The organism is Vibrio hyugaensis (assembly GCF_002906655.1).
In the GTDB taxonomy this organism is placed as follows: Bacteria; Pseudomonadota; Gammaproteobacteria; order Enterobacterales; family Vibrionaceae; genus Vibrio; species Vibrio hyugaensis.
On sequence record NZ_CP025794.1, the window covers coordinates 919,560 to 1,150,245 of the forward strand.

General features: G+C 44.5%; 177 protein-coding genes, 1 tRNA gene, 3 pseudogenes and 2 riboswitches (2 of these 183 only partly in view). Of the genes and pseudogenes, 67 read left to right on the plus strand and 114 right to left on the minus strand.

Annotated features, from left to right (window positions below):
• The 3 genes and pseudogenes from C1S74_RS27070 to C1S74_RS04905 all read left to right on the plus strand — a co-directional run.
• A pseudogene (locus C1S74_RS27070) lies at positions 1–1,939 on the plus strand (heparinase II/III domain-containing protein) (it extends 100 nt beyond the left edge of the window).
• Between the two features lie 240 nt (positions 1,940–2,179).
• Entirely contained in the window at positions 2,180–4,360 is a 2,181-nt protein-coding gene (gene katG / locus C1S74_RS04895) for a catalase/peroxidase HPI (protein ID WP_045403021.1), read from the plus strand.
• Positions 4,361–4,737: 377 nt separating this feature from the next.
• Positions 4,738–5,616 carry an NAD(P)-dependent oxidoreductase gene (locus tag C1S74_RS04905; RefSeq protein WP_038875650.1) on the plus strand — a complete coding sequence of 293 codons (879 nt, stop codon included), beginning with the start codon at positions 4,738–4,740 and terminating at the stop codon, positions 5,614–5,616.
• Positions 5,617–6,596: 980 nt separating this feature from the next.
• Here the strand turns inward: C1S74_RS04905 and C1S74_RS04915 are convergent.
• From C1S74_RS04915 to C1S74_RS04930, 4 genes are all read right to left on the minus strand, one after another.
• Positions 6,597–8,354 (minus strand): sodium:solute symporter family protein, encoded by a 1,758-nt coding sequence (locus tag C1S74_RS04915; RefSeq protein ID WP_045403012.1) that lies wholly within the window; start codon positions 8,352–8,354, stop codon positions 6,597–6,599.
• A 576-nt stretch (positions 8,355–8,930) separates the two neighbouring features.
• A complete protein-coding gene (locus C1S74_RS04920; protein WP_045403009.1) occupies positions 8,931–9,554 on the minus strand; it encodes a bifunctional 4-hydroxy-2-oxoglutarate aldolase/2-dehydro-3-deoxy-phosphogluconate aldolase in 624 nt (207 codons plus the stop codon).
• A gap of 78 nt (positions 9,555–9,632) precedes the next feature.
• Positions 9,633–10,565 carry a 2-dehydro-3-deoxygluconokinase gene (kdgK, locus tag C1S74_RS04925; RefSeq protein ID WP_045403006.1) on the minus strand — a complete coding sequence of 311 codons (933 nt, stop codon included), beginning with the start codon at positions 10,563–10,565 and terminating at the stop codon, positions 9,633–9,635.
• Positions 10,566–10,599: 34 nt separating this feature from the next.
• Positions 10,600–10,935 carry a cupin domain-containing protein gene (locus tag C1S74_RS04930; RefSeq protein WP_005450851.1) on the minus strand — a complete coding sequence of 112 codons (336 nt, stop codon included), beginning with the start codon at positions 10,933–10,935 and terminating at the stop codon, positions 10,600–10,602.
• A gap of 395 nt (positions 10,936–11,330) precedes the next feature.
• Here C1S74_RS04930 and C1S74_RS04935 point away from each other — a divergent pair, with 395 nt between their 5' ends.
• Together C1S74_RS04935 and C1S74_RS04940 are read left to right on the plus strand one after the other, a co-directional pair.
• Positions 11,331–13,511, plus strand: a complete 2,181-nt coding sequence (locus tag C1S74_RS04935) for a heparinase II/III domain-containing protein (protein WP_045403003.1) — start codon at positions 11,331–11,333, stop codon at positions 13,509–13,511.
• 2 nt (positions 13,512–13,513) lie between these two features.
• A complete protein-coding gene (locus C1S74_RS04940; protein WP_045402998.1) occupies positions 13,514–15,679 on the plus strand; it encodes a heparinase II/III domain-containing protein in 2,166 nt (721 codons plus the stop codon).
• Between the two features lie 222 nt (positions 15,680–15,901).
• On the opposite strand, the gene C1S74_RS04945 is transcribed toward C1S74_RS04940, so the two are convergent.
• The 4 genes from C1S74_RS04945 to C1S74_RS04960 form a co-directional block, all read right to left on the minus strand.
• Positions 15,902–16,972, minus strand: coding sequence for a polysaccharide lyase family 7 protein (locus C1S74_RS04945; protein ID WP_045402995.1), 1,071 nt, complete (start codon positions 16,970–16,972; stop codon positions 15,902–15,904).
• A 441-nt stretch (positions 16,973–17,413) separates the two neighbouring features.
• Positions 17,414–18,703, minus strand: coding sequence for an MATE family efflux transporter (locus C1S74_RS04950; RefSeq protein ID WP_045402992.1), 1,290 nt, complete (start codon positions 18,701–18,703; stop codon positions 17,414–17,416).
• A gap of 186 nt (positions 18,704–18,889) precedes the next feature.
• Positions 18,890–19,606: a FadR/GntR family transcriptional regulator gene (locus tag C1S74_RS04955; protein WP_045402989.1), complete on the minus strand. Its 717-nt coding sequence runs from the start codon at positions 19,604–19,606 to the stop codon at positions 18,890–18,892.
• Positions 19,607–19,725: 119 nt separating this feature from the next.
• Positions 19,726–20,502: an SDR family NAD(P)-dependent oxidoreductase gene (locus C1S74_RS04960; RefSeq protein ID WP_045402985.1), complete on the minus strand. Its 777-nt coding sequence runs from the start codon at positions 20,500–20,502 to the stop codon at positions 19,726–19,728.
• A 368-nt stretch (positions 20,503–20,870) separates the two neighbouring features.
• On the opposite strand from C1S74_RS04960, the gene C1S74_RS04965 reads away from it, so the two are divergent.
• The 6 genes from C1S74_RS04965 to C1S74_RS27120 all read left to right on the plus strand — a co-directional run bounded on the left by C1S74_RS04965 (position 20,871) and on the right by C1S74_RS27120 (position 26,243).
• Positions 20,871–21,590, plus strand: a complete 720-nt coding sequence (locus C1S74_RS04965; RefSeq protein ID WP_045402983.1) for a FadR/GntR family transcriptional regulator — start codon at positions 20,871–20,873, stop codon at positions 21,588–21,590.
• Positions 21,591–21,774: 184 nt separating this feature from the next.
• Entirely contained in the window at positions 21,775–23,637 is a 1,863-nt protein-coding gene (locus tag C1S74_RS04970; RefSeq protein ID WP_045402980.1) for a putative nucleotidyltransferase substrate binding domain-containing protein, read from the plus strand.
• Complete coding sequence (locus tag C1S74_RS04975) at positions 23,637–24,353, plus strand: 3'-5' exonuclease (protein ID WP_045402978.1); 717 nt, start codon at positions 23,637–23,639, stop codon at positions 24,351–24,353. The genes C1S74_RS04970 and C1S74_RS04975 overlap by 1 nt, the downstream gene beginning before the upstream one ends.
• A gap of 17 nt (positions 24,354–24,370) precedes the next feature.
• Positions 24,371–25,255 (plus strand): DMT family transporter, encoded by an 885-nt coding sequence (locus C1S74_RS04980; protein ID WP_045402975.1) that lies wholly within the window; start codon positions 24,371–24,373, stop codon positions 25,253–25,255.
• A 104-nt stretch (positions 25,256–25,359) separates the two neighbouring features.
• On the plus strand, positions 25,360–25,674 hold the full coding sequence (locus tag C1S74_RS04985; RefSeq protein ID WP_103415242.1) for a transposase: 315 nt from the start codon (positions 25,360–25,362) through the stop codon (positions 25,672–25,674).
• Positions 25,675–25,685: 11 nt separating this feature from the next.
• Positions 25,686–26,243, plus strand: coding sequence for a DDE-type integrase/transposase/recombinase (locus C1S74_RS27120; RefSeq protein WP_425275333.1), 558 nt, complete (start codon positions 25,686–25,688; stop codon positions 26,241–26,243).
• Positions 26,244–26,399: 156 nt separating this feature from the next.
• Here C1S74_RS27120 and C1S74_RS04995 read toward each other — a convergent pair whose 3' ends face one another.
• The 3 genes from C1S74_RS04995 to C1S74_RS05005 all read right to left on the minus strand — a co-directional run bounded on the left by C1S74_RS04995 (position 26,400) and on the right by C1S74_RS05005 (position 30,097).
• Complete coding sequence (locus C1S74_RS04995) at positions 26,400–27,848, minus strand: MltF family protein (protein ID WP_045400795.1); 1,449 nt, start codon at positions 27,846–27,848, stop codon at positions 26,400–26,402.
• 198 nt (positions 27,849–28,046) lie between these two features.
• Positions 28,047–28,763, minus strand: a complete 717-nt coding sequence (locus tag C1S74_RS05000; protein WP_045400792.1) for an oligogalacturonate-specific porin KdgM family protein — start codon at positions 28,761–28,763, stop codon at positions 28,047–28,049.
• Between the two features lie 74 nt (positions 28,764–28,837).
• On the minus strand, positions 28,838–30,097 hold the full coding sequence (locus C1S74_RS05005) for an alginate lyase family protein (protein ID WP_045400787.1): 1,260 nt from the start codon (positions 30,095–30,097) through the stop codon (positions 28,838–28,840).
• 1,258 nt (positions 30,098–31,355) lie between these two features.
• On the opposite strand from C1S74_RS05005, the gene C1S74_RS05010 reads away from it, so the two are divergent.
• Positions 31,356–33,137 carry a sodium:solute symporter family transporter gene (locus C1S74_RS05010; RefSeq protein ID WP_045400784.1) on the plus strand — a complete coding sequence of 594 codons (1,782 nt, stop codon included), beginning with the start codon at positions 31,356–31,358 and terminating at the stop codon, positions 33,135–33,137.
• 414 nt (positions 33,138–33,551) lie between these two features.
• Complete coding sequence (locus C1S74_RS05015) at positions 33,552–35,336, plus strand: sodium:solute symporter family transporter (RefSeq protein ID WP_045400781.1); 1,785 nt, start codon at positions 33,552–33,554, stop codon at positions 35,334–35,336.
• Between the two features lie 625 nt (positions 35,337–35,961).
• On the opposite strand, the gene C1S74_RS05020 is transcribed toward C1S74_RS05015, so the two are convergent.
• Positions 35,962–36,717: an oligogalacturonate-specific porin KdgM family protein gene (locus C1S74_RS05020; protein ID WP_045400778.1), complete on the minus strand. Its 756-nt coding sequence runs from the start codon at positions 36,715–36,717 to the stop codon at positions 35,962–35,964.
• Between the two features lie 702 nt (positions 36,718–37,419).
• Complete coding sequence (locus C1S74_RS05025; RefSeq protein ID WP_082039058.1) at positions 37,420–39,381, minus strand: polysaccharide lyase family 7 protein; 1,962 nt, start codon at positions 39,379–39,381, stop codon at positions 37,420–37,422.
• 801 nt (positions 39,382–40,182) lie between these two features.
• Here C1S74_RS05025 and C1S74_RS05030 point away from each other — a divergent pair.
• A complete protein-coding gene (locus C1S74_RS05030) occupies positions 40,183–41,913 on the plus strand; it encodes a hypothetical protein (RefSeq protein WP_045400777.1) in 1,731 nt (576 codons plus the stop codon).
• 191 nt (positions 41,914–42,104) lie between these two features.
• On the plus strand, positions 42,105–43,061 hold the full coding sequence (locus C1S74_RS05035; RefSeq protein ID WP_045400774.1) for an AEC family transporter: 957 nt from the start codon (positions 42,105–42,107) through the stop codon (positions 43,059–43,061).
• Positions 43,062–43,102: 41 nt separating this feature from the next.
• Here the strand turns inward: C1S74_RS05035 and C1S74_RS05040 are convergent, their stop codons facing one another.
• The 3 genes from C1S74_RS05040 to C1S74_RS05050 all read right to left on the minus strand — a co-directional run bounded on the left by C1S74_RS05040 (position 43,103) and on the right by C1S74_RS05050 (position 48,238).
• Positions 43,103–43,555 carry a MarR family winged helix-turn-helix transcriptional regulator gene (locus C1S74_RS05040; RefSeq protein WP_045400771.1) on the minus strand — a complete coding sequence of 151 codons (453 nt, stop codon included), beginning with the start codon at positions 43,553–43,555 and terminating at the stop codon, positions 43,103–43,105.
• A gap of 382 nt (positions 43,556–43,937) precedes the next feature.
• Positions 43,938–47,099, minus strand: a complete 3,162-nt coding sequence (locus C1S74_RS05045) for an efflux RND transporter permease subunit (RefSeq protein WP_045400769.1) — start codon at positions 47,097–47,099, stop codon at positions 43,938–43,940.
• A 2-nt stretch (positions 47,100–47,101) separates the two neighbouring features.
• The gene (locus C1S74_RS05050; protein ID WP_045400767.1) at positions 47,102–48,238 is read right to left on the minus strand and encodes an efflux RND transporter periplasmic adaptor subunit; all 1,137 of its coding nucleotides are present in this window, start codon (positions 48,236–48,238) and stop codon (positions 47,102–47,104) included.
• Positions 48,239–48,735: 497 nt separating this feature from the next.
• On the opposite strand from C1S74_RS05050, the gene C1S74_RS05055 reads away from it, so the two are divergent.
• On the plus strand, positions 48,736–49,380 hold the full coding sequence (locus tag C1S74_RS05055; RefSeq protein WP_045400764.1) for a winged helix-turn-helix domain-containing protein: 645 nt from the start codon (positions 48,736–48,738) through the stop codon (positions 49,378–49,380).
• 473 nt (positions 49,381–49,853) lie between these two features.
• Here C1S74_RS05055 and C1S74_RS05065 read toward each other — a convergent pair whose 3' ends face one another.
• From C1S74_RS05065 to C1S74_RS05145, 16 genes are all read right to left on the minus strand, one after another.
• A complete protein-coding gene (locus C1S74_RS05065) occupies positions 49,854–51,491 on the minus strand; it encodes a methyl-accepting chemotaxis protein (RefSeq protein ID WP_045400759.1) in 1,638 nt (545 codons plus the stop codon).
• Between the two features lie 190 nt (positions 51,492–51,681).
• On the minus strand, positions 51,682–52,149 hold the full coding sequence (locus C1S74_RS05070; protein ID WP_045400757.1) for a hypothetical protein: 468 nt from the start codon (positions 52,147–52,149) through the stop codon (positions 51,682–51,684).
• A gap of 164 nt (positions 52,150–52,313) precedes the next feature.
• Positions 52,314–54,065, minus strand: coding sequence for an ABC transporter permease subunit (locus tag C1S74_RS05075; protein WP_082039057.1), 1,752 nt, complete (start codon positions 54,063–54,065; stop codon positions 52,314–52,316).
• Positions 54,066–54,069: 4 nt separating this feature from the next.
• On the minus strand, positions 54,070–55,584 hold the full coding sequence (locus C1S74_RS05080; protein ID WP_045400754.1) for an ABC transporter substrate-binding protein: 1,515 nt from the start codon (positions 55,582–55,584) through the stop codon (positions 54,070–54,072).
• Positions 55,574–56,422 (minus strand): ABC transporter ATP-binding protein, encoded by an 849-nt coding sequence (locus tag C1S74_RS05085; protein WP_045400752.1) that lies wholly within the window; start codon positions 56,420–56,422, stop codon positions 55,574–55,576. Before C1S74_RS05085 ends, C1S74_RS05080 begins: the two co-directional genes overlap by 11 nt.
• Positions 56,423–56,442: 20 nt before the next feature.
• Positions 56,443–57,204: an ATP-binding cassette domain-containing protein gene (locus C1S74_RS05090; protein WP_082039056.1), complete on the minus strand. Its 762-nt coding sequence runs from the start codon at positions 57,202–57,204 to the stop codon at positions 56,443–56,445.
• A 437-nt stretch (positions 57,205–57,641) separates the two neighbouring features.
• On the minus strand, positions 57,642–58,946 hold the full coding sequence (locus C1S74_RS05095; RefSeq protein WP_045400749.1) for an MATE family efflux transporter: 1,305 nt from the start codon (positions 58,944–58,946) through the stop codon (positions 57,642–57,644).
• A 285-nt stretch (positions 58,947–59,231) separates the two neighbouring features.
• Positions 59,232–59,567: a zinc ribbon domain-containing protein YjdM gene (locus C1S74_RS05100; protein WP_045400747.1), complete on the minus strand. Its 336-nt coding sequence runs from the start codon at positions 59,565–59,567 to the stop codon at positions 59,232–59,234.
• Positions 59,568–59,707: 140 nt separating this feature from the next.
• Positions 59,708–61,135, minus strand: coding sequence for a 6-phospho-beta-glucosidase (locus tag C1S74_RS05105; protein WP_045400744.1), 1,428 nt, complete (start codon positions 61,133–61,135; stop codon positions 59,708–59,710).
• Between the two features lie 63 nt (positions 61,136–61,198).
• On the minus strand, positions 61,199–62,692 hold the full coding sequence (gene ascF / locus C1S74_RS05110; protein ID WP_045400742.1) for a PTS cellobiose/arbutin/salicin transporter subunit IIBC: 1,494 nt from the start codon (positions 62,690–62,692) through the stop codon (positions 61,199–61,201).
• 349 nt (positions 62,693–63,041) lie between these two features.
• On the minus strand, positions 63,042–63,557 hold the full coding sequence (locus C1S74_RS05115; RefSeq protein WP_045400740.1) for a hypothetical protein: 516 nt from the start codon (positions 63,555–63,557) through the stop codon (positions 63,042–63,044).
• Positions 63,558–63,565: 8 nt separating this feature from the next.
• Complete coding sequence (locus tag C1S74_RS05120) at positions 63,566–63,766, minus strand: hypothetical protein (RefSeq protein WP_045400737.1); 201 nt, start codon at positions 63,764–63,766, stop codon at positions 63,566–63,568.
• 175 nt (positions 63,767–63,941) lie between these two features.
• Positions 63,942–65,489 (minus strand): arylsulfatase, encoded by a 1,548-nt coding sequence (locus C1S74_RS05125; RefSeq protein WP_045400734.1) that lies wholly within the window; start codon positions 65,487–65,489, stop codon positions 63,942–63,944.
• Between the two features lie 160 nt (positions 65,490–65,649).
• Positions 65,650–65,886: a VPA0252 family protein gene (locus tag C1S74_RS05130; RefSeq protein WP_020195642.1), complete on the minus strand. Its 237-nt coding sequence runs from the start codon at positions 65,884–65,886 to the stop codon at positions 65,650–65,652.
• A gap of 522 nt (positions 65,887–66,408) precedes the next feature.
• Entirely contained in the window at positions 66,409–66,843 is a 435-nt protein-coding gene (locus C1S74_RS05140) for a DUF3291 domain-containing protein (RefSeq protein WP_231578868.1), read from the minus strand.
• A gap of 45 nt (positions 66,844–66,888) precedes the next feature.
• Complete coding sequence (locus C1S74_RS05145) at positions 66,889–67,653, minus strand: carbon-nitrogen hydrolase family protein (RefSeq protein WP_045400729.1); 765 nt, start codon at positions 67,651–67,653, stop codon at positions 66,889–66,891.
• Between the two features lie 380 nt (positions 67,654–68,033).
• On the opposite strand from C1S74_RS05145, the gene C1S74_RS05150 reads away from it, so the two are divergent.
• Positions 68,034–68,405 carry a zf-TFIIB domain-containing protein gene (locus C1S74_RS05150; RefSeq protein ID WP_045400727.1) on the plus strand — a complete coding sequence of 124 codons (372 nt, stop codon included), beginning with the start codon at positions 68,034–68,036 and terminating at the stop codon, positions 68,403–68,405.
• 38 nt (positions 68,406–68,443) lie between these two features.
• Complete coding sequence (locus C1S74_RS05155) at positions 68,444–68,917, plus strand: GNAT family N-acetyltransferase (RefSeq protein ID WP_052437305.1); 474 nt, start codon at positions 68,444–68,446, stop codon at positions 68,915–68,917.
• A 160-nt stretch (positions 68,918–69,077) separates the two neighbouring features.
• Here the strand turns inward: C1S74_RS05155 and C1S74_RS05160 are convergent, their stop codons facing one another.
• A complete protein-coding gene (locus tag C1S74_RS05160) occupies positions 69,078–69,287 on the minus strand; it encodes a hypothetical protein (RefSeq protein ID WP_146074171.1) in 210 nt (69 codons plus the stop codon).
• 367 nt (positions 69,288–69,654) lie between these two features.
• Here C1S74_RS05160 and dgt point away from each other — a divergent pair, with 367 nt between their 5' ends.
• Positions 69,655–71,184: a dGTPase gene (gene dgt / locus C1S74_RS05165; RefSeq protein ID WP_045400723.1), complete on the plus strand. Its 1,530-nt coding sequence runs from the start codon at positions 69,655–69,657 to the stop codon at positions 71,182–71,184.
• A 113-nt stretch (positions 71,185–71,297) separates the two neighbouring features.
• On the opposite strand, the gene C1S74_RS05170 is transcribed toward dgt, so the two are convergent.
• From C1S74_RS05170 to C1S74_RS05190, 5 genes are all read right to left on the minus strand, one after another.
• Positions 71,298–72,635, minus strand: a complete 1,338-nt coding sequence (locus tag C1S74_RS05170; protein WP_045400720.1) for a DNA-processing protein DprA — start codon at positions 72,633–72,635, stop codon at positions 71,298–71,300.
• Complete coding sequence (locus tag C1S74_RS05175; RefSeq protein WP_045400718.1) at positions 72,635–74,749, minus strand: RecQ family ATP-dependent DNA helicase; 2,115 nt, start codon at positions 74,747–74,749, stop codon at positions 72,635–72,637. Before C1S74_RS05175 ends, C1S74_RS05170 begins: the two co-directional genes overlap by 1 nt.
• 255 nt (positions 74,750–75,004) lie before the next feature.
• A tRNA-Ser gene (locus tag C1S74_RS05180) sits at positions 75,005–75,092 on the minus strand.
• A 144-nt stretch (positions 75,093–75,236) separates the two neighbouring features.
• A complete protein-coding gene (locus C1S74_RS05185) occupies positions 75,237–75,686 on the minus strand; it encodes an L-alanine exporter AlaE (RefSeq protein WP_045400716.1) in 450 nt (149 codons plus the stop codon).
• A gap of 437 nt (positions 75,687–76,123) precedes the next feature.
• A complete protein-coding gene (locus tag C1S74_RS05190; protein ID WP_045400714.1) occupies positions 76,124–78,544 on the minus strand; it encodes a hybrid sensor histidine kinase/response regulator in 2,421 nt (806 codons plus the stop codon).
• A 53-nt stretch (positions 78,545–78,597) separates the two neighbouring features.
• On the opposite strand from C1S74_RS05190, the gene C1S74_RS05195 reads away from it, so the two are divergent.
• The 3 genes from C1S74_RS05195 (at position 78,598) to C1S74_RS05205 (ending at position 82,047) form a co-directional block, all read left to right on the plus strand.
• Positions 78,598–79,209: a YecA/YgfB family protein gene (locus C1S74_RS05195; protein ID WP_103415244.1), complete on the plus strand. Its 612-nt coding sequence runs from the start codon at positions 78,598–78,600 to the stop codon at positions 79,207–79,209.
• Between the two features lie 914 nt (positions 79,210–80,123).
• Entirely contained in the window at positions 80,124–80,630 is a 507-nt protein-coding gene (locus C1S74_RS05200; RefSeq protein ID WP_045400711.1) for a cytolysin secretion protein, read from the plus strand.
• A 1-nt stretch (position 80,631) separates the two neighbouring features.
• On the plus strand, positions 80,632–82,047 hold the full coding sequence (locus C1S74_RS05205; protein ID WP_045400710.1) for a leukocidin family pore-forming toxin: 1,416 nt from the start codon (positions 80,632–80,634) through the stop codon (positions 82,045–82,047).
• Between the two features lie 89 nt (positions 82,048–82,136).
• On the opposite strand, the gene C1S74_RS05210 is transcribed toward C1S74_RS05205, so the two are convergent.
• From C1S74_RS05210 to aspS, 20 genes are all read right to left on the minus strand, one after another.
• Positions 82,137–83,300, minus strand: coding sequence for a glutathionylspermidine synthase family protein (locus C1S74_RS05210; protein ID WP_045400707.1), 1,164 nt, complete (start codon positions 83,298–83,300; stop codon positions 82,137–82,139).
• An 8-nt stretch (positions 83,301–83,308) separates the two neighbouring features.
• Positions 83,309–83,878: a DUF1190 domain-containing protein gene (locus tag C1S74_RS05215; protein WP_045400704.1), complete on the minus strand. Its 570-nt coding sequence runs from the start codon at positions 83,876–83,878 to the stop codon at positions 83,309–83,311.
• A gap of 8 nt (positions 83,879–83,886) precedes the next feature.
• The gene (locus tag C1S74_RS05220; protein ID WP_045400702.1) at positions 83,887–84,303 is read right to left on the minus strand and encodes a DUF350 domain-containing protein; all 417 of its coding nucleotides are present in this window, start codon (positions 84,301–84,303) and stop codon (positions 83,887–83,889) included.
• Positions 84,303–85,346 carry a potassium channel family protein gene (locus C1S74_RS05225; RefSeq protein WP_045400699.1) on the minus strand — a complete coding sequence of 348 codons (1,044 nt, stop codon included), beginning with the start codon at positions 85,344–85,346 and terminating at the stop codon, positions 84,303–84,305. Before C1S74_RS05225 ends, C1S74_RS05220 begins: the two co-directional genes overlap by 1 nt.
• A 132-nt stretch (positions 85,347–85,478) precedes the next feature.
• Positions 85,479–86,540 (minus strand): quinolinate synthase NadA, encoded by a 1,062-nt coding sequence (gene nadA, locus C1S74_RS05230; protein WP_045400696.1) that lies wholly within the window; start codon positions 86,538–86,540, stop codon positions 85,479–85,481.
• Positions 86,541–86,773: 233 nt separating this feature from the next.
• Entirely contained in the window at positions 86,774–87,529 is a 756-nt protein-coding gene (gene ybgF / locus C1S74_RS05235) for a tol-pal system protein YbgF (protein ID WP_045400694.1), read from the minus strand.
• 15 nt (positions 87,530–87,544) lie between these two features.
• Positions 87,545–88,066 (minus strand): peptidoglycan-associated lipoprotein Pal, encoded by a 522-nt coding sequence (gene pal / locus C1S74_RS05240; protein ID WP_038866814.1) that lies wholly within the window; start codon positions 88,064–88,066, stop codon positions 87,545–87,547.
• 30 nt (positions 88,067–88,096) lie between these two features.
• Complete coding sequence (tolB, locus tag C1S74_RS05245) at positions 88,097–89,449, minus strand: Tol-Pal system beta propeller repeat protein TolB (RefSeq protein ID WP_080869721.1); 1,353 nt, start codon at positions 89,447–89,449, stop codon at positions 88,097–88,099.
• A gap of 16 nt (positions 89,450–89,465) precedes the next feature.
• Entirely contained in the window at positions 89,466–90,488 is a 1,023-nt protein-coding gene (gene tolA, locus C1S74_RS05250) for a cell envelope integrity protein TolA (RefSeq protein ID WP_045400691.1), read from the minus strand.
• A gap of 13 nt (positions 90,489–90,501) precedes the next feature.
• Positions 90,502–90,945, minus strand: coding sequence for a protein TolR (gene tolR / locus C1S74_RS05255; protein ID WP_038866811.1), 444 nt, complete (start codon positions 90,943–90,945; stop codon positions 90,502–90,504).
• Between the two features lie 3 nt (positions 90,946–90,948).
• Positions 90,949–91,647 carry a protein TolQ gene (gene tolQ / locus C1S74_RS05260; protein WP_038866810.1) on the minus strand — a complete coding sequence of 233 codons (699 nt, stop codon included), beginning with the start codon at positions 91,645–91,647 and terminating at the stop codon, positions 90,949–90,951.
• Positions 91,637–92,056 (minus strand): tol-pal system-associated acyl-CoA thioesterase, encoded by a 420-nt coding sequence (ybgC, locus tag C1S74_RS05265; RefSeq protein WP_010447291.1) that lies wholly within the window; start codon positions 92,054–92,056, stop codon positions 91,637–91,639. Before ybgC ends, tolQ begins: the two co-directional genes overlap by 11 nt.
• A 172-nt stretch (positions 92,057–92,228) precedes the next feature.
• Positions 92,229–92,531 (minus strand): cyd operon protein YbgE, encoded by a 303-nt coding sequence (gene ybgE / locus C1S74_RS05270; RefSeq protein ID WP_045400688.1) that lies wholly within the window; start codon positions 92,529–92,531, stop codon positions 92,229–92,231.
• Positions 92,524–92,631 (minus strand): cytochrome bd-I oxidase subunit CydX, encoded by a 108-nt coding sequence (gene cydX, locus C1S74_RS05275; protein WP_000270284.1) that lies wholly within the window; start codon positions 92,629–92,631, stop codon positions 92,524–92,526. The genes ybgE and cydX overlap by 8 nt, the downstream gene beginning before the upstream one ends.
• Positions 92,632–92,643: 12 nt before the next feature.
• Positions 92,644–93,780: a cytochrome d ubiquinol oxidase subunit II gene (cydB, locus tag C1S74_RS05280; protein ID WP_045400685.1), complete on the minus strand. Its 1,137-nt coding sequence runs from the start codon at positions 93,778–93,780 to the stop codon at positions 92,644–92,646.
• Between the two features lie 17 nt (positions 93,781–93,797).
• Positions 93,798–95,384 carry a cytochrome ubiquinol oxidase subunit I gene (gene cydA, locus C1S74_RS05285; RefSeq protein WP_038866802.1) on the minus strand — a complete coding sequence of 529 codons (1,587 nt, stop codon included), beginning with the start codon at positions 95,382–95,384 and terminating at the stop codon, positions 93,798–93,800.
• A 461-nt stretch (positions 95,385–95,845) separates the two neighbouring features.
• Entirely contained in the window at positions 95,846–96,850 is a 1,005-nt protein-coding gene (gene ruvB, locus C1S74_RS05290) for a Holliday junction branch migration DNA helicase RuvB (protein ID WP_045400683.1), read from the minus strand.
• Between the two features lie 21 nt (positions 96,851–96,871).
• On the minus strand, positions 96,872–97,483 hold the full coding sequence (gene ruvA / locus C1S74_RS05295; protein ID WP_045400680.1) for a Holliday junction branch migration protein RuvA: 612 nt from the start codon (positions 97,481–97,483) through the stop codon (positions 96,872–96,874).
• Positions 97,484–97,630: 147 nt separating this feature from the next.
• Positions 97,631–98,152: a crossover junction endodeoxyribonuclease RuvC gene (gene ruvC, locus C1S74_RS05300; RefSeq protein WP_045400677.1), complete on the minus strand. Its 522-nt coding sequence runs from the start codon at positions 98,150–98,152 to the stop codon at positions 97,631–97,633.
• Positions 98,153–98,253: 101 nt separating this feature from the next.
• Complete coding sequence (gene aspS / locus C1S74_RS05305; protein WP_045400675.1) at positions 98,254–100,032, minus strand: aspartate--tRNA ligase; 1,779 nt, start codon at positions 100,030–100,032, stop codon at positions 98,254–98,256.
• A 272-nt stretch (positions 100,033–100,304) separates the two neighbouring features.
• Between aspS and C1S74_RS05310 the strand changes: the two genes are divergently transcribed.
• The 7 genes from C1S74_RS05310 to C1S74_RS05345 all read left to right on the plus strand — a co-directional run bounded on the left by C1S74_RS05310 (position 100,305) and on the right by C1S74_RS05345 (position 106,920).
• The gene (locus C1S74_RS05310) at positions 100,305–101,171 is read left to right on the plus strand and encodes a DUF72 domain-containing protein (RefSeq protein ID WP_045400672.1); all 867 of its coding nucleotides are present in this window, start codon (positions 100,305–100,307) and stop codon (positions 101,169–101,171) included.
• 104 nt (positions 101,172–101,275) lie between these two features.
• Positions 101,276–102,013 carry a carboxy-S-adenosyl-L-methionine synthase CmoA gene (cmoA, locus tag C1S74_RS05315; protein WP_029831835.1) on the plus strand — a complete coding sequence of 246 codons (738 nt, stop codon included), beginning with the start codon at positions 101,276–101,278 and terminating at the stop codon, positions 102,011–102,013.
• Between the two features lie 126 nt (positions 102,014–102,139).
• A complete protein-coding gene (cmoB, locus tag C1S74_RS05320) occupies positions 102,140–103,111 on the plus strand; it encodes a tRNA 5-methoxyuridine(34)/uridine 5-oxyacetic acid(34) synthase CmoB (protein WP_038875968.1) in 972 nt (323 codons plus the stop codon).
• 220 nt (positions 103,112–103,331) lie between these two features.
• The gene (locus tag C1S74_RS05330; RefSeq protein ID WP_038866788.1) at positions 103,332–104,078 is read left to right on the plus strand and encodes an ATP-dependent zinc protease family protein; all 747 of its coding nucleotides are present in this window, start codon (positions 103,332–103,334) and stop codon (positions 104,076–104,078) included.
• Between the two features lie 11 nt (positions 104,079–104,089).
• Positions 104,090–105,595 carry an inactive transglutaminase family protein gene (locus C1S74_RS05335; RefSeq protein WP_038866785.1) on the plus strand — a complete coding sequence of 502 codons (1,506 nt, stop codon included), beginning with the start codon at positions 104,090–104,092 and terminating at the stop codon, positions 105,593–105,595.
• Positions 105,596–105,598: 3 nt separating this feature from the next.
• On the plus strand, positions 105,599–106,567 hold the full coding sequence (locus C1S74_RS05340; protein ID WP_038866784.1) for an alpha-L-glutamate ligase-like protein: 969 nt from the start codon (positions 105,599–105,601) through the stop codon (positions 106,565–106,567).
• Positions 106,568–106,692: 125 nt separating this feature from the next.
• Positions 106,693–106,920, plus strand: coding sequence for a hypothetical protein (locus tag C1S74_RS05345; protein WP_167391135.1), 228 nt, complete (start codon positions 106,693–106,695; stop codon positions 106,918–106,920).
• Between the two features lie 89 nt (positions 106,921–107,009).
• On the opposite strand, the gene C1S74_RS05350 is transcribed toward C1S74_RS05345, so the two are convergent.
• The 3 genes and pseudogenes from C1S74_RS05350 to C1S74_RS05360 all read right to left on the minus strand — a co-directional run bounded on the left by C1S74_RS05350 (position 107,010) and on the right by C1S74_RS05360 (position 111,773).
• Positions 107,010–108,650 carry a GMC family oxidoreductase gene (locus C1S74_RS05350; protein WP_045400667.1) on the minus strand — a complete coding sequence of 547 codons (1,641 nt, stop codon included), beginning with the start codon at positions 108,648–108,650 and terminating at the stop codon, positions 107,010–107,012.
• Positions 108,637–110,201, minus strand: a pseudogene (locus tag C1S74_RS05355) (long-chain-fatty-acid--CoA ligase). Before C1S74_RS05355 ends, C1S74_RS05350 begins: the two are co-directional and overlap by 14 nt.
• A gap of 81 nt (positions 110,202–110,282) precedes the next feature.
• A complete protein-coding gene (locus tag C1S74_RS05360; protein ID WP_045400661.1) occupies positions 110,283–111,773 on the minus strand; it encodes a coniferyl aldehyde dehydrogenase in 1,491 nt (496 codons plus the stop codon).
• 180 nt (positions 111,774–111,953) lie between these two features.
• On the opposite strand from C1S74_RS05360, the pseudogene C1S74_RS05365 reads away from it, so the two are divergent.
• A pseudogene (locus tag C1S74_RS05365) lies at positions 111,954–112,364 on the plus strand (helix-turn-helix transcriptional regulator); the annotation flags it as partial.
• A 69-nt stretch (positions 112,365–112,433) separates the two neighbouring features.
• Here the strand turns inward: C1S74_RS05365 and mukB are convergent.
• The 4 genes from mukB to cmoM are packed head-to-tail and all read right to left on the minus strand — an operon-like array spanning position 112,434 to position 119,737.
• Positions 112,434–116,897: a chromosome partition protein MukB gene (gene mukB / locus C1S74_RS05370; protein ID WP_045400800.1), complete on the minus strand. Its 4,464-nt coding sequence runs from the start codon at positions 116,895–116,897 to the stop codon at positions 112,434–112,436.
• Between the two features lie 2 nt (positions 116,898–116,899).
• A complete protein-coding gene (gene mukE / locus C1S74_RS05375) occupies positions 116,900–117,625 on the minus strand; it encodes a chromosome partition protein MukE (protein ID WP_045400659.1) in 726 nt (241 codons plus the stop codon).
• Positions 117,606–118,943 (minus strand): chromosome partition protein MukF, encoded by a 1,338-nt coding sequence (gene mukF, locus C1S74_RS05380; RefSeq protein WP_038866773.1) that lies wholly within the window; start codon positions 118,941–118,943, stop codon positions 117,606–117,608. The genes mukE and mukF overlap by 20 nt, the downstream gene beginning before the upstream one ends.
• Before the next feature lie 2 nt (positions 118,944–118,945).
• On the minus strand, positions 118,946–119,737 hold the full coding sequence (gene cmoM / locus C1S74_RS05385; RefSeq protein WP_045400797.1) for a tRNA uridine 5-oxyacetic acid(34) methyltransferase CmoM: 792 nt from the start codon (positions 119,735–119,737) through the stop codon (positions 118,946–118,948).
• A 114-nt stretch (positions 119,738–119,851) separates the two neighbouring features.
• Between cmoM and elyC the strand changes: the two genes are divergently transcribed.
• Positions 119,852–120,658, plus strand: coding sequence for an envelope biogenesis factor ElyC (gene elyC, locus C1S74_RS05390; protein ID WP_045400657.1), 807 nt, complete (start codon positions 119,852–119,854; stop codon positions 120,656–120,658).
• Positions 120,659–120,759: 101 nt separating this feature from the next.
• Here the strand turns inward: elyC and torR are convergent, their stop codons facing one another.
• The gene (gene torR / locus C1S74_RS05395) at positions 120,760–121,473 is read right to left on the minus strand and encodes a two-component system response regulator TorR (protein WP_038866769.1); all 714 of its coding nucleotides are present in this window, start codon (positions 121,471–121,473) and stop codon (positions 120,760–120,762) included.
• Positions 121,474–121,706: 233 nt separating this feature from the next.
• On the opposite strand from torR, the gene torD reads away from it, so the two are divergent.
• The 5 genes from torD to C1S74_RS05420 all read left to right on the plus strand — a co-directional run bounded on the left by torD (position 121,707) and on the right by C1S74_RS05420 (position 126,004).
• Positions 121,707–122,354 (plus strand): molecular chaperone TorD, encoded by a 648-nt coding sequence (torD, locus tag C1S74_RS05400; protein WP_045400655.1) that lies wholly within the window; start codon positions 121,707–121,709, stop codon positions 122,352–122,354.
• Positions 122,355–122,797: 443 nt separating this feature from the next.
• Positions 122,798–123,802 (plus strand): HTH-type transcriptional repressor PurR, encoded by a 1,005-nt coding sequence (gene purR, locus C1S74_RS05405; RefSeq protein WP_045400652.1) that lies wholly within the window; start codon positions 122,798–122,800, stop codon positions 123,800–123,802.
• Between the two features lie 279 nt (positions 123,803–124,081).
• Positions 124,082–124,171: riboswitch (cyclic di-GMP riboswitch) on the plus strand.
• 116 nt (positions 124,172–124,287) lie between these two features.
• Complete coding sequence (locus C1S74_RS05410) at positions 124,288–124,878, plus strand: TfoX/Sxy family DNA transformation protein (protein ID WP_045400649.1); 591 nt, start codon at positions 124,288–124,290, stop codon at positions 124,876–124,878.
• Between the two features lie 119 nt (positions 124,879–124,997).
• Positions 124,998–125,687, plus strand: coding sequence for a TVP38/TMEM64 family protein (locus tag C1S74_RS05415; protein WP_038866761.1), 690 nt, complete (start codon positions 124,998–125,000; stop codon positions 125,685–125,687).
• On the plus strand, positions 125,687–126,004 hold the full coding sequence (locus C1S74_RS05420) for a putative signal transducing protein (protein ID WP_045400647.1): 318 nt from the start codon (positions 125,687–125,689) through the stop codon (positions 126,002–126,004). The genes C1S74_RS05415 and C1S74_RS05420 overlap by 1 nt, the downstream gene beginning before the upstream one ends.
• A 37-nt stretch (positions 126,005–126,041) precedes the next feature.
• Here C1S74_RS05420 and C1S74_RS05425 read toward each other — a convergent pair whose 3' ends face one another.
• The 4 genes from C1S74_RS05425 to topA form a co-directional block, all read right to left on the minus strand.
• Positions 126,042–126,845: an alpha/beta fold hydrolase gene (locus tag C1S74_RS05425; protein ID WP_038866759.1), complete on the minus strand. Its 804-nt coding sequence runs from the start codon at positions 126,843–126,845 to the stop codon at positions 126,042–126,044.
• Positions 126,846–126,967: 122 nt separating this feature from the next.
• A complete protein-coding gene (gene glgA / locus C1S74_RS05430; RefSeq protein ID WP_045400644.1) occupies positions 126,968–128,425 on the minus strand; it encodes a glycogen synthase GlgA in 1,458 nt (485 codons plus the stop codon).
• Positions 128,415–129,632 (minus strand): glucose-1-phosphate adenylyltransferase, encoded by a 1,218-nt coding sequence (gene glgC / locus C1S74_RS05435; protein ID WP_045400641.1) that lies wholly within the window; start codon positions 129,630–129,632, stop codon positions 128,415–128,417. Before glgC ends, glgA begins: the two co-directional genes overlap by 11 nt.
• Before the next feature lie 534 nt (positions 129,633–130,166).
• Positions 130,167–132,797: a type I DNA topoisomerase gene (gene topA / locus C1S74_RS05440; RefSeq protein WP_038866755.1), complete on the minus strand. Its 2,631-nt coding sequence runs from the start codon at positions 132,795–132,797 to the stop codon at positions 130,167–130,169.
• Positions 132,798–133,277: 480 nt separating this feature from the next.
• Between topA and C1S74_RS05445 the strand changes: the two genes are divergently transcribed.
• A complete protein-coding gene (locus C1S74_RS05445; RefSeq protein ID WP_038866754.1) occupies positions 133,278–133,526 on the plus strand; it encodes a YciN family protein in 249 nt (82 codons plus the stop codon).
• Positions 133,527–133,590: 64 nt separating this feature from the next.
• Here the strand turns inward: C1S74_RS05445 and aroA are convergent, their stop codons facing one another.
• Positions 133,591–134,871, minus strand: coding sequence for a 3-phosphoshikimate 1-carboxyvinyltransferase (aroA, locus tag C1S74_RS05450; protein WP_045400638.1), 1,281 nt, complete (start codon positions 134,869–134,871; stop codon positions 133,591–133,593).
• A gap of 160 nt (positions 134,872–135,031) precedes the next feature.
• Positions 135,032–135,508: an outer membrane lipoprotein gene (locus C1S74_RS05455; protein WP_045400634.1), complete on the minus strand. Its 477-nt coding sequence runs from the start codon at positions 135,506–135,508 to the stop codon at positions 135,032–135,034.
• 41 nt (positions 135,509–135,549) lie between these two features.
• Between C1S74_RS05455 and aat the strand changes: the two genes are divergently transcribed.
• The 3 genes from aat to infA all read left to right on the plus strand — a co-directional run bounded on the left by aat (position 135,550) and on the right by infA (position 137,257).
• Positions 135,550–136,260, plus strand: coding sequence for a leucyl/phenylalanyl-tRNA--protein transferase (gene aat, locus C1S74_RS05460; protein WP_045400632.1), 711 nt, complete (start codon positions 135,550–135,552; stop codon positions 136,258–136,260).
• Positions 136,257–136,958, plus strand: coding sequence for an arginyltransferase (locus tag C1S74_RS05465; RefSeq protein WP_045400630.1), 702 nt, complete (start codon positions 136,257–136,259; stop codon positions 136,956–136,958). Before aat ends, C1S74_RS05465 begins: the two co-directional genes overlap by 4 nt.
• Before the next feature lie 80 nt (positions 136,959–137,038).
• Positions 137,039–137,257 carry a translation initiation factor IF-1 gene (infA, locus tag C1S74_RS05470; protein WP_001040192.1) on the plus strand — a complete coding sequence of 73 codons (219 nt, stop codon included), beginning with the start codon at positions 137,039–137,041 and terminating at the stop codon, positions 137,255–137,257.
• A gap of 166 nt (positions 137,258–137,423) precedes the next feature.
• On the opposite strand, the gene clpA is transcribed toward infA, so the two are convergent.
• Complete coding sequence (gene clpA / locus C1S74_RS05475; RefSeq protein WP_038866743.1) at positions 137,424–139,694, minus strand: ATP-dependent Clp protease ATP-binding subunit ClpA; 2,271 nt, start codon at positions 139,692–139,694, stop codon at positions 137,424–137,426.
• A 48-nt stretch (positions 139,695–139,742) separates the two neighbouring features.
• Complete coding sequence (clpS, locus tag C1S74_RS05480; protein ID WP_005427554.1) at positions 139,743–140,063, minus strand: ATP-dependent Clp protease adapter ClpS; 321 nt, start codon at positions 140,061–140,063, stop codon at positions 139,743–139,745.
• Between the two features lie 699 nt (positions 140,064–140,762).
• On the opposite strand from clpS, the gene cspD reads away from it, so the two are divergent.
• Positions 140,763–140,981 carry a cold shock domain-containing protein CspD gene (gene cspD, locus C1S74_RS05485; protein ID WP_038866741.1) on the plus strand — a complete coding sequence of 73 codons (219 nt, stop codon included), beginning with the start codon at positions 140,763–140,765 and terminating at the stop codon, positions 140,979–140,981.
• Positions 140,982–141,148: 167 nt separating this feature from the next.
• On the opposite strand, the gene C1S74_RS05490 is transcribed toward cspD, so the two are convergent.
• A complete protein-coding gene (locus C1S74_RS05490; RefSeq protein ID WP_045400628.1) occupies positions 141,149–143,374 on the minus strand; it encodes an NADP-dependent isocitrate dehydrogenase in 2,226 nt (741 codons plus the stop codon).
• 371 nt (positions 143,375–143,745) lie between these two features.
• On the opposite strand from C1S74_RS05490, the gene C1S74_RS05495 reads away from it, so the two are divergent.
• Complete coding sequence (locus C1S74_RS05495) at positions 143,746–144,450, plus strand: pseudouridine synthase (protein WP_045400625.1); 705 nt, start codon at positions 143,746–143,748, stop codon at positions 144,448–144,450.
• A 70-nt stretch (positions 144,451–144,520) separates the two neighbouring features.
• On the opposite strand, the gene C1S74_RS05500 is transcribed toward C1S74_RS05495, so the two are convergent.
• Both C1S74_RS05500 and C1S74_RS05505 read right to left on the minus strand, forming a co-directional pair.
• Positions 144,521–145,198 carry a DUF2057 family protein gene (locus C1S74_RS05500; RefSeq protein WP_045400622.1) on the minus strand — a complete coding sequence of 226 codons (678 nt, stop codon included), beginning with the start codon at positions 145,196–145,198 and terminating at the stop codon, positions 144,521–144,523.
• A 76-nt stretch (positions 145,199–145,274) separates the two neighbouring features.
• Positions 145,275–146,267, minus strand: coding sequence for a porin (locus tag C1S74_RS05505; RefSeq protein WP_045400619.1), 993 nt, complete (start codon positions 146,265–146,267; stop codon positions 145,275–145,277).
• A 514-nt stretch (positions 146,268–146,781) separates the two neighbouring features.
• On the opposite strand from C1S74_RS05505, the gene dinG reads away from it, so the two are divergent.
• The 8 genes from dinG (at position 146,782) to C1S74_RS05545 (ending at position 157,605) form a co-directional block, all read left to right on the plus strand.
• A complete protein-coding gene (gene dinG, locus C1S74_RS05510; RefSeq protein ID WP_045400616.1) occupies positions 146,782–148,857 on the plus strand; it encodes an ATP-dependent DNA helicase DinG in 2,076 nt (691 codons plus the stop codon).
• 14 nt (positions 148,858–148,871) lie between these two features.
• Positions 148,872–149,657 (plus strand): sulfite exporter TauE/SafE family protein, encoded by a 786-nt coding sequence (locus C1S74_RS05515; protein ID WP_045400613.1) that lies wholly within the window; start codon positions 148,872–148,874, stop codon positions 149,655–149,657.
• Entirely contained in the window at positions 149,654–150,199 is a 546-nt protein-coding gene (locus C1S74_RS05520) for a primosomal replication protein (protein WP_045400610.1), read from the plus strand. Before C1S74_RS05515 ends, C1S74_RS05520 begins: the two co-directional genes overlap by 4 nt.
• The gene (gene rsmS / locus C1S74_RS05525) at positions 150,199–150,363 is read left to right on the plus strand and encodes a pleiotropic regulatory protein RsmS (protein WP_045400605.1); all 165 of its coding nucleotides are present in this window, start codon (positions 150,199–150,201) and stop codon (positions 150,361–150,363) included. Before C1S74_RS05520 ends, rsmS begins: the two co-directional genes overlap by 1 nt.
• 84 nt (positions 150,364–150,447) lie before the next feature.
• Entirely contained in the window at positions 150,448–151,254 is an 807-nt protein-coding gene (xthA, locus tag C1S74_RS05530) for an exodeoxyribonuclease III (protein WP_045400602.1), read from the plus strand.
• Between the two features lie 167 nt (positions 151,255–151,421).
• Positions 151,422–153,122, plus strand: a complete 1,701-nt coding sequence (locus C1S74_RS05535; protein ID WP_045400600.1) for a type I secretion system permease/ATPase — start codon at positions 151,422–151,424, stop codon at positions 153,120–153,122.
• Positions 153,115–154,458 (plus strand): HlyD family type I secretion periplasmic adaptor subunit, encoded by a 1,344-nt coding sequence (locus C1S74_RS05540; RefSeq protein WP_045400598.1) that lies wholly within the window; start codon positions 153,115–153,117, stop codon positions 154,456–154,458. The genes C1S74_RS05535 and C1S74_RS05540 overlap by 8 nt, the downstream gene beginning before the upstream one ends.
• Positions 154,459–154,511: 53 nt before the next feature.
• A riboswitch (cyclic di-GMP riboswitch) is annotated at positions 154,512–154,593 on the plus strand.
• A 30-nt stretch (positions 154,594–154,623) separates the two neighbouring features.
• Complete coding sequence (locus C1S74_RS05545; protein WP_045400595.1) at positions 154,624–157,605, plus strand: calcium-binding protein; 2,982 nt, start codon at positions 154,624–154,626, stop codon at positions 157,603–157,605.
• Positions 157,606–157,682: 77 nt separating this feature from the next.
• On the opposite strand, the gene C1S74_RS05550 is transcribed toward C1S74_RS05545, so the two are convergent.
• The 5 genes from C1S74_RS05550 to C1S74_RS05570 all read right to left on the minus strand — a co-directional run bounded on the left by C1S74_RS05550 (position 157,683) and on the right by C1S74_RS05570 (position 162,519).
• Positions 157,683–158,360 carry an ABC transporter permease gene (locus C1S74_RS05550; RefSeq protein ID WP_038866714.1) on the minus strand — a complete coding sequence of 226 codons (678 nt, stop codon included), beginning with the start codon at positions 158,358–158,360 and terminating at the stop codon, positions 157,683–157,685.
• A gap of 3 nt (positions 158,361–158,363) precedes the next feature.
• Entirely contained in the window at positions 158,364–159,104 is a 741-nt protein-coding gene (locus C1S74_RS05555; RefSeq protein WP_038866711.1) for an ABC transporter permease, read from the minus strand.
• Between the two features lie 81 nt (positions 159,105–159,185).
• Positions 159,186–159,956, minus strand: a complete 771-nt coding sequence (locus C1S74_RS05560; protein WP_038866708.1) for an ABC transporter substrate-binding protein — start codon at positions 159,954–159,956, stop codon at positions 159,186–159,188.
• A gap of 87 nt (positions 159,957–160,043) precedes the next feature.
• Positions 160,044–160,814: an ABC transporter ATP-binding protein gene (locus tag C1S74_RS05565; protein WP_045400592.1), complete on the minus strand. Its 771-nt coding sequence runs from the start codon at positions 160,812–160,814 to the stop codon at positions 160,044–160,046.
• A 232-nt stretch (positions 160,815–161,046) separates the two neighbouring features.
• The gene (locus C1S74_RS05570) at positions 161,047–162,519 is read right to left on the minus strand and encodes a hypothetical protein (protein WP_045400590.1); all 1,473 of its coding nucleotides are present in this window, start codon (positions 162,517–162,519) and stop codon (positions 161,047–161,049) included.
• A 457-nt stretch (positions 162,520–162,976) separates the two neighbouring features.
• Between C1S74_RS05570 and C1S74_RS05575 the strand changes: the two genes are divergently transcribed.
• From C1S74_RS05575 to C1S74_RS05620, 9 genes are all read left to right on the plus strand, one after another.
• Positions 162,977–164,524, plus strand: coding sequence for a DUF3360 family protein (locus C1S74_RS05575; protein ID WP_038866702.1), 1,548 nt, complete (start codon positions 162,977–162,979; stop codon positions 164,522–164,524).
• Positions 164,525–164,830: 306 nt separating this feature from the next.
• Entirely contained in the window at positions 164,831–167,107 is a 2,277-nt protein-coding gene (pflB, locus tag C1S74_RS05580) for a formate C-acetyltransferase (RefSeq protein ID WP_038866700.1), read from the plus strand.
• Positions 167,108–167,259: 152 nt separating this feature from the next.
• Positions 167,260–168,237 carry a lipid A deacylase LpxR family protein gene (locus C1S74_RS05585; protein WP_045400587.1) on the plus strand — a complete coding sequence of 326 codons (978 nt, stop codon included), beginning with the start codon at positions 167,260–167,262 and terminating at the stop codon, positions 168,235–168,237.
• A 144-nt stretch (positions 168,238–168,381) separates the two neighbouring features.
• On the plus strand, positions 168,382–169,122 hold the full coding sequence (pflA, locus tag C1S74_RS05590; protein ID WP_045400585.1) for a pyruvate formate lyase 1-activating protein: 741 nt from the start codon (positions 168,382–168,384) through the stop codon (positions 169,120–169,122).
• A gap of 195 nt (positions 169,123–169,317) precedes the next feature.
• Positions 169,318–169,983, plus strand: coding sequence for an energy-coupling factor ABC transporter permease (locus tag C1S74_RS05595; protein WP_045400582.1), 666 nt, complete (start codon positions 169,318–169,320; stop codon positions 169,981–169,983).
• A gap of 158 nt (positions 169,984–170,141) precedes the next feature.
• Positions 170,142–170,642, plus strand: coding sequence for a YfbU family protein (locus C1S74_RS05600; protein WP_038866692.1), 501 nt, complete (start codon positions 170,142–170,144; stop codon positions 170,640–170,642).
• Between the two features lie 488 nt (positions 170,643–171,130).
• Positions 171,131–173,065, plus strand: a complete 1,935-nt coding sequence (locus C1S74_RS05610; RefSeq protein ID WP_038867152.1) for a PrkA family serine protein kinase — start codon at positions 171,131–171,133, stop codon at positions 173,063–173,065.
• Between the two features lie 45 nt (positions 173,066–173,110).
• Entirely contained in the window at positions 173,111–174,382 is a 1,272-nt protein-coding gene (locus tag C1S74_RS05615; protein WP_038866690.1) for a YeaH/YhbH family protein, read from the plus strand.
• An 11-nt stretch (positions 174,383–174,393) separates the two neighbouring features.
• On the plus strand, positions 174,394–175,953 hold the full coding sequence (locus C1S74_RS05620; RefSeq protein WP_038866687.1) for a SpoVR family protein: 1,560 nt from the start codon (positions 174,394–174,396) through the stop codon (positions 175,951–175,953).
• 65 nt (positions 175,954–176,018) lie between these two features.
• Here the strand turns inward: C1S74_RS05620 and C1S74_RS05625 are convergent, their stop codons facing one another.
• The 6 genes from C1S74_RS05625 to C1S74_RS05650 all read right to left on the minus strand — a co-directional run bounded on the left by C1S74_RS05625 (position 176,019) and on the right by C1S74_RS05650 (position 183,517).
• Positions 176,019–177,398, minus strand: coding sequence for an IS4 family transposase (locus C1S74_RS05625; protein ID WP_103415246.1), 1,380 nt, complete (start codon positions 177,396–177,398; stop codon positions 176,019–176,021).
• A gap of 152 nt (positions 177,399–177,550) precedes the next feature.
• Entirely contained in the window at positions 177,551–178,306 is a 756-nt protein-coding gene (kdsB, locus tag C1S74_RS05630; RefSeq protein ID WP_045403631.1) for a 3-deoxy-manno-octulosonate cytidylyltransferase, read from the minus strand.
• Positions 178,306–178,485 (minus strand): Trm112 family protein, encoded by a 180-nt coding sequence (locus C1S74_RS05635; RefSeq protein ID WP_005378451.1) that lies wholly within the window; start codon positions 178,483–178,485, stop codon positions 178,306–178,308. Before C1S74_RS05635 ends, kdsB begins: the two co-directional genes overlap by 1 nt.
• Positions 178,466–179,473: a tetraacyldisaccharide 4'-kinase gene (gene lpxK / locus C1S74_RS05640; RefSeq protein WP_045403630.1), complete on the minus strand. Its 1,008-nt coding sequence runs from the start codon at positions 179,471–179,473 to the stop codon at positions 178,466–178,468. The genes C1S74_RS05635 and lpxK overlap by 20 nt, the downstream gene beginning before the upstream one ends.
• 5 nt (positions 179,474–179,478) lie before the next feature.
• Positions 179,479–181,227 carry a lipid A ABC transporter ATP-binding protein/permease MsbA gene (gene msbA, locus C1S74_RS05645; protein WP_045403628.1) on the minus strand — a complete coding sequence of 583 codons (1,749 nt, stop codon included), beginning with the start codon at positions 181,225–181,227 and terminating at the stop codon, positions 179,479–179,481.
• A 31-nt stretch (positions 181,228–181,258) separates the two neighbouring features.
• Complete coding sequence (locus C1S74_RS05650; protein WP_045403627.1) at positions 181,259–183,517, minus strand: DNA internalization-related competence protein ComEC/Rec2; 2,259 nt, start codon at positions 183,515–183,517, stop codon at positions 181,259–181,261.
• Positions 183,518–183,525: 8 nt separating this feature from the next.
• On the opposite strand from C1S74_RS05650, the gene C1S74_RS05655 reads away from it, so the two are divergent.
• Positions 183,526–184,035, plus strand: a complete 510-nt coding sequence (locus tag C1S74_RS05655) for a DUF2062 domain-containing protein (RefSeq protein WP_045403625.1) — start codon at positions 183,526–183,528, stop codon at positions 184,033–184,035.
• A 199-nt stretch (positions 184,036–184,234) separates the two neighbouring features.
• Here the strand turns inward: C1S74_RS05655 and lolE are convergent, their stop codons facing one another.
• The 3 genes from lolE to lolC are packed head-to-tail and all read right to left on the minus strand — an operon-like array spanning position 184,235 to position 187,390.
• Positions 184,235–185,479 (minus strand): lipoprotein-releasing ABC transporter permease subunit LolE, encoded by a 1,245-nt coding sequence (lolE, locus tag C1S74_RS05660; protein WP_045403623.1) that lies wholly within the window; start codon positions 185,477–185,479, stop codon positions 184,235–184,237.
• Between the two features lie 2 nt (positions 185,480–185,481).
• On the minus strand, positions 185,482–186,189 hold the full coding sequence (gene lolD, locus C1S74_RS05665) for a lipoprotein-releasing ABC transporter ATP-binding protein LolD (protein WP_045403621.1): 708 nt from the start codon (positions 186,187–186,189) through the stop codon (positions 185,482–185,484).
• Positions 186,182–187,390: a lipoprotein-releasing ABC transporter permease subunit LolC gene (gene lolC, locus C1S74_RS05670; RefSeq protein ID WP_045403620.1), complete on the minus strand. Its 1,209-nt coding sequence runs from the start codon at positions 187,388–187,390 to the stop codon at positions 186,182–186,184. The genes lolD and lolC overlap by 8 nt, the downstream gene beginning before the upstream one ends.
• A 251-nt stretch (positions 187,391–187,641) precedes the next feature.
• Between lolC and C1S74_RS05675 the strand changes: the two genes are divergently transcribed.
• The 4 genes from C1S74_RS05675 to C1S74_RS05690 all read left to right on the plus strand — a co-directional run bounded on the left by C1S74_RS05675 (position 187,642) and on the right by C1S74_RS05690 (position 193,080).
• On the plus strand, positions 187,642–188,211 hold the full coding sequence (locus C1S74_RS05675) for a PilZ domain-containing protein (RefSeq protein ID WP_045403618.1): 570 nt from the start codon (positions 187,642–187,644) through the stop codon (positions 188,209–188,211).
• Positions 188,212–188,216: 5 nt separating this feature from the next.
• The gene (gene mfd / locus C1S74_RS05680; RefSeq protein ID WP_045403615.1) at positions 188,217–191,678 is read left to right on the plus strand and encodes a transcription-repair coupling factor; all 3,462 of its coding nucleotides are present in this window, start codon (positions 188,217–188,219) and stop codon (positions 191,676–191,678) included.
• 7 nt (positions 191,679–191,685) lie between these two features.
• Positions 191,686–192,456 (plus strand): peptidoglycan binding protein CsiV, encoded by a 771-nt coding sequence (locus C1S74_RS05685; RefSeq protein WP_045403613.1) that lies wholly within the window; start codon positions 191,686–191,688, stop codon positions 192,454–192,456.
• Between the two features lie 78 nt (positions 192,457–192,534).
• On the plus strand, positions 192,535–193,080 hold the full coding sequence (locus C1S74_RS05690) for a GNAT family N-acetyltransferase (protein WP_038875917.1): 546 nt from the start codon (positions 192,535–192,537) through the stop codon (positions 193,078–193,080).
• A 118-nt stretch (positions 193,081–193,198) separates the two neighbouring features.
• Here C1S74_RS05690 and C1S74_RS05695 read toward each other — a convergent pair whose 3' ends face one another.
• The 7 genes from C1S74_RS05695 to hinT form a co-directional block, all read right to left on the minus strand.
• The gene (locus C1S74_RS05695; RefSeq protein WP_038866664.1) at positions 193,199–194,488 is read right to left on the minus strand and encodes an NAD(P)/FAD-dependent oxidoreductase; all 1,290 of its coding nucleotides are present in this window, start codon (positions 194,486–194,488) and stop codon (positions 193,199–193,201) included.
• Positions 194,489–195,014: 526 nt separating this feature from the next.
• Entirely contained in the window at positions 195,015–195,554 is a 540-nt protein-coding gene (ycfP, locus tag C1S74_RS05700) for an alpha/beta hydrolase YcfP (RefSeq protein ID WP_038866663.1), read from the minus strand.
• Between the two features lie 79 nt (positions 195,555–195,633).
• The gene (thiK, locus tag C1S74_RS05705; protein ID WP_045403611.1) at positions 195,634–196,512 is read right to left on the minus strand and encodes a thiamine kinase; all 879 of its coding nucleotides are present in this window, start codon (positions 196,510–196,512) and stop codon (positions 195,634–195,636) included.
• 43 nt (positions 196,513–196,555) lie between these two features.
• Entirely contained in the window at positions 196,556–197,146 is a 591-nt protein-coding gene (lpoB, locus tag C1S74_RS05710; RefSeq protein ID WP_038866656.1) for a penicillin-binding protein activator LpoB, read from the minus strand.
• An 87-nt stretch (positions 197,147–197,233) separates the two neighbouring features.
• Positions 197,234–197,626 carry a YcfL family putative periplasmic lipoprotein gene (locus C1S74_RS05715; RefSeq protein WP_045403609.1) on the minus strand — a complete coding sequence of 131 codons (393 nt, stop codon included), beginning with the start codon at positions 197,624–197,626 and terminating at the stop codon, positions 197,234–197,236.
• The gene (locus tag C1S74_RS05720) at positions 197,626–199,020 is read right to left on the minus strand and encodes a COG3014 family protein (RefSeq protein WP_045403607.1); all 1,395 of its coding nucleotides are present in this window, start codon (positions 199,018–199,020) and stop codon (positions 197,626–197,628) included. Before C1S74_RS05720 ends, C1S74_RS05715 begins: the two co-directional genes overlap by 1 nt.
• Positions 199,021–199,093: 73 nt before the next feature.
• The gene (gene hinT / locus C1S74_RS05725; RefSeq protein WP_038875905.1) at positions 199,094–199,444 is read right to left on the minus strand and encodes a purine nucleoside phosphoramidase; all 351 of its coding nucleotides are present in this window, start codon (positions 199,442–199,444) and stop codon (positions 199,094–199,096) included.
• Between the two features lie 235 nt (positions 199,445–199,679).
• Here hinT and C1S74_RS05730 point away from each other — a divergent pair, with 235 nt between their 5' ends.
• Together C1S74_RS05730 and C1S74_RS05735 are read left to right on the plus strand one after the other, a co-directional pair.
• Positions 199,680–201,671, plus strand: a complete 1,992-nt coding sequence (locus tag C1S74_RS05730; protein WP_045403605.1) for a methyl-accepting chemotaxis protein — start codon at positions 199,680–199,682, stop codon at positions 201,669–201,671.
• 165 nt (positions 201,672–201,836) lie between these two features.
• Positions 201,837–202,997: a DUF1887 family protein gene (locus tag C1S74_RS05735; RefSeq protein WP_038866647.1), complete on the plus strand. Its 1,161-nt coding sequence runs from the start codon at positions 201,837–201,839 to the stop codon at positions 202,995–202,997.
• Positions 202,998–203,157: 160 nt separating this feature from the next.
• Here the strand turns inward: C1S74_RS05735 and udp are convergent, their stop codons facing one another.
• The 5 genes from udp to C1S74_RS05760 all read right to left on the minus strand — a co-directional run bounded on the left by udp (position 203,158) and on the right by C1S74_RS05760 (position 210,533).
• Positions 203,158–203,916 carry a uridine phosphorylase gene (gene udp, locus C1S74_RS05740; RefSeq protein WP_038866646.1) on the minus strand — a complete coding sequence of 253 codons (759 nt, stop codon included), beginning with the start codon at positions 203,914–203,916 and terminating at the stop codon, positions 203,158–203,160.
• 308 nt (positions 203,917–204,224) lie between these two features.
• Positions 204,225–206,534 carry a zinc/cadmium/mercury/lead-transporting ATPase gene (locus tag C1S74_RS05745; RefSeq protein WP_042602651.1) on the minus strand — a complete coding sequence of 770 codons (2,310 nt, stop codon included), beginning with the start codon at positions 206,532–206,534 and terminating at the stop codon, positions 204,225–204,227.
• A 100-nt stretch (positions 206,535–206,634) separates the two neighbouring features.
• On the minus strand, positions 206,635–208,086 hold the full coding sequence (locus tag C1S74_RS05750) for an MATE family efflux transporter (protein WP_045403604.1): 1,452 nt from the start codon (positions 208,084–208,086) through the stop codon (positions 206,635–206,637).
• A gap of 63 nt (positions 208,087–208,149) precedes the next feature.
• Positions 208,150–208,569, minus strand: coding sequence for a CBS domain-containing protein (locus tag C1S74_RS05755; protein ID WP_038866642.1), 420 nt, complete (start codon positions 208,567–208,569; stop codon positions 208,150–208,152).
• Positions 208,570–208,913: 344 nt separating this feature from the next.
• Entirely contained in the window at positions 208,914–210,533 is a 1,620-nt protein-coding gene (locus tag C1S74_RS05760) for an NAD(P)/FAD-dependent oxidoreductase (protein WP_045403602.1), read from the minus strand.
• A 232-nt stretch (positions 210,534–210,765) separates the two neighbouring features.
• Here C1S74_RS05760 and fdxA point away from each other — a divergent pair, with 232 nt between their 5' ends.
• Entirely contained in the window at positions 210,766–211,089 is a 324-nt protein-coding gene (gene fdxA / locus C1S74_RS05765; RefSeq protein ID WP_005431654.1) for a ferredoxin FdxA, read from the plus strand.
• Between the two features lie 90 nt (positions 211,090–211,179).
• On the opposite strand, the gene C1S74_RS05770 is transcribed toward fdxA, so the two are convergent.
• The 11 genes from C1S74_RS05770 to C1S74_RS05825 all read right to left on the minus strand — a co-directional run.
• Positions 211,180–211,914 carry an RNA methyltransferase gene (locus tag C1S74_RS05770; RefSeq protein ID WP_045403600.1) on the minus strand — a complete coding sequence of 245 codons (735 nt, stop codon included), beginning with the start codon at positions 211,912–211,914 and terminating at the stop codon, positions 211,180–211,182.
• Between the two features lie 183 nt (positions 211,915–212,097).
• Positions 212,098–214,851 carry a cation-translocating P-type ATPase gene (locus C1S74_RS05775; RefSeq protein WP_045403599.1) on the minus strand — a complete coding sequence of 918 codons (2,754 nt, stop codon included), beginning with the start codon at positions 214,849–214,851 and terminating at the stop codon, positions 212,098–212,100.
• A gap of 1,045 nt (positions 214,852–215,896) precedes the next feature.
• Positions 215,897–216,889 carry a nucleotidyl transferase AbiEii/AbiGii toxin family protein gene (locus C1S74_RS05780; RefSeq protein WP_045403598.1) on the minus strand — a complete coding sequence of 331 codons (993 nt, stop codon included), beginning with the start codon at positions 216,887–216,889 and terminating at the stop codon, positions 215,897–215,899.
• Positions 216,886–217,659: a DUF6088 family protein gene (locus tag C1S74_RS05785; protein ID WP_045403597.1), complete on the minus strand. Its 774-nt coding sequence runs from the start codon at positions 217,657–217,659 to the stop codon at positions 216,886–216,888. Before C1S74_RS05785 ends, C1S74_RS05780 begins: the two co-directional genes overlap by 4 nt.
• A 686-nt stretch (positions 217,660–218,345) precedes the next feature.
• On the minus strand, positions 218,346–218,951 hold the full coding sequence (cas6f, locus tag C1S74_RS05790) for a type I-F CRISPR-associated endoribonuclease Cas6/Csy4 (RefSeq protein WP_045403641.1): 606 nt from the start codon (positions 218,949–218,951) through the stop codon (positions 218,346–218,348).
• 8 nt (positions 218,952–218,959) lie between these two features.
• Positions 218,960–219,991 (minus strand): type I-F CRISPR-associated protein Csy3, encoded by a 1,032-nt coding sequence (gene csy3 / locus C1S74_RS05795; RefSeq protein WP_045403596.1) that lies wholly within the window; start codon positions 219,989–219,991, stop codon positions 218,960–218,962.
• A 6-nt stretch (positions 219,992–219,997) separates the two neighbouring features.
• On the minus strand, positions 219,998–222,085 hold the full coding sequence (locus tag C1S74_RS05800) for a type I-F CRISPR-associated protein Csy2 (protein ID WP_045403595.1): 2,088 nt from the start codon (positions 222,083–222,085) through the stop codon (positions 219,998–220,000).
• Between the two features lie 2 nt (positions 222,086–222,087).
• Complete coding sequence (locus tag C1S74_RS05805; RefSeq protein ID WP_045403594.1) at positions 222,088–223,299, minus strand: TniQ family protein; 1,212 nt, start codon at positions 223,297–223,299, stop codon at positions 222,088–222,090.
• Between the two features lie 327 nt (positions 223,300–223,626).
• Positions 223,627–226,128 carry a hypothetical protein gene (locus C1S74_RS05815; protein ID WP_045403591.1) on the minus strand — a complete coding sequence of 834 codons (2,502 nt, stop codon included), beginning with the start codon at positions 226,126–226,128 and terminating at the stop codon, positions 223,627–223,629.
• A 404-nt stretch (positions 226,129–226,532) separates the two neighbouring features.
• Positions 226,533–229,115: a nuclease domain-containing protein gene (locus C1S74_RS05820; RefSeq protein ID WP_045403588.1), complete on the minus strand. Its 2,583-nt coding sequence runs from the start codon at positions 229,113–229,115 to the stop codon at positions 226,533–226,535.
• 2 nt (positions 229,116–229,117) lie between these two features.
• Positions 229,118–230,686, minus strand: partial view of an McrB family protein gene (locus tag C1S74_RS05825; RefSeq protein WP_045403640.1) — the 3' portion only. 630 nt of this gene lie beyond the right edge of the window; the window shows 1,569 of its 2,199 coding nt (coding positions 631–2,199); the start codon falls outside the window, past its right edge; it ends in the stop codon at positions 229,118–229,120.

The window sequence follows — 230,686 nt, forward strand, 5'->3', positions numbered from 1 at the left end:
ACGAAGTCCTAGTTCCTGAAGACGGACGAGCGACTTGGAACCTATTCTATTATTGCCCTGAGCATGGAGTGAGACTGACTTGGGATCGGAATAAGCCAACGTCTCATTGTTGCCCTGTTGATGGCAAAACGTTTACTGGTGAGCCGTACGACGGTGCATGGTGGCGCTGGTTGAATGGGTTAAACGCCAAGGCGTGTTATGACTTGGGACTGTTGTGGCATCTGACCAATGAAGACCGTTATCTAAACAAAGTGAAACAAATACTGCTCCAGTATGCAAAATACTACCCAGACTACGAGGTACACGGCGGCATTCCTTACAATGGCCCTGGTAAAGCAAACGCACAAACCTTGTGTGAGGCGAACTGTCACCTTGATTTCGCGAGAGGCTATGACTTCATCAAGCAAGCTCTAACGCTAGAACAGCAAGCCTATATCGAACTGCGATTACTGCGAGAAGGTGCGGACTTTCTGGTGGAGCATCGCACCGCTCAGCTGCATAACCATGAGATGAAGATAAACGCGACCATCGGTGTGATTGGCCTTATTCTTGATGAACAACGTTATCTCGATTTCGCACTCAACACCGAATACGGACTGCACTATCAGCTAGAACACGGTTGTATCGGGGAAGGCATGTGGTTTGAAGGCTCGATCCACTATCACTACTACGCGTTACAAGCCTTGTTGAATTTCGAGAAAATGGCACATCAAACCCCGTACTCTGTCAGCTCGAATCCTAACTACTTAAAGTTACTGAAATTCCCGCTACAGTTGGTAATGAACACCGGGGATTTCCCTCGTTTGAACGATTTATCGCAGGACAAGAAAAGCTCACTCATGCTCACTTGTTTGAATTTGCCTACAAGCAAACACCGTGTGAAGAATTTGCTCGTGCCTTAGCCAGCATCTATCAAAACATCAGTCGCGATAACATCAATGCTTTGCTCTATGGCGTGGATGAACTTCCTCAAGTTAGTCCGTTACTCTGTCATTCAACACACAGCGAAGCCGCTGGCTTGAGCATTGCCCATCATCCAACATTGAATAATGCTCTGTTGTACAAGCACGCGCCGTATGGCGGTGAGCATGACCATTATGACCGACTCGGCTTTATCCTAACGCGTAATGGCAAAGAGATTTTGCCAGATTTAGGCACGACAGGTTATGGCGCAGAACTGCATTACGGCTATTACAAAAACACCGCAACACACAATACACTTGTGGTAAATCAGCAAAACCAGTCCCCAATCCACCCGCAATTACTTGGTTATACACAAACCGAGGATTACACCACCATTGATGCCGTTGTGGATTGGTCACAACCAGAAGCCAGTGTCGATAGCCACACCATCGTGCAATGGGATAAAGAGGCGTATCAAGATGTTGTGTTCCGTCGTGCCTTCATTTGGCTTGATGATATCGCCATTGAACTTAACACGATCCTCAACCCACACAACCAACAATTGGATCTGACTTATCACGTTCGAGGTGAACATCTTCTCCAACTAGAAAACGGGGCTTGGAAGCCAATTACGAACCCGTTATCCGGAGCATTAGCACAAATGACAAACACGCAATTGAGCGAGCCAAACACAGCATTCACTCTGCACTATGAAATCGAAGGACAAGCGGATTTCCGACAAAGCATTTATACCGACTCCCCTGTTGAAGTACTCAGCGGTAATGCACCAGACAATCCGGCGACGTCCGATCTGGCTTACTCTTTGATTCGCTCTCAACAAAATGCACTACGCACTCTTGTCGTGCACGAGCTTTCTGAAAGTACGACGTACCAAGTAGATGAGCTCGCCTGGGGAGAAAGCAGTATCTACTTCGTTTTATCAAGCATGAAAGGCGACGCACACATCAGTTGTACGCGAATGATGTACGATTTCAAATCCGCGAAGTTGTCCACATTTGAACGTCTTTCTAACTAGTATTTCCGTTCTCAACCAAGGCCAGTGAACCGCTGGCCTTGTACTTATCACTCGTCAATAATTCCGCCACGAAAATAATGCCCGGCTATTCAATAAGTCGTCACGATAACAATTCGTTAGAGAAGAATGACGCCGATCATCTTTTAAACAAAATCATGTAATTTCCTTATAAAATCTAGGGCGAAATACTCAACCGCTAACTAAACTTTGGGAACATTTACCACAGTTAGGAAGTACACGATGAGCGACAAAAACAATCCCTCCAAATGCCCAGTCATGCATGGAGCGAATACCAACCAACAGGCGGCTGAGTTCAATTGGTGGCCGAAAACTCTGAACCTCGACATCCTTCATCAACACGATCATAAAACCGACCCTATGGGTGAAAGTTTTGATTACGCGACTGCGTTTAATTCTCTTGATTTAGAAGAAGTGAAAAAAGACCTGATCAATTTAATGACCGACAGCCAAGATTGGTGGCCGGCCGATTGGGGGCACTACGGTGGTTTGATGATCCGTATGGCGTGGCACTCAGCAGGTACATACCGTATTGCCGATGGTCGAGGTGGATCGAGCCGAGGTAATCAGCGTTTTGCTCCATTAAACAGTTGGCCAGATAACGGTAACCTAGACAAAGCACGTCGTTTACTTTGGCCTATCAAGAAAAAATACGGCGACAAATTATCGTGGGCGGATTTGATGATTCTAGCCGGTAACATGGCGTATGAATCCATGGGCTTTAAGACCTTTGGCTTCGCTGGCGGTCGTGAAGACATTTGGCACCCGGAGAAAGACATTTATTGGGGTGCAGAGAAAGAATGGTTGCAACCAAGTGGCGGTGAGAATAACCGTTACTCGGGTGAACGCGATTTAGAGAACCCTCTTGCTGCGGTAATGATGGGGTTGATTTACGTAAATCCAGAAGGTGTTGACGGGAAACCTGACCCAATTAAAACCGCGCACGATATGCGTGTGACCTTTGCTCGAATGGCAATGAATGATGAAGAAACCGTAGCCCTCACTGCTGGTGGTCATACAGTAGGTAAAGCACACGGTAATGGCGATGCGTCAGTACTTGGGCCTGAGCCTGAAGGTGCAGAAATCGAAGACCAAGGCTTTGGCTGGTTAAATAAAACCTCACGCGGCATTGGCCGAGATACCGTAACAAGTGGCGTTGAGGGCGCATGGACGACAAACCCGACTAAGTGGGACAACGGCTACTTCCACTTGCTGTTCACTTACGATTGGTGGGTAACGAAGAGCCCAGCAGGAGCTGCACAATGGGAACCAATCAACATCAAAGAAGAAGATATGCCTGTGGATGTGGAAGATCCAAGTATTCGACGTAATCCAATGATGACCGATGCAGACATGGCACTGAAATTCGATCCTGAATATCGCAAGATTGCGGAACGCTTCCGCGACGATCCAAAATACTTCGAAGATTGCTTTGCTCGCGCTTGGTTCAAACTCACTCACCGCGATCTAGGTCCAAAGTCTCGCTATCTTGGGCCAGATGTCCCAGCGGAGGAGTTAATTTGGCAAGACCCAGTCCCGCCAGTGTCTTACCACCTATTGGAAGAGAATATTGACGCGCTCAAGATGGCGATTCTAAACAGTGAATTGTCGATTGGTGACTTGGTGTCGACAGCATGGGACAGCGCACGTACTTATCGCGGCTCTGACCGTCGTGGCGGCGCAAATGGTGCACGTATTCGCCTCGCCCCTCAGAAAGATTGGGTCGGCAATGAGCCAAAACGATTGCAAAAAGTGCTTAATGTGTTGGATTCCATTCGCACCACACACAACTCCCCGATTAGCATGGCAGATTTAATCGTGTTGGCTGGTGGTGTCGGTATCGAGAAAGCGGCGTCAAACGCAGGAATTAATATTGCCGTTCCATTTAATCAAGGTAGAGGGGATGCGACAGATGCCATGACGGATGCCGATTCCTTCGATGTGCTTGAACCGATCCATGACGGCTTCCGTAACTGGCTAAAATCGAATTACGTGGTCACAGCGGAAGAACTCTTGCTGGAAAGAAGCCAATTAATGCAGTTGACCGCGGTCGAGATGACGGTGCTGATCGGTGGTATGCGTGTTCTCGGCACTAACTATGGCAACGCTGCACACGGCGTGTTTACCGACCAAGTCGGCGCATTGACGAATGACTTCTTCGTGAATTTAACAGACATGAACTACTCATGGCATCCAACCAGCGATAGTGAATATGAAATCCGTGAGCGTGCTTCTGGAGAAACTAAGTGGAAAGCATCACGCGTCGATTTGGTGTTTGGTTCTAACTCGGTTCTGCGATCTTATGCTGAAGTTTACGCACAAGACGACAACAAAGAGAAATTCGTACAAGATTTTGTTGCCGCTTGGGTCAAAGTAATGAACAACGACCGTTTCGATCTGTAAAGGCTACGGTTTTCAGTTCCGATTATCCTTCTCTCCTAAGAGCCGACTCACTCGGCTCTTTTTTCTCTCTTTTTATGGCTGGCTTTAGTATTTCTAGCATTAAGTACAATTGTCATACAATTAAGGTTATTCAGTAGACAAAAGTTTCCCGCTTTAACCTTATTCTTTGCTTTGTGTTTGTGGCTTTGATGATTGAAGCTCTCAACACTAAAATCCGTCACAAACCAAGAGAATTCGAGCCAATGGGCCAACCAACCTCTCACTTTTGCCAAAAAACATCGATAAAACCATATTCACTGCATTTTCCGATTGCAAATTCCAACTGAAGACTTAATATAAAGCCATATAATCATACAATACGATATTTGGAGTCTGATATGACAAAACCTGTCATTGGTTTCATCGGCCTTGGTCTGATGGGTGGAAACATGGTTGAGAACTTACAAAACCGTGGTTACGAATTAAACGTAATGGATTTGAATAAAGACGCTGTGGCAGCTTGTGTTGCTCGCGGTGCTAAAGCAGCAAACACACCAAAAGAACTTGCTGAAGCAAGTGACATCGTGATGCTATGTCTAACGACTTCTGAAGTTGTAGAAAAAATCGTTTACGGTGAAGAAGGTATCCTAGCAGGTATCAAAGAAGGCGCGACACTGATCGACTTCGGTACATCTATCCCAGCTTCTACTCGTAAGATCGGTGCTGATCTAGCGGCGAAAGGCGCAGGTATGATTGATGCGCCTCTAGGCCGTACTCCTGCTCACGCTAAAGATGGTCTTCTGAACATCATGGCAGCTGGTGACATCGAAACCTTTAACAAAGTTAAACCTGTTCTTGATGAGCAAGGCGAGAACGTATTCCACCTAGGCGCACTAGGTTCTGGTCACGTGACTAAGCTAGTAAACAACTTCATGGGCATGACGACTGTTGCAACCATGTCTCAAGCGTTTGCCGTTGCTAAACGTGCTGGTGTTGATGGTCAACAGCTATTTGACATCATGTCTGCTGGTCCTTCGAACTCTCCTTTCATGCAGTTCTGTAAGTTCTACGCTGTAGACGGCGAAGAGAAGCTAGGTTTCTCAATCGCGAACGCAAACAAAGATCTAGGTTACTTCCTAGAAATGGTTAAAGACCTAGGTACTGAGTCTCTAATCGCAGAGGGCACTTCTAAGAGCCTACAAGCAGCAGTAGACCAAGGTCTTGGTCAGAATGACGTTCCAGTTATCTTTGACTACTTTGCTGAACTAGAAGGTTAATCCCCTTCTAATATTATTTTTCAAAGCCTTGCTAACCTCGTAGCAAGGCTTTTTTGTTCTTGTCGAATAGCATTCTTTTGGCGTTCATCACTCATTCGTCAGTCCTTCTCTCCTCTCACTCATTCCATTGGTAATTCTGGAAAAAGATCTCGTCGATTAGAATAGTTGAGCACACCAAAGCCTCTCTAGTTGGCAGGATAATGACTATCGGTTTTTGAGAACTGTCTAGCGAGACTCCGACAGATTCAAATGAGCATCGTGCACCTTCGGGAATCCCCTCACTCATCTGCTTGCTTCTGAGTCATTGGCTTACTAATGAGTATCGCAACGGCTTTGTCATTGACGTTACGCACCTGCAACGCATTATTCAAATCCACCGCCCACACACAAGACGCCTCCAAAAATCATTTGTTAGTTGAGAGCCATTAACGTCAATCTTACATGTTTCTAGCTGACGAATATCAGGGAGGTCCGTCTGCACGCTTGTAACCCAAAACAACGATAGCGACAGCAGCGACATTAAAAATTCTTTGATCATCGCTTTACTCCTTTTCCCGGCAAAATAAACGTGTTTCATAATATCTATCTCGGTATTTGTATTGAAATCCAACGCGTCACTGTTTACAGCGTCAATATGACTAACAGCTGCGCCACTCACCTCTAGGTAAATACTCAAAGGACAAACTTATAGAATCACGCTCTAATGGCATCAAGGGTGCTAGGTGGAATCGAAGAGCAGATCACGCATGCGTTAACGTTCTATCATGGGGATCTGCATTGCGGTCATTCAGTCAATTTGAATGAAGAGAGATGAACGTGAAGTAGCGTTAAGATTGCGGATAGTATTAACATCCACGATTTGGGCAGGCTTCAAACCAGTTAAGCGTCAAATTTATGCAGTTGAGTCCTTGCTCAAACAAAAAAATCCCACAGTGTAATCACTGTGGGATTTTTATTAGAGAAAGCCAGTTAAGTGCGACTTAGCTTTTCGCGTTAGCAAGCTTTGGGTTTTTAGGCCCTCTCGCAGCGTTCACCAGTAGAACACCTACTGAGAGAACAATCGCACCACACAAGATGAACAGTAGTCGACCTGATGGTTCGTTCGGAATCAGAGCCATCGCTAGGATACCGAAGCCAGCTACGCTGATTAGCTTACCAAGCATACCACGCTGTTTTGTATCTAGGTTTTGCTGCTCTTCACTGTCAGCCACAAGTGGCGTGTTCCAGTTCTCGAACAATTGATCCACTTCCTTCTCACGTTCAGGCGATAGACCTTTGTAGAAGCGTGTTGTCAGTAGGAAGAAACCACCAGTAAAGACAACGTGTGCCGCTAAGCTCAAGCCAACTTTCAGGTCGGCCCACTCACGAGTTGTAAACGCTTGCTCTAGGCCAAATAGGTGCTGTACGTCTTCTGCTTGTAACGAGATACCGAAGATGTAAGAAACAAGACCACCAACAACCAATGTTGCCCAACCAGCCCAATCTGGCGTCTTACGAATCCACATACCAAGTAGTACAGGAATCAACATTGGGAAGCCAATCAACGCACCCACGTTCAGTACGATATCGAACAGGCTCAAGTGACGCAGTGAGTTAATGAATAGACCGATACCAATGATGATGAAGCCCATTACGATAGTCGTCGCTTTACTCACGATAACCAGCTCTTTCTGCGACGCTTGTGGGCGCACGATTGGGCTGTAGAAGTTCATCACGAAGATACCAGCGTTACGGTTCAGGCCTGAGTCCATAGAAGACATGGTTGCCGCAAACATCGCTGACATCAGAAGACCCACCATACCTGCTGGCATTACGTTTTGTACGAATGCTAGGTAAGCTGCATCACCACCTACTGAGCCGTATTGCTCTGCGAAATCAGGCATGAATGCCGCTACGTACCAAGGTGGTAGGAACCAAATGATAGGACCAACAATCATCAGCACACATGCAAGGCCAGCCGCTTTACGCGCGTTTTCACTGTCTTTTGCACAAAGGTAACGGTAAGCGTTGATGCTGTTGTTCATTACACCGAACTGCTTAACAAAGATGAACACTACCCAAAGGATAAAGATACTGACGTAGTTCAGGTTGTTACCCAGCATAAAGTCGCCGTGGAAGTTCGACACAATGTTGCCGATACCGCCACCATGGAAGTAAGCCGCCACTGCACAAGTGATCGTTACCGCCATGATAACTAGCATCTGCATAAAATCAGACGCTACAACGGCCCAAGAACCACCGGTTACCGCCATCAGCATCAGAACCAGACCAGTTACGATGATGGTCGCTTCCATTGGAATGTTGAAGACCGCTGCCACAAAGATTGCAAGACCGTTCAGCCAAATACCCGCTGAGATCAAGCTGTCTGGCATACCCGCCCAAGTGAAGAACTGCTCTGAAGTCTTACCAAAACGTTGGCGAATCGCTTCAATTGCCGTTACTACACGTAGTTGACGGAACTTTGGAGCAAAGTAGAGGTAGTTCATGAAGTAGCCAAATGCATTGGCTAAGAATAGGATTACAACAACGAAACCGTCGTTGAACGCGCGTCCTGCGGCACCTGTAAACGTCCATGCTGAAAATTGCGTCATGAAGGCGGTAGCACCTACCATCCACCATAACATCTTACCGCCCCCTCGGAAGTAGTCACTGGTTGATGTAGTGAATTTACGGAACATCCAACCAATAGCAACTAAGAAGAAGAAGTAGGCAAGAACAACAAGAGTATCAATAGTCATTTTTTCAGCCTTTCAAGTTTGATCATTTTCTAACACCTAGACTACTCTGTTCATTATTTTATTTGTACTACAATAAGCTTTAATTGTGATCTAGAACATAAGTTATTTCGTTAAGAAAATGACAGGAAATCCTTTATTTTCTTGGCCTATTGAGGTTCAAAGGTAGAATGACCAAGCTAGCCATTAGCTTTATATTGTAATACAAATAATATATTAGCGATTCATTAAAGTATGGAATATTTTACTTTCCACTGCTTTGTCCGTAGATCAAAAATGCGTGGCATTTATTGGAAGGAAACGTAATAAAATGTTTCGATGAATGGGGAAGTAAATACAAAGAGAGTCCGCATGCAAACTGAGATCCCCGACTCGCTCCTTCGTCGCTCTCGAGGATGACGCAAGGCAAGTTCAGCGCTTTCCGTTCCCACCTTTCAAATCTCGTTTCTCGATTCTAACCTCTCGTTTCTGGTTTCTTTTTCTCGCATCTCCAATCTCATCTCTTTCAAATACAAAAAAAGCGAGCCCTGAGGCTCGCTTTGCATTCTTTTCGCTAGTTTTATCGGGGTGTTACGACACTTATGCTACGTGAGCAACCGCATCGCGAACGAGCTTACCTAACTCGTCCCACTTACCTTCATCGATAAGTTTGGTTGGAACCATCCAAGTACCACCACATGCCAGCACTGAAGGGATAGACAAGTACTCATCTACATTACCTAGGCTAACGCCGCCTGTAGGCATGAATTTTACAGGGTAAACCGCTGTCAGTGCTTTAAGCATACCTACGCCGCCTGATGGCTCAGCCGGGAAAAACTTCAGCGTGCGAAGACCCATTTCCATTGCTTGTTCAACAAGGCTTGGGTTGTTTACGCCCGGTACGATTGCTACGTTCTTGTCGATACAGTATTGAACTGTACGAGGGTTAAAACCAGGGCTAACGATAAAGTCCACGCCTGCATCAACCGCTTCGTCCACTTGCTCGTTAGTTAAGATAGTACCTGCACCGATCAGCATTTCAGGGAACTCAGCGCGCATTGCACGAATTGCTTCTGCTGCACACTCTGTGCGGAACGTGATTTCTGCGCAAGGCATACCGTTTTCAACCAAAGTACGGCCTAGAGGGATCGCGTCTTCTGCTTTGTTGATGGCAATAACAGGGATTACTTTTAGGTTTGCTAGTTGTTCGTTTAATGTCGTCATAAGAGTGTACTCGTCGTCGTTAACTTGAGTTCAATAAGTCAAAGCAGTCAGTTGAAACCTCAACTGACTGCAGAAGAATTACAATGGAAGATCTGGCATTACGTCGCGTGGAATAATGGCACCTTTGTGCTGAATTACTGCGCCTGCCATGCAGTGACCTGAATATGCGGCTTCTACAGCATTTCCACCTGTTAGGCGTTTTGCCAAGAAACCTGCACTGAATGAATCACCCGCTGCGGTGGTATCGATCACGTTGTCCACTTTATCTGGTGCCACGTATTGCGCTTCACCATTTGCGACAACTAAACAATCTTTGCTACCACGTTTAATGATGATCTCATCCACGCCTAATGAAGACGTTCTTTCAATGCATTGCTCTAGGTGTTCATCACCAAACAGCATTTGCTCATCATCGAAAGTCAGCAGTGCAATATCTGTGTGCTTAAGGATCTTAAGGTACCAAGACATTGCATTTTCACGGCTTACCCACAACTTCGGACGGTAGTTGTTATCAAAGATAACTTTGCCACCTTGAGCCTTAAAACGCTCAAGGAAGCCGAATAACTGCCTCTTACCTTCTTCTGTCAGGATCGCAAGCGTAATACCGCTCAAGTAAACCGCATCGTACGAGTATAGTTGGTCGACTAATGCAGGAGACTCATTCTGTTCGAATAAGAACTTCGCCGCCGCTTCATTACGCCAATAGTGGAAGTAACGTTCGCCTGTCTCATCAGTTTCGATGTAGTAAATACCTGGCTGCTTTTCAGTTACAGACAGTACTAGACTGGTATCAATACCCTCTTCTTGCCACGCCGTTAGCATTTCTTGGCTAAAAGGATCGTTACCTAGTGCGGTTACATAACTGGTTTTAATGTCGTGAGCTTTTGTCAAACGAGATAAATACAGCGCCGTATTTAACGTATCACCACCGAATGACTGTTGTAGCTGACCTTCCTTTTTCTGTAGCTCAACCATACATTCGCCAATGACCGCGATGTTTAATGATTTCATGTTGTCACCTTAGCAACTGAGGTTGCGCTATAGATTACTTTAAGAAGTCTTCACGAGCTGGGTTGAAGATATCCAGAAGGATGCTGTCTTGCTCTAGTGCCACCGCACCGTGCATCATGTGCTTACGTGCGAAGTATGCGTCGCCTTCTTTCAATACTTTTTTCTCACCTTCAATTTCAGCTTCAAAGCTACCACGTACTACGTAACCGATTTGGTCATGAATTTCGTGTGTATGTGGTGCACCAATTGCGCCTTTATCGAAACATAGGTGAACCGCCATTAGGTCATCAGTGTAAGCAACGATCTTGCGTTTGATACCGCCGCCTAGCTCTTCCCATGGGTTCTCATCTAATACAAAAAAAGAATTCATCGTCATACTCCTAAAAAGTCTCTATTAAAGCCAACCCTGAAATTCACTCTCTTATTACCATTAGCGCTCTTAATAAAAGCAAAACTCAAAGAGAAAGGATTCGCTGCTGAATTGATAACGAGCATATCCGATCTCTCTTAATTGTCATACAATATATCTAAAAATATGTGATATCCATCATGTAGACGTGCCAGAGGCACTCTTTTTAAGGATTAATAAGGTGGAAACATAAGTATCCACACCACATATCACACCAATAAAAATCAACTACTTACATGATTTCACGTGATATCACTCTCCCTTTTTGTCATAAATCCTACAAACAAACTTAATATTGTATTACTTTATAGAAAGTTTAAGAAAACAACACACTTCATCTGAGGGTGGTAAAGAAAATGACTACACAACCGATTTTGTTGACTGAATCAGAAATCGAACTACTAAGAAAGGAAGTCGGAAAGCCGAGCTTGATGGGTAAGACCATCGCAGCAAACTGCAAGGAATTAGAAGCTTTCATGCGTCTGCCTCTAGACGTACCTGGCCACGGCGAAGCAGGCGGTTACGAACACAACCGTCACAAGCAAAACTACACTTACATGAACTTAGCGGGTCGCTTGTTCTTGATCACTCAAGAAGAAAAATACGCACAGTTTGTTAAAGACCTTCTTGCTATCTATGCAGAGAAGTACTTAACGTTTGATTTTCACGTTCAGAAAAACACTAACCCAACAGGTCGTCTTTTCCACCAGATCCTTAATGAACACTGTTGGTTAATGTTTACTAGTCTCGCATACTCTTGCGTAGCTTCAACGATGACTGAAGAAGAACGCACAGCGGTTGTTGAACGTATCTTCGAACCAATGCTAGACATGTTCACCGTGAAATACGCTCACGATTTCGACCGTATTCACAACCACGGTATTTGGGCGGTAGCTGCAGTGGGTATTTGTGGCTTGGCTATCGGTAAACGCGAGTACATGGACATGTCAGTATACGGTCTAGATCGTAACGATACTGGCGGCTTCCTAGCGCAAATTTCTCAACTTTTCGCGCCTTCTGGTTACTATATGGAAGGCCCTTACTACCACCGCTACGCAATTCGCCCTACATGTGTCTTTGCTGAAGTAGTACACCGTCACATGCCTGAAGTAGATATCTACAATTACAAAGGTAAAGTGATTGGCAACACAGTACAAGCGATGTTAGCAACGGCTTACCCGAACGGTGAGTTCCCAGCGTTGAACGATGCATCTCGCACCATGAGCATTACTGACATGGGCGTACAAGTTGCCGTTAGCGTGTACAGCAAGCATTACGGTTTGGACGACAACATCCTAGGCATGGCGAAAATCCAGAACGCAGTATGGATGCACCCATGTGGTTTAGAGCTTTCCCAAGCTTACGATAAAGCAACTGCTGACCGTGAAATTGGCATGCCTTTCTGGCCAAGTGTTGAGTTAAACGAAGGCCCAGAAGGCAACAACGGTGCACAAGGTTTTATTCGCATGCAGGATAAATCCGGTGATGTATCACAACTTGTGATGAATTACGGTCAACACGGCATGGGGCATGGTAACTTCGATACGCTTGGCATTAGCTTCTTCAACCGTGGTCAAGAAGTGTTGCGTGAATACGGTTTCTGCCGCTGGGTAAACGTAGAGCCTAAATTTGGTGGTCGTTACCTAGACGAAAACAAATCCTACGCACGTCAAACTATCGCGCACAATGCGGTAACGATTGATGAGCAATGCCAAAATGGCTTTGATGTAGACCGCGCAGATTCAGTACACGGCTTGCCACACTTCTTCAAAGTAGAAGGTACTGAAATCAATGGTATGAGTGCGTTTGCCAACGACCATTACCCGAATACAGACATGCAACGCAGTGTGTTTATGTTGAACCTAGATGAGCTTGAAGCGCCGCTATTGCTAGACCTTTACCGCATCGAAGGTGAAGGCGAGCATCAGTACGACTACTCTCATCAATACGATGGTCAAATTGTACGCACTAACTTCGATTACCAAAGCTTTGGTGAGCTGAACACGCTTGGTGACAACTTCGGTTACCAACACCTTTGGAAAGTAGCGAGCGGCAAAGTGCAAGATACGGCACTGGTTAGCTGGCTACAAAACAACACCTACTACACTTGGTTAGGCACAAGTAGCAGTGCAAAACAGAACGGGGACAATGAAGTGATCTTCACTCGTACTGGCGCAAATGACCCAAGCTTTAACCTACGTAGCGAACCAGCATTCATCTTGCGCAGCAAAGGCGAATCAACTTTGTTTGCTTCTGTGTTAGAGACACACGGTTACTTCAACGAAGAGTTTGAGCAATCTGTGAATGCACGTGGTCAGGTAAAAGACATCCGCGTCGTGGGCTACAACGCCGTTGGCAGCATCGTAGAAATCACAACTGAGAAATCACTGGTAACGGTGATGATCAGCAATGTGCTAGGCGCTGACAACCAAACCCCACACCAAGTAGAAATTAACGGTAAAACATACAGCTGGAATGGCTTCTACTCGCTAGAAGTTACCGAAGTAGAAAGCAACGCATTCGAGCAGGAGAAATAATAATGAGCTACCAAACCCAGTCTTACCAACCGCTATTAATGAACTTTGAAGAAGCGGCAGAACTAAGCAAAGCACTTGGCACGGATAGCCTATTAGGAAACGCACTCGCACGTGATATCAAGCAAACTGACACTTACATGGCGCAGGTGGGTATTGAAGTCCCAGGTCACGGCGAAGGTGGTGGTTACGAGCACAACCGCCACAAGCAAAACTACATCCACATTGACCTTGCGGGTCGCCTGTTCCTGATCACTGGCGAGCAAAAATACCGCGATTACATTGTGGACATGCTAACGGCATACGCGAAGGTTTACCCAACGCTAGAAAGCAACACCAGCCGTGACTCTAACCCTCCGGGTAAGATCTTCCACCAGACTCTAAACGAGAACATGTGGATGCTTTACGCTTCTTGTGCGTACAGCTGCGTTTACCACACTCTGGAAGAAGAGCAAAAAACACTGATTGAAAACGATCTGTTCAAGCAAATGATTGAGCTGTTCGTAGTGACTTACGGCCACGACTTCGACATCGTACACAACCACGGTCTGTGGGCAGTAGCGGCGGTAGGTATCTGTGGTTACGCAATTAACGATCAAGAAGCGGTAGACAAAGCGCTTTACGGCTTGAAACTGGACAAAGTCAGCGGCGGCTTCCTAGCTCAGCTAGACCAACTGTTCTCGCCAGACGGCTACTACATGGAAGGTCCTTACTACCACCGCTTCTCGCTACGCCCAATCTACTTATTTGCAGAAGCGATTGAACGCCGTCAGCCAGAGCTTAAGATTTACGAGTTTAATGACTCTGTGATCAAGACAACGTCGTACGCGGTATTCAAGACAGCATTCCCAGATGGCACATTGCCAGCACTGAACGATTCATCGAAGACGATTTCCATCAACGATGAAGGCGTGATCATGGCGACGTCTGTGTGTTACCACCGCTACGAGCAAACTGAAACGCTACTTGGCATGGCAGACCACCAGCAAGACGTTTGGGTTCACATCTCAGGTAAAACACTGTCTGATGCTGTTGCAACAACAGAGAACATCAAACCATTCAACTGGGGCAGCCTATTTGTTACTGACGGTCCAGAAGGCGAGAAAGGCGGCGTGAGCATCCTTCGTCACCGTGACGAGCAAGATGACGACACGATGGCGCTTATCTGGTTTGGTCAACACGGCAGTGACCACCAGTACCACTCGGCTCTAGACCACGGTCACTACGATGGTCTACACCTAAGTGTGTTTAACCGCGGCCATGAAGTGCTGCACGATTACGGCTTTGGACGCTGGGTGAACGTAGAGCCTAAGTTTGGCGGTCGTTACATCCCTGAGAACAAGTCTTACTGTAAGCAAACTGTCGCGCACAACACTGTGACGGTTGACCAAAAGACACAGAACAATTTCGACACGGCACTAGCAGAAACGAAATTCGGCTCTAAGCACTTCTTCAAAGCAGACGATGAAAAGCTACAAGGCATGAGCGGTCGTATTTCTGGTTACTACAACGGCGTAGACATGCAACGCAGCATCATTCTTGCTGAATTGCCAGAGTTCGAAAAGCCGCTAGTGATTGATGTTTACCGCATCAAAGCAGATAAAGAGCACCAGTACGACCTACCAGTGCACTACTCTGGCCAAATCATCCGTACCGATTTCGAATACGATGTTGAAAGCACGCTACGTCCTTTAGGCGAAGACAACGGCTACCAACATCTATGGAATGTAGGTTCGGGTCAAGTAGAAGGCAGCTCGCTTGTAAGCTGGCTACATGACAGCAGCTACTACTCGCTTGTGACGAGTGCACCAAACGGCGGTGAAGTATTCTTCGCACGTACTGGGGCAAACGATCCAGACTTCAACTTGAAGAGCGAGCCAGCACTGATCTTACGTCAATCCGGTCAAAATCACGTGTTTGCTTCTGTGCTAGAAACGCACGGCTACTTCAACGAATCTATCGAAGCATCGGTTGGCGCTCGTGGTTTGGTTAAGTCAGTAACCGTTGTTGGTAACAATGAAGTCGGTACCGTGATTCGTCTACAGACAACAACTGGCAACACTTACCTGTTCGCTATCTGCAACCTAGACGAAAACAAACAGAACGCAACGCACAGCGTAGAGTTCGACGGTGTGACTTACACTTGGGAAGGCGCATTCGCACAAATTTAATCTTCAGACCTTATCTGAAATTGAATGTAAAAAATCGGGAACTAAGTCAAAGCCGGACATCATGTCCGGCTTTTTTTTCGTTTACTTCCATCAATGGTCTCCCTCTCCGTTTTATCAATACCAATCAAATCGTTTGTACGTGTTTTCTTGGGACACAAAAAATCCCTAACCATGGGACTCCAATGATTAGGGATGGTAGAAATTAACGATTAGCTATCGAGACTACTTGCCGTTCAGCTTAAGCATAGAGAAGGTCGCACTGCTGTAATCTCCGTTCTTCTTATCAGTCTCGAAATCACCCGTTCCTTCACAACCAGTTGCCCAGAAGTTCTCGCCCGTTTTCACGCTACACTGACCATAAGCACCAGCTTTAAAGTAGAACCACTCGTTTGAGTAACCTTGTGCGAAGTCTTTGCTATCGACCTTACCGTTGGCATCAAGGTTATTGCTCAGGTCCAGCTCGTATTTCACGGTTGGATGCCCCTCAGCTTCAAACTCAAGCTGCATAATGTTACCAACTACCTTCACGCTGTAGCTGAACTCTTCACCCAATGCGATGCCTTTGTCACCAGGTTCATTCTTGTTCTCCCACGTATTACCCCATACTGGATAAGCAATGTCCGTGCGGTCTGGGTCTGCTTTGGCTAGGTTGCGTTCGTAAGTCCAGAAGACCGAGCCCATTTTGTGGTTTGGCCACTTCTTGTAGAAAATTTTAAGCGGCTCGTTACCATGACCAAATCCGGTGTTGGCTTCTAACTGTGCAGGGTCTTTACCCGCATGAATCTGCCCGACAACAACGGAGTATGCAGGATACTTCTCAGGGTTCTTAGAGCGCATTGCCACATGGTTCACTTTTAATGTCGCTTCGAGTGTGCCGCCTACCGAACTGAATGAATCCGCTTGTGGGTGTGCCGCAATCGACCAGTTATTTTCTGGCGCTTTCACACTGATATCAACATCAGTACCACGTCCCATCTGACGTAACTCAGAACGCGCGTTGGTTGATCCTTTGGTCGTTACTGCCATGTTTGGTACTTCAAACACCATATTGTCGTTCTCGTCTAAGAAGAAGTAATGGTGGTGCGAGTAGCTCAACATTGCTACGCCTTCGATCTCATCGGCACGGCCGTTGTTGTCTTTATCCATTGGCAACGTGATCTTCCAATTCATCATATCGAACTTATCCGCAGGAACAGGATGTGGCACCTGATTGTGTGCCAGTGCCGCCATTGGCAAAGCGGTGATTAGGGCTGCGGTAAGAAGGTTCTTATTCAGTTTGTTTTTATTACACATGGATCTTTCATTTCCTTTTTATGTATTATTGTCATACATAATATTAAGAAATGAAAAATTAAAAAGGTCGAGGTGATTGATGTGTAAAATCGCTCACAGTTTGATCGTCACAATTTCTACCTTGATCAAAAATTAGAAAAAATCGTTATTTTAAAAGCACTTTATTTTACTCCCCACTCAACAATCTAATTTCCACGCATAAAAAAGCCCTCACTCTTGAGGGCTTAGAATCCAAAAATTAGTAAGAACAAGGACCTGTTGACCTTTCGAGCTGATTTTTGCAGCGGATTGTTGGGTATTTATACAAGGCAGAGGCTTTGATGTGTAGTAGCCTACATAAAAGTCGATAACGCAGTAGAAATGACCAACAAACGCTGCCCAAAGGGTTCGAGCTAGGCGCCCCCATCCGAACAAAATTTAACCACGAAAGATCAACAAGCCCTAATCATACATGAGCTTCTCTGCTTTATTCAGATCAAACTCCTTAAGAGACTTACGTGCCAAGTGTCTGAATGGCAGTGCTTTCACAATTTCTTCAAATGGCATGACAGCGAATGCCCAGAAGACTGAAAGGTCTAAATAAAGAATTATCAACGCACAAACAGGAATGGAAACTAACCATTGACCAGTAAAGTTAATCTTAAATACATCCGTTGTCTTACCTAACGCGCGCAAGACATTGCCATGTACCGTGTTGTACCCACGGACAATAGGGAGAAAGATATACAAAGGTGCAATTGCAGAAAGCGCCTGATAAGTACTTGGGTCCAAATTAGGGTACAAGCCTGGCAGAACATAGCTCAACGCAAGGAAGAACGCAGCAGACACAAATGAGATCATCACAGCCATATCAATACTGGTGTTTACATCCCTTCTCAAGTTGTTCATCTGACGAGAGCCAATCGCTTGACTGATGGTAATCGCCGATGAGTGCGCCCATGCCGTAATGAACTGCGATCCCGCTTTTATCCAAGGCATTACAATCGTCATTGCTACATAAGCATTCAGCGTTAACTGTGAATACAGTAGCATGTAGATAGTCGCGCCAGTTTGCAACATGGTGACATTCGCCGCGACTGGGAAAATTTCTTTAAAGTGGTTGATTGTATTGCGCTTAAGCGAGGCATCTAAGTTCTTCAACGAAAGCACAATGGAATCATCCAGTCGAATACATAAAGTTAAGTAAAGTAGGCGTATCGCAATAGCAACCAAACTTCCCGCAGCAGCACCTTGTACACCAATCCCTTCAAAGCCAGCAAAACCATGAATCAACACATAGGACATCAACATATTGACAGGCAACTCAATCAAGTAACCTTTAAAAGGCACTTTGGTTCGTCCTAGCGCATTAAATAAGGCAATCATCACTTGAGTAATCGCGTTGAAAACAATGATGAACTTGGCAACAGAAAGGTAACGCTCTGTTTCTGCATAAAGCGCGATGTTATCAGTTAACTGATTGATCAGAGGTTTATCGAACAATGTCAGCAAGGCCCAAAATACAACCGCCACCAGAACGTTAATGATAAGGCCTGCCCAAAATCCTTTGTTCACAGATTGATGTAGCCCCGATCCAACCGCACGGCTCAGAACCAATTGAGAGCCATTTGCCAAAGCCATTTGTACGCCTAAGGCAAAGGAAATGATCGTTGTGGCAATCCCCATTGCAGCAAGGGAAACTTCACCGAGCGGTGATACGAGGAAGGTGTCGATCATTAACATCGACTGCATTAATAATGCGTTCAAGGCTAAGGGCCAAGCAAGAGACAGGTTTTTTCTTATATAGGGTTTGGAGGACATTGGTAGACCTTACGGGGTTGTCACAAGCGCAACTGGTACAGAAGGCAGCTGTCGCTAAACGTTGGCCTTGCCCTATCTTTTCGAAGTTATAGCAAAGCCAAACACACGTTGATTTAATCAGCCGTTGACGACCTGAGACAGCTTTTGGTTTTCATCGTTAAGCAAGGTATGTGACGCTAACCGCGCTTGGTCTCCATTTCCCGCCATAATGGCATCGTAAATCGCGCGATGCTCTTCAATACAGAATCGGCCGCCTTCAGCTGAATGATCGATAAACTGCTTGAAAATGGTCGAGAGAATATTGCTAAACGGAATGTAGAATTGATTGCCTGTAGCAAGGAATATTGTCTGGTGGAACAGGTGGTCGTTGACCGTCCAATCGTCGTAATCGTAACGACTGGCGGCCATGGTCATACGCTGAAAAATAACCGACAACTCTTTGCGTTGCTCTGCTGTTGCGTTATTCGCAGCCAAGGCACACGCCTCTGGCTCGATGGCTTTACGCAATCCCAAAAACTGAGCCAGAAACGGCTCTGTATCTTCTAAATCTTGGATCCATTCTAAAAGCTGAGGGTCGAGAAAATGCCAATTATTGCGTGGACGAATAGTCGTGCCCACTTTTGGCTTTGACTCGATTAACCCTTTAGCCGATAGCAGCTTGGTGGATTCGCGCAATGCCGTGCGACTCACGCCAAAAGCGCCGCATAGTTCCATTTCATTCGGTAGCCTTTCATTTTGATTTAGCTCACCTGACAGTATTTTTCGGGCGATCTGTCTGGCAACTTGCACATGGATCTTGCGGTGAGAATCTTCCACAAGAGAAAACTTTGCCATTTGACGCTCCTTATAATTATGCTTCCAGTGCCGTAGCACTTAATAAATGATCAAAAAAAGCCAGACGAAGCTGGCTTTTTGAGGTCAGTGTATTCGTCTAAAACGAAATTGGTCAGCGCTTATGGCGCCATTTGACCGCCGTTTACATCCAGAACTTGGCCTGTGATGTAACCAGAACATGCGTGCGATGCGAAGAATGCGAATGTTGGAGCAACTTCTTCGATACGACCGAAACGACCCATCGGGATGCTGTTTGCGATTGCAGCTTTTAACTCACCTGTCTTACCATCGTGGAATGCAGTATCGATAGTGCCAGGAGATACGATGTTGAAACGGATGTTGTCTTTAGTAAACTCTTTGACCCAGTTACGGTGAATGTCATGCAACCACGCTTTTGAGGCTGCGTAGATACCAGCGCCAACACCACCACCTTCACGAGCAGCAATAGAACCCGTACTGATAACACAAGCAGTCTCACCAGACTCTGCTGCTGATGCACGTAAGTGTGGAATTGAAAACTTAGTGGTCATCAATGCAGAACGAGCGTTCAGATCCATCACGCGGTTGTAGAACTCATCATCGATGTTTTCTAAGTTCTCACGACCACCAAGGCCACCAGCATTGTTGATTAGCACGTCCATACCACCGAAATGCTCAGTGAACTCCTTAACCAGTTTTTCGCAATCTGCGGTCACCATAAGGTTCGCTTGGAAAAACTTCACATCACCACCAAGTGCTGTCAGCTCAGTCACTGCGGCATCCGCGTCTGGGCCAGCTTGATGGCTGTTAATGCCGATTTTCGCGCCGTACTTTGCAAATACGCGTGCAGCCGCAAGGCCCATACCAGAAGTAGAGCCAGTGATAAGAACGCGTTTACCTTTCAAATCGTTAAACATGACGGTTTACCTATGTTTGTTGTTTGTGCTGATGCAATAAATCATACAATAAGATCTATCTCCTGCAAGCGTAATTACACCTAATTGAGCAAGAACCAGCAAATTTCGTCGAATTTGGACGGCATTTGTGGTTTGGGTCACAACAAGTAGGAATTATCAGCTATTATTTGTATGAATAATTTAACAACTAATTAGCGTTTAGGGCGATAACAGATTGGCGGAAAACACAACGCAAACATAGTTTGCGCCTAGCTTACTACAACGTTCTGTGAGCCCTCTTATATTACGTTAACATCTGCTTGGTGAGCGGGTAGTAGGAGTGCTATAGTGCGGCTTAAATAATACATATTTAGCAATAAGTGAAGATTATGTCTGGCGAATTTCATTCTATCTCAGGTTCTAAGCGAAGCCTTCATGTGCAAGTTGCACGTGAAATCGCGCGTGGCATTTTGTCTGGTAAGCTCCCTCAAGGGTCTATCCTTCCAGGTGAAATGGTTCTTTGTGAGCAATTTGGCATCAGCCGTACTGCACTACGTGAAGCGGTAAAATTGCTGACGTCTAAGGGTCTGCTTGAGTCTCGTCCTAAAGTGGGGACTCGTGTTATTAACCGCGCTTACTGGAACTTCTTGGATCCTCAACTGATTGAATGGATGGATGGTCTAGCAGACACAGACCAGTTCTGTGGTCAATTCCTTGGTCTGCGCCGTGCAATTGAACCAGAAGCATGTGCACTTGCTGCAATTCACGCAACTGCAGAACAACGTATTGAATTATCGGAAACTTTCCAACATATGGTTGACGTTGCAGAAGCGGACGAGTTCGACCATGAAAAATGGATGGAAGTAGACACACGTTTTCATAGCCTGATTTTCAACGCTACTGGCAACGACTTCTACCTACCATTCGGTAACATCCTGACTACCATGTTCGTGAACTTCATTGCACACTCTTCAGAAGAAGGCAGCACGTGTATCAAAGAACACCGTCAAATCTACGATGCAATCATGGCAGGCAACGCTGACAAAGCACGCCAAGCATCAGCTAATCACCTATTGGATTCGAAGCACCGCCTAACAGCTGTGAATTAAATCATCAGATTGTGATTTCTCGAAAGCACGCGTACATCGCGTGCTTTTTTGTTTCAACGCACCAAAAAACGCCCCCCAACAGAAAATCCACTTCCTTCACAAAATTTTTGTTATTCAGTGATACTTTACTTCAATTTGGATATATAATAATACAAATCAAACCTCTATCTAATAGCGCTGTTTTATGACTGAATCTTTGCTGCCAAACATCCTGCAATTCATTGGGCAAATCGACCCATTCGACAAGATCCCAAAGCCGGCTTTACGTGAACTAGCGTCGCACGTGCAGATTACTTATCTGGGTAAAGGCGAAGTCATTGACCAATGTGCGACGGGGCAAGAAAAATCGCTCTACATCATTCGTACTGGCTCGATGGAGCAGCGTAAATCCGACGGTGTGTTGCGTGCAAAACTGGGCCCTGAAGACATCTTCGGGTTTACTTTCCTTGGTCGCGCCGTCGACAGCAATAAGGGCTATCGTGCCATCGCGATTGAAAACTCTCTGGTTTACGTCGTCCCTAATTCCGCATTAAAAACACTATTTTCCGCACATCCTGAATGTGCAGAACACTTCGCATCACAAGCGCAAGTACGTTTGAAATCGGCCCTTGATGTCGTTTGGTCGAACAAAGAAAAAGGGTTGTTCATTCGTCGCGTTGGGGAAGTCGCAAGTGGACGCGTTGCGGTGGTCACCGCGGATCAATCGATTCAAGCGGCAGCAACTGAGATGCTGACAAAATGCTCACCGTGTGCGGTGGTTTATGAAAACGACAAAATCGTCGGTTTGATTACCGACCGCGACATGACCAAGCGCGTTATCGCACAAGGGGTGAGTACTGACCGCCCTATTTCTGAAGTGATGACACATGACCCGCAGACCATCAAACCGGATGATCTCGTCTTGCATGCCGCGTCGATGATGATGCAGCACAATATCCGCAACCTGCCATTGGTGGAAAACAACAAAGTAGTGGGCGTTCTTACTACAACACACCTTGTGCAAAACCACCGTGTGCAAGCCATCTTCTTGATCGAGAAAATCAAATACGCGGGCAGTGTAAAATCACTATCAAGCTTTACTCCAGAGCGCCAAGCCATCTTTGAAGCATTAGTCGACGGCCATGTATCACCAGAGGTCATTGGCAAAGTAATGACAATGATTATGGATGCTTACACTCGTCGTTTGATTCAAATCGCGATCGATAAGCTCGGCCCTCCTCCGTGTGAATTCTCATGGATTGTCGCGGGCTCACATGCGCGTAACGAAGTCCATATGTTGTCTGACCAAGATAGTGCGATTGTCCTTGCTGATCATGCGACTGAAAACGACCGAATTTACTTTAAACACCTAGCGATGATCGTCACTAACGGTTTAGCAAGTTGTGACTACCCTTTATGTCCAGGCAAGTTCATGGCTGCGACGCCAAAATGGTGTCAAACGCTGGGCGTATGGAAGAAGTACTATAAGAAGTGGGTGGCGAACCCAGAATACGAACGTCTACTCAACATCAGTGTGTTTTTGGAAATTCGTACACTCTATGGCAATAAAGATTACGAAAGTATCTTGCGAGATGAACTGCACACCAATATCCGCAGCAACCGCGAGTTCCTGTCTATGCTGGTTAATGACGCGGTCAATACGAATCCACCATTGGGCATCTTTAACAGTCTTGTTCTGGAAAAATCGGGCGAGAATAAGAAGACATTGGATGTGAAGAAGTACGCCATCAACTTGATCATCGATTTAGCACGAATTTATGGTTTGGCGGTGGAATGCGACTTAACTGCCACCGACGAACGGTTCAAAGCCGCAAATGAAACCGGAGTGCTGAGTGAAGATGCGTACAAGAACATTCTCAACGCCTATCAGTTCATTTTGTCGTTCCGTTTTGGTCATCAATTAGAAGCGCTCAAACGTGGCGAAGAGCCAAATAACCATATCGATCCAAACACCTTTGGCAGTTTTGAACGTCAACATTTGAAAGACGCATTTCGCATTATTGCAGACCTACAAGAAGCAGCCAAAGTGCGCTTCGGGAGCCGCTAATGAAGCGTATTCTCGACCATTTTCATCCTTGCTCACGCATGAATCGCAAACGTGAGCAGTACGCAAAACAAACCAACATGCCTGAGCATATAAAGGCCTTGGTGCAAACACCACGAATGGATGCCTACCAAACGGCTGCTGAAACCAACTTTATTGTGTTGGATTTGGAAACCACTGGCTTAGACAGTGAAGAAGACCTGATTTTGTCTATCGGTTGGGTGGATATCATCAACGGTAAAGTGGATCTCGCTACTAGCCAACACATGTACATCAACAGTGATTCTCAGATAAAACCTGAAACCGCGGTGATCAACCACATCACACCACAAATGCTTTCGGAAGGTGTCTCCATTCATGACGCCATGCGCGCTTTCTTTAAAGCCGCCAAAGGCAAAATCTTGGTCGCTCATGCTTGCGTCGTAGAGACCAAATTCATTAATCAATATCTGCAACGTGTATTCAAACTTCATGAACCACCTTTGATTTGGATGGATACGATGTGCATCGAAAAGCATCTGCAAAAAGCCATCAACCCACGAGATGAAGTTGATGTCACACTTTCCGGTACTCGGGCTCGTTATGGCCTACCCGAATACAACGGTCACAATGCCCTTGCCGATGCCGTCGCTACCGCAGAGCTACTATTGGCTCAAAAAACTCGAATTACCCCTCAAGGCAAAACCACAATCGGTACGCTTTATCGACTGAGTATGTAACTCACTAAACTTCAATTATGAAAAAATCTGATGTCTCTAGCGCCATTTTCCTATTAGTGGCGGCGAATCTGGTTGCGTCTCTTTCAGACGTGTCTCTCAAAATGCTCAATGGTGAAGTTCCCACTTTCCAGTATGTCTTTATTCGCCAGTTGATCAGCTTACTTTTATTACTGCCACTTTGGTTACGCTTGGAAAATCGAGAACGTCAAATGGGCTGCGATTGGATCACCTTTTGGCGCGCCCAACTGATTTTAATCGGCAGCGCCTGTGCCATGGTGGCGATCACGCACCTGCCACTGGCAACCGCAAATGCGATTTTCTATGTCGGACCTCTCTTGGTTTTACCTCTTTCAGTCATCTTCCTAAAAGAGAAACCCTCTAAAGGGAAGATCTTCGGTACTTTGATTGGCTTTGGTGGCGTGTTAATTGTGCTTCGTCCTGAGCACTTCCATTGGGCTGCGGTGATTGCACTCGGCAGTGCGTTAGCCATTGGGGTCGGTAACATTCTTATTCGTCGCATGCCGCAAGAACAACCTTTGGTGTGCACGCTATTTTGGACAACCTTGATGACCTTACCCGCCGCACTGTTGCTTGCTTACCCACAATGGCAAGCCATTACTTGGCAGCATCTGATGTGGATTGTCGCAATTAACTTGTTTGTACTGGCTTATCATGCGTTGGTCGTAAAAGCATTTAAGCGCGCACCAGCGAGTCAAATTGCGCTAGCAGAATACTCTGGGCTCGCGTTTGTCACTCTATTTGGCGTGATGTGGTTTGATGAAATTCCAGACCTATTTACTGCGATAGGCATTTTGCTGATTGTTCTGCCAATGATGCCACTCAATTGGCAACGTTTTTTCCGTGGCAAGCGCCAAACGCAAACGGCACCAAAAGCTTCGTAAATCGCTTACACACATTTCAGATACAAGAGGGAAGCATCGCGCTTCCCTTTTTTATATGATATGACCCCAATAAAGTAGACACTCAATATTGGAATTTGAGTGCGATGAAAGTAAAAACTGTCCGAAAACATTCAGAAGATTTCAAGAAACAGGCCGTACAGCAATCTTTAGATTCTCCTGATACCGTAAAATCAGTGGCGAAATCGTTAGGCATTTCCCCGAGTTTACTGTCCAAATGGAGGGCTGAAATGACCTCTCAAAAACATACATCACCCACTCTTCCCAACGTGGGACCAGAAAAATCAGTTGTTCAACTAGAAAAAGAAATTCGAAGGTTGAAAAAGCGTCTGGAAATGGCTGAGATGGAGAACGAATTCTTAAAGGAAGCGAAAGCTTACTTCAACAGCCTAAAAGAATAAGATTTGAATACATTCTAAAATATACGAGTGTCCAGCGACCAGTAATAAGGCTGTGCCGATGGCTAGATGTTTCTCCAGCTGGCTACTATAAGTGGCTCCATCGAAAGCCAAGTGAGCGTGAACAAAGAAATGAAAGTTTGCTCGACTTTTTGAAAAAGGAAAGTGATAGGCAGCATTGTATCCCCGGCTATCGAAAGCTGTGGGAAGCCGCGGTTGCTTTCGGTTTTATTTGCAATAAGAAGCGAGTTCAACGGCTATTACAGTTAGTAGGTTATCGTTCTAAAGCCAGTAAAAATCGCCATGGTCGAGCTCCTAGGCAGAAAACACTGATGCCTGCGTACAATCTTCTTAATCGCCAATTTGACGTGAGTAAACCAAATCAAGTTTGGGCTTCTGATATAACTCAAGTTCGATGTAAGGAAGGTTGGAACTACCTTTGTGTCATATTGGATTTGTATTCGAGGAAGGTGGTGGGGTGGTCTACGAGTCGCATAAACAATGCTTATTTAGTGCTAAAAGCCTTGAGTAAGGCATGGGACTCTAGGTGGAGTGAGCCCCATAGACTTTGAGCTAATGAATTAACCCTCCGTGTCTACTTTTAAGGGGTCATTCCAATAGGGAACCAATCACTCCTTGTCTGTGGTTTCTACCGTGTAATCAAGTTTGAGAAAATGCGCTTCGCTCTGGCTATTCTTTGGCCGCTTTTGAACGGATTGTAACCAAGCTTAATAATACAGCTTTATAGACTCGAGTTTGTATGGAGGATGAAGGTAAGGTGCAAGCTCGCTACGACGATTATTTAGTCGCTCTAATAGCTTGTACGCAATGAAGTAGCGATTAATATTGCTCACATAACGTATGGGCTCCAGCCCGATATACTCCCTTGTCACAACTTCCACATTGCCGAACCAAACATTAGGATCATAGCCTCTTTCTTTTGCGATTCTTCTCATTTTCCTGATATTGCCAGGACCCGCATTGTAGGCAGCAAGACAGAAGTAAATGATATCGTTCTCACTTACTTCCTCATCACTAAAGAAATACTTCCTGAGATAATGCATGTATTTCAAACCAGCATGAATATTTGGTTCTTTCTCGTAAATATTGGAAATGTTTATTGCTCTGTCTCTCGCAGTTGTCGGCAATATTTGCATGATACCCACAGCCCCTTTATGAGAGATGATGTTTTGATTCAAACCTGATTCTTGAAAACCTTGGGCCAACATAAGTAAGTGGTTAAATTGATACTCTTGAGCGTACAAATAGAAGATATCCAAAAGTTCTTTGGAGCGAACGGCGTTGTCTCTATTGAGGAACTTTCTTAACCATTTGTCGTTTTCTAAATACCTCTCATTGACCACATTGCCAAATAGAGTGCCTATCCTTACTTCTTTGATAAACTTGTTTACTGCTTCCTCAAGCTGAGGAGAATCTTGTCTTATTCCCCACGCGATCTGAGCATTGTCTCTGACGGCGATTTGATTGTGGAACGCAACGCCGGGAAAGATATTCCCCCACATACCAGACTTATGACGATCGAGCACTGTAACATCGATAATTCCAGCACTGATCATCTCAAGGATTTCGTAATCTTGAATGATCTCATCCAGAAACAAAATGTTGATCAGCGGTTCGTTTTGTATCGTGAAGTAGTTATTTACCTTGCTTAAGCTCTTATGGTAACTGGAGCTCTCCCTCACCCAAATATCGAGGCCACTCAAGTCATCAACGGTTTTGATGTCAGAGTGTTTGCTGTTCGTAACAATGATTTCTGAGACGTTTTCTCTGACTGGATCACTAAAGGTTATCAGCTCGGCACGTTCATTGGTGATGGTCAGGTTTGCCACGATGATGTCCCCATACCCAGAAATCAGTTTGGGGATGAGTTCATTTCTTGCTACAGGAATAACCTGAATGTTGATCGCCTTTTTGTTTTTCCGTAAGTAGCGTTCGAACTCATAGATAAGCTCCGAGATGATGCCTTTCGGCTTGCCATTCTGGATGTAGTAAAAGCCAAGATCGGCAGACACTAAAATGCGCACGGCTTTCTTTTCTTTCAATGTCTCCAAGTCACCAACATAAGGTTCAGATTTTAATGGAGACAACTCCAACGCAGTGCAGGTGTGAGAAAAAGACCATAAAAACAGAACGATACATAGCATTTTACCCATCATGAGCTTATCCGTTCGCAGAATTACTAATGATAATTTTAGCAATAAAACGTTAGATATACCCAAGTAACCTCGAGATGCTTGGTTCAGCGAGAATGACGAGGTTAAACGGTTCGAAATTCTGATAAATGGGGGAGATAAAAAATAGCCAGCTTCGGGGGCTGGCTATTGGAAAGACTCCTAATTTGAATTTGCTTTAAATTAGAAGCTGTACGTTACACCAACACGGCTACGTAGCTGGCGTGAAGAGCTATCGTCGCAAGAGCTATTACATTGAACGTTACCGAATTCAACGTATGGACGCCAATCCCAACCTTTCTCTTTGTAGCCTACTTTTAAGTTGTAGTCCCACTCGTACTTGCCGTCACGGTTACCCAACTTCCACTCGTTGCTGAAGAAATCTTCTTTGTAGTTTGCTTCAAAGCCAAATTGCCAAGCGTTCCAGTTGTAATCGATGTTACCTGTGATTTTACTTGCGTTCAGTGAGTCATGTTGCTTGCCGTCTAGACCTGTTGACGTTTTACCAGAAGCGTAGTTGCGGAACTCGTGACGGTAGCGAAGTTTGGTTGTGATACCAGAATCGAATTTGTACTGAACGCGAACTTGTGGTTTGTACGTCACGGCCTCATCACCAAATGTGATTGGCATTGATGTCGTCACGCGCCAGTTGTTATCAAATTTAAAGTGGTAACCGTATTCAAATTCACTATCACCACGTTGCAGTTCACTTAGATTGCCTGAGTGCTTCATTTCTACACCGTAGTAATGGTTACCAGTGCTGCCACCGATTTTAATACGGCCCGCCCAGTCTTCTGAGTCGTGCTTGTATTCTTCACGGAAGTCTAGTGACGCTGCTGAAATACTGCCTGCAAAAAGGGTGGTAGCGATCGCTAAAGCAATTTGTTTTTTAGATTTCATGGTAATGTTCCACTGTAAATACATGGTTTTCAAAGTGGCGGCACGCACACAAACACACCGCCCCTTCTAGGGTTTTATTGTTTTGGGTAAAGCAATTCGATGTCGCGCTGAGCCCAGACTTCTGCCAAGTTTTTCTTCACGGTGAAGCGGCTAAAGTCTGTTTCTGTTGCCAGTTTTATCCACTCATGTTTTTCCATTGCCACACCTGCTTTAAGGTAGATAGGCGTCATGCGCTCTACGCGGCGAGGATTATCTTTTGCGGTGTATGGCCAGTCAGACGCTGGATCTTGGTAAGTCGCCATTAGCTGGATGCCTTGTGCTAATGAGCCACCTTTTTTGTTTTCGTAATGCCATAAGTCGATGCCCAATTTGTCGCCAATTTGAGCGATACCAACCAACGGGTCTAAGCTGAAGTAGTGATAGTGGTATGCACGAGTACGTTCGATTTCATGAGGTTGAGAGCCGTCTTTCTCGAACTGTGTGTCAACACGCATCTTGCCTTTTTGAACCATCTGTTTTGCAAGCGCGTCATTGCCTAAGAAGTACGCAATGCTCGCCACCTGGAAATCGTACCAAGTGCCGTGATTATTCATTGCTGCCGCTTCGCCTTTAGGGCCACCCGATAAGTCATCAACGATCAACCAATCTAAGTAATCGCTGTACCATTGAGTAATTTGTTGCTCGTCTTTATCAGTCCAAGCAGGAGATAACGATAGGATTGCGATGGAATCCAACATGCGGTCAGCAAGTGTACGTGTATCAATAATGCCGCCGCGACGACCTTCTGCACGTCCAGGGACGCCTTGGCCATAATTTACGTTCGGATTCATTTTGGTGGTATCGTTCATAAACCAAGTGCGGATGTATTCAATGCCTTGCTTCGCGTATTTTTCGTCTTGGCTAAAGTAGTACGCTAGCGAGAGTGCACGAACAGAGCGCGTAAAGTGACCAATGCGTTTTGAATCCGTCTCGGCAGTTTTAGACGCTGGGTTAGTTTTTCCATCGTGACGAATCCACGGTAAACCATCCTCTTTTGACTCATCTGGCCACCAGTATGGGCTGATACTCATGTAGTCATTTTTGCTGCCACTTGGTGGTGTCATGCCTTTATCAGCAACAGAGAAAGGGCCATCTTTCATTGCCAATTCGGCTTCTTCAATCAAACGCTCATATGCGTCTTTCATCGAATCACTAGCCTTATCTGACTGTAAAACGGCACGGTTTTGTTCAAGCGTAGATTCATCAAGAAACACAAAGTCTGCAGCAAGAGTGTTAGCACTAAAAAGAACGGCGCTGAGGCAGGTTGCTAGATGTAGAGGTCGTAGGGATTTCATTATTATCGGCCTTTTATCTTGAGTTTAAATACTACAAATATAGTACCTAGCCGATGTTAGCGGTTCTGTGAATTAGATCTAATTGTATGACTTATTGGGTCTATAAGACTTTGTTACAAACTTCAAAAAACACACTAAACCATTGATAAATATTATATTGCGCAATATACCCCTTCATCATTTGTCTTAATGTTTATAGAAAAAATGTGCTCTACCGCATATTTTTGCACCAAATAAGTTCACTTTTATTTGTCATACAATATAATCAATTTAACTTTTTGAGACACAGAACAGAAATTTAGTATTGACGGCTTATTTTTCTCTACATCTTTCATCGATAGAAACTCGTTAGTTGGTTAGGCATCATCGGTATGAGAAGTCATCACCCATATAAGGCTGAAAATATGGGTGGTAAAAAAAGAGAAAACAGAAACAGAGCATAGTGATTAAGATTGGTGAGATTAATGAACTTTTCCATGGTGAAGAAGACCATCTTGTCGTCGTTACTTACTGTCGCTCAGATACTAATGGTGCTAAGTAGTTTATTGCTACTTCCTTCTGTTGCCGTCCTTGTCGGGCTGCGATGGTTATAGGTAGAACTAGCACGAAGGAACCAAACAGCAAGAGACTGCTTATATAGAAGGACCCGAATAAAGAAGCTTCAGGTTTAGTGATATAAAGACTTGAAGTGGATATAGAAGATTAGTTGCTCCCATATCATAACAACACTTTACAGAGCCTAGCTTTGTTGAACTTTGCAATGATTGTCGAAGATCTTACAGCGAAATGAGCTAAGCAGCGATGGAAGATATACCCCTCGAGTATCTTCCTGCTACATCCAGAACCTCGTTTCTCTGTTCTATTGCAATCCAACAGAGCCCTTGGCTCAGACGGTATCTCTACCGTTTTCGCCCACGCATTACAGGCATGTGTGGGCGTTTTTTTATCTATAAAGTCATACAAATCCTACAAAAACTTTCGTCAATTCGCGTTAAGAAGCCACTACTCGGCATCAATTTGAATCAAGCTTTGAACCAAAGCGGTGCGTCGTATTGCTCTGTTATTCGGGGATTACTTAACCTTGGTGCACCCTTCCCCTTTTGAGTGCAATGTCAATATCCGATCCTGATCACTTGTATGATTATTGAAAACACCCATTCCGGATCATTCGTCACGGTTTTGAGTTATTGTACTACAAATACAAAAACTGATGGTTAGTATTGCCTCAAGACATTAAATAACTATCAAAGGTCTAAAGATGGAACTCAATACCCTTATTGTAGGCATCTACTTTCTATTCTTAATTGCAATAGGTTGGATGTTCAGAACTTTTACCAATACAACTAGTGACTACTTCCGAGGCGGCGGCAACATGCTTTGGTGGATGGTAGGTGCGACAGCCTTTATGACGCAGTTCTCTGCATGGACGTTTACTGGTGCAGCTGGTAAAGCTTATAACGATGGTTTCGCGGTTGCGGTTATTTTCTTAGCAAACGCATTCGGTTACTTCATGAACTTTGCATACTTTGCACCAAAATTCCGACAACTACGCGTTGTGACGGTAATTGAAGCAATACGTATGCGCTTTGGTTCAACCAATGAGCAAGTATTCACTTGGTCTTCAATGCCAAACAGTGTGGTATCTGCTGGTGTTTGGTTGAATGCCCTCGCTATCATCGCTTCCGGTATTTTTGGATTCGATATGACAGCGACAATCTGGATCACAGGTTTAGTGGTACTGATGATGTCGGTAACCGGTGGCTCTTGGGCGGTTATCGCGTCTGATTTCATGCAGATGGTTATCATCATGGCGGTGACGGTGACTTGTGCAGTGGTTGCGATCGTTCAAGGTGGTGGCATCACAGAGGTTATTAACAACTTCCCTGTCGCAGAGGGCGGTTCTTTCGTCTCTGGTAACAACCTGAACTACCTAAGCATCTTTAGCATTTGGGCGTTCTTCATCTTTGTTAAGCAGTTCTCTATTACCAACAACATGTTGAACTCTTACCGCTACCTTGCAGCAAAAGACTCGAAGAATGCCAAAAAAGCGGCATTGCTAGCATGCGTACTGATGCTGGGCGGTGTATTCATTTGGTTTATGCCTTCTTGGTACATTGCGGGTCAAGGCGTTGACCTATCAGCCGCTTACCCAGATGCAGGCAGCAAAGCAGGCGACTTCGCTTACCTTTACTTCGTACAAGAATACATGCCAGCAGGTATGGTTGGCCTTCTCGTAGCAGCAATGTTTGCCGCGACCATGTCTTCAATGGATTCAGGCCTAAACCGCAACTCTGGTATTTTCGTTAAGAACTTCTACGAACCAGTAATTCGTAAAGGTCAGGCATCAGAAAAAGAGCTAGTGACAGTATCGAAAATTACGTCAACTGTGTTTGGTATTGCCATTATCCTTGTTGCTCAATTTATCAACTCATTGAAAGGTCTGAGCCTGTTCGACACTATGATGTACGTTGGTGCATTGATCGGCTTCCCAATGACCATTCCTGCATTCCTAGGCTTCTTTATTAAGAAAACGCCAGACTGGGCTGGTTGGGGAACACTGATCGTAGGTGGCTTAGTCTCTTACATTGTTGGTTTTGTCATCACTGCTGACATGGTTTCATCAACATTCGGTCTTGAAGAACTAACAAAACGTGAATGGTCAGATGTTAAAGTTGCCATTGGTCTAATCGGTCACATTACTTTGACAGGCGGCTTCTTCGTACTATCAACGCTGTTCTACAAGCCTCTCACAGAGAAACGTCAGGCAGACGTTGATAAGTTCTTCGACAACCTATCGACTCCACTTGTTTCTGAATCAGCAGAGCAGAAAGCGCTAGATAACAAACAACGTCAGATGCTTGGTAAGCTTATCGCAGTCGCTGGTGTAGGTGTCATGCTGATGGCGGCATTACCTAACCCAATGTGGGGACGCCTAGTCTTCATCTTGTGTGGTGCAATCGTTGGTGGTGTGGGTCTACTGCTTGTTAAAGCCGTTGACGATACCGGTACGAATATCCAAGAAACTGCAACAGAAAACTAAATCTCCACTTATGAAGCGGTTGGCCTCAGCCGCTTCACTTTTCTTGTATCACTCACGCCTATCTTTTTACTTTTTTGTTAAATCCGTTGCGGTAAGACATTAAACAACTAGCGAATTTAACAAAGAAATAATCATACAAAACATTCAAAATGTATAACCAAAAATTATTGTTGTTACGATAATGGAAACGAATTGGGGACATTTTCTACTGACAAAATTCTTCATAAGTTATTGAATAATCGATTTTAAGTTCACATATATCAATCATCGCTGATAGAAGCAGAAGAATGTACTGGGTCATTTTGATTTTCAGTATTAATCACTTCATCACACAATTGAATTATTGTAGTACAAATAAAAAATCGAACGGATAATATATCCAGCAGAAATCAATGACTATGAGAAGGTCTAAAAATGGAACTCAATACCCTGATTGTTGGCATCTATTTCCTATTCCTCATTGCGATAGGCTGGATGTTTAGAACGTTTACAAGCACGACAAGTGATTACTTCCGCGGGGGCGGCAACATGCTGTGGTGGATGGTGGGCGCAACCGCGTTCATGACCCAGTTCAGTGCATGGACATTTACTGGTGCGGCTGGTAAAGCGTATACCGATGGTTTCGCAGTTGCGACTATCTTCCTGGCGAATGCATTCGGTTATTTAATGAACTATTTGTACTTCGCTCCAAAATTCCGTCAACTGCGCGTCATTACACCAATTGATGCAATTCGTATGCGCTTTGGCCGTTTCAATGAGCAAGTATTCACTTGGTCTGGCATGCCAAGCAGTGTCATTTCAGCAGGTATTTGGCTTAACGGTTTGGCGATCATCGCATCGGGCATTTTCGGCTTCGATATGACGACGACAATTTGGATCACAGGTTTAGTAGTATTGATGATGTCGGTAACCGGCGGCTCTTGGGCAGTTATCGCTTCTGACTTCATGCAGATGGTCATCATTATGGCGGTAACCGTAACTTGTGCTGTAGTAGCAGTCGTGAAAGGCGGCGGCATCACTGAGATCATTGCAAACTTCCCTGTTCAAGAAAATGGCTCTTTCGTAACTGGTAACAACCTGAACTACCTCAGTATTTTTGGTATCTGGGCAGTGTTCATCTTCTTGAAGCAGTTTTCTATCAACAACAACATGTTGAACTGCCATCGTTACTTAGCAGCGAAAGACTCAAAGAACGCAAAGAAAGCAGCATTGCTAGCGTGTGTGTTAATGACAATGGGCGTGCTAATTTGGTTTACCCCTTCTTGGTTCATTGCCAGCCAAGGTGTTGACCTAGCAGCACATTACCCTGAAGCAGGCTCTAAAGCGGGTGACTTTGCTTACTTGTACTTTGTTGAGCAATACATGCCAGCTGGCATGGTGGGTCTTCTGATTTCAGCCATGTTCGCAGCGACAATGTCTTCTATGGACTCAGGTCTAAACCGTAACTCTGGCATCTTTGTGATGAACTTCTACTTGCCGATTCTGCGCCCGAACGCGACAGAAAAAGAGCTGATGATTGTGTCAAAAATCACATCAACTTTCTTCGGTATTGCCATCATCTTGATTGCATTGTTCATCAACTCGTTAAAAGGTTTGAGCCTGTTTGACACCATGATGTACGTGGGTGCTTTGATTGGTTTCCCTATGACCATCCCAGCATTCTGTGGCTTCTTTATTAAGCGAACACCAGACTGGGCCGGCTGGGGCACACTTGTGGTAGGCGGTATCGTGTCTTACACAGTTGGTTTTGTGATTACACCAGAAATGGTTCAAAACTGGCTTGGCCTAGAGCAGCTGACAAGCCGTGAATGGTCAGACTTGAAAGTAGCCGTTGGCTTGATTGGTCACTTGGTATTTACCGCTGGTTTCTTTGCCTTGTCGACATTGTTCTACAAGCCGCTTGAAGAAAAACGCCAACAAGACGTTGACCGCTTCTTCAATAACTTAGCAACACCATTAGTTTCTGATTCAACAGAGCAAAAGAAACTGGACAACAAACAACGCCAAATGTTGGGCTCTTTAATTGCGGTATCCGGCGTGGGCGTGATGGCAATGTTCTTACTGCCTAACCCGCTCTGGGGACGAATGATTTTTGTATTCTGTGGTGTGATTGTCCTTGGCGTCGGTGTAGCACTGATGAAAGCGGTCGATAGCAATGCAGAACAAGCAAATAATAAAGTGACACCAGCGGAAAGCTAATCGCTAAACTGGGTTGGCAAATCAACAATAAATAGTACACCCTCCTCCTCGATAAAGTGGCTACTCTCGTAGCCACTTTATTTTTTATTCGGTTATCAGGCTAATCCAACGTCCCTTCAACCTTTCCTATCCAAGTCCTCACAGCAACATCTCATACATAGTGCTTTCCAGTTTACGATGTGAAATCAGCTTTATTGATTCCTCATGAAGTGATGGTACCAATAGTTACCTTCCAACCCTTCTGATATGAGCTACTTAGGACATATCCTCTTCTGGCCTCACAGAGGAAGTGTATTGATGTTTTCGTTGACCACCACCTCTTAGGCATCCCCTTCGCTTATATATCAATGCGAACAGTAAATGAGATGACAACTGGGTACGTCTCGCGACTTTAATTTGTTGGTTTATCCTTGCCCTAAATACCCCACTGCGAGAGACAAATAAAGGACTAACCTTAATAGCATCACCTTTAACTTGACGGTTCTTCATGAGCACACACCTCCACTAACAACGTATTGAATGCGTCTCCCCAAGGAAAATGATTGTCTCTCAAACGAAAAAAGGCCTAGCGCAATTGCTAGACCTTCGTTATTCATAAAGCTTGAATTAGGCGAAAATAGCCGAATTAGAAGTTGTATTTCAAACCAACACGAGTTCTAAGTTGGCGGTCATCCTCCGCTGATGAGCCATAATCAACCGTCCATAGCTCGATGTAAGGTCGGAAGTCACCCATTTGGTAACCTGCAATGATACCAGCATCCCACTCAGAATCTTTACCATCTGAAAGTCGAACTTCATCATAGTTTTTGTTGTAGTTGATTTCATAGCTAAGTTTAATTTTTTGTAAGTCTTTATCTTCAAACTTGTACGAACCAGTCAGTGTCCATTTACCTTGCTCCACCGTTTTCCCTGCTACGCTGACGCTTGTTCCATCCGTCAGTGTCTTAGTACCAGCATCATCAGTGTACACTTGGAATTCATGACGGTAGCGAAGCGCTGTCGTTAAACCAAACGATGATTTGTAGCCAACACGAAACTGCGGTTTGTAAGTGGTCTTTTCAGAACCAAAAGTGATCGGCATACCTGGTTGAATGTACCATTGCTTAGTTAGATTACGAGTCATCGCCCAAGAGAATTCTGAATCGCCACGCTCTACTTGATCCCAGTACTTAGTTGGATCGTTGCTCGCAAACTTTTGCTCAACACCTAAAGACAATTTCCAATCATCAAATACATTAGTGCTACCACCAATTTTAATGCGATGAGCAAACTTCTCATCTTCATGCTTGTACTCTGCTCGGTAATCAAGTGTTGCAGCAGAAGCTGCTCCAGCTAATAGGGTAGTGGCAACAAGTGCTGCAATTTTTGTCACTGCTTTCATTCTGTGTTCTCGCTATCAATTATTATATGGATACATCCCGTATCCAAGAGTGCCATAATGCAATCACAACTAAACATATTGCATTAATGTATTACAAATAATAATATTTTTATTCGTTGAATTATTCTGTGATAACAATCAAAAACAGCTTATTCATGACGGATAAATATATTATATCTTCCATAAATGTTAACCATTACTAATTTTGACAAAATAGTTTGTGATACACAGTCTAATTTTCAAACCGAAACAAATAAAAATATAAATAGCAGAATGAAGATTTAAATTAACCATACCTAATATTAGCCAACAAAACATGGGGGCCATTGAGCAACAGGAAAACATCGAAATAGAAAATCTTAAAGAATGCCAAAAACAAAGAAACAAAACCCAAAAAGCCCAGTAAAAACAGTTTTTATGTTTACAAAATAAGAAGAGACTACAATCGAAAGTTGATTTCGTTATAGTTTAAAATACTGAAGTTATATATAGAAATGAAAAAGCAAGTAGTCTTACCATTCAAAATGCGGAAATAAGAAAACCCACCAAAGCGGTGTTCAGATAAAAATAAAGATCTATTCAGCAACAACCTTAATTATAGCTCACCATTTAAATTAACAAGTAAGTAGTAAAGTCATTTATTTTAAAGACACCCGCAATATAGGCGGGTGTCTTATTTAAACGAATATGCAGTATTAAGCGTTACTCAGTATATTGATTGTGCGACTTTTCCAACTTGTAGAACGTAGCTTGGACATAATCATCTGGGTCCCCAGAGATATTTTGGTTATATACACCAGCTTTAAAGTACATGTACTTGCCGCCGACATCATAACCACTCTCACTCATATCTACGACTTGCACCGCATCCGGTTTTCCTTCACGCATGACCGTCACCGTCATCGTATTACCGACCACTTCGATTCGATAAGAGAAGACTTCTCCAAGCGCGATACCATCCTCAATTTCACCAGTCATACCACCAACTAAATCATAGTAATTATCCGTACCTTTGAGCGTATTTTCATGCGCAAAGTAAACAGTACCAGTGTCTTTGTTAGGCAGTTTTCGGTAGTACAGACGAATTGGTTCATCATCTTTATCATGGATTTGGCCAATGATGAATCGACCGACTTCACCCAGTTCACCTGTTGTGGTTGTATGGTCGATCTTCAATGTTGCTTCCAATACACCATCGACACCACCAGCCGCTTTTTGGTCTTCGATTGGCGCAGAACTGAATACCCAGTTATTTTTGTTTACCCCTTTCGTCGAGATGGACTTATCACCAGCTCGAAGCATTTCACGCAGTTCGGTACGCGCAAATTTTGTGTTCTTTGAAGTACGAACACCTTTAATGTAAGTCTTAAAGACTAAACCACCATCATCTGCTGTATAGAAAATTTCTGGATGCTCATAACCGTTAGCAAGATCCCACTCGTTAACGTCATCAGGCTTGCCATTTTTGTCATGGTCAAATGGTTGTGAGAGGTACCAAGTCGTTAGATCAAAGTTTTCTCCCGGCTTATTACCCGCTTTTGGTGTTGCTGGAAGTACTGGTTTCTTTAAAGGTACGTCCCAATCACAACTCGTCGCACATGGTAGCGCAACTTTCACACCAAAATTGCCAGAGCGGAGCTCTTCCATTTTTTGCTTTTGCGATTTGCCATTGGCTGTTTGCTTGTTATTTTCGTTGGCTAGACGCTCAGCAGCAATCACTTCATCAGTAATGATATGGTTATCTGGACAGCTGTTAATTGCACAATTCAACGCAGCAAACTCCGTCACGCTGTTCCAAGAGTTTTTGCTATTACCTTGACCCACATAGCGAACGTAGCGCGCTTCAACAGGATCAAAAGTGAAGCGTTCATAGCCATTAACCCCACCAGAGCTGCTCGCACCTTCTAAAACGGTCTGCCATTGTTCACCATCAATGCTAATTTGAATATCAAAGTTGGTTTCGCGTTCATTACCTTTATGAAAAGATAAACGAACCGCATCAAAAGTTTGGACGCTGCCGTAATCATACATCGCCCACTCACCTAGACCATTTGCTGCCCAGCGAGTTGAAGTATCATTATCAAATAAACGATCATGCCCATTGCCATCATGAGAGCTCGAGGTAATATCAACCGGCACTAAAATGTCTCCGCGAGGGAGTTCTTGGTTAGAGCAGTAATCCGTTTTACAGTTAACACCCATAAATTCTGTCACACTGTTCCAATCGTTTTTGCTGTTTCCCATACCAACATATTTAATGTAGCGAGCGGTCACTTCAGGGAAGTCAAAGCGTTCCAAGCTTTGGGATTTACCCGTGCTCTGTCCGTCGCTAACGACCGTGTTCCATGTATTACCGTCTTGACTGACCTCAATATTGAATTTTGTTACCCGCTCATCACCTTTATGAAAAGCCAACTTAACCGCATCAAACGCGATCTCTTGACCATAATCAAACGTCATGGTCTCTCCTTGGCCACTTGCCGACCAACGCGTCTGTAAATTACCATCCATCACTTGGTTCGGTAAGTTTCCGTCGTGGCTTGATGCTACGACATTGATTGGTGCAGGTGTATTGATGTCTTTTCCATCACCATTTGATACACAGCCGGTAAGAGCAAGCATCACAGAGGCCGCTAAGAAACTTTGTAGGGTATTTGGTCGCATATTTAATCCATTCTTATAGTACAAGTGCAATATTCAAAACTTACAGTCAAATCAACAACTGAACGGCTTGAAATCGGTCATTTGTTTTTTTATTGACCTGATATTGATAGAAACATTACATAATCTTGTATTACAAATAAAAGCAATTTATGTATAGAATGAGACTGCGATCCCCTTTCAAACACCCCTACGTTACATTTATCTACTTTGGGTCACGTCATGTGTGATTTCGGATAAAGACGACATGATGCCTGGTATTCATCAAGTAAAATACATACTTAAATTTAATAAAAGTCCTCGAAAGCAATATTCAACTTAGCTCTCACTGTACTTTAAATGATTGTTTTTATTAAAATAAATATCGAACCTAACGTAAACTAGTATTGATAATTCTATCTGTAATTTTTATCTCTATTCTTTAGTTTCTCATTTGTGCGCTTCATTTCCCTCTCAAAAACGGCCATGTAATGCCACTTCTCACCAAGTTCATCGAGGTTCACTCTTAAATGCTTTGTATGATAATAACGAGTAAACATATGCAAATATGAAACAAAATATCTGACTCAACCCACGCATAAGACTCATTTCCATAAACCATCCCACCGTCTAAATAAGCAACAATTCAAAAACAAAAAGCCATGTTTTCGACATTTTATGTGACTTAATCAACACTTTACTGGCAAGAAACTGAGCAGTGAGTGAGTAAGATCATTCTATGAATGTCTGAATATTGATGAGTAAAATATTTTGTCTAACAATAATACATATCCAATGAATACTAACGTGAATGAGAGTTAATTTATGCAAATGACAAAAGTTGCAGTAGCAGTTGCCCTTTCAACGGGCTTATTGGTTGGTTGTAATACGGATTTGAGAGACGAAACCTCGCCAACAACCCCTACCCCCGACGCATCTTTAGCCAATGGCTATTGGAGCATTGAAGAAGTCGCAGCAACTTCGACTGCAAGTGATTTACCCAACATCTATGTATTTGATGAAGGAATTCAAAAGTACTACAACGATGACGATAACTTCGGTACTTACACTATTTACGACGCCACTTATACCGAAGATGTTGATGCGGGTACGCTGACTTTCACCTACTACGGAAACAGTGCTGATTTAACAGATACGACAGAAGTTACCGGCAACTACTCGGTGACTGATGAGATTTTGACTATCTCTGATACCAACTTGGGAGAACTTACAGGCTCGAATGAAGTAGACACGGCTGGTGTGTTAGACGCTATCGCTAATGCCAACACTGATGCTGGCCTTAATAATGTTGTTCAAATTCTTGATACCAATAACGCAGGAACGCTGGAGGATACGGGTGAACTACGAATCAAATTAGCCGACTCTACGTCCGTTGCTTCCATTGAAAGCGGTAAACTGACTGTCGACCTTGTGTATCAGAATGACGAGGATACCGAACAAGAAGCCGATGGCTCAGGAGACAATGCTTATATCTCTTTTTACGCAGCGAAAACCTCGAACTCTAATTTGCATGGTGAAGTTGCATTTGAAAACGGCGTAATTAAATACCGTGACGCAAGTGGTTCCTTGACCGATGCGGGTGGTACGTTTGAGCTTGGCGAGAATCTGGCGGTAGAGGTCACCTGGGGACCAGAAGCCTTCTCATTCTCCGTGAATGGCATCAACTATGCTGATAACTTGCCCGTTGCCGATGGCACTGCTGTCACAACAATCTCATTACGTCTAGGCGACAATGGAAATACCACTAATTTTGAATTACTTGGCGATAACCTTATTGTCTACTCAAATGATTCAGGCACAGAGACCGAAGTTCTAAACGAAGACTTTGATAGCTATGCTTCTGGTACCGATCTCGCAACGAAATACAATAGCAGCTCCAATGAGGCGACGGTTGTTGGTTCAGCCGGCAGTGAGCCTACAGAACCTTCTGAAGTCACAGACGATTTCGAATCCTATACCTTAGGAACCCTAATAAGTGATGCAAATGGCTCATGGACAACGTCAAATATCAAGGACGATGAGTTAGGTACTACCACAGCAGAAGTCAGCGATGATCGATCAAACGGCGGAACACAATCACTCTTCTTAGCCGATAACCATACGGGTTCAAAACCATTTGCAATGCGAGAATTCAGTGCCCCAGCGACATCAGGCTCTGTTTCGCTCGACGTTTACTTCCCTTCTACAAATGAGAAGTCCACGTACATCAATATTGGCAATGGTAAAAACAACTCGAACAGGTATTTCGAACTAAACCAATCAGGTTCAACGTTAAAGTATGAGGCTGGTGATAATGATGTAACTATTGCGAGCGATATTGCACGAGACACATGGCACTCTATCACTTTGGCTTGGAACGCGGCCGGCCTAATCACGGTATCAATGAACGGTGAAGTTATCGCCGAAAACGTAGAACAATCGAGCACTGGGTTAGATTCAAGCATTGTTCCTTCACAATTAACGCTGTATACCGGAGACAACAGCGGTAATTCAAATAAGGCGTATTTTGACAACGTAGATTCAACACTGTTTTAAACTGTCTACTCTTTCAGTCTGGTTGTGCTCGCAACCAGACTGTTTTTAACAACCTCATCCCCTCCTCTTTTATATTTCTTGTCAGAAACACCCGTCATGCACTGTTCGTTGACATCAAATCTGTGGTTTAATCGAACAATCAAATTGTATGACAATTATAAAACCTCTTTTCTTTTGCTGCGGATATTCTCATGGATGCTGTTTTACATCAGTTGCAATTTTCATTATCAATCACGGGTCCCATCTGCTTAATGCTGGTGCTAGGCGTTATCTTCAAGCGCATTGGCCTTATCAACGATAACTTTATCGAAGTCGGTTCGAAGCTGGTCTTTCAGGTCACGCTGCCTGCAATGCTGTTCTTGAGTATTGTGGTCTCCGATCACGATTTCTCCGCGGCTAGTGGCTTCGTTAATTACGGAATTATTGCCAGCATCGCGTTTTTCATCTTCACCTATGTTTCCGTCAAGCTGTTCTTCAAATCTTCGCCAGACCAAGGCGTATTAATCCAAGGTGGATTTCGCGCTAATACGGGTATTATTGGCATCGCGTATGTCGCCAACGCCTATGGCTCGCAAGGGGTAGCATTAGCTGCACTTTATGTCGCAGTCACGACGTTTATCTACAACGTTCAAGCAGTGATTTGCCTTTCTCCAAAAGGAGCGACTTCTGGTTCTCAAGCGGCGAAAATGATGGTCCGAACCTTGACCAAGAACCCACTTATCATCGCGATTGTCTCTGGCATGGTGTTCTATCTGTTGTCAATTCCCGTCCCAGAAATCGTCATTGATGCTGGGAATTATTTGTCAAAGATGACCCTACCCCTTGCTCTTTTATGTACTGGTGGATCACTGAATTTAAGCTTGATGAAGAAAGAGAAAGGCCCTTCTTGGTTTGCGAGCAGTTACAAGCTCGTAGTCGCACCAATCGTGATTACGTTCGGTGCTTATTTGGTGGGATTCAGAGGCATTGAGCTGGGTATTTTGTTCTTTATGAACGCCTCTCCCGTTGCCGCAGCGAGCTACGTAATGGCACGCTCAATGGGAGGAAACTCCGTATTGGCAGCGAATATCATCGCTCTAACGACAGTGCTTTCGACAGTGACCTGTACGGTGGGCATTGTGATTTTAAAAGCGTATGGATTGATTTAAATAAAAAGCCTCAGCACAAATTGCTGAGGCTTGGTTGACCTCTATGGATGGTTCGCCAAGGTCATCTTACGAACTAAGCGGAAGAACTCGTTTGATTCCTCTTCAGTCAAACATGAGAAGAAATCTTGCTTTAGATTCGTCATGATACGGTGAACTTTGTGCACAGCTTCTACCCCTTCTTTGGTTAGGGTAAGAATTTTAAGCCTCTGATTGATTTCACTTTTAGACACTTTCACAAAGCCGCGTTTTGCAAGATTATCCACCATCCGTTTTGCTACGCTTCGTTCAGTCAAAACCGCATCCGCCAACTCTTGCTGACTCATCGGTTGAAACTCTTCCAACGCCGCTAAGGCACTCGCCATTTCCAACGTCATCAAGTTCTGGCGTGATAGCTCTGCTTGCGCACGATTACGGAACGTTCGGTTCATCACACTGCATACAAACATTGGGCTTTGATCTAACACGGATATCGGAGAAATCTTCTGATCTTTCATACTTGCCTATTCTACTTTCGACTTTGTTTTCATTTGTATAGTCTGGTGTTTGCAAGAGATTCCCGACTGCACTCCTTCGTCGCTTTCGGGAATGACGCGGAATACAACCATGAGCACAAAACTCCCTCACCGCCATTTCGACGAGCCTAGGCGAGATCAGGAATCTCGCTGTCGCACGCTCTTGGCGCAATGCTTCACATCAAGTCACAGCGCTCAGTGAGCAAATTCTGAATCACGTACGTTCCTCGCTATTCAGAATGCTGTAAAAAATTAAGCGTCAAAACCTAAACTATCCAATCGAATCCAAAAACAAAGAGCGCCGAAGCGCTCTTGTTATTACTGTATCTGTTGGAAGTAGTATAACTCAGTTAATGACTAAGTCTTACTCTTGCTTAGCTGATGGTTGTGAAGCAGATTCCAACTGTTCGGCTTGTGCTTCTTTCCTTGCACGGCGATCAAACAAACGCTCTACCACCACGAAGAACACTGGAACAAAGAAGATACCAAGTAAGGTCGCACTTACCATGCCACCAAGTACACCTGTACCTACCGCGTTCTGACCTGCTGAACCTACACCCGCACTGATGGCAAGTGGAACAACACCCAGACCAAACGCGAGCGAAGTCATGATGATTGGACGTAGACGAACACGTACCGCGTGCAGCGTTGCTTCTATCAAGCCAGCGCCTTTTTCGTAATATTCTTTCGCAAACTCTACGATAAGGATCGCGTTCTTCGTTGCCAGGCCAACAGTGGTCAATAAGCTCACTTGGAAGAACACGTCGTTGTCCATTCCGCGTCCCATGACCGCAAGAACGGCACCCAAGACCCCCAGCGGAACAACAAGTACAACCGCCAATGGTACTGACCAACTCTCATACAACGCAGCCAGAACGAGGAACACAACAAGGATCGACAAGCCATATAGCATTGGCGCTTGGTTTCCTGATAGTCGTTCTTCGTAAGAGATACCGTTCCAGTTCACGGTGTAACCAGGAGGCAATTGTTTCACCATGGCTTCAATCTCTTCCATCGCTTCACCCGTACTCACACCTGGCGCAGTACCGCCTTGAATGTTCATCGCAGGTAAACCATTGAAACGTTGCAACTGAGGTGAGCCATACGTCCATTCACCCATTGCAAACGCAGAGAATGGAACCATCTCACCTTGTGCGTTACGCACATACCATGAGTCGAAGTCTTTTGGTTGCATACGATGCTCTGCATCACTTTGCACCATCACTTTCTTCACGCGGCCACGGTCGATGTAATCGTTAATGTACGCGCCACCCCATGCCGATGATAGGATTTGGTTCACATCGTTAATGCTTACATCCAATGCACGTAGCTTAGCGTGATCGATATTAACTTGGTACATTGGTGCATCAGATTGACCATTTGGACGTACACCGACTAATTTCGGGTTTTGCGCCGCCATACCCAACAGTTGACCTTGAGCAGCAACAAGCGCATCGTGACCGTTACCTAATGAATCTTGTAGGTAGAAGTCAAAGCCCGTCGCGTTACCCAACTCTTGAATCGCAGGTGGCGCAAACGCAAACACCATGGCTTCTTTGATCGTGGAGAAGTAGCCCATAGCACGACCAGTTAGTGATGCTGCATCAGACCCTGGCGCTTCACGTTCTGACCAATCTTTAAGACCGATGAACGCCATGCCCATGTTCTGACCTTGACCAGCAAAACTAAAGCCCGCAACCGAGAACACGGATTTTACGTTGTCTTTTTCTTCTTCTAAGAAGTAAGTACGTACTTTTTCCAGTGTTTCTTCTGTCTGTTCCTGAGTCGCGTTCGGCGGCAAGATAGCCATTGAATACACCGTACCTTGGTCTTCATCCGGCAAGAACGACGTAGGTAGGTTTGAGAACAACCAACCAGCACCTACGCTCATTGCCAAGAACACAAGCAACATGCGACCCGTGCGCTTCAGCATTTTCGCCACGCCAGTTTCATAACCTGCGGTCATCGAGTCAAACTTACGGTTGAACCAACCAAAGAATCCCTTCTTATCGGCAAGTTCTGCATCGCCTTTTTTCAGCAAGCTTGCACACAATGCAGGTGTCAGGATGATCGCCACCAATACCGACAACGTCATTGCCGCTACGATAGTGATAGAGAACTGACGGTAAATAACCCCCGTAGAACCCGACATAAATGCCATTGGGACGAATACCGCAGACAGTGTCAGACCAACACCGACCAACGCGCCCGTGATCTGCCCCATCGACTTCTTAGTTGCTGCTTTGGGATCGAGACCATCTTCGTGCATGACACGTTCTACGTTCTCTACTACTACGATGGCGTCATCCACCAGCAAGCCGATGGCCAGAACCATGGCAAACATGGTCAGGGTATTCACACTGAACCCGGTCACGTACAAGACGGCGAACGTACCCAGCAATACGACCGGGACCGCAATTGTCGGAATAAGAGTTGCGCGGAAGTTCTGTAAGAACAGGTACATGATCAAGAATACAAGGACAACCGCTTCAAGCAGCGTTTTTACTACTTCTTTGATCGATGCTTGAACAAATGGCGTTGTTTCAAATGGATAAGCGATCTTCAAACCATCAGGGAACATTGCACTCAACTGACCTAGACGCTCTTTAACTGCTTCTGCTGTTTCTAGCGCGTTCGCCCCCGTACCTAAAGAGATACCCAAACCAGCCGCAGGTGAGCCGTTATATTGACCTTTAATGTCGTAACTTTCTGCACCACGCTCAACACGAGCCACATCTTTTAGGTAAACGTTCGAACCATTCGCTTCTGACTTAAGAATAATATTCTTAAATTCTTCCACTTTAGTTAAACGGCTTGCCGAAGAAATGGTCGCGTTTAGTAATTGACCAGGTTGTGCCGGAGCCGCACCAAGCTGACCGGAAGACACTTGCGCGTTCTGCTCACTAATAGCATTTGCTACATCAATTGCTGTTAAGTTAAATTGAGTCAGCTTATACGGATCTAGCCACACACGCATTGCGTATTGAGAACCAAACGCCTGCACCTGGCCTACCCCTGTTACGCGGCTGATCGGATCTTGAATGTTCGTGACGACAAAGTCACCGATATCGTTTTCCGTAAACTCAGGGTTTTCCGAGTAAACCGCCACAACCATTAAGAAAGAGGTGTTGGATTTGTTTACAACAATACCTTGGCTTTGTACTTCCATCGGAAGTGACGTCATCGCCAATTGCAGTTTGTTCTGCACCTGAACCTGCGCGATATCTGGATCCGCCTCGCTATCAAACGTTAGCGTAATGGTTGCATTACCAAACGCATCACTGCTTGAGTTTAGATAGCGCAGGTAATCCAAACCTGTCATGTTTTGCTCGATAACCTGTGTTACTGAATCTTCTACGGTTTTCGCAGAAGCACCTGGGTAACGAGCACTAATAGAGATCGTGGTCGGTGAAATCGTTGGGTACTGTGATACTGGCAAGTTGAACAGCGACATAACGCCAGCCAACATGGTAAGAATCGCGAGAACCCAAGCAAATACCGGACGATCGATAAAGAATCGTGCCATAGTTATTCCTGCTCACCTGATTGAATCGTTACCGCGCTGCCCGGACCAATCATTTGCAGACCTGTCGTGATCACTTTATCACCTGCTTTCAAGCCTTTTGTGATACGCCATTGGTTATCAATTGATTCAGCCGTCGTCACTGGTGTGAAAGAGACTTTGTTATCCGCATCAACGGTCATTACCGATGCTTTGCCAGTTGAGTCACGAGTCACTGTGTTTTGTGGGATCAAAATCGCCGTAGGATCTATACCAACGGTGACGGTCGCACGAACGAACATACCTGGTAGTAGCAAGCCATCTGGGTTCGCAAATTCTGCACGCAAAGTTACGCTGCCGGTGCTTTCATCGACGTTCACTTCGGTAAACTTCATGGTGCCTTTGTGCGCGTAAGTCGAACCGTCTTCAAGGGTTAGTGTTACTTGAGCAGACTCATCTTTTTGCATGTGCCCTTGTGACATTGCCGCTTTCAAACGCAACAACTGCGCAGAAGATTGCACGATGTCTACATTGATAGGATCAAGTTGTTGAATCGTCGTTAGTGTGTCGGCTTGGTTTGCTGTCACCAACGCACCCGCAGTCACGTTTGACTTGCTGATCACACCGCTGATTGGTGCGATAACTTGCGCGTAAGACAGGTTGATCTTCGCCGTATTGATCTTCGCTTTTGCCACCAACACTTGTGCTTTCGCTTCTTTATAAGCCGCTTCTGCTTCATCCAGATCTTGTTGACTGATCGACTTCTTAGTGATCAGAGCGCGATAACGCTTCACGGTCGCATAAGTCGACTCTTCTGATGCTTGAGCACGGATCAGTTCCGCCTCTGCACTCAATAAATCCGCTTGGAAAGTAGAATCATCAATCTGGTATAGCGATTGACCTTTCTCTACCACGCCACCCTCAACAAAATTACGCTCGGAGATAATACCTGTTACCTGTGGACGAACTTCTGCTTCTTTAAATGCGCGACTACGACCTGGTAGTTCAACAGTAAGCGCTTGGCGAACTGGTTCCACCGTCATTACTGTCACTTCTGGGGTTGGCGCGGGACCACCTTGTGCTTGTCCATCTTGACTCTGTTCGCATCCAGCCAAAAATAGGCTCGACGCAATCAGAAGTGATAGCGTGGTTCTACGTGTCATGAAAATTCTCTCTTCCTAACTAAAAAATCTGACTTAATAACAAGCCAGCAAATATTAGTCGGGATAATAATTACTCAATGTTGTATATACAACAAAATTTAACACTCTTTACGATAGACAAAAATGTTTGTTCTAAAGCTGTTATTGAGTTCTCAATTTGAGCGCTTTTTCATTGGAAAAATAAATTTTCTGTGAGCAATCGAAATTAGAATTTTCCTAATAAAAACAGGAAAAAAGAGTAGACAAGACGAGAGATTTCGTGACAAAGCAAACCGATTGAGAAAAAGTGTTCCTAATCCAGAGAAAAAGAAAGTTTATTAAATATCGTGAGAATAAATGAAAAAACACGAGTTTACACTCGATTAACATTGCATCATTAATTGAACATTTAAAGCTCGCTTTGATTAAATAAATTGCAAATATAGGCGTTGATTTCCGTATTTATTGCACTATAATTCGCTCCCCCTAAACAACCTTACATACGAAATAAGTTGGTTATGAAAAACAACAATAGAATAGTATTAGGGAAATTCACATGGGACAGGACGACTCACTATTTACAGCCCTCCCTTTTGAGTGGCAAAACAGAAGAGCATGAAACGGTTAAGCTCACCAATAAACAAAAAGCATTATTGAACTGCCTAGTTGACGCGCATCCAAGCACTATTAACAACAAAGAAATTATTCAGCAGGTATGGGGTTATGAGCACATATCTCAAGAGAGCTTACCTCAGCTGATCAATCGCACTAGACGTACACTAGAAGATAACGATAAGACAATTCTCATTAACGTCCCTAGTGTTGGCTATTCATTAAACTTCGATTTTGCTGAGGACGAAGAGTCTGCATCTGAGCCGCTAATCGAATCAAAGCAAGAAGCTCTATCAATAAGCGATATCAAAACTGGTCGCGACCAAAACCAAAAATTATGGCGCACTCTATTCGCAGCCTTGTTACTAGTAACCATGTTTAATTTTTGGAATACCGCAAACGCGCTTTATTACAAACATGATTTTGAAAAAGTGCTTAGAGCAACGCCATACCCAGAAACTAAACACTCAGATGATGGCACAATAACCGTAACAATTGACAACCATGAATGTATTTACCACAAAGATCAGCTTTTACTTGAATGCCCATAAATATAAGTCAGTAGCACTATTGATCGTGTTAAATGGTATTCTACTGCTCGTCGCACACCAGTCAAAAGTACAACTGTTTGGCAAAGTGGAAACAGGGCAATACAGGTGGACAACCTATAGTCAGCTCTATAAAGATCACCTTGAAACGCGTAATCATTATTCCTCTATAGATGCTGCCGTAACAGAATATCAAACGCTTGACTATAAACATGAATACTCAAAGTCTAAGGGAAACGAATACATTGTATTAGGCTATGAAGAACCAGTTACTGTGCGCCATAATCGTATCTACTATCTAGATGAACAATGCAGTTTGCTTTTCTTCGGTAGGGCGGAACGAACCTTAAAAAATATGGGATTTCGATGCTTATACTGATGCTTACAACCTCTAAATAGACTGATAAAAAGGCATCTTTGGTCACTAAAGATGCCTTTTGTCTTTCATTTTTAGCTAATATTGCACAGCAATGAGATTAAACGCGGAACTGACTGACTTGTTTATCTAACTGTTGAGTTTGTTCTGACAACATAGACAGTGATTGCTGAGCTTGGCTAACGACATCAACAATGGAAGCGCTACTGTCTGTAATACCTTGAACGTTGCTGTTCACTTCGTCACTGACGGTACTTTGTTGTGTGGCAGCAGTAGCAATATGGGTATTCATCTCGTTCATACGAGCAATGGCGTTAAGGATCTCAGCCAATGATTCTGTCGCGAGTCCAGCAGATTGAATGGTATCTTCACTGCTGGTTTTACTGCCCTGCATTACTTCTACTGCTTGCGCCGCACCTGCTTGCAACTTTTCAATCATGGCTTGGATTTCACCCGTGCTCTTTTGTGTGCGGCTTGCTAATGAACGGACTTCATCCGCAACCACGGCAAAACCGCGCCCTTGCTCACCGGCACGTGCAGCTTCTATCGCTGCGTTTAACGCAAGTAAGTTGGTTTGCTCTGCGATGCCACGAATCACATCAAGAACAGAAGCAATATTGCTTACATCGTTGTCTAGTGTATTAATCACTTGGCTTGCGCTTTCGATCTCACCAGCAAGATCACGAATAGCTCCAACTGTTTGCTCTAAGATCACATTCGTATTGGATAATTCTTCGTTTGCAGTTTGGCTCGCTAATGCCGCTTCGGTTGCACTTTCACTCACGTTTCGGCTGGTCACTTGCATTTCGTGGACTGCTGCGGCAACGACTTCGCTGTCACGCTGCTGGTGCACCGTTGAATCCGCAATAGTCGATGCCAGTGAATTCAAGTTAGTCATTTCATGGCGAAGCATGTTTGAGCTGTCTACTACTTGAGTAACGGTTACTTGGATCTTAGTCACAAACTGGTTGAAAGCATTTGCAAGCTGGCCAATTTCGTCTTGTGCATTGATGTTAATACGCTGGCTCAAATCCCCGTCACCAGAAGCGATTTGTACCATAGCATCTTTAATGTCGTTAATCGGTTTTACAACAGTTCGGAACAACAGGAACGCCATTCCAAAAGCTGCGATGATCACAACAACAATACCCGCTTCGAGAATGAATTCAGCACGTAAGCCTGCTGCATTGATATCCGCTTTAATCACTTTGTGCTTTGCCTCAATCGCGTCTTTCACAACATTCAGTTGCTTGCGAACAGAAACAAATTGTGTGTCAAATAAACCTTTGTGCTCAGCGTAATAAAGGGGCCAATCAGCCTGAGGACTATTGATCATTTCTTCGTAGCTGTTCAGCCACTTTTTACCTAATGAAACAAGCCTATTAATTTCACTTGTTTGATGCACTGGCAAAAGGCCCGCTTGAGTAAGCTCTAACGCTTTTTGCATACGTGGCAAGGCTTTGTATGCATTGTCTTTGTACTCAAACAAGTGGTGATCAATCTCCTCTTGGGTTTCAGCCAAAGCTAGGGCTTGAATGGCAGAAGTCGCTTGATACAGATCTCGATAAGCATCTTCAATCGTAAATAGGTTGGGGATTATTTGCTCATTTAGTGTCTCAGTCAATTCAGACTGTTTCCACATGGTCAATACATTCAATACCGAACTTATAACTAATAACGCGATCATCAATGACAACGGGAGAGCGATCTTTTGCTTAATGGACAGATTGCTGAACATGAATAGATACCTTTGTTTTATTGTTCAAATCGCCACCGAGTTTATCAAACAAAAGGCGTATAAAATTATTTATACAGTCTAACGTCCTATAATAATTTCTATCTTTACGACTAATATTTTGCAATCAACAAACAATTGAATTTAAAGACTTATTTTCATGAACTAAGATCACAATTAGTTAATCAGACCATCAGTTAATACAAAGCACAGTATTTTGTTCCGATCGATACATCGCCACCATTGGTTCGATTTGAAAAGAGCCCCACACGGCAAGACCGAAACACAGAACTGGCAACAAAAGATGAACACCAGATTTGAAAGCGCCAAGCATTCCTCGTTGAATCACAGTGGGTCTGAATACCTTAACGCCTTTTGGGGGGAACTGACCTTCGATTAATCCGCGCATGCCGAGAGGCAACAGAAATACGGCAGTAAGTAAAAACACGGACAGTGGCATCCAAAAGAACAGTATATGAACCAGAAGTTCTAAACCTGACATACCGAACATTTCATAACATTCCGGCGCTTCGGCGACTGCTTGCAGCAGAGGCTCTCCCTCAAGCTTAAACAACACGCCAACTAGAAGGCCAAATACGCCAGCGATAGCGACTCTGATGATCTTTTCTTTTTTGCTGTACTGCGGCGCGTATTCCTTCATGCCCTTTCCTATCATGATAAAAACCGAGAAAGTCAGCTTAAGAATGGCACGCCAGAGCGCAAATGTGTGGGTGGCTTTTGGGACGCACAATGACGAATAATGAAACAGAAAGAAAACAGCCTCAATATCGGTCTTGAGGCTGTTAGAAAGTTCACGAGTCCGGTTTAATCGTCGAACAACAAGTTGATTGCAATTGCCATCAAAACTAAACCTGAGATTGGCAGTAAGACACCTAATGGTGAGCGCTCGATATAAGGCAAGTTTTCCGCAATCAATAAACCCCACTCAGGTTCTGGCGGCTTAACGCCAAGTCCGATAAAACTCAGAGACGTCAGGCTGAGCGTAATGTACGGCAAACGCAAAAACGCGTGACGAATCAATGGCGGCAGCACATAAGGCAACAAGTAGTAACGGAGAACTCGCCACTGACTGGTTCCCCAAATGGGCGCAAGATGCGTGTAAGGCTGCGCTTTGGCTTCCATCAACAAGCTCGCACAGTGCGCTGCTAATGGTGCCCATGACACCATAACAATCGCAATCAAAGCGCTGTTTGGGTTCATCCCCGTTAGACCAGCAATCAGCAGACCCGCCACGATGTATGGCACACCTTTGGTGATCTCAATTAAGCCTTGGCTATAGCGAGTCACAAAGCCGAGCAGCAAACCAATCACCAAACTTAGGAACGTTGCGATGATGCCCATTTTGATTGTCGACATCATACCGCCGCCAACACGAGCAAGCAGATCTCGCCCGACCGCATCGGCACCAAACGGTGCTGCTAAGCTTGGCGATTCAAGGCGGGTAAATTGGATAGTGTAAGGATCGCGCATTAACGCCCATCCCGCACAACCAATCAGCAAGGTAAAGATTGTCGCACTGACAATACGTTTGGTGGTGCTTTTGGTAAAACGGAACGTACTGTGACTGCTGATCAACTTGCCACTCGTGACACTGTGCCCAAGTAACCAGCGTTGCAATAAGATGCTCGCACTGCTGATCAACATCGAGAACACCAGCAACACCAACAAGCCACCTTGCAGCATCGGCAGATCTTGTGACTTCGCAGCGCCTAAGATTAGTCGTCCGATACCCGGAATGGAAAACACTTGTTCCACAGCAACCGCGCCGCCGGTTAAACCAATCACCGTCATTGCGATTTGAGGAATCAAGTTACTAACGGCACGCCATAAGGCAAAGCGTAAAATTTGGAACTTACTGACGTTCGCCGATAGCCAAGTGATCACCCAAGGCTCATCTAGTACACGCTTGAGGCTGTCATTGAGCAAGCGCCCGAACAAGCCAGCAGCAGGCAATGCCATTGCCAAGCTGGGTAGCCAGAGGTTTTGCACGCCTTGCCAACCATAAGGCGGGAACCAACCCAACCAGATGGAAAACACCATGATCAGCAACGAAGCAATCACGTATTCAGGCAATGAAACCAACACCGAACTGAGCGTGTCATGATGCTTGTCTAAACGATTCTGTTGCCAACGACGCACAGTGTAAAGTACGCTCGCCATGCACATTACAAATGCCATGCCTAGCGCTGTAAGCATCAGTAATAGCGACGTTTTTGCGGTTTGTTGAACGCTCTCCATCACGGATGCGCCACTCACCCAAGAGACACCTAAGTCACCTTGCATGGCAAGCGTCAACCAATCCCACAGTCGCTCAGCAGCGCTGCGGTCAAGTTGAAGATCTTCTCGAATTGCTTGCAGAGCTTCCGCCGTCAGCAATTGTTGAGCACCCGCACGGGCACGGAGGATTGATTGGCTTGGATCGATACCTGCAATATCCGGCATCAAACCCACCAGCACAACCACTACCCCGAGAGACAGGAAGCGCGACAAAAAACGCGTAAACCATTCAGGCATACAAGCGCTCCAACGAGAGCGCATGTTGGCAACAGACGACATCGAGTTAGTTCACCTCAGTAAACTGGTCGATCAGGCGACGCTCACGTGGGTCACGTTGTGCATTCTTCACACGATCACTCTCACCTTGGATTACACGCTCGTGAAGCAGTGGAATCACAGCGTATTGTTCAAGGATTTTGCTTTCTGCTTCGATGATCGCTTGTTGGCGTTTCTCACCCAATGGCTGACGATCAGCGTGTTTCAATGCAGCATCCACTTCTTCAGAGCAGAACTGACCTAGGTTGTAAGAACCTTTACAGCTAAAGTCACTTTGCATGTACGCCACTGGGTCACCAGAATCCAGCACTGTTGCACGTGACAACAAGAACGCATCGAACTTACCTGCTAGTGCATCGTTTTCGATTTGTGCATATTCACGAACGTCTAGCTCAACCACAAAGCCAGCCGCTTCAAGTTGTTGCTTTAGCAGCACCGCTACTTCTGGCAACTCAGCACGGTCGGTAAATGTACCGATGGTGATCTTCTCACCATTCGCGTGGCGCATTTCCATGGTTTCCATACGAGGGTTCGCGTCACGAATTGGTTGAGCCCATGCCAATGCAGGACCTAACAAACCTTTCGCTGAGTCGGCGTGGTTCTCGTAAACCGTTTTGATGATTTGCTCACGGTTAACCGCTTGAGCTGCTGCTTTACGCAAACCGAACTGGCTAAACACATCTGATTTGTTGTTTAGGTAAAGCGTGTTGGTACGTGGCATTGCGACTTCGTGCAGCTGTGAAGATTCCATCATCGCGATTTGCGATACAGGAACCGCTTCAACTACATCCGCCTCACCGGTACGCAGCGCTGCAGCACGAGCAAAACCGTTTGGTACGTATTCAGCAAAGATACTGTCTACTTTTGCTTTTTCACCCCAGTAACCGTCAAAACGCTTCAGTTTTGCGCTGGTTGTCCCGTTGATTTCTGTCAGAACGAATGGACCCGTACCCGCATTGATTGGCACAACACGACCGTTTTCTTGATATGCAGCACCAGAAAGGATCGCTAGCTGTGGGCTAGAAAGACGGCTTGGCAACAGTGGATCGTTAAAGGTCGTTTTGATTTCAACAGTGAAGTCGTCCAATGCGCGAACTTGCCATTCGATACCGTCCAAGATGCGTGGTTTAGGTGCGGCATCTAATGCTTTTTGCAGAGAGTTCACGACCGCGTTGGCATCAAGCTCAGAACCATCGTGGAATTTCACGCCTTTACGTACCTTAAATTGCCACGTCATCGGGTCAACTTGTTCCCACTCTGTTGCCAGCATAGGCTCTGCTACCGACTGATCGTTTAGGTTCACCAGCGTTTCTGCCGTGCTCCAACGTGACAGTTTGAACGCGTCATCTGAAAGTGGCGACAAACCTGTGCGTGGTGGTTGCATCATGGCAACGCGAATTTCCGTTGCTTGCGGTGCCGCTGCTTTTTCCGCTTCTGGCTTGCTTTCGCCAGAGTCAAAACAACCCGTCAGCAGTGCGCTTAAAGCCAGCGACAAAGCTAACTTGGGAGTACTAAGGTGCATAAGAAACCTCTCCAATGGTTTTTGTGAATTCATTACTTTTGTGTTGAGCGCTCATCAAGGCTCTCGTGATCAAGTGTGATGGGTTATTTGTCACGTTCTGTGCTGTGCCGTGCTCGACAACGCGTCCTTTGTCTAACACTAGGATTTCATCGCATAGGGTTTGTGCCGCATCGAGGTCATGTGTCACCAAAATCAGGCGCATCTGACGACTCTTTTGAATGCCTGCCAACAATTCGAGAATCTGTTTACGACTGACGGGGTCTAAGCTGCTGGTTGGCTCATCGGCAACCAACACACAAGGCTCGACAATCAAAGCTCTAGCGATAGCCACGCGTTGGGCTTGCCCAACTGATAATTGCTGCGGGTTACGATCCAACAATGTGAGATCCAAACCGACATCCGCCAAGACCTTTTCCACCTTCTCGTTAAGCTCTTGCGTCAAACCAATGTTGCTTAGCGGCTCCAGTAAGATCTGGCGAACGGTGTAATACGGATTCAAGCTTGATTGCGGCTCTTGCGGAATCAGTTGAATGTGCTGACACAACTCTTGGCGCTGCTTAGCCGAGCTACGCGATAACGGATAACCACACACATACACTTCACCAGATGTGGTTTTACGAAGACCAAACAGAAGTTCAATCAAGGTCGATTTACCCGCGCCAGAAGGACCAACAATCGCAATGTTTTGTGTGTCGATAGCAAGATCCAATTGTTCGAGCGCTTTAAACGGTTTACCCCCCAACCAACTTGGTTTGGAGTAATAGTGCACACTGGCTTGCTCAAAGCGAACTTCCGCCGATTTAGGCTGCGTGTGCCCGCTCAAGTTGTGCTTAGTCAAAATAGGCTCCAGAGATGAGGTTAAGGCAGCAGTTGCGCAAGTTGTTGGCAAAAAGGATGCGAACTTTGCTGAATGGCTTGCCATGGTGATCCATATGCCACCATGGTGTTGTCCGCAATCACCAAGACTTTGTCACACGCCAAAGCCGCAGATAGATCATGCGTGATCAACAAGCCACTGATGTTACGTTGCTGAACACTGCTGCGGAACAACCCAAGGATCTCCGCTTCGGTGATTGGATCGAGCGCACTAGTGGGCTCATCAGCGATGATCAAGTTGGCGCTACCAAGCAACGCAATCGCAATACAAATACGCTGACGTTGACCACCAGATAGCTGGCTTGGATGCTGAGCCAATGCCGCTTTTGGGTCTGCAAATCCGAGTTGAGATAACAAGATCGTCACCGTTTCTCGGTTTGCTGAAGACAAGCGTGTTTTGTTGCCCGTCAATGCCAAACACAATTGTTGTTCGACAGAGGCCAATGGATTCAGCGCTTTAAGTGCATCTTGGAAAATGACTGCAGGACGCTGCGACTGACTACGTTGCAGCATGGCAGTTTGTGCGACTTCGCTGTTGTTAAGCTGGATACTTCCGTCTACCCAAATATCAGACGGCAAAAAACCTGCGACGGCTTTCGACAACATGGATTTACCAATGCCGGAAGGTCCCATAATGGCAAGAACTTCACCTTGAAACAGCTCAAAAGAAATGTCTTTGAAAAGTGTGCGTTCTGAGTCTGTAAGGCTGAGATTATCAACGGAGAGTATTGGTTGAGAAATCACGACATCAAACTAAATGTAACAATATAACATAACGATAGTATCACGCAGGTCTGAGCAAGAAAACAACTCAGAGGGGTTATTTCATCACCTTTTTCACGCTTTTATCAGCAAGGGCAGATGGCTCCGCCCTTGTGATATACCCAAGTGACTTCAAGATGCAGGATTCAGAGCGTTGTCATTGATTCGAGAGCAAGGAAAACAACGCAGCGTAATAGCCAGCTCTTTCCAAGTTGTTTGACACAGAAGTCGAGTCAATGACACGCTCCCAAAGGGCGAGTTGTCTTGGCTTGTATACTTTGTTGTCGATTCTTGATTTAGACCCACTAGACCTTTAAATCGCCGCCGCGTCTACAAACCAAGTCATTCTCGCTGAACCTAGCATCTCGAGGTTACTTGGGTATAGAGCATCTAAATAACCTAGTTTGTAAAATCGTGAATTACTGACACTTTTGTTTTACTTGATCGAGGAATGGGAACAAGAAGACAAAGCGCCCAACGTAGAACAAGGTGAATGCCAGCCACAAACCGTGATTGCCCCAATATTGCACCGCAATAAATTGAGTCACTAAGAACAACACCATGGTTAGGAAGGTAGAGTTACGTACTGGACGCGTGGTCCCTGTGCCGGTAAAGATGCCGTAAAACGTAAGGCCAAAACCAGCAACCAACGGGAATGCCAATAGCCAAGGGCTCATGTCCAAATACAGCTCAACAAGGTTTGGTAAGGTGGTAAATAACGTCACTACTTGGTGTTTGAACAGCACCAACAGCAAGGTCAATACAACAACGAACGCCGCGGTCCATTGCGTGTTTAGCTTAATCACGTTATCAAGCAATGTCGGATTCTTCTGCCCTACCGCTTTACCTGCAAAGACGCTCGACGCGTTCGCCACACCATCAAACATGTAGCTGACAATAAAGGTCACTTGCATCAAAATTGCGTTCGCAGCGAGCACATCAGAACCAAGCTGAGAGCCTACACGCGCCATCATGTTGAAGAACACCAACAGACTCACAGTACGAAGCAGCAGATCCATATTGGAAGACGCGATAACTTTGAGATCTTTACGCGTCATTTTCGCTGTTTGGATATAATCAAACAGTGGGAAACGACAGGTTTTCAACACCAGCACCGCACCAATAACAAACGTCGAGATTTGCGCGATAAGTGTCGCCACCGCAACGCCAGCAATGCCCATATCGAAGTACAATACAAATACGATATCCAGCACGATGTTCAGCACGTTACCAAACACTTGCGTGAACAAGGTTTCTTTGGCTTTCGCCTGCCCCATCAACCACCCAATCACGGTGTAGTTCAGCAGAACAAACGGCGCACCAAAGATCATGATATCGAAGTAAATCTTAGCGTTTTCTGCCACGACTGCGTCAGGGGAGATAATCAGCTCTGCTCCCATCCAAATCACGGACTGCAACGCAATGAAAATCAAGCCAAGGCAGAGTGAAAGCACGAAAGGACGGAATAAGCTGCTCGCTTGATCTTCTGGGCTATTTTTACCTAATGCGATTGCACTCTGCCCTGTGGTACTGACGCGGAAAAAGCCAAACAGCCAATACAAGGTATTCATGATGACGGTACCGATCGCCACACCACCAATCATCTCAGCCACACCGAGTTTACCGATCACCGCGGTGTCCACCGCCCCCAATAATGGCTGGGTCACAGTAGAAACGATGAAAGGAAATGCGATTTTAAAATAGTCTTTATGAGTCAGATTCATGATTTGAAAAAGTTGGTTAGAAAAGTGCAGAACAGCATAAATAAGCGGTTTAGGTCATCTTGCCACCGAACTGCATTCTATTTGTTTATTGGGCGCAAGTTAACCACAAAACGGGAAAAAGAATGAGAACTAAAATCAATAAAACACCAGAAATTCCGCTGTCATGACAACATACCTTTGTATTAACTACTCACTCTCTTCTTCTTTGTTGGAAACCAGCCTCTCTAAAATACAAAAGCCCCAACACTTGGTTGAGGCTTCATCATTTTTCAAGGCGTTTAGCAATTACGCCTTCTTCACAAACTGCGCGGTGACCATCATTTCGCCAGCGCCATCGACTTTGCAATCTAACTGATGATCTTTGCCGTCTATAATACGACGAATCACCGCCTTGGTACCGATCTTCAGTACCAGCGAACTGCCTTTTACTTTTAAGTCCTTCGCTAACGTGACCTTATCACCTTCTTGCAGCAAAGTGCCGTTGGCATCTTTCACGTTTACGGCATCTTCATCTGCCGCCTGAGTCGGGTTCCACTCGTAGGCACACTCTGGGCAAACAAGATGGTCTTGGTCTGGGTAAACGTATTCTGAGTGACAGTTTGGGCAAGAAGGTAGAGACATAAGTAATTACGAGCTAATGAATTTGCCGTTATAGTAAAGGGGATTGCTTACCTTATCGAGTAGATTTGTCAAAAACGCCCTCATCACATAGCCATCCCTCTGTGGAAAGGCATTTAAGATAAGGACGCATTTCTTCTTGATTAAAGCTCAGTGCCGTTGGACGCAATCACTCGCTTATACCAATGGAAAGACTTCTTCGGTGTTCGGTTTAGTGTGCCGTTGCCTAGGTTGTCTCTGTCCACATAGATAAAGCCATAGCGCTTACTCATCTCACCTGTCGATGCCGCAACCAAGTCGATACAACCCCACGGTGTAAAGCCCATCAGCGGAACACCATCGGTAATCGCATCGGCCATGGCTTCTACGTGTTGACGCAGATAATCAATGCGGTAATCGTCTTGTACTTCGCCATTTTCATCCGGTACATCTTTCGCACCCAAACCGTTTTCTACTAAGAACAGTGGCTTTTGGTAGCGATCATAAAGCGTATTCATGGTGATGCGCAGACCAAGCGGGTCAATCACCCACCCCCAATCGCTAGCAGGCAAGTGTGGGTTCCTAATTGACTTCACGACGTTGGCTTCACTAGTGTTATTGGCATTCATTTCTGCAGATGCACAGCGTGAGGCGTAGTAGCTGAATGAGATGAAATCAACGGTATGCTTCAGCGTCTCGTAATCTTCTTCATGAATCTCCAGCTTCACGCCTTTTTCATCAAACACTTTCTGCGCGTAAGATGGGTAGTAGCCACGAGACTGAACATCAATAAAGAATAAGTTCTCACGATCTTTCTGCATCGCTGTGAACACATCTTCCGGCTTGCAGCTGTATGGGTAGAAGTTACCCCCCGCGAGCATACAGCCAACTTGGTTCTCTGGATTGATCTCATGAGCAATCTTAGTCACCAAGGCGCTAGCAACAAGCTCATGGTGCGCGGCTTGGTATTTCACTTGGTCGCGGTTTTCACCCTCTTGGAACAACAAACCCGCACCTGAGAATGGGCTATGCAGAAGGATGTTGATTTCATTGAACGTCAGCCAGTATTTCACTAGCCCATCAAAAGCTTCGAAACAGGTTCTTGCGTAGCGTTCAAAAAAGCCAATCATCTTTCGGTTTCGCCAAGAACCATATTCGTTCACTAGATGCATTGGCACATCGAAATGGCACAGTGTGACAAGCGGCTCAATACCGTACTTGTGGCACTCTTCAAATACGCTGCGGTAGAAATCAATGCCTGCTTGGTTTGGCTCTAGTTCATCGCCTTTCGGGAAGATTCGGCTCCAAGCGATCGACATACGAAAGGTCTTAAATCCCATCTCTGCTAGAAGTGCGATGTCTTCTTTGTAACGGTGATAAAAGTCGATGGCTTGATGACTTGGGTAGAATTCTTCTTCACTCAATTTCACCGAATCGACAAGGCCGAGTTTGATTGGCATTCGGTTGTCACCATAAGGGATCATATCCACGGTCGTGAGCCCTTTGCCACCTTCTCGATAACCGCCCTCAGATTGGTTTGCTGCGATAGCCCCACCCCATAGGAAGTTTTCTGGGAACACAGATTTAGACATCTTATTTACCTCTTAACATAGAGCCACCAGCAAAGGCGGCTCTATCCATTATTCAAATCTTGGTTATGCGGAAGCTGGCTTTGCAGGCTCTAACACCGTTTCTTGTTCTTCGGCTTTTTCTTTATTTGCGACGTCTTTATTTACGACAGTCTCGCCTTCTTCGTCTTCATCGTTCGGGATGTCCTCAAAACCAAGGATTAAAGTCAGAGCGAAAGAAAGCACAATCGACAGAGCAATCAGACCAAATACCCACGCGATACTCATCGGGTCGTTCACATCAAAGAACTGCACACTGGTGAACAAGCTCGGCGCTGCCATTGAGTGACTCGCCAGTCCCGCCATGCCGGCCAGCGCACCCACGATGAAACCAGTGATCATGGTTGCGATAAGTGGTCGTTTCAGGCGAACAAGCACGCCGTAAAGTGCAGGCTCTGAGATACCCGCAAAAATAGCAGACGCCCCCGCCGCACTCGCGGTTTGTTTCAGTTCGCGGTTTTTAGTTTTCCATGCAACCGCAAGACAAGCGCCACCCATGCCGATGTTGGCACCAATTTCCGATGGCATAACCATGCCTTCACGGCCAGTTTCAGCAATGGTTTGGATGATGGTCGGTGTAAATACGCGGTGCATACCTGTCAGAACCAATAGTGGCCAAAGTGCGCCCATGATCGCAACCGACAACCAACCTAGAGTGCTGTGAATGGTGTAAACCAATGCTGAAAGCGCAGTACCAATCCAAATACCTAATGGACCAATCAAAACAATGGCTAGCGGTGCTGCAATCAATACGATCAGCATCGGTTTTAGGAAGTTCTTCGTCACTGCAGGTGTGATGCTATCAACCCAACGTTCGATGTAAGACAGCGCCCAAGTCATCACCAACACAGGAATAACGGTGTATGTGTATTTCACCGAAGTGATGGGAATGCTGAAGAAGTCAACGTGCTTGCCATCAGCCGCTTGCGCCATCAACTCCATGAAGTTCGGGTGAATCAACACGCCCGCAATCGCGATGGACAGTGACATGTTGGTTTTGAATTTAATTGAAGCAGACGCGGCAACCATAACGGGTAGGAAGAAGAACGCACCGTCGCCAATCGCATTGAGGATAATCAGTGTTGAAGAATCATCATCAAGCAAGCCTGTCATCTTAAGAACCATTGCCAACAGCTTCACCATTGAGCCACCGATGATCGCCGGAATCAGTGGCGACATGGTACCGACTAACGCATCAAGGATCTTAGCGCCAATCACTTTTGGAGTAAGTTTGACCTTTTTCTCTGGTTCACTCGATTCTGATGAAGAAAGGTTACACAGCGCCATCACTTCTTTGTACGCATAAGAGACGTTATTGCCAATGATGACCTGACACTTATCGCCATTGTGAACCACGCCCATCACACCTTTGATGCCCTTCAGTGCTTCTGCATCAATCTTACTTTCATCGCTTAATACAAAACGCAATCGCGTCATGCAGTGTGTTAGTGCCACTACGTTTTCTGCACCGCCCAGCTTCTCTAGTACTGAACGAGCAATGATGCCGTAATCTTTCGCCATCTTTCTCACTCCAATTATTATTCATCAACCTGTAGGGAGGTTGTTTTCTTGCTGCGAACCTTCAAATGAGAATCAACGAAATCGAACACAACAACCAAGTTACCGGTAACATGTTACTGGTAACTTTCGGTAAATAAACCGCGTATTCGGAGAACAAGTTCAAAGTGGGATAATGGCTGGAATCTACTGCAAGGTGAATGAAACAGCGAAATCTAAACATGATTCACGTTCTCAAAGACGTAAATCTGATCCGCTATTTCATTGATGAAGCTAATGATGTTGCATATGAACAAGAAACCATCATTCGTGAGGATTAAACAGATAAATGTGAGGAGGGTTCAAACGAGAACTAATGAAATGTCATTCGACTAACACGCAGCATCAAAGCAAGCAGCGCCAATATGGTCAAGCACAAATGGAGCCAATTAAAACGACTATCCATCCCCTCTTTCAGGGAAAGGATTACCTGTCGATTTTGTTCTAGATAAACCAACTTATAGGGCGCAGCAACATGTCTACCTGTTGCGAAAATCACACCAAACTTCACTTCTTGATTGAGCAGTCCGTCTACGGTGCCAGAATCGGTCAGTGCTTCAACAATCAATCCATTCGGGTGGATTTCTAGGTCGTAATAACTGCCAGATGAGACAATAAACCCTTCAGGCGGGACATCAAAAACCACCACACCACCTGATGCGCGCGTAACGGTCCCTTGATAGTACTTGACGTCTTCCTCGGTTGGCCCTGAGTTAACTTGATAGATGATTAAGCCAATAATAGAGAACAAGATTAACGCCACCAAGTAGAGATGCATTTTGGTGTAATTCGGGTTAAGGAAATGCATGAATGATAGGAGATAGTTCATTTCTTCTCCTAATCTTCATCCTGAATAGGTTTGAGTGGTGCAGCAAGCCAGTAAATAATCCAGCAGAACCATGACACAAACAACAATGCACAAACCCATAAAAACTTTTCAGGCCTTCCCGTTTGTCGAGAGGTTGTAATTATCATAAACGGCACGAACCAAGCAATTATGATAATTGCGGTCACTATTGCTCCAGGAATAACGCTCATCTCATTTCCTTACCGTGAACTTGCCAAAACCTTTAATCAAATAGTTGCCTATTAATAACGCAGATAACATGTCACTTTTCAATAAATAGAGCAAGTAACATTTATAAAACAGTAAGTTTGAGACAAAAGAAAAGCCAGAGTGAAAACTCTGGCTTTCCATCCTTATTGTTGATTGCTAGCTTTTCGCTTCTTCCAACTTACGCAAGTTCGTCATTTGCTCCATGACTTTATCGACCGAGAAACTAGGGATCTCTTGTCGTGGAGGGAACTCTTTAAATGACTTCAACATCTCAGCGACTTTCTGTTGAGCTGGAACCAACAAGAACACATGCTCAAATTGCCATTTCTTGTAGCCAAAGCCTTGATCGCCTTTCTCAAGTGGATCCACTTGAAGGTCGAAGATCATTGGTATACGCAAATTAGTCAGCTCTTTCGTCCAAACGTCCCAGCCTTCGTGTTCTTGGATCTTGAAGTGCATCTTGAATCGTTTATCACGCATAGCAAGCAGCTCACCATCATCAGACCAATAGAAGAACTCATCACGCGCTGATTTGTCTGTTTTACCCGTAATAAAATCAACTTGGTTGTAGCCATCAAGGTGGTTTTTATATGTCTGATCAGCAGAAGACGACTTATACCCTTTTAGCAAGTCTTGCTTGATGGTGTCATTACCTGCAATGGATAGTAGCGTTGGGAACCAGTCTTCACTCGCGAACATGTCGTTCAGCTTGGTGTTTGGTTGAATATGACCAGGCCAACGAATCATTGCTGGTACTCGGAAGCCCCCTTCCCAACCGGTGTTCTTCTCTCCGCGGAATGGGCTAAATGCCGCATCTGGCCATGTCGCATTCATTGGGCCATTATCCGTGGTGTAAATCACAATGGTGTTATCCGCAATCTTCAACTCATCGAGCTTATCGAGCAAATCCCCCACCATGTTGTCGTGCTCAACCATGCCGTCTGCGTATTCGCCAAGCCCTGTTGTGCGGTGCTCCGCCTTCACGTGAGTGCTGATGTGCATGCGCGTCGCGTTGTACCACAAGAAGAATGGTTTATCGGCTTTGACCTGACGTTCCATAAAGTTCATCGCAGCATCAAGGGTCTCTTCATCGACCGTTTCCATACGTTTACGCGTTAGCGGCCCTGTATCTTCGATCTTGCCATCCGCATAAGAATGAATCACACCACGCGGACCAAAGTTCTTACGAAACTCGGGATCTTTCGGGTAGTCTGGATTCTCTGGTTCTTCCTCTGCATTTAGGTGGTACAGGTTCCCCATGAACTCATCAAAGCCATGATTTGTTGGCAACATGTCGTCTTTGTCGCCCAAGTGGTTTTTACCGAATTGCCCCGTGGCATAGCCCATGTCTTTTAAGGCTGTCGCCATGGTGATATCTTGCATTTGCATGCCTTGCGCCGCACCAGGTAGACCGACTTTAGTTAAACCAGTACGAGCTGGCATCTGACCTGTAATAAATGTACTGCGTCCTGCGGTACAAGATTGTTGTGCATAGTAAGTGGTAAATAAAGCGCCCTCTTGAGCAATACGGTCAATATTAGGCGTCTCGTACCCCAACATACCTTGGTTGTATGCAGAAATATTGCCGTAACCGACATCGTCCCCAAAAATAACCAGCATGTTTGGTTTAGAGGCCGCATGGGCTGCAACCGATGATGTGGCGGCCACCATCGCAAGCGTTAGTGTAGATTTATTTATCTTCATAATATTATTTCTATAATGGTTCTTGGTTGAGTGAATTAATGAGTAATTAAATAAAAAGGTGCGTATTCACTTTCTATAGAGCGCAAGAACATTATTTAATTAAGAAGAGTAAAGGTGGTTATATTTAAACAACCACCTTTATTGAATATACTGCGAAGGGTTAACTACGGCCTCTCAATTCAATTGGCTGAGATTCATCGACTTCACTTCGGGTCACTGAGCCACCAGCGCGTGAGTCATTTCGACCTTTGAGCGTCATTTCTGGTTGAACACGCTCATACTGCACTTGATTGCCTTCCGGCATCGTCATATCAATCGTACCAGTGTATGTGCCTTCACCCGCGACAGCTGCGTTGCCAAAACAAATTGCGAGACTTAGGATTATCAGTCTTTTCATAAATACCCTCTCTCTTAATCTTTTTCTAAAATATTTTACTTCTAATAATTTGAGAACGTTTCTACTCAAACTTCATTTTCATAGTAGTAGAGATAATAAAAAACAGACAAGGAAAGATGACCTTTCCAATTTGGATAGATATAAGAAAATACATTATTTAAAAACTAAAAGTTATATTGAATATAACTCTATTAATAATCCGTAACTGGTATAAAGAATGATAATAAGGAAAATACCACTCACAACGGGCTTGCTGAACGTATATTTAGAAGACGTCTTGAACATTAAATACCACAGCATAAACAAATACATAAGCAACTCGCTGCTTAACTTAAAAAGCAATGCGTTGTGATACATCCCATTTGTCCAAAACTCTTGAGGAGCGTTGGCAAAGTATCGACTCCATAAGACTTGATAGCCGATGATAATAAGCAGAAAGGCGAATCCTACGACTTTCCAAAAACTCGAAGTTGATTTACGCCGATGACTGCTCAGTTGCTTTTTACCATCCTGGTTCATGGCTTACTCGCCCAAATCCTTAGCAATAAAGTTCGTTTTAAAGGTAAACGCATATGGTGTGTCTCCGTTTTCACGCAGATGTTGTAACCTTTCTAAAGCTTCCTCTGGTGTGGGCTGATGATTGTCTTCAACCCACCACAGTACGTAGGTATCTTCTGCCAAGCGATGAAACCATTCCCCCTTACGACGCATGAAATCACGATGATGGGTTCGGAACATAAAGTTCTTCAGCGCATCCACGTTATCCCACACCGACATATTGACGATCATATTTGGGTCATCGAATAGCTTAATGCTGGTCGCATCACCGGATTCGTCTTTGAGTCGCCAAACAAAGCCTTCACTCTGTTCCGCTATGCCGTTCACCAAATCGAGATTATCGACGAAATCCTTTATCTCCGGTGCATCCAGCGGATACTTCGCTAAAGCAATATTCAATTAAGCAAGTTTCATTTCGTCCTCCTTTACCCTTATTACTGAGAATTACGACTCACTCAGTGATTTTAATCCCGCTTTCAAAGGCTCTACCGTTCCTTGGTTCAAATCCAAGATACAGACTGATTCTTTATCGACGGGCATTGTGTATATACATTGACCAGAATCATCATAAATTTGACTCCCTCCTAGCCCTCTCAAATTTGGGTTATTCAAGGAATGAGGCCAATTGCATTGCACGACGAAAGCACCCGATTCTTTTGCGATAAGAGATGCTCGCTCGTAGTAGCCCTGCGTTTGCTGCTCTAGCGAGTGTTGACCGATGTAACTAGGCCAAAGGATCAAATCGGCTTGGTTTTGTACCTTTGACAAAAACCATTCTACGTCATCGATCTCTCGACAAATGACGCTCGTTATTGACGATTGTGCCAAGTTAAGCAGTTCGCGTCCTTTTCCTCTATTAAAGAACTTGGCTTCACTTTCCGTTAGCCCGACCTTATTCCATTGCATCGCTATGCCACCATTAGCATCAATACATAGATAGCTGTTAAATATACGCTCGCCTTCCGTTAACGGCGCACCAATAAAAAGCATGATCTTGTAATCGAAAGCAAGCTTACATAGAACCTGAATAGCGTGACGAATAGTTTGTGGCTCCGATTCCTGTTTGATGTTGCGATGGAAACCGCTAAGGCTGAGTTCAGGGAAAACTAGGGCATCTAACGCCCTCATACTCTCAACATGAGAAACGATTGTTTTTAGATTTTCTCGGACCGTCCACCCCATCCGCATCTGAACTACACCAAGCTTCACTCTTAGCCACCTCCCTGACCTTTCAAATTTATAGGATTGTGCGGTTACTCGTCTCACTTCGACGTGCCAACCCTTTCAATTCAAATAACTTTTCAATACCTTTTAACACATTCAAATAAGCAATAAGTTTATGAACAAACGGATTCATTTAAAAGCGTGACATTCAACGGAGATAGAAGCTCTCTAAAAAGAATTCACCGCCGAGAGTACTGTTAGTTAGGCTCAAGCAATCATGGACTCATCATTGCTAAGAAAACGAAATAAACAGCTTAAAAAGATTCAAAACGCATGGCACGAAAGATGTCGTATTTTGATTTGTCGTCAAAGAGAGCTGGGAGTACTAGGCTCAATTCTCTTTAGAAAATAAAAAGGAAAACCAAATGAAATGTCCGAAATGTAATTCTGACTTTGAACAACTTCAAACTCCGCTAGGTGATGTCGAACGATGCACAGAATGTAAAGGCCTATGGATAGACGCCTACGAAGTGGAAGCAATGAAACCCTTAGCAGATGTGATTGATTCTGGTGATGAAGAAATCGGTAAAGCGTTTAATGTTATTGACCGTATCGACTGCCCAGTCTGTCCAAATAACCAATTGCTTCGTTTAGTAGACCCTAAACAGCCACATATCTGGTTTGAAAGCTGCCCGACTTGTAAAGGTCGCTTCTACGACGCTGGTGAATTTAAAGACCTAGCAACACTCGACCTATCCGATTTCTTCAAGAAGTTCGGCTTGGTTGAACGTGTTTAGTTGATGACAACAAACCTCTAAAGGAACAATGTTGAAACATGGATGTTAAAACAAAACCATCGCTAAAAATGGCTCAAAAGGGCGTAGGCAAGAAGTGCGAACACGTTCTTAGGACTTTACCTGAATGGTTTGGCCGAGAAGATTCTCTCATTGAATATGTCAGTGAGATTGATTCGTTAGACACTTATACCGCTTGGGATGGAAATGAGCTTATCGGTTTTTTCTCAGTGAACTACCACAATGCTTTCTCCGCTGAGCTGCATGTACTCGCCGTGCATCGAGACTATCATCGGCAAGGTATTGGACGGCAGTTATATCAAACGATTGAGAAAGATTTAAGAACCCGAGCGTTAAAGTTCATACAAGTCAAAACTCTCGGCGTTTCTGCCAATGATGTTAACTATGAAAAAACACGCCACTTTTATACAGCATTGGGCTTTTATCCCCTTGAAGAAATCGAGGACTTTTGGGGAGAAGGCACGCCCTGCCTAATTATGGTTAAGAACCTTTAGTAAGAAATGTTCACGCAGCTTGAAAGGAAAAAGAATACATCAGGTATTTGTTTACAGAACGCGTTATCAAGGAGAGTTTACCACTTTAGAAACATGTCCTTTATATCTCGTCGGAGAACGATACTCACCTTGGCTAATATTGGATTCAACAAAGGGGCACTCAATTAAAGGGCAGGTATTTTCCGTTTTGACCGCTGCGATCATGTATCACAAAATCATCTAGGTGCTCGACATTCAGGTAATCAGCTTCGGGATCCTCTTGCGTAAGAAGACGTATCGCGTGATACAAGGCAACTTTACCTTGATAAACAGACCCACTCCACGCAGGAATGGCGCTGCTGTTTACGATATGAGAGGAGACTTCTGTCAATCTAAATATTCCTTTTCGTAAGTGACCGGCCCTGTGTTTTAAAGCTTCCATAACTACGTACAACGTCAGATTTAAGCTAACGCTCACAAAAAACCAAGCTTGCACGACCTCATATAAACTTGCTGCATATCAAGCTAAAAAACCTTTATAGAAAATGGGAAATTGACAATAATCTAAACCTCAAAACTAAACACATTAAATTAAAACACTCATCCCCATTGCAACCTGATTACAACTAGATAGTTTTTGAAATCTCACTTCAATAAGCATGATTAAATGCCTAATCACATTAATCACTCAGTTCAATATGAACCTATTAGCGTATTTGGTATAGTTTCTGCAACGCGATAAACTATGAGAAAAGATTATGACTATCAACTTCAACGAAAAAGTTCGAGGGACTAGGGTATATCACAACGGAACTGCCACTAAACCTCGCTCACTGACTGAACCTGATAAAATTGCAGCACAAGGAAACTTCGAAAGTGATCGAGGTAGAATCCTCAACTCTGCTGCAATCAGAAGACTTCAACAAAAAACTCAAGTGTTTCCTCTCGAGCGCAATGCAGCCGTTCGTAGTCGCCTCACTCATTCTCTCGAAGTTCAACAAGTTGGTCGATACATCACTCAACTAATCTTTAAAGAGCTTTCTGAAAAATCTAAGCAAGAATACAAACTAATCGGACTAGAGCGTCAATTTGAGTCGATAGTCGAGATGTCATGTTTAATGCATGACGTTGGCAATCCGCCATTTGGACACTTTGGAGAGCAAGCAATAAATGATTGGTTTTCGCGTAACTTGCACTCTCTTATGAAAGATGAGAAAGGAAACCCGCGAGTGAATTTACCTGCTCCTATCCAACAGGACATAGTTAACTTCGAGGGCAATGCGCAAGCAATTCGTCTAGTACATACCATACTCGGACTCAATCTTACCTATTCTCAAGTATCCGGTGTGTTCAAATATACTCGCCGTGGAGATCAGCCATCACCTAAAACACAGAACAATCCGCTATTAAAAGACTATGACTATTTGATGAAAAAAGTGGGTTATTACTTAAGCGAGCACCGCTACATAGAGTCACTAAAAACAGTATTGTCTATGGACTCTCATTGCCGTTCCCCATTTTCATACATAATGGAAGCTGCCGATGATATTTCCTACGGGATTGCAGACATTGAAGATGCCGTTGAAAAAGGTATCCTCACTATAGAGCAGCTAATAGATGCTTTAGATTACGAATACCAATCTCTTGTGGAAAAGTATGGCTTACAGAACGATGATGAGATGAAAAGGATCGTTAATGTCGCCAGTGAAAGTGCTTCAAAAGCTGATAACTGTGCGAACAGCCATTTCTTCATTACTCTTCGTGTAGAGATAAACAAACGCCTACCACAACATGCATGCAAGCAGTTTATAGATAATATAGATAAGGTATTTCATGGGAACTTCAATAGAGCGCTAATTGAAGATCATAGTCAGAACCATGCATTAGTAAAAGCTCTTAAGAATGTTGCTATGAACTATGCTTTCTGCGATCCCGAGGTAGAAAAAAGTGAACTGCAAGGATATAGAATCATTACGGGGTTACTTGAGGCGTATAAACCCTTATTACTTTTGAGCGAAGATACTTTCACTAACATTGAAAAGGCCCCTCTATACGAGCGAAGACTCTACAAGAAGCTGCCCAACAAGCACCTTCGAGCATACGAAATCGCGATGCAAACATTAAAACAAGAAAAAGATAAACCATCTGACATTCCTTATCTACCCTACGACTTTGATTACGATGTATGGGAGTTTTATTTTCGAGTACGCCTCATCCAAGACTATATTAGCGGTATGACCGATCAGTACGCTTATGACGAATATCGTAATCTACATGTGTTGAACTAACTAAATGCAGATAATTTAAGTATCGTCTGAAGGACGGTACAAATTAGTACAAAAAAGGGAAGTCACCTTCCCTTTTTTGTCGCTGTCAATCTGCTGGTTGAGAGAGTTCGTCTTCAACTTTCATCAATCCATTGATATCTAACCGGCCTTGTTAATTTGTTTATCAATTTTTGCTCTAGAGCGAGAGCTAACCAGCTTTTTACCTGCCCTTTGTGCAGTTCTGATGCTTCAACAAGTTCTGCTTCTGATATTGGCTCTCTAGCTACAGTTTGTAGATACTGAACAAACAATTGATAAAAGCTGTCTTTGGAAACAACCTCAGGCTCTGAATGTGTTAGTGAAGCGGATTCTTTAGTCTCTACCAACGCCTCATTATTTTTCGTTTCTTTCTCAGGACCGTCCTCTACAGGCAGCTCATCGTTGCATTCACTCTGAGATATTTCATTTGGCTGTGCGAATAAATCTGCTTGTGGTTGGCTAAACAAGTCCGTTTGGTTGTTAACCTTAGAGTAAGCGCTGTTAACTAACAATGATTGAACATCCAGCTCTGCAATGTTCTCACTACACCAACTTGCTCCTGCTGCAACAATTCTAGCATTGCCAGCCGAAGAGTCTTGGGTTTGTTTCACCCAAGTAGGAACCCAAGCTTTCTTTAAGTTCTGGATAGCACCTTCCCAAGTACCACCTTTAGCACCTGAATGAACGACTAAAGAGGTATCCGCTAAACAATAGATGTATTTGTTTCTGTCCATTGCATTGAAGCGGTTGAATCCAGCTTCTGGGTTGAAAGGAGAGACTAGTACAACATTGCCATTCATTAAGCCACTGCGGTACTTTGCTGAAGTGGAAGCTTTCAACAAACTATCAGCGAGTATACCCACAACGGCACCACCAGCATTCATCGCCCCTAGCATTGAAGACTCATCGACTCCTCTTGCTCCACCAGAAACTATCCCCAAACCAGCACTCGCCGCTTTAAGCCCAACCTGTTCGGCATAAGCTAGATCTGCAAGCGAAGCATTACGCGAACCTACGACTGCAACACCACCAGCCTTGAGCAGCGCTTTGTCTCCGCATCCATAGAGTACAGGAGGAGCCTGGTTACCAAGTTGGTGAAGTAGACGTTTGGGGTAGCTATCTTTGTCAGCACGAGTAATGACCCACAAGCCAGAGCGACTCCATTTTTCGAGCGCTAGTGCCATGCTGTGCCCTCGCTTTAAAAGGGCTTCAACTCGATCTTGAGTGACTTTATTTTTGGGATCGCGCCAATGAGATAACAACGCTTTCTCGTTGTTATCCAGCAAATCGGCAGGACTGATTTTGCTATCTCTCAACCACATAGCGAAACGCGCCCACTCCGCATTAGTGAGCGGCTTTGCGGCATCTTTATCCTGCTTACCAAAGTAACTGGTAAGCAGGATAATCGCTTGTGCTGTTGTTGTTAAATTCATTAATCATTTACCGATGTGGAAGCTAAAGCGACCGGGTATACTTTTCCGCTGCCAGCTTGCTGAAGCTTCGCCGCTATAACAGTTAATGTCCAACCTGAATCAACAATGTCATCCACTAAGAAGCAAGGACCCTCGGGTATAGGCTCCTGAACTTCAAAAGCACCATCTAAATTACGACACTGATGAAAACGGTTTTGCTGGAACTTTTGCTGCTCATTGTCTCTAACTTTTTGTATCACGTCGACAAATTCTAGCCCCAACCTTTCAGCTAATCGCCTAGCATAGTCAGGAACTAGTTCAGGGTGGTTGCGGGATGATACACAACATAACCAAGTTGGTCGTTCTTCCAAGTCCCAACGTTCAAGTATCATTTCTGCCATAGCATCAACCAGCTCATCTCGGAAATGATTCTCATGTTTGTCATCTCTTACCATTTGCCCCCAACCAGCATCCCCCCAACGAGATAATACTCTGCCCTCTTGAGCTCTCAATTCGAGCGGTAAGTTACCTCTAAAACCTTCTTCAACAAATGCTCCTGCTGCAACCTGAACATTTGGTTTTATTGGCATTTCTGCATGGCGTAGAAAAATGCCTGCATCGTGAGCTAATGAAGGGTTTATAGCACTACTCACAATTTCTTGTTCAAGACACACAGCGCATCTTCCGCATGGCTGTGCTTCCTCATCATCCAGAGCTTGACGAAGATAAAGCATTAAACAACTATCACTCACTTGATAATCTAGAACCTCTTGCCATTCTAATTCTCGCTGTTGCGTCAGATGTTCGATTCTATCCTGATCCAAATTGAACCTAGCTGATGTACGTTTCCATTGTGAGCCCTCTTTAACTACAGGAGCCGGATTCTCTACGCTAAGCAACTTCAGCACTTTCTCAATTTGGCCAAAACGAAGATTTGTACGTTCTTCCAACTGACGCATTGTCAATCCATCTACAGGAGCAAGCTCATCTAGAATTTCATTAATTTGCTCAAGACTAGGAAATGCTGAAGAGCGAAAGTACTCATGAATATCCGCATCTTCACGCCCAGACAAAAGCACGCCAACTGCGTTATCGATACCACGCCCCGCTCTTCCTACTTGTTGGTAATAAGCAACAATTGAACCTGGTGATTGATAGTGAATAACAAAGCTTAAATCAGGTTTGTCATAGCCCATGCCTAGAGCCATCGTTGCAACCAACACATCTATTTGGTTATTAAGTAGCAAATCTTCTAGATGTTGACGATATTGATTGGTATCGAGGTCGCCTGTAGGGCTAACGAAATCAGGGTGGGTAACTTTTCCATGATAAGCGCGAGCATTAATATCGTTTCGTACTAGCCATTCAGTAACTTGTTCCGCATCTCGTGTAGTAAGAGTGTAAATAATACCAGTACCATCTAATTGCGGAATTATCTGAGAAAGCCAAGCAAGCCTTGAAGCTTGATCAGGTAAACTGATGTTTTGTAGCGATAAGCTGTCACGCCCTAGCTCACCACGTTGAATTTGAATATCACCGAGTTGGCGATGAATATCGTTGACCACTCTATTATTAGCAGTAGCAGTGGTTCCCAACACCCCCGTGTTCGCGGGCAGTGAGCTTAAGATATTAGCGATCTGTCGATATTCAGGAATAAAATCATGACCCCAGTCAGAAATACAATGTGCCTCATCAACAACCATTAGGCCCACGTAATCAGAGATCGGCTCTAATACTTGCTCTCTAAATTCTTCATTTGAAAACTGTTTCGGATGGATTAATAGCGCGTCAATTTCATTGTTTCTGAGCGCATGCAAAATTGCAGGTCTCTCATCACGGTTTGTTGAATCCCAACGAACCGCATTTAATCCTAATCTCTCTGCAGATTCTATTTGGTTGCGCATCAATGCAAGCAAAGGTGACACAATGATGGTTGGTCCTTGGCCCCTATCTCTGAAGATTTTGGTACTGATGAAGTAAACTGAGCTCTTACCCCAACCTGTTCGTTGAACTACCAGCAATTTCTGATTGTTATTTACCAGTGCGTCAATTGCCTCCCATTGACCATCTCGAAATTGAGCACCTTCATCACCGATTGCTGTTTTGAGTAACTGCTCTGCCGCCTGTTTGTCCATCTAGCTCACCTATGTAATTAGTTTTATATAAACACAAAGGAGATTACTTAATGGAAGTTTAAAAAACCATGAGGTAAATCCCAACAAGTGCAACCTATTGACCATAGCTGATAAACACAAAGGTAAGAAAATGTAAGGTAGATACCTACAAGAGTTAGGGTCGCTATGAAGCTACAAGCTAATGTGCGTTACAAATAAATTTCTTATGGCACTAAAACGAAAAAGCCCCAGCATTTCTGCTGGGGCTTTAGAATGTGGCGGTGAGTGAGAGATTCGAACTCTCGATACGTTGCCGTATACACACTTTCCAGGCGTGCTCCTTCAGCCACTCGGACAACTCACCGAATCAAATTGTGGTTAGCATCATTGGCTAACGAGGCGTTAATTTAATGATTATGTGCCTGATGGTCAAGGCTAAACACGAAAAAAAGCGCCCTTTTGCGTTTGTTTGCTCACTATCTAGCTAAATTGCATAAAACAGGGGCAATTATGCTTCTTGATAGTAGCCAGGTACTCGGAACCAACGGCGGCATTGGTCAAGGAAGTAACCGTAAAGTACACCCATACCACAAGACACAACTGCGTTACTCGCTACTGCTGTGATAATTTGGTCAGTAGAAGCGCCTACAGCCAGCAAAATGCCCGCATAAACCGGAGATTGGAATAGCACGTAGGCCATCAAGTCAGATACGTTCTTCATGAAAGATGAAGGTGAAAGCTCGTTGCCTTGGCGCAGTACCCAGTCACGGAACATGCCATAAGGCCATGCAATTGCGATGTTGACTGGAATAGACAACGTACGCGATGCCAAAGACTGCTCGAACGTCATACCCGAGATCAAAATCTCAATGATCATCCCTGTGATAAAACAAAAAACCACCATAGCAAAAGTATCCGCTGCGGCGTTACGAATACAAAATGGTCCACGAGACTTCATTTACAACCTCTAAAATCAAACACTATTAAAAACGACATCTATAAAATGATTTACTGCATTTAGAACCACATAGCAGTTAATGACGCTATTAGAGCACAATATTTTCAGTTTATGATTCCGTTTTAAAATATTAGTTGTAAATTAATAACCAACTTTAAGCCCCAAAGTAGCAGCTTTCACCAAAACCAGTAAAAAGCACCGTTAAAGGACCTAAAATGAAGTTAAAAAACGTAATTTACTTACCAACGAACGACTTAGCTCGCGCTAAAACACAAAAAACCAGACGAATATCTGGTAAGAGAATTTCAAAAAGATCGGCTTATGCTACTTGGAGAAGGATTTTCAGAGTAAATGCGAAGTTTGTAGAGTTGGGAAGATGGAAAGAAGCCAAAAGTAGTGCAGGCAAACGCCCACACCACTTTGTAGAAATGGATAGGTTATTGATCTGCGAGCAACATAGTCAGTTTGTCGATATCTTCTTCTTCAGGAGCGAGCGCTTTACTTAGGTAATCCTCGATCCGCTGGATAACCTTGTTTAGCTCGTCTGAGACACTTGGCTGGACACTCTCGAAAATATGAGAAAGCGTTGACATTGCCTGTTCCAAATTATCGTCATCTAGCGCCATATAGAAGTTCAGCAGTAGTGCCTCTGCGTTTTGTGGTTTGGGCTGCTCGGCACTCTTTTTATCTTGGTACTGATAAAGCATTGAAGCATGTCGGTACAAGGCATCATCAAGCTCAGATTCAACAATAGGTTTGGCAATAATATGGTTGGCACCCACGTCAAGCATGCGCTCTTGTGTTTCTTTGAATACATCGGCAGTACAACCAAAGATCAGCACGGAACTTGCTGGTGTATCCATAGAGCGAATCACTGCAATGGCTCCCACTCCGTCGAGCACTGGCATGTGGTTATCCATTAAGACCAAATCGAACTCTTGCTTCGTTACCTGCTCTACCGCTTGCTGCCCGTTCTCGACACAAACACACACAAAGCCTTTCGAACGTAAGAAGGTCTCCATAATGATGGTATTGGTGCGGTTATCTTCTACGATAAGCGCACGTAATCCTTGGCAATCGAGTTTATGTGTATTGGTTGATTCCAAAACACCCGCTTCACACGGATTAAGTTCTAGTTCGACAACAAACTTGGTGCCAATGCACTCTTGGCTTTGTACTGTAATGCCCCCGCCCATGTGTTCAGAAATCTGCTTCACAATCGCAAGCCCCAAACCTGTGCCGCCAAAACGTCGAGTAGTAGAAGACTCCGCTTGTTCAAACGGTCTGAAGATACGCTTCTGCGCGTCTGGGTTGATACCGATACCCGTGTCTTTCACACTGATGGTCAGCTTGGTTTTGTCTTTGTGCACATGCTCTGCCAACTCGACTTCGACAAAGCCTCGGTCTGTGAATTTCACTGCGTTGTTGAGCAAGTTAAATAACACTTGGCGCAAACGTGCTTTGTCATTGTTGTACCAACGACCTTCCGGCACGTTTGAAATAATGCGGAATTGCAGACCTTTTTCAGCGCATAAGGTGTGATAAACACTGTTGATACTGCCGAGGATCGATTCAATTGGGAAAGGTGTGTTATCCAGCTCAATGTGCCCCTGCTCAATCTTCGAATAATCAAGGATCTCATTGAGCAACGTCATCATATGATCGCCTGAGTCATACAAGGTGTTGAGATGCTTTCTTTGTTCATCCGTCAGTTGGGTCTTCAACAAGATTTGGGCAGTTCCCAACACGCCATTCATCGGTGTTCGAATTTCATGAGACAAAGTTGCTAGGAAAGCCGTTTTCGCATTGGTAGACGCTTGTGCTTTTACTCTCTCACGCTCAAGGTAAATGGTTTTCTCGTTGAACTTAGTGATCAGATGGCCGATCTCGTCTTCGCTGTCATAGGCGATATCGATGATGCCCCCAGTTTTAGAGTCATCCACTTTCTGAGCGATACGTACAATGGGTTCAACTATGTATCGGTTTAACAGGTAGTAACCCACCAGCACACACAGAAGCAAAAATGGGATGATGCCGGTCTCGACACTCATTACCTGATTAAAGACTTGGTCAGATACTTTGACTTTCGCGTTGACTACGTCCATGCGCCAATCAAAACCACCAAAGCCTAACTGGCTAATGTAAATGTCTTTGGTGAGTTGGAAGTTGTGCTCAATAACAACTTGGTCATCAGCATCACGAATCACAACGCCCAATGAGTATTGGTTGGTATGCTCACGAATGAACTGGAATAACGCTTCTAAAGATAAGTCTACGGTTGCGACACCAGCAAAAACGCCATCTTTATAGTAAGGCGCTGAAGCGGTGATCATCTGTACCTGAGTGAAGGTATCGATATACACGCCAGACCAACTGACTGATCCCGCGGGCTGGTTTACTACAGATTGGTACCAAGGCTCATTGTCGTAGCCACCGGATTCTGGATTATTGTAGGAGTGAATTTGATCAAGACTGCCGTTTTCATTCTTATTGAAAAACAAGCTCGTGTATTGCCAGCGTTCATCTTTAAGTATCGGTTTTGGCCATAAACCACCACTCACAATGATGTCGTCACTGACTGCGAGTAATTGTGGGATGGTATCTTGAAGTGAAACCCTTGGCGTTGGTGTCTGCCCTAACCCCACTAAGCTATTTAAGAGTCCAACCGAACTCGTCAGAGGCCCTTCTATCTGTGAGGCAAGCAATTGGGTACGCAGATCCAGATTACGTTCGAGTTTTTCACGCACTGGAGGCTCGACCACAAGGTACACAACAGAACCAATGGTCGCGATGAAAAAGCACAAATAAAGCGTTAGGGCGAGAATGCTTTTTTTTCTGAGTGACGAACGAATTTCCATAGATGTAGACGAATCATTCCCTAATATCGATTTATCAATAATTGATTGGTAATATGAGCGCAACCAACCAGCCCATTAACAAATGGTATTCTATTTTGAAACTACAAGACATCCTTTCTCTTCCAGAACTTGATGGAAAACTACTAAACCTAGCGAAAACTCAGGGCTTTGTAACGGCAATGGCCTCTGCGCCAAACGTGCTAAACCCTCAAGAGTGGCTGCCATTCCTATGGGGCGGAGAAGAAACAGCACCCTTCTCTGACGGCGAACAACTAGAACAGTACATTGATGAAATTGTTCAAATGTGGAACCAAACTCGCCCAGCGCTTCTGGAAGGCGCGTGGCAATGGCCAGAAGGCTGTGAGTTGGATGATCAAGACATCGTATCTGCAAACACACGTGATTTCTGTGAGGGTGTACTTCAAGGCTGGCAATTGACTCGCGATGATTGGGAAACCTTGATGCCTGAGGATAGCGAAGACAGTGCCTTACTTGGTGGTGTGTTGCTTTCTTTGACGATGCTGTACGATCCAGAGACCACGATCGCGACGCTTGCAGAACAAGGTATGGAAGGTCTAGAGCAGTTTGAAGAAATCTTCAACGCGATGCCAATGATGCTTGGTGGCCTAACTCAGCGCGGCGTTATGCTTGCAGAAGCGCTTTAACGCATCTAGAACCGTATTTAAAATTAGTACACGAAATAAATATGAAAGGCTCTCCGGTTTGGAGAGCCTTTTTTGATCATGTAAGTGCTATGTATGAGATATTGTCTGAAATATTAATTAAACATTTATTCACAGCACTGAGATTCTACTTTTATAAACATAAAATTAGTGTCATTTAATTTAGTTCAAATTAATTTAGTCCAAAACGAACAACAAAAATGATAGCTAACAAATACAATTAAATGATAAAAATGTAATTAAAAAACCAATTTTAAATACTACAATCTAAATAAGTAAAATTAAAAAATAAATCATAATATTTTATTTTGTTAATAGGAAATAATGTGAACTACTTTACGTTTTTGTTCAAAACAACAAATTTACCACGAATTTAAATTTGAGTTAAAACTCTAAAAACACAACCATCAATAAAAACTCACCATTGCTTTAATGATCATTTTCAAACCCGTTTGTTGACTTAAAGCAATCCAATTGCAAAAACAAAAAAAACCACAATAACAATCACTTCGAATAGAAAATTAGTAATTATCACTAAGAAAAGGGAGATAATTACTGACCAAAACCAACTAAAAAACCGTAACGACCCATCAACCAAACAAATTAACAAAACTCTCATTAAGATCATTTAGTAAGCAACAAAAACCAACCCTCTTATTAATTCCCTTAGATGCAAATTAGAATAAAGATCACAATTAATAAAATTAACAGTGAATATACATTCAATAATATTAATTATTCGTGACTTTATAAAAAAAACACACCGTGTTATTAAATTATTAACGGGAATTATTTAATACGGTTATTTATTCTCGTTTAAGGACTACGGAAAAACATCATGGAAAGCTAATTTACGTTTGTAGCAATAATATAACAACGTTTACTAGGAGCTATATATGCCCTTAAATATAAAAAAATCATTCATCACTCTAACTTTACTCTCTTCATTTTTTACCGCTAATGTCTTTGCAGATATTCAAATACTTAGCGGTGAAAATGAAATTTCGCAGTCTGTCTCCGAACATTTCCAACAGTCAGCTCAACTCTATGATGGCAGTTTTGCCAAAGGAGATGCGCTATACATCAATGTTGGTACGGCTTCAGAAAACCAAATTGCTATCGCGAAGTCACACGTCGTGAAAGGTGATATCGTCATTATCGATCTAAGTACTATCGCAAGCGATGAAGAAAAAATAGAACAGAGTCAACATATTACGGGGCTTGGTATCTCAGCTCCTGTTATCGTCACGGGGGTATATCAAGGCGATAATTTGGTCAATGCTGTTGTCAGTGATGTTGTGGATGAAAACGGCAATCCACTCAATAACCCTGAAGCTGAGCTAGAAAGCATTAATCAATCCTTGGTTCACAGCTTAACTCGTCTTGGTTTTGGAGGAAAATAATATGAAAACATCTACTATTTTCACGCTTTCATTGCTCACAATATCAATGAATACAATGGCTGAAGAGTATGTACCTATTGTGTCAAAACCGATCTACATCACCAGCTCTAATATCAAATGTGTTCTACACACCAGCGGTGAGTTTGATAAGACACGTGACTGGTGTGATGCCAGTGCATCGATTGATGTTCGCGTTAATGTCGAACAAATGCGCTCTATCCAATCCTCGACTTCAGAAGGCATCACTACCCCAGATGCGAAAATCGTGCGCTTTACGGTTGATGCACAAAAACCAGGGACAGGGATTCACCTAGTCAATTTCTTACAGCAAGATCATAGCTGGTTTCAAAGCTGGGCAAACCGCCGTACCTACATTGGCCCTTTCGCCAGCAGTTATGACTTGTGGGTGAAACCTGTTAGTGGTTATATCCCAAAGAAAGCCAATGACTTCCCGAATAATGAGAATCAAAACTACCAACACCGCGATACGATTGGTTACTCGATCGGAATTAATGGCTCAGTAGGAGCCGAAGTTGGTAAAGACGGTCCAAAAGGAAGTGCTGAAGTGTCTGGTTCATTCAGTTATACCAACTCGAAAACCTTGGTGTTTGATACAAAAGATTATCGAATCAATAACAGCTCTTCTCTGAGTGATTTTAACGTTTCCTTTGAGCGAGGATTTGATGAAAAAGGCTGCGACGAATTGGTTCGCCAAGAGCTAGGTTGCTACTTTACCTCTGCGCATTGGGGAAGTGGTTGGGTATTTAACAAGTCAAAATTTAATCCAATCTCTTACGCAAACTTTAAACCTAACTTTGATGTTCTTTATGAAACGCCTGTATCTCAAAAAGGCACAACTGATTTTGAAATTGGTGTAAAACTCGCTTATCGAGCACGTTTTGGAAGTATCATGCCTTCGCCATTTTTCTCGGTTTATGAGCCAGCGGGCTACTCATCAAACTCTTCAACGGCTCGACAACGTATACGCATAGATTGGAATCACCCGTTGTTTGACCCAGAAGCTCATGTGACACTTCAATCACTCAGCGATAATAATTTCTGTCTTGATGTCTATGGCACAAACAACGACGGAGATGTCGATGTAGGTGGCTGGGAGTGCCACGGAGACTGGAACCAAGTTTGGGGACTAGATGACAAAGAACGTTACCGCAGTCGTATCGCCCCTGAACGATGCCTAGCAGTCTTGCCAGATAAAAGCGTAACCGTTGATTTTTGTAATGAGACTCTTGCTCAAAAGTGGATTTGGGAAGGAGACAAACTTATCAGCAGGTACGTGGATGGCACCAATAACCGTTATGCTTTGAACATTATTGGAGACCATAAAGTCGGTGTCACACCAGAAGCCGAAGCGACAAAAGCAAAATGGCAACCAAAGTTACATAAGATCAAACTCTAAGTACTGATTGAAATGGAAGGTTTCGCCTTCCATTTCTTTTATCGACAATCTTATTACAGGCTATCAAATCAAGATAAATCGCCCGCCGACTACAAAATAACATGAGGAATATAACGCGCCATATCTTGAGTGACTAAGCTATTATCCTCACGAATCGAGATTCCTGCGGCTTTGTCATTGACCAGCCAACTGCCAATCAAGGTATGGCTCTGGCCAAACTTAGGTAATGGATGATATTGCTGGACGATGTTTTGGCTCGATTCATACGGCCCTGGAGTTTTCACCAATCGCTGTCCATTCTTCACAATCTCTATATTCGCCCCTTCACGAGAAAATAGTGGTTTGATGACGTAGTCTTTCAAACTGTTCGCTTTTGTATCATTAGCAAAATACGCCGGCAGTAAGTTAGGGTGATTTGGAAAACGCTCCCAGAGTAACGGTAACAACGCTTTGTTAGAGAGGATTGACTTCCACATTGGCTCTAACCAGTTCACGCTCGCCGTTGCCAAGTGTTGGTTGTATTCCTCTTCAAACATAAATTCCCACGGATAGAGCTTGAACATCCAACGAATCGCTCGGTCATCGGAATCGACGAAACGGCCCTCTTCCGTAACACCAATATCTTCAACAAAAACAAACGCAGTCGTTAAGCCCGCTTCACGAGCGCAATCTTCTAAATATTGGACGGTACCTTTGTCCTCTTCTGTGTATTTACAACAACTGAAGTGAAGCGTTTGTCCCGGCTGCAATTTGGCAATCTCAGCAAAACGTTCGATCAAGAAATCTTGCAGGATGTTAAATTGGTCAGCGCTTTGGTGAATACGGCCCTTGTTAACGACATCTTCCAACCACACCCACTGCCAAAAACCCGTTTCAAATAAGGACGTTGGTGTATCGGCATTGTTTTCTAATAACTTTGCTGGTGATGAACCGTTGTAGGCAAAATCCAGTCGAGAATAAAGCGACGGCTCTCTGCTTCTCCAAGAAGAAGCGACTTGGGACCACATGGATTCAGGAATGGCGCATTGAGTCAGTAATCGCTCACTTCGAACGACTTCGTCTACAACTTCAAGGCACATTTGATGAAGCTCCTCCGTTGGCGCTTCTATGTCTCGTTCAATTTGCTCTAATGTGAATTGATAGTAAGCACTCTCATCCCAGTACGGTTGGTCGTACATAGAGTGGAACCCAAAACCAAACTGGCGTGCTAAATCACGCCAGTTTTCTCTTTCTTGTATTTCTCTTCGAAACATAAATGCTGTTAACCGCCTCGACCAACAGAGACGGCTTTACCAAAACCACCTCGAGACATTGCTCGTCCCATCGTGCCACCACCTCGTTTATTTAGGTTGCTGGTTGCGACTTTGGTTGATTGGTTACGGTAGGACCCGTAGAACTGCCCTGCTCCGTTGTAATACTTCGACTTGTAGCGATACATCGGCTCGGAATAGTAGCCTTTGTTGTAGCCACTGAGGCCACTTACTGCGCGACTGAAGAAGTAGCCACCCACAAACGGAACATAAGAACGGTGGCGTGAGCTGTAATAACAATCGTCTTCATAGAAATCGTCTTCACACTCAAACTCGTTGTTATAGCGCGGTGCGTTTTCTTCTGCTCTCGCCATCGCCTCTTGGTAGGCAATTTCACACTGCTCGCTGAACTCTGGTGCATCTGATTTACATTCATCTGCATCAGTATAAATATAACCTTCTGTTTTCGATTCATGAGTAGCGAGAAAGAAAATACCACCAAAAGCCACAAACGGAATGATTCGTCCGACTTTGAAGCTCTTATCCATCGAAGAGCGTTTTACGTTGGAACTGCGTTTCATCGCCCCTCCTAGTAAGTCATGCAAGCTGCGTTGAGTACACCGACAGAGACAGAAACTCCTGCGAGTACAATACCTGCAGGTACTTCATCATTCTCGATACGCTCAGAGACTTTAGGCAGCAGAATGAATCGCACGATGCCGAAAGCAATGATTTGAGCCAGCATGGCAACAACGCCCCAAACCATAAAGTCAACAATATTAACCGAGTTGGTCGCCGCGCCCGCTATCGCTAAACAGTAACCAAGAAATGCCCCACTTAATGCGACTGCTGCTGCGGTATTTTTCTCTTCTTTGATTAGGTGCCACTCATCGTATGGCGTCAGTTTCACGTAAACGAATTTAAACGCTAACACGAAGATAATCGAAACGGAAAAGTAGAGAAGAAAGTTAGGGAAACCTGCTAACAGGTCGGCAATCATGTGCATTATTTATCCTTATTCATTTCGTTCCAAGCGAAGTCATCGATTCGCTCGTCGGCAATGTAAAACAGCTTAGTCTTCGGTGGGACAGCGACGTCAAGATCAGGGTTTAGCTCAATGCCATTGCCAAGATCAAACGCGATCAACGTTGCTTGGTGATGCTTTTTAATAAAACTAAAGATCGTTTCTACATTGGTTGTCGCTTGATCTTCTGGGTAGATCACCGAATATTGCGTCATGCCTCTTGTCGATGCCAGTAGCTCTTGGTGCAGAGCACTCGACCCCGGGTCAACCGCTGCCTTCGCGAGCATCTCTGCGCCAACCGCAGGAATGCATTCCGCTTTAGGGCAATGCTGGCTAAGTAGACGACCCAAAGCATCATCTTTAAAATAGGCGAGCAAGTGTGCAGCAGGATTCACTGACGCACAATACAAGGCCGCCGAGAGGGTAATATCATCGGAAAGATTATCAACAATGATACAGTTGGCTTCCGTAATATTGGCATTTTTCATCTCTTGCGCATCAGTGTAACTGTTCACCTTGATGAAACCGATTTCCCCAGGAAGTGGGTTCTCTATATCTGACCGACTGCACAACACAATGGGGCGCTTACCCGCTTCTTCATGTTGCAACATACGAATAAGGTGCATGGTCCTTGCGCCATTCCACCCCAACAATACGATATGGTTTTCCACTCTTACTCTCCGTTTACCCAATATGCCTGCTCGCCAATAATCAATCGCTCCTCCTGCTACCCGTCCCAAAATGGCAGCAAACAAGCTTAAACCACCAGGGATAATAAACAGAACGACTACCCATTTCCCAGTATTCGTGGTTGGTGAAAGATCACCATAACCAACGGTAGAAGCCGTCACCATGAGGTAATAAATGAAGTTGGAGAAATTGTCAGTAAGTGCGTGCTCCCCTGCGAGAACCAGCAATAACCAAGAGATAGCGATATAACTCGCACTAATGACGAGAAGGTTTCGGTTGCTCAATTTGAAAAGATGGGCGCTGAACCATTTTTTCAAGACTAGCCATACAGCCATAAGTTTCCGATTCCTTTCTGATTACTATATGTAAATACTAACCCATTGATTGTAAGAAACAAAAAAACCAGCCAAATTCGGCTGGTTTTTGAGATTTGTCTTGGCAAACTGATGCCAGAACAAGCTAAACGACTATGCGTTGCCTTTCACTTGCATGTTCAGTTGCTCAGCAAAGTCTAGCATGCGGTTCAATGGGATGAGTGATTTCACACGCAGCGCTTCATCAACGAAGATTTCGTGTTCCTCACCACCTTCATTCAATGCTTTTTCAATCGCTTTAAGACCGTTCATTGCCATCCAAGGACAGTGCGCACAACTGCGACAGGTCGCACCCGCACCAGCAGTGGGTGCTTCAATCAGTTCTTTCTCTGGCACTAGTTGTTGCATTTTAAAGAAGATGCCTTTGTCAGTTGCAACAATCATTTTCTGATGAGGTAGCTCTTTCGCCGCTTTGATAAGCTGACTCGTAGAACCAACCGCATCTGCCAGCTCAACCACGCTAGCTGGTGATTCTGGGTGAACTAGGATTGCCGCATCCGAGTATACGTTCTTCATCTTACGCAGTGCGTCCGCAGAGAACTCGTCATGAACTACGCACTCACCTTGCCACAGCAGCATGTCTGCGCCAGTCTTGTTTGCGATGTAAGAACCTAGGTGACGGTCTGGGCCCCAAATGATTGGCTTATCTTCTGCGTCTAGGTGTTCAACGATTTCCAGTGCAATACTAGACGTTACAACCCAATCAGCGCGTGCTTTAACCGCCGCAGAAGTGTTTGCGTATACCACAACCGTATGGTCAGGGTGAGCGTCACAGAATTCGCTAAACTTATCCGCAGGGCAGCCAAGGTCAAGTGAACATTCCGCTTCTAGCGTTGGCATTAGAATGCGTTTTTCTGGTGTTAAGATCTTTGCAGATTCGCCCATGAAGCGAACACCACCAATGATCAATGTGCTTGCTGGATGACGGTTACCAAATTTCGCCATCTCTAACGAATCACCAACAAAACCACCCGTTTCTTCCGCTAATGCTTGGATCTCAGGATCGGTGTAGTAGTGTGCGATAAGCACGGCATCTTTCTCTTTAAGCAGCTTTTTGATTCGCTCGATGTAATCGGCTTTTTCTTCTTGGCTTAATGGGGTTGGTTTTGGAGGGAATGGGTAAACTGTCTCGATTTTATCTAGTATGTGGCTCATTGCTCTTGCTCTACGCAACTTCCTTTAATCCGCGTATTGTAACCTTGTTAATTTTCAAAAACCAACCCAGAGCGGGAATTTCTAGCAGTCTAGCCGTATATCTTTGACGCAAATAACTATTCTATCGACAAAATAGAATTGGGTTGTAGCAAAGAAAAACCAGTGAAGTAAAACGAGCAAACAAGAAAAAAGGAGCCGAAGCTCCCTTTATTAGTCTCAATGTGTGAGTCTTATTACTTCAGCTTAGCGCTCGCGATTTTCGCTGACGCACTGCCGGCGTATTCATCGACAACTTGTTGATAGTATTTCTTCGCTTGTGCAGCATTATTGTTACGCTCAGCAATATCGCCTAGCTTAACCAATGCATCTGCACGCTTGTTAGAATCTTTGTAAGAAACCACAGCTGAAAAACTCTTCGTTGCTTCTTTGTCTTGCTTCTTAGCAAAATACAACTGGCCTAGCCAATAGTGGGAGTTTGCTGAGTAAGTCGAGTTCGGGTAATCCTTTTGGAACTGCTGGAAAGCCGCAATAGCGCCCGTGTAGTCGCGTTTCTTAAGGATCAAATCCACGGCATCTTGATAAGCGGTTTGCTCATCAGCGTTGGACGTGTATTTACCACCTGTTTCTGCAGGCTTGGTTTCTTTTACTGGCGCAGCTTTCATTTCACCACGCACACGATCTAGCTCGACAAACAACTCACGTTGACGCTTTAACATTTGCTGCATTTCGTAGCTATTGCGTTCTAACTGACCACGTAGATCACTGATCTCTTGTGACATTTGGTCAATTTGCTCTTGCATTTGGAGCTGAACACGGTTGCGATTTTGCAGCAAGCGCTCTAAACGCTCGACATCTGATTCTGAAGAAGATCGAGTTGATACTGATGATGTGCTGTTGAGATCTGATACTGGAGCTGGTGCAGCGAACGCGAAGTTCGCTGCACTTGCCAGTAACGTAAGCGTAACAGCGCGCTTAGTGTTACTGAACATGAGGTTTACCTCGAATTAGTATACTAGAACCGCACGACGGTTTTTAGCGTAAACATCTTCTGATTGACCTAGAAGAAGTGGCTTCTCTTCACCGTAGCTAACGATAGCGATTTGGTCAGCTTGAACACCTAGCGCTTGTAGGTAATTTGATACCGCTTCAGCACGACGCTCGCCTAGTGCGATGTTGTACTCTGGCGTACCACGTTCATCAGCGTGACCTTCGATTGTCACTTTAAGAGCAGGGTTCTTGCTTAGGTAAGCTGCGTGAGCTGCTAGCATCTCTTCGTAGTCACCTGCAATTGTTGAGTTATCAAATGCGAAGTAAATAGTTTGAGTTTCGCGTAGTGCTTGCTCTTTTAGCTCTTGCTCTGTCAATTGACCGTTTGGATCGATTGGCGTTACTACTGTTGTTTCAGAACCGCTAGTGTTGGTTTCTGCACCCGTATTTGAAGCCGCGTCATCACTTGAGCTACAAGCCGTCATTGCCATCACAGGAATCGCGATTAGCAGTCCTTTTAGAACCTTGTTCAGTTGCATCTTATTTTCCTTTATTAATCAATTTTATTACTACAAAAACGGTGACCATGCGGGAGCTCTGACACGCCCATTTGTTGCCGGTAATCTAGCTTTAAATCGACCATCAATTGACACCATCGATAGTACGTTTTTCTTGTTGTAGATTGAGCTATAGATAACCATGCCACCATTTGGGGCAATGCTCGGAGACTCATCAAGCAATGTTTTTGTTAGTACCTGAAGAGCACCTGTTTCCAAATCTTGCTTAGCCAAGTTGAAGCCCGAATCACTGCGATTCACCATGACAAGGAATCGACCATCAGGAGTGATTTGACCACCTAAGTTTTGGCTGCCTTGCCAAGTCAAACGGTTAGTAGAACCGCTGCCCAAATCTACTTGATAAATCTGAGGTTTACCACCCCTGTCAGATGTGAAAATCAGTGATTTGCCATCAGGGTGCCAGTACGGTTCTGTATTATTTGATCTGCCACGCGTAATTTGTGTCAGCTTACGAGTTTTCAGATCCAACGTGTAAACCTGAAGTGAACCTGTCTTAGAAAGAACCAACGCTAACTGACTGCCGTCAGGCGAAAATCTTGGCGCACCATTGTGACGAGGGTATGACGTAATTTTCTCTCGCTCGCCGGTGTAGATGTTCATAATGAAGATCTCAGCTTGGCCGTTCTGGAAACTCACGTAAGCCAATTTCTGGCCATCAGGAGACCATGCTGGAGACATCAGTGGCTGTTTAGATTGAAGTACTAAACGTTCGTTGTAACCATCGTAATCGGCAACACGAAGCTGGTAAGGGAAGCGATCTTTGTCGTTTACAACAACATAAGCGATACGAGTCATAAATGCGCCGCGTTCGCCAGTCAATTGCTCGTAGACAAGGTCCGCAATTCGGTGAGCGTATTCACGCATGCGTGGGCCTTCTACCGTCGCTACCTTGTTAAACAACACGTGGTCTTTGGAAAGAACCAGTTCTCCGTCATCACCGAGAGCTTTGCTCTGGCCCTTCGTTAATTGGCCACGAACAACGTCAACTAACTGGTAGTTAACCACGTAGTTACCTTGTTCGTTTTTCTTAATTGAACCGGTCAATAATGCATCTACGCCCAAGCCGGTCCACGCATCAAAGTTTACCTCTGATTCGTTGGTTGGCGTTTGGGGCATTTTGCTGGTCGGTACCGGGCTGAATTTACCACTGCGTTGCAAGTCAGAGGCAATCACAGCGGAAATATCAGTCGGAAGAGGCTCACTGCCTTCCCACTTAAAGGGAACAACAGCAATTGGTCGTGCTGAATCAATACCATCGGTAATCACCAGCTCTAATGCAGCGTGAGCCACATTCGTTAGACTGCCAAGCAGTACAAACATTCCTAGTAAAAGGCGTTTAATCACGTCTCAGTTCCTTAAATTAATAATCAACTGTTAAGTTAATATCACGAATTTTATCTATAATTGCGCGGTCTTTTGGCATAGGGAAATTGCCAACTTGGTTTACTGCACTCTTTGCCGCACCACATAATCGAGCATCACCGCTAATGACTGAAACACCACTTACTACGCCATCTGTTCCAGTTGGCACAAGCTTAATATTCAGCCTACACGACTTTCCCACAAGGTAATCATCCTTAATGATTCGACTTTCGATTAGCTGTTTATAGATTGCTGCATAACGACCAACTTCCGAATCAACATGTTGATTCTTCGCTACTTGGTTAAGTTCGGATTCACTTTCTAGACCAGCAAAAATGTCATCCAGCGCCGCTTCTTGCTCTTTGCGTTCACGCTCTGCTTTCTCTGCGGCTTCTCGAGCTTTACGTTCGCGCTCAGCGGCCTCTTTGGCTGCTTTTTCTTTCGCGATGCGTTCTTGCTCGGCTTTTGCTGCGGCTTCACGTTCACGTTTCGCTTTTTCTTCCGCTTCTTTAGCGGCTTTCTCTCGCGCTGCACGTTCCTGCTCTGCTTTACGTACGGCCTCTTCTTTGGCTTTACGTTCTTGCTCGGCTTTTGCTGCTCGCTCTTTCTCTTTACGAGTGCGTTCTTCTTCGGCCTTACGTTCTTGCTCTTTCTTCTTGCGAGCAGCTTCGGCTTCACGAGCGGCTTTGGCGTCTTTCGCTTGCTGCTCTTTCAGCTTACGAATCTGTTCTTCTTCAGCTTTGCGATTCTTTTCCAGCTGCTCAGCTTCACGTCTCAGTTTATCAAGACGATCTTGCTCTTTTTTTGCCGCTTTCTCACGTTGCTGACGAATTTCTTTGGCTTGTTGTTGGACAAGCTTCGGGTCAATAACAACCGCCTGAACCATCTGCCCTGTCGGCTCTGGTTTCGACATAGTGAAATCCGTACCCCAAAGCAGAGCCACTACCAGCAGCGCATGCAAACCAACCGATATTGCTATCGGCTTGGTGTATTCTTTGGTTTTTTTCTTGTTGTCTTTCATAGATGCTCGATGTCTATTCCCTGATATCGGTCATCAGACCCACTTTTGGGATGCCTGCACGACTTAACTCGTCAAGCAAAAGCACAACGTCAGCGTATGGCGTTGCCGCATCACCACCGACTGCAACCGGTGAATCAGGCTTGATTTCACGCTCTGCTTTCACACGGACAATGACGTCTTGTAGTGATAGACCGCGTTGAACCTCTTCATCATTAACGCTTAGGCCCAAATTACCATCGCGATCGATTTCAATGATGATGAAGCTACTGTCTGTTTCACCAGCAAGATCTTGCATTGATTCCGCGGTAGAGGTTTTTGGAAGGTCTACATCCACACCTTGAGTGACAAATGGAGCGGTCGCCATGAAAATGATCAGCAGTACAAGCATAACGTCGATATAAGGTACAACGTTAATCTCTGCGGTCATTTTACGCTTTTTAGGTTGGTAACCCGCCATGCCTTATTCCTTATTCGCGCTGTCTCGACCCGCCATTGCTTGACGGTGCAGGATGCTGTGGAATTCTTCAGAGAAAGTTGCGTATGTATGCTCTAGCTTACTTACTTTGTTGCTTAGACGGTTGTAAGCCATTACCGCAGGGATTGCTGCAAACAGACCCATCGCTGTTGCGATCAGTGCTTCTGCGATACCGGGTGCCACCATAGATAGTGTTGCTTGTTTCACTTCACCCAATGCAATAAAGGCGTGCATGATGCCCCATACCGTACCAAATAGGCCAATGTATGGGCTGATGGAACCGACCGTTGCGAGGAACGGTAAACTGGTTTCTAGTTCATCCACTTCACGAGCTACAGAAACACGCATTGCACGACCTGTACCTTCCATGATGTAGGCTGGAGAGTTAGCGTTACTCTTACGCAAGCGTGCAAATTCGGTAAAACCAGCATAGAAGATTTCTTCTGTGCCACCGATGTCGTCTTTACGAGCTTTCACTTTTTGGTACAGCTGTGAAAGATCGGTACCAGACCAAAATTTGTCTTCAAAGGACTCAGCGTCTTTTGATGCTTGAGACAGTACTTTGCTGCGCTTAATGATCATTGCCCATGACGCAATTGACATGCCTAGTAGGGTCAACATCACAAGCTTTACCAACAGACTGGCCTGAAGAAAGAGATCTAAAATGGAAATATCAGCAGTCACTATTTGTTAGCTCCGAATTGATAAAAGATGGGATAGCTATTGGTTTCATTTTCTTATTATCGATACATGCTACCTTAACAATTGTCTTGCACAATGTTTTGCCTTCATCATTGACTAACTCTTGACAGAATTGCAGGGACGCACGCTTTATTTCTGACACTCGGGTAAGAACGGTCAAATGCTCGTCCAGTCTCGCCCCTTGGTTGAAATCGATATCCATGTGTCGGACAACAAAGCCAATGTTTTGTTCCAATAACACATGTTGAGAAATGCCTTTTGCACGCAACATCTCAGTGCGTGCGCGTTCAAAGAATTTTAAATAATTAGAGTGATATACAACGCCACCCGCATCGGTATCTTCATAATACACGGTGATCGGCCAGCGGAAGGGATTAGATGTGCCTTGCAAGGGAGTACCAGTACTTTCAATTCTTTAAAGCAATTACTATAACTGAAGCGGCAGTAATTGGTACTGAGCGAAGAGAATATTTTTGAATTTTGTAGAAAAAATAAAAGCCAGACAAGACGCCTGGCTTTTTATTCGATGATTTAATAACCGACTTTATTTCAGAGTGTAACGCTTACATGAAATAGAGTACTGTTAAATAAACTAAGATAGCGAGTGAGAAATAAGGACTGAACAATACTTGCCAGTACCAATTTCTTGGCTTGAAGCCCACACCGTAAACCATGCTTGAGCAGACTGCCCAAATCAGTGCCGGTGCGATAAACGCATTAAAGCCACCAATTTCTCGATGGTATGCGTTTGGATCCCACATCACCAATCCTACGTGCATAAAGCCGAGGATTAAGGCCAAGGCTCTCAATAAAGTCTTGTCCATTGGTGCGTGAAGTTTCGCTACCTTATCAGCGAGATTACTCACTGTCTTTATCCATCATTTCTGAGTGCTCTAACCAAAGAGCGTTGATGATACCGAATGCACAAGCAAGTAGTACACCTAGAATCCATGCGAAATACCACATAGTAATAGCTCCTTAGTAAAGTGAGTTTTTGTTTTCTTCGATGAACTTGTCATCCAAGCGACCAAACATCTTGTAGTAAGTCCAAGACGTGTAAGCCAGGATGATTGGAACCATAACAAACGCAACGCCTGTCATTAGGTTCAGAGTCAGTTCAGATGAAGTTGCATCCCACATTGTCAAGCTATGTGCGTAAACCTCACTTGATGGCATGACGAATGGGAACATTGCAATACCAGCAGTAAAGATAACACCCGCGTTACCAAGGCTAGACGTTAGGAACGCGATACCACACTTCTCTAGGCGAGATGCCAATACAGCTAGAAGCGGCATTGCAACACCCAGTACAGGCGCAGCCCATAGCATTGGGTAGGTTTCGAAGTTCGTCATCCACGCGCCTGCTTTACGGATAACCTCTTTGTTTAGAGGGTTTGAAGCAGCGCCAGTGTCGATACCACCTACAATAACGTAACCCTCGATGCTCTGAATCCAGAAGCCAGCAGCTACGAATGCAACCACGGTTAATAGACCCATTAGCTGAGCAACGTTACGAGCACGAGTGTGTACTTCGCCAGTTGTCTTCATTTGTAGCCAAGTTGAACCTTGCATCAGGATCATGAACAAGCTTACTAGACCACACAGCAACGCAAATGGGTTAAGAAGACCAAAGAACGAACCATGGTACGTTGGCATTAAGAATTCGTTCAGTTGGAATGGAACGCCTTGTAGCAGGTTACCAAACGCCACACCAAAGATGATTGGTGGAACGAAGCCACTGATTGAGATACAGATATCCCAAGTGTTACGCCATTTTTTATCTTCAATCTTTGAACGGTAATCAAGACCGATTGGACGTAGCCAAAGTGCCGCTAGAGTCAGGATCATCGCTAGGTAGAAACCAGAAAACGACGTCGCGTAAACCAAAGGCCATGCTGCGAACAATGCACCACCAGCAGTGATAAGCCATACTTGGTTACCATCCCAGTGAGGAGCGATCGAGTTAATCATCACACGGCGTTGCGTGTCGTTTTTACCGATAATAGGTACAAGCGCGCCCACACCCATATCGAAACCGTCAGTAATTGCAAAACCAACTAGTAGAACACCGATCAGTACCCACCAGATGAATCGCAAGATTTCGTAATCAAACATCTTGTTGTCTCCTTGTCTTACGCTTCTACTTGGCGACTAACTTTGTCTTCAACAGAGTCAGCGTTTTGCTCGAAGTGGTAGCGACCAGTTTTCAGGCTGCTTGGACCTTTACGAGCGAATTTCACCATTAGGTATACTTCTGCAATTAGGAACGCAGTGTATAGCGCTAGGATTGCAAATAGTGAAGTCCAGATTTCACCTGCAGTTAGTGCTGAAGCAGCAACGTGTACTGGTAGGATTTCACCTACAGCCCACGGTTGACGGCCGTATTCAGCAACGAACCAACCCGCTTCGATCGCAATCCAAGGTAGTGGAATGCTGAACAATGCAGCTTTAAGAATCCAAGGTTTCTGTTCGATCTTCTGACGACATGTTTGGATGAATGACGCACCAAATACGAATAGCATGATGAAGCCACACGCAACCATGATACGGAACGACCAGAATAGCGGCCATACTGTTGGGATTGAATCATCCGCAGCAGCTTGGATTTGGTCTTCAGTCGCATCAACAACTTTGTCTGTGTAACGTTTTAGAAGCAGGCCGTAACCTAGGTCACCTTTCACTTCGTCAAACGCAGTCATGTTTGCTTCAGACTTATCGCCTGCACGCAGTTTTTCAAGCAATTCGTATGCGTACATACCAGTACGGATACGGTCAACGTGCTCTTCACGTAGATCGTGTAGACCTGTTACTTGCTCATCAAACGAACGCGTTGCGATGATACCCATTACGTAAGGGATCTTGATTGCGTAATCGGTGTTCATTGTTTCTTGGTTCGGTAAACCAAACAGTGTGAACGCCGCCGGTGCTGGTTCTGTATGCCATTCAGCTTCTACCGCTGCTAGCTTCACTTTTTGAACTTCACCAAGCTCGTAACCAGATTCATCACCTAGCACGATTGTAGACAGGATTGCTGCCATACCGAAAGAAGCTGCGATAGCGAACGAACGACGAGCGAACGCCACATCACGACCTTTTAATAGGTAGTAAGAACTGATGCCAAGAACGAACATTGCACCACACGTGTAACCAGATGCTACTGTGTGTACAAATTTAACTTGCGCTACAGGGTTTAGTACAACGTCTGCAAAGCTCACCATTTCCATACGCATGGTTTCGAAGTTGAATTCTGCGCCAACTGGGTTTTGCATCCAGCCGTTCGCGATAAGAATCCAAAGTGCAGAGAAGTTAGAACCCAAAGCAACCAACCAGGTTACCGCTAAGTGTTGACGTTTTGATAGACGATCCCACCCGAAGAAGAATAGACCAACAAAAGTTGACTCCAGGAAGAAAGCAACCAGTGCTTCGATCGCTAGTGGTGCACCGAAGATGTCACCTACATAATGGGAGTAGTAAGACCAGTTCGTACCAAACTGGAACTCCATGGTAAGGCCAGTAGCCACACCAAGTGCAAAGTTAATACCGAAAAGCTTACCCCAGAACTTGGTCATGTCCTTGTAGATTTGCTTGTTCGTCATTACGTACATTGATTCCATAATGGCCAAAAGGAAGGCCATACCAAGGGTCAATGGTACGAATAGGAAGTGATACATCGCTGTCAGTGCAAACTGCAACCGCGACAGATCAACTACGTCAATCATGGTAACTCCTATGTGTCGGCTGAATGACACTCTCTACATATTGCAATCCATATACAAGTGTAATTTACACTTGAAAAATGTTGAATTATCACAACTATTTGTTGCAAAAATGTGCTTTGTTGGTTAGTTAATTGTTAAGCATCAGCTAATATAGCTAGACCTAATATTACTGCTAAAAACAGTTTGTTTCAAAAGGTTTATAGAGAGAAACCGCTTTGATGTATATCAATCTTTATGCGCTGAATTTGGACAAAAAACCATCACATTGATCCAGATCAAACGATATCAGAAGAGTATGTTAATAGAGAGTAATCAGGAGAGAAAATAATCAGTTAGGCAAGAACATAGAGTTAACAATCTATAAGTTTTTATTACCTATTTAGTATTAGAAGAGATTTAATAAATGAGAGGTTGGTCAACATTGGTGAAATGCTGAGCGCTGCGCGCCCAGCGTTGGAATCTTACTTTTCAATTCCGAAATGCAGATAAGCGCGATCGGTGGCTATTCTACCACGAGGTGTGCGTTGTAAGTAACCTTGTTGAATCAAATAAGGCTCTAACACATCTTCAATGGTGTCTTTCTCCTCCCCAATGGCTGCTGCCATGTTATCCAGACCGACTGGACCACCACCAAACTTTTCCATAATCGCAAGAAGCAGTTTGCGGTCCATGTAATCAAAGCCTTGTGCATCGACGTCTAGCATGTTCAGAGCTTTATCAGCAACGTCGACACAGATATGGCCATTACCTTTTACTTCCGCGTAGTCACGCACACGGCGTAATAAACGGTTAGCGATACGTGGCGTACCACGAGCACGACGAGCAACTTCTAACGCACCTTCCGATTCCATTGACAAGCCTAGGCAATCCGCGCTGCGTTGAACGATATCCTGCAAGTCTTTAACTTTGTAATACTCAAGGCGCTGAGTAATACCGAATCGGTCTCGCAATGGCGAGGTCAATGAACCCGCTCGTGTGGTTGCACCAATAAGCGTGAAAGGAGGCAAATCGATTTTGATAGAACGCGCCGCTGGGCCTTCGCCAATCATGATGTCTAACTGGTAGTCTTCCATTGCTGGATACAGCACTTCTTCAACCATCGGGCTTAAGCGGTGGATCTCATCGATAAAGAGCACATCGTTTTCTTCAAGGTTCGTGAGAAGCGCTGCCAAGTCCCCTGCTTTCTCAAGCACAGGGCCAGAAGTTGTACGAATGTTCACTTCCATCTCGTTCGCGACAATGTTCGCAAGCGTAGTTTTACCCAAACCTGGAGGACCAAAGATCAATAAGTGGTCAAGCGCTTCACTTCGCAGCTGAGCGGCTTTGATGAAGATCTCCATCTGGTTACGGACGTGGTCCTGACCTTGGTAATCCGCTAACTTCTTAGGGCGAATAGCTCGGTCGATGACGTCTTCTTCACGAAATGCAGGATTTTCAGGCGCGATTAAACGATCGGCTTCAATCATATTGTTACCTTAGACTTACCGTTACACCATTGATTTTAGCGCTTCACGGATCAGTTGCTCGCTGCTCATGTCCGGTTTAGCAATTTGAGAGACCACTTTCGATGCTTGAGTTGGCTTGTAACCCAGAGCAAGTAGCGCGCTGATCGCTTCTTCTTCTGCGTTATTGGATGCCGCTGCCGAATCTGTTGGCGCAGCATCAGTAAATGGCGTGAACAAGTCACCCGCACCCCAACCTTTAAGGCGGTCTTTCATTTCCACAACAAGGCGCTCTGCGGTTTTCTTACCAACGCCAGGCAGTTTCACCAGTGTTGAAATGTCTTCACGCTCTACGCAAGAGACAAATTGGCTTGCCGTCATACCAGAAAGGATGCCCAGTCCCAGTTTAGGACCGACGCCGTTCGCTTTAATTACTTCACGGAAGAGCGCACGTTCTTTGACTGTGTTGAAGCCGTAAAGCAGTTGAGCGTCTTCACGCACAACAAAATGAGTATAAATGATCGCTTCTTCGCCGACGTTTGGCAGTTCGTAGAAACAGCTCATTGGCATCTGTACTTCATAACCAATGCCATTAACTTCAATTAAAACTTCAGGTGGTTGCTTTTCAAGCAGAGTGCCGCGAAGACGTCCAATCACTATAAATACTCTTTGGAAATGAATTTGCGACAGGATAATAAAGAACTGGATAGACATCCAGTCCTTTATGCCGTTCGGTTAGATTTTTGAGGCAACTGAATCTCTAAATCAATCTGAGGTAACTCATTTTTTAATACGCGAACACGCTTAACGGTAACGTCCTTTTCTCGCACTAGTTGCTTTACCCGCAAGCGCCACCAGCGTCTTGTTGGTATTGGCATGACAAATGGCGACACCTAACGCATCGGCAGCATCGGCTTGGGGTTTCGCTGGCAACTTAAGCATGTGTTGAACCATGTGTTGAACCTGTACTTTGTCTGCACCACCACTCCCCGTCACCGCTTGTTTGATAAGACGAGCGGCATATTCATACACGGGAAGGTCGGCGTTAACCGCAGCCACGATAGCACTACCACGAGCCTGACCTAGCTTAAGTGCTGAGTCTGCGTTCTTCGCCATAAAGACTTGCTCAATAGCAAATACATCTGGTTGGAACTGAGTGATGATTTCTGTCACGCCCGCATAGATCTGCTTAAGGCGGCCCGGCAATTCTTTTTCAGAAGTACGAATACAACCACTGCCTAGATATTGCAGATGACGGCCTTGTTGGCGAATCACGCCATAACCAGTAATGCGGGAGCCTGGGTCAATGCCCAAAATAATTGACATGAAGTATCCTAATCAATAACTCACTGTAAGTATGAGAATATATGCCATTAAAACAAAAACTCCCGCAAGTGCGGGAGTTTTTGTTTAATATAGTTGTGCGCTTATTCTGCGTCTTTTTCTTTCGCAACTGTTACTGCAATTGCTAGCTCTTCTAGAGCCGCTGGGTTTGCAAGGCTTGGAGCGTCTGTTAGTAGACACGCCGCTGCTGTTGTTTTAGGGAATGCGATAACATCACGGATGTTCTCAGTACCACATAGCAGCATTACTAGACGGTCTAGACCGAATGCAAGACCTGCGTGAGGTGGCGTACCGAATTTCAGCGCTTCCAATAGGAAACCAAACTTCAGTTTTTGCTCGTCTGCATCGATACCTAGAATATCGAATACCGCTGCTTGCATTTCTGCGTTGTGAATACGTACAGAACCGCCGCCCACTTCGTAGCCGTTTAGAACCATGTCGTATGCGTTTGAGTTCGCTACTGCTGGGTTCGCTTTTAGCTCTTCCGCAGTCACACCTAGAGGCGATGTGAATGGGTGGTGCATCGCGTGTAGGTTGCCTTCGTCGTCTTCTTCGAACATAGGGAAGTCAACAACCCATAATGGAGCCCAAGTGCCTTCTTTAGTTAGACCTAGGTCTTTACCAAGTTTAAGACGAAGTGCACCTAGTGCTTCAGCAACGATGTTAGCTTTGTCTGCGCCAAATAGGATGATGTCGCCAGATTCCGCTTGAGTGCGATCTAGAATACCGTTGATCACGTCTTCGTTTAGGAATTTAGCTACTGGAGATTGGATGCCTTCCATGCCTGCTGCACGGTCGTTAACCTTCATCCATGCTAGACCTTTCGCACCGTAGATACCTACGAATTCTGCGTAACCGTCGATTTGCTTACGAGTAAGCTCAGCACCACCTGGTACGCGGATAACTGCAACGCGACCTTTCTCGTCGTTTGCTGGGCCAGAGAATACTTTGAACTCAACGTCTTTCACTAGGTCAGCAACGTCTACTAGCTCTAGTGGGTTACGTAGGTCTGGCTTGTCAGAACCGAAACGACGAATCGCTTCGCTGAATGGCATTACTGGGAATTCACCTAGGTCAACGTTCAGTAGCTCTTGCCACATTTCACGAACCATTTTCTCAGTCGTTGCACGAACTTGGTCAGCCGTCATGAATGACGTTTCAATATCGATCTGAGTGAATTCTGGTTGACGGTCAGCACGCAAGTCTTCATCACGGAAACACTTAACGATTTGGTAGTAACGGTCAAAACCAGACATCATTAGAAGCTGTTTGAATAGCTGTGGAGACTGAGGAAGCGCGTAGAAGCTGCCTTTGTGAACACGGCTAGGTACTAGGTAGTCACGAGCGCCTTCTGGTGTCGCTTTTGTTAGTACTGGTGTTTCGATGTCTAGGAAGCCGTTGTCATCTAGGAAACGACGAACAAAGCTAGACGCTTTAGCACGTAGCTTGATACGGTCGCTCATTTCTGGACGACGTAGATCTAGGTAACGGTACTTCAAACGTTGCTCTTCAGAGTTCTTTTGGTTGAAGTCTAGAGGCAGAACGTCAGAACGGTTGATGATTTCAAGACCTTTCGCAAGGATCTCAACTTCACCTGTTGCCATGTCTTTGTTTACTTGGTTTTCTGGACGAACGCGAACTTCACCAGTTAGCTTGATACAGAATTCATTACGAAGTGTGTTAGCCACTTCATACGCATCTGCCATATCTGGATCAACAACTACCTGAACGATACCTTCGCGATCTCGCATATCGATAAAAATAAGACCGCCTAAATCACGACGACGGTTAACCCAGCCGCAAAGTTCTACAGTTTGTCCTGCAAGGGACTTGTTCAGGTGACCACAGTAATGGGTACGCATAATGAAATTCCCAATCTCTCAAATATTGTTAACTACGCTCTGTCAGCCTCATTGCCGAGCAGAGTAAAGATCCATTTATACGCTGAAAGCCTATGAAAATCGACTACTCAACATACAATTAAGTGTGTTTTATCATTCATTGGTGGTTTTTAGTACAACAAATGTTCAAAAGCGCACCAAAGCGAAAAAATTGGTGGGGATTATAGCGTGAAATTACCCATTTCAGCAAAACTCTCGTAAAGTGGGCTCAGGAAAAAACGTAAAGCAGAGATATGGATAATTTACCCCTTCGACTTGGATTGACCATGTGGTCACACAACCAGTGGCAACAAAGCTTTTACGGCAGTGGCACCAAGCCTGCAGAGCGACTCGAAAAGTACGCGCAGGTGTTCCACACGGTAGAAGGCAACACCACCTTTTATGCCACACCGACGCTCAACACGGTGCAAAACTGGAAAGCCGCGACTCACGACGATTTCAAATTCACCTTTAAGTTGCCAAAAGCGATTACTCACGAACAAATGCTCAGAGGTTGCGACGAGCAGCTACGTGACTTTATGACGATCATGGAACCGCTTCATGAACGTGTTGGGCAATGGACGATTCAGCTCCCTGCTGCATTTGGTCCAGAACATCTCGATAGATTGAAGAAATTCTGTGCCAGCTTTCCGCCGAATTTCCCCCTTGGGGTGGAAGTTCGTCATATGGCTTTTTTCTCCAAAGGTGAAGAAGAGCGTGCGTTGAATCAGTGGCTGTTAGAGAGCGGCATTGACCGTATTATTATGGACAGCCGCCCGGTATTCGCCGCGCAGCCGACAACAGAAGCAGTGATCGATGCCCATCAGAAAAAGCCTCGCGTCCCGGTTCATGCAATAGCAACCGCCAAGCACCCGATGATTCGTTTTATCGGTCATCCCGACATGGACGACAACCTGCATTTTTTCGAACCTTGGTTGAACAAGCTGCCGATGTGGATTGAACAAGGTATTCAACCGTACTTGATGATTCACACGCCAGATAACGTCTTAGCACCAGAACTGGCTGAAAAGCTTTATAAGCAGCTACAACTTAAGCTCTCACTGCCAAATTTGTCTGTATTTCCTGCCAACGATGGCAACTCGCAAATACAAATGTTTTAGACAAGCTTATAATTAAGCAAATGACAGAGGCGCGAATTTCCCATAAAATACGCGCCTTTTTTGATGCCTGACATTTCAGGCGGCTTGTATGCAGAGATTTGGTTATGAACCCTAAGAGCAATCCAGATACTATTTTTTCGGCTCCAATCGATAAAATTGGGGATTTCACGTTCGATGAACGCGTAGCGGAAGTTTTCCCAGACATGATTCAACGATCGGTGCCGGGTTACAGCAACATCATTTCTGCAATTGGTATGTTGGCAGAGCGTTTTGTTAAGCCTCACTCAAACATCTATGACCTAGGTTGTTCTTTGGGTGCTGCTACGCTGTCTATGCGTCGTCATATCAAACAAGAAGGTTGCCAAATCATTGCAGTGGATAACTCTCCTGCGATGGTTGAGCGCTGTAAGCTTCACGTCAACGCGTACCGCAGTGATACGCCAGTTGATGTAGTAGAAGCGGACATTCGTAATATCGAAATCGAAAACGCATCTGTTGTGGTGCTGAACTTCACACTGCAATTCCTTTCTCCAGAAGACCGCTATGCGCTACTAGAGAAAATCTACGCGGGTTTGCGCCCAGGTGGCATTTTGATTCTGTCTGAGAAGTTTGTGTTTGAAGATGAAGTATCCAATGAGCTACTGATCGATCTTCATCACGACTTTAAACGTGCGAACGGCTACAGTGAGCTGGAAATCAGCCAGAAGCGCAGCGCAATTGAAAACGTGATGCGCCCTGATTCGAAGAAAGATCATAAAGAGCGTTTCGCGAAAATTGGTTTCTCAAGCTACGACGTTTGGTTCCAGTGCTTTAACTTCGGTTCGATGTTTGCGATTAAATAGCGAGAAGCGAGAAGCGAGAAGCGAGAAGCGAGAAGCGAGAAGCGAGAAGCGAGAAGCGAGAAGCGAGAAAGTCTTAACGTTTCGCATTTAGTGTCAATTTTTTAATTTATTACTCAGTGAAAAACTATGTTTAATTTTGCTAATTTTTATCAGTTAATCGCGCAAGACACTCGTCTTCAGCCGTGGCTAAACGTATTACCTCAACAGTTAACAGATTGGCAAAATGCTGAGCACGGTGATTTTGGTCGCTGGCTAAAAGCGCTGAACAAGATCCCACAAGGTGCACCAAACCAAGTGGACATCAAAAACTCAGTAACCATCAGCAACGATACGCCTTTTCATGAAGGTGAGCTGAAAAAGCTAGAAAGCCTGCTGCGTACGTTCCACCCATGGCGCAAAGGTCCATACACAGTGCACGGTATTCATATCGATACTGAATGGCGCAGTGACTGGAAATGGGATCGCGTTCTTCCGCACATCTCGCCACTAAAAAACCGCAGCGTATTAGATGTGGGTTGTGGCAACGGCTACCACATGTGGCGCATGCTAGGTGAAGGTGCACGCCTAACGGTTGGTATCGACCCTTCTCACCTGTTCCTAATTCAGTTCGAAGCGATTCGTAAGTTAATGGGCGATGACCAACGCGCTCACCTTCTTCCATTAGGTATTGAACAACTACCAAAGTTAGAAGCGTTCGACACTGTATTTAGTATGGGCGTCCTTTACCACCGTCGTTCTCCACTGGATCACTTAGTGCAACTGAAAGACCAGTTAGTGGCAGGCGGTGAGCTTGTACTAGAGACACTAGTGATTGAAGGCGATGAGAACGCAGTATTGGTTCCGACTTCTCGTTACGCGCAAATGCGTAATGTGTATTTCTTTCCTTCAGCGAAAGCACTAAAAGTTTGGCTAGAATTGGTTGGCTTTAAAGACGTTCGTATCGTAGATGAGAATGTAACGTCAGTCGGAGAACAACGTACTACTGACTGGATGACACATAACTCACTGCCTGACTACCTTGATCCAAACGACCCAACGAAAACCGTTGAAGGCTACCCTGCCCCTCGTCGTGCGGTACTTGTCGCAACTAAGCCATAATTAACTGAGATTTCTGACATTGTCTTAACTCACTCCTTCCTTTAAGACATTAACCTCTCTTCAATCTAATTAAGGATGCATATTGCGTCCTTAATTTTTTGGCTTTTCGTCACTATTCCTCACTCTGTAAGAGACTGCGAGAGATTCTTACTTGTGAGCCTTTGGCGATAACGCTAAACTCTTAAAAAACAAACAACTTAATCCAATCCCAAGGTTTTCAATGTTTATACGATTGACTCCGGTTGTTGCAATCGCCCTATTGTCAGGATGTACCCTTACAAAAGGCGAACAGTACCACCAAGAAACGTTAGCCGCTATTCAAGCTTCAGAGACGAATTTCAATACTCGCGTTACCAACTTAGAGCTTCAACTTAGTAACCAATCGGATTACATCGAAAGTTTAGAAGGCCAAGTGGATAAGTTAAATGGCGAACTCAATACCTTCCGTAAAGAAGCGATGGACGAAGTAAGAAAGCCGAAAGAGCCTATTATCGTTCAAGCTCCTGCGCCTGTTCAGGCGACTCCTACTCATGACATTGTCCTGGGCTCCATAGAGCGAGTGACTATTGACTCCATCAAACAAACTTTCGATGCACGTGTCGATACTGGCGCAGCAACGTCTTCATTAAATGCAGTCGATATTGAAGAATTCGAAAGAAATGGCAAAAACTGGGTGCGTTTCCATCTTGCTGACAATACCAAGTCAGATGAAGAGAAAGACATTTGGATTGAAGCGCCAATTATTCGCTACGTGAAAATCCGTCAAGCAACCACTGAAGAACTAGAGCGTCGAGCTGTTGTTGAACTTTGGGTGCGCGTTGGAAAAATTCATGAAAAAGCGCAATTTACGTTGGCAGATCGTTCTCAAATGAACCATCCTGTGTTACTAGGAAGAGAGTTTATGCGCGACATCGCACTCGTTGATGTGAGCCGTAAATACGTTCAAACGGAAGAAGATAAAAAATAATAAGGTAGATTATGACGTCCAGAATACCGTTTTACCTGTCAATCATCCTGTTGGTGATTGCAGGCATCGCTTTGAGTGTTTTCAGACATCAGAATTACGGCGTACCTTGGACTCCAGGTGAAACACGTCAAATTTGGGATGTTGAAGCCCGTATCGAATTTAATGCGAATGGCAATGAAGTAAAAGCTTCTCTTGCTGCGCCGCATACTCAAAATGGTTACACCCTGATTGGTGAATCAGCATCGTCTCCAGGTTACGGCGTTTCTTACGTCAACTCAGACTCTGGTCGTCGTGCAGAATGGTCAATCCGTCAAGCAAGTGGCCCACAAACTATTTACTACAAAGCCCAGTTCTTAGTTGACCCACAAGCAAAAGTGGATGAACAGCCACCTGCAGGTGAAATCACAAAACCTACCCTTTCAGCGCCGCAACAAGCCGCCGCAAATGCATTGATTGAACGTGCAATGAGCCGCTCAGCAGACAATGTCACCTTTGCTCGCGAGCTGATCAAAACGCTAAACGATCCAGACAGCCAAAACTCAGCGCTGATTCTTAATGACTTTGATCGTACCGATGCATTACACAAGATCCTACTTACTGCAGGTGTGCAAAGCAAAATCGTTGGTGTAATCGAATTAGAAGACGGCCGCCGTCGTCAAGCTATTCAGCCTATGGTTCAGGTATGGTCGGGGGAAGAATGGGTTCTCTTCTCGCCAAATTCAGAGCAAGCCGCAGCACAACCTAACCTTCTCGTATGGGATGAATCGAACGTTTCCCTACTTGACTTAGTTGGCGGTAAAAACAGCCAAGTTCACTTCTCTATGATTAAGCAGGAAGTGACTCCACAGCAAGCCACTGACAATAAAGTGGAAGCGGATGGCCTACTCAACCTTTCTATCCATAGCTTGCCACTTGAAGAGCAAGCCATGTTTAAGACCATCATGTTGATCCCAATCGGTGCACTGATTGTTGTGTTCCTACGTGTCATCATCGGTCTGAAAACTTCGGGTACCTTCATGCCAGTACTGATTGCGGTTGCCTTTGTTCAAACGCAACTGGTAACTGGTATTGTCGGCTTCCTATTAATTGTCGGTACTGGCTTGATAATACGAAGTTACCTCTCGAGGCTTAACTTACTTCTGGTTGCAAGGATATCCGCCGTAATCATAACCGTAATTATGATCATCTCGGTCTTCACCGTAGTCGCATTCAAGATTGGCCTAACAGAAGGTCTAACAATTACGTTCTTCCCTATGATCATCTTGTCATGGACGATCGAACGTATGTCGATTCTATGGGAAGAAGAAGGTGCGAAAGAAGTAGTTCTTCAAGGTGGTGGTTCACTACTAACCGCTGTCTTGGTTTACCTAGCGATGACGAACGTTTATATCCAACACTTAACGTTTAACTTCATTGGCCTACAACTGATTGTTCTTGCAGGCATCCTATTACTAGGTACTTACACAGGCTACCGTCTAACAGAGCTACGTCGATTTAAGCCACTAGCGGAGGACTAAACGATGTTTGAACGTTTCACTTCGCCAGCTAAGCTTCGCCATAAAGGCATTATGGGGATGAACAAGCGTAACCATAGCTATATTGGTCGCTACAATGATCGCTCAAAATACCCGTTGGTGGATGACAAGCTAAAGACAAAAATCATTGCTGAAGCAGCAGGTGCGACAGTGCCTGCTCTTATCGGCGTGATTGACAGCCAAGCTGAAGTCAAAAAGATCCACAAGATGGTATTGGACTGGCCAGGTTTTGTAATCAAGCCAGCGCAAGGAAGTGGTGGTAAGGGTATCCTTGTTATCACTTCGCACAAAGATGGCGTTTACACCAAGCCATCTGGTGCAACCATCAATAAAGAGGATGTAGAACGCCATATCAGTAACGCACTGGCTGGTCTGTTTTCTCTAGGTGGTAAGAATGACGTTGCAGTCGTAGAAAACCTAATCAAGTTCGATGACTGTTTTGATGGTTTCAGTTACGAAGGCGTGCCTGACGTTCGTATTATCGTCTTTAAAGGCTACCCAGTGATGGCAATGATGCGCTGCTCTACTGCAGCCTCAGATGGCAAGGCCAACCTTCACCAAGGTGCAGTAGGCGTTGGTATTGATATTGCGACAGGCAAAGCCATTCGTGCGGTGCAATTTGACCAACCTGTTACGCATCACCCAGATACTGGCAAAGATCTATCAACCCTACAAGTACCTCATTGGGAGCGCTTATTAGAGCTTGCATCGAGTGCGTGGGAAATGACAGGACTTGGTTACATGGGTACTGACATGGTGTTGGACAAAGAAGAAGGACCAATGGTGTTGGAGTTGAACGCTCGTCCGGGTTTGGCTATTCAAATCGCCAACGGCGCGGGTTTGCTACCTCGTTTAAAACACATTGAAAACCTTGGTATGCCGGCCGAATATCCAAAACCAAAAGAGCGCGTTGCTTACGCTGCTGAACAGTTTGGTTCTAAATCTCAGTTCTAACCTCTTTGCTAGCAGCTATTAACGTAGCTGCTAGCTAACCTTTCATATTTGAGCTCTATCGCTCGCTTTCTAAGTAATTCATCACTTCTATCACTGCAATCGATGATCCAGCTAACAGATTACACATGGATCGTTTCTTTTTTTCTCATACTTTTGCTTATCATGTCGTCTCCCCCTTACTCAACTCAAGAGGTTGGGCGATGCTAACAAAAGAAATTAATAACAATGAAACACCGCTTGTTGAACAAGAGAACTTTGATAAACATTTACAACGTTTGTCGGAAATCTCTGTCCAAGCACTTGATGAGCTTGCTGAAATGATCGAAACCGGAAACGACTTTTCAGAAGAATAGCACTTACCTTTTCGCTTTTAAGTGCCTGCTAATAAGCCGAGACTGTTGTCCTACAGCCTCGGCTTATTTTATTTTTTGAAGGGTGTAACTTATATCGAAGCGGTGGCTTGCTTCTCAATACTCTCATCTAAGCGATAACTAGCTTTGATGGTATCCGCCACTTTCTCCGCGATCATAATGGTTGGCGCATTGGTATTCCCGCCCACTAGCGTCGGCATAATCGACGCGTCGACAACTCTTAGTGCCTCTAATCCATAAACCTTAAGATTGCTATCTACCACGGCGAAAGGATCGTTCGCCATACCCATTTTGCAGGAGCCTACGGGATGATATTGGGTATCCGCTCGGTTACGAATATCTTGCTCGATGGCTTTCTCATCGTTCGCATCCACAGGATAAAAGCTGGCCCCGCGTATGTCATCAAACGCTTGGCTTTCCAGCATTTGGTGTTGCTTCTTCCAGCCTTTAATCATGATTTCCATGTCTTCAGGGTGACTGAAAAAAGCAGGGTCGATCTTTGGTACATCATAAGGGTTTGCACTGTTTAGCTTAACCGTCCCAATACTTTTCGGTCGAAGTAACGTCACATGCGAACTAAACCCGTGACTAGCGTGGATCTTACGAGCGTGATCGTCAACCACCGCCACCACAAAGACAAACTCTAGATCGGGCACGTCGACATCATCATCTGAACGCAAGAACCCTATACCTTCTGCAAAATTACTGGTCATTTTCCCACTACGTGTTTTCATCCACTGTGGTAAAGCCTTAGTCATTTCGGATGCCATTTTGAATGATACACCAAACGTATCTCGCTTCGCGCTGCTCCGGTAAGTATGAACCAAATCAATATGATCCTGCAGATTCTCCCCGACACCGGGCAATTCATGGATTTGCTCGATTCCGTGGGATTCTAATTCTTTCTTTGCCCCCACACCTGAAAGCATCAGGATCTGCGGAGAGCCAAACGCCCCAGCTGAAAGAATCACTTCTTTCGTGCATTTGATCTGAAAGCTCTGTCCTTTCAGACCATACTCAACTCCAACAGCTCGATTTCCTTCAAACAACACTTTATGAGTCGTAGCTTTGGTCAAGACAGTCAGATTAGGTCGGTTCAGGTTTGGAGTCAGATAGGCTTTTGCGGCGCTGCATCGCTCCCCATTACGCTGCGTTACTTGGGTTGGCATAGCACCAAACTGGTCGGCTCCGTTGATATCGTGATTACGAGGTATACCTATCGACTCACAGGCGGTTAAATAACGCTCAAGAACATCACTTGGCGAGCGTAAGTTCGCGACGTTCAGTGGCCCACCTTGTCCATGATAATCATCTTGGTGAACTTCGTTATTTTCTGCTTTCTTGAAATACGGTAAGCAATCGTCATAACTCCAACCTTCGTTGCCAAGACTGGCCCAAAGGTCGTAATCATATTGATGCCCTCTGGCGTACATCATCGCATTGATAGAACTCGAGCCACCTAAAGTTTTTCCTCTTGGTTGGTAGCCTTTGCGGCCATTCAGTCCAGCTTGAGGAACCGTTTCAAACCCCCAGTTGTTTATCTTGGTCGGCATCATTGCCACTACACCCACTGGCGTATGAATAAAAGGGCTCGAATCGGTACCACCCGCCTCCAACAAACACACGGTGACATCAGGGTCCTCGGTGAGTCGAGACGCTAAAACACAACCCGCAGAACCACCACCGACTACAATAAAATCATAACTGTCCATCTTCGACCTCCGCGACATCTAAAGGATGAAGCTCCCGTTTAAGGATCTTCCCGTTGCCGTCATAGGCAGTGCTTTGCGAATGAAGACACGACGTGGGTATTTGTAATCAGCAAGTTGCTCTCTACACCAAGTAATCAAAGTATGACTATCCGTTTTTGCATCTTGATGAAGCACAACATGCGCATGTACCTCTTCACCAAGGCGGTCATCGTGTTCACCGACAACAGCGACCATTTCTACATCAGGATGACACATTAAGACTTCTTCTATTTCACGCGGATAGACGTTATAACCGCCTCGGATAATCATGTCTTTAACGCGGTCGACAATGAACAAGTTGCCGTGTTTATCCACTCGTCCAATATCGCCCGTTAAGAACCAACCATCGCGCAACGCCTCACGAGTTGCTTCTGGTCGTCCGTAATAGCCTTTCATTACACTTGGGCTTTTTATGCAGACTTCCCCTAATTCACCCACGGCTTGGGCGTGACCTTTTACGTCCGCAATCTTAATCACGTAGCCACATAATGGTTGTCCGACACTGCCTGGTAGTCGGTCTCCATCACTATGATTAAACGTGGCCACTGGTGCGGTTTCTGATAATCCATAACCCTCCAATACTGGCAGCTCAAAGCGTTGTTCAAATTGACGAATCACTTCTACAGGCATAGAAGCCCCACCAGACACTCCTATGCGAAGACTGTGCTTTACTAATTCGGAATGCTCCGGAGATTGCTCACCCGCTCTGAGTAATGCGATGTACATTGTAGGCACACCTGCAAACACGCTGACTTTATGCTGGATGATTTGTTCAATCACAAACTTTGGCTCAAAGCGCGGGATCAACACCATAGTAGAGCCTGTCAGCACACTGGCATTCATCATCACGGTCTGACCAAAACTGTGGAACAGCGGCAAGGTTGCCATGGTGGTATCACTGTATTCCAACCGCATCAGATACTGGGAAGACATAGCGTTCGTTAACATGTTGGTGTGAGATAACTCTGCCCCTTTCGGCTGACCAGTCGTGCCTGAGGTATAAAGAATAACGGCGGTATCGTCACCATTTCTGGTGATTGACTCAAACGGCTTATTGTCTTGCATAAGCCAAGCATCAACAGCGTGCTCTTCTTCTCTGCATCGTTCTGACAAAGAGATAAAGTGTTCGCACTGCTCAGCTTCAGAGAAACCGTGTCTACCGTAGCTTCCCATTGGCAGCTCTTCGCTTCCTTCAAAGCAGAAATACGCTTTTGCATCAGAGTCGTTGAGGTGGTAAGCAATCTCACGGCCTTTAAACAGCACATTCAAAGGAACTACGACACAGCCTGCTTTTAAAATCCCGTAATACACGATTGGGAAGTAAGTAATGTTTGGACAAGACAGTGCAACTTTGTCACCAACTTTTAGTCCAAGTCGACTTAGGTTCGTAGCAATATTGCCTGCAAATTTGTCGAGCAGTGCGTAGTTGATTTCATCATCGCCCATCCTGAGCGCAGCTTTTGAAGGAAAGAGCGCAGCACTGCGCTCCAGATTGACAGCAAGGTTGTGCATCCATGATCTCCTTTGGTCGCAAGGCAGCCAGCGAGCACTGGCTGCTGAAGATTCTTTATGTAGAGAGGTAAGTATTGAGGGTTATGAGTGCTTGTTTAAATCTGGGTCGGGTTTGCCCGCAAACACTCGCAGTACCAGCTTCTGCACCATGTTGCCATATGGCGGTGCAAACAACTGAATCGGGAACCAATCGCGCATTTTTAGTACCGTGCGCGCATGGCTGAGTTCGCGAAAACCTTCTTCTCCATGGTAATTACCAATGCCGGAGTTACCCACGCCACCAAATGGCACAGAATGGTTGAGTACATGCCACCCCCAGTCGTTGATCGTGACACCACCACTATGGGTTTGAGTAAGCAAGATTTCGCGTTGCGCGGCATTATTGCTAAATAAGTAACATGCTAGCGGTCGTGGCCTCTCGATAATGTATTGAATTACCTCATCGAGAGAACGGTAAGTGTGAATAGGAAGAAGCGGGCCAAAGATTTCCTCTTGGCAAATACGCATTTCGGGTGTCAGGTTGGTAGCGATGTACAGCGGTGTTTTACGCCCTTCACCATAGTCGAGGCATTGAGTGATAGTCGCCCCTTTATCACGTGCATCCGCCAGTAGATCGTGGAATCGTTTGTGCTGGGCATCATCGACTAACGCGGTGTAATCCTGATTGGCTTTGATCTCTCCGTACATGGTTTGATGTGCGTGCTTTAACGCCTCAACAAACGCTGCTTGCTTACCTTCTGGTACAAACGCGTAATCTGGTGCGATACAAATTTGCCCTGAATTAAAACCTTTACCATGAGCAATGCGCTCTGCGGCTTTTGCAACGTCATAATCATCAAATACCACCACAGGGGATTTACCACCTAGCTCTAAGGTCACAGGCGTTAGATTCGCTGCCGCATTGGCCATGATGACTTTTCCGCTGGCTGGCGACCCAGTGAACACAAGGTGATCAAAAGGTAGATGAGAAATTTCCATCGCTTCTGGGTGGTTGCCATCCACAATACGCACTAAATTCTCTGGGTAAATTTCTCCGAGCATGCGACGCAGTTGACGGGTGGTTTCTGGACAATTTGGCGGCATCTTGATCATGCAGCGGTTGCCCGCGGCTAGCGCGGTGATCATAGGACCAATAGACAGATAAAGCGGGAAATTCCAAGGACAGATGATACCAACTACCCCTTTTGGTTGATAACGCACTTCCAGCTTATTGCCCTTGAATAACCACTCTGTTGGTCTTCGACTTGGCTTCATCCAACCTTTAAGATGGCGAACAACATGGTTGATATCGAGTATAGGCGCAAGCACATCAGCCATAATGGACTCGGTGTGACTGCGGCCGCCAAAATCTTCACTCATAGCGTCTGCCAAGACATCTTGATAACGGGACAGCTGTTTCTTTAACGCCAAGAGTCGGTGCTTTCTCACCGCAACTGTCGCGTTTGGCTCAGCTTGGTATGCAGACTGTAATTCAGAGAACCACATGGTGAGCTCACCGACTAAAGGATCATTGGTTGCAAACGTGCCTTGTTCGCGTTGTATTTCCTTATTTTGCGTTGCCAGTACATTCATGTTTCTCTCCTACCGTGCATTTTATTCGATTACAACATTTTGATAACATGTCGCACAGGTTACAAAGAGACAAAAAACGGTGATATTCGGACAGCTTTGAGACAAGGATGACTGAATACCATCCCAATACACGCTAGGATATATCTGAATGTAGAGGAGAAACGCATGGAATACACCGCAGTTTATGAGCCGCTACCTGCAGCAAATACAATGACGCTGCAAATGTGCTTGAAGTCTTGCGATGAAATGTTGGCAAAAGTGAGTGGCAGTGCCAGTTTAAAAGAGAAGATCACACAAATGTTCGTCGAAAGGCCGGGGAGCTATCCGTCGATAGAGCAACTGTCCAGTGAATTAGGCATGTCTTCAAGAACGCTACGACGCCACCTTAAATCGGAAGAGACCAGCTATCAGCAAATTCTCGACCATGTTCGCTTCCACTTAGCACGTCACTATCTCGCATCGACACAAATGAGCGTTGAAGAGATCTCCGAACGTATTGGCTTTTCAGACAGCGCAAACTTCCGCTGCGCCTTTCGTAAATGGAGCGGGGACTCACCAAGACAATATCGACGACAAGCGCCTCAGTTGTAAGCTTGTTGTTCATCAGAACAGAAACAAAAACGCCCGCATTCATTGCGGGCGTTTTATTAGATTCGGAGTTTAGGATTCAAACTCTTCAATCATCTCTTGCGCTTCGGTCTTAGGTTTGTCTGTTTGACCAAAGCCACGCAAACCAACCACGTGTACGTGTTCGTGATCTTTAAACACCTTACGCACCAGTTTGTAGGTCGTCCCTTTCTCTGGGCTGATGTTTTCTGGCGCTGCGATAAGAAGCTGCATATCCAGACGGTCACACAATTCAAACAACGTCGCGATCGATTTTGTATCCAGACGCGCTGCTTCATCCAAGAAGAGCAAACGACAAGGTACAATGTCTTTGCTGCGCAGACGGCGTGATTCTTCTTCCCAGCTTTGAACAACCATCAGTAGGATTGACTGACCAGTACCGATCGCCTCACCTGTTGATAGCGCGCCAGATTCCGCTTGCAACCAGCCATCTGTACCACGGTTCACTTCCACGCTAAGTTCTAGGTAGTTGCGGTAATCCAATAACTCTTCACCCAGAACCTGAGGAGAACGTTGACCCATATCGATGTGTGGGTTCACGCGTTGGAACAGTTTCGCCATTGCTTCAGAGAAGGTAAAGCGAGTCGATTCAAACAGATCTTTATGCTGCTCTTGCTGTGTCGCTAGACCGTTCAGTAGCACTTCGTGACTTTCGCGGATCTTCACGTTTAGACGTACGCCCTTCACCTGACCGAACGAGATGTTCGACAAACCTTGGTTCAGCATACGAATACGGTTTTGCTCACGCTGAATCGTCTTCTTGATGATGCTTGCTACTGACTCAGAGCTGATCGCTAGGCGGTTTTCACGTTGCGTTAGCTCTTCCGTTAGACGCGCTAGCTCTACTTCCATTTCTTCGATTGCTTCTACTGGGTCATCGGTACGGATGATATCCTGACGAATACGCTCACGAAGATGTTGGTAAACCGCGATGTAGAACAGAACCTTACGCTCTGGACGTGCATTGTCTTCTGATAGACGCAGCGCATCACGAAGATCATCGTTGTTCGCAACCGCTAGACGTAGCGCACCCAATGATTTATCCGACATTGAACGCAGTTCATCCGCTGACATGTAAGCCAGTTCACGTTTGTGTAGACGACGCTCAACATCGTTCTCACGCGCTAGGCGAAGTACTGAGCACCAGCCTGCTTTCGCGGCAACCACGAAAGTACGTAGCTCAACGTATTCTTTCTGAACTTTCTTCAGACGTTTCGCCAAACCCTTCATTTCTAGCTCAGTAGAAGTAATGGTACGTTCGTATTCACTCTTACGGCCACGAGACGTATGCAGACGCTCATGCAGCTCGTCACGACGACGCATTGCACGTTCTTCTGCACCTTCATCTGCGTTAACGCCAAACTCTTGCAGCTCTTGTTTGAACTCTTGAACCGTTTCCAGCTTCGCTTGGTGTGAACTCTTCAGAGATGCCAGTACTTGGTTGTATTGGTTCATTTGACCTTGCGACTGCTTCAACTCTTCACGAGAGCGTGTGCGCATTTGTTCAGCTTGAACCAGTTTTGCTTTTAGCTGCTCACTCAATTCGCTGCTCTTGTTCAGTAAGTCTACTGAGTCTGAGTAAGCGAAGTAGTGACGACGTTCAACCAGATCCGCTAGTGCAAAGATTTGCTTCTTAAGATCTTGCAGCTGTTGGTCTGCCGATTTGTATTCCGCTTCTAGCGCATCGAATTGCTCTGGGTCAGCATCTAGGGCAACCGCGACTTTTTCCAGTTCCGCCACGGCTTTCGCGTGATTGTTTAAGAAAGCTTTTGCTTCTGAAAGCTGAGCAATTTTCTCTTCCAACTCGTCAAAGCGTGCTTGCAGCGACTCATCTTCAATCAGCGCCATGTTTGGTGCTAGCTTGTCTAGAGAAGACAACGCTTGCTTGCTGGTTTGCAGTTGAGAACGTTGCTGCTGCTCTTTAGCATCCAGATCAGTCAGTACGCGAGCGATTTGGTTTCGCTTGTCGCGAATGGTTGCTAGCGCTTGCTCTGGGTCAGCTTCGAATGCTACTTGAATGTGGCTTGCCACAAACTGGTTGAACGCTTGGTATAGGCGCTGCATTTTTTGCGAATCGAACGCGGCTTTCGCGTGCTTCTCGACCACTTCTTCACGTTCGTTGCGCAGTAGCTCTAAACGCTGCTCACGTGCTGCACGACCAAACAGTGGGATTTCAGGCAAACGAGAGTAACGCATTTGACGGTCGTTCATGCGAACGCAAACCGCACCTTCTAGCTCTTCTGCGTTGAATGAGCTGTCATCAAAAGCATCAATGTCACCTTCAATGATGTACAAGTCTTCTGGACAGTCGTCTAGTTCTACCAGTTTCTCTTCGATACCAGATAGGTCAGAAACAACGATAGCGTGACGAGCCGGACCGTACATCGCACTGAAGTAAGGCGCGTCATCAATTGTGATGTCATCGTAGATCTCAGACAGCAAGACGCCGCCTAGTGTATCTGCCAAACCTTTCAGGCGAGGGTCGTTTGAACCACCAGGAGAAGCAAGACGCTCAATCTCAGTATCAAGCTGACTACGACGCTCTGCCAGTTTGTCTTTCGCCAGAGAAAGGGTCTTCTCTTGCTCAAGCACCACTTGCATTTGGCTCATGACTGACTGGCTATCTTCTAGCTCAGCGCCACTTTGCTCACGCAGTTTTTCTAGCGCATCGTTCGCCGCAATCCACGTTGGTGCAATGGCTTCTAGCTTGTTAATTTCCGCTGCTGCATCTTGCTCTAGACGACGCTGTTCGCTGCGTTGTTCACGCACGTCTTCTTGAGTCATCTCTAGCGAGTCGATTTGCATCGCGTGTCGCTCACGTTCTTGTTCAAACGTGATTTCGTCAGTCAGTTCAACATGGAACTGCTTTTGGTATTCGTTAACGAGCTCACGCGCTTGACGTTGCTGGTTAAGGCTACGCTCAAGGTCACGGTGCTGTGCACGCCATTGTTGTTCGTTTTGCGCAATTTGCTGAGACTCACGCGCTTTCGCAATTGCGGTTTTCGCATGTTCAGACGCGTCTTTACGCTCAACTTGACCAACGATGCTTTGTACCAGTTTAAGCGCGGTTTCGAACTGCTCTGCCGCTGCAGAAGACATATCCAGTTTATGCTTAACCGATAACAACGCGTTGGTACTTTCTGATTCTTTGCTCTTAAGCTCAGAGACAAGCGCTTGTGCCGATTCTGCCGTTAGGCTGTCATCGCCAAGTAGTTGTTTCGCTTTTTCCAGCGCTTGAACTGCTTGTTGGTATTGAAGTGCACGAGTTTGTTGAACGTCGAGTGCTTGTTGGTAGTCCGCCAATTGCGTCTTAAGGCTATCCACCTCTTCTTCCGCAACAGTAGCTTGCTCTTCCACCATCATCACGCGTTCTTGCGCTTCTTCCACGACCATCATCTGTTCTTCAAGACGCTCACTCAGCTCTTCAAGATCTTCTTGGTAGCGTTCAATCTTCTCTTGCTGACGCAGTGCGTTTTGCACCAATTGCAAGTGATCAGAAGCCGCTTGGTAGTCTTGCTCTAATGCCGCTTCCGACTCAACTAACAGCTCTAGCTCTTCTTGGACTCGGTTAAGCAAGTTGTTTTGCTCAACAAGAGTTTCACGAGATCCGAACAGCTCTGAACGCAATGACAGTGTTTTATCTAACTTGTTACGACGATCGTTCGCGTGACGCATGTAGTCCGCGGCCACGTAATTAGTCGACTCTGTGATCAAATGCTTGAACAAGTCACGGTCTGCTTGCGTGGTTTTGATCGCTTCTAGCGTCATGCGGTTTTCACGCAGTGCTGATTCCATATCTTGGAACGCTTTCTTCACGCCGCCGTTTTGTGGCAGAAGGTAGTCACGTAGCGAGCGTGTAATTGCACTTGAGATACCACCGTAAAGCGATGCTTCGATCAGACGGTAAAATTTAGAGCGGTCACCAGAGTTACGCAGTTTCTTCGGAATCACACCGAATTCAAACATTTGCGCGTGGTAATCCACAATAGAAGAGAACGCTTTGAATTGAACGCCCTCAAACTCAGCGATCGATTCTTTTACTTCGTTGATTTGACGTACACGAGCTTGAGTCGCAGATACGCTTTCAACCAAGATATCCGTTGGTTTCACATGGCTTGGAAGACCTTGGATAACAAACGGTTTGATGTCTACTTTTTTATCACGACCCGCAACTTGCTGCAGTTTTACTGCAAACAGTAGACGTTGGTTACGTGAATTCACTACGTCCAGCGCCGCGTAACACGCGCCCGGTTGTAGCTTACCGTACAAACCTTTGTCGCGAGACGACTGGCTGCTGCCTGCTTCTGTAGTGTTACGGAAGTGCAGCAGCGTTTGGTCAGGAATCAATGCGGTGATGAATGCCGCCATTGTGGTTGATTTACCTGCACCATTACCACCTGATAGCGTGGTGACCAGACCATCGATGTCAAACGTACGGGCAAAGAAGCCGTTCCAGTTGACCATGGTCAGCGATTGGTATTTACCGCGTTCAATCATGCTCATGCTTCACCCTCTTCTTTAATTTCTTCTTGGGCTTGGTCGTCTTGTTCTTCTTCAGACAATAGGCTGCCTTGACTTGGTTCTTTGGTGTGCACTACCGCTTCACCATCACGGATCAGACGCAACTGTGCTTCACGCACATCATCGCCAACACGTACATCAGCACCAAAACGGAATACCGCTTCACTGATGCTGAATTTACCCGTTTCACCGATGTTGATGATCATGCCTAGGCGGCGCAGACGACGAAGTGACGTTCGTACTTTTTCAAACAGCTTTTCTTTATCAAGGTCAGAACCGGTTGCACGGTTCGTCACTAGCTTCATCAGCTTGTTTTCATCTGCTAGTGCAAGCAGCTCGTCGTATAACTCTTGGTTAGTGAAGATGCCTTCGTGCGCAAGACGCTCCGGGCTTAGGTAAAGGAAACACAGTACCTTACCCACCAGCATATCCAGCTCAGAAAGGACACTACGACCAATCAAAGAAGTAGAACGTGGGCGAAGGTAGAAGAAACCTTCTGGCGCTTTCACCAATTCGGTGTTGTAACGCTGGTAAAAAGAAGAAAACTCAAGTTCGAAATCCGACAACAACGCGTGGTTGTCTAGATCTTCACTTGAAACATGGCGCCCTGCTCGAAGCATGCTATCTAGCGCTGGGAACAGAGGGTTAGAAATTGCTTTTGCCAGATTATCTGACATGTATTCATTAGTATCGGTCGATGACATTCGCTTGTACCTTTGCCCCAAATTCGTTGATTGCTTTCCAGTCTGGCTGAATGGCTTGATAGTCGGATTCTGAATAACCCAGACGAACCGCCTGATCAACGACAATGCGAGCTAAATCAAAGTGATGAGTATATGGGTGTTGTGCAAGGTAATCTCGCAGAACCACGCTCAAATCGATTGGTGTGCCTTGATCTTTATGCGCTTTCAGCATGTCACCAATTCGCTCTGCCAACTCATCATTGACTTGTTGAAACTCTTCGTATTCCACTTCCATCGGAACTTGGCCAGTGACTTCGTCATCACGCAGTACCAAAGCTTCGTCACGAAGGTCAGAAAGCCTTTCTGCATCTGCATAAGTCAGATACCAAGGCATATCGAAGTAATCTTTCATGGATTGACGCAAACGCGAGCTAAATGCACGGTTCTTATCCATATCGATAGCGGTACGGATGAACTTGTGCACGTGTCGGTCGTAACCAATCCAAAGGTCGATCGCTTGCTGGCCCCAGCTGGTAATTCGGTCTAGCTTCATTTGCAGACCAAACAACGCTTCATCGATGAATTCAAGTTCAGGATCACCGTAGACGATCTCTTGGATATCTAGGATCTGAGTTTGCAGTTCATCACTGGCAGCTTGCAGCGTATCTTGAAGTTCACGCAACGTGCTGGAGGTTTCTGACAGTAGCGCTTCACAGTTGTTGATCGCTTCACGCCAGTCTTTGTTAAGCAGGTCTGCAATCTGTTGTTTCACAGACTGTTGCTGCTCATCCATCACACGTTGGTTAAGGTCGATTTGATCGAAGATTTCGCCTACAGAATATTTCAAAATCCCGTAAACGTTTTTCTTCCAGTGGCCCGGAGTGCCACCTTTTTGTGCTGCTTCAATCGCTTTTGCCATTTCATCCGCTACCATCGATAGCTGAATAGAAAGACGCAGTTTCGAGAACTCGCGATGACGCACGTAGTAGTCGGTGATTCCTATCGCTAATGGCGACAAGCGGTAAATGCTCGCTCCGTCAGTAATCTCACTGACAAAACGGCTCATAAGACGCTGCTTAACCATCTCGTTGATGGCATTATTCGCGCGGAAAGCCGAAGCTTCACCCGTCTCATCAAATAGTCGAGTGACGATGGCAAATGCGTCGTGCAATTCACCTTCACCCAATTCTTCATCGAACCTTTCATTACTTAGTACGGCGATGGCAATCAAAAACGCCAGTCGCTCAGTGGTCAGGTTCAACGAGAAATCGTGCTGCTTAACCCAGCCAACCAACTCATCGATTGGTTGCTCTGCAGCATTGAGAGTCATCTCACTCATCGTTATTCCTGTTTATCGTTCTTCTTAGCCCACACGTGGATATAGCGGCCTAATGAGAGGTATGGCTCTTGTCGACAAAGTTGTTTTTCTAACGCCAACACATCTTCAAACTCGTAATCGCCCATGTATTGCATATTGCCTATGTAATCACTAAAGGAACGAATACCAGATTTACCACAAATACTAAAACCAGAATCTTCTATCCATTGATAGACCTCTTCGGGTTTTAGGCCTTTTTGTGGCTGTAGTTTAAATCTTTTCCGATGAGGCATGCCGTCTAAAATATGAGGAATGTTGCCACAAACCACATTTTTATAGACTAAGCCGTGGTGGTTATAGAACATAACCGATGCAATGCCCCCCGGTTTGACCTGCTCCAATACCGTTTCGAGTGCCTTTTTTGGATCAACGAGCCACTCCATCACAGCATGGAACATGACAAGATCCACCTGCGCGTCCATATGCTCGCCAATGGATTGGACAGGTGAATGAATCAGGCGATACTGCTCAAGCAAACCGTTTTTTTCAATATCCTGTTTCGCTAGTTGCAGCATTTCCGAAGATAGATCACATAAAGCGACGTGATGTCCGAGCTTAGCAAGCTTTTGCGACAATTGTGCTAAGCCACCTCCGGCATCAAGTACTTGGAGGGCTTGATGGTCGGCGTCTAATTCACTTAGAATCTGTAGAAAATCTTCCCACACAATGATTTGGCGGATCTCCCCTTTATCGGAGCCGTAAATATTTTTTGCAAATTTGTGGGCGATATCGTCGAAATTGCGGTCTTCTGTCACTTCTGCTGAGTTATCATAACGGATTGTGCCGCTATTCTGGCACAAGGAAAGCAGGAATAAAGAGGGTTATCCTCATTTTTATTATCAATTGATGTTTTTTCGGACTATTTATGTATGTTTGAGCTGAAAAAAGTAATGTCAGCCTTGCTGATGCCATTACCAGCATTGCTACTGATAGGCTTGTTAGGTCTTGCTCTCATCAGTTTTACCACTAAACGTAAAACTGGCTGCTTTGTTGTTCTTTTCTCTTTTGTTGGCATCTTCCTTGTTGCCTTCCAACCCGTTTCAACCAAGCTTCTTATGCCTCTAGAACGCGAGTACAAAGCGTTTTTGCCGGTTCCTGGCACTGTGGACTACGTTATGGTTCTTGGTAATGGACACGTGGTAGATGATGAAATACCACCAACGTCTCAACTGAGCCGCACCGCTTTAATGCGTTTAACTGAGGGTATTCGTATTTTGCGTATGTACCCAGGTGCGAAGTTAATCCTTTCCGGTTACGCAGGTGGCTCTGAAATCAGCCATGCTCGTATGATGGCGAACGTAGCGCTTTCCCTAGGTGTCGCAAAATCCGATATTATTTTATTAGAGGATGCCAAAGATACTTGGGAAGAAGCACGCCAAGCTGCCGCGTTTGTTAAGCAAAAAGACATTGTTTTAGTGACTTCAGCCAGTCACATGAAGCGTGCTCTTTATGAATTCAACGCAGCGGGCATTAAGCCAATCCCAGCCCCAACGAACTTCATGGCGATTGATGATATCGAACAACCTTGGCAAAAGTACGCGCCAAAAGCTCGCTACTTAGAGCAAACTGAACTGTATTGGCATGAATACCTTGGCGGGTTATGGCAAAAACTGCGTGATAACGTAGGTCAAACACCGATGGTTGAAGTTGAAGATCCTGAAGTGGCGCAGCCATAGAAGGCTTACCAATCGCAGATGAAGTCCATCATCGCTAAATTGCAGAATTGCAGACACAAAAAAGGAGAGCCTATGCTCTCCTTTTTCTTTATCGCTATGAATTAGTCACCCGCGAACATGTAGCCTTCACCGTGAACTGTCACAAAGATTTGTGGGTTCTTCGGATCAAACTCCATCTTAGCGCGCATGCGTCGAATCAATACATCAATAGTACGATCGTTTGGCGCATCCACTCGGTGGCTGATCATATTCAAAATACGTTCGCGGCTTAGTACCTGATTTGGGTACGATGAGAGTGCGACCAAAAGCTCATATTCAGCTTTGGTTAGTTTCACTGGCTCACCATTGCGGCTGAGAGCACGACGTTGAATATCAAACGTCCACTCACCGAAACGTACAATGTGTTCTTCATTAGTGTCGTTCGCGATTTTTTGTGAACCATTGCGAGCCGCAGAAATGCGCCACAACAGGTTCTTAACGCGAACCAATAATTCCCTTAATTCAAAAGGCTTTGTCACATAATCGTCCGCACCCATTTCTAGGCCAACGATTTTGTCAATGCTATCCGTGCGTCCTGTCACTAATATGATGCCGATATCTGATTGGCTGCGTAATTCACGCGTAAGCATAAGACCGTCTTCACCGGGCAGGTTAATATCCAGCATGATAAGGTCCACATCACCACCTTGAAGCACTTCGCGCATTTCTGCACCGCTTTCTGCTTCACTGACTTTGTAGCCTTCATTTTGGAAGTAGCCCGCAAGCTTACTACGAGTTACAACATCATCTTCTACGACTAATACGTGATAGCTCATTTACACCACTTTCTGTCTTTTTTATTTTCCAAGACGTATTCTATTCATAACTAGTAACATTTCTAGTCATAGATACATTAAAAAGCAAGATTTTGCGATTTTATTGATTCAAAGCAAGCTTATTTACAGCCATTCATAAACAAGCACATTTTCCCATAATGGATAACAATTATAGTTACTGCTATTCATCTTAATTGTTTACACTTAGGGGAGAATCATTCAGGAGCAAAAAAATGCAAGAAGTGAAAGCTTTTAACGAAAAACGCGCAGAGATCTATTGGTGGTTTTCTAGTCTGTTCGCAAAAGAACTCACAGAGAAAGAACTAGAAGCTTACCAGAGTGTGGAAATTCGAAGCTTTTTAGCAGGTTTAGGTGAAAATGAATCACTGAAGCCAGCCGTTGATACCCTTGTTGACGCACTCAACCGCCTACAAGACCGAGAAGATGCGCAATTAGAACTTGCTGCAGATTTCTGTGAGCTTTTCCTGAAAACAGAAAAGCATGGCGCATTACCTTACGCATCTATGTACATCGGTGAATCTGGTCTTTTAAATGACAAGCCAGCAGAAGAGATGGAAAAACTGATGGCCGATTTTGGTGTTCAGGTTGATGAGAACCTTAAAGAGCCAGCTGATCACTTAGCGGTTGAACTGGACTTCTTAGGTAACATGATCATCCGTTCTAACGAATTAGAACAAGACAAACACATGGAAGAAGCGTTCGAGAAACAGAACGACTTAATCCAAAAGCATCTTATGTCTTGGTTGCCACAGTTTGCTGCGAAATGTAAGCAATTCGACGAATTTGGTTTCTATGTAAGCGTTGCGCAACTATTAATTGCATTTTGTAAACTGGACAGCACCTACCTTCTTGGTGAATAATTGCCGCCAATTTCAGGGAGCTCGCAAGCGGGCTCCCTATTTTATTCGTTAATTTTTTAATCTAGCACATAGAAGCCCTTTCCATTTAGCAGTTAAAATGTGACCTCAATAGCGCAAAACACCTGCTGAAAATATTGCTAGTGTGCCCACATCAGTCTAAAATGTGAGCGCAAACGATTAAATACGACTTATATGTAAACCGCTGAAATATGGCGGTTTTTGTGTTTTATTAACAAGATTGCTGACTAATTCCTCACTTATATAAGTAAGGAACATGAGATTCAGCAACAAATGTTGCTACAAACCTTTTTATACCGATTTCGGAACAACCGCTGCCTAATTAATTGAACCTTAAACTTCAGATATGGTTCAATTCGCGCAACATACTAAGCGTAAGGTTGTATTCACTACGGTATTCAGTAGCTCGATACAGGACATCATTTATGGCCACTATAAAAGACGTTGCTCGCTTAGCCGGCGTTTCTACCACAACAGTTTCGCACGTAATCAACAAAACGCGTTTTGTTGCTGAAGCAACCCAAGAAAAAGTAATGAAAGCGGTTGATGAACTAAATTACGCGCCAAGTGCAGTTGCACGTAGCTTGAAGTGTAACTCAACTCGCACTATCGGTATGTTGGTAACGCAATCGACTAACCTTTTCTTCTCAGAAGTTATCGACGGCGTTGAAAGCTACTGTTACCGTCAAGGTTATACACTGATCCTATGTAATACTGGCGGTATCTACGAAAAGCAACGTGACTACATTCGCATGCTAGCGGAAAAGCGCGTAGATGGTATTTTGGTGATGTGTTCTGACTTAACGGAAGAGCTGAAAGAGATGCTTGACCGTCATTCTGATATCCCGAAAGTAGTGATGGACTGGGGCCCAGAGAGTTCTCAAGCGGACAAGATCATTGATAACTCTGAAGAAGGTGGCTACATCGCAACAAAATATCTGATCGACAATGGTCACACTGATATTGCTTGTTTGAGCGGTCACTTCGAAAAAGCCGCATGCCAAGAACGAATTGCAGGTTACCGCCGCGCAATGGCAGAAGCAAACTTAGTAGTAAATGAAGATTGGGTACTTGAAGGTAACTTTGAGTGTGATACTGCCGTGCTTGCTGCTGACAACATCACTGCAATGGAAAAACGTCCTACTGCGGTATTCTGTTTTAACGATACCATGGCGCTTGGTTTGATGAGTCGCTTGCAACAAAATGGCATCAAAGTACCGGACGATATCTCGGTAATCGGTTATGACAACATCGAGCTAGCGGAATACTTCTCGCCACCGCTAACGACCATTCACCAACCAAAGCGTCGTGTTGGTAAAAATGCCTTTGAAATTTTGCTAGAACGCATCAAAGACAAAGAACACGAGAAGCGAATTTTCGAAATGCAGCCAGAAATTGTAGTGCGCAACACAGTTAAGAAACTAAACTAAACCTGCCTATAATTTTATAAAGCGCTCTTGTGGGCGCTTTTTTATTGCCTAAAAATAACATTCCTCAAACATTTCAGTGTGTCAATATCTACGTAAGCTTAGATAAGTTGCTGTTTTAATTGGACGTAGCCTATTTCCTACATCAACCTTTTGTATGACAAGGGATCGTTCCCAAATATGAAACCAAGCACACCAAATAAACACTATTAACTGAACCAATATCACACTTTTATATTTGAAACGTGATGTTAATTCAATATACGAAGTATTCTCAAAGTGTCACGCACAGGGCAAACCATTCGAAAGGGTGGGACGCAAAGCCTCCGGCCTGAACCATCTTATTAGATGGAAGGTAGCGGGGTTACCGATGGCAAATATGCATTAAGTGAGTTTACCCTTTAATGACATTGTGTCTGCATGCATTTGCTAATCTCTCGGACCTGATTTTTGGTGGCGTAATATTAATTACACCGAGATAACACATCATGGATAAACCGATACTCAAAGACTCAATGAAGCTGTTTGAGGCACTTGGTACTATCAAGTCGCGCTCAATGTTTGGTGGCTTCGGGCTTTTCGCCGATGAAACGATGTTTGCACTAGTTGTAAATAACCGACTTCATATTCGAGCTGACCAACAAACTTCATCTGACTTCGAGACTCAAGGACTAAAACCGTACGTCTACAAGAAACGTGGTTTTCCTGTGGTTACGAAATACTATGCTATTTCTGATGACCTATGGGATTCAACGGATCGCTTGATTGATGTTGCAAAGCAATCTCTCGAGACTGCCAAGCAAGAAAAAAAACAACAAGCAAGCACCAAGCCTAATCGATTGAAAGACCTTCCGAATCTGCGCCTAGCAACTGAACGTATGTTGAAGAAAGCGGGCATTGACTCTGTGGAGCAATTAGAAGAAGAAGGTGCCCTGAGCGCTTACAAAGCAATCCAAGATACGCATGCCTCTACGGTAAGCCTTGAGTTGTTGTGGGCGTTAGAAGGTGCAATCAACGGCACCCATTGGAGCGTCGTCCCTCAGTCTCGCCGCGAAGAACTGATGAGCGCACTGTCTTAACACGCACTATCAGCATGACATTGAGTAAAAACCGCAGTTTTCATACTGCGGTTTTTTTTTGAAATTTTTTCTTCTCTTATTCTGTCTTATTATTTAAGAAGCCAAATGGAGTAATTACGATGAATAAGAAACTAATTTTAGGACTGATCCTGCTCGCCACCATTCTCTTTTTAGGGGTAAATTTTGGCCAATATCTCACCTTAGAAAATGCCAAAGCACAACAAGCAGCACTAAATACGTTCATTGACCAAAACTTTGTGTTTGCTGCGGCGACTTACTTCTTAGCTTACATCGCAATCACCGCCTTCTCTATTCCGGGAGCCGCCGTTGTTACCCTGCTCGGCGCTGCCCTATTTGGTTTTTGGACCAGTTTATTATTGGTGTCTTTCGCCAGCACCATCGGCGCAACTATTGCATTTTTGAGCAGCCGCTATCTATTACGCGAATGGGTACAAAGTAAATTTGGTAATAAACTTAATGCTATTAACCAAGGTGTCGAAAAAGACGGTGCGTTTTACCTATTTTCACTACGGTTAATCCCAGTGTTCCCGTTTTTCTTGATCAACCTCTTAATGGGGTTAACACCGATGTCTATCAGCCGCTTCTATTTAACAAGCCAAATCGGCATGCTGCCTGGTACTGCCGTTTACTTAAATGCGGGCACTCAACTAGCCACTATCGACAGTCTTTCGGGAATAGTGTCACCAACCGTATTAGCGTCATTTGCTCTGCTTGGTTTGTTCCCTATTATCGCTAAATGGGTTATGAATAAGGTCCGCCCTGCTCAAGTTCAAAATGGAAACGCTTAATGAAAATCTTCATCGCTAAAAACCCTGCGGAAGCTCATATCGTTTGTGAGCTCCTCAAAACCGAGCAGATACACTGTGAAGTAAGAGGCGAAGGTATGTTTGGGTTGAAGGGAGAGTTGCCCTTCAGCGATGATACAGACCCGTATGTTTGGCTTTTACATCCGGAACAGCAGTTAAAAGCGTCTGCGATTGTTGAAGACTATCGACAACAAACAGAGCTTACTTACCAAGACTGGCAATGTCCGCAATGTTCAGAGCAGAATGAGGGACAGTTTGGTGCTTGTTGGCAATGTGGATATCAAATAGGGGAGCTATGATGGCTCCCCTATCTTTTTAGATCGGTTCTCAAATCTATTAAGCCGCTAGGCTTTGCTGCTTAATAAACTCAATAGAGTGTTGATTAAAATCTTCTGGGCGCTCTACGTTGCATACGTGGCCACAATTTGGAATTTCACGTAATGAGCTGAGCTTGTGCACCGCAACCATTTCTTTTACTGGTTTAATGAACATGTAGTCTCTATCCCCCATTAGGTACAGCGTCGGAATAGGCAACTCTTTATCTTTAAAATACTTCATCAACGGATTTACATCCGCCGCCAGCGTGAACCAACGCTTAAACTCTTTTTGACATAACTTCTTTGCTTCACGAATAAACAAGTGACGAGATTCACGTTGATTTTTTTGTGGCATCACGATGTAAGCAAAGAGTTTATACAACCACATATAAGGGAGAATATGCTTTCCAAGGTTACCGAGTTTAACCAAGATCTGAGACCGCGTATTTAAACGTGTTACTGCCCCACCAAGCACCATTGAGCTCACGCGCTCTGTTGCCATTTCAGCCAGATTACGCACAATGATAGTACCAAGTGACATACCGACAAAATGGGCAGATTGGATCTTCAAATGATCCAATACTTTTAAAATATCCTGCGTTACCTCAGTAAAAGTATAACGGCTTGTCATCAGTTCTTTAATTAACTGGTTTGACTTACCGTGTCCACGGAGATCGATTAAGACCAAATTAAAGTGCTCTTTATAGGCCTTTAATTGTTTAAACCATATTGAAGAACTGCCACCAGCACCATGTACGAAAACGACCCACTCATTGCTGGTAGGGTGTAAATAGGTTTTATGGAATAGAAGTGGCTGAGTCATTTATCAGTTTGAAAAGCATTCTGTATGAAAAAGTGTGGGTAAATCCTACCACACTCCATAAGAGCAAAGTAATAAAGGCACCTAATTCGGTGCCTTTGGTTACAATTTTTAAAGATTTTGCGTCAATTTAACGCAGCATAATACAACTGCAAATACTCTTCTGCTGCTTTACGCCAGCAAAAATCTTTTTGCATCGCATGAAGTTGTACGCGTCTCACTTCTGCCACATTTTGTGCGTAAAGTAATAGCGCTCTTAGCATAATGAGCAGTAATCCTTGCGGTGTTGGTTCGTAGAAAACAAACCCAGTCGCATCGTTCGGATCCACATCGTAATCATTGACGCTATCTTTTAAGCCACCTACCCCACGAACAATTGGCAAGGTGCCATAAGCCATGCTGTAGATCTGGTTCAAGCCGCACGGTTCAAACTCTGAAGGCATTAAGAAGAAATCCGATCCCGCCTCAACCAAATGTGCTAGCTCGTTATCGTAAGCCTCTACAAAAACAAACTTACACGCAAATTGCGCGGCTACGTCTCTTAACTGCGCAGCAAGAACAGGATCGCCAGTGCCAACAACGACGAGCTGAACATCATGCTTAAGGAAATCAGCTAATGCAGGCAGCAGGTAATGCACACCTTTCTGTTGCGTTAGACGACACACCATACCGAACATGGCGTTGTCTGATTCTTCAAGCCCCAGCCTTTCCTGTAGCGCTTTCTTACATGCATTTTTGCCACGGACCATACTTTGACGGTTCGCTTTGTAATTTAACGGCAGATTAGAATCGGTTTCAGGGTTCCATGTTCCGTAATCGCAACCGTTTAAAATCCCAACAAGATCACCTGCGCGCTGTTGGAATTCCCACGCCATACCATGACTGCCAAGTTCTGTTTTGAGCTCTTCAGCGTAGGTGGGGCTTACCGCATTGATTTTGTCCGCGTTCATCACCCCTGCTTTGAGCATCGTGATGTGCGTAGCGCTTACCGCCGCATCAGGAACATTGCGGCTGTGAAATTCAGGCAAACACTGAACGTCATCGTAACTAAACACGCCTTTAAAGACTGCATTGTGAATAGAAATAACACTGCGAGTCTTAGCAAAAAATGCATCATTGCCATAACGATGTTTAAGCAAAAATGGGACTAAGCCAGTATGCCAATCGTTCGCATGCACAATATCTGGTTGAAAACCAAGTTTTGGCAACATATCTAGACACGCTGCGCTAAAAAACGCGAAGCGCTCACCGTTATCCGTATAAGCTTGGTTATTTTCAGCGTACATTGACGGACGATTGAAATACGGAGGGCAATCAATCAAATAGACCGGATTATCACCAAGGTTTAGCTTCAACACTTTGTATGCCGTATACGGCCAGTGCGCTAACTCGGTATCTAATACCAACTCGGCTTCCGCTAGTCGCTCGATAGCCGTGTAAGCTGGAATAGTAATTCGTACATCTTGCTGAAGGTTTTGAAGGGCTTCTGGCAGTGCCTTGGCTACATCAGCCAAGCCACCACTCTTTATCAGTCCTTCAACTTCAGACGCTACAAACAGTACAGACAAATTGTTAGTAGCCAACTCTTGCTCCTTTTGGAATCACAACAATGCCATCGTCTGACACATGGTAGTGCTTTTTATCTTCTTGCAGATTCACGCCGATTTGCGTTCCAGGTGCAATGTCAGCATCCTTGTCTACAATGACACGACGAAGCACGCAACCTTCACCGACTTTCACGTCACCAAGTAAAATACTTTGGCTGATATCACAAGCAGACGCAATGTTGCTACGGAACCCAAGTACCGATTTTTCAATGCGTGAACCACGTACATAGCTGCCGTTACACACCAAGCTATCGATGATCTGAACTCGACCATTGACTGAGTCAGTAAATGTCGCAGGTGGCAATGGTGGGTAGTAAGTGTGTAACGGCCATTTGCGGTTGTAGAGTGAAAATGGTGCATCTTTTTCTAGCAAATCCATGTGAGCTTGCCAGTATGCGTCAATCGTACCGACATCACGCCAGTAAACTTCTTCCTTTTCACCAGTAATGCGGTTTGTGCTGAAGTCATAAACAAACACGTCACCACGTGGGAACATTTTCGGAATGATATCTTTACCAAAATCGTGTGTCGATGCTTCGTTGTCTGCATCTTCAATCAGCTCAGAGAACAGGTTTTGTGCTTCAAAAACGTAGTTACCCATGGAAACTAGCGCGTGTTCAGGATCGCCAGGGATTGATTTAGGATTTACTGGTTTTTCTTCAAAGCCCACCATACGGCCATCGGCATCCACTTCAATAACACCAAATTGAGACGCTTCAGATAATGGCATTCGCAGCGCTGAAACCGTTAAAGACGCTTCTTTTTCTTGGTGGAATGCCAACATCTGTTTGATGTCCATTTTATAGATATGGTCAGAACCGAAAATACAAACTTGATCTGGCTCCGCCAATTGCATAAAGCGCAGGTTTTGGTAGATCGCATCAGCTGTGCCTTCATACCAACGCTTACCCGTGCGCATTTGTGCAGGGATTGGGTCGATAAAGCGATCTGTGATGCCATTGATGTTCCAACCCTTTTTCATATGATGGAACAAAGATTGAGACTTAAATTGAGTGAGGACATAAATGCGCATCAAATCCGCATTCACGAAATTGTTCAAAGCGAAATCAATAAGTCGGTAACTTCCGCCGAAAGGGACCGAAGGTTTACTGCGGGATTCCGTTAAAGGTCTCAGACGAGAGCCTTCACCGCCAGCAAGAATCATTCCCAAAACACCAGCCATTCGTTGTTCTCCATATATAGTTATAGCTTGGAATTAGTGTTCGTTTGAGATGAGCAGGACTCGGGGAGCCAAGCGAACACGTTAGTACATCTACACCGATGGGCTTCTCTGAGCTCTCGCGGTATCGACAAAAAAGCTATTGCACATCCTCTATGCAGACGCCTTAGCTATTCTTTATTTTTGGCGCTAAATAACAGCATACAGTTGCATTATCTGTGTAATAAGTTATCGAACTGGAACTAAATTACAATTTTAAATACGCCATTCTGTGTTACATACAGATGTTGCTTGCTCAAGACGATACATTGGTCACATAACGAAACGCAAACGATTACATAGTGAAAACAATTTACAAACTGATTAACTACAAAAGTACAGTTTTACGACAGGATACGATGAAACTATGACCGGAAGATGAAAATAAAAATGCAGGGAGTTGAAGTGAGTCGTATTGATACAAGTTATAAAACAGCAGGAATTTACGAAAAAAATAAGGCAACGAGTTCGCTGCCTTATTTCATTTTGAACCATTAATTATGCTTTGGCTTTTTTACGTTTGTCGGTGATTTCCCATTTACCGTCAATGTAAAGTGCAGTCCAGCCACTTGGTTTGCCGTCGTCTTCCGTTCGCACATAGTTCTCTTTGCTCTTACGGCTAAATCGAACCACTGTCGGACGACCATCTGGGTCAGCAACTGGGGCAGTCGTTAGGTATTTAAACTTCTCAGGCAAACGCTCTTCAAAGCGTGCTAGTTCGGACACTAACGGTGCACGAGTCTCACGCGATTTAGGGAAGTTACTTGCTGCCATGAATAAGCCAGAAGCACCATCACGCAGAACAAAGTACGCATCCGAGTTTTCGCATGGCAGTTCAGGGAAATGAACTGGGTCTTCTTTCGGTGGCGCAACTTCGCCATTTTTCAGAATCTTACGAGTGTTCTTACATGTTTCACTCGTACAATCCATGTATTTACCGAAACGACCGTTCTTAAGCACCATGTCAGAGCCACACTTGTCACACTCGACAACTGGGCCATCGTAGCCTTTCACCTTAAACTCGCCGTGTTCAACGATGTAGCCTTCACAGTTCGGGTTATTACCACAAACATGCATCTTGCGCTTATCGTCGATTAGATACGCATCCATCGCTGTTTCACAGATAGGACAACGCTTTTTAGCACGCAGTGCCGCTGTTTCAACGTCCTCTTCAAGAACATTGATGATGCCGTCTTCATCACCCAAGTTGATCGTTGTCTTACAACGCTCTTTCGGTGGCAATGCATAACCAGAACAACCAAGGAATACACCCGTTGAAGCGGTACGAATACCCATTGGACGGCTACATGTCGGACACTCAATATCTGTCATCACTATGTGATTCAGCTTCATGCCACCTTCAGTTTCGTCTTGCTCTGCTTGTTCTAGGTCACCAGTAAAGTCAGTGAAAAAGTTATCAAGAACCGATTTCCACTTCACCTCACCTTCTGCGATTTGGTCAAGCTTTTGCTCCATACGTGCAGTGAAGTCATAGTTCATTAGATCGTTGAAGCTATCATCTAGGCGGTCTGTAACGATCTCACCCATCTTCTCTGCGTAGAAGCGGCGTTGTTCAACTTTTACGTATCCACGATCTTGAATCGTAGAAATGATTGACGCGTAGGTTGAAGGTCGGCCAATGCCACGTTTCTCTAACTCTTTAACCAGTGCAGCTTCAGTAAAGCGCGCAGGTGGCTTTGTGAAGTGTTGTTTCGGGTCAAGAGACTCAAGGTTTAGCTTATCACCCAATTGGACCGCAGGAAGAATCGTGTCTTCATTTTTGCCCATTGGACGCTGAACACGAGTCCAACCATCGAACTTCAGAATGCGGCCTTTCGCTTTTAGCGTGTATTCCGCTGCTTTTACGCTGATGGTCGTCGAATCGTATTCTGCTGGTGTCATTTGACAGGCAACGAATTGGTTCCAGATCAACGAGTACAGTTTATGCGCATCTGCATCAACACCTTGTAGGTCTTCTGCTTTCACCGCAACATCGGAAGGACGAATCGCTTCGTGCGCTTCTTGTGCACCTTCTTTGCTGCCATAAGTTAATGGTTTAGCTGGAAGGTATTTGTCACCAAATTCTGAACCGATAAATCCACGAACCGCATCCACGGCCTCTGAACTCAGGTTTGTCGAGTCGGTACGCATATAAGTGATGTAACCCGCTTCATACAAACGCTGAGCGAGCATCATGGTTTTCTTCACACCGTAGCCAAGACGTGTACTTGCCGCTTGCTGTAATGTCGACGTAATGTAAGGCGCAGACGGTTTGCTCTTCGTCGGGCGGTCTTCACGCTTACACACTTCGTAGCTTGCGTTTTCAAGTACAGACATTGCAGCTTTAGTTTCAGCCTCATTCACAGGCTTAAATGCGGTGCCTTCTTTTTGCGCCACGAGCAACTTAAATGCTGTCTTATCTTTGGTATGAGTGTTTGCGTGAATATCCCAGAACTCTTCTGGAATAAATGCGTTAATCTCACGCTCACGTTCAACCAATAGCTTAACAGCCACTGACTGCACTCGGCCCGCAGACAAACCACGCGCCACTTTCTTCCATAGCAACGGAGAAACCATAAAACCGACTACGCGGTCCATGAATCGACGTGCTTGCTGCGCGTTCACGCCATCCATATTCAACTCACCAGGAGTCTGGAAAGCTTGTTGGATAGCATTCTTTGTAATCTCGTTAAAAACTACACGTTTGTATCGCTCTTCATCGCCACCGATGATCTCACGAAGGTGCCATGCGATAGCTTCCCCTTCGCGGTCCAAATCGGTTGCGAGATAGACGTGATCAGCATCTTTGGCTAGTTTTTGCAGTTCGCTAACGACTTTTTCTTTACCCGGAAGGATTTGATAGTTCGCTTCCCAGTCATGATATGGGTTAATCCCCATTTTCTTGATCAGAGCTTTACGGTCTTTTTCTTTTTTGACACGCGCTTTTTCTTCCGGGCTCATTCCTTTCGTAGAAATTGCCGCGGCTTTTTTCTCACCAGTGCTTTGACCGGCCGTAGGCAGATCACGCACGTGACCAACACTAGACTTAACAATAAAGTCTTTACCAAGGTATTTGTTTATCGTCTTAGCCTTGGCTGGTGACTCCACTATAACGAGCGATTTACCCATAACTGACTCTAACGTCCTTCATAATAATGCGGGTGAAAACTCCAAAAAGAGCCTACCCGCATAATGTTCTATTTCATTGCTTCTTTTTTTACTATTGTGCGAGATGAAAAGAAGATCAACTGCTTTTTTGAAATTCAGATCCGATTGGTTGACAATTCATCGCCTTTATACTTTAACAAGGCAGGGTTCTGCAAAAGGTCTTGAGCGGCATATACTAAGCAGGCAAAGTTTCTGCCCGCTAGTCGAATTCAATAAATTTTGTCTCTCATCACAAAATATTTTTTCTTTCGCTATCAGAACGTAACCTTAGATCATGACAGCGAAATAAGCATCATTAGCATATGAGAATGCTTTGCGGTTTTTCTTCTATATTAATGTGTGCTTTGTAGCAAACACGTAATCACAAATTTACCTCTGCAAAGCCATTGCAATTGTAGGTATACTGCGGCCAATTAAGTTTCATTGAATGACGAGAACGCTATGTCTGATAGAAAACACATTGAAAAATTTGACCTCCTGTTGATCGCAAACCAAATCATCCAAGAGCACGAGGATTTTATCGAAGGAATGCGTGCCACAAGCGTAGAAGAAAAAGACGATGTTTTGGTGTTTAAAGGTGAGTATTTCCTAGACGATAAAGGCCTACCGACACCCAAAACCACTGCGGTATTCAATATGTTTAAATACCTAGCGCATCATCTTTCAAAAGAGTTCACACTCAGTAAATAAGCTTTTGAAATTTAATTAAAAAAGCCAGAGTATCCACTCTGGCTTTTTTCTTTCAATAAGTGAATTAACAACTCAGTGCTTTCAACTTATCAAAGTAGTCAGGGAATGTCTTGGACGTACACTTAGGATCGTTAATCGTCACAGGTGTATCGCTTAGCGCCACCAGAGAGAAACACATCGCCATACGGTGATCATCGTAGGTGTCAATCGCCGCATGCGTAAGCTGTGGTACAGGCTTAACGATGATGTAATCCTCACCCTCTTCCACTTCTGCACCGACTTTACGAAGCTCAGTTGCCATTGCAGATAGACGGTCAGTTTCTTTTACGCGCCAGTTGTACACGTTACGAATCGCGGTTGTACCTTCAGCGAATAATGCAGTCGTTGCGATTGTCATTGCTGCATCTGGGATATGGTTGTAGTCCATATCGATGCCTTTCAATTGACCAACACGAGAAATGACGTAGTCTTCACCCCACTCGATTTCCGCCCCCATTTTCTCCAGTGCATCAGCAAATTGGATATCGCCTTGAATGCTGTTTTTACCAATGCCAGTGACTTTGACCTCACCACCTTTGATCGCTGCTGCAGCCAAGAAATAAGAAGCGGATGATGCATCACCTTCCACCAAAAAGTCACCCGGTGCAATGTATTGCTGACCAGCAGGAATGACAAATTCTTGATAATCGTTGTTGATCACTTCTACACCGAACTGTTTCATAATGTGCAGCGTGATATCGATGTACGGCTTAGAAACCAATTCGCCTTCGATGTTGATACGAATTTCACCTTCTGCCAATGGCGCAGACATAAGAAATGCGGTTAAAAACTGGCTAGAAATAGAGCCATCAATCGACACAGAACCAGATTTCAGTCCAGTACCGGTGATTTTCAATGGCGGATAGTTTTCGTTTTCTAGGTAAGTAACATCTGCACCGGCCGCTTGAAGAGCCGTCACTAGGTGACCAATTGGACGCTCTTTCATACGAGGTTCGCCAGTCAATACGTATTCACCTTCACCGAGGCACAATGCTGCGGCAAGCGGGCGCATCGCTGTCCCCGCGTTACCAAGAAATAGCTCTACTGGTTCAGAAACTGAAAATGGACGACCAAGACCTTCTACAACACATTCTGTTTTGTCTTCAGACAGTTGGTACTGCACACCAAGCTTGGTCAGTGCGTTCAACATATGGCGAATGTCATCGCTATCTAGAAGGTTGGTCAAACGAGTCGTGCCTTTTGCAAGGACAGCGAGAAGCAGAGCTCGGTTAGAAACGCTTTTCGATCCAGGAAGGTTCACTTCCCCTTGAATTTTGTTGATAGGTTGTAACGTTAGGCTTTCCATTGAAAGTAGATAATCCTTTGTGCCCTCTTTCGATTTTATTAGAGAGCTAAACAATTCTTCGTGAATTCAGACTAACGAAAAAACCAACACAAAACCAGAGTAAATCCATGCTAATTTCTGAATAATTAGTCAGCTCAAAAATTAGTATGCTAACGTCAGCTTAATAAGCGATATCGACCCGTACGCCATCGTCAAAATATAGGATTCGCACATCGTCACCACGGTTAAACAACATACTATTGTCCACGTCTTGAATCACATTAATGAGCTTGTTGCCGTCCACCTTGACCAGTAATTCAACCAATTTATATTCAACCGTATATTCGTAGTTATTACGGTTTCTGACCACGGCCGCACCTGCCAACGCACCAACTGCGGTTGCGACTTCTTTACCTGTACCACCACCAAACTGGTTACCAACTAAGCCACCAATGGTCGCACCGAGTAGTGTTTCCCAACCGTTGCTTTGCGACTGTTTAACTTCTTGTTGAGTAATGTATCGCACAGAATCAACCTTGCCATACACCACTTGATTCACTGGTTTTGCGACATTTCTTTCATAAGCTGCATTGGCGAAAAATGGTAAAAACAGTATGATCCATGCCCATCGTTTTGCGCTAAGTATTGCTCTGCTCATATTTCATTCCTATAGGCTTTGATGTTGGTAAACTCTTCTTTATGGCTATTTATTTAACTGAACTTGATGACTCTTTTGCCTTCCCTTCTCCCTATGAGGCCCTAAACGACCCAAATGGCTTGTTAGCATTTGGGGGCGATCTCAATCCTCAAAGGGTCCTAACGGGTTACCATCAAGGAATCTTCCCTTGGTATGGGCCTGGAGAGCCAATCTTATGGTGGAGTCCATCCCCGAGAGCGGTTTTTGACCCAGCAACCTTCACTCCATCAAAGAGCCTTAAAAAGTTTCAGCGTAAACAACAGTATAAAGTAACGCTAAACAATGCAACCGAGCACGTAATTGAATTGTGCGCTTCTACCCGCCCAGCGGAAGAAACATGGCTCAATCCGGAGATGCAAGCTTCCTATATTGCGCTTGCCAAGCAAGGGCACTGCCACTCAATAGAAGTATGGCACGATGATCAATTGGTCGGGGGCTTGTATGGTATCAGCGTCGGCCAACTTTTTTGTGGTGAGTCGATGTTCAGTCTCAAAGACAACGCTTCTAAGGTTGCATTGTGGTATTTATGCGAACATTTGACGTCAAACCAAGGTCAATTAATCGATTGTCAGGTGATGAACCCTCACCTGCGCTCCCTTGGAGCCTTTGAACTTGAACGTGACGATTTCGTACAAAAACTACTATCTTTAAGGGATAAGAAAATTAATTTGGAAACGTTCGAACCACAAACTTTGCAAGGCGCTGAATCATGAGCACGGATCTTCAACAAATTCGTATCGGGTTGACCAACAATCACCCATGCAGCTACCTACCGGAGCGCCAAGAGCGCGTCGCAGTGGCGCTAGATCCTAGTTTACACAGTGACCAGAACTACCAAATCCTCATGGCCAATGGGTTTCGTCGCAGTGGCGACACGATTTACAAACCTCACTGTGAGCAGTGTAATGCTTGTCAGCCGATAAGGATTGCAGTGCCCGATTTCATCCGTTCTAAAAGCCAAAAGCGTTTATTGAACAAAGCGAAGACCATTCAATGGGAAATGAAGTCTGAGCTCGATGATGCGTGGTTCGATTTATACAGTCGATACATTTGTAAACGCCACAAAGATGGCACTATGTATCCACCGAAAGAAGATGAGTTCGCAAGATTTGCGCAAACGACTTGGTTGAAGACGGGTTTTCTCCATTTATATACGGATTCAGGGCAATTAATCGCCGTCGCAGTTACCGACATAATGGAGAATTGTTCAAGCGCCTTTTACACCTTCTATGACCCTGATTTTTCCTTATCTCTCGGTACTTTAGCTGTGTTATATCAGATTGAGTTTTGCCAACAACAGGACAAACATTGGCTTTATTTGGGCTATCAAATCGATGAATGTCCGGCAATGAACTACAAAACTCGCTTTCAACGACACCAAAGGCTAGTAAATCAGCGTTGGCAAGGGTAGAATACGCCCCAACTTTACATAATTACTGTTTAGCGGCAAAATAAGCGCGCTAATACCGCCTAATTTCTAAAGAGGATTAAATGGCTAAAGAAGACGTAATTGAGATGCAAGGCACTGTGCTTGACACTCTACCAAACACTATGTTCCGCGTTGAACTTGAAAACGGTCACGTTGTGACTGCACATATCTCTGGCAAGATGCGTAAGAACTACATCCGTATCCTTACTGGTGATAAAGTAACTGTAGAGATGACTCCATACGACCTATCTAAAGGCCGCATCGTCTTCCGTGCTCGTTAATCTCTGATTTTCGAATACAATAAAAAACGGAGCCTATTGCTCCGTTTTTTATTACCTGGAATTTACCCAATGCGTCAAAATAATGTTTAGGTTCCCTAGCAAAGATTGAAGGCAAAAAAAAGCGCACGACCAAGCGTACGCTTTTAAAACTTATTTCAATGGAGATCTAGTGAAGCGCTGCTTCTTTCTCACTTAAGTACTCAAACTTAAGTTCGTCTTTCACAAGCGTCACTCTCACTGTTCCACCATCTACAAGTGAACCAAACAACAGTTCATTCGCCAGAGGTTTCTTAAGCTGCTCTTGGATAACACGCCCCATAGGACGAGCTCCCATCGCTTTGTCATAACCTCTATCCGCCAGCCAGTGGCGAGCGTCTTGAGACACTTCCATTGATACGCCGCGAGCATCCAATTGTACTTGAAGCTCAACAATGAACTTGTCAACAACTTGATGGATGACTGTTTCGTCCAGGCTATTGAACCAAATGATATTATCTAGACGGTTACGGAATTCAGGTGTGAACACCTTCTTAATTTCCGCCATCGCGTCATGGCTGTGATCCTGTTGGATCAGGCCGATCGATTTCTTCTCAGTTTCAGCCACACCAGCATTGGTTGTCATAACAAGGATCACGTTACGGAAATCCGCTTTGCGACCATTATTATCCGTTAGCGTACCGTTATCCATGACTTGCAGCAGCAAATTAAAGATATCTGGGTGTGCTTTCTCGATTTCATCAAGCAGAACCACTGAGTGCGGGTGTTTTAGCACCGCATCGGTCAGCAAACCACCTTGATCGTAACCAACATAACCTGGGGGTGCACCAATCAGACGGCTCACCGAATGACGCTCACCGTACTCAGACATATCAAAACGAAGAAGCTCAATGCCCAATAGTTTAGAAAGCTGAACAGTCACTTCTGTTTTACCTACCCCAGTTGGGCCGGCAAACAAGAATGAACCAACAGGCTTGTTATCAACGCCTAGGCCAGCACGAGACAGTTTGATCGCCTCTGAGAGCGCGTCAATCGCATTGTCTTGGCCAAAGACCAGCATCTTCATCTTGTCATCAAGGTTCTTCAGAATGTCTTTGTCAGACGACGACACAGATTTCTCTGGGATACGCGCCATCTTCGCAACCATGGATTCGATGTCTGCAACGCCAACCGTCTTCTTACGACGACTCGCAGGCGCTAAACGGCTGCGTGCACCCGCTTCATCAATCACGTCGATCGCTTTATCTGGCAAATGACGCTCATTGATGTATTTTGCCGATAGCTCAACCGCTGCACGTAACGCTTTGTTGGTGTAACGGACTTCATGGTGCGCTTCGTATTTTGGTTTCAAACCAATTAGGATTTTCGTCGTATCGTCCAGCGATGGCTCCACGACATCGATCTTTTGGAAACGGCGAGACAACGCACGCTCTTTTTCAAAGATGTTGCTGTACTCTTGGTAGGTTGTAGAACCGATACAACGTAGCTTACCGCTACTCAAAAGAGGTTTGATTAGGTTCGCTGCATCAACTTGACCACCAGAAGCCGCACCAGCACCAATGATGGTGTGAATTTCATCGATGAACAGAATTGCATCTTCTTCTTTTTCAAGCTGCTTCAAGACTGACTTAAAGCGTTTCTCGAAATCACCACGGTATTTTGTACCAGCCAACAATGAACCGATATCTAACGAGTAGATAACGCTATTTTGAATCACTTCTGGCACTTGGCCTTCGACAATTCTCCATGCCAGACCTTCCGCGATTGCCGTTTTACCAACGCCCGCTTCACCAACTAGCAATGGGTTGTTTTTACGTCGGCGACAAAGAACTTGAATGGTACGCTCTAGCTCTTTATCTCGCCCGATGAGTGGATCGATATTACCAGCTTTCGCAACTTGGTTTAGGTTAGTCGCAAAACTTTCCAATCGTTCTTCTGGGTTCGTTTCTTCTGGCGCTTCTGAGCCGAAAGAGTCAGAAGAAGATGGGTCTTCGTTAGAACCAGACGCTTTTGTGATGCCGTGAGAAATAAAGTTAACGATGTCCAAACGAGAAATATCGTTCTTCTTCAATAGATAAGCAGCGTGAGACTCTTGCTCACTAAAGATCGCAACGAGAACATTTGCTCCTGTTACTTCACTACGGCCAGACGACTGTACATGGAAAACGGCGCGCTGAAGCACACGCTGAAAGCTCAATGTCGGCTGGGTTTCGCGCGTCTCGTCACTTTCTGGGATGAGCGGCGTTGTTTGGTCGATAAAAATATCGAGTTCGTTGCGCAAAGCATCAAGATCCGCTTTGCAGGCTAGTAGGGCTTCCTTAGCTGCATCATTCTCCAATAATGCAAGTAGGAGGTGTTCGACAGTCATAAACTCGTGGCGTTTATCACGCGCACGAGCGAATGCACCGTTAAGGCTTGATTCTAGTTCTTTATTTAGCATAAGTACCTCCCGAAAGAACAACTTTGGTTGCTCGAGCAAGTCTTCTTATTACGCTTGCTCCATAGTACATAGTAGCGGATGCTCATTTTCCCTTGAGTACATCGTCACTTGCGCTACTTTTGTCTCAGCAATCTCTGCGCTATATGTGCCACAGATTGCCTTTCCTTCATAGTGGATCTTGAGCATGATTTGCGTTGCTTTATCAATATCATGCGAGAAGAATCGCTCAAGTACCTCTATGACGAAATCCATAGGTGTGTAGTCATCATTGTTTAGAACTACGTTGTACAGCTTAGGTGGCTGAACTTTCGTACTTTCTCGCTCCAGAAGATCAGAGTCTGGAGTCACCCATTCAAAATTTTTACTCATGGCAATTCAAAGATATCGTATCAAAGGGTTGATGTTTTTAACCTATGAAAACAATCTACCATAAGCATGCCATGCGGTGTAGTGAGATATGGCACCTAATTGGACTTTGACAGATAAAATTTATGTCCTTATATAGAGACTAATGCACCTCTGGCAGGGGCGCAAATAAAAGATTTTTATCCCCTGGCGTGATTCTTTTTTACCAATGTGTTTCCAAAAATTCGGCTCACTTCACTTATCTTAGTTAGTACTTTAATAAGGAAGAAGATCACATTTAACGGTTGAGAATCGGTTATTTATCACGAAAACGTCATTTTTTATTCATTTAGTAGAATCCTCTAATGCAAGCAACTTGGTTAGTATGCCTTCTCACTATATCAAGGCCTTGCAGTCCTTTTAACTAAAAGCTCACGCATGCAACAGAATCAGTTTGCAAAATTGTTAATCTCAAAAGTGATTTGTTTTCAATAATGTTTCTGATTGTTGTCTTTCACTATTGACTGTCAGAATTCATTGACTACAGTGGAAAGTGTTGATGCATAAATCCTCATTTTGAATTTGTTGGATTTCTAACAATTTGATGAATATGGAAGTGCCCAACTCGACGTGTGTTAGTGAAAGCTAGCAATGAGACCAAGCTAAAGGTATGGCTTGGTGTTGTAACAACATCAGTAAAAAATGCATGAGGGATGTAAAAGCATGGCTACAGGTACAGTAAAGTGGTTTAACAATGCCAAAGGATTTGGGTTTATCTGTTCAGATGAAGAGGAAGGAGATATCTTTGCCCACTACTCAACTATCCAAATGGACGGTTATCGTACACTGAAAGCAGGCCAACAAGTCTCATACGAGATTGAAAAAGGTCCAAAGGGCTCACACGCTAGTAGCGTTGTTCCAATAGAAGCCCAAGCCAAATAACTAGAGCGCTGTCGGAAAGACAAACCATTTGCTCTCATAACACTGGCTTTACCTTCTAGTGTTATGAAGAGAAAAATAAACCCGCCTATGAGCGGGTTTATTACGTTTGTAAGAGCACAAAACTAAGTAACATACAAACGCGCTACCGGAATAGCGCGAATCAATGCTTACTTATTAATGATGCCGTTCAACGTCGTACTTGGGCGCATTAGTGTTGATGCAAGAGCATCATCTAGCGCGTAGTAACCGCCTAGTTCACCTTTTACACCTTGTGCGTTGTTCAACTCAGCAACAATCGCTTCTTCTTGTTCTGCTAGAGCTTTCGCTATTGGTGCAAATTCAGAAGCAAGTTCTGCATCTACTGTTTGCTCAGCAAGTGCTTTTGCCCAGTAAGTTGCAAGGTAGTAGTGGCTGCCACGGTTATCCAACTCACCTACTTTGCGTGATGGCGATTTGTTTTCGTCTAGGAACTCACCTGTTGCTTTATCAAGCGCATCAGCCAGAACCTGAGCTCTCGCATTACCAGCGACTGTGCTTAGGTGCTCGAGAGATGCTGCTAAAGCAAGGAACTCACCCAATGAATCCCAACGTAGGTGGTTCTCTTTCTCTACTTGTTGGACGTGTTTTGGTGCTGAACCACCTGCACCTGTTTCGAACAGACCACCACCATTCATCAATGGAACGATAGATAGCATCTTCGCAGATGTACCTAACTCTAGAATTGGGAACAAATCAGTTAGGTAATCACGCAATACGTTACCAGTAACTGAAATGGTATCTAGACCTTCTTTAATACGCTCTAGAGAGAATTGACATGCGTCGATTGGCGCGAGGATCTTGATCTCTAAACCAGAAGTATCGTGCTCTGGAAGGTACGCATTCACTTTCTTAATCAATTCCGCATCGTGTGCACGGTTTTCATCTAGCCAAAATACAGCTGGAACACCGGTTGCACGAGCGCGAGTCACTGCGAGTTTCACCCAGTCTTGAATTGGCGCGTCTTTCACCTGACACATACGGAAGATGTCGCCTTCTTCTACTGTTTGCTCAAGAAGAACCGCACCAGAAGCGTCTACAACACGTACAGTACCAGTTGCATCTAGGATGAATGTCTTATCGTGTGAGCCGTACTCTTCAGCCTTCTGAGCCATTAGACCTACGTTCGGTACGCTACCCATTGTTGTTGGGTCAAATGCACCGTGCTCTTTACAGAAATCGATAACTGCTTGGTAAATACCTGCATAACTACGATCTGGGATCATTGCCTTAGTATCTTTCTGCTTGCCGTCTGGTCCCCACATTTGACCAGAGGCACGAAGCATTGCAGGCATAGAAGCATCAACGATAATATCGCTTGGTACGTGCAGGTTTGTAATACCGCGATCTGAATCAACCATCGCTAGTGCTGGTTGTGTTTCGTATACCGCTAGGATTGATGCTTCAATTTCTGCTTTCTGAACAGCAGGCAAAGACTCAATCTTCGCATAGACATCACCAAGGCCGTTGTTAACATCTACACCTAGCTCTTCAAACAGCTTGCCGTATTTAGCAAAGACGTCTTTATAGTAAACCTTTACTGCATGACCAAAGATAACAGGGTCAGAAACCTTCATCATAGTTGCTTTCATGTGAAGAGAAAGCAGGACGTCTTGCTCTTTTGCTTCCACGATCTCTTTCTCGAAGAATGAAACCAACGCATTTTTGTTCATAACTGAACAATCAATGACTTCTTTATCTTGAATTGGGAATGCTGGCTTTAATTCTTTTACCGCACCATCCGCGGCAACAAACTCGATTTTCACCTCTGTTGCGCCAGACACAGTGGTCGATTTTTCGCTACCGAAGAAGTCATTACCTGTCATGCTTGATACATGAGATTGAGACTCAGCTGACCATGCACCCATTGAGTGTGGGTTTTTCTTCGCGTAATTCTTAACTGATAATGGAGCACGACGGTCAGAGTTACCTTCACGAAGAACCGGGTTTACCGCACTGCCTTTGATTTTGTCGTAAGTCGCTTTGATTGCTTCTTCTTCGTAAGTGGTCGGTTCTTCAGGGTAGTTTGGAAGCGCATACCCTTTCGCTTGTAGTTCTTTGATTGCGGCTTTTAGTTGAGGAATTGAAGCCGAAATGTTTGGAAGCTTAATGATGTTGGCTTCCGGTGTTTTCGCTAACTCGCCAAGCTCTGCTAGAGCATCACCGATACGTTGTTCTTCTTTTAAATGCTCCGGGAAGTTAGCGATGATTCGACCTGCTAACGAAATATCACGTGTATCTACGTTGATGCCAGATGATGCAGTAAACGATTGAATGATTGGTAGTAATGAATAGGTTGCTAGCGCCGGGGCTTCATCAGTGATTGTGTAGATAATTGTAGGTTTTTCTGTAGGCATGAAATTTCCCTATTTTTGACTCAACTTAGCTGAACATCTCAGCAACTGAGTTCGTTGAATTGACGCATTGCTTAACGTTAGTAGTGCATTCCTCCTCACCAACGCGACATGCGGTTTGCACTCTTTCTTATAGTTTGAAGCTCTAACGCTCTCTATCCATGAGTGCACTTTGTGCCAAGCTTACTTTTGTGGTCATTTCCGTTAGAAATGCCTCATTAAAAGCAACTTGGCTATATCATTAAACAAATAACACGAAATAGTCTATTATTCTGTGCGCTTTTGTTAGTTTTAGGCGCGCAAATGATAGCTGATAACAAGAAAACATAAAACTTTCAAACACAGTTCATTTACATTTTTGCAGGGTAGTTAACATGTCATCTCGCACGGGTCATGAAAAAGGTCGCGGTAGTCACCAATCCAAATCGAGTCATTTAAAACGCTCAGGAAAACCAAACCACTCAAATGGGCAATCGAAAAATCAACGAGGTCGCCCAGCCCGTTCTTCAAAGCCATCGAAGCCACGCATTGCTATAGAAGATCGCAAAGTGATCATTTTTAATAAACCGTATGACACGTTAAGCCAATTCACCGACGGTGACGGTCGTAAAACATTAGCCGACTTTATTCCAGTGAAAGACGTATACGCAGCAGGTCGATTAGATAGAGACAGTGAAGGATTAATGGTGCTAACAAATGATGGCATCTTGCAAGCGAAGTTAACCCAGCCTCAATCGAAATCACCAAAAACTTATTGGGTACAAGTAGACGGTGCACCTAAAGAAGAAGACTTGGAGATGCTCCGTAAAGGCGTAGAGCTAAAAGATGGCATGACCTTACCCGCAAAAGTAGAAGTGATGCCTGAACCAGAGATCTGGGAGAGAAACCCACCTGTACGCTTTCGAGCAAACATTCCAACGACGTGGTTAGCAGTTACTATCACGGAAGGCAGAAACCGTCAGGTGAGACGTATGACAGCTCATATCGGCTTCCCGACACTTCGTCTTGTTAGATATTCGATGGGAGGGATTGAATTAGAGAGCCTAAAACCTGGCGAATGGAAAGAGATTACACTTTAGCTTCAAACATAAAAAAACATAAAAGCAGGCTTTTGCCTGCTTTTTTAGTTTTTGTCGTTACAAATAACGATTATTGTTGAGCAACCCATTTTCTAAATGTTTCTTTTTCTTGTGGCGTCGCTTTCTCATACATGGTCTTTAGCAAATCGACCATTTGACTATCTTGCGTGCCCACTGATTTTGCACCAGTACTAACGACAGCTTTAGGTTCAACTTCTGTTACTGCTTGATTATGCTGGTTTACTGTCACGTAAGTGACTGCTACGCCAGCAACACCACCCGCGATATTATAGTTGCGAGCTTCTTGCGAATAATTGCGACCAATTTGCACCCCATCTGACTCTAAAACATCTTCGATTAGATCAATTGGTTGGTCCTTAGAATCAAGTAATTGCCAGTCTAGGGGAGAAATGTTCGTTTCCGCTTGGCGGTAAGTTTTAAACTCTGGTAGTTCGAATTTTAGTTCTTCGTTTTTCACATCGAACTTAGCAATGATGACATCACCATAAACACCTTTGATATTGTCACCAATTTCAAACTCAGGTTGGTATTTGAAGACAATTTGGTTGGTTCCGTCTGGGATTTCGATCGTTTTCTCATCTGAAAACAATCCGCCCTCTAACTTTGGCTTCTCCATATTGACAGCTAAAAGCTTCACATCTTCAGGAACAACCAAGGTCGTTGCAGCATAGAGGTTTGTACTGGCAAGAACAGACAGTGCCATCGCCACTTTTAATGATAACTGCATAGAAATTATATCCTTATCTTCAATAGTAAAAGACCCAGCATAAAGCTGGGTCTTACAATATCAAACTGGGTATTAATTACCAGTAAACGCGAGCGCCGATGCCAAAGTTGTTTTCACCATCCACACGAGTAGCACCGACTAGCACTTCATCTTTAGTGTAGCCAAGTGTCGTACCGTCTGCGTAACCGTACTCAGCATATACGCGAGCCCAGCTTGCAAACTTGTATTCAACACCTGCGTAGAACACTGTGCCATCTTCTTTGTCTTGGAAGTTAGGATCTTGCTCAGTGTATTCTAGACCAGCGTACACTGTAGTCTTGTCAGCAACGTTGTATGTACCTGCTAAGGAGAATGCATTTTCGCTAATCTCTTCAGAGTTTGCGTTGTTCTCTAGAGTCGCGTTGTAGTAAGTAAAGCCGATTAGAGCCTTACCAAACGTGTATTCTGCAGTACCTTCAAAGTAAGTGTTTGTTAAGTCAAGAGTACCGAAGTTTTTGTCGGTATTAACACCACCACCAACGTGAACAGCCAAGTCTCCGAAAGACTTACCAACAAAGATCTCAGTTAGCTCTTGCTCTTTGTCGTCTTCTGGAAGACCGTATGCAGCTTTTAGCCAAAATGCTTCATTTTCATAAGCATATTTGATTTGAGAAGAGTGCTCTGCACCAGAAAGAGTACCGTAACGAAGTGCTGTACCACCGAAGAAGTAAGAGTAATCTGCGCCGTATACGTCATCAGAGAAAGTGAATGCTTTACCAAAACGGAATGAGCCAGCTGTAGCTGTTTCAAAACCAATTTGGTGTTGACGGATATACATATCCTTGTCTTCACGTACTGAGATTTCTACAAGACCAACAACTTTAAAGTCATCGTTTACTTTGTACGCTGCATCTACACCAACACGTGAAGAACCAGAAGAAAGAGTTGGGTCTTGGTCGTCAAGAAGCTTAAGCTCTTGGCGAAGCTGACCGTAAAAGTTTACTGAACCATCTTCAGATTTGAATACTTCAGCTGCATTCGCAGTGGTTGCTGTAGCAGCAACCGCTAGTGCTAAAAGAGTCTTTTTCATAATTAATCCACTGCCTTTTCTTAGATTGGGATATCCTTTCCGATTCCCTTTTTTATATTTTTGAGGCTACTTGTTATCGAAACGTAACAATGCTTTGCCTACAAAATCTGTGCACTAGAGTGCAAAAGATTATTCTGCCTGTCAAATTTTCTAAAACGAGACATAAAAAAATAAAAATATCATTAAAATACAATAACTTGTCAATTGACATTTAAAATATTCGATGAAGTTCTAAACAATGAACTTGATTTTTATTAATTTAGTGATTCATTAATAACAAATATAAAACGCCTTTCAATTGAATATTTAAGATTCAAATCAGGATTTAAAACTACATGAGTGGCATTTTTGAAGTTTTATATTTTTCACCTACTGAAATTATTTTCATTTAGTTTAGGTTCAATATTTTTTTGTGAACAAGATCAACCTTTCTAATAAAAGCATTCCGTTTTGTGAACTACTGTACAACTAGTGATGTGTGCTACTATGCGCCACCAACGCATTTGAGGCCCGTATGCTAACCAGTAACATTCAAAAATCGATTCGCACCAGTTACCAAAACTTACAAGCGCAACTTGATAACTTTGTTCCACGAAGAGCACAAAACTACTTAGTTGCAGAAATTGCGAAAACACTATGCGGGCAATACCACAAGTCAAATCGCATGTTGATTGCAGAAGCTGGTACCGGTATCGGGAAATCACTTTCTTACTTGATGGCTGCGATTCCAGTTGCGGTCTATAACAATCGTAAAGTCGTGATCTCAACGGCCACCGTGGCTTTGCAAGAACAATTGGTGAATAAAGACTTACCTCTTTTCCGTCGTATTACCGATCGAGAGTTTTCTTTTATTCTTGCAAAAGGTCGCCAACGCTACTGTTGTGCGGAAAAACTCGCGACTGCAAGTGGTGTCGATGGCGGCCAGTTGGCGATGTTTGAAACAAAACCTAAGAAAAAGGACATCGAGCAGCTCGAAACCATGTATCGCTCTCTCGCTCAAGGTAAATGGGATGGTGACAGAGATTCTTGGCCGAAACCAATAGATGATCAGTTATGGCAACTTATCGTCAGTGACAAACACAGCTGTAACAACAGCTTACCCGCACACCGAGGCTGCCCTTTTCAAAAAGCGCGAGCTGAGTTAGATAAGAATGATGTCATCATCGCCAATCACTCACTCGTGATGGCTGATGCAGACTTGGGCGGCGGAGTGATTCTCCCAGAGCCTGAAAATACGATTTACGTGTTTGATGAAGCGCACCACCTTCCTCATGTTGCTCGCGATCATGCTTCTGCTTCCGCTAGTTTAAAAGGCGCGGCGGCTTGGTTAGAAAAGCTAAACCAGTCTACCAGTAAGTTTTCGTCATTGGCTGATGAGAAGCGTGTTGGACGATTCCGCAACGATCTACAAGAATCCGTACAGGAACTGATTCCTGCGTTGAACCAACTGACTAAACAATTTGACCCAGCCCAGTTCGAGGAAGGGATCTACCGTTTTGAACATGGAGAGCTGCCGACTTGGTTGGAAAATCAATCAAAAGATTTAAAGCAACTAAGCAAAAAGGCAAACCAAAGTGTCGCAAAGATTGCTGACTTAATTGCAGAACGTGTTAAAGATGGCGAACTTTCATCAAGATTGGCGGAACCGGCTTTGGCTGAATTGGGCTTTTATATCCAGCGTTTAGAAAACCTAGCTCAAGTTTGGCGATTAATGGCCGAACCAAGTCGAGACAAAGGTGCACCGCTTGCTCGCTGGTTAGAGAAACATCCTGATCGCGAAGGCGACTACATTGTCAGCGTTTCCCCATTAGAGATTGGATGGCAACTAGACCAACAAATCTGGAGTCGTTGTATTGGCGCGGTTCTCGTTTCCGCCACAATGCGAGCATTAAACTCATTCAACTACTTTTGCCATCAAGTTGGGGTTGACGCCAAACCGGACTCAGGGACACAATTTTTGGCGCTAGCCTCGCCTTTCGATTATCAGAATCAAGCTGAGCTTCTTATTCCAGCGATGAAGTATGAACCGCAAGCACCACAGTTTACCGAATATCTTATTGAAATTTTGCCTAAGTATTTAGAAGACAACAAAGCGAACTTGGTATTATTCTCCTCTTATTGGCAGATGAACCAAGTTGCCGATGCGCTCAATGCTGATTTCATAAAACGTGGGTGGGCTTTGCAAGTTCAAGGGGAAAGTTCGCGTGCGGAAGTTCTAAAAAAACATAAAAAGCTCATTGATAAACAAAAAACTAGCATTCTATTTGGTACTGGCAGCTTTTCTGAAGGTCTTGATTTACCAGGAGAACTACTGGAAAACCTTGTTATCACCAAGATTCCATTTGGCGTTCCGACCTCTCCTGTTGAACAAGCGCATTCGGAGTACATCGAAAAGAAAGGCGGTAACCCGTTTATGCAAATTACGGTACCGGATGCAAGTAAAAAGCTGATTCAAAGCGTTGGTCGATTACTGCGCAAAGAGCGGGATTCTGGTAGAGTGACCATTCTCGACAGGCGCTTGGTAACAAAACGCTACGGACAAGCTCTGATTGATTCGCTTCCTCCGTTTAAACGCAAAATAGAATATTAAAAGAATAACTATTTATGGAAATGATTGAGCCAACCATGTTGTTGGTGTTGGCGCTAGTCGCTTTTGTTGCTGGATTTATCGATGCTGTTGCTGGCGGTGGTGGTATGCTGACGGTCCCCGCATTGCTGTCGTTGGGACTTCCTCCTCACATCGCATTAGGTACCAATAAGTTAGCGGCCTCCTTTGCCTCTTCTACCGCTGCTTATACTTACTATAAGAAGCGCCTTTTTAAGCCACAATGCTGGGGACGAGCTTTTGTTGCTACCCTAGTTGGCGCAACACTAGGGACGCTATTTGTTGATGCCATTAGCACCGAATGGTTAGAAAAAGTGTTGCCGCTGATTATTCTCGCAGCCGCAATGTATACCGTTTTTCATAAACCCCCACAGTCTTCTCATCAGAGTCCGACACCAGAGCCTTGCCCGTTACTAAATAAAAAGCAGTATATGCAAGGCTTATCGATAGGCTTTTATGATGGCTTGGCGGGGCCGGGAACAGGGGCTTTTTGGACGGTGAGTTCCATGGCCTTATACCGACTCAATATCTTACTTGCGTCTGGGTTAGCCAAAGCAATGAACTTTACTAGTAACTTTACTTCATTAGTAACTTTTGCTTTTTTGGGGCATATCAACTGGGTGTTAGGCTTAACGATGGGTGTCTGTTTAATGGCAGGTGCTTTTGTGGGTGCACACTCGGCAATCCGATTTGGCGCAACGTTTATACGCCCTGTCTTTGTTACCGTTGTTAGCGTACTTGCCATAAAACTTGCTTATGATGCATGGTTTGTAGGATTAACATGAACATTAGTCAGCTTTCAGAACATCTAGAACAAATGTCTAAACAGGCTGCAATGCTTGATCGTCAGCGTGGGGAGCATCACGTACCTTTGTTTGATGAACGTTTGTTTCATTGCCGATCTCGGCTATTAGTTCCTTGTGTCAAAGAAGCAATGGCAACACTCGATGCAATCGTACGTGAGCAAAAAGAAGAAAAGCTTACCGCCTTGCGCGCCGAGTACCTCACAGAAAGACTGGTCGCACAAATTGCCGCTATTCAACGTGAAATTTCAACCACTAAAATTCGTAAAAACGAAGTAAAACACAGCAGTCATTTCAGAAAGCCTATTAATGTACTCTATCAAGAATTGGCTCAGCACCAAGAGTGGGCACGTCGATTACGAGAAATGGTGCTTGAAAAAGAAAGAGCGGTCGAATTTGCACCGAGTTTTGCGCGGGCTGAAGCGCAAAAAGTACTTTTAGCGACAGAGCAGAGATTAGAGCGATGCGAAGCAGCGTTGCTAAAGCTTGAGAATCAAATCACTCATAGGGAAAAGAATCAGTGATGTCTGACCAACCAAAATCACCACTCGATGATGCGCCAGAAGAAGTGAAGTTAGCTGTCGACCTGATTTACTTATTAGAGTCTAACGACATCGATCCAGAAACGGCATTACAAGCAATTAAGATCGTACAGAATGATCTAGAAAATAAGCTCAATAACAAATAATTGTTCTTATTTACTTTCGGCGTTTCCAGCTTTTATCTCCGGTGGTAACATCAAGCACAAATACGCCCCGCAGAAGGATAAAAAATGAAAGTAATCAGCTTTAACATCAATGGACTTCGTGCACGTTTGCATCAGCTCCAAGCCATTATCGACAAGCATCAACCAGACGTTATTGGTCTTCAGGAAATCAAAGTACATGACGAAGCTTTCCCAGTCGAAGATGTCGAGGCGATGGGTTACAAAGTTTACTTTCATGGCCAAAAAGCGCACTACGGTGTAGCAATGCTATGTAAACAAGAACCAATTAGCGTGCAAAAAGGCTTCCCTACCGACAACGAAGAACATCAAAAGCGCATGATCATGGCGACGTTTGAAGATGAAAACGGCGAGAAGGTAACGGTACTAAACGGTTACTTCCCTCAGGGTGACAACATCGCTCACGAAACCAAATACCCATACAAGCGCCAGTTCTACAAAGATTTGATGACCTATCTACATGATCACCATACAAATGATGAACAACTGATCGTAATGGGAGACATCAACATCAGTCCGATTGATGCAGATATCGGCATCGGCGAACCGAACCGTAAACGCTGGTTGAAGACTGGTAAATGTTCATTCCAGCCAGAAGAGCGTGAGTGGCTGAAGACGCTAATGGATTGGGGATTCGAAGACACTTTCCGCAATCTACACCCCGAAGTGAATGACCATTTCTCTTGGTTTGATTACCGCTCTCGTGGCTTTGATGACAATAGAGGACTGCGCATTGATGTAATCTTGGCAACGCCATCACTTGCACAGAAATGTATCGAATCAGATATTGATTACGAGTTACGTGGTATTGAGAAACCCTCTGATCACGCCCCTATTTGGTCTACTTTCAAATAGATAGCTTTTAAGGGTTAATCATCCTGTCACTTTGCACCGATTAGCCCTACTTTTCCCCTACAAAAACCATTTTTGGCTTTGTCTTGTCGTCTCACTTTTGAGGCACTTCTCGTTCTACGACTTTCTATACTGAACATTACTTCTTTAGTTCATGGAGTGAGCGAAGTATGGTTCAAAATAGCTGGGACAGATTATCACCTTTTACGCTTAAAGCATTAGGTCCAATGACACTGGTGAGTGCCGCTATCAATGCTTTGATGCTTGTGGTTCCAATTTACAGCCTGCAGTTATTTGACCGAGTTTTATCGAGCAGAAGTACCGACACACTGTTGCTGCTTACGGCCATCGCTCTGTTTCTGTTGATTTCACAGGCATTGCTTGAAACCCTAAGACAAAAATACACCCAAAGAAAAGCCCTTCAGTTTGAATCGGAAAGCGCTCAATGGCTATATCAACTTTGCGGCCAACATTACGACACGAAGACACGTTACGTGTTTAACGACATAACTGAGATACGATCTCTTCTTATGTCACCAGGTTTCTTTGTCGCCTTCGACTTACCTTGGACGCCGCTATTTCTGCTAGTTATGTTCATGCTACACCCAATTATCGGATTGGTTGGCTTGATTGCCGTTATCTGTGTATTAGTGGTCGCACTACTCTCTTTCTACACCAAAAAGAAATCATTTGAGGCTTCTTACGCCACCCAAATTGCTGCAAATCGAAAAATCGACGAATTATTCAACAAACAAGAAACGTTAATTTCTCAACAAGCGACCGACGGTACGTTTAACAAGTTCCAACCCATTCTTGCTGAAAAACTGTGGTTTAGGAGTAAGGTAGATTTAGCCTCGATTAACCTGACATCTATAGCCAAACTTGTTCGCATGACACTACAAATTGGCATTATGGGGACAGGCGCATTTCTTGTGATTCAAAATTCGATGAGTGCCGGTGGAATGATTGCCGGGTCGATTCTGATGGCTAGAGCGCTCCAACCAATTGAGCAGCTAACCTCTGGGTTTCAAGGTTGGAAAACTGGATTAGCCGCAGCCAACCGCATCAAAAATGTCGTCAACAAATCCAAAATAGAACCGGAGCGCATCACACTGCCCGAGGTTTCCGGCGAGTTACGTTTCGACAACGTCGTATGGTCACCGGAAAATCATCAAGGAGAGCCCATAATCAAGCAACTCAAGCTAAGATTAGAAACTGGCAATCGAGTTGCCATCATTGGCTCGAGTGGTTCAGGTAAAACCAGTCTTTGTAAGTTGCTAATGGGCATACATAAACCGACATCAGGCAAAGTATGCATTGATGGCTTAAATGTCACGCATTGGGACAAAGAACAATTCAAACATACTGTTGGGTATCTTCCGCAAACTATCCAATTTATCCAAGGCAGCGTTAAAGAAAATATCGCTCACTTCGATACTGAAATCACCGACTCTCAAATTATTAAAGCCGCCATTCATGCCGGTGTGCACGAGACCATTCTTCAATTCCCCAATAGTTATGAAACCATCATTGGTGATGGCGGACATCAGTTATCCGGTGGGCAAGCGCAGAAGCTCGCATTAGCTCGCGCGCTTTGTTTTAAGCCCAAGCTCTTGGTTTTAGACGAACCCAACTCCCATATGGATAAAGAAGGCGAAGAGTACCTGACTAGCCTTCTAGCGACATGCAGAGAGGAAAGCGTTTCCGTCGTTATGATTACCCATCAACCACACTTGCTACGTCACGTAGATTGGGTCATTGAAATTAATAAAGGACAGATTGCAAGAGCCGGAGAAGCGAGCAAAGTTCTCCGTTCCATGATGGACGTGCATTCAAGGACACAAACACAGTCGGAGGCCTCCAATGAGTAAGACCATATTGCACCGGAGTGGTATCAACTTTGAAGATGGACGCAAACTCTCTTTTGCTACCACGCCAGTGATCATCACTTCTTTAGCCGTTTTACTGGTGATGATTGGTGGCTTCCTTGTCTGGGCAAGCTTGTCACCACTGAGCTCGGCAGCGATAGCACCTGGCGTAGTGATCGTTGAATCGAAACGAAAACCCGTTCAGCACTTAGAAGGCGGGATCATCGAACGGGTTCATGTTAAAGATGGAGATAATGTGAATAAGAACGATTTGCTGATAACCTTGAGCGCTACACAAGCTCAAGCGAGCTTGAATCGGCTAAGAGCACAATGGGAGAGCGATCTCGCACGCTTAAACCGACTCCAGTCTGAACTCGCAGACCATCCTGAAATTCAATTCGATACACGCTTACTCTCCCGTAATCATTCCAAAGAAATTCAATCCATCATTCGAACTCAGCAAGCTTTGTATGAAAAACGCCGCTCACTACGAGATGGTGAAAACAACATTCTGGCGGAAAAAATAGAGCAAGCCAGGCTAGATATGTTTGGCCTACAAAAGCGATATCAAGCAGGCAAAGAGAGCTTGCGTTACCTTGCAGAACAAGTCGCCATGCATAAAAAGCTTCTTACTTCTGGTAATACGTCTAAATCACGTTACCTCGATCTTCAACGTGAACATTCACAACTTGAAGGACAAATTGCCGACCTCAGCGCCCAAATCGGTCGAGCGAAAGGTTTTGTTGCCGAGGCAAAAATGGAATTAGCCAACGCGGAATTCAACTACGCTAAAACGCTAGGCGAAGAAGTTCAAGAACTTGAGCGCAAACTCAACGAAACAAGAGAAGCGATGGTGAACGCGAATGATGTACTCAAGCGTGTCGAAATAAGAGCCCCACAAGGCGGTATCGTGGTCGGGCTCAACGTTGTTGGTGAACATGCGATCATTGCTCCGGGCAACACGTTAATGGAAATTGTCCCACAAGAGGATGAATTAATTGTGGAGGCATTGGTGAAACCAGAAGACATTGAAGTACTTCATATAGGCCAAACAACTCAAGTACGCTTAACTGCATTTAGCTTTAGAAAAACACCTCCAATTGAAGGCGAACTGATTCATATTTCTGCAGACCGAATCAGCGACCAAGCCACAGGGTCATCGGCTTATCTCGCTCGAGTGTCATTAGATTCAAGCATGTTAGCCGAATTAGGGGAGTCGGTCTCTCTTTACCCTGGCATGCCCGCGGAAGTCATGATTTTGATTGACGAGCAAACACCTCTTGATTACTTGCTCAACCCTCTTGCTGTTGCTTCTTATAAAGCGATGCGAGAGATGTAATAACTAATTCAAATAATCTCTGCGTTACTGGCTAGTTTTAAAATCAAACAAAAGGATGATAAAGCCAAACCCACTGTGAAGTGGGGACGGAAAGCTACAGATCTCAAATGGGACTGAGATGGCTGAGCTGCCTCTATGTATCTCGCGATATATGAGGATATAGCAATGGCGGATGAAATTTCTGTAACAGAAACCAACGCACAAGTTGGTAATCTAGTAGACGGGCCTACTCAAGACGGAGTGCCAAGAGATGTCGATAATCACCTTCAAGATAACTCAGGCGCAGATTTAGAAGTCCGTGCTGGTAAAGGGGATGACATCGTTAAAACAGGGGATGGCGATGACTTTATCGCCGGCGGTAGAGGTTCAGAAGCGATCAAGTCTGGAGATGGTAACGATGTGATTGAATCATGGAATCACACCATTAGTGCAAAAGATGAAGCTGGAGAAAACCCAAACATTGACTTAGCGCGTGACGGCGATGTAGAAAATGTGGGCTGTGTTGACGATATCATTGTTGCTGGCTCTGGTAATGATTATGTAGAAGGTGGTGGCAATAACGACATCATCTATGGCGACCGTGGAGCAAAATTATCTGGTGAAGAAATTCTCGTAAATGGTGATTTTGAAGATTTATCCGGTACGACACAACTAGGTGGCGGTAACAATTGGGGAACCTATTCGTCAATTCCCGGTTGGGAAGCCGACGATAACCTTGATGGTGTCGCTCCTGTTGATTTGACCAAAGACCTTGAGGGGCTTATTGAGATCCAAGAGAACGGTGGATATGGTGTTGAGCAAGGTGATGGAAATGTTCTGGAACTGGATTCTCATACTCACAGAGGTCAAGACTCTCACTCTGCCATTGGACAATATTTCGAGCTTGATGAGGCTGGAACATTCAACCTTTCTTTAGACTATGCAGACCGGACTGGAAATGCTGCGACCAATGGCTTCAAGCTCTACATCGATGGTGAGGTGGTCGGTAATCCTGAAGGTTATGGCGGAGCCGCTGGAGACCCAAGTACAAGCTGGCGTTCACTTTCTATCGACGTAGATCTAGGCGCAGGCCCACATGTTCTTACGATAGAAGCAATCGGAACACAGGATACCTATGGATCATTAATCGATAATGTCTCTCTTCAACAATATGAAGCCAATGATGTACTCATCGGTGACGGTACGCCAAGAGATGGTAACAATGTCGATAATAGCTCCGTACCAGGAGATGATCTTATTCGAGGCAATAAAGGCGCGGACGTGCTCATTGGTGACAATTTCGATGCCCTCTCTTTCAATGAGCAAACAGGTAACTTTGAACTCGATCTTGACTCAGCACAGACTCCTGAGGGAGAGGGTTTAGGTCTTGATAACGCCACAGCATACAACCCTGATGGTTCAGAGGGAAACACGACACAACAAGGCAGTAAGTATGGGGTCGAAGGCACGGATGAAAGTGGTAAAGATGCACAAATTGGGTATAGCTACGATGACGGAGACTCGGAACCTGGCGATGCAGTAGGCTCCGAAATGCTTTCTGTTTGCTTCGATGAACACACTATGGCCGCCAAGGTCGGGATCTCAAATCTTTATGCTAATGAAGGTCGCGGAGAAGATGATGATGTGGACGAAGTTGGTATCTGGACTGCATTCCGCGATGGTATCGAAGTCGCAAGTGGATTCTTTAGTGCAAACGACCCTGACGCAGATACCCTAGCCCACTACGCTGCTGCGGGTATGACACTAGAAAATACTAAAGTGCTTTCTACTGATAGCAACAACAGTGGTGAGTTTAGTATTGGTCCAAACGATACTGGCTTCAAAGCCTTTGATGAAATTCAGTTCTCTGCCGCGGGTGAACAATTCAGTAAAGGGGGAGAGAAAGAAGACTCAAGTGACTATTTTGTCACATCAGTAGAAACACTTGGGCTCACTGGTGACGGTACCGACATGCTGTATGGCGGCCGCGGTGATGATGTCTTACTCGGCGGTGACAATAACGAAATACTGCCGGCGCCATCTGATGGTATGTATGATATCAGCCAGTTCAACGGAACATTCGACGTTGAACTCATCGGGTCGAATGCAGGGTTCAATAACTCCCTTGGTTTCTACACCGCAGACTCAAGCGGTGAAGTCGTGAATGTTGGCATTCTTTGGTCAAATGTAAAACAACCTGATGAAGTGAACACCTCGATATCGAAAGAAATGATGGGGGGTGATGCTTGTAAGTTGGGGTTCTTCGTGGTTCCCGATGGTGCAGACAACGGCATTGAATCTGAAGGATTTATTGATGTTTCAGAATTCGATCTAGATGCTCAATTACTCGGTGAGGCTGCATTTGAATTGGGCCTCCCGATCCATGCGCAAATCTCTCCTTTAGGTGATGGTACATCCTTGTTCGAATGGAATGATAACACTGACCTTTCAACTAACGATGATGACTTCAACGATGTGATCCATAACGTTACTACAGTAGCAGAACCTGAACTTCTTAACGGTGGCCGCGGTGATGACTGGCTAGACGGTGGTGCGGGCGTTGATATCCTCAAAGGTGGCAAAGGCGATGATGTGATCATTGGTGGTAGTGGTGCTGACGAAGTCCGTGGTGGTCAAGGCAATGATCTTATTGCTTACGATGCGGAAGATACTTTAGTCAGAGGCGGTAAAGGGTTCGACGTTCTCGTAGCGAATGACAAAGATGGCCCTGTCGATATCGACATGTCAAAAGGACAAGATGCAGATGACATCAAAGGTATTGAAGCCGTAATCGGTACAAGTAGTGATCAGGACTCTGTTACCTTAACCCTTGGTAAGGTTTACCATCAAGGCGGAGCCAGCGACAATACCAAGAGTAAAGATGATGGCCAATCAGAATTCTTTGCCCTTGGTGTTGAAGATATTAAGTTGGATGAAAGCAATGGTTGGAGCCTCGAAAACGATAGTCAAGGCGCTCCAGATGATGGTGTGACAATGACCGTTGCTGACCTTATGGCATCTTCAGATTACAAGTTAGACCAAGGCATGATTGATTCCTTAGGCTTGTCTGGCTCTGATGTGTTAACCGCTTATACCTTCACCAAAGGAGGTAAAGAAGTCGTTATCTATACCGATGCTGCTTTTGATGGTGATTTCCAATTTGTATAGGCAAACTCACTCGACCTTCATCTACCCAAAAAGAGCGCCAATCGGCGCTCTTTCTTTTAGATATCTATAAAAACGCCTTAGCTTAATGGCCTTAGATATGCCAAGAAACGCTTCTCTGCGATTTTAAAACACCACAAAATAATGAACGTTAATCCCATGTAGAAGAGACCAGCCGTCAGGAATGACTCAAATGGTGCATAGTAACGAGAGTTCACAAGTCGAGCTGCGCCTGTCAAATCCATAATAGTGATGATCCCAGCGACTGCACTGCCGTGCAGCATAAAGATCACTTCATTCGAATATGCAGGTAAAGCACGGCGTAATGCGCTTGGTAAGATGATGCGACGATAAGTCATAAATTTACTCATACCATACGCTTTTGCGGCTTCCACTTCCCCTTTCGGTAAGCCATTGATCGCACCACGAATGATTTCCGCCGTATAAGCCGATGTGTTAAGAACGAAAGCCACCAAGGCACAGAACCAAGCATGTTCCCAAAGTGTGTCTTTCACAGGGAAGAATTGGTCCATACCGTAGTAAATGAGATAAAGCTGCACCAACAACGGCGTACCGCGGAAAAAGTAAATGAACGCCCATGACGGCAAACTTAATGCGTAATTCGTGCTATTGCGCGCTATAGCTAAGGGAATCGATACACAGAGCCCGATCACCAGAGCTAATGCCACCAGCCATACCGTTGTCCACAATCCATCTAAGTAGACAGGGAAGCTTTCAATGATCAATGAAAAGTCCATTATCTACCTCGCATGAATACTGAATTTGCGTTCAACAAGCTTAAGTAGACCGGTTGATACACTGGTGAAGAACAAGAAGATGATCGCGACGGCCATGTAAAAAGTGAATGGCATCTTTGTTGTACCAGCAGCAAGTGAACTAATCCGCACCATATCTTCCAATCCAATTATTGAAACAAGAGCGGTAGTCTTGAGCAATACCAACCAGTTATTGCCAAACCCTGGTAACGCGTGTCGGATCATTTGAGGTAATAGAATTCTTCTAAACGACATAAAAGAACTCATTCCGTAGGCTTTTGCCGCTTCCAACTCACCTTTATCGACAGCCATGATCGCACCACGGAAAGTTTCCGCCATATACGCACCAAAGATAAAACCGATGGTCAGTACACCAGCAATAAATGGGCTCACATCGATGTAATCAGGGAGGTAAGCAGTCCATTCATGTTCAGGATTGCTTGCGGTAAACCACTCGTTGAGCGTTTCATTGATCGAATAAAGGCTGTTATTCAGTAGAATTTGGCCACCAAAGAAGATAAGCATCATCAAGACTAAGTCAGGGATGCCACGAATAATGGTGGTGTAGAGTGTTGCAATAGCTCTTGCCCATTTATAGGGCGCTAATTTCGCAAGTGCCCCAAGCATGCCTAAAATGACAGCAAGCAACAATGAGAGTATTGCGACTTCGATGGTTACTAGAGCCCCTTTTAGTATCGAGGCTTCATATCCTTGTAAATCCAGCATAGGTGAGTTCCTAATCCCTAAACTCAAAAAATCGGCCGTTGGTTACTTCTAGGAACAAGCCAACGGCCGCTTAGTTACGGCTTATTTACCGTAAACATCGTAGTTGAAGTACTTACCTGCGATTTCTTGATAAACACCTTTTTCACGCAGAGATAAGATTGCCGCATCTAACTTTTTAGTGAGATCTTTGTCTTGCTTACGAACCGCAATCCCGAAGCCATCACCAAACCATTTAGGATCAGTTAGAGAAGGGCCAACAAACTCGTAAGCCTCACCACCCGCCTTGTTTAGTACACCTTCTTCAAGAGCTGAAGCATCACCAAGTACTGCTGCAACACGGCCGTTTGCAAGATCTAGGTATGCTTCATCAAACGAACCGTAACGTACGATTTCAACTTTATCGCCGTAGTTATCTGTCAGATACTTGTCATGCGTTGTCGCGCGTTGTACCGCAATTTTTTGACCATCAAGGTTGTCGAAGTCTAGACCCGCACCTTTTTTAGCAATGAATTTGTTTGGAATGAGTGCGTACTTACCCGTAAAGTCGACTTTCTTCTTACGCTCTTCGGTGATAGACATTGCAGCAATGATCGCGTCGTACTTACGAGCAAGTAACGAAGGAATGATGCCATCCCAATCTTGAGCAACGATTTGACACTTCACTTGCATCTCTTCACAAAGCGCATTCGCCATATCAACATCGAATCCCTTTAAGGAGCCATCCGTTTCAGTCCAGCTAAACGGAGGATAAGCACCCTCAATCCCAAAACGAACTGTTTTCCATTCTTTCGCTTGGGCGACACCAGACACTGCTGTTGCAGCAAGCGTTGCTGCCAATAACCACTTTTTCATTTCCATACTCCTGTGATTGCTATTTTATTTGGTTTTGTTTGTTGTGCTTGTTTATTTAGGAGGCAAAAAGCTGCCACCCAAAAAATATTAGTAGATAGAAGAGATAAATTGTTGTAATCGCTCCGAATCTGGACTCGTAAAAAGCTTAGCTGGATCTCCCTGTTCTTCCACTAAACCTTGATGCAAAAACATCACATGGTTAGATACGTCACGCGCAAAAGCCATTTCATGCGTTACGACTAACATGGTGCGTCCTTCCTCGGCCAGATCTCTCATTACCCCTAACACTTCACCAACGAGTTCAGGGTCAAGTGCAGAGGTAGGCTCATCAAACAACATAACCTCTGGATCAACGGCCAAAGCACGAGCGATTGCAGCGCGTTGTTGCTGACCTCCGGACAGGTGTCCTGGGTAGTAGTCTTTGCGTTCGTATAACCCAACTTTCTTCAACAGTACTTCTGCATTTTCAATCGCTTGCGCCTTAGGTACACCAAGTACGTGCACGGGCGCTTCAATCACATTTTCTAAAACCGTTAAATGCGACCATAAGTTAAAGCCCTGAAATACCATAGCTAAACGTGAACGAATACGCTGAACTTGCTTTTCATTTACTGGGACAGACTCCCCTGCGCGGTTGTTCTTCATTTGGATAAGTTCACCGTTTACCCAAATTTCACCCGCAGTTGGTGTCTCTAATAAGTTGATACATCTTAGGAAGGTACTCTTACCTGAACCGGAAGAGCCAATGATGGAGATAACATCGCCTTTATGGGCAGAAAGTGAAATGCCCTTTAATACTTCATTTTGTCCAAATGTTTTGTGCAGGTCTTTGATATCTAGCGCTGGTACATCATTCATGCGCCCTACTCCCTGTGTTTTAGTCACTGCAATAAGGGACTCCGCCCTCTTTGAATTGGAACAAACTATCACCACCCAAGGCAAGTTGCAACAAATCATTAACCTAAATAAATCGAATAGATAGATACAACAAGCAAATGAATATGCAATTTCTAGTAATATATTCTTTTAATGTTGAATAATTGACATAAAAAAGCCCCTCACGCGAGGGGCTTAGGAAGATACAAAAGTGTTAATTAAAACGTGTCACAACAAGAGAATTCGAAGTGCGTAATGTCACTTCATTTTCCATTCCATCTTTTTCAGAAGTTAGAATACCGTCTAAGTCAGCTTCTAGTTCAGGCTCCGAAGCTTCACCATTAGAGAAGAAGCTCATGAACATTTCTGAGTCAATATCGCTGTTACCATCAAGAATGACTGCAGAACGGTTGAAGTTGTCCGTTTCCGATACTTTCAAACCATTTATCGCGGAAGATGGAAAATTGTAGTAGTCCAGCTCAGGTACTACAACATAATCACTATTGCTCTTAGTGAAAATACGATGAGTTACTTTGTAATCACCTGAAGCAGCAAAATATGCGGTACGAGTGAAACCTTCTGTAGAGTTAGTTAATCCCATATTAATATCAATCACCGACTCTCGTCCGCTCTGAGATATCACGCTAGGCTTGAAGTTCGGTAAGTTTTTGATATTTAGGAATGTACTTGGATCAGCATCAATATCCCAGCTTGAATCAATAGTGCCAGTTAATAGTGAATCCCAACCATTTGTAGCGCTTTCAGCAACGGCTAGGTAAACCCATTCTTCTTTATTAGCTTCACTAGGTCGACGATATTCATCAACGGAATTACCCAGCTCTAAGGCATCATATAAGTAGTCGTTTGATACAAAGCCAATATTCAAGGAGTCATACTTGTAGCCAGACGATGAGTAAATACTAGAAACAACATCTGTCGTAACTAGGTCAATATCATTAGTACCCCAAGAACCGATACCATATTGATATAATGATTTATTGTCCGAGCCAGATTCATATTGGAATAAAGCGGTAGGCTCTCCATTGAAACCTAGTAGTTCTTCATCTGAAGTCATATCACTGTTTGGAGATACTAAGACATCTTTTTGTGATACATAGTGGTAGTCACCACCACCAGATACTGCGTTTCGGTATGAAAGGTTTTTGAACGTTTTGTCCGATACGTTACTTCCTGTAAAGCACTTATTCAACGACTCACGGTTAAGTGCGAAAGTAACATTGCGTAGCTCTTTATCTTCTAAAAACTCGCGAGAGAAAGAATTTACACGAACTTCTCGACCATTGAATTCAAGTGCTTGAATAGTGATGTAACCACCTTCAGGAATGTCTTCTAAAACAAACTTGAAGTTATCGCTGGTTGGTTTAATAACTTCTCCAACCATTTTGCCATCAGCATCAGAATAGTAACCGATAACATTATTCGTGACCTGAGCTTTTGATGCTTGACTGTAAGTTAAAACGGTAGCGTCACCATTCAAATCAGTATCTCGATCATAAATTGTACAGCTTTGTGCCTTAGCATCGCTCTCAGACAGTGTCGCAGGGATCGCAAAATCAAACGTAAATGTTGTTTTCGATGAACCGCCGCCACCGCCGCCACCGCCGCCACAACCGACCATTAATCCCGAAATAATTGCCACTAGCGGCAGTACTTTAAGCTGTTTCATGTCTTCTTCCTAAACTGAGCGGCAATGATTAGCCAAAAAATCGTCTCTGCTCGGTACTAAGCAAGAATGAAGCCAGCTTTATATACAATTCATGAATGACGTAAATAAATCGCATTGGACATTATTTCTGCAAAATAACGTCTAATTTTATGCAACTTGTGTAATCGAATTACACACTAAACAACCAAGTCATTCGCATGCCAGACACTTTCTGTAGTTTTCTTTCACATCTATTCTTAAAGTGATCTAAATCAATCACCCCAAAGGGCTATCTTGCTAGACTCCGCCACAATGATGAGGAATTTTTTGTGCCTCAACACAATGAGTTATTAGCTATGCTTAGGCACGTGGTATTCGTGCAACAAAATCTAATAATAGCTAGCATAGGAAGTGCCGCAGGAAGCGGAAAAACACAATTCAATTTAGAATTCATAACTTTTAAATATATGAGGAATCTATGTCAGACGCAGTGAATAAAGCGCACTCTGATTCGGATATCGAGACTAAAAGCTACCGCGAGCTTCATCGTCCATCATCTGAGTTCGCAAGCCGTTCAGACTACCTAGACCACGAACTACAAATCATGAAGCCACGCCGTTTTGGCTTAAACTTGCCAGGTCGTGACTTCCGCTTTGAGCTTGAAGACCTTGTTCCAGCGCTTGCTGGTACGATCGGTATTATCGCAATGTACTCTGCGGTAATGATGTCTTGGGCTGAAGGTCTTACTGCTGCATGGGACCACGTTAACTTAGGCAAAGATTTTGCTATCGAAGTTGCTCGTGTAGAAATGCTAATCCCTGCACTCCTTTTCTGTATTCTTGCTTCTGGCTTTATTAACCCTAAAGCCAACCTAGCAGGTAACCACGGTCCAATGATCCCTCTTATTGGTACCATCGCTCTTGCGGGTGCCCATCCTCTTGCATTGGCAATCCTAATCGGTGTGTTTGGTTTGATTTTGAGCTTACTAAAAGGTGGCTCAAAACTCGTAAACCTCACTTCAGAGGGTACAGCTGGGGGCCTACTCATCTTCTTAGGCCTAACAGGTACCATGAGCCAAATCAACTCAATCCAAGCTTGGGCAGTTGGTTTGCAATCGGATACGGTTGCCGCAGGCAGCATGGGCTACATTGGCCTAATCGTTCTCGCGGTTACTATCGGTCTATATGCTTTCCTTGCTAAAGTTAATAAACGTTGGCTAGCCATCCCAGTATGTGCTTTCACGGGTCTCGTCATTGCACTTGTACTTGGTGCTGGTTTCGACATCAAATTCGTTACTGAAACAGGTCTTCCGAACCTAAACCCAATCTACTGGTGGGGTAGCACAGAAGAAGGTTGGATGCTTGGGCTACCAAATGTAGAACACTTCATTGCTTCACTACCGTTTGCAATTCTTGCTGTAGCGATGTGGTCTCCAGACTTCCTTGGTCACCGTATTTTCCAAGAACTGAACTACCCTAAAAAGACTGAAAAAGTTCTGATGGACGTTGATGACACAATGACTATGTGTTCGGTTCGTCAAATGGTTGGTACTGCTGTAGGTGGTGGTAACATTACGTCATCTTGGGGTACGTACATGATCCCAGCAGCAATTGCGAAACGCCCTATCCCTGGCGGTGCAATCCTGCTCGGCTCTCTATGTATCATCGTCGCGATTCTTGGCTTCCCAATGGATGTAGCAGTATGGCCACCAGTAATGCGTGTTGCTCTTCTAGTAGGTGTATCTCTACCTCTACTTGAAGCAGGTATGCAGATGGTGAAAGACTCTAAAGACTCTCAAGCAGCAGGTATCTGTATCTTCGGTTCTGCTGTAGTTAACCCAGTACTGGCTTGGGCATTGACTATGCTTCTAGACAACAACGGTCTGATTGGTGACAAAGAGCGTGCATCACGTCTGTCATTTGTAGATAAGATTGTGATCCCTGTAGGTGTACTTGTCGTCTGTTTAGTCGCTATGCTTGCAGTTGGTATGCTAGAAGGACAATATGGCATTAAAGCTTGGCTATAATGACATTCGTTCAAAAATTGTGTGGGTAGCGCTCGTCGCTACCCCATTTTTATCGCTATTTTTTAGTATTTATTGATTTAGTTTAAGGTTTGCAAAAATTTTTTAGTGTAGCCTTGAATTGTGGTTGGGAAGAACCCACATTAGTAACAGTGACAATATTTATAGTTTTATCGCCCTATTCTTCTTATTTAAGACTATAAATATTGTTATTCATTAAGAGTGTACTGTTCTCCATGTGGAAGTGGAGATAGCTGGCTCAACGGCGAACCAGTACGTATTTTTTTCTACTACAAAGGTAGGTATGTCATGGCAGAGCAATTTGCTAAAGCTTGGGAAGGTTTTGCTGCAGGCGACTGGCAAAACGAAGTAAACGTTCGTGATTTCATTCAGAAGAACTACACTCCGTACGAAGGCGACGAATCTTTCCTAGTTTCTGAAGGTACTGAAGCGACTAACAAGCTTTGGGCTAAAGTAATGGAAGGTATCAAGCAGGAAAACGCGACTCACGCACCTGTTGATTTCGATACTTCTGTTATCTCTACCATCACTTCACATGATGCTGGTTACATTAACAAAGACCTAGAAACTATCGTAGGCCTACAAACTGAAGCTCCGCTTAAGCGTGCAATCATGCCTAACGGCGGCGTACGTATGATCGAAGGTTCTTGTAAAGCATACGGCCGTACGCTTGATCCACAAGTTTCTAAAATCTACTCTGAGTACCGCAAAACACACAACCAAGGTGTTTTCGATGTTTACTCTCCTGACATCCTAAAATGTCGTAAGTCTGGTGTTCTAACTGGTCTTCCAGATGCATACGGTCGTGGTCGTATCATCGGTGACTACCGTCGTGTAGCTCTATACGGTGTAGATTTCCTAATCAAAGACAAAGTAGCTCAATTCCACTCTACTCAAGAGAAGCTAGAGTCTGGTGAAGATCTACAAATGACGATGCAACTTCGTGAAGAGATTCAAGAACAGCACCGTGCACTAGGTCAAATGAAAGAAATGGCAGCATCTTACGGCTACGACATTTCTGCTCCTGCGACTACAGCTCAAGAAGCTATCCAATGGACTTACTTCGGCTACCTAGCTGCTGTTAAATCTCAAAACGGCGCAGCAATGTCTCTAGGTCGTACTTCGACTTTCCTTGACGTATACGTTGAGCGTGACATCGCAGCTGGCATCATCACTGAAGAACAAGCTCAGGAAATGATCGACCACTTCGTAATGAAACTACGTATGGTTCGCTTCCTACGTACTCCTGAGTACGATGAGCTATTCTCTGGCGACCCAATCTGGGCAACAGAATCTATGGGTGGTATGGGTGTTGACGGTCGTACACTAGTTACACGTACTAACTTCCGTTTCCTAAACACACTATACACAATGGGTCCTTCTCCAGAGCCAAACATCACTGTACTTTGGTCTGAGCAGCTACCTGACGGCTTCAAGAAGTTCTGTGCGAAAGTATCTATCGATACTTCTTCTATCCAGTACGAAAACGACGACCTAATGCGTCCAGATTTCGACAACGATGACTACGCTATCGCTTGTTGTGTATCGCCAATGGTTATCGGTAAGCACATGCAATTCTTCGGCGCTCGTGCAAACCTAGCGAAAACTCTACTTTACGTTATCAACGGCGGTGTAGATGAGAAGCTTAAAATGCAAGTGGGCCCTAAGACTGCACCAATGACTGACGAAGTTCTAGACTTCGACAAAGTTTGGGCTGGCCTAGACAACCTAATGGATTGGCTAGCTAAGCAGTATGTAACTGCACTAAACGCTATCCACTACTCACACGACAAATACAGCTACGAAGCAGCTCTAATGGCTCTTCATGATCGTGACGTTCGTCGTACTATGGCTTGTGGTATCGCTGGTCTTTCTGTTGCAGCTGACTCTCTATCTGCAATCAAATACGGTAAAGTTAAACCAATCCGTGACGAAGATGGCATTGCAATCGACTTCGAAATCGAAGGCGATTACCCTAAATTTGGTAACAACGATGCACGTGTTGATGACATGGCATGTGAACTTGTTTCTAACTTCATGGCTAAAATCCGTAAGCTTAAGACTTACCGTGATGCAATCCCAACTCAGTCTATTCTTACTATCACTTCAAACGTGGTATACGGTAAGAAAACTGGTACTACACCAGATGGTCGTAAAGCAGGCGCTCCTTTTGCACCTGGTGCTAACCCAATGCACGGCCGTGATGAGAAAGGTGCGGTAGCATCTCTAACATCTGTAGGTAAACTACCGTTTGCTGATGCAAAAGATGGTATCTCTTACACCTTCTCTATCGTGCCAAACGCACTAGGTAAAGAAGAAGTTAGCCAACGTGCTAACCTAGCGGGTCTGATGGATGGTTACTTCCACCACGAAGCTGGCATTGAAGGTGGTCAACACCTTAACGTGAACGTACTTAACCGCGAAACTCTAGAAGACGCTGTTAAGCACCCAGAGAAATACCCTCAGCTAACAATCCGTGTATCTGGTTACGCTGTACGCTTCAACTCTCTAACTGCAGAGCAACAAGCTGACGTAATCGCACGTACATTCACTGAGTCTCTATAAGACTGATTGAATTAGCACTTTGAGTGATAAAACAGAGGCCGATGCTGTAAAGCATCGGCCTTTTTTTGTGTCTTGAACTAAAGTTGTGACATTGCCTAAGACTTTGTTCTCGATCTTACGTATGATGCCGAAAACGCTAGTAAACGAAGTATATGAAACTCAGTAAATTATTTGTCCTTGCCTTGTTGTCGCCTGCTGCGATTGCATCAACGAAATCTACCGTATCTTTCACTTTAGATAACGATGGCATATTTGGTGTCGACCAAGACTACACCAACGGTATTTTCCTTTCTTACGCGACCGATAAACTGCGTGAAGACAGCGAATGGAAATGGTTCAGTTTAAACGGCAATGGTCAAGCCAACGTCGATAAAGTAGAACTTGTACTAGGCCACAAAATGTGGACGCCAAGTGATATAGAAGCCGACTACCCTCTTGTTAATGATCGTCCTTACGCCGGCTACCTGCATACCGAAATCAACTATATCTCGATCACAGCAGACCAAGCCGTTCGATACAATTTTACTATCGGGGCAACAGGTGAAAGCTCACTATCAGATAAAGCCCAAGATATCGTTCACGGCATCACTGGCTCAACCGACCCACAAGGTTGGGAATATCAAATTGATGACGAAGTCGCGTTCAGTGTTGGTTACCGAGCATTCAACAAACTGATGCGCAGCGAAGGTAAAAGCACACAATGGGAAATTACAAACGTAAACGACATCAACGCAGGTAACTTCCGTAGTGATGTGTCTCAAGGTGTCATGTTCCGCTGGGGTACCAACTTAGCGAACAGCATCGGTGCGGCAAACATCAGTGTTGAAAGCCCATTCCACGCGAGTATGTTAGCGCAAAGTACATCCAGTTGGTTCTTGTTCACAGGCTTTGAAGGACGTTACCGCTTTAACGACATTACCATCGAAGGCGATCGTTCAGGCATTCCTGAGCCATCCGATCAATACGATGTTACGTTGCAAAACTGGCAAGCCAGTGCGGTTGCTGGTGCAGCTTGGTACAACCGAAACTACGGTGCGAGCTTAACCTTCACAGTTAAAACGCCGGATTATGAAGAAGCACAAACTGATGTTTATGGTACAGGCTCTCTGTCACTGTTCGCATTCTTCTAAATATAACTCCCTGTGCGGCGTGTGAGTTTTCATTCGCCGCTTTCTTTGCTCAATATCTCGCCAACGTCCCTCTCCAAGACTGTTTTAACCCTGCAATTTGTAATAAAATAACGGTTAGAATTTATTAAAAAATGAGAGCAAAAGATGTCAACAGCTGGTCGTATTCACTCGTTTGAGTCATGTGGTACCGTAGACGGACCCGGTATTCGATTTATCGTCTTCTTGCAGGGTTGTTTAATGCGTTGTAAGTATTGCCATAACCGCGATACTTGGGATACGCATGACGGCAAAGAAGTGACGGTTGAAGAAATTATTGCTGAAGCAAAAACTTACCGTCATTTTATGAATGCATCAGGTGGTGGCATTACTTGTTCTGGTGGCGAAGCGATGCTTCAACCAGAATTTGTGCGAGACTTCTTCCGCGCAGCTCAAGTGGAAGGCATTCACACTTGTCTTGATACCAATGGTTACATCCGTAAACATACCGATGTTATCGATGAAGTGCTTGAAGCAACAGACCTTGTAATGCTTGACCTTAAGCATATGAAAGACGAAATTCACCATGATTTCATCGGCGTTTCGAACCGTCGAGTTTTAGACTTCGCTCGCTATCTACATAAAATCGGTCAAAAAACGTGGATCCGCTATGTGGTTGTTCCGGGTTACACTGACGATCCAGAAGCGACGCATATGCTTGGTGAATTCATCAAAGATATGGACAACATTGAGAAAGTGGAACTTCTTCCGTATCACAAACTTGGTGCGCATAAATGGGAAGCATTAGGGCTTGATTACCCATTAGATGGTGTAAACCCTCCATCGAAAGAAACGATGGATGAAATCCAATCGATCCTTTCCCAATACCATCCAAATGTGAAATACTAAGTCATATTAGGTTATTGAATAAATTAAAAATACCAGCGATTCGCTGGTATTTTTTTACTCATATTACAATCGAGAGTACCAAACAAATCAAAACATTTGATGCCCTATCCTCGACACATTAAACGTATACAAACCTACTACACACTTAAAACGGTAAGCAAAGCTCGCAAGGAATTAAAAGTCAGGATATCAAACATGGATTGGTTTAATTTCGTATCGGTCATTATTATTGGTTGGGTTGTAATCATGCATTGCCTACCCGATTGGCGAAAAGTCGTTTGGCCTAAAATGGAACAAGAAAGACCATTCCAACATTTGGTCTTCGCAACACTCTTCTTGCTTAGCATTTTGTGGTCTGCACAAGCCGGTGTGAAAGAAGGGTTGCAAATCCACTTTCTTGCTTTGACAACGCTAACCATGATGTACGGTTGGCGGATGGCTTTTCTGCTCTGTATCCCTGCCATGATCGTCAATCACTTGATTCACGGCGTTCCACTATTAATGCTACCAAGTGCGCTCGTACTTTCTGCACTGGTACCAATACTAATAAGCTACCTCATTTTTCTACTCAGCTATCAATATTTGCCACGCAATATTTTTGTCTTCATTTTTGTGGCGGGATTCTTCAATGGCGCGCTAACAGGTAGCTTACACCTACTCATTAACTCGTTTTATCATCTATCAGTCGGTCATTACGACTGGCAAACCATCCAACACAACTACTTTGTTTTTGTGCCATTACTCGCCTTCCCCGAGGGGCTTCTTAATGGGATGTCATTGGCGGTCCTAACCGTATTCAAACCAGAATGGTTAAGAGTCTTCTCGGATCGAGATTACATATACAACCACTACCACAAATAGCATGTCACAACGCATTCATACGCTGTTTGTAAACTGGCTAAATTTGATAATTCTTGCCATTTTTCATATTAAATATGTGTTGAGATCATGTTTCAGTAACGTCTGAAACGTTAACCTAAGCACATTAAAAATGTATTAGATTATTTAGTGAGGTCATCATGGAAATGTCAAACGCTCAACGTTTGATCTTATCAAACCAGTACAACCTAATGTCTCAGATGGACCCTAGCAGCGCAGCAAAATACAAGCGTCTACAGACCATCGTAGAACGTGGTTACGAGCTGCAAATGCGCGAACTGAACAAAGATTTTGGCTGCATTACTGAATCTGAATGTCGTGAAATCATCGACATCATGGAGATGTACCATGCGATGCAAGAATCCAACAAAATGCTGGATGACGAAGAGCGCAGCAAAGTCGATCAACGCCGTCTGCAATTCCTTGGTTTTGATATCGCAACAGAAGCCCAGCAAGTGCATTACGTTCGTTTCCTTGTGGATTCTGAAGGTCTATATCCTCAATTTGATAAGGCTGATCACCACTTCAACAGCCAAATGCCAATGCAGGAAAAATACCAGCGCATGCTGAAAACATGGCGCAACTGCCCTCGTCAGTACCATTTGTGTGCAAACGAATTGGCGCAAATTTTCAGTGCATAACGCACTAAGCATTTGAAAAGGAGAGCAAACGCTCTCCTTTTTTCATCTCCCCTGTCACGATTTTATCAAATTTCACCTGTCCGCTTTCTCTACGCTTTCCCAAACACCACCTAGAATTCACTGATATCGACGATTTATCGCCAAATAATTGATTTCTTAGACTGTCATTCACAACACAAATTCTTCTCTCATTAAACAGTGATTCAAATGTCACTTTTGCAATAAATTCATAATTGTTAAGCAAAATTGGAAATCCCCGACTAGGCTTAAAATGAGAAAGGGAGTGATTGAAAGGTACCTATCCATCGTCCTCCGTTGCAGTGAAAAATTGTCCATAAAGCAAAGCCTTTGGCGTGACCTAACTGGGGTTTGGTACAAACCAAATGCGATAACAGGACGTATAAGTTCATACAACGAAGGGCATATCAAAGGTGGGTAAGCCTGCGTCAACGTTCGTCGGTAGACTGACTATTAAAGGGGAAAGCGACATGAGTATTTTCGACCACTATCAATCAAGATATGAAGCTTCAAAAGATGAAGAGATGTCGTTACAGGATTTCTTAGCCCTGTGCAAGGACGATAAAAGCGCTTATGCCAATGCAGCAGAACGACTTCTCATAGCGATTGGGGAACCAGAAGTCATTGATACTGCGCAAGATCCAAGACTGAGCCGCATCTTCTCAAACCGAGTGATCTCTCGTTACGAAACCTTCAAAGACTTCTACGGCATGGAAGACGCTATCGAACAGATCGTGTCTTATCTCAAACACGCCGCGCAAGGTTTGGAAGAACGAAAACAAATTCTTTACCTTCTTGGCCCAGTAGGTGGTGGTAAATCATCACTGGCTGAGAAGTTAAAAGCACTGATGGAAAAAATGCCGGTTTACGTGCTCAGCGCCAATGGTGAGCGCAGCCCAGTAAATGATCATCCTTTCTGCTTATTTAATGCTTCGGAAGACGGCGAAATCCTTAAGAAAGAATACGGTATTGAGCATCGCTACCTACGCTCTATCATGTCACCTTGGGCTGCAAAACGTCTGCACGAGTTTGGCGGTGATATCACCAAGTTCAAGGTGCTTAAAGTACGTCCTTCTATTCTAGACCAAGTTGCAATTGCGAAGACTGAACCCGGCGATGAAAACAACCAAGACATCTCATCATTGGTTGGTAAAGTTGATATTCGCCAGCTTGAACACTTTTCACAAGATGATCCAGATGCCTACAGCTACTCCGGCGCGCTATGTAAAGCAAACCAAGGTTTGATGGAATTCGTTGAGATGTTCAAAGCGCCAATCAAGGTGCTACACCCTCTCTTGACGGCAACTCAAGAAGGTAACTTTAACGGTACGGAAGGGTTATCTGCTATCCCATTCGACGGCATGATTTTGGCCCACTCAAATGAATCAGAGTGGCAAACGTTCCGTAATAACAAGAACAACGAAGCATTCTTAGACCGTGTATACATCGTGAAAGTCCCTTACTGTTTACGTGTATCGGAAGAAGTGAAGATCTACCAGAAACTACTTGAAAACAGTGAACTTTCCAAAGCACCTTGTTCACCAAGCACACTCGAAACTCTGGCACAGTTCAGTATTCTGTCTCGACTCAAAGAGCCTGAGAACTCGTCCATTTTCTCGAAGATGCGTGTCTACGATGGTGAAACACTGAAAGATACCGATCCGAAAGCGAAGAGTTACCAAGAGTACCGCGACTTTGCCGGTGTCGATGAAGGTATGAACGGTCTTTCCACCCGTTTCGCGTTCAAGATTCTATCGCGTGTGTTTAACTTCGACCAAACCGAAGTAGCGGCAAACCCTGTCCACCTATTCTACGTGATTGAGCAGCAAGTTGAGCGTGAGCAGTTCCCTTCTGAAATGGCAGAAAAGTACCTCGAGTTCTTGAAGGGTTACCTTGTACCACGTTACGTCGAGTTCATCGGCAAAGAAGTACAAACGGCCTACCTAGAGTCTTATTCTGAATATGGCCAGAACATCTTTGACCGCTACGTGACTTACGCAGATTTCTGGATTCAAGATCAAGAATACCGCGATCCAGAAACAGGTCAGCTGTTTGACCGTGCCTCTCTGAATGCTGAACTAGAGAAGATCGAGAAAACCGCTGGCATTTCAAACCCGAAAGATTTCCGAAACGAAATCGTCAACTTTGTGCTTCGTGCGAAAGCCAATAACAATGGTCTGAATCCAGTTTGGACCAGCTACGAAAAACTGCGCACGGTAATCGAGAAGAAAATGTTCTCCAATACCGAAGAGCTACTTCCGGTTATTTCATTCAATGCGAAAACGTCTTCTGAAGATCAGAAGAAACACGACGACTTTGTCGCTCGCATGATGGAAAAAGGCTATACCGAGAAACAGGTTCGCCTACTTTCTGAGTGGTACCTACGAGTACGTAAGTCATCCTAACCAGTTTGAGTTAGGTCGCTTGTGAAACATGAAGAGGGCTATTTCATGGCGCAATTTATAGACCGAAGGCTCAATGGTAAAAACAAGAGCGCTGTTAATCGACAGCGCTTCTTGAAACGCCATAAAGAGCAGATTAAAGAGTCGGTAGCTGACGCAGTGAATCGACGCTCGATCACAAACACGGAAACGGGCGAAGACGTTGCAATACCGCACAAAGACATCAACGAACCTATGTTTCATCAGGGTAAAGGGGGCGTGCGTGAGCGTGTGCACCCTGGCAACGACCAATTTATTACTGGTGACAAAATCGAGCGCCCGAAAGGTGGAGGCCAAGGTGGTGGCGCAGGAGAAGGCAATGCGAGTCCTGATGGCGAAGGCCAAGACGAGTTTGTTTTCCAGATATCCAAAGATGAATATCTCGATATCTTGTTCGAGGATTTGGAGTTACCCAATCTTGAAAAAAATCAGATTGCTAAAATAACTGAATGGAAGACCCATCGTGCGGGTTACCAAACTGCAGGCATTCCGTCCAACATTGCCATTGTGCGTTCGTTGCAGCAATCACTTGCTCGACGTACCGCAATGACGGCAGGAAAGAAGCGTCTTCTTAATGAACTAGAGGATGAGCTTACTCGCATCAAAAACATAGAGCCAGCTCAACAGCTCGAGGAAAATCGTCTGAAGAAGGAAATTGAGGATCTGCGCAAGAAAATCGAAAGCGTGCCCTTCATTGATACCTTCGACTTACGTTTCAAGAACTATGAGAAGCGCCCTGTGCCATCGAGCCAAGCGGTCATGTTTTGTCTGATGGACGTATCCGGTTCTATGGACCAAGCCACCAAAGATATCGCAAAACGCTTCTATGTTCTTTTATACCTGTTCTTGACGCGCACCTACGAAAATGTAGAGGTCGTATTCATTCGTCACCATACTCAAGCAAAAGAGGTCGATGAACATGAGTTCTTCTACTCGCAAGAAACGGGTGGAACAATTGTGTCGAGCGCTCTCAAGCTAATGAACGAAATCGTGCAAGACCGCTATCCTGTAGGCCAATGGAACATCTACGCCGCACAGGCATCCGATGGGGATAATTGGGCTGACGATTCTCCGCGTTGCCGTGAACTCCTAGTGAATAAACTGCTTCCTAACTGTCAATACTATTCATACATTGAGATCACCCGACGCTCACACCAAACGCTATGGCATGAATACGAGAAGCTTGCTGAAGCCTTCCCAAACTTTGCCATGAAGAACATCCGCTCTGTGGAGGATATCTTCCCAGTCTTCCGTGAACTATTCCAAAAAGAAACGGCGTAAGGAGGCTAGCGATGAATACCGCAACGAAAAACCTTTCGGGGGAAGCTTCGAAGAAGCGCAGAGAAAATATGCTTCCTGACGGCCCAGACTGGACGTTTGAACTGTTGGAGCGTTATCACAAAGAAATCAAGCGTGTCGCGGAGCATTATCGCCTCGACACTTACCCAAACCAAATCGAGGTGATTACCTCCGAACAAATGATGGATGCATACTCAAGTATCGGTATGCCCATCAACTACAATCATTGGTCGTTTGGCAAAAAGTTCATCCAAACTGAGCAAAACTACAAACACGGTCAAATGGGCTTGGCTTACGAGATCGTGATTAACTCCAACCCATGTATCGCTTATTTGATGGAAGAGAACACCATCACGATGCAGGCGCTTGTTATCGCTCACGCTTGTTATGGACACAACTCGTTCTTCAAGGGCAATTATCTGTTCCAAACGTGGACCGACGCCAGCTCGATCATTGACTATCTCTTGTTTGCGAAGAACTATATTGCGGAATGTGAAGAGCGATACGGGGTGCATGAAGTTGAGCAACTACTTGACTCATGCCATGCATTAATGAACTTCGGTGTAGACCGCTATAAGCGTCCCGAAAAAATCTCTATTAATGAAGAGAAAGCACGTCAAGAAGAGCGCGAAGCCTATCTTCAATCTCAAGTGAACGAACTTTGGCGTACCGTTCCACAGGCAAAAACTAAAGAAGAAGATATCAAGATTCGTTTCCCAAGTGAGCCACAGGAAAACCTGCTTTATTTCTTCGAGAAACATGCGCCATTGCTGGAGCCTTGGCAGCGTGAAATCGTCCGAATTGTCCGTAAAGTCAGCCAGTACTTTTACCCTCAGAAACAAACCCAAGTTATGAATGAAGGGTGGGCAACATTTTGGCACTACACGATTCTGAATCACCTTTACGATGAAGGCTTAGTATCAGAGAAGTTTATTCTCGAATTTCTACATAGTCACACCAGCGTTGTTGCTCAACCTGCTTATAACAGTCCGTACTTTAGCGGCATTAACCCTTATGCGCTTGGCTTTGCGATGTTCAGAGACATAAAACGTATCTGTGAAGAGCCAACCGATGAGGATAAAGAGTGGTTCCCAGAAATTGCCGGAGCCGATTGGTTAGACACGCTTCACTTTGCGATGCATAACTTCAAAGATGAAAGTTTTATCAGCCAATACTTGTCACCAAAGCTAATGCGAGATTTTAAACTTTTCGCCATTAATGATGATGATCGTAAGAACTTCGTTGAGGTTGCCGCCATTCACGATGAGATGGGTTACAAACGCATCCGAGAGGCGCTAGCCGCACAATATAACTTAGCCAATCTAGAGCCAAACATTCAGGTATTTAACGTGGATGTGCGAGGCGATCGTTCGTTAACACTTCAATACGTCCCTCATAACCGAATTCCATTGGATAACAGTTATGAAGAGGTGTTGAAACATGTTTATCGCTTATGGGGCTTCGATGTGATTTTGGAGGAAGTAAAAGATACCGGACACCGAGAGATTCTCTCTACCTGTCCGAAACGCAATCAGTACGACACAAATATCTAGAACTCCCTTTCTACTAGTGAATAAAAGAAAAGGCTCCTAACTTAGGCTGTCTCTTGATCACAAGTCTAGTGATCAAGAGACATTGCGAGTTCGTAGCCTTCAAGGATGGTTTGTAGTTTAAACCATCCTTCCCAAAGCACCTTTATTGAAGCTCTACCCGTCCTCTTGGTATCTTTCCAACCGCCTAATTTAGCGAGATTTTTGTACGCCCAGCTCATATCGGGCACTTCTTTAGGTAATGTCTTACTTTCTAGTTTCAACCACAGTAGCTTCCAAGCTTTTTTGCCCAATACCTTTTCACAACTTTCTTTCGTTAGCTCATCAACTTCTTTAATGAAGCGTAACGCCAATAAACGCGTAGCAACAAAGGCATAGATGACACTTAATCTCTCTAAGTTATCTTTACTTTGTAGCCTGAGTGACTCCACATCTGTCCCTTCACTTTTCCAGACTTTATGGAAATCTTCAATCAGCCATCGGCGCTCGTAATAACCGATAATTCTCATAGCGTCTTCAACGTTGTTTATTGGCTCCGACGTCAAGAGGTGCCATGCTAACTTGTCTTTTGATGTCCCTTGCTCAAGGCAACCAACATAATAAACAGGTATGCCTGCGTGCTCTTTTTTGTTTGCCGGAGCCTTTAATGTCACCTGACCATATTTAACATCAAGCTTTACATCTCTCGCTTTTCTCCCTCCTTTTTGGGGGATGGTAAGCTCTTTTGTCTCGACGCTTGGTAACGCTTGCGCATAGTCGTAAAGCTTTTGATGATGAGCTTCTAGGCAGCGACTTTGCATTGAGCGAACGACAAAGCGCTGCTGATGTTGACGTTTATAAGTCAAGTATTCGAATAGGTCAGCTTCTCGGTCACAGACCGAGATAACATCTAACATTTTATCCCCTAGGCGTTCAACGACACGGCGAGAAGCTTGCTCCCATTTGTAACTCTCTTTCTCCTTATAAGGACGAGTCGCGTGTTGGTGCTTTTGCCCACGCTTAGTAATATCTCGGCTCCATCGTTGCTGCTCTATCAGGCCAACAATGGTCTGACTTTGTGGTGCAAAAAGTAACGTCGAATGTACGTGGAGAGCTCGAATTCTATCGCCTTGATTCGTGTGCCCGAGTTCATCTTTTATACTTCGATGCGGAAAACTGAGCGTTGTTGTATCTTCAAGCGCGAGTAATTCCTCATGCTCGTTAGCTCGGGATACAGTTGATTGAAAGCCTGCTTCTGCGATGTCTTTTGCATCGATGTTTTCATTGCGGATAAAGCGATATGCACCTTCCATATCGGCGGGAGAAAAAGGAAGTTTAGCCACGGAGACTCCTGGTTGATTAGCAATGGAAGTCGCTAAACTGATGAGGCGTTGTGTTCTTCGAGGGTCTTTAAGTTGTGCTTGTCCAAATTGTTCTTGTGCCCAAAGTTTAGCGTCTGAGTGTGTCATCTTAGTGTTTCAGTAAGGATTACTAAGTGATCAGATCACACACACGTGAAAGAGTTCAAAAAAAATCCCCAAGCTACAAGCTTGGGGATTTGTGTATAAGAGACAGCCTAACTTAGGAGCCTTTATCTATCTAAATCAGTCAGTGCGGTGTATTAAGCTTGCTTTGCAATAATTGTTCTTACCGCTTCAAGGTCGGCTTGCGTATCGACACCTGCTGCTGGCGCTTCTTTTGCAACCGCAACATGAATCTTTTCACCGTACCAAAGCACGCGAAGTTGCTCTAGACACTCGATTTGCTCAAGTGCGCTTGGCTGCCAATTCACATAAGTATTGATGAAGCCAGCACGGTAAGCGTAGATGCCAATGTGACGCATCAATGGATTTACGAAGGTTTTGTCTTGCTTGGCAAAGTTGTCACGATCCCAAGGGATCGTCGCACGACTAAAGTACATAGCGTAACCACGCTCGTCCGCGACCACTTTTACCGCATTCGGGTTAAAGACTTCTTCTTCCGATTCAATCTCAACCGCAAGCGTTGCCATTGGCGCATCGCAACCTGCTAGGTTGTCAGCTACTTGGCGAATAATAGACGGAGGAATCAATGGTTCATCACCCTGAACATTAACCACAATGTGGTCTGCAGGAATTGCCATTTTTTCTACCACTTCTGCTAGTCGCTCAGTGCCAGATTCATGGTTTGGCGAGGTCATACAAACCTTGCCACCAAACTGTTCTGCAGCCGCCGATACGCGCTCATCGTCAGTCGCAATAATCACGTCTTCAGCACCCGCTTGTAACGCTTGTTCGTAAACCCATTGGATCATTGGCTTGCCGCCAATATCTGCCAACGGTTTACCCGGTAAACGGCTTGACGCGTAACGCGCAGGAATGACAACCGTAAAAGACATTAGCGTCCCTCGTCCATGCTCATGGTTCTTGCTTCTGGTTCAAGGAGAACAGGAATACCCTCTTTGATTGGGTAAGCAAGGCGATCTAATTTGCAGATCAACTCTTGATTATCTTTATCGTACGTCAGCTTACCTTTGCACACAGGGCAAGCTACAATCTCAAGCAGACGGTGATCCATAAGTCGCTTTAACCTCTTTTATTCGATTTAAAATTCGTTCTGCATCATGTTGTTCAAACTGAGCAGAAACAGGAAGATACCACCAATTGTCTTGCGCATAGCGGTCGCATTTAACGGCATCTTTTTCTGTCATAATCACATTCGCTCCTTGTTGAGCCAATGCATCTAATTCTTGTTGGTCAAAGTCCTGATGATCGGCAAACCCTTTCGTGACTTTGACATCCGCATTCATTGCGTTAAGTGTATTAAAAAAACGAGGTGGATGCCCTATACCTGCAAATGCGACTAAGTCTTTCAACTCACTCACATCCACTTGCTGCTTCGTCTTCAAATTGTTCGCTTTAGACGGCGCTAAAGACATTGGCATTTCATCTTGATGCGCTTTTCCACCGTTAGTGATGATAAAGTCGACTTCAGAAAGACGCTCTACCCCTTCACGTAGCGGACCAAGTGGAATAAGGCTTTCATTACCAAAGCGACGATTGCCATCAACGATAACAAACTCAATATCTCGCTCTAAGGCGTAATGCTGAAGACCATCGTCAGTAATAATGATGTCAACGCCAGTTTCAAGCAATGCTTTCACCGCATTAGCACGAATTGGGTCTACAGCTACTGGCGCACCAGTACGACGATGAATTAGCTTAGGCTCATCACCACAGTGTTTCGCTGGTGTATTATCATCAAGAACAAGCGGATACTGAGGTGCTTTTGCGCCGTAACCACGCGATACCACTCCGGGTTTATAACCCATTAGTTGCAATTGCTCTACCAGCCACACTACCACTGGCGTTTTACCATTGCCACCAGCGGTAATGTTACCAACGACCACAACAGGCACAGGTGCTTTGTAGGCTTCTTTCTTGCCGACTTGGTATTGACGGCGTTTCGATTGGCTTATCGCACCAAACAACAAGCTTAATGGCCACAAAAGCGGCCATAGCAAGTATTTAAGCGGATGGTTTTCGAACCAGATCTTTTCAATCACAGCGCTTAGGCACCAAATTGAATTCGATGAAGCTGAGCGTAAGCGCCATCTTTCGCAATCAACTCGACATGATTCCCACGCTCTACAATAGCACCTTCATCCACAACTAGGATTTCATCGGCGTTTTCGATAGTCGATAGGCGGTGAGCGATAACCAGTACCGTCTTGTCTTTTTGTAGTTCATCTAGAGCAGATTGAATTGCACGTTCAGATTCCGTATCCAAGGCCGATGTGGCCTCATCAAGGATAAGAACAGGCGCATCACGCAGTAGAGCACGAGCAATCGCCACACGCTGACGTTGACCACCCGACAGGCTTGCACCATTCTCGCCGATCGTAGCGTCTAGGCCACCATCCATCTTGCTAATGAATTCCATCGCATGAGCCAGTTTGGCTGCACGCTCAATGTCTTCACGTGTGTATTGTTCTTCTGTCGCGTAAGCAATGTTGTTTGCAATCGTGTCATTGAACAAATGTACGTTTTGCGAAACAAGCGCAAACTGCTCACGAAGATTCTTAAGCTCATAATCACGAATGTCATGACCATCAAGCGTAATTGAACCGCTGCTTACGTCGTAGAAACGGTTGAACAAGTTAGCTATGGTACTCTTACCCGAACCTGAACGCCCAACGAGAGCAACCGTCTTACCTTTTGGAATGTCAAAACTGACATTCTCAAGCGCTGGTTTCTCTGCACCTTCATAAGTGAAGCTGACATCTTTAACAGTTACATCGCCTTGCGCACGTTCTACTTTGAATTTACCTTCATTCTTCTCTGTTTCGAGATCAATCAAAGCAAACAGCGTTTGGCTCGCCGCCATACCGCGTTGGAACTGTGACGTTACGTTGGTGAGCGCTTTAAGAGGACGCATCAAACCAAACATCGCAGAAAAGACAACGGTAAAGGTACCTGGAGTCAATTGCTCTTTGATCGAATCGATACTTGCAAGGTAAAGCACCACAACAATCGCAATGGATGCGATCATCTGAATAATCGGGTTAGCTGCTGCTTGAGCGGTGACCAACTTCATACTCTGTTGACGCATTTGGTTGCTGACTTTCTCGAAGCGTTTGCCTTCGATGTCTTGACCACCGTAACTTAGTACAACTTTATGACCTTTCAGCATTTGTTCAGCAGATGCTGTCACATTACCCATCATCGTCTGCATGTTTCTAGATATCTTTCTGAATCGTTTGGAAACGATACTAATACCCCAAGCAACCACTGGTGCAACGGCAAATAGAACCAGCGACAACTGCCAGCTGTTGTAGAACATCAGAACAAGAAGACCGATGATACTCGCGCCTTCACGTACAATGCTCACAAGCGCAGAGCTGGTAGCTGCAGAAACTTGCTCTGAATCGTAAGTGATACGAGACAGCAAATTACCCGTTTTTTCTTTATCAAAGTAAGAAACAGGCATATGCATAAAGTGGTTGAACACCATTCGGCGAATTTGCATCACTACGTTGCCGGAAACCCAGCTCAAACAGTAGGTAGATACAAATCCACTCACGCCACGAATAAACATCATGGCAAAAACGATCAGCGGAAGCGTGCGTAGAAAATCCGATTCTGCATTGCCAAAACCTTCATCAAGAAGCGGCTTTAGCAAAGAAATCATATAGGTATCTGAAACAGCATTAACAACTAATGCAATGACGGCAACGATCAAACCTGCCTTATAAAGGCGAATAAATTGCCATAGACGCTTAAACGTCTGCCAGGTCGTTTCATCAGTATTTATCGACATAGAAGTGCTTTATTTTCTTACATTAAGACTCTTATTCTACTCCCTTACGCAGCATCTGCCTATACCAAGGATCAAATGTCTCACTGCGTTTGGTTTCAAAATGCCAATTATCTCGATCAATAAACACGGTCACTTGCCCATGACTCCCCGTATCTAGCCACTGCGAGTTAGCAGCTTGGTAAGCAAGTTTCACATTGTCAGCTGGCATCCCCCATTGATTACTTTTCGCGAGAGAAGTAATGGCTAATTTGGGAGAAACCGCTTGAACAAATTTGGGGTTCGAAGAACTCTTGCTGCCATGGTGAGGAACCAACATCACATCACTTTCTAGCTTCTCAGGCTCGCGCATGAGTATCCATTCACTTATGGCTTCAATATCTCCCGTCAGCAGCAGACGGAAACCAGATTGAGAATCGACCATCCTAATCACACAAGAGTGGGGATTGTAGGCACGCTGAACCAACTTCGGTGGCCACAACACTTCAATATTCAAGGATTGCCACGACCAGTATTCCCCTGCAACGCACGCTCTATAGCCAGTGTAATTCTGGCTGCTGAACTTATTGGTCGGATTGAAAGCACTTTCGATGTATTGACGACCTCCTGCATGGTCAGAGTCCGCATGGCTAATGATGAACCCATCGATGGAACCGTAACCTCGACGATGCAAAGTCGGGGCGATAACCTGCTCAGCAATGCTACCGCTCCCCCATCCTTTCCCTGTGTCATAAAGCAATACCTTGCCGCCTTTTTCGATTAACACTGCAAGCCCATGCCCGACATCGAGAACATCCACTCGCCATCGGTCTCTAGTGGAATCATGAAAGAACACCACACAAATCGTGACCAAAAGTAATAAATGCAGTCCGTTAGATCGAAAAAAGCGACCAAGTAAAAGACAAGCACTTACCACACCAACAAGAAGCGTTGCTTTTAAACTGAGAAACTGCCAACTCCCTATGGCAAAGGGTAAAGACCAACTCAATGGCCATAACGCCCAGTCCATGCCTTGCCAAAACCACGCCGAAATGAAATAAGAGCAAAGCGAAAACATGAGCGCAAGAAACATCAGAGGAACCACAATCATCCCAAACCAAGGTATAAATACTAGGTTATAAATAATTGAGGCTAGACTGGTGCCAGAGAAGAAATACCCGCTGATCGGCACGATCAACAAAGTAAGTACTAACTGTACTTTCAACAACAAGATCAACTTGTCCTTCCAATCCCCCTTGTGGCTCTGAACGGCATTCACCGCAAGCAGTACCGCAGCAACAGAGAGATACGACAACCAAAAACTCAGACTGAGAGAAGCAAAAGGTTCAATGCAAAGCTGAATAGCGACTGCTAACAGCAGTACACGCCAAGCGCTCCAATACACCAGCCAAAACTTTAATGACACATAAATAACACAGACAGAAAAAGCTCTTATCGTCGGCAAAGAAAAATCTGCAAGCCAAGCGTACAAAAACGCAGTGATAATCCCAATGACAGGTGGTAACAGCTGGAGATTGAAAAAAACATACCGAAGCGCAACCCCGGCGAAAATACCAAAACTGAATGCCATCCCAATATGCAAACCGGAAATAGAGACAAGGTGCAATAACCCACTATCCCGTAGCTGCTGCCAATCTTGATGCGTTAAAAGTGAGCGGTCACTAAAGGCGAGCGCATTGATGAGTTGATAATGTTTGAGGCGCGAGATGCTTCCAGAAACCGACTGAATGATTTGCTGACGAGCAGAGTAAGAAGAACGAATCTGCCACTTGGCATTACGTGAGGACGTGGCTCTTGCAACAATTCCCTGCCCAAAGGCTTGTTGCTCAGAATCAAAACCCGCTTCATTTCTCAACCCTAGAATGGGTTTAAGTGAAACTTGAGTAGTAAAGTCACTGTTAACAGGCAGTGGGAAAGGGGTTATCAGACGGATTTTCGGTTTAAGAAAAGGTAACAGGTTTTGAGAATTCACCCCGTTAACCACCGCAATTCCTTCATATCCGTGACTTATTTGCGTAAAAGGGCTGTCAACTTTACCAATTATGGTAATATTCACCCCTGCTTGAAACAGGGCTTGTCTTTGATGTTCCATAACATTGCCGTGGACAATAACAACCATACAGCCCGAAATTACGCCTATGCTAATTAAGCCTCGACGTAATTTGATTATTGAGCCAATGGCAATTATTCCCAGCAGCAACCATCGCCAATCTGGCATCGTCGGCCACCATGCAGACGAAATAACGCTCGCGACAAATAATGCCAAGGTCCAACTTTTTTCTAAGAGAGTCATGTCGTCCTATGCCTAGAAAGCTGATAAAACGCTTCATGCCAGATCATGAAATGATCAAACGCCAAAAAGCACTAAAGGTCTTCGGCAACGTGTTATACAACCCAAACTTGTGGTGTTTAAACCGTCGCTCTGCATCTGGTGCTTTTGCTGTTGGCTTATTTATGGCGTTTGTTCCGCTTCCGAGTCAGATGATCATGGCCGCAGGTCTTGCCATCATGCTTGGCGTTAACTTACCGCTTTCTGTTGCATTGGTATGGATCAGTAACCCTATCACGATGCCAGTGCTGTTCTACTTTGCGTACAAACTTGGCGCTTTGGTTATGCACGTTCCTCCACAGCCATTCCATTTTGAGTTGTCGTGGGAATTCATCATGCATCAAATGAACACTATTGGACCACCGTTCCTACTAGGCTGCGCAATATGCGGCGTTGTATCAGCCATCATTGGCTATTTTGGTATTCGGGGGCTTTGGCGTTACTCAGTCGTGAGAAGCTGGCAAAAACGTAAGATAAGATAAGTACTTATTCTTCAATTAGCAGGTTGTAGAGCATCGAATGGAGAACAGTTAACGTTCGACATGAAAGGCGCTGTAACTCAAGTATGAAGTCTACCGAGCCATGACAGAGATGAGCTGGACATAGATAAAAGAAAGGACCGAGATTCGGTCCTTTTTTGTGCCTGCCGCTTGAGAGCTGCACCTAAAGTCTTTCTTTCGATTACTTGGAACTCAATACCACAGCAGGATTGAGCTTCGCTGCGCGAGAAGCCGGGTACCAAGTTGCTAACAAGCTCAACATGATTGCCGTTCCCGAAACCAAAGCCACATCTGGCCAATGCAACTGGGAAGGTAAGAAGTCAACAAAGTAGATGTCACCCGATAAGAACTGATGTCCGATTAAACTCTCTAACGCTTTAATGATGGGGGTTAGGTTTAGCGCGACAAACACACCAACAATACTGCCTGCAATACTTCCGAATACGCCCGAGAACACACCTTGCCATACAAAGATGCGTTTAATTAGCCCATCTTTTGCGCCCATGGTGCGCAATATCGCAATTTCTGCAGCGCGATCTTTTACGGCCATCATCAATGTAGAAACGATGTTGAAGCTTGCTACACCAATCACCAGAACCATCACCAAGTACATAATGGTGCGAACCAGTTGGATGTCGCGATACAAGAAACCAAATTGTTGTTGCCAGCTCTTGAGGTAGACATACACATCAATCAGACTACCGACTTCACGCACGATCGAAGGTGCGTTAAGTACATCATCTGTCTTCAATGAAATCCCTGTAACACCATCACCTAAACGCGCATACGCCTGTGCATCTTTTAATGGAACCAGAGCGAGTGAATGATCGATCTGACCGTTAAGCGTTAAAAAACCTGAGACTTTGACTCGCACACGTTTTGGTGCTTGAACTTTGTTGGTGCTTCCCGTTTGCGGAATCATTAACGTAACGTAGTCACCAACCTCAACATTTAATTCGTTGGCAACTCCACGCCCCAAAATGACTTGCTGCTGACCAGCATAAAAATTCTGCCATGCTTGGGGATCAATAAAATCAGACATGCTTGATACGGCCTGCTCGAAAGCCGGATCGACACCTCGTACTTCAACGGCTTTAAGCTTGCTGCCTTTTTCCGCCAAACCAGTAAAGCGAACATAAGGCGCTGCCGCGACAACATGTTCATGACTCAATGCCTGATTCATGGTTTTGGTGTAATTGTGCAGTGGTCCATTGACCCCTTCTAACTCACCATGCGGAATAACTGATAACACGCGCGATTGCAGCTCGCGTTCAAAACCATTCATTGCTGAAAGACCAATAATGATCACCGCAACGCCAACCGCAATACCAATCGTGGAAGAAAGCGAAATGAACGACACCATTTTGTTACGCTTTTTAGCGCGACTGAATCGGCCACCGATCATCAGTGCTAGAGATGAAAACAAAATTAGCCCTCCGCTACCGAAGCTTCAGTGGTAAAACGATCCACTAATAAGCCATCCTGCATGTGCATTTGGCGATCCATTTTCGCGGCTAACTCGTTATCGTGGGTAACCACTAAAAAAGCAATGTTCGACTCTTGGTTTAATTCACGCATCAAATCGTAAATCGCCAAGGCAGTGTTGTGGTCTAAGTTACCCGTTGGCTCATCCGCCAATACCAGATCAGGCTTGTTCACCAAAGCTCGTGCAATGGCTACACGCTGACGCTCACCACCAGAAAGTTCGGACGGACGATGATCCATGCGATGACCTAACCCCACCTTTTCTAGTAGAGCTTGAGCAGCTTCTTTCGCTTCCGATACTTTCGTTCCACCGATCAGCAGGGGCATTGCCACATTCTCTACTGCCGTAAAATCCGCCAACAAATGATGGAATTGATACACAAAACCAAGGTGTTTGTTACGCAACGCAGCTTGTTTATTTGAACTCAATGCAGATAGGTCTTGGCCGAGAAAGTCGACCTCACCTTGTGATGCGTCGTCCAACGCACCAAGGATGTGCAGTAAAGTACTTTTCCCTGAGCCAGATGAGCCAACAATTGACACTAACTCACCTTTATCAATATCAAAGCTCACACCTTTCAACACTTCTGTATCTAACGATCCCTCTCGGTAGACTTTACGAATATCACGACATTCTAATAGCTTATTCATAGCGAAGTGCCTCAGCAGGTTTAACAGAAGATGCTCGATAAGATGGATATACAGTTGCAGCAAGACTCAGAGCAATCGCCAGCACTACCACTAATAAAATTTGGAATGAATCGATAACAATTGGCAGATGGCCACCAAAGCTAAATAGCGCCACACCTGCCGCTTCCAGAATAGCATTGAGGTTAAGCGACAAAGCCACGCCTACCACTCCACCAACAATCGCGCCAATTACACCACTGCTGGCACCTTGAACCATAAAAATAGCCATCACCTGAGATTGCTTCATCCCCTGGGTTTTGAGAATTGCGACTTCAGATTGCTTCTCCATCACCACCATGATCAAAGCAGAAATGATGTTAAACGCGGCAACACCAACAATTAAACCGAGCATCAAGCCCATCATGTTCTTTTCCATTTTAACCGCTTGGAAAAGCTCACCGCGTTGTGCACGCCAGTCACTCCACTGCCAACCTTCAGGCATAGGTTTATCTGCAAACTCAGTCACCATAAACGGGTCGGAGAAAAAGACACGCCAACCAGAGACCGTCTCTTTAGGTAAGCGCATCAATTTTGCCGCATCCGTCATGTTCACAATCATCAATTGTCCATCAACGTCCGAGCCGGTATTAAACAACCCCGCAACGGTAAAGTTACGCTGACTAGGAATACGCCCTAACGGAGTAAATTGTGAAGCATTCGTTACCATTAAACGCACTTTATCGCCCATTGAGACTTTTAACGATCGCGCCAAGCTGTGTCCTAAGAAAACCTTGTACTCACCCGCTTTTAAAGAAGACAATCGACCTGCGATTAAATGGTTTGAAATAGGGTCGCCTTGTTTTGGTTCAATCCCAATCAAGTAGCCCGCGGTCAATTGTGCAGAACTTTGAATAACCGCTTCTCCACGAACGATCGGTTCAGGCTTTGCCGTCGTAGACATATTCTGGATAAATTCAGGCGCCGTCGCTGTCATGGGCGTTTTGCCATCATGTTGTGAAATTACGGCGTGAGGCAACACACCTAAAATGCGCTCTTTTAGTTGCGCTTCAAAACCGTTCATGACAGAGAGTACAGTCACAAGCGCCATCACACCGATTGTAATGCCCGCGGTCGACATATAAGACACGAATCGACTGAACCTATCTCCGGAACGACCCCGAAGATATCTCAAGCCAATAAACAAAGAGATAGGATGATACATATAGGACAAACCAACTGGTTTTCTAATAGTGCTAAATAATAAGAGTTATCTTACCTTACTCTTACAATGAAGAAGACAAGATAATCGCTAAATTTGTCAACGACATGCAATAAGTCCATTTTTAAGCGAGAAAGTTCACCCAGACAAAACATGGAAACTTGATAACTTATTTCAGTTAGCGATAATCAGTGCCCTATCCCTCTCTTTCTTCAATGAAATGAGAGTGCTCGTTGGCAGAAAAGGACCGATTAATGACAGAACAAGAATACTTCACAGTACACCACAACCTCACTCTTAATGTCGAAACATTAGGAGCGGACTTCGTTCTGCCCGATGAGGAAACCTTTGTCTCGGAAATTCCAGCGCCTTTTATTGTCGCAAGCGAATTTAGTCATTTAGATATGCAGGCAGATAATGCTCGCCTTGAACTACAAACTAAAGAGCTGAAACACGTCATCAGCCTATTGGATACACAGAATTCAAAGCTCAACCTTTTACTTAGTTTCATGCTCTCTCAACAAGACGATGCAACACTTCGCTTTCAAACCACTCAGTTTGGAGCAAGCCAGCTCAGCTATCGCTCAGAAACTGAAATTGAGTCTCAACAATTAGTGCGAGTAAAACTGTTCTTAGATCACCCTGCGGCAGCCATTTACTGCTACGCTCAGGTAGTAGCATGCGAGCCTTTTGACCGTGGTTTCATCACCACTCTGAAGTACAAGTTGCTCAGAGAAGCCGACCAAGATTTATTGATCAAAGCCGCTTTGTACCAACAACAAAAACTACTGCGTCAGCGTTCACTAGAGCGAGATAACAAATAACGACCATGACAAAAGCAACGATTCTTTCCGTCACTAATCCGTCTGAACGTGGCGATAAAAAACAGCTAGGGAATTTACCTGGCGCGGCATTACCAATGGCCATTGCGGAACTGGCAAAACAACACTCAAGCCATTCAGTTCTTGTGGTGCCCGATCCACAAATCGCGCTAAAACTACAAGCTGAAATTGAGCAGTTTACAGACCAAACCGTGAGCCTGTTCCCGGATTGGGAAACCTTGCCATACGATAATTTTTCACCGCACCAAGAAATTATCTCAGACCGAATTGCACGTTTATACCAGTTGCCTCATCAACGTAATGGTGTGACGATCGTACCAGTCAGCACAATTTTGCAACGTCAGTCTCCGAGAGACTTTTTGCTGCAACACACTTTGATGGTTAAGACAGGCGACCAGTTCTCACTCGAAAAGCTACGCGCTCAGCTAGAAAACTCGGGATACCGTCACGTCGATCAAGTGTTTGGACCGGGTGAATACGCCAGTCGCGGTTCGATCTTAGATTTGTTCCCTATGGGCAGCTCCGATCCTTACCGTATTGATTTCTTCTATGATGAGATCGACACGATACGAACTTTCGACCCAGAAAACCAACGTTCGATCGAAGACATCCAGCAGATCCAATTACTGCCTGCGCACGAATTTCCAACGACCAAGGTAGCAATCGAAGACTTCCGTACCCGTTGGCGTACACAGTTTGAAGCACGCCGAGAGCCTGAATCGATTTATATGCAGGTCACCAAAGGAACATGGCCTGCCGGTATCGAATATTGGCAGCCATTGTTCTTCGATCACACAGAGACTCTGTTCGATTACTTACCAGAAGATTCGCAACTGATCATTTACGGAGACATCGAAGCAGCGGTCGATACTTTCTTGAATGACGTTGACTACCGTTACGATCAAAAGAAAATCGACCCACTCCGTCCGCTATTGGCCCCTAATGAACTGTGGCTAAAGAAAGACGAACTATTTAAGCACATCAAACAATTGCCTCAGGCCCTATTAAGCCTAGAGAAAATTGTTAAACGTGCTGGTCGTCAAAACCTCGCAGTACAGTCTTTAGCAGAGCTTGGTGTCCAACAGCAAAACAAAGAGCCATTGTCTCGTCTTCGCCAATTTAGTGAGCAATTTACGGGAAAAATCGTCTTTTCAGTCGAATCAGAAGGCCGTCGTGAAGCGCTGACCGAACTGCTGCAAGGCATCAAAGTACGTCCAGTGGTTCATGGCTCAATATACCAAGCACTAGATTCAAATGACCGATTCAGCCTGATACTTGGCGCTGCAGAACATGGCTTTATCCATGATGAGCTGAACTTTGCACTAATTTGTGAAAGCGATCTACTCGGCGATCGCGTTATCCAACGCCGTCGCAAAGACAAAAAAACCGTCAATAGTGACACCGTCATTCGCCACCTTGCCGAGCTAAAACCGGGGCAACCTGTCGTACACATTGACCACGGTATCGGACGCTACATCGGCCTGCAAACGCTTGAAGCCGGTGGTATGAAAACGGAATACGTTACCCTTGAGTATCAAAACGATGCCAAACTTTACGTTCCGGTTTCTTCCCTGAACTTAATCAGCCGTTATTCTGGCGGTGCAGAAGAGAGTGCACCACTGCATAAACTCGGCGGTGAAGCGTGGGCAAAAGCACGTCGTAAAGCGGCAGAAAAAGTACGTGACGTCGCAGCAGAACTTCTGGATGTTTACGCAAAACGCGAGCTAAAACCGGGGTACAAATTCGAGTTGGATCGTGGCCAATACGCCACATTCAAAGCGACATTCCCATTTGAAGAAACGGACGACCAATCCACCGCCATCAATGCGGTACTTTCGGACATGTGCCAAGCAAAAGCGATGGACCGACTCGTATGTGGTGACGTTGGCTTTGGTAAAACCGAAGTTGCAATGCGAGCAGCCTTCGTGGCAACAGACAACAGCAAGCAGGTGGCTGTATTGGTGCCGACTACCCTGCTCGCTCAGCAGCACTTTGAAAACTTCCGTGATCGTTTTGCTAACTTACCAATTCGTGTAGAGGTCCTTTCGCGCTTTAAATCAGCGAAAGAGCAGAAAGTGATCCTTCAAGACGTCACGGACGGTAAAGTAGACATCGTTGTTGGTACCCATAAGCTGCTTTCAAGCGACATTAAATTCAAAGATCTTGGCTTGTTGATCGTCGACGAAGAACACCGTTTTGGTGTACGCCAGAAAGAGAAAGTAAAAGCAATGCGTGCCGATGTCGACATCCTAACGCTTACCGCGACACCAATTCCGCGAACGTTGAACATGGCGATGAGTGGTATGCGTGATTTATCGATCATCGCAACGCCACCAGCGCGTCGTTTAGCGATCAAGACGTTTGTGCGCCAGCATGAAGATTCGGTCGTTCGTGAAGCCGCATTGCGAGAAATTATGCGCGGTGGTCAAGTGTACTTCCTGCATAACCAAGTCGAAACCATCGAGAAAACCGCTGAAGACTTGCAAAAGCTGATCCCAGAAGCTCGTGTGACGGTTGCCCACGGTCAAATGCGTGAACGCGAACTAGAACGCATCATGAACGACTTCTACCACCAGCGTTTCAACTTACTCGTCTGTACCACTATTATTGAAACAGGTATCGATGTTCCGACGGCAAACACCATTATCATGGATCGTGCCGATAACCTTGGTCTTGCGCAGCTTCACCAATTACGTGGTCGTGTAGGTCGTTCGCACCACCAAGCTTATGCTTACTTATTGACACCACATCCGAAAGCCATCACCAAAGACGCCATCAAACGTCTTGATGCTATTGCTTCGTTAGAAGATCTGGGCGCAGGTTTCACTCTTGCGACGCACGATCTTGAGATTCGTGGCGCAGGTGAGCTATTAGGTGACGAACAAAGTGGTCAAATTCAATCGGTTGGCTTTACACTGTATATGGAGATGCTTGAACAAGCGGTTGAAGCATTGAAAGAAGGTAAAGAACCATCGTTGGATGACTTGCTTCGTGAGCAAACGGAAATTGAAATGCGTATTCCAGCCTTGTTACCGGATGACTACATCCCTGACGTGAATACACGCCTATCAATGTACAAACGCATTGCAAGCGTCAGCGACAACGAAGGCTTGTCGGAATTGAAGGTAGAACTGATTGATCGCTTTGGCTTATTGCCAGATGCAACCAAAAACCTTCTCTCTGTCTCAGAACTGAAAATTGGGGCAGGAAGTCTCAAAGCGAAGAAAATTGAGGCACATGATAAGGGCGGATTCATCGAGTTTTACCCTGATGCTGACATAAACCCAGCGTATTTGGTTAAACTCCTGCAATCACAGCCGCAAAAATTTGCAATGGAAGGTCCAACTAAGTTCAAGTTTAGCGTACCATTAACGGACCGACGAAAACGCATTCAGTTTGTTCAAGACTTACTGAATGATTTTAAACAGAATTTATTACCAACGAGCTAATAGTCGAATGAGAATACTGATCCCATTATTGCTTCTTTGTGTCTCAATGCCTACTTGGGCTGCGCGTCAATTTGATATTGAAGTAATTATTTTCAAGCGAGCAGTTAACGCTGAAAGTACCAGTGAATCATGGCCAAATGAGCTGCCAAAAATCGAAATGAGCAACGTAGGCAGCTTAGACAGTGAGTCTTACCGCCGTTCTAAAGGCGTCACTTTGCTACCACGTTCTTCTTTCCGTTTGAATGCACAAGAATCAGCATTGAACAATCACGCCGGCTTCAAAGTGCTTAAACACGTAGCCTGGCGTCAAGGCGACCGCGGCAAGGCAAGCGCGCCGATCTTCCATATCGTGGGTGGACGTGATTTCTCAGGCTCTTACAACGCTGACGGCAGCCAAATCAATGGCAATGCACAATCACTTTCAACCGATGGTTACAGTGAAGAAACCGTTAACGGTCCGCTCTACGAGTTAGACGGCAAACTTCAAATCTACGTTCAGCACTACTTGTTCGCTGAGACCACCATAGATTTACGTGAGCCCGCTATACGTGAAGTTCGTATCGAGTCTCAGCCTTCTGAGCAGATGACGAATGAGTTAGGTGAAGTGGACGGCAACGTTCAAGTAGGCAACTTGGCAGAAGTTTCACCAACCATCACTGAAGAGAAGTTCTTGAAGAGCTTCCGCATGGATCAGAAGCGCCGTATGCGCAGTAGTGAAACTCACTACTTAGACAACCCATTGATGGGAATGATCATTCAAGTTCGTCGCGTTCGATAAGAGCGACATAAACATAAAAGCGCAGCACTGGCTGCGCTTTGTTTTATCTAGCGCCAAACAAGGAAGTCGTATCTGTTCATGAGTCCAGATTTTGAAATCATCACCCCACGCTTGGCACTCAAGCTTATTCCCTCAGAACAAGCCCACTCACTACAACGCTTGTTAGTTGAATCCCCTTCCCTACATCAATGGTTAGATTGGTGTGACGAAAACGTCACCCTCAAAGACGCGCAGGACTTCCTTCTTGCCACTCGCTTAAATTGGGTAAAAACGGAAGCGTTTGGATTTGGTATTTATGATCGTGAATACAACAATTTACTTGGAATGGCTGCTGTAAACGAGCTTTACCATACATTCAACATGGCGAGTATTGGCTACTGGGTTGCAGATAAATACCAACGAAAAGGCTATGCACAAGAAGCAATTCGAGCACTGGCTGAATTTTGTTTCGCCAAGCTTAGCCTAACGCGAGTAGAGATCGTCTGCGATCCAGACAACATTGCCAGTCAAACATTAATCGAATCAGTCGGAGCGAAGAAAGAAGCCATTGCTAGAAATCGTTTTATCTTCCACGGTAAACCAAAAGATGGCGTTGTGTATTCGTTGTTACCCACTGATTTGTAATTAATCGAATGAAAGTGTTCGATTTTAAGACAACAAAAAAGCCACCGACAGACGGTGGCTTTTCGTTTTGATTGTTTGTCTTTCTATCAAGTCAGCAATAGAAAGCCAAGTCATCAAATTAGTGTAGCTTCAAGTTTGGACGAAGTACGCGGTTAATACGGCCAACGAGCATCATCAAGCCAGTCTTAATCACGCCATGCAACGCCATTTGGTGCATACGGTATAGCGAGATGTATACAACACGCGCGATACGACCTTCAACCATCATAGAGCCTTTGGTTAAGTTCCCCATCAAACTACCAACTGTAGAGAAGCGGCTTAGCGAAACCAAAGAACCATGGTCTTTGTAAACGTAGTCTTTCAGTTCGCGACCGTTAAGCTTAGCGACGATGTTGCTGAACGCTTGGCTTGCCATTTGGTGTGCTGCTTGAGCGCGTGGCGGTACGAATGAACCATCAGGTTGAGTACATTGCGCCAAATCACCAATAACAAAGATGTCATCGTCACGAGTAGTTTGAAGCGTACCTTTAACCACAAGTTGGTTGATACGGTTTGTTTCTAGGCCGGCGATGTCTTTGATAAAATCAGGGGCCTTAATACCCGCCGCCCACACCATGATTTGCGCAGGAATTTTCTCGCCATCTTTAGTGGTTAAACCGTCTTTATCCGCTTGCGTTACCATAGTAGCAGTACGCACGTTAACACCGAGTTTAACCAGCTCTTGGTGCGCCGCAGAAGAAATACGCGGTGGCAATGCCGGAAGAATACGCTCACCTGCTTCCACTAGGTTCACGTTTAGTTTGCTCGAGTCTAAGTCACCAAAGCCGTAAGTACGCAGCTCTTTCACTGCGTTGTGCAGTTCTGCTGACAGCTCCACACCCGTTGCACCCGCACCAACAATCGCAATATCAACGGTACCGTTACCATTTTTCGCGTGCAGTTTTAGGAACTCATTGTTCATGCCAGAACGGAAACGGTGCGCCTGTTCTGGACTATCTAGGAAGATACAATTTTCACGAACACCGGGAGTGTTGAAGTCATTAGACGTAGAGCCAATCGCCATCACTAGAATGTCGTACTCTAGTTCGCGACTTGGCATAAGAAGCTCGCCATGTTCGTCTTTAAGCTCACTAAGAATGATCACTTTACGTTCACGGTCGATGTCTTGAAGGCTGCCCATTTGGAAGTCAAAACTGTGGTTTTTCGCGTGAGCACGGTAACTCAATGCGTCCACACCTTCATCTAATGAACCAGTTGCTACTTCATGCAACAGCGGTTTCCACAAGTGGCTCGCTTTACGGTCTACCAGTGTAATTTGCGCACGGTTCTTACGACCAAGAGTGCGACCTAGCTTGGTTGCCAATTCAAGGCCACCAGCACCGCCGCCTACAACGATAATGCGTGTCACAATGTTATCCTCTACAAAAATGAATATATGGGTTCAGCTCGAAGCTCTGACTCACAGTCTTACTGTGGTAAAGCATCCAACCGATGAATTCTTTGGTCTCTAGAGGTGAGCTCACTTTTTGGATAAATCCAATGCCATCTTTAATGTGCGTGTTTGATTAACTTGCTGATGTGGCATTGCTCGTTTGTCTGAAAGATACGATCTCAGACAAAAAATGGGCAAGTTTCTTACTCGCTCTCAATTTTTTTTGATATTTATCAAATTATTTTTACCAAGTTCATTATATAGGGCAATCTTTTGATGGCAACAAAAATCCTTGCTAGGAATACGGATTGGCTAATTTTCAACTGTTTAACGGTATCGTTTTCGTGCCACAAAAGGTTAAAACGATAAATCAAGATAATAAATCGCTACAAAATGTAAATATCTACAGAATTATTGCTATCAAGTTACGTCTTGCAAAAACAAAAACAGCACTTCGAAAAGTGCTGTTTAAACATAGTCAGTTTGTTCGTTTTTATGCAAGTTACGCGTTCTTGAATGCCTTCATCGCCTGCAAGTGGTGAGAGATCTTCTTGAATTTATGCGTTTGGGTTTCATCCCAAATGATGTCGTAATGTTTCTCTAATTCCGACGCCGTTTTTCCATTGTCGTGAATCTCATCTTCTTTCGACAAAATCACTAAACAACGCGCTTTGTTCTTAGCACGAAACTCCTCAACACACTTGGTCGCAATGTCTTCGTACTCTTCTGGACGATCAATACGTCCTGCCATTGTCTTCTCAGGATGCAAGTTCGGGTTGAACATCACTTGCTTAATGCCGCAGAGAAAACCGATACGCTCTGACCAATAAGCACCTAAACCAACACCACAGATTAATGGGTTCGAATCGTCAGATTGGTCAATCACCTTAGACACTTCTTTCAGCAGGTGCTGCATATCGTGTTTTGGATGAAGTGTACTGTAGTTGATGAAACGAATGTCATCATCGATGAATTGCAGTTGCAGAACTTTTTCGTGGTTACCTGGGCTTGTACTATCAAAGCCGTGCAAGTAAATAATCATGTGTACCTCTCCCTGTGACTTGCTGGTACTTTCACTTTAAACTACCACTATTTCCTTATGGTTAAAGAGGAAAAAGCCATCAGTTCTCAAAACAGTGATCTTCCATACATAATAAGTCTTTAAACTCGTATGCACTGCTCAAGTATTGTTCATCATCCCACAATTTGTAGGCCAATAAATACCAAAGCATCGCCATCATTCGAGTTCTTGGCATCCACGCTCGCACGCCTTCCAACCATAAAGCGACGTCTTCAATGCCACGAGTTTGGCAATACTGTTCTACACCTTGTTCAATAGGCACGTCGGCGAGTTGCAGAATCAAGGTCAAGTCGAGCCTTGGATCCGCTAAGCCAGCGTACTCCCAATCGATCACTTTCACGCCCTCTTCGCCACGAACTAAGTTGTAACACCCAAGATCAAAATGACACAGCGCTGCAGGGACTTGCGCCACGCTTGGCTCAGAACGCCACTTTAGATAAAGCGCTTCGTACTCAGTGCCGACGTACTGGCCAGCCAGTTCCAACCAATAATGGTCGATGCGCGAAAGATACGAGAACGGTACTAAAGGAACCGCCTTTGCAGGATATTCATGAATCCTAGCAGCAATCGGCAATAGCTCTTCAATATCAATACCTGGCTTCGTCAGCGTTTCACCCGGCACCCACTCCACTAACAAACCTTGCTCATGCACAAAGATGGGCTTTGGACCTAGGTCTAGAGGGGCAATCGCGTTAAGCACTTGATATTCGTTATGACGAGATATAGCAAAGGCCTTACACACGTTGCTGGTCGGGCGCCAGACGTAAGCAAGGCCTTCTGAGGATTCCAACCGCCAACAGCGATTGGTTAACCCACCAGTGACGGTTTGTACCTTCACTGGTGGAGAAGCAAAGAAGCTATCAAGGGTATTAAGACTTGGGTCTAATTGTTTCGCTTGTTGCCAAGAAAACCACGCCATTAATGACTTCTCCACTCAAGGTCGTAGGACCAAATAGAATCAATTAAAGACCAAATAGGCTCTTCGATTGCTCTTTACGGATTTCAGTTTCATCCGCCCATTCGATCAGACCAGTTTCTAGATCCATCAAACGCATCGTCATTTTGTAATATACGTCTTTGTCGCTACCCGCATCTTTTACGATGCTAGAAAGGTTACCGTAAAGCATGTATTGCGCACCGACCATTTTACCGAACTGAATTGCCGTACTTTGGTTCACTAGCTCATCCGTATTTTGGAAGTTTAGTTGCTCACGAACTGACTCAACACGATCCATATCCACGAAACGGAACTTACCTGAGTTCAACATCTTAGTAGAGATAGTGTCGGTGATAGACTCCGTATCGATGTGCTCACTTGTTTTGTTCTTGATGCGCTCAACAAATACGATAGGACGTTGGTCACGAGTAATTGCTGCCACTGAACCTGACATCATCATGCTGTCTACCATTTCGCCAGCAATTTTTTGTAGATCCGTCGAGCCGAAATCGATGGTTGTAGTTTCAGTCGCTTGCGCATCACCGTAAGAGACTTTGTTTGAACAACCACCCAAAATGACGGCAAGACCTAAAAGAGCAATAATACTTTTTTTCATGAGAGTTCCTTAGTTTGTGTTTCATCCCAAGGCGTCTCCACCTTGGAAAAGCAGCAAGCTGCCTAAAATTATTTACCCAAAAGTGGGTTAGTTATCTTGTGCTTCGCGAATTTGTACACGGAATTGGGTACCGCTTGGATTCACTGTCACTTCTGACAGCGTCACTTGCTCAAATCCACGTACGATCATTTTTCGCCAAGGGCCTGGCTTGGTGTTCACTTCCAACCCAGAATTGTCGTACCAGTAAAAACGATAAAGGATTTCTTGGTCACCTTTGTAGTTGCTACTTAGTTGTACAACACCGCGTGGACGATCATCCACGAAAGTCGTCGTAATATTATCGACTAATAAACGACTGCCCATTACGTTATCGTGGAAGAATACTTTTTGTGTTTGGCCGTCAATTCGGATACCCGCGGTATTATCAGCGCACCCCGCTAAACCGATGATCATTACCAAGCCAATAAGCCATGCTTTCATTACAATCTCCCTAATTGTTTGTGCCATACCGTTGAATGCGTTCCCTGTCGAGAAACCCAAACCAACGTTGTTTGCTGTGCTGGCACTTCGAATTGATACACCTGATCGCCAACGTTTAAGCTCTGCAGCCCCGGTTTCACGACTTTAGACGCCGTTTTGACCGTCCCAGGAAGCGTCTGCCAACTTCGGGTATCAGGTTGTTCTGTTAATGTGTTCCAAACATTGAAAAGAATGTTGCCGACATCGTCACCTTTTGCGGCTTCTTTGCGAATTCGGTCTTTCGCCCAAACACGAATGGCTTGACGGATCACGATGGTCGTTAAACGCTCATGCAAATCATTTTGCGCCATCGCATTCACATCCACTAACGTACTCGAAGGCAGTTTCTTGCCATTCAAAGCCACATCACCGAAACGTTGTGTGCCACGTTTTGGGTAGTAAGGCAGTGCGAGTGAATAAATCGCACCGTCACCTCGGCTGTCATAAATCGGCAAGTCAATACGCCAACCTTGCAGAGCGTCTACCACGCCTTGCTCGTCTATCACGATCACGCGCCCTTGTGACTTACTCAGTCCTGAAGGCGCTTTGCCGTAACGTTTTTCCAGCATACGAAGATCTTGACGCATACCGAGTTTTTTCGCGGCATACATTGTACTTTCAATCACTTGCTTGTTATCTGGCATCACAGCGAGCGCGCGACGATAGTCTACGTACGCACTGTTCAAATCTCGTGACGCTTCATAAAGCAAACCAGAAAGATAGAACAAGTAACCGTTTTGTACGGAGCTAAGCTTTTTACCGGCATCCGGATAGTTCGCAAGTACACTACCCAAGTTGGCAGACATACCTTGCTTCTTAAGATCCTTCTCTGCCTGCTTTAGTTCCTTTTCACGTGCTTTCTTTGCAGCTTCCTGAACTTGATTGGCTCGGCGCATTTCAACCAAAGCTCCTTCAAGATCATTTTTCTGTAAGTAGTTAAGGCCTAAATACAAATGCAAAAAGCCGAGTTCATAGTCGGCTGGTTGGTATTCATTTAGATTGTCGTTAACGGCTAAAGAACCCACGCTGGTCGCCGTCTCCGTGACAGAAATCGTGGCACGGTCTTGTTGCTTACGTACTGCACGGTCGCTGTCTTCAAGCGAGCTCAAACTGGTTGGGTAATCTGCTGCAAGAAAAGAGATTCGGCCTTGCTCGAAATTACCAAGTATCTCGCCACCTACATCGCTTGATTGAAGTTGCTCAGCTTTCGCGTATTCACCTGCAACCACCGCTTGGTAAACTTCTTTATTTTGGTCACTGTAATGACTGAACAGGTTGCCAGCGGATAAATTCGCACACCCTGTCGCGAGCAAGGTCCAGCTAATTAATCCGAATAGCTTCACACCATGTTTCACATTTATCTCCACAAATGTGTCGTTCGAGGAATAAAGAAGTGGATGACGTTCTTCATCCACTTCCTTCTAAAGATTAGCTCAATACCATAGGACCTAAAGGACGACCGCCCACTAGGTGCATATGAATATGATAGACTTCCTGACCGCCATGTGAGTTACAGTTTACGATTAAACGGTAACCGTCTTCTGCAATGCCTTCTTCTTTCGCTAGTTTTTTCGCTACGGTGAACATGCGTCCCATCATTGCTTCATCATCCGCTTCCACATCATTTGTGGTTGGGATTAGCTTGTTTGGAATGATAAGGATGTGGCTTGGCGCACGCGGATTAATGTCGCGAAATGCCGTCACTAGCTCATCTTGGTAAAGGACATCTGCTGGGATTTCTTTGCGAATAATTTTGCTAAAGATGGTTTCTTCCGCCATGGGTACTCCATTTTATAAGGTGTGTAACCTATTTAGTATGCGCTAAGCCAAAAGCGAGCTCAATAAAAAACAGTGTTCACTTAACATTATCAATATAACTCGTGACGTTGAAGCTTTTTTTGTCGTGTGCGTCATAAAACGTGCGTCGCAAACTCAATACAATCCGATGAATTTTGTTACTTTTTTAAGACAATTCTTATTTACGTTGTCTATTTTTGGGAGAGGAAGCTCACTTATGCGAGGTTCAGTAATTAAACGGATGTATGCAGGCTTCGCGCTGATCATCGTCCTTTTCGCGGTCACGATTGCCATTATGATGGGGGGCATGAATGATATTCACGGCAAATTTGAGACAGTATCTAAATCATCACTTCCACTGGTATCCCTATCCAACCAAACCAGTGTCGAGCTACTTTCTGCGGACAAATCTTTCAAAGACTTCCTGACCACGGAGAATAAACAGCGCATGGATGAAATGCGTCAGGAGTTTGCTAAATCTCAACAACGATTCGAAGGCACATTAGGCCAACTTGAAGTGGCCAGCCAAATCTACCCTTCCCTAGCAGAACCTTTTTCTCAGCTTAAAGAACTTGAGCAGAGCTACTTTACCGAAGCAAAGGAAGCAATGGACAACTACGAAGCGATGTTTGCGGCACAAGAAGAAGTGCAGAAGTCTTCTCGTCGTTTCCAAAAGCTCAACACCGAACTTTCCGTTGGTCTGAAAGAATACGTAGCCGATCAATCAAGCATCTCAGTCAAAGTGATGGCAAAAAGCTATTTCATTAAGCTAAAAGATGCAGAGGTGATCACATCGGACGCATTGGCTAGCTCAAATCCAGAGTTTGTGACTCAAGCCGTTGCGAAAAACCGTAAAGCGGTTACGCACCTGAATTACGCATTTCGTGGATTGGTTACTCAGTTACCTGAGCTTAAAAAAGCCTTTGGTGATTCAGTGGATCAATTTACTCGAGACGTAGGCATGCGTGGTGGTGTATTAGACCAACACAACAACTACTTATCTGCTCGTTCTGCGCTGTACAACAATATCGCAAATCTAGCGACTAAAGTTGATTCAAGCATGTCGATTCTGGAGCAATTTACAACAACAGCGACAGACAAATTGAATGAGTCTCTGACCGATGCAGGTGACATCTATTCTGCTGGTGTAACCAAAGCTATTGTGATTGCGGTGATTGTGGTTCTGTTTGCGACGGCTATCGGCTATCACATTGCACAAAGTGTACGTGAACCATTGACTCGTATCTTGAAGGTATTAGAAAGCTTGACCGAAGGTGACATGACGCAGCGCATCGATAACCGTTACAACAACGAGTTTAGCCGCGTGAGTGGTCACATTAATACGTTGGCAGACAGCCTGCACAACATTCTTGTGAAATTAAATGACGCCTCAGATAACCTTGCATCTACCGCATCAACGAATGAACAAACTTCTTCTCAAGCGCAATCTAAATTGAATGCGCAGCGCGAGCAAACCGCGACCGTCGCAACCGCAATGACAGAGATGTCACATTCGGTGCAGGAAGTAGCGCAAAGTGCACAAGGCTCACTTGAAATGGTTCAGCGTGTAGAAACCGTCTCTGACCAAGGTCGAAATGTCATGAACAGCAACATTTCGACGATTAACCAACTTGAAACACGCTTGAACGAATCGGTGTCTGCCGTTTCTGAACTGCAAAAGATGAGTGGTCAAATCGGCTCGATTCTGGATGTGATTCGTAACATTGCCGAGCAGACCAACTTGCTTGCCCTAAATGCCGCAATTGAAGCTGCACGTGCCGGCGAACAAGGTCGTGGTTTTGCGGTCGTCGCAGATGAAGTTCGTGTGCTTGCCTCCAAGACCACACAATCGACAACTGAGATTGAGGCAATGATCAGTAACCTACAATCAAGTTCGCAATCCGCTAACCAAGTCATCCAAAGTTGCATGAGTGACATGGAAATGTCAGTAGAGCAAGCATCGAAAGCCAATAGTTCAATGGAAGAAATCCAAGCGCTTATTATCGAAATCAGCCAAATGAGTACGCATATTTCTCAGGCGGCAGCAGAGCAAAGCGAGACGTCAGCTGACATTGCACGCAATATTGAAGACATCAACAGTATCGCAGATGAAAGCTACCATGCGATGTCGAGCATCGCTCAGACCAGCGAATCTTTAACCCAACTGGCTCATCAGCAAAACGAGTTAGTTCATCGATTTAAACTATAAGAGCAGCATCGACAGTTAACAGATTTTTTGCAACCAACTGTATAAGGGCGACTTTTTATTGAAGTCGCCCTTGTTTTTTATGAGCCTTGTCTACATATGGTTAATATGGCTTGCTCATCCCTTTTCTTTTCTCTTTTCGAGCAAGCCAAATAAGAAGGAAAATCTATGGCTGTTCATGTTGGTATTATCGACCAAGACCCAGTGAGATTGGTCACTCCTCTTTTGGATAATCGCACTGTTAGCACACATATCGTCTTCATCGGCGACAAAAGCCAATCTGATATGTACGAGCGACTGAGTGCCGTGTTGGAGCAGCGAGAAATTACTTCTGAATTTTTTGAAATTCCTTCTGTTGTAAACACTTCTCTTATTAAGCAATCGATCCATAAATTGGCAAAAGACCTCCATGATAGAGGTGAAGAAGTAAAACTGAATGCAAGTTGTGGCCTTCGTCACCGACTGCTTTCTGTGTATGAAGTTTTCCGTACGTACCGCTGGCCAATCTTTGTCGTTGAGCCAAACAGCGACAAACTTTGCTGGCTGTATCCTGATGGTAAAGAAGACACGCAAGTTGAAGACCACATCACCATCTCTGATTACCTGACTATCTTCGGTGCGCGCGGTGAATTCCACCACGTCGATCTGCCTCCTCAACTAGACCAAAAACTTTATGAACTGGGTGAGCGTTGGGCTTCTAATGCGCTAGAACTTGGTCCTGGACTGGCGACGCTTAACTATCTTGCGACGACATGTCGTAAAGAACAAAAGTTAGATGTAGAGCTTTCTGAGAAGCAGCAAGGCTACCGTGAATTGAATATGCTTCTGACTGATTTGGTGGAAGCAGAAATTGCAACCTATGAAAATGGGGTTCTCACCTTTATCGATGAAGATGCTCGTCGCTTCTCAAATGGTGAATGGTTAGAAACGTTAGTTCACAGCACTGTGAAGCAAATCCAAGACACGATGCCGACTATTCAAGACCGATCGTTGAACGTTCAGGTTTATCGCAAACTCGGCGAAAGCGAAGTTCGTAACGAGCTTGATGTTGCGACTGTGGTGAACAACAAGTTACACATCATCGAATGTAAAACTAAAGGCATGCGTGATGATGGCGATGATACCTTGTACAAATTGGAGTCATTGCGCGACCTTCTAGGTGGTCTGCAAGCTCGTGCCATGCTGGTCAGCTTCCGTCCACTGCGTCATAACGACATCACACGTGCTGAAGACTTAGGGTTGGCGCTTATTGGCCCAGACGAGCTGAAAGATCTCAAAACTCACCTAAGTGCTTGGTTTGAAGCCGCTGGTGGTTCTGACGAAATCTAATCGTCGATATAGATCAAAAATCAAAAAAAGCAGCCTCGAGCTGCTTTTTTATTGCGTCAGATTTGTTGTTTGAATACTCAGACAAAACTGCCAGATAGAAAAAACCAGAGGCGAACCTCTGGTTTTTCCCGTTTGTTTAAATGCCAACTAACCGTTGTGCTTAAAGCATCTTACGCGCTGCTTCTACTACAACTTTAATTGAGCGAGCTTCCGTTTCTTTCAGCGTTGCATGATCTGGAATCTCTTTTTGTGTACGGTTGATGATAACACCCGCCACACAACCTGCTTTCAAGCCAGAGCTTGCACACATGGTTAGCAGTGTTGCTGACTCCATTTCGAAGTTCAGAACGCCCATGTCTTGCCACTCTTGCATAGAACCTTGGAAACGCTTAACAACACGGCCAGAGAATGTGTCGTAACGCTCTTGACCAGGGTAGAAAGTGTCACTTGAAGCAGTCACGCCCATATGAACGGTTGCACCAGACTCTTCAACAGCAGCTTTCATTGCTGTTGCAATTTCGAAGTCTGCTACTGCTGGGAACTCCATTGGAGCAAAGTGTAGGCTCGCGCCGTCTAGACGAACAGAACCTGTCGTAACAATCATGTCACCTACATTTACGTGTGGCTGGATTGCACCAGTAGTACCAACACGTAGGAAAGTGCGAACGCCAAGCTGCGCTAGTTCTTCTACTGCGATAGACGTAGATGGACCGCCGATACCTGTAGAACAAACCACAACAGGTTTACCGTCTAGCTCTGCACGGTATAGCGTGTATTCACGGTGACTTGCTAGAAATACTGGGTTTTCCATTTCTTCTGCGATTTTTTGTACGCGTGCAGGATCGCCTGGAATGATTGCTAGAGTCGCACCATTAAGATCCGCTTCAGTAACACCTAAATGGAATACAGCTTGAGACATAAGTCGCTCCTTGTTGTGGCTTATTTTGTAAGCAATAAGCTCATTAGTAAGTTGTTGGGTACAGATGCACTGTAGCGAACCTTTTACCAACATAGAGTGATCATAATCACAATGAAACAATGTAATAAACTTACACTTTCAAATAAAAACGGTTTTGATCACACTTTGAAAGCCATAAAGCTATTGTGTTGCATAATAAACAGTGACTCTTCAATTAAATCATTCAGGAAAATGATTTCAATCATACAAATACAAAAGCCCGAGGCGAATCCACCTCGGGCTAATAATTAATCGATTAGATCGTGAAATTACTTTACTTGTTTGGACTCGAATCGAAGCAATCTCAAAGCATTTAGAGTCACCAAGGCCGTAGCACCACTGTCAGCTAGTACCGCAACCCATAGGCCTGTAATACCTAACAAACTAGTCACTAAGAACACCCCTTTTAAACCCAAAGCCAAAGCAACGTTCTGACGAATGTTATTTAATGTTGCGCGTGATAGCTCAATCATGGCTGGCAGTTCCACCAAGCGGTTGTGAGTCAGCGCAGCATCTGCAGTCTCTAAGGCAACGTCTGTACCGCCTCCCATGGCAATACCAATGCTGGATGCTTTCATTGCTGGGGCATCATTAATACCGTCACCAACCATTGCAACCGTGTGCTGCGCAGAAATTTCTTCGACATAATGGACTTTGTCGGCAGGCAGTAAACTCGCCTTGTAATCGAGACCAATTTGGTTCGCAATCGCTTCAGCACTGCGTGGGTTATCACCGGTTAGCATAACAGATGAAATACCCAGTTGTTTCAAAGCCGCAACCGCTTGCTGAGCATCTTGACGTAACGTATCTTGCCACGCAATCAGACCAATAACTTGAGAGTCATGGCGAGCAACAACCACTGTTTTACCCTGCCCTTCAAGCTCAAGTACACGATCTTCGACTTCTTTATTCAACTTGAATTCGGCTTTAGAAGGTGCAATCACTTGAACCACTTTGCCATCGACTAAGCCAGTCACACCAGAACCTACCTGCGCAGTTTTGTCAGTGGCTTCCGGAATCATCACGCCTTGGTCTTGAGCTTTGTTCACCAGTGAAATCGCTAGCGGATGGCTTGAACCGATTTCAATCGATGCTGTTAGGCTCAATAGCTGCTCATCAGTCACACCTATCGCAACCACATCGGTCACTTGAGGTTTACCTTGTGTCAATGTACCTGTTTTGTCGAACGCAACGGACTCAACACGTCCCAACAGTTCCAATGCTGCACCACCTTTGATGAGGGCGCCTCGTTTTGCTGCCGCTGCTAAACCAGAAGTAATCGCCGCAGGTGTCGAGATAACTAACGCACATGGACAAGCAATCAATAGTAACGCTAAGCCTCGGTATACCCATGTTTCCCAAGGCTGAGCAAACAGCAATGGTGGTGTGATAATGACAAGTAGCGACACCAACATCATCAAAGGAGTGTACCAACGGCTGAACTTATCTAAGAAGCGTTCTAGTGGAGCTTTGCGTGATTCCGCTTCTTCGATCAAATGAAGAATTCGGTCAATCGCGTTTTCACCTTGGCGAGATGTCACTTGAATTTGCACGACTTTGTCGACAACCACAGCGCCAGCCATGATTTTCCCACCTTCAATGTGTTCAACTGGTAGCGATTCACCGGTAAGAGCACTTTCATCAAAGCTTGCGGCTTGATTGATAAGAACACCGTCAGCAGGCATACGACCACCCGGTGCCACTTCAATCACGTCACCCGGCTGAAGTTGAGAAGCAGGGACTTCTTTACGCTCTCCGTTCACAATCAAAGTCGTGTTTTCTGGCACTAAATCCATCAGAGCCTGAACACCGCTACGAGCACGGGAGGATGCATATGCTTCTAACTTTTCACCAATAAGGAAAAGCAATAGCACCATCGCAGCTTCTGCGGTTTCACCAAGATACAGCGCACCTAAAGCCGCCACACTCATGAGCGTCTCGATAGCAAAGGGCGTACCACTGCGTGCGAGTTTGAAAGCTTTCATTGCCACTGGGTATAGACCCAACAAACAGGTCAAGGTAAACAACCACGTGCTCAGCATCGGATTAACGTCCGAAATAAGACCGGCAAATGCCATCGCACCTGCAATAGAAAGTATCTGAGCATTGTCTTTGATGATACCTAACCAACCCTTCTTCTCAGCTTTTGGCTTTGGAGCATCGGTCGAAGACAGTGGGAATCCTGTTTGTTGTGAGATTTGTTCAATCACAGGCGCAAGAGCGCGATTGTCAAAATCAACCACCAGCTTTTCCGTCGCAAACAAGACTTTGGCCTTGAGTACACCGTCTATAGAAGAAACGGCTTTTTCAAGCTTTTGGGCACAGGCAGGGCAATCCATGCCAGACACCAACCAGCTATGGCGAATGGAGGTTTCTATGGGTTCGGCAGGGCCTTCTTCATCAGCAGGGTCATTACTACAACCACCACTGCTGCTGCAACATGACTCTTCTGAAGCCATAACACTGGCTTGAGTGATATTTAAGGTTGGTTTTGTTGGTGCGGAACAAGACTCCGTAGCACCTATTGCCACCGCAGATTTGATTTTGCCTGATTGGCAACCTTGATGTTTATTACACATAATTCACTTTCCTTATTGGTGATAAGTCTTTATCTACCGTAAAGAATAAACCTTGGAGCTTACTCCAAGGTCAAGAGTGTTTATGTGAAATTATTAAAATTTACGCTTTTTCTTCTTCTAAGGCGGTGACGACTTCATCGATCAAAACCGCATCGTGAGAACAGAAAGGCTGAGTATTTACGCACGTTATCGCAGGGTCGTCTTCCACCAAGTCTTCGCCAAAGTTTTGCATCAGATCTTTAATGTGTTTATTTAGCACAACCAATGCCAGCAAGCCGAACACGATGGTACCGACCGCTTGTCCATAGAGCACACCAAGCGCGCCATACCATTGCGCCCCAAAGTACACAAAAGGTAAGGTACCAATCGTCGCTTTACCTAAATTCAATGCTGTCGAGTAAAGTGGCTTACCAAGGTTGTTAAACGAGGTATTTGCCACAAACAGAGTGCCATTGAACACAAAGCTGATTGCCACATAAGTGCAGAAGGCCACTACAATGATTGCAGCATCACCAGTAAGGCTAAACATCGCAACAATGTAGTCTTGCAATAGATACAGTACAACGCACACCGAAAGTGTATAAATCGTGGTGACTAACAACGAGTCCGTCAGCGTTTTTTTCACGCGATCCATTCGCTCTGCACCAAAGTTTTGTCCAATAATCGGCCCTACCGCACCTGATAAAGCAAAAATCACAGCAAAACAGACTGGCGTCAAACGTCCAATAACGGCAAAACCAGCCACAAAGTCTTCCCCAAAATGCGCAATGTGCGTCGTTACAATAGCGTTCCCAATAGGGGTTGCGGTATTAGTAATGATAGCGGGCACAGCAATGGCTAGAATTGGCTTAAGGTTGTTTTTGAGGATGCTGTAATCCGGGAATGAAACCAACTTGTGCACTTTCACTAATGGATAGAGCGAGAAAGCCAATACGGTAAATCGAGCAATAACCGACGCAGCTGCTGCCCCTTCAACATTCCATTTGAAGACAAAAATAAACAGAGGATCAAGAATAGCGTTAACAATGCCTCCCGCTAAGGTGGCCCACATGGAACGTTTAGCATCTCCCGCCGCACGCAAACCTGCGCCTGCTGACATGCCTAAGGCGAGAATAGGAGCACTTGGAAGTAGAATATTAAGGTAAGCTTCGGCTCTTTCAGCGGCAACGCCCTCTGCACCAATCGCAGTCAAGAGCTCGGGAATGTGCATGTACATGCCAATAGTGATAACCAAGCTGATCATAAAGGCAGTGAGCATGATACTGCCGCTCATCAACCTCGCTCGGTCAAAGTCCTTTGCACCAATAGACTTGGAGACCAGTGCTCCCATCGCGATTGACGTGCCAATCGAAGCTGACGTTGAGAAAAAGATCAATGTCCCAGCAAAACCAACGGCAGCCGCTAATTCAACTTGCCCCAACATACTGATAAACAACATATCGAGTAAATCGACGACGAACAACGCCATCAAACCAACTGAACCTGCGCCAGACATCACTAAGATGTGGCGCATGGTAGAACCTTGGACAAACTTCGCGTCTTGCGTGGACATATTCTTCCTCAACGACAAAAAGACGCCGAGGCGTCTTTTGTCTGAACTTTTATTATTTTGGCTTTAAACAGGATGTTTGAAACATTCGTTTAGCGTCTTCCCGATAGCCCTCAATACATCACGGCGAGTAATTACACCGACAAGCTTATCTTTATCATCCACCACTGGGTACATTTTCGGTTTCCCCACCTTCATCATATCTGCTAGTTCGATGATGGACATTTCTGGTGACACAGACAGTGCATCTTCGTGCATGCACTCTTCTACTGTGTGGGTATCCTGACAGTGGTAACTGGCTTTAACGAGTTTGTCTAAAAGGTCTTGTTCAGAAAGGAATCCAATGACTTTCTCGTTTTCGTCGATAACGGGACCACCTAGAGTAACACTTTGCATCACCTTATCCAAAGCCGCTGTGAGCGACATGTTTTTGGTGAAAGTCACCGCTTGCAACGTCATGTAATCTTTTACTTTTAGTGAGTGCATTCTTATCTCCTTAGCGGCACATTTTTGCTGCCTTTAAGATAAGTGTCGTCTAATTTCTTGATTTTACTAAATGGAAAATGGCAATTTTATTTATAGGCGTTGTCTATTAATCACAGTCACAATAGATTCATAAGATAGAGCAATGAAAGATCAGTTGCATATTTATGTTGTACTCCACCCGCACGGAAAGATCTGACAGAATGCGATGAAATAAGGAACAAACTGAAAACAAACAGGCTTAAACTCGGAAAAGAAAAAGGGGTTAGGTTAATTAGCTATGCATCACGCACAAAAAAGCCAGCCTCAAATTGGGCTGGCTTTCGACAAACTATTATCTGCTGAAATTATGCATTTTGCATTGTTTCAACGATATCACGAGCAACCGCTTCGGCGACTTTAATTCCATCAATACCCGCAGAAAGAATACCCCCTGCGTAACCTGCACCTTCGCCCGCTGGGAAGAAACCTTTCAGATTAATACTTTGGAAGTCTTTACCACGCTTGATGCAAACTGGAGAAGACGTACGCGTCTCAACACCAGTTAGTAGGCCGTCTTCAGAAGCAAAGCCTTTGATCTTACGATCGAATGCTGGAATCGCTTCACGAATCGCTTCGATTGCAAACGGTGGAAGCGCCTTAGAAAGATCAGTCAGTTTGATGCCAGGTGTAAACGATGGTTCAACATCACCCAATGCACTTGGATCGCGACCTTTCAGGAAGTCACCAATTTTCTGTGCTGGTGCGTCGTAGTTCTCACCGCCGAGTGTGTAAGCGCCCGATTCTAGTTCACGTTGGAAACGGATACCCGCCAGAGGATCACCCGGGTAGTCAACTTCTGGAGAAATGCCCACTACGATTGCGCTGTTCGCGTTACGCTCTGCACGTGAATATTGGCTCATACCGTTTGTTACTACACGACCTTCTTCAGAAGTCGCAGCAACAACAGTACCGCCAGGACACATACAGAAGCTATAAACCGTACGACCATTCTTACAATGGTGAACCAGTTTATAGTCCGCTGCTCCAAGAATTGGGTGACCTGCACTTGGACCAAAACGCGCTTCGTCGATCATCGCTTGTTTATGTTCGATACGGAAACCAACAGAAAACGGCTTCGCTTCCATGTAAACGCCGCGGTCGTGCAGCATTTCAAAGGTATCACGAGCACTGTGACCTACCGCTAGAACAACGTGACGAGATTTGATCTCTTCACCGTTTGATAGCGTTACGCCTGTGATTTGGCCATCTTCCATATGTAGATCGTCAACACGAGTGCTAAAGTGGATCTCACCACCTAACTCGATGATTTTCGAGCGCATCTTCTCGATCATGGTAACCAGTTTAAAGGTACCGATGTGCGGCTTACTTACGTATAGAATTTCTTCTGGTGCGCCAGCTGCAACAAACTCAGTGATCACTTTACGACCGTAGAAATTTGGATCTTTCACTTGGCTGTAAAGCTTACCGTCAGAGAAAGTACCTGCGCCGCCCTCACCAAACTGTACGTTTGATTCTGGGTTTAGTGTGCGTTTACGCCAAAAGCCGAACGTGTCTTTAGTACGCTCACGCACTTCTTTACCACGCTCAACGATGATTGGGTTAAAACCCATTTGAGCCAAAACCAAACCCGCAAACAGACCACAAGGACCAAAACCGATCACCACTGGGCGTTCTGTTAGGTTCTCTGGTGCTTTCGCAACAAATTTGTATTCCATATCTGGTGTTTGGCGAACGTGCGGATCTTTTTCGAATTTCGCTAGCAACGCTTCTTCATCACCTTCAACGATGATGTCTAGCGTGTAGATAAGATGAATATTAGTTTTCTTACGAGCATCGTAGCCGCGTCTAAAGACATTAAAAGAGATAACTTTCTCAGCAGCAATGCCAAGCTTTTTAGTAATCGCGTCCAATAGCGCGCCTTCCTCATGATCAAGAGGAAGTTTAATTTCATTAATACGAATCATGTGATGTCTCGTTATGGTAGGTGTCTTAGCCAGAACTACTATTTTCTCCTCGTTAATATCGAGGGTGAAAAAGCAGTCAGCTCACAATGGCGCGCATTTTACGAGAAATTGATTTGTCTGTCATACTAAATCCAAGTTGCGCGGCGGAATTAACGTAGCGAATGTTGAATTTTGCCTTGGGATGAGTATTATCCCCATTCTTCAATTTTGACTAACTTAAGAGCTGATTATCATGGCGTTTGTCGTAACCGATAACTGTATCCAATGTAAATACACTGACTGTGTCGCGGTATGCCCTGCTGATGCCTTCCACGAAGGCCCAAACTTTATGGTAATCAACCCGATTGAGTGCATCGACTGTGGCTTGTGCGTGGACGAATGTGCCGCAGCTGCCATCTTCCAAGAAGACGAGCTGCCAGAAGATCAAGTGATCTACAAAGAGCTCAACGCAGAACTTGCAGAAATCTGGCCGGTACAAACTGAAGTGAAGCCAGCAATGGATGAAGCGGAAAAGTGGAACGGCGTGCCAAACAAGTTGGACATGCTAGAAAAATAAGCGCATTAAAACGAAAAAAGCGTAATGAACCTCAACTTGAAAAAGTCTGGCTCGTTACGCTTTTTTTGTATCTATGATTCGTTGAGGCGATTAGCTGTTTTGACGACGCATGTTGTCCAGAATAATACCTGTCGCCATTGCCACGTTTAGAGACTCTGCACCGCCAAACGCTGGAATGGTAATCTTGTCGGTCACAAACTTCGATGCCGCTTCACGCACACCATGAGATTCGCTGCCCATCAACAAAATACCTTCTGCTGAGAATTCCGTCTTGTGCACACTCTCGCCTTCAAGGAAAGCACCATACACTGGCAAGTTTGCATCTTCCAAGTAACTTGGTAGGTCTACTAGGCTCACTTGAACACGACCAAAGCTGCCCATGGTTGCACTGATGGTTTTTGGGTTGTATGGATCGGCACAATCTGTGCTCGCGATGATGTGCTTGATACCGTACCAATCTGCTACGCGAATGATCGTACCTAGGTTGCCTGGATCAGAAACGCCATCCAATGCGATCATCAAGCCTTTTGCCTGAGGCACTGTTACGTTTGGAATTTCAACCACAGCAATGGCTGCATTGTTGCTCACCAGCGTACTTGCTTTAGTTAAGTCATCTAGTGACGCTTCAATACACTCGAAGCCATTTAGTTCTTGGTTGTGCTGCTCTAGAAACTCAGCAGTCGCAAAAATCTGCTTTACCATGAGTGAGCTGTTCGCCAATTCCAGTACGTTCTTTTCACCTTGAACCAGAAATAAGCCGTGCGCTTTACGCTGCTTCTTTTGACCTAAAGCACGCAGCAGTTTTAGTTGGTTTTTTGAAATCATGAAAATATCCCAGATGAAAGTTGGTGAAGTACCAGATGAAAACGGGGGGATTATAGAGTAAACCTTCGCACAGCTAAAGAGATGCCTTGCTTGAGAGAAAAGAAAAGCCCGCCAAGCTATCACTCTCGGCGGGCTTTAGGTATCTGTCGCTTCCCTATGCTGAAAGAATCGACACCACCATTCTTAAACAACTTTGGTTTTCGTCATCTCTTTAATACCAGACAAAATGAATGTCGGCAGCGAAGACACAAGAATCACACCAAATAGGTGACCAGCACTTAGTGCCTCTGTGTTAAAGATCAACTGACCAAGACCGGTGTAAATCACGCCAAGAGACAGCGTCGCCGATAATGCTACTGCGCCCAAGAGGTATTTGTTGGTGAACGGGTTCTTGCGGTATAGCGAACTAAAACTGCGCGAATCGAACAAGTGCCATAGCTGAGCAAAAATCAGCATTGCGAACGCCATCGTTTGTGCATACTGCGCGCTTTGACCGCTGCTTAGTGCCCAGTTGAACGCCAAGTAGCTCATGCCGCCTAATGCCAAACCACGCGTCACAATACGAGTACCCAGATGGTCGCTGAAGAAGCTTTCGTTACGCTTACGCGGCTTACGCTCCATCAGATCTTTCTCTTCAGGTTCTACACCCAGTGCCAGCGCAGGCAGACCGTCAGAGACTAGGTTGATCCATAGAATCATTAGCGGCGTAAGTGGCAGAATCGCTTCTGGTCCCATCATCAAGAAGGCGAACAAGATAACCGATACTTCGCCCACGTTCGCCGTCAATGCTTGGCGAATAAACTTACGCAAGTTATCGAAGATCTGACGACCTTGGCGTACTGCTTTTACGATCGTGCTGAAATTGTCATCCAGTAGAATCAAATCGCCCGAGTCTTTGGCTACCGATGTACCGGTGATACCCATTGCAACACCGATGTCCGCACGACGAAGAGCTGGCGCGTCGTTCACGCCGTCACCTGTCATCGCTGCCACTTCATTGTTGTGTTGCTGAGCCTGAACAATGCGCAGCTTGTGTTCTGGTGTTACACGAGCAAAGACGGCAACTTCCGGACAGATTTTACGTAGTGCCTCATCATCCATCTCATCCAGTTGTGCGCCCGTAATGACCAAGTCTTTTTCACTGCGGATAATGCCGATTTCACGTGCAATTGCCGCTGCAGTAAGTGCGTGGTCACCAGTGATCATCACCGTGCGAACGCCTGCGTTGTAACAGCTCTCTACTGCGTCGCGAACTTCTGGACGTGGAGGGTCCATGATTCCGTACAAACCAAGTACGGTCACATCTTTCTCTAGCTCAGCAGGCTCACGCTTGAGATCATCTTCCGTCAGCTCTTTATAACCTACTGCCAAAGTGCGAAGCGCTTGCTCTGCAAAATCCTGAATTGCCGCTTCGTAGTTCGCAATCACCTCTTCTGCAGGGCTTGCCGCTAACGCTAAGCTGCCTGTCGACATCGTTGGTGCCGTAGGTAACTCACCACCATCGACCATAAAGCCAGAGGCATTGCGTAACACCACATCTGGCGCACCTTTAATAGCAAGGAAGTGCTTACCATCCGGTCCTTTAACAATCACTGATGCCATCTTACGAGCAGAATCAAACGGGAACTTCTCAACGATAGAGTAACCGCCTGTCGATAGCATGTCTGATTGCTCCAGACCCGCTTTTGCCGCTGCAACAATCAATGCGCCTTCGGTTGGGTTACCACGCACAGACGAGTTATCGCCATTTTTGATGTATTCCGCATCATTACATAGGGTCGCAACCACTAAGCCTTTCATCATCTCTGGGCTTTGCTTTGCATCAACCGTGTGGCCTAGAGGTTTGAATTCACCTTCAGGGCTAAAGCCTTTGCCTGACACTTCCCAGTAACGACCACTTGCGTCGTACGCTTTCATTACCTGCATTTGGTTTTGTGTCAGCGTACCGGTTTTATCTGAACAGATAACCGTGGTTGAACCCAGCGTCTCAATTGCAGAAAGCTGCTTCGCCAATGCGTTGTTCTTCACCATGCGCGTTGAGCCCATCGTCAACACAATTGAGATAACTGTTGGCAGACCTTCTGGAATCGCCGCTACCGACAACGAAATACCCGTGTTGAGGATTTCCAGCCAAGGCATACCGTGGTAAAGGCCGATACCACAAACCACAGCCACCACACCCAAAGCCGCAACCATTAAGGTTTTTGCGATGGTATCCATACGCTCTTGCATTGGTGTTTTGGTTTCTTCAGTGTTTGCCATCATGTCCGCGATGTGGCCAACTTCGGTCTTCATGCCTGTGCTGACAACCACACCCAAGCCTGTACCAGTGGTCACAATCGTGGTCATAAAGCCCAAATTACGCTGATCACCAAGGCCGACGGTTTCGTCTTCAATCACCTTAACGATTTTATCAACCGGCTCAGACTCACCAGTAAGCGCGGCTTCATCTACCGCAAGACGGTTTGCTTCAATGATGCGCACGTCCGCAGCAAGGATATCGCCCGTATTAATCTTTAGAATGTCACCCGGCACAATGTCACGTGCCAACACATCAATCCATTCGCCATTACGACGAACTTGTGCCGTTGGGGCTGCCATTTCGCGCAGCGCTTCCATGCCCTTCTGAGCTTTAAACTCTTGCCAAAATGCGATGATGGCATTGATGAAGATGATCACAGTGATGGCAATCGCATCCACAAGGTGACCAGTAAAGAAGGAAACAATCGCACCAATACCCAGAATGAAGATCAATGGGTTCTTAAATTGGTGTAGGAATAGCTCAAGGGCAGATTTGCCTTCTTGCTCTTGTAGCTCGTTTTTGCCGTGTTCAGCCTGACGCTGCTCTACTTCTTCCGAAGTCAAACCTTGCTCAGTTGATACATTTAATTGAGTCAGTGTTTCTTCAACCGACTCAGTAAACCACTTTTTAGTCATGGGGGTCTCCAAAAAGCATTCAAGCGACATCAGTACAATTTCAAACTGATAAAAAGCATTCGCTGAATAGAATTGAGTTAAATCGCCTCGCTAGTCACCGTTGCACCGTTTATTTTCACTTTGAATATTTATCAAGAATCTATTCAGTGTTATGCCAGCGAGTAAAAATAACCTACCCGAATCGATGAATACTTGTAATTAACTTTCAGATAGGCAGATAGCGAATGCGGACGAATCTTTGACCCCAATCAATCTCAATTTTATTTTGTCATACAAAAGATCAATTAAGTGTAAATAAACATGAATAAGACCCCGATTAGACTGAAAAAACACTTCATTTTTCCCGAAAAGTGTAATTTTTCTACACAATAGTTTTATTATGAGTGGCTAACAAGCGTGACAAAAATGCAAACTATCCGAAAAGATTTGCAAGGGAAGATAGAAAAATTGCTAACAGAGGATGACCAAATTTAGCTAGCCAAAATGCATCACATTCGAATTATACAAACAGCATATTTATTCAAGTTAGCAACAAAGAGAAATCACAAGAGACACGGTTGAACACTGCGTACAAATTTAGTTATGAGTCGCGGGAAGCCACCAGCCTGACTAATAGCCAGTTGAGAGAATGGGAGAAGATCTAAGAGAGTGTTTTACAGCGCAGAAACGAAAAAGCCTCGCTGTATAAGCGAGGCTTTTAAAGTGATGCTTGCAACATAAGTTCGCATAGCCCAAACGGGCTTTCAGATACTTACGAAACTATTTGCAACATAAGTTCGCATAAGATTGCATCAAAAGCCTGCATATTTGACTAACTACTTAAACTCAACGTTGTAAAATTACCACACTCCAATCAGTCTCTCGAGAGACATAGTAGGCATGCATGTAACAAACTTTTGGACAAAAGTGAGCTAGCTTTCGTCAGCGGAAGCGAATAGCGAGCTCCAGTCCCAGCGGGACCGGATACTAGGACTTGTTAGTTTCACAAAATATGTAAAGGCACTTAGATACATGATGTAAAAAGGTACCGCAAGGAGCCTTTTTATTAACTAATTAGATTGCGGTACAAATCCGTTGAAGAAAAAGCACAAAGTCTCTCTTTAATTAAATTCAATGAGCTGTCCATTTCATCGTATTGCGGAGTGTGTTCATCTTTTGTAATCATCTTCTGAAATGCGCCACTGTATGCGGGTTCAATTTCAGGCCAACATTTCTCAAAACTACTAAATGGAGGATTTGTTCCGAGATCTTCACGTAGCCAAACAAGTTTACGGTCTCCAGCATGATCAATATCACTCTTAACTGCAAGTGACATTAGAGTGAAAAAGTCATCGTCATCGTTTACAAAATCCTGGATATCTTCGTGGCGTAGCAACAGAGTGATATCATAAAAATGCCTTACTTTATCTGCCAGTTCCCCACGATCTGCGGCAGCCATCAAACCTAATAGTTTTTCACAGAAAGTTCTTTTCCAACATAGCACCTGAAAGTGAAAATCTTGTAATTTAAACTCTTCGATAACTTCATGTTGCTGGGTGTCAATTGCCCATTGAGCAACTAAACTTCTAATTTGCTTGTTAACATATGGAGTAGGTGTTGTGTAGGCGTTGCACTCAAGCAAAATAGTATCAGTTACTTCACCAAGACTTTCTTCTTGAAAAGCCCTAGGAAAAATAAATCGTTTCGCCTTGTAGTGAGAACCTGTTGCTAACTTATTACCAGGAGCATCCTCTAACCCTTGAGCGGCACACTTAAAGAGTTGTTTTAACACTCTAGACTGCTTATTTTTACTCCAGCCATCTTCGGGAAGTAAAGCAAGGTCTATGTCTTCAGAAAATCGATATAAAGCCTTATATACTTTTGAAAGAGAAGTACCACCTTTGAACACTACGTGTTTTGCGCTGCCGTGTGACGAAAGGTGATACAAGCATCGAGTTAGAAAATAGTCTTTTTCAATGTATGCCTGAGGCAGGGAAAAATGTGCTGACGTGTGAGAAATTATTTCTAAAAAATCGTCCTTTGACTCATGTAGATTCACGTAATTAGATTCCAATTTTCAAAGTGGGTAGTTGCATATTTTAATCGTCCCACCTTATATTTACTATTATCGCTAAGATCTGATTTAATCTTAGCAAGGTACTCTGAATAGCTAAATTCATCATTTAGTTCATCGTAATCTTGGATTATAGCACCTAAAAATGCCTTGTTCTTTTTATATTTCAGGTTCGAATACAGGTTGTTGAAAGCTCTTTTATTGCTTAAAAAATACTCCAAGTAATCACTAAGGTGATCTACAAGATTTTCTTTTTCCAAAGATTGTACTTCATCGATATGATTCAGAATAAAACTAAATTCTTTGGACTTAATATCTAGCTTTGTAAGAGAAGTTTTCTTTTTCTTAACCTCTATATATAGACCAGAGGAATAAATTTTTGCTGGAGCTTGTTTTGAGGTGATTATCAAAATTTTAGAAGGTACTTGCGTAGTCAAACCTGTCATATTAAACAACTTCTCGCCGCCCACGTAACCAACTTGCTTCTTTCCGCTATAAATAAGCGCGTTTATCAGAGCGTCATTAGATGGCGGGATTACACCAAATCTACCAACTTTCTCTTTATAAAAAACGCCATCTGCGATTTTACTAACACGACCATAAATACTCATGTATTTGTCGCTATGGATGTAATAATTCAGAGCCTTATTTGTCGCTGACTTATCCTCCTTATATGTAGGCAAGTCACCAGCTAGAAACACTCGACCTTCTTCAAGCTTTTTAATGTTTCTACGTACTCTATCAGCTATGTTCATCCTATATACTCCCCCTTAGATACTTCAATGTTACCTGAATTTAGTAAAAAAGTAGATAGCAAACCCAAAAATAATCATAACCATTTGTTTTTATAGCCTTTATTCGTTTTTTGGTTTCGCACTTACGAAGTTACTTCCTATTAGATTAGGGCATTGAGGTCATAACACAAGGTCTAGATTTAATTACTTATAAAGAAGTATAGCTCCCCCCTTTCACAAGAAAGTCGGACCAAGTGTGCTCTTATGCAATTGCAACTCATAATGGGGCAGAAACGTGCTAGCTGTAATTTTTCTAGCACAAAATTAAATGAATAAAGCCGATTATAAACAAACAAAAAAACCACCAAGCCTAAACTCGATGGTTTTTATTAACTGCTTATTCAGCAGGTCGGTTGCTTTCTTCCTGACCTATTCTTAGCTGCCTATGCGGCAGGACACCTGCTTCATTAGTGCTCAGTGTCGGCAAATTAATTCTTAGCTGCCTATGCGGCAGGACACAAAAACGATTTCATTGAACTCTTTGACGACGAATTCTTAGCTGCCTATGCGGCAGGAGACTGTAGAGTATAGTCTATAACCATCTGATTCTGCATGCTTAACGTCACAATTCACCAAAATACCCTTTTTCTTCTTGCATCTGTAACTCATTGTTTTTGAATCTCTAAAAAAGAGCTTTAGAAAAAGGGTCAAACACGTAACTCTGGTACCGTGCCTTTTCTTTCTTGATTGGTGGCTAAACCGTAGCTATTAAAGTTTGCTGCACCGCGCTCACTCACAAGCTCTTTTTGTACAAACAAAATATAATCTTCCCCAGATGAAGCGCTGGAGATTGGTATTCGATGGAAGCTATCGACGACACGCTCTTCATTAGTGGCTGGTAACGATGGTTCAACACCAGATAGTTCGGCTCTCGCCATGCTACGTTTGATTCTTCGTTTCTTGGAACCCAGAAAACTTTTCCCAATCGTTTGATTGCGGGTAAACCTCACCTCTATCGCATTATCTGGCACCTCAAATACACTGGAGATCTCAAATAAACCTTCATTTACCATCAAAGAAAAATAGGGCTGAAAAGAGAGTCCAATCATCATCTCTTTATCTTCAGCCACAAAGGCGATGGTTTGACCAACCGTAACATCACTCCAGTCGGGAAAACTCACGCCTATTTTATTGATGGATTGTCGGTTATTGACCATAAACAAGTGCATTTGAGAGATACAACGCCCTGCTAACAGTTCATAGTCGGCTTGAACAGGGGTATAACGTATACAGAAGTAGTAACGCTTCGTCATAATCATCCTTACTTCGCTTTGGAACAATTGAAGAGACCACCCTTGCTCAAGACCGACATAATAAAGTGCACGTCATTTGGGATGGTCTGAGAAGCTGTCATTGTCTCAATCCAATTCTCTGTATTTCTGACTAACTGGTAAAAGTCATTTCCATAGGAAACATGTCGCCGTGCTATAACGTACTCTCGGTCAGCTCCATACTCATTCACTCTTAATGGCTTATCTGCTTCTTCATGCCACCAATCGTCAATCGATTGCAACGCTGCACCAATTTTCTGACCATGAAAAGCAGCAGTTTCTTTTCCGTTCAATAATTCTACGGTAGCTAACTGCTTAGTAGGAGCACCATCTTCTCGATCATCCAAGAACTCTTGGCTTGGGTAAACCTCATCCCCCCAACCAACTCCAATTTTAGCTTTGACATCCATGTAGAAATATTCGGTCGGGTCAGATAGGGCTCGCATCAAATAAGCTGTAAGTTTTTCTAGGCATTCTGCTGAAGCTTCATCCCAATAACCATACCAAGAAAGCCTTGTTGCGTTTTCTACAATCAAGGTTTGTGAATCACTGGTGGTCAATTCTATCGACAATCTTCGACACTCTCTGTTTCTCCAAAGCCAAGTACCAAGCAGAATGTTCTTCGCGTATCTAAGAGCAAGTTCCTGATACCCATTGAGCTCTTCATATGTTTTAGCAAGTAACGAAAGTTTAGAACGCACTTCATCATCACTACAGGTATCTGGAGTTAGAGAGTTGGCTCGAATTCGAAGGGGGAATGCACAGTAGATATCATCAACACCAGGTTTTACATAACACTCTTCGATGAACTGAGGATTGGAGTAAGCTAAATCTTGTGGAGCAACATTCTTTTCTACGAACTTGCCCCCTTTATATGCTTCTGCATAACCACCTTTTGGTGCGCGCAACCTAGTTCTATCAATTTCAAGGGGGCACATCTCACCACTTTTAGATAGATAGTAGAAATATGCTTTGCCAGCAGAGAGTGATCGAACGTAGTTCAGCTGAGTGCAAAGTTCCATAAACGATTAATCCCTATAGTTTTTTATAAGAATAGTTTCGCTACTGCATTCTATCGACCAAAAGGCATGATTGAAAAAGTGATCTCTTCCACTAAAACGTACTTCTATCGGGTTCACTTTCTTAGCTAACCCTATCGCATTTTCTGCATAGGCGTGACGATCGGTGATCGAGTTGCACCGTTTAGTCGGACGTTCTAACAAATGGTAGCCAATAGAAACTGGCAAATTATCAGCATCTTTCGTTATTAAATGCTCTAGGTCATCAAAGTCACTCGGCTGGTTCTCACTTGGATATAACCATCGCCCGTAGGCTGGCAAACCTTTTATGACATGGAAAAGCTCGCTCCTACTGGTAAACGTCCTTAGCCACTCAATCTGCGTCGAGAGCTGTGGTTGGTATAACGCCCCTCCGGCGAAAGCAACGGGAAGTGCCGTTTTAAGCGCGGCCTTAAAATCTGAAATTCGGCTTTCACTATGAACTCTAATAACTAAGTCTATTTCTAGGTCCGCCAATCGTTCACTACGAATGGTAGGTCGTTTCGCGTTTGAAACCGTTCTAGCTTTAGCGACCGAGTTAGGCTCGGTAAGCTTCGCGGTCGGTTGAATGTTCTCACTTCGGATATAAAAAGAGAAACTCGAAAACTCAAACAGGGAGTCACAATTAACTAACTTATTAAACTCTCTTTGGTAGCGGTGCATAAAACCCCAAACAGCCGTCATAGAGGGTGCACCACACAAGTAAGGGCTGCTCATCGCTACAGCATCTTGCACTCTCATTGATGACAAATAGATATACTGCTCACCCGTTACCTTATCTTCATTGCCATTTGGTTTACTGATTTGTTCGAGGATCCATATGATTTGGGCTTTGACGATCTGCATAAGCTTAGGGTGATAGGCAAACTTGGCGGCATATTTGTTATTTTGAAACACGAGATGTAAGCGGCGATTAAACTCACTAGCTAAGGAGCCTAGGTCCGATTCTGGTAGCGTCAAAAAGGCTTGAGCTAAAGTGTCATCATGTTCCAATTGCTGTTGATTAGGGTCAGCATCACCGATATCTCTTAACTCTATTAATGGGAGCATCCACAAAGCTATCTGCTTTCGCAAAATCTTACTTCTAACCTTACGAGCACTCTCCCTCTGCTTTTGTGTTTTTGATGGCTCAGAACCAATTAGATGATTTAATACCTGACAAATTTTGGCATTAGTTACCTGATAATCATCAAAGTAGTGACCACTCTTTTTGCAACTTTCAGGTAACGTTCCACCTCTCGCTGGTTTAACGTCTAACGGGTAGTTAAGAGCTTTCATATGCCCACCTAAACTGCCACACAAGTTCCCGATACTTGCAGAATTTGGCAGTGACGAAGACATAAAGCGAAGCTTACTTTCTCGACTTCTCGCTCTCACTTCTAACTCGCTCTGCATGGCATGACTAACCACTGGGGTCACCGAAACATAATCATCCCCCCATGGAAACCGTAGTTGCTTGCTATAAGTGCTGACACTATTGGGAAAATGATATTCAGGGAGCTGCTCTTCAATTGTGTGTTTTAAGCGAGCAAGTGACTTAGCGCCTAAACCAAACTCTTTAAGTAGTTCGAGCCAAATAGGATTTTCTTGCGTGATAAGTGAAAGAATACATACTGGCTGTGATTGCCAACTAAAAGGATTCAATAACCACAATGTGTGACGATACACCGCAGAGTTATGTGCCCACCCCAAGCGCTGCTCTAATACTCCGCTTGAAATGAATACCTCGGTTGTCGTACGAGGCTGCGCGACTATCCGCTGATCTTTAACTCGGCAGTCTGGAAACTTGAGATTATGAGTGTGGAACCATTTGATTTCATCAAGGGAAGCTTCTAAGTTCTCAGCCGCTTTTAAATGCCTTTTAGCACGAGCTAAATCTAGCCAATCCGAGCACCTATCCGCTTGATGGCTTGAACTGAGATTGAGCAAGATCGTTAATGCCTCTTTTTCAAACCCTTCAACACAGACATCTTCCGTATAGGGCATGAACATTTTCTTTAGCGTAACCTGCTTTACTGCTTCGTCATCAATTGCCAATAAGCTACTTAATTTCGTCATAATTACCACTCAGGTAGATATAAACTTAAACCATCACTTTCAGAGCTCATTCGAGTCAGCTTTGTTTCGATGACACTTCTCAGAGTAAACGCTGATTCGTGACTCGCTATCTTTGTATGTATTCTCGGCCTGATCGCGGCTTTGATCTCACCAAACTCATACAACCGATATACCTCGTCTGTTGTACAAGAAAGCAATGTAGAAGCTTCAAAGGGGCTGAGCAGTACATCACCGATATTTCCTTTCGCGCTTGAAGGAACTGTTGCCATGAGCTGAGCAAAGTAAGCTAACACCTGAGTCAGTACGGTATTGTGACTCAACTGCCGACTAGGTAACTGACGACAATCTTTAAGCAGAGCGTCAAAGGCTTCATTGAAAAACATCTTCTTCCAATCTTTTACTCGAACAAGTTCTGCCTTCTCTTTCAAGGCATCGAGGTCTTGCCACAGTGCCGTTGGCCAAGCGCAACAATATTCAACAAATGACTCAAAACTGAGGTCATCGATATCACCATAGCGATTTACATACCAAAGTAAAAAGCCATAGCGCTCGGATAACGTCATTTCCCCCGTTAACAACCCCAAGGGTTTTGAATCATTTCCTGACAACCATCGAGCGACCAATATCTCAGCCTCTGGCGCATCCTCTACTGGCGAGTTTCGGAGTTCAAAACCACATTCACATTGGTTAATACTATCGGTACTTTGGTATTCAAGTCTCGACTTACACTCAGGACAGTGATGAACCAGTTTACAGCCATGGTGTTCACAAACTTGGTGAGAGATAAATTGCCACTGCTGACGAATGTAGGGGGCTTCGTCAATGCACAGAGGGCAAATAGGCGTGAAGCGTTTGCGAAGAAAAGCATAAGGGTAATCAACCCCGAATCTATGTACAGCTTTGTATTGCGGAGAAAATTGAGCTTTTGAATGTGATAACGCTAAGCGAAGTACGCCAAAGTTAATGAGCTTTAATTGGTTCTCAAGATGGATAAGAACCCTTACTCGCATTTGGCTTGTGGTTTGAGCGTGGTAGATATTGACGCGATTGAGCTCTAAGGGGAAAGCACCAGCAATCGCTTCATGCTGATTCAACGTGTCAAACCAGATATTTTCGGCGAAATGAGAAAATCGCTCGTAACCTTGCTCTTGCGATAAGCGCAACAAGAAGCTTTCGAGCGATTCGTCAGGGTAAAGTTGAATGTCCGTTTTCACATGCCACCACTAAAACTTAGAATTTCTAAGTTTTAGTATTGCCGTTAATCCCAATAATTCAAATTCTATGGAGCCAAATTGTGACTAGAAATCAATTCCAGGTTTACCACCTTGGCATTTAGGGCACTTTCTTTGAAATACATCAGTCCCATTGGCGCCGTAAACAACACCGCACCCAGATTCAAGACATTCGAGTTTGTATGAAACTTGGTAATGGTCATTACCATTCACAAACCTCGTACCATGATTTTTCTGGTTATTACGGTTTACATAACCAATTACAGTAGTCTTCGTTGTGCCACTTTTAAACAAGTTTAATACCTTCCATTACATCCAACCTGAACCACCACACTTCCAACAACCACCATTAATACCACCATCACCACGGCAATTACTACAAGTGGTGAAGCCCGTTTTGTAAGAGCTTTGTGGTTCTGTTTTTTTAACCGTTCCAAATCTTACGCCTGCTACAGACAAAGATGATCCAGCCTTCAATTTAGGTTGATGAGTTTTCTTTGATTTAGGTGTTGGCACTTTTTCAGTTATCGTGGATGTAACTCCCCGATGCTCATCAAAACAAGCAAGCCATTTCTTAGCCTCTGATTTTGATGTCAAAGTAGCAATGACCTTTGCTCTGCTACTAACAACCCAACTACCTTGTTTTTCGTAAAGGTATAGCTTTTTAACTCCCTGTAAGCCTTGGGGTATATTAGAAAAATCGAACAAACAAGAAGAAGACTTCGTACGAGGCATCAATTCCTTAGCTAAACGAAGCTTCTTTTGGTGTAATTCAGTGACAAAAATTGACACTTGTTCAGAAGCAAGTTCAATCGATAGTTTTTTAGAAAAACTGTCACCTAGATTCTCTAGTAACTGATTTGGTTTAGAGTTGGTATGGAGGTACATCGCTCTATGATTTGGGCATAAAATTAAATCACTATAAGGACTGGAGTTAATTGATTTAGTGACAGGTATTTCTTCCCAGAAGTACTCACCGCTTTCAAGCTTGAACGGCAAAGCAGATTGGCAGATTTGACAACATAATTCGTTAGCTTTGTTAGTATACTGCTCTATCAAAAAATCTCGCGATGACTGGTACCGTTTTTCTTTAGCCACAAGCTCTGTATCTGGTTCATCAATATTCCCTGAACGAGGCCAAACCCATACATATTTGTGCTCTAAATAATACTGTTCTTTCAACCACGCAAGGTCACTTTCCCAATCTCGAATCGCTTGATTCATATTCGCTTGAGTCTTACGTTTTGCTCCCTTCGTCAGAGACGCCAACGTCTCAGCCATTTTCTTCAAGCGTTCAGAAGACGATGGTTCCCCCCATTCATTCATATAAGAACGGCTATCAACATAAGGAAGTGTCTGCATGTAGACATTCTTGAGAATGGAGCGGCGCTCTGTTTGTGGTAGCCCTTGAGCTCCCACTGTATAACCGACGGCCTTGAGAACACCGATTTGAGGCCACTGTACTTCGGGAAGTGAACCGTCAGCTTCAAATGCTATTGTCGACGGCCATCGGAACGACTTTCCAATAAGTTCAGTTCGAACTTTCAACTCACTTTCAGCTGAATGATGTGCAACATTTTCATCAGAGCCAGTCCTTTCGCTCAGCTTCTCTTGTTCTTTATCTTCTTCCGAACTGCTTTCAATAGCAAACTCTTGTCGAGTAGACAATTCAAATTCACAACTAGGCCCACCATCACTGTGCCAAAGCACATCACTCTCTTTATGGGCTGTATTATTTTCATGTTTTTTTTCAGGTGGTTGGTGGTCTGCCGAAATGTGAGGCCGCTCTTCTAGTAGCTGCTCAAAGATTGTTGGCTGTACTAAACCAAATTTTAGAGGCTCTTTAGTCTTCACGAACCCCAAACGATAGCGGAGTTCAATAATCAGGTTGGCTTTTTCTATAGCTGATAAATTATCCCAACCAAACTGCGAGTGCAGTAGTGATGGGGTAGATACAAACGAAAAACGTTTCTTTTTTATTTGATTAGGTACTTTAATTTTCTGCTTAAGCGGGTTCCTTTTAACTTGAACAGACCACATAAAGTTAATCACTTTCTCTAAAGCAATTTTTTGCTCTTTTTCGCCTGTGTAGTTGCTTTTATACGTAAATAGATTAAAAGCCCGTGTTAGCACTTCTAGCTTTTGCGAAGAGCTATTGCCGGAGATAAATATAAAATTAGATGAACATCCTATTTGTTGGAGTTGTAACTGCTCACCTTCTTCCGTCGAGAGCCAATCACAGCTCACACCGTATTTCATCAAATCTGAAACAAGTTCAGGGTTAATCGGTGTTTTTGAGTCTATTTTTGGGGTGCTACTTTCCGCTTTTATAACGCTACTCGGAAGGCGATCTACCAAGTCCATTTTGGATCTAGCATCAATGTTTTGCTGAGTTTTTCTTTTTACCTCACTCCACGACGGAGCATTTGACCAACTGTCTTTGTTTGATTTTGAGATAGAAGGAGTTAGAGCTCTGCCAGTCGTATTCGATGGTTTTAGCTTCGCTTTAACAACCGCATCTTGCTTTTTCTTAGCTTTCTTTTCTTTTCTTAGAGCACTCTTAGACTTCAGCTTTGCTTCAGTTTTAGGAGTAGGTCGTTGAGCCTTGGTTGACTCGTTTGATCTTTTCAACCCTTTCCATAGCAGCTCCAACTGAATTTCTTTTATTCCGTCATCTGAGCTAGCATTTTGAGTGATTTCTTTAACCCGTTGAATAGTCTTATTTTCAATATGCTTGTCAGCATAATCGTAACGAGAAAAATCGTAGACAAATTGATTTATATTACGGCTTGGATTACTCAACTTATTCATGGAAAGACCTGTTGTGATGACTTTAGTGTAGATTAATTGGCTTGTTGAAAAGTACTTACCATTTCGTGCCGATTACCATTCACAATAAAGAGCTAGAAGTTGACAATTGCATTATCAGACACAGCCTACACATACAGCATAACGAATGGTAATAGTATTCGATTATACTCTTAGGTTTGTGATACATCCTTGATATGACAGCGGAATTAGTGAGTATTGCCAGTTAAAATTTTCTAGCAAAATCAGAAAGGCCCCTTTTAAGCTTTGAGCAACAACTAATCCCGTCGAGTCACAATAAAAACATTTTATTTTACTCACTCGATTAGTTTGAAAAATCCCCCACATCCCATTGATTCAAGATAGCGAGGGTTTTAGACGATGCAACAATGCTGTACGGCTGGTTGTTACACTAAGCTTTCGCAAGAAGGGCACTTTATATTTAGTGGCTCCATAGCCATTTGAGAGTGATAAGACCAATAATCTCCGTTTTTAACCAGCCTGGTGTCACACGAATGGCAGTGGTTATATACCGTAAAGTGTTTACACGTATCACACTCGTACCATGCTGAACGAGAATTACTCGTTGTCTTGACTTTCTTTGTTAATTCATGAGAGCCACACGAAATACAAAAGTTCACAGACTCAACATCATCAGGGCGTCCAGCTAAAGCATTGTCTTCAATGCCATACTGAAGAAACATACCTATCATCCTTTGGATTTCATCTAAATAGCGAAGCCTTAATACAGGGTTAGCACAAACAGCTCCATATCGATGGTATAAATGGCGAGGCGTCTTATCCCAATCAAACATTGACAACTCACCAAGATAGCTCACTTCACCCCAGTCTTGAGGAGACACTATGTCGCTGATCGCACCTTTGGTTGGGTGAAGTATGAAAACTGCATTTTTATCACCTTCGCTGTAGTCTTTTTTGTGGTAAAGGTTATGCACAATCCCTGATATTCCACCGTTAATATTAATAATGTCATCAGAATAAAATTTGGCGTCCATCACCAAACGTCTGTTTTTAGTGATACCATCTTTAGTCTCAAAGTCCACATCCATGACGAAATCAGGAGTTCGACCATTATCCAGTAAAGGTTCATACCTTAGCAGAACCTTTCGTTTCAATGGCTCATGATTGAAACTCAGCGGCTTACTATGTTTGTGTTTCAAAACAATATGCAGCAACCTCCGTTTCCACTCATCATCAGGCTGATAATGGTAGTTTTGGACCAGCACCTTGATAATTTGCAGTAGACACCATCGTTCATAAAGAAGTGGCATGTTCACTAAACCAATCTCTTCCACTTTTTCAAGTGATAGCAATAAATCTTCATCTGTTAAGTTGGTTAGTTCACGTATCTTTTTATAACCTGAGTGCATCGCTTGATAATCAGGATTTTGCACGAAAGTCATTGAATTAGGGAACGTTGTTGACGGTTTAACGCCCATTTTTTCGAGTTTTCTTATGACTGATTTAAACTTCGCAAGTTTGGGAGCTAACTGCTCATATACACGCTCAACTTTTGCCCTATTTTGCTGAAAATAAGCAAGTTGAATTTGAACTGATCGCTTTTCTCTTTCCTGCTCAGCTAACTCTTTGGGTGTTAGCGCCTTGAGCCAGTCTTGTTTATGCAGCTCTAAAGCTTTCTTACGTTCTTCTGTAAATTTTTCACGCCTTTTGCTTAATTCTTCACCGCCAACGACTTTTACACTCGATAATTGGTTAAGAGTATAAAAGTACTTACTTCCGTAATTTGATGGCTCATACATATCTGTATAAACCTCATACTCGAGACCTTTCTCAAACAGCTCTGCATATGAGCTATCTGCAAACTTTATAAATACTTGCTGCACCGTACCATCAGAGCTAAACCACTGTGCTCTACTATCAACCCTAATGCTCAAAAAGTAAGTATTAGGGTAGTATTTAGAAGCCGCACCAATCTTAATTAACCATTTGTTGGCGTATTTGACAGGACAAGTGCTCTGTATTTTTTTACTCGAAAGCTTAGTCTGTAACTGCGAATTTAGATATTCTAAATCATAGGTTTTCTTGATTTGTTCAAGGTGTTTTCTGACCAAATCCTTATTAATCGATTTTTCGCCACTAAAGTCGTTGAGCCTTGAGGTGAGCTTCATCGTCATGCCTTCAAAACGACTAACCTTGCTCTGAGAAATCGTTACCAATTGCTTCAATATGCTATAGAGTCTCTGAAGAACAAACAAAACATAACGATTTTCAGGAATATTAAAACTTGGTGTCGTCGCCCTGCTTGTCAGCTCTTTACTGAATCCTTTCGTCGCCAACTCCATAAAAGTGCGATTAACAGGTTTCACCAATTTTCTTGGCTTCAAAGCCTGTACTTCTCGGAGCTCAGATTTAGTCTTCTTTGTTATATTCTCCGCGTGCGACAGTAGATTAGATACCAACTTAAGAGTTTCTTCATCAACGCCGCCCTCTTCGACTCTTTTTGCCTTTGCAGTAACATAGCTTTGCTCATCTAGGATAAGCTCCCACAGATCACTTTTAAAGTCGGATAAATACCGATTTAATTGTTCTGCAGTAAATTCAGAGGAGCCAATATGAATCGTGCAGCTTTGACCACCCAGACCAACTTTGACGGAACCTGCAGTCCTGTGGAGCGTTCTAGTCCACTGCTTGACCTCTGACTTCCAACTTATTGCTTCTATCCACCAAGTCTTTCCTGAATCTTTATCTTTGATCTTCTTAAGTTGAACCCGAGTGCCATCCGCTTTTTCAAAATGCGGGACTTTGGTGCAATCGTCTAAATACCGAAACGCTATCTGGCCTAACCTTATCCCCTCAGCTTTGGGATATATGGTCGTCGTACAGGTATAGCTTTTCTGGGCGTCATCATAATTAATTGGTAGCGGTAGATAGGATTCAACAACCTTCAAAACCGTGTTTTTATCATGCCACTGAACATCAATATACTTGATTTCAAACTTTGGAAGCATCGTTAAGCCCAGTAGTTCACAACACCATCATTCGCTTTAGCATTCTCAATGATAGAACGCAGCGCTGCTACGCATGAGAACTCTTCGGCTATTGACTCATAGCTTGGAACCACTTCTACTAACTTATCCAATAACACCTTTTCGATTAGATCGATTTTTTGAGTATCACCCGATAGTTTATTGCCATCAAAAGTAAACTTAGGGAGGACTTTATGAATAATGAAGTTATTAATGGCTTGTTCTGTGTTGTCGTTCACGTCCGAAAATAGGTCTAAATAGTTAAGACCTTGGCGAATCGTTCGCATACCAAACTCTACACCTAATCGGTCGAAAAACTGTTCATTCAGTTCGACAAAGAGTTGGCAAAAATCATTATTGCGGTCAAATTTAGGGTAAGAAGCCCTTTGTCCTAACGCCTCAACATCCATGAACAAAGGTTTAGATACATCATCAAGATCATAGCCTTCAATTTCTTCAAAAATCTTATTCCAGTCAGTCAGTAATGGGCTTTTAAACTTCATGATATGGGTTCGATCTAGTATTTTAGGTGATAGGTAATGCGTGGTTTCGTCGATGTTGATAGCACCAATAATTCTTACGTTCGCTGGAATCGTGATCGACGAAGGCGTGCCGAGAACACCTGCCAACATACGTCTGATGTCACCGTGGTATTTGATCAGAGAGTCTTTTTCGCTAAACCCAAATGCGCGTTTCATTTCAGTATTAACGGCTTCATCTTGCATTAGCTTAACGAAGTCCACTACACCATCTTGATCATATTTAGCTTTAGCGTCCGAAATGATAGATACCACTGCTTTTAACTCAGACAAAACGTGTGCGGATTCATCATCGGAGTAAAGCTGTATTGTAGGAGTATTATCTCTGTCTTCCAGTTTTGATAAGAAGTCAGCAAAATAGTACTCCACCCGAGCCAAGTTCATTTCATCCAAGCAGATAAAGTATGGTACTTCCGAGTTTTGCTGAGCTTCAATGAGTGCTTCTAAAAAAGGCGTAGCTAAGTATTTTTTTTCAAGCGGATTGTAGTAACCCAGTAAGTCTTCTGAGCTAGTCCAGTTAGGCTTCACTGGAATGATCTTGGATACGCCACCTACCGCTTTTGCAAATGATTGTACGAGGTTAGTTTTTCCAGAGCCTGAATCACCTGCCAGTATAACTAAATCATTTGAGCGGATAAGTGTCAGATAATTCTCGATGATATGACGAGGGTAAAGAATGTCCTGCTCTTTCAGATAAGATTGGATATAGGAAACCGCCTTGCCATAATCTCGTCCAAGAACATCACCAAAGCTTACCATTTCAGCAGTGTCTCGCTCTTTAGCTGAGTTAACGATAAAGCTGTCAAAGTCCTCTTCATCAATAAACTCAAAGGTCTTTAGGAACACCGCTTTTTCTTCGATAAATTTAGTGAGCTTATCTATTTTTTTCGCCATGGTTTCCTCTACTTTTCGATACTGTTCCACCACCATTTCCAACTCAGCTTTACTCTCAGCAATGCTTTCGCTAACTCTTTCTTTTTCTTGACTTAGTTGTTCATTTTCGACGTTAAGTTG

Bases quoted from the DNA above. Each gene is read 5' to 3' on its own strand.
- katG (WP_045403021.1), top strand. From the start codon at position 2,180: ATGAGCGACAAAAACAATCCCTCCAAATGCCCAGTCATGCATGGAGCG.
- C1S74_RS04905 (WP_038875650.1), top strand. From the start codon at position 4,738: ATGACAAAACCTGTCATTGGTTTCATCGGCCTTGGTCTGATGGGTGGA.
- C1S74_RS04915 (WP_045403012.1), bottom strand. From the start codon at position 8,354: ATGACTATTGATACTCTTGTTGTTCTTGCCTACTTCTTCTTCTTAGTT.
- C1S74_RS04920 (WP_045403009.1), bottom strand. From the start codon at position 9,554: ATGACGACATTAAACGAACAACTAGCAAACCTAAAAGTAATCCCTGTT.
- kdgK (WP_045403006.1), bottom strand. From the start codon at position 10,565: ATGAAATCATTAAACATCGCGGTCATTGGCGAATGTATGGTTGAGCTA.
- C1S74_RS04930 (WP_005450851.1), bottom strand. From the start codon at position 10,935: ATGAATTCTTTTTTTGTATTAGATGAGAACCCATGGGAAGAGCTAGGC.
- C1S74_RS04935 (WP_045403003.1), top strand. From the start codon at position 11,331: ATGACTACACAACCGATTTTGTTGACTGAATCAGAAATCGAACTACTA.
- C1S74_RS04940 (WP_045402998.1), top strand. From the start codon at position 13,514: ATGAGCTACCAAACCCAGTCTTACCAACCGCTATTAATGAACTTTGAA.
- C1S74_RS04945 (WP_045402995.1), bottom strand. From the start codon at position 16,972: ATGTGTAATAAAAACAAACTGAATAAGAACCTTCTTACCGCAGCCCTA.
- C1S74_RS04950 (WP_045402992.1), bottom strand. From the start codon at position 18,703: ATGCAGTCGATGTTAATGATCGACACCTTCCTCGTATCACCGCTCGGT.
- C1S74_RS04955 (WP_045402989.1), bottom strand. From the start codon at position 19,606: ATGGCAAAGTTTTCTCTTGTGGAAGATTCTCACCGCAAGATCCATGTG.
- C1S74_RS04960 (WP_045402985.1), bottom strand. From the start codon at position 20,502: ATGTTTAACGATTTGAAAGGTAAACGCGTTCTTATCACTGGCTCTACT.
- C1S74_RS04965 (WP_045402983.1), top strand. From the start codon at position 20,871: ATGTCTGGCGAATTTCATTCTATCTCAGGTTCTAAGCGAAGCCTTCAT.
- C1S74_RS04970 (WP_045402980.1), top strand. From the start codon at position 21,775: ATGACTGAATCTTTGCTGCCAAACATCCTGCAATTCATTGGGCAAATC.
- C1S74_RS04975 (WP_045402978.1), top strand. From the start codon at position 23,637: ATGAAGCGTATTCTCGACCATTTTCATCCTTGCTCACGCATGAATCGC.
- C1S74_RS04980 (WP_045402975.1), top strand. From the start codon at position 24,371: ATGAAAAAATCTGATGTCTCTAGCGCCATTTTCCTATTAGTGGCGGCG.
- C1S74_RS04985 (WP_103415242.1), top strand. From the start codon at position 25,360: ATGAAAGTAAAAACTGTCCGAAAACATTCAGAAGATTTCAAGAAACAG.
- C1S74_RS04995 (WP_045400795.1), bottom strand. From the start codon at position 27,848: ATGATGGGTAAAATGCTATGTATCGTTCTGTTTTTATGGTCTTTTTCT.
- C1S74_RS05000 (WP_045400792.1), bottom strand. From the start codon at position 28,763: ATGAAATCTAAAAAACAAATTGCTTTAGCGATCGCTACCACCCTTTTT.
- C1S74_RS05005 (WP_045400787.1), bottom strand. From the start codon at position 30,097: ATGAAATCCCTACGACCTCTACATCTAGCAACCTGCCTCAGCGCCGTT.
- C1S74_RS05010 (WP_045400784.1), top strand. From the start codon at position 31,356: ATGGAACTCAATACCCTTATTGTAGGCATCTACTTTCTATTCTTAATT.
- C1S74_RS05015 (WP_045400781.1), top strand. From the start codon at position 33,552: ATGGAACTCAATACCCTGATTGTTGGCATCTATTTCCTATTCCTCATT.
- C1S74_RS05020 (WP_045400778.1), bottom strand. From the start codon at position 36,717: ATGAAAGCAGTGACAAAAATTGCAGCACTTGTTGCCACTACCCTATTA.
- C1S74_RS05025 (WP_082039058.1), bottom strand. From the start codon at position 39,381: ATGCGACCAAATACCCTACAAAGTTTCTTAGCGGCCTCTGTGATGCTT.
- C1S74_RS05030 (WP_045400777.1), top strand. From the start codon at position 40,183: ATGCAAATGACAAAAGTTGCAGTAGCAGTTGCCCTTTCAACGGGCTTA.
- C1S74_RS05035 (WP_045400774.1), top strand. From the start codon at position 42,105: ATGGATGCTGTTTTACATCAGTTGCAATTTTCATTATCAATCACGGGT.
- C1S74_RS05040 (WP_045400771.1), bottom strand. From the start codon at position 43,555: ATGAAAGATCAGAAGATTTCTCCGATATCCGTGTTAGATCAAAGCCCA.
- C1S74_RS05045 (WP_045400769.1), bottom strand. From the start codon at position 47,099: ATGGCACGATTCTTTATCGATCGTCCGGTATTTGCTTGGGTTCTCGCG.
- C1S74_RS05050 (WP_045400767.1), bottom strand. From the start codon at position 48,238: ATGACACGTAGAACCACGCTATCACTTCTGATTGCGTCGAGCCTATTT.
- C1S74_RS05055 (WP_045400764.1), top strand. From the start codon at position 48,736: ATGAAAAACAACAATAGAATAGTATTAGGGAAATTCACATGGGACAGG.
- C1S74_RS05065 (WP_045400759.1), bottom strand. From the start codon at position 51,491: ATGTTCAGCAATCTGTCCATTAAGCAAAAGATCGCTCTCCCGTTGTCA.
- C1S74_RS05070 (WP_045400757.1), bottom strand. From the start codon at position 52,149: ATGAAGGAATACGCGCCGCAGTACAGCAAAAAAGAAAAGATCATCAGA.
- C1S74_RS05075 (WP_082039057.1), bottom strand. From the start codon at position 54,065: ATGTCGTCTGTTGCCAACATGCGCTCTCGTTGGAGCGCTTGTATGCCT.
- C1S74_RS05080 (WP_045400754.1), bottom strand. From the start codon at position 55,584: ATGCACCTTAGTACTCCCAAGTTAGCTTTGTCGCTGGCTTTAAGCGCA.
- C1S74_RS05095 (WP_045400749.1), bottom strand. From the start codon at position 58,946: ATGAATCTGACTCATAAAGACTATTTTAAAATCGCATTTCCTTTCATC.
- C1S74_RS05100 (WP_045400747.1), bottom strand. From the start codon at position 59,567: ATGTCTCTACCTTCTTGCCCAAACTGTCACTCAGAATACGTTTACCCA.
- C1S74_RS05105 (WP_045400744.1), bottom strand. From the start codon at position 61,135: ATGTCTAAATCTGTGTTCCCAGAAAACTTCCTATGGGGTGGGGCTATC.
- ascF (WP_045400742.1), bottom strand. From the start codon at position 62,692: ATGGCGAAAGATTACGGCATCATTGCTCGTTCAGTACTAGAGAAGCTG.
- C1S74_RS05115 (WP_045400740.1), bottom strand. From the start codon at position 63,557: ATGAACTATCTCCTATCATTCATGCATTTCCTTAACCCGAATTACACC.
- C1S74_RS05120 (WP_045400737.1), bottom strand. From the start codon at position 63,766: ATGAGCGTTATTCCTGGAGCAATAGTGACCGCAATTATCATAATTGCT.
- C1S74_RS05125 (WP_045400734.1), bottom strand. From the start codon at position 65,489: ATGAAGATAAATAAATCTACACTAACGCTTGCGATGGTGGCCGCCACA.
- C1S74_RS05130 (WP_020195642.1), bottom strand. From the start codon at position 65,886: ATGAAAAGACTGATAATCCTAAGTCTCGCAATTTGTTTTGGCAACGCA.
- C1S74_RS05150 (WP_045400727.1), top strand. From the start codon at position 68,034: ATGAAATGTCCGAAATGTAATTCTGACTTTGAACAACTTCAAACTCCG.
- C1S74_RS05155 (WP_052437305.1), top strand. From the start codon at position 68,444: ATGGATGTTAAAACAAAACCATCGCTAAAAATGGCTCAAAAGGGCGTA.
- dgt (WP_045400723.1), top strand. From the start codon at position 69,655: ATGACTATCAACTTCAACGAAAAAGTTCGAGGGACTAGGGTATATCAC.
- C1S74_RS05170 (WP_045400720.1), bottom strand. From the start codon at position 72,635: ATGAATTTAACAACAACAGCACAAGCGATTATCCTGCTTACCAGTTAC.
- C1S74_RS05175 (WP_045400718.1), bottom strand. From the start codon at position 74,749: ATGGACAAACAGGCGGCAGAGCAGTTACTCAAAACAGCAATCGGTGAT.
- C1S74_RS05185 (WP_045400716.1), bottom strand. From the start codon at position 75,686: ATGAAGTCTCGTGGACCATTTTGTATTCGTAACGCCGCAGCGGATACT.
- C1S74_RS05190 (WP_045400714.1), bottom strand. From the start codon at position 78,544: ATGGAAATTCGTTCGTCACTCAGAAAAAAAAGCATTCTCGCCCTAACG.
- C1S74_RS05195 (WP_103415244.1), top strand. From the start codon at position 78,598: ATGAGCGCAACCAACCAGCCCATTAACAAATGGTATTCTATTTTGAAA.
- C1S74_RS05200 (WP_045400711.1), top strand. From the start codon at position 80,124: ATGCCCTTAAATATAAAAAAATCATTCATCACTCTAACTTTACTCTCT.
- C1S74_RS05205 (WP_045400710.1), top strand. From the start codon at position 80,632: ATGAAAACATCTACTATTTTCACGCTTTCATTGCTCACAATATCAATG.
- C1S74_RS05210 (WP_045400707.1), bottom strand. From the start codon at position 83,300: ATGTTTCGAAGAGAAATACAAGAAAGAGAAAACTGGCGTGATTTAGCA.
- C1S74_RS05215 (WP_045400704.1), bottom strand. From the start codon at position 83,878: ATGAAACGCAGTTCCAACGTAAAACGCTCTTCGATGGATAAGAGCTTC.
- C1S74_RS05220 (WP_045400702.1), bottom strand. From the start codon at position 84,303: ATGCACATGATTGCCGACCTGTTAGCAGGTTTCCCTAACTTTCTTCTC.
- C1S74_RS05225 (WP_045400699.1), bottom strand. From the start codon at position 85,346: ATGGCTGTATGGCTAGTCTTGAAAAAATGGTTCAGCGCCCATCTTTTC.
- nadA (WP_045400696.1), bottom strand. From the start codon at position 86,540: ATGAGCCACATACTAGATAAAATCGAGACAGTTTACCCATTCCCTCCA.
- ybgF (WP_045400694.1), bottom strand. From the start codon at position 87,529: ATGTTCAGTAACACTAAGCGCGCTGTTACGCTTACGTTACTGGCAAGT.
- pal (WP_038866814.1), bottom strand. From the start codon at position 88,066: ATGCAACTGAACAAGGTTCTAAAAGGACTGCTAATCGCGATTCCTGTG.
- tolA (WP_045400691.1), bottom strand. From the start codon at position 90,488: ATGAAAGACAACAAGAAAAAAACCAAAGAATACACCAAGCCGATAGCA.
- tolR (WP_038866811.1), bottom strand. From the start codon at position 90,945: ATGGCGGGTTACCAACCTAAAAAGCGTAAAATGACCGCAGAGATTAAC.
- cydX (WP_000270284.1), bottom strand. From the start codon at position 92,631: ATGTGGTATTTCGCATGGATTCTAGGTGTACTACTTGCTTGTGCATTC.
- cydB (WP_045400685.1), bottom strand. From the start codon at position 93,780: ATGTTTGATTACGAAATCTTGCGATTCATCTGGTGGGTACTGATCGGT.
- cydA (WP_038866802.1), bottom strand. From the start codon at position 95,384: ATGATTGACGTAGTTGATCTGTCGCGGTTGCAGTTTGCACTGACAGCG.
- ruvB (WP_045400683.1), bottom strand. From the start codon at position 96,850: ATGATTGAAGCCGATCGTTTAATCGCGCCTGAAAATCCTGCATTTCGT.
- ruvC (WP_045400677.1), bottom strand. From the start codon at position 98,152: ATGTCAATTATTTTGGGCATTGACCCAGGCTCCCGCATTACTGGTTAT.
- aspS (WP_045400675.1), bottom strand. From the start codon at position 100,032: ATGCGTACCCATTACTGTGGTCACCTGAACAAGTCCCTTGCAGGACAA.
- C1S74_RS05310 (WP_045400672.1), top strand. From the start codon at position 100,305: ATGGATAATTTACCCCTTCGACTTGGATTGACCATGTGGTCACACAAC.
- cmoA (WP_029831835.1), top strand. From the start codon at position 101,276: ATGAACCCTAAGAGCAATCCAGATACTATTTTTTCGGCTCCAATCGAT.
- cmoB (WP_038875968.1), top strand. From the start codon at position 102,140: ATGTTTAATTTTGCTAATTTTTATCAGTTAATCGCGCAAGACACTCGT.
- C1S74_RS05330 (WP_038866788.1), top strand. From the start codon at position 103,332: ATGTTTATACGATTGACTCCGGTTGTTGCAATCGCCCTATTGTCAGGA.
- C1S74_RS05335 (WP_038866785.1), top strand. From the start codon at position 104,090: ATGACGTCCAGAATACCGTTTTACCTGTCAATCATCCTGTTGGTGATT.
- C1S74_RS05340 (WP_038866784.1), top strand. From the start codon at position 105,599: ATGTTTGAACGTTTCACTTCGCCAGCTAAGCTTCGCCATAAAGGCATT.
- C1S74_RS05345 (WP_167391135.1), top strand. From the start codon at position 106,693: ATGGATCGTTTCTTTTTTTCTCATACTTTTGCTTATCATGTCGTCTCC.
- C1S74_RS05350 (WP_045400667.1), bottom strand. From the start codon at position 108,650: ATGGACAGTTATGATTTTATTGTAGTCGGTGGTGGTTCTGCGGGTTGT.
- C1S74_RS05360 (WP_045400661.1), bottom strand. From the start codon at position 111,773: ATGAATGTACTGGCAACGCAAAATAAGGAAATACAACGCGAACAAGGC.
- mukB (WP_045400800.1), bottom strand. From the start codon at position 116,897: ATGATTGAACGCGGTAAATACCAATCGCTGACCATGGTCAACTGGAAC.
- mukE (WP_045400659.1), bottom strand. From the start codon at position 117,625: ATGTCATCGACCGATACTAATGAATACATGTCAGATAATCTGGCAAAA.
- mukF (WP_038866773.1), bottom strand. From the start codon at position 118,943: ATGAGTGAGATGACTCTCAATGCTGCAGAGCAACCAATCGATGAGTTG.
- elyC (WP_045400657.1), top strand. From the start codon at position 119,852: ATGTTTGAGCTGAAAAAAGTAATGTCAGCCTTGCTGATGCCATTACCA.
- torR (WP_038866769.1), bottom strand. From the start codon at position 121,473: ATGAGCTATCACGTATTAGTCGTAGAAGATGATGTTGTAACTCGTAGT.
- torD (WP_045400655.1), top strand. From the start codon at position 121,707: ATGCAAGAAGTGAAAGCTTTTAACGAAAAACGCGCAGAGATCTATTGG.
- purR (WP_045400652.1), top strand. From the start codon at position 122,798: ATGGCCACTATAAAAGACGTTGCTCGCTTAGCCGGCGTTTCTACCACA.
- C1S74_RS05410 (WP_045400649.1), top strand. From the start codon at position 124,288: ATGGATAAACCGATACTCAAAGACTCAATGAAGCTGTTTGAGGCACTT.
- C1S74_RS05415 (WP_038866761.1), top strand. From the start codon at position 124,998: ATGAATAAGAAACTAATTTTAGGACTGATCCTGCTCGCCACCATTCTC.
- C1S74_RS05420 (WP_045400647.1), top strand. From the start codon at position 125,687: ATGAAAATCTTCATCGCTAAAAACCCTGCGGAAGCTCATATCGTTTGT.
- C1S74_RS05425 (WP_038866759.1), bottom strand. From the start codon at position 126,845: ATGACTCAGCCACTTCTATTCCATAAAACCTATTTACACCCTACCAGC.
- glgC (WP_045400641.1), bottom strand. From the start codon at position 129,632: ATGGCTGGTGTTTTGGGAATGATTCTTGCTGGCGGTGAAGGCTCTCGT.
- topA (WP_038866755.1), bottom strand. From the start codon at position 132,797: ATGGGTAAATCGCTCGTTATAGTGGAGTCACCAGCCAAGGCTAAGACG.
- C1S74_RS05445 (WP_038866754.1), top strand. From the start codon at position 133,278: ATGTCTGATAGAAAACACATTGAAAAATTTGACCTCCTGTTGATCGCA.
- aroA (WP_045400638.1), bottom strand. From the start codon at position 134,871: ATGGAAAGCCTAACGTTACAACCTATCAACAAAATTCAAGGGGAAGTG.
- C1S74_RS05455 (WP_045400634.1), bottom strand. From the start codon at position 135,508: ATGAGCAGAGCAATACTTAGCGCAAAACGATGGGCATGGATCATACTG.
- aat (WP_045400632.1), top strand. From the start codon at position 135,550: ATGGCTATTTATTTAACTGAACTTGATGACTCTTTTGCCTTCCCTTCT.
- C1S74_RS05465 (WP_045400630.1), top strand. From the start codon at position 136,257: ATGAGCACGGATCTTCAACAAATTCGTATCGGGTTGACCAACAATCAC.
- infA (WP_001040192.1), top strand. From the start codon at position 137,039: ATGGCTAAAGAAGACGTAATTGAGATGCAAGGCACTGTGCTTGACACT.
- clpA (WP_038866743.1), bottom strand. From the start codon at position 139,694: ATGCTAAATAAAGAACTAGAATCAAGCCTTAACGGTGCATTCGCTCGT.
- clpS (WP_005427554.1), bottom strand. From the start codon at position 140,063: ATGAGTAAAAATTTTGAATGGGTGACTCCAGACTCTGATCTTCTGGAG.
- cspD (WP_038866741.1), top strand. From the start codon at position 140,763: ATGGCTACAGGTACAGTAAAGTGGTTTAACAATGCCAAAGGATTTGGG.
- C1S74_RS05490 (WP_045400628.1), bottom strand. From the start codon at position 143,374: ATGCCTACAGAAAAACCTACAATTATCTACACAATCACTGATGAAGCC.
- C1S74_RS05495 (WP_045400625.1), top strand. From the start codon at position 143,746: ATGTCATCTCGCACGGGTCATGAAAAAGGTCGCGGTAGTCACCAATCC.
- C1S74_RS05500 (WP_045400622.1), bottom strand. From the start codon at position 145,198: ATGCAGTTATCATTAAAAGTGGCGATGGCACTGTCTGTTCTTGCCAGT.
- C1S74_RS05505 (WP_045400619.1), bottom strand. From the start codon at position 146,267: ATGAAAAAGACTCTTTTAGCACTAGCGGTTGCTGCTACAGCAACCACT.
- dinG (WP_045400616.1), top strand. From the start codon at position 146,782: ATGCTAACCAGTAACATTCAAAAATCGATTCGCACCAGTTACCAAAAC.
- C1S74_RS05515 (WP_045400613.1), top strand. From the start codon at position 148,872: ATGGAAATGATTGAGCCAACCATGTTGTTGGTGTTGGCGCTAGTCGCT.
- C1S74_RS05520 (WP_045400610.1), top strand. From the start codon at position 149,654: ATGAACATTAGTCAGCTTTCAGAACATCTAGAACAAATGTCTAAACAG.
- rsmS (WP_045400605.1), top strand. From the start codon at position 150,199: ATGTCTGACCAACCAAAATCACCACTCGATGATGCGCCAGAAGAAGTG.
- xthA (WP_045400602.1), top strand. From the start codon at position 150,448: ATGAAAGTAATCAGCTTTAACATCAATGGACTTCGTGCACGTTTGCAT.
- C1S74_RS05535 (WP_045400600.1), top strand. From the start codon at position 151,422: ATGGTTCAAAATAGCTGGGACAGATTATCACCTTTTACGCTTAAAGCA.
- C1S74_RS05540 (WP_045400598.1), top strand. From the start codon at position 153,115: ATGAGTAAGACCATATTGCACCGGAGTGGTATCAACTTTGAAGATGGA.
- C1S74_RS05545 (WP_045400595.1), top strand. From the start codon at position 154,624: ATGGCGGATGAAATTTCTGTAACAGAAACCAACGCACAAGTTGGTAAT.
- C1S74_RS05550 (WP_038866714.1), bottom strand. From the start codon at position 158,360: ATGGACTTTTCATTGATCATTGAAAGCTTCCCTGTCTACTTAGATGGA.
- C1S74_RS05555 (WP_038866711.1), bottom strand. From the start codon at position 159,104: ATGCTGGATTTACAAGGATATGAAGCCTCGATACTAAAAGGGGCTCTA.
- C1S74_RS05560 (WP_038866708.1), bottom strand. From the start codon at position 159,956: ATGAAAAAGTGGTTATTGGCAGCAACGCTTGCTGCAACAGCAGTGTCT.
- C1S74_RS05565 (WP_045400592.1), bottom strand. From the start codon at position 160,814: ATGAATGATGTACCAGCGCTAGATATCAAAGACCTGCACAAAACATTT.
- C1S74_RS05570 (WP_045400590.1), bottom strand. From the start codon at position 162,519: ATGAAACAGCTTAAAGTACTGCCGCTAGTGGCAATTATTTCGGGATTA.
- C1S74_RS05575 (WP_038866702.1), top strand. From the start codon at position 162,977: ATGTCAGACGCAGTGAATAAAGCGCACTCTGATTCGGATATCGAGACT.
- pflB (WP_038866700.1), top strand. From the start codon at position 164,831: ATGGCAGAGCAATTTGCTAAAGCTTGGGAAGGTTTTGCTGCAGGCGAC.
- C1S74_RS05585 (WP_045400587.1), top strand. From the start codon at position 167,260: ATGAAACTCAGTAAATTATTTGTCCTTGCCTTGTTGTCGCCTGCTGCG.
- pflA (WP_045400585.1), top strand. From the start codon at position 168,382: ATGTCAACAGCTGGTCGTATTCACTCGTTTGAGTCATGTGGTACCGTA.
- C1S74_RS05595 (WP_045400582.1), top strand. From the start codon at position 169,318: ATGGATTGGTTTAATTTCGTATCGGTCATTATTATTGGTTGGGTTGTA.
- C1S74_RS05600 (WP_038866692.1), top strand. From the start codon at position 170,142: ATGGAAATGTCAAACGCTCAACGTTTGATCTTATCAAACCAGTACAAC.
- C1S74_RS05610 (WP_038867152.1), top strand. From the start codon at position 171,131: ATGAGTATTTTCGACCACTATCAATCAAGATATGAAGCTTCAAAAGAT.
- C1S74_RS05615 (WP_038866690.1), top strand. From the start codon at position 173,111: ATGGCGCAATTTATAGACCGAAGGCTCAATGGTAAAAACAAGAGCGCT.
- C1S74_RS05620 (WP_038866687.1), top strand. From the start codon at position 174,394: ATGAATACCGCAACGAAAAACCTTTCGGGGGAAGCTTCGAAGAAGCGC.
- C1S74_RS05625 (WP_103415246.1), bottom strand. From the start codon at position 177,398: ATGACACACTCAGACGCTAAACTTTGGGCACAAGAACAATTTGGACAA.
- kdsB (WP_045403631.1), bottom strand. From the start codon at position 178,306: ATGTCTTTTACGGTTGTCATTCCTGCGCGTTACGCGTCAAGCCGTTTA.
- C1S74_RS05635 (WP_005378451.1), bottom strand. From the start codon at position 178,485: ATGGATCACCGTCTGCTTGAGATTGTAGCTTGCCCTGTGTGCAAAGGT.
- msbA (WP_045403628.1), bottom strand. From the start codon at position 181,227: ATGTCGATAAATACTGATGAAACGACCTGGCAGACGTTTAAGCGTCTA.
- C1S74_RS05650 (WP_045403627.1), bottom strand. From the start codon at position 183,517: ATGACTCTCTTAGAAAAAAGTTGGACCTTGGCATTATTTGTCGCGAGC.
- C1S74_RS05655 (WP_045403625.1), top strand. From the start codon at position 183,526: ATGCCTAGAAAGCTGATAAAACGCTTCATGCCAGATCATGAAATGATC.
- lolD (WP_045403621.1), bottom strand. From the start codon at position 186,189: ATGAATAAGCTATTAGAATGTCGTGATATTCGTAAAGTCTACCGAGAG.
- lolC (WP_045403620.1), bottom strand. From the start codon at position 187,390: ATGTATCATCCTATCTCTTTGTTTATTGGCTTGAGATATCTTCGGGGT.
- C1S74_RS05675 (WP_045403618.1), top strand. From the start codon at position 187,642: ATGACAGAACAAGAATACTTCACAGTACACCACAACCTCACTCTTAAT.
- mfd (WP_045403615.1), top strand. From the start codon at position 188,217: ATGACAAAAGCAACGATTCTTTCCGTCACTAATCCGTCTGAACGTGGC.
- C1S74_RS05685 (WP_045403613.1), top strand. From the start codon at position 191,686: ATGAGAATACTGATCCCATTATTGCTTCTTTGTGTCTCAATGCCTACT.
- C1S74_RS05690 (WP_038875917.1), top strand. From the start codon at position 192,535: ATGAGTCCAGATTTTGAAATCATCACCCCACGCTTGGCACTCAAGCTT.
- ycfP (WP_038866663.1), bottom strand. From the start codon at position 195,554: ATGATTATTTACTTGCACGGCTTTGATAGTACAAGCCCAGGTAACCAC.
- thiK (WP_045403611.1), bottom strand. From the start codon at position 196,512: ATGGCGTGGTTTTCTTGGCAACAAGCGAAACAATTAGACCCAAGTCTT.
- lpoB (WP_038866656.1), bottom strand. From the start codon at position 197,146: ATGAAAAAAAGTATTATTGCTCTTTTAGGTCTTGCCGTCATTTTGGGT.
- C1S74_RS05715 (WP_045403609.1), bottom strand. From the start codon at position 197,626: ATGAAAGCATGGCTTATTGGCTTGGTAATGATCATCGGTTTAGCGGGG.
- hinT (WP_038875905.1), bottom strand. From the start codon at position 199,444: ATGGCGGAAGAAACCATCTTTAGCAAAATTATTCGCAAAGAAATCCCA.
- C1S74_RS05730 (WP_045403605.1), top strand. From the start codon at position 199,680: ATGCGAGGTTCAGTAATTAAACGGATGTATGCAGGCTTCGCGCTGATC.
- C1S74_RS05735 (WP_038866647.1), top strand. From the start codon at position 201,837: ATGGCTGTTCATGTTGGTATTATCGACCAAGACCCAGTGAGATTGGTC.
- udp (WP_038866646.1), bottom strand. From the start codon at position 203,916: ATGTCTCAAGCTGTATTCCATTTAGGTGTTACTGAAGCGGATCTTAAT.
- C1S74_RS05745 (WP_042602651.1), bottom strand. From the start codon at position 206,534: ATGTGTAATAAACATCAAGGTTGCCAATCAGGCAAAATCAAATCTGCG.
- C1S74_RS05750 (WP_045403604.1), bottom strand. From the start codon at position 208,086: ATGTCCACGCAAGACGCGAAGTTTGTCCAAGGTTCTACCATGCGCCAC.
- C1S74_RS05755 (WP_038866642.1), bottom strand. From the start codon at position 208,569: ATGCACTCACTAAAAGTAAAAGATTACATGACGTTGCAAGCGGTGACT.
- C1S74_RS05760 (WP_045403602.1), bottom strand. From the start codon at position 210,533: ATGATTCGTATTAATGAAATTAAACTTCCTCTTGATCATGAGGAAGGC.
- fdxA (WP_005431654.1), top strand. From the start codon at position 210,766: ATGGCGTTTGTCGTAACCGATAACTGTATCCAATGTAAATACACTGAC.
- C1S74_RS05770 (WP_045403600.1), bottom strand. From the start codon at position 211,914: ATGATTTCAAAAAACCAACTAAAACTGCTGCGTGCTTTAGGTCAAAAG.
- C1S74_RS05775 (WP_045403599.1), bottom strand. From the start codon at position 214,851: ATGACTAAAAAGTGGTTTACTGAGTCGGTTGAAGAAACACTGACTCAA.
- C1S74_RS05785 (WP_045403597.1), bottom strand. From the start codon at position 217,659: ATGAACATAGCTGATAGAGTACGTAGAAACATTAAAAAGCTTGAAGAA.
- cas6f (WP_045403641.1), bottom strand. From the start codon at position 218,951: ATGACGAAGCGTTACTACTTCTGTATACGTTATACCCCTGTTCAAGCC.
- csy3 (WP_045403596.1), bottom strand. From the start codon at position 219,991: ATGGAACTTTGCACTCAGCTGAACTACGTTCGATCACTCTCTGCTGGC.
- C1S74_RS05800 (WP_045403595.1), bottom strand. From the start codon at position 222,085: ATGACGAAATTAAGTAGCTTATTGGCAATTGATGACGAAGCAGTAAAG.
- C1S74_RS05815 (WP_045403591.1), bottom strand. From the start codon at position 226,128: ATGAATAAGTTGAGTAATCCAAGCCGTAATATAAATCAATTTGTCTAC.
- C1S74_RS05820 (WP_045403588.1), bottom strand. From the start codon at position 229,115: ATGCTTCCAAAGTTTGAAATCAAGTATATTGATGTTCAGTGGCATGAT.